This window comes from Luteibacter sahnii, assembly GCF_034063545.1.
In the GTDB taxonomy this organism is placed as follows: Bacteria; Pseudomonadota; Gammaproteobacteria; order Xanthomonadales; family Rhodanobacteraceae; genus Luteibacter; species Luteibacter sahnii.
The window spans coordinates 1-219,313 of sequence record NZ_JAQLOK010000005.1 but is presented as its reverse complement, the minus strand read 5'-3'; the positions used below and the strand labels follow the sequence as shown (position 1 = coordinate 219,313).

General features: G+C 66.5%; 212 protein-coding genes, 8 tRNA genes and 1 pseudogene. 101 read left to right on the top strand and 120 right to left on the bottom strand.

Features of this window, described 5'->3' with window-relative positions; all coding sequences use genetic code 11:
• Positions 1-70: 70 nt before the first annotated feature.
• From istA to PI246_RS14885, 3 genes are all read left to right on the top strand, one after another.
• Positions 71-1,402: an IS21 family transposase gene (istA, locus tag PI246_RS14895; RefSeq protein ID WP_320552096.1), complete on the top strand. Its 1,332-nt coding sequence runs from the start codon at positions 71-73 to the stop codon at positions 1,400-1,402.
• Positions 1,392-2,096 (top strand): ATP-binding protein, encoded by a 705-nt coding sequence (locus PI246_RS14890; RefSeq protein WP_320552095.1) that lies wholly within the window; start codon positions 1,392-1,394, stop codon positions 2,094-2,096. Before istA ends, PI246_RS14890 begins: the two co-directional genes overlap by 11 nt.
• A gap of 208 nt (positions 2,097-2,304) precedes the next feature.
• On the top strand, positions 2,305-2,586 hold the full coding sequence (locus tag PI246_RS14885) for a DUF7660 family protein (protein ID WP_320552094.1): 282 nt from the start codon (positions 2,305-2,307) through the stop codon (positions 2,584-2,586).
• 937 nt (positions 2,587-3,523) lie between these two features.
• On the opposite strand, the gene PI246_RS14880 is transcribed toward PI246_RS14885, so the two are convergent.
• The 5 genes from PI246_RS14880 to PI246_RS14860 form a co-directional block, all read right to left on the bottom strand.
• Complete coding sequence (locus PI246_RS14880; protein WP_320552093.1) at positions 3,524-4,078, bottom strand: hypothetical protein; 555 nt, start codon at positions 4,076-4,078, stop codon at positions 3,524-3,526.
• Positions 4,079-4,396: a hypothetical protein gene (locus PI246_RS14875; RefSeq protein ID WP_320552092.1), complete on the bottom strand. Its 318-nt coding sequence runs from the start codon at positions 4,394-4,396 to the stop codon at positions 4,079-4,081.
• A 170-nt stretch (positions 4,397-4,566) separates the two neighbouring features.
• Positions 4,567-5,046 carry a hypothetical protein gene (locus tag PI246_RS14870; protein WP_320552091.1) on the bottom strand — a complete coding sequence of 160 codons (480 nt, stop codon included), beginning with the start codon at positions 5,044-5,046 and terminating at the stop codon, positions 4,567-4,569.
• A gap of 221 nt (positions 5,047-5,267) precedes the next feature.
• Positions 5,268-5,801, bottom strand: coding sequence for a hypothetical protein (locus tag PI246_RS14865; protein ID WP_320552090.1), 534 nt, complete (start codon positions 5,799-5,801; stop codon positions 5,268-5,270).
• 144 nt (positions 5,802-5,945) lie between these two features.
• Positions 5,946-7,748: a MobA/MobL family protein gene (locus tag PI246_RS14860; RefSeq protein WP_320552089.1), complete on the bottom strand. Its 1,803-nt coding sequence runs from the start codon at positions 7,746-7,748 to the stop codon at positions 5,946-5,948.
• A 1,250-nt stretch (positions 7,749-8,998) separates the two neighbouring features.
• Here PI246_RS14860 and PI246_RS14855 point away from each other — a divergent pair.
• Positions 8,999-9,697 (top strand): hypothetical protein, encoded by a 699-nt coding sequence (locus PI246_RS14855; protein ID WP_320552088.1) that lies wholly within the window; start codon positions 8,999-9,001, stop codon positions 9,695-9,697.
• A 607-nt stretch (positions 9,698-10,304) separates the two neighbouring features.
• Here the strand turns inward: PI246_RS14855 and PI246_RS14850 are convergent.
• Genes PI246_RS14850 through PI246_RS14835 form a run of 4 tightly spaced genes read right to left on the bottom strand, consistent with a single transcriptional unit; the run spans position 10,305 to position 17,156 of the window.
• A complete protein-coding gene (locus PI246_RS14850) occupies positions 10,305-11,906 on the bottom strand; it encodes an ABC transporter ATP-binding protein (RefSeq protein WP_320552087.1) in 1,602 nt (533 codons plus the stop codon).
• Position 11,907: 1 nt separating this feature from the next.
• Positions 11,908-14,595, bottom strand: coding sequence for a class III lanthionine synthetase LanKC (lanKC, locus tag PI246_RS14845; protein WP_320552086.1), 2,688 nt, complete (start codon positions 14,593-14,595; stop codon positions 11,908-11,910).
• Positions 14,596-14,625: 30 nt separating this feature from the next.
• The gene (locus tag PI246_RS14840; RefSeq protein WP_320552085.1) at positions 14,626-15,834 is read right to left on the bottom strand and encodes an ABC transporter permease; all 1,209 of its coding nucleotides are present in this window, start codon (positions 15,832-15,834) and stop codon (positions 14,626-14,628) included.
• Between the two features lie 5 nt (positions 15,835-15,839).
• Positions 15,840-17,156, bottom strand: a complete 1,317-nt coding sequence (locus PI246_RS14835; RefSeq protein ID WP_320552084.1) for an ABC transporter permease — start codon at positions 17,154-17,156, stop codon at positions 15,840-15,842.
• A gap of 963 nt (positions 17,157-18,119) precedes the next feature.
• Here PI246_RS14835 and PI246_RS14830 point away from each other — a divergent pair.
• Positions 18,120-18,818, top strand: a complete 699-nt coding sequence (locus PI246_RS14830; RefSeq protein ID WP_320552083.1) for a hypothetical protein — start codon at positions 18,120-18,122, stop codon at positions 18,816-18,818.
• Positions 18,819-18,955: 137 nt separating this feature from the next.
• Here the strand turns inward: PI246_RS14830 and PI246_RS14825 are convergent, their stop codons facing one another.
• Entirely contained in the window at positions 18,956-19,243 is a 288-nt protein-coding gene (locus PI246_RS14825) for a hypothetical protein (protein ID WP_320552082.1), read from the bottom strand.
• Positions 19,244-19,408: 165 nt separating this feature from the next.
• Positions 19,409-20,926: an MFS transporter gene (locus PI246_RS14820; protein ID WP_320552081.1), complete on the bottom strand. Its 1,518-nt coding sequence runs from the start codon at positions 20,924-20,926 to the stop codon at positions 19,409-19,411.
• Positions 20,927-21,071: 145 nt separating this feature from the next.
• Here PI246_RS14820 and PI246_RS14815 point away from each other — a divergent pair, with 145 nt between their 5' ends.
• On the top strand, positions 21,072-21,974 hold the full coding sequence (locus tag PI246_RS14815) for a LysR family transcriptional regulator (RefSeq protein ID WP_320552080.1): 903 nt from the start codon (positions 21,072-21,074) through the stop codon (positions 21,972-21,974).
• Here the strand turns inward: PI246_RS14815 and PI246_RS14810 are convergent.
• Genes PI246_RS14810 through PI246_RS14800 form a run of 3 tightly spaced genes read right to left on the bottom strand, consistent with a single transcriptional unit; the run spans position 21,971 to position 25,786 of the window.
• Complete coding sequence (locus PI246_RS14810) at positions 21,971-23,908, bottom strand: recombinase family protein (protein ID WP_320552079.1); 1,938 nt, start codon at positions 23,906-23,908, stop codon at positions 21,971-21,973. The genes PI246_RS14815 and PI246_RS14810 overlap by 4 nt on opposite strands.
• Positions 23,895-24,248: a hypothetical protein gene (locus PI246_RS14805; RefSeq protein ID WP_320552078.1), complete on the bottom strand. Its 354-nt coding sequence runs from the start codon at positions 24,246-24,248 to the stop codon at positions 23,895-23,897. Before PI246_RS14805 ends, PI246_RS14810 begins: the two co-directional genes overlap by 14 nt.
• Positions 24,245-25,786 (bottom strand): recombinase family protein, encoded by a 1,542-nt coding sequence (locus tag PI246_RS14800; protein ID WP_320552077.1) that lies wholly within the window; start codon positions 25,784-25,786, stop codon positions 24,245-24,247. The genes PI246_RS14805 and PI246_RS14800 overlap by 4 nt, the downstream gene beginning before the upstream one ends.
• Positions 25,787-26,001: 215 nt before the next feature.
• Between PI246_RS14800 and PI246_RS14795 the strand changes: the two genes are divergently transcribed.
• Positions 26,002-26,538: a DUF1697 domain-containing protein gene (locus tag PI246_RS14795; protein ID WP_320552076.1), complete on the top strand. Its 537-nt coding sequence runs from the start codon at positions 26,002-26,004 to the stop codon at positions 26,536-26,538.
• Positions 26,539-26,585: 47 nt separating this feature from the next.
• Here PI246_RS14795 and PI246_RS14790 read toward each other — a convergent pair whose 3' ends face one another.
• Positions 26,586-27,143 (bottom strand): hypothetical protein, encoded by a 558-nt coding sequence (locus tag PI246_RS14790; protein ID WP_320552075.1) that lies wholly within the window; start codon positions 27,141-27,143, stop codon positions 26,586-26,588.
• Positions 27,144-27,285: 142 nt separating this feature from the next.
• Here PI246_RS14790 and PI246_RS14785 point away from each other — a divergent pair, with 142 nt between their 5' ends.
• The 3 genes from PI246_RS14785 to PI246_RS14775 all read left to right on the top strand — a co-directional run bounded on the left by PI246_RS14785 (position 27,286) and on the right by PI246_RS14775 (position 29,314).
• Positions 27,286-28,281 carry an SOS response-associated peptidase family protein gene (locus PI246_RS14785; protein WP_320552074.1) on the top strand — a complete coding sequence of 332 codons (996 nt, stop codon included), beginning with the start codon at positions 27,286-27,288 and terminating at the stop codon, positions 28,279-28,281.
• 134 nt (positions 28,282-28,415) lie between these two features.
• Positions 28,416-28,733: a hypothetical protein gene (locus PI246_RS14780; RefSeq protein ID WP_320552073.1), complete on the top strand. Its 318-nt coding sequence runs from the start codon at positions 28,416-28,418 to the stop codon at positions 28,731-28,733.
• A 281-nt stretch (positions 28,734-29,014) separates the two neighbouring features.
• Complete coding sequence (locus tag PI246_RS14775) at positions 29,015-29,314, top strand: hypothetical protein (RefSeq protein WP_320552072.1); 300 nt, start codon at positions 29,015-29,017, stop codon at positions 29,312-29,314.
• Between the two features lie 47 nt (positions 29,315-29,361).
• On the opposite strand, the gene PI246_RS14770 is transcribed toward PI246_RS14775, so the two are convergent.
• The 4 genes from PI246_RS14770 to lexA are packed head-to-tail and all read right to left on the bottom strand — an operon-like array spanning position 29,362 to position 35,098.
• Positions 29,362-32,445, bottom strand: coding sequence for an error-prone DNA polymerase (locus PI246_RS14770; RefSeq protein WP_320552071.1), 3,084 nt, complete (start codon positions 32,443-32,445; stop codon positions 29,362-29,364).
• On the bottom strand, positions 32,442-33,842 hold the full coding sequence (locus tag PI246_RS14765) for a Y-family DNA polymerase (protein WP_320552070.1): 1,401 nt from the start codon (positions 33,840-33,842) through the stop codon (positions 32,442-32,444). Before PI246_RS14765 ends, PI246_RS14770 begins: the two co-directional genes overlap by 4 nt.
• A gap of 12 nt (positions 33,843-33,854) precedes the next feature.
• A complete protein-coding gene (gene imuA / locus PI246_RS14760; protein ID WP_320552069.1) occupies positions 33,855-34,478 on the bottom strand; it encodes a translesion DNA synthesis-associated protein ImuA in 624 nt (207 codons plus the stop codon).
• Entirely contained in the window at positions 34,478-35,098 is a 621-nt protein-coding gene (lexA, locus tag PI246_RS14755; RefSeq protein ID WP_320552068.1) for a transcriptional repressor LexA, read from the bottom strand. Before lexA ends, imuA begins: the two co-directional genes overlap by 1 nt.
• 498 nt (positions 35,099-35,596) lie before the next feature.
• On the opposite strand from lexA, the gene PI246_RS14750 reads away from it, so the two are divergent.
• Positions 35,597-39,934 (top strand): hypothetical protein, encoded by a 4,338-nt coding sequence (locus PI246_RS14750; protein WP_320552067.1) that lies wholly within the window; start codon positions 35,597-35,599, stop codon positions 39,932-39,934.
• Between the two features lie 268 nt (positions 39,935-40,202).
• On the opposite strand, the gene PI246_RS14745 is transcribed toward PI246_RS14750, so the two are convergent.
• The 6 genes from PI246_RS14745 to fucP all read right to left on the bottom strand — a co-directional run bounded on the left by PI246_RS14745 (position 40,203) and on the right by fucP (position 45,614).
• A complete protein-coding gene (locus PI246_RS14745) occupies positions 40,203-41,630 on the bottom strand; it encodes a DUF6538 domain-containing protein (RefSeq protein ID WP_320552066.1) in 1,428 nt (475 codons plus the stop codon).
• 81 nt (positions 41,631-41,711) lie between these two features.
• Positions 41,712-41,801 (bottom strand) — tRNA-Ser (locus PI246_RS14740).
• A gap of 96 nt (positions 41,802-41,897) precedes the next feature.
• On the bottom strand, positions 41,898-43,178 hold the full coding sequence (gene serS / locus PI246_RS14735; RefSeq protein WP_320552065.1) for a serine--tRNA ligase: 1,281 nt from the start codon (positions 43,176-43,178) through the stop codon (positions 41,898-41,900).
• A gap of 231 nt (positions 43,179-43,409) precedes the next feature.
• Positions 43,410-43,847 (bottom strand): acetyltransferase, encoded by a 438-nt coding sequence (locus tag PI246_RS14730; RefSeq protein ID WP_320552064.1) that lies wholly within the window; start codon positions 43,845-43,847, stop codon positions 43,410-43,412.
• 139 nt (positions 43,848-43,986) lie between these two features.
• Complete coding sequence (locus PI246_RS14725) at positions 43,987-44,331, bottom strand: L-rhamnose mutarotase (protein WP_320552063.1); 345 nt, start codon at positions 44,329-44,331, stop codon at positions 43,987-43,989.
• On the bottom strand, positions 44,328-45,614 hold the full coding sequence (fucP, locus tag PI246_RS14720; protein WP_320552062.1) for an L-fucose:H+ symporter permease: 1,287 nt from the start codon (positions 45,612-45,614) through the stop codon (positions 44,328-44,330). The genes PI246_RS14725 and fucP overlap by 4 nt, the downstream gene beginning before the upstream one ends.
• A 164-nt stretch (positions 45,615-45,778) precedes the next feature.
• On the opposite strand from fucP, the gene PI246_RS14715 reads away from it, so the two are divergent.
• Together PI246_RS14715 and PI246_RS14710 are read left to right on the top strand one after the other, a co-directional pair.
• Positions 45,779-46,558, top strand: a complete 780-nt coding sequence (locus tag PI246_RS14715) for an IclR family transcriptional regulator (RefSeq protein ID WP_320552061.1) — start codon at positions 45,779-45,781, stop codon at positions 46,556-46,558.
• An 85-nt stretch (positions 46,559-46,643) separates the two neighbouring features.
• A complete protein-coding gene (locus tag PI246_RS14710; protein ID WP_320552060.1) occupies positions 46,644-47,135 on the top strand; it encodes a DUF421 domain-containing protein in 492 nt (163 codons plus the stop codon).
• On the opposite strand, the gene PI246_RS14705 is transcribed toward PI246_RS14710, so the two are convergent.
• The 4 genes from PI246_RS14705 to PI246_RS14690 form a co-directional block, all read right to left on the bottom strand.
• Complete coding sequence (locus tag PI246_RS14705; protein ID WP_320552059.1) at positions 47,136-47,291, bottom strand: hypothetical protein; 156 nt, start codon at positions 47,289-47,291, stop codon at positions 47,136-47,138.
• 10 nt (positions 47,292-47,301) lie between these two features.
• A complete protein-coding gene (locus PI246_RS14700; protein ID WP_320552058.1) occupies positions 47,302-47,433 on the bottom strand; it encodes a hypothetical protein in 132 nt (43 codons plus the stop codon).
• Between the two features lie 9 nt (positions 47,434-47,442).
• Complete coding sequence (locus PI246_RS14695; protein WP_320552057.1) at positions 47,443-47,793, bottom strand: hypothetical protein; 351 nt, start codon at positions 47,791-47,793, stop codon at positions 47,443-47,445.
• Positions 47,794-47,860: 67 nt separating this feature from the next.
• Complete coding sequence (locus PI246_RS14690) at positions 47,861-49,786, bottom strand: hypothetical protein (RefSeq protein WP_320552056.1); 1,926 nt, start codon at positions 49,784-49,786, stop codon at positions 47,861-47,863.
• Positions 49,787-49,919: 133 nt separating this feature from the next.
• Here PI246_RS14690 and PI246_RS14685 point away from each other — a divergent pair, with 133 nt between their 5' ends.
• Together PI246_RS14685 and PI246_RS14680 are read left to right on the top strand one after the other, a co-directional pair.
• Positions 49,920-50,069, top strand: coding sequence for a hypothetical protein (locus PI246_RS14685; RefSeq protein WP_320552100.1), 150 nt, complete (start codon positions 49,920-49,922; stop codon positions 50,067-50,069).
• Between the two features lie 12 nt (positions 50,070-50,081).
• On the top strand, positions 50,082-50,603 hold the full coding sequence (locus PI246_RS14680; RefSeq protein WP_320552055.1) for a hypothetical protein: 522 nt from the start codon (positions 50,082-50,084) through the stop codon (positions 50,601-50,603).
• Positions 50,604-50,825: 222 nt separating this feature from the next.
• Here PI246_RS14680 and PI246_RS14675 read toward each other — a convergent pair whose 3' ends face one another.
• Positions 50,826-51,821 carry a YihY/virulence factor BrkB family protein gene (locus PI246_RS14675; RefSeq protein WP_320552054.1) on the bottom strand — a complete coding sequence of 332 codons (996 nt, stop codon included), beginning with the start codon at positions 51,819-51,821 and terminating at the stop codon, positions 50,826-50,828.
• Between the two features lie 213 nt (positions 51,822-52,034).
• On the opposite strand from PI246_RS14675, the gene PI246_RS14670 reads away from it, so the two are divergent.
• The gene (locus tag PI246_RS14670; RefSeq protein WP_320552053.1) at positions 52,035-52,202 is read left to right on the top strand and encodes a hypothetical protein; all 168 of its coding nucleotides are present in this window, start codon (positions 52,035-52,037) and stop codon (positions 52,200-52,202) included.
• A 2-nt stretch (positions 52,203-52,204) separates the two neighbouring features.
• Here the strand turns inward: PI246_RS14670 and PI246_RS14665 are convergent, their stop codons facing one another.
• A complete protein-coding gene (locus tag PI246_RS14665) occupies positions 52,205-52,645 on the bottom strand; it encodes a hypothetical protein (protein ID WP_320552052.1) in 441 nt (146 codons plus the stop codon).
• A 250-nt stretch (positions 52,646-52,895) separates the two neighbouring features.
• Between PI246_RS14665 and PI246_RS14660 the strand changes: the two genes are divergently transcribed.
• Positions 52,896-53,312: a DNA-binding transcriptional response regulator gene (locus PI246_RS14660; RefSeq protein WP_320552051.1), complete on the top strand. Its 417-nt coding sequence runs from the start codon at positions 52,896-52,898 to the stop codon at positions 53,310-53,312.
• A 5-nt stretch (positions 53,313-53,317) separates the two neighbouring features.
• Here PI246_RS14660 and PI246_RS14655 read toward each other — a convergent pair whose 3' ends face one another.
• Positions 53,318-53,677, bottom strand: coding sequence for a VOC family protein (locus PI246_RS14655; RefSeq protein WP_320552050.1), 360 nt, complete (start codon positions 53,675-53,677; stop codon positions 53,318-53,320).
• Between the two features lie 134 nt (positions 53,678-53,811).
• On the opposite strand from PI246_RS14655, the gene PI246_RS14650 reads away from it, so the two are divergent.
• On the top strand, positions 53,812-54,096 hold the full coding sequence (locus PI246_RS14650) for a DUF3253 domain-containing protein (protein WP_320552049.1): 285 nt from the start codon (positions 53,812-53,814) through the stop codon (positions 54,094-54,096).
• A gap of 9 nt (positions 54,097-54,105) precedes the next feature.
• Here the strand turns inward: PI246_RS14650 and PI246_RS14645 are convergent, their stop codons facing one another.
• Complete coding sequence (locus tag PI246_RS14645) at positions 54,106-54,438, bottom strand: high-potential iron-sulfur protein (protein WP_320552048.1); 333 nt, start codon at positions 54,436-54,438, stop codon at positions 54,106-54,108.
• Positions 54,439-54,572: 134 nt separating this feature from the next.
• Between PI246_RS14645 and PI246_RS14640 the strand changes: the two genes are divergently transcribed.
• Genes PI246_RS14640 through PI246_RS14625 form a run of 4 tightly spaced genes read left to right on the top strand, consistent with a single transcriptional unit; the run spans position 54,573 to position 57,547 of the window.
• Positions 54,573-55,214: a methylthioribulose 1-phosphate dehydratase gene (locus tag PI246_RS14640; RefSeq protein WP_320552047.1), complete on the top strand. Its 642-nt coding sequence runs from the start codon at positions 54,573-54,575 to the stop codon at positions 55,212-55,214.
• Positions 55,211-55,780, top strand: coding sequence for a 1,2-dihydroxy-3-keto-5-methylthiopentene dioxygenase (locus tag PI246_RS14635; RefSeq protein ID WP_320552046.1), 570 nt, complete (start codon positions 55,211-55,213; stop codon positions 55,778-55,780). Before PI246_RS14640 ends, PI246_RS14635 begins: the two co-directional genes overlap by 4 nt.
• Before the next feature lie 56 nt (positions 55,781-55,836).
• On the top strand, positions 55,837-56,520 hold the full coding sequence (mtnC, locus tag PI246_RS14630; protein ID WP_320552045.1) for an acireductone synthase: 684 nt from the start codon (positions 55,837-55,839) through the stop codon (positions 56,518-56,520).
• On the top strand, positions 56,504-57,547 hold the full coding sequence (locus tag PI246_RS14625; protein WP_320552044.1) for a C13 family peptidase: 1,044 nt from the start codon (positions 56,504-56,506) through the stop codon (positions 57,545-57,547). Before mtnC ends, PI246_RS14625 begins: the two co-directional genes overlap by 17 nt.
• 57 nt (positions 57,548-57,604) lie before the next feature.
• Here PI246_RS14625 and PI246_RS14620 read toward each other — a convergent pair whose 3' ends face one another.
• Genes PI246_RS14620 through PI246_RS14610 form a run of 3 tightly spaced genes read right to left on the bottom strand, consistent with a single transcriptional unit; the run spans position 57,605 to position 60,579 of the window.
• Positions 57,605-58,408: an amidohydrolase gene (locus PI246_RS14620; protein ID WP_320552043.1), complete on the bottom strand. Its 804-nt coding sequence runs from the start codon at positions 58,406-58,408 to the stop codon at positions 57,605-57,607.
• Positions 58,396-59,541 carry a pyridoxal phosphate-dependent aminotransferase gene (locus PI246_RS14615; protein WP_320552042.1) on the bottom strand — a complete coding sequence of 382 codons (1,146 nt, stop codon included), beginning with the start codon at positions 59,539-59,541 and terminating at the stop codon, positions 58,396-58,398. Before PI246_RS14615 ends, PI246_RS14620 begins: the two co-directional genes overlap by 13 nt.
• Positions 59,542-59,550: 9 nt before the next feature.
• Positions 59,551-60,579, bottom strand: a complete 1,029-nt coding sequence (locus tag PI246_RS14610) for a LysR substrate-binding domain-containing protein (RefSeq protein WP_320552041.1) — start codon at positions 60,577-60,579, stop codon at positions 59,551-59,553.
• Between the two features lie 121 nt (positions 60,580-60,700).
• On the opposite strand from PI246_RS14610, the gene PI246_RS14605 reads away from it, so the two are divergent.
• Entirely contained in the window at positions 60,701-61,291 is a 591-nt protein-coding gene (locus PI246_RS14605; protein WP_320552040.1) for an FMN-dependent NADH-azoreductase, read from the top strand.
• A 188-nt stretch (positions 61,292-61,479) separates the two neighbouring features.
• Here the strand turns inward: PI246_RS14605 and PI246_RS14600 are convergent, their stop codons facing one another.
• The 7 genes from PI246_RS14600 to PI246_RS14570 form a co-directional block, all read right to left on the bottom strand.
• Positions 61,480-61,626, bottom strand: coding sequence for a hypothetical protein (locus PI246_RS14600; RefSeq protein WP_320552039.1), 147 nt, complete (start codon positions 61,624-61,626; stop codon positions 61,480-61,482).
• 11 nt (positions 61,627-61,637) lie between these two features.
• The gene (locus tag PI246_RS14595) at positions 61,638-61,796 is read right to left on the bottom strand and encodes a hypothetical protein (RefSeq protein WP_320552038.1); all 159 of its coding nucleotides are present in this window, start codon (positions 61,794-61,796) and stop codon (positions 61,638-61,640) included.
• A 50-nt stretch (positions 61,797-61,846) separates the two neighbouring features.
• Positions 61,847-62,719 carry a ribonuclease H-like domain-containing protein gene (locus tag PI246_RS14590; protein ID WP_320552037.1) on the bottom strand — a complete coding sequence of 291 codons (873 nt, stop codon included), beginning with the start codon at positions 62,717-62,719 and terminating at the stop codon, positions 61,847-61,849.
• Positions 62,716-65,133, bottom strand: a complete 2,418-nt coding sequence (locus PI246_RS14585; RefSeq protein WP_320552036.1) for a DEAD/DEAH box helicase — start codon at positions 65,131-65,133, stop codon at positions 62,716-62,718. Before PI246_RS14585 ends, PI246_RS14590 begins: the two co-directional genes overlap by 4 nt.
• A gap of 59 nt (positions 65,134-65,192) precedes the next feature.
• Positions 65,193-65,414 (bottom strand): hypothetical protein, encoded by a 222-nt coding sequence (locus PI246_RS14580; RefSeq protein WP_320552035.1) that lies wholly within the window; start codon positions 65,412-65,414, stop codon positions 65,193-65,195.
• A 100-nt stretch (positions 65,415-65,514) separates the two neighbouring features.
• On the bottom strand, positions 65,515-65,754 hold the full coding sequence (locus PI246_RS14575) for a hypothetical protein (protein WP_320552034.1): 240 nt from the start codon (positions 65,752-65,754) through the stop codon (positions 65,515-65,517).
• Positions 65,755-65,827: 73 nt separating this feature from the next.
• Positions 65,828-66,232 carry a hypothetical protein gene (locus PI246_RS14570; RefSeq protein ID WP_320552033.1) on the bottom strand — a complete coding sequence of 135 codons (405 nt, stop codon included), beginning with the start codon at positions 66,230-66,232 and terminating at the stop codon, positions 65,828-65,830.
• Between the two features lie 140 nt (positions 66,233-66,372).
• Between PI246_RS14570 and PI246_RS14565 the strand changes: the two genes are divergently transcribed.
• Positions 66,373-66,777: a hypothetical protein gene (locus PI246_RS14565; RefSeq protein WP_320552032.1), complete on the top strand. Its 405-nt coding sequence runs from the start codon at positions 66,373-66,375 to the stop codon at positions 66,775-66,777.
• Between the two features lie 3 nt (positions 66,778-66,780).
• Here PI246_RS14565 and PI246_RS14560 read toward each other — a convergent pair whose 3' ends face one another.
• The gene (locus PI246_RS14560; protein ID WP_320552031.1) at positions 66,781-67,119 is read right to left on the bottom strand and encodes a hypothetical protein; all 339 of its coding nucleotides are present in this window, start codon (positions 67,117-67,119) and stop codon (positions 66,781-66,783) included.
• A 55-nt stretch (positions 67,120-67,174) separates the two neighbouring features.
• Complete coding sequence (locus PI246_RS14555; protein ID WP_320552030.1) at positions 67,175-67,897, bottom strand: murein L,D-transpeptidase catalytic domain family protein; 723 nt, start codon at positions 67,895-67,897, stop codon at positions 67,175-67,177.
• Between the two features lie 142 nt (positions 67,898-68,039).
• On the opposite strand from PI246_RS14555, the gene PI246_RS14550 reads away from it, so the two are divergent.
• From PI246_RS14550 to PI246_RS14540, 3 genes are all read left to right on the top strand, one after another.
• Complete coding sequence (locus PI246_RS14550; RefSeq protein WP_320552029.1) at positions 68,040-69,761, top strand: L,D-transpeptidase family protein; 1,722 nt, start codon at positions 68,040-68,042, stop codon at positions 69,759-69,761.
• A gap of 73 nt (positions 69,762-69,834) precedes the next feature.
• Complete coding sequence (locus PI246_RS14545) at positions 69,835-70,566, top strand: 2OG-Fe dioxygenase family protein (protein ID WP_320552028.1); 732 nt, start codon at positions 69,835-69,837, stop codon at positions 70,564-70,566.
• Positions 70,567-70,652: 86 nt separating this feature from the next.
• Positions 70,653-71,033, top strand: coding sequence for a 2-hydroxyacyl-CoA dehydratase (locus PI246_RS14540; RefSeq protein ID WP_320552027.1), 381 nt, complete (start codon positions 70,653-70,655; stop codon positions 71,031-71,033).
• A gap of 3 nt (positions 71,034-71,036) precedes the next feature.
• Here PI246_RS14540 and PI246_RS14535 read toward each other — a convergent pair whose 3' ends face one another.
• Positions 71,037-71,276 (bottom strand): hypothetical protein, encoded by a 240-nt coding sequence (locus tag PI246_RS14535; protein WP_320552026.1) that lies wholly within the window; start codon positions 71,274-71,276, stop codon positions 71,037-71,039.
• 158 nt (positions 71,277-71,434) lie between these two features.
• Between PI246_RS14535 and PI246_RS14530 the strand changes: the two genes are divergently transcribed.
• From PI246_RS14530 to PI246_RS14520, 3 genes are read left to right on the top strand one after another with little or no spacing between them, the layout of a single operon-like run.
• Positions 71,435-72,244 carry a CHAD domain-containing protein gene (locus PI246_RS14530; protein WP_320552025.1) on the top strand — a complete coding sequence of 270 codons (810 nt, stop codon included), beginning with the start codon at positions 71,435-71,437 and terminating at the stop codon, positions 72,242-72,244.
• Between the two features lie 42 nt (positions 72,245-72,286).
• Positions 72,287-72,652: a hypothetical protein gene (locus PI246_RS14525; protein ID WP_320552024.1), complete on the top strand. Its 366-nt coding sequence runs from the start codon at positions 72,287-72,289 to the stop codon at positions 72,650-72,652.
• The gene (locus PI246_RS14520; protein ID WP_320552023.1) at positions 72,652-72,909 is read left to right on the top strand and encodes a hypothetical protein; all 258 of its coding nucleotides are present in this window, start codon (positions 72,652-72,654) and stop codon (positions 72,907-72,909) included. Before PI246_RS14525 ends, PI246_RS14520 begins: the two co-directional genes overlap by 1 nt.
• On the opposite strand, the gene PI246_RS14515 is transcribed toward PI246_RS14520, so the two are convergent.
• From PI246_RS14515 to PI246_RS14470, 10 genes are read right to left on the bottom strand one after another with little or no spacing between them, the layout of a single operon-like run.
• The gene (locus PI246_RS14515) at positions 72,878-74,011 is read right to left on the bottom strand and encodes a GNAT family N-acetyltransferase (protein ID WP_320552022.1); all 1,134 of its coding nucleotides are present in this window, start codon (positions 74,009-74,011) and stop codon (positions 72,878-72,880) included. The two genes, PI246_RS14520 and PI246_RS14515, sit on opposite strands and share 32 nt — an antisense overlap.
• On the bottom strand, positions 74,008-75,555 hold the full coding sequence (locus PI246_RS14510; protein ID WP_320552021.1) for an oligosaccharide flippase family protein: 1,548 nt from the start codon (positions 75,553-75,555) through the stop codon (positions 74,008-74,010). Before PI246_RS14510 ends, PI246_RS14515 begins: the two co-directional genes overlap by 4 nt.
• Positions 75,552-77,210: a hypothetical protein gene (locus tag PI246_RS14505; RefSeq protein WP_320552020.1), complete on the bottom strand. Its 1,659-nt coding sequence runs from the start codon at positions 77,208-77,210 to the stop codon at positions 75,552-75,554. Before PI246_RS14505 ends, PI246_RS14510 begins: the two co-directional genes overlap by 4 nt.
• The gene (galE, locus tag PI246_RS14500) at positions 77,207-78,214 is read right to left on the bottom strand and encodes a UDP-glucose 4-epimerase GalE (RefSeq protein ID WP_320552019.1); all 1,008 of its coding nucleotides are present in this window, start codon (positions 78,212-78,214) and stop codon (positions 77,207-77,209) included. The genes PI246_RS14505 and galE overlap by 4 nt, the downstream gene beginning before the upstream one ends.
• Entirely contained in the window at positions 78,211-79,044 is an 834-nt protein-coding gene (locus PI246_RS14495; RefSeq protein ID WP_320552018.1) for an alpha/beta fold hydrolase, read from the bottom strand. The genes galE and PI246_RS14495 overlap by 4 nt, the downstream gene beginning before the upstream one ends.
• Entirely contained in the window at positions 79,041-79,793 is a 753-nt protein-coding gene (locus PI246_RS14490; protein WP_320552017.1) for a serine aminopeptidase domain-containing protein, read from the bottom strand. Before PI246_RS14490 ends, PI246_RS14495 begins: the two co-directional genes overlap by 4 nt.
• A gap of 2 nt (positions 79,794-79,795) precedes the next feature.
• Complete coding sequence (locus PI246_RS14485; RefSeq protein WP_320552016.1) at positions 79,796-81,163, bottom strand: outer membrane beta-barrel protein; 1,368 nt, start codon at positions 81,161-81,163, stop codon at positions 79,796-79,798.
• A 59-nt stretch (positions 81,164-81,222) separates the two neighbouring features.
• A complete protein-coding gene (locus PI246_RS14480; RefSeq protein WP_320552015.1) occupies positions 81,223-81,981 on the bottom strand; it encodes a P-loop NTPase family protein in 759 nt (252 codons plus the stop codon).
• A gap of 3 nt (positions 81,982-81,984) precedes the next feature.
• Positions 81,985-83,517: an XrtA system polysaccharide chain length determinant gene (locus PI246_RS14475; protein WP_320552014.1), complete on the bottom strand. Its 1,533-nt coding sequence runs from the start codon at positions 83,515-83,517 to the stop codon at positions 81,985-81,987.
• A 31-nt stretch (positions 83,518-83,548) separates the two neighbouring features.
• Positions 83,549-84,172 (bottom strand): XrtA/PEP-CTERM system exopolysaccharide export protein, encoded by a 624-nt coding sequence (locus PI246_RS14470; RefSeq protein WP_320552013.1) that lies wholly within the window; start codon positions 84,170-84,172, stop codon positions 83,549-83,551.
• A 159-nt stretch (positions 84,173-84,331) separates the two neighbouring features.
• On the opposite strand from PI246_RS14470, the gene PI246_RS14465 reads away from it, so the two are divergent.
• Positions 84,332-85,033 carry a YdcF family protein gene (locus PI246_RS14465; RefSeq protein ID WP_320552012.1) on the top strand — a complete coding sequence of 234 codons (702 nt, stop codon included), beginning with the start codon at positions 84,332-84,334 and terminating at the stop codon, positions 85,031-85,033.
• 6 nt (positions 85,034-85,039) lie between these two features.
• Here PI246_RS14465 and PI246_RS14460 read toward each other — a convergent pair whose 3' ends face one another.
• The 4 genes from PI246_RS14460 to ispG all read right to left on the bottom strand — a co-directional run bounded on the left by PI246_RS14460 (position 85,040) and on the right by ispG (position 87,976).
• Positions 85,040-85,354, bottom strand: coding sequence for a hypothetical protein (locus PI246_RS14460; RefSeq protein WP_320552011.1), 315 nt, complete (start codon positions 85,352-85,354; stop codon positions 85,040-85,042).
• 72 nt (positions 85,355-85,426) lie between these two features.
• Positions 85,427-85,717 carry a hypothetical protein gene (locus tag PI246_RS14455; RefSeq protein ID WP_320552010.1) on the bottom strand — a complete coding sequence of 97 codons (291 nt, stop codon included), beginning with the start codon at positions 85,715-85,717 and terminating at the stop codon, positions 85,427-85,429.
• A 76-nt stretch (positions 85,718-85,793) separates the two neighbouring features.
• Positions 85,794-86,624, bottom strand: coding sequence for an aldo/keto reductase (locus PI246_RS14450; RefSeq protein WP_320552009.1), 831 nt, complete (start codon positions 86,622-86,624; stop codon positions 85,794-85,796).
• A gap of 92 nt (positions 86,625-86,716) precedes the next feature.
• A complete protein-coding gene (ispG, locus tag PI246_RS14445) occupies positions 86,717-87,976 on the bottom strand; it encodes a flavodoxin-dependent (E)-4-hydroxy-3-methylbut-2-enyl-diphosphate synthase (RefSeq protein WP_320552008.1) in 1,260 nt (419 codons plus the stop codon).
• A 56-nt stretch (positions 87,977-88,032) separates the two neighbouring features.
• Here ispG and PI246_RS14440 point away from each other — a divergent pair, with 56 nt between their 5' ends.
• On the top strand, positions 88,033-89,475 hold the full coding sequence (locus tag PI246_RS14440; RefSeq protein ID WP_320552007.1) for a phospholipase D-like domain-containing protein: 1,443 nt from the start codon (positions 88,033-88,035) through the stop codon (positions 89,473-89,475).
• Between the two features lie 10 nt (positions 89,476-89,485).
• Here PI246_RS14440 and PI246_RS14435 read toward each other — a convergent pair whose 3' ends face one another.
• From PI246_RS14435 to PI246_RS14425, 3 genes are read right to left on the bottom strand one after another with little or no spacing between them, the layout of a single operon-like run.
• A complete protein-coding gene (locus tag PI246_RS14435; protein WP_320552006.1) occupies positions 89,486-89,779 on the bottom strand; it encodes a DUF6587 family protein in 294 nt (97 codons plus the stop codon).
• A complete protein-coding gene (gene feoB / locus PI246_RS14430; protein WP_320552005.1) occupies positions 89,776-91,623 on the bottom strand; it encodes a ferrous iron transport protein B in 1,848 nt (615 codons plus the stop codon). The genes PI246_RS14435 and feoB overlap by 4 nt, the downstream gene beginning before the upstream one ends.
• Positions 91,620-91,865 carry a FeoA family protein gene (locus PI246_RS14425; protein ID WP_320552004.1) on the bottom strand — a complete coding sequence of 82 codons (246 nt, stop codon included), beginning with the start codon at positions 91,863-91,865 and terminating at the stop codon, positions 91,620-91,622. The genes feoB and PI246_RS14425 overlap by 4 nt, the downstream gene beginning before the upstream one ends.
• A gap of 133 nt (positions 91,866-91,998) precedes the next feature.
• On the opposite strand from PI246_RS14425, the gene PI246_RS14420 reads away from it, so the two are divergent.
• Both PI246_RS14420 and dacB read left to right on the top strand, forming a co-directional pair.
• Positions 91,999-92,781, top strand: a complete 783-nt coding sequence (locus PI246_RS14420; protein WP_407069822.1) for an enoyl-CoA hydratase-related protein — start codon at positions 91,999-92,001, stop codon at positions 92,779-92,781.
• On the top strand, positions 92,769-94,172 hold the full coding sequence (gene dacB / locus PI246_RS14415) for a D-alanyl-D-alanine carboxypeptidase/D-alanyl-D-alanine endopeptidase (RefSeq protein WP_320552003.1): 1,404 nt from the start codon (positions 92,769-92,771) through the stop codon (positions 94,170-94,172). The genes PI246_RS14420 and dacB overlap by 13 nt, the downstream gene beginning before the upstream one ends.
• 191 nt (positions 94,173-94,363) lie before the next feature.
• On the opposite strand, the gene PI246_RS14410 is transcribed toward dacB, so the two are convergent.
• Positions 94,364-94,846: a glutathione peroxidase gene (locus tag PI246_RS14410; protein WP_320552002.1), complete on the bottom strand. Its 483-nt coding sequence runs from the start codon at positions 94,844-94,846 to the stop codon at positions 94,364-94,366.
• Positions 94,847-94,957: 111 nt separating this feature from the next.
• Here PI246_RS14410 and PI246_RS14405 point away from each other — a divergent pair, with 111 nt between their 5' ends.
• The 3 genes from PI246_RS14405 (at position 94,958) to PI246_RS14395 (ending at position 97,520) form a co-directional block, all read left to right on the top strand.
• Complete coding sequence (locus tag PI246_RS14405) at positions 94,958-95,962, top strand: methionine ABC transporter ATP-binding protein (protein WP_320552001.1); 1,005 nt, start codon at positions 94,958-94,960, stop codon at positions 95,960-95,962.
• A complete protein-coding gene (locus PI246_RS14400; RefSeq protein WP_320552000.1) occupies positions 95,959-96,633 on the top strand; it encodes a methionine ABC transporter permease in 675 nt (224 codons plus the stop codon). Before PI246_RS14405 ends, PI246_RS14400 begins: the two co-directional genes overlap by 4 nt.
• 83 nt (positions 96,634-96,716) lie before the next feature.
• A complete protein-coding gene (locus PI246_RS14395) occupies positions 96,717-97,520 on the top strand; it encodes a MetQ/NlpA family ABC transporter substrate-binding protein (protein WP_320551999.1) in 804 nt (267 codons plus the stop codon).
• Between the two features lie 37 nt (positions 97,521-97,557).
• Here the strand turns inward: PI246_RS14395 and pncB are convergent, their stop codons facing one another.
• Together pncB and PI246_RS14385 are read right to left on the bottom strand one after the other, a co-directional pair.
• On the bottom strand, positions 97,558-98,739 hold the full coding sequence (gene pncB, locus PI246_RS14390) for a nicotinate phosphoribosyltransferase (RefSeq protein WP_320551998.1): 1,182 nt from the start codon (positions 98,737-98,739) through the stop codon (positions 97,558-97,560).
• Complete coding sequence (locus PI246_RS14385; RefSeq protein ID WP_320551997.1) at positions 98,736-99,119, bottom strand: thioredoxin family protein; 384 nt, start codon at positions 99,117-99,119, stop codon at positions 98,736-98,738. Before PI246_RS14385 ends, pncB begins: the two co-directional genes overlap by 4 nt.
• 101 nt (positions 99,120-99,220) lie before the next feature.
• On the opposite strand from PI246_RS14385, the gene PI246_RS14380 reads away from it, so the two are divergent.
• On the top strand, positions 99,221-100,030 hold the full coding sequence (locus tag PI246_RS14380; RefSeq protein WP_320551996.1) for a cytochrome c: 810 nt from the start codon (positions 99,221-99,223) through the stop codon (positions 100,028-100,030).
• Positions 100,031-100,188: 158 nt separating this feature from the next.
• Here the strand turns inward: PI246_RS14380 and PI246_RS14375 are convergent, their stop codons facing one another.
• From PI246_RS14375 to PI246_RS14365, 3 genes are read right to left on the bottom strand one after another with little or no spacing between them, the layout of a single operon-like run.
• Positions 100,189-101,217 (bottom strand): aminopeptidase, encoded by a 1,029-nt coding sequence (locus tag PI246_RS14375; RefSeq protein WP_320551995.1) that lies wholly within the window; start codon positions 101,215-101,217, stop codon positions 100,189-100,191.
• Positions 101,218-101,249: 32 nt separating this feature from the next.
• Complete coding sequence (locus PI246_RS14370) at positions 101,250-101,789, bottom strand: cytochrome b (RefSeq protein WP_320551994.1); 540 nt, start codon at positions 101,787-101,789, stop codon at positions 101,250-101,252.
• Entirely contained in the window at positions 101,786-102,856 is a 1,071-nt protein-coding gene (locus PI246_RS14365; protein ID WP_320551993.1) for a catalase family peroxidase, read from the bottom strand. Before PI246_RS14365 ends, PI246_RS14370 begins: the two co-directional genes overlap by 4 nt.
• Positions 102,857-102,984: 128 nt before the next feature.
• Here PI246_RS14365 and PI246_RS14360 point away from each other — a divergent pair, with 128 nt between their 5' ends.
• Positions 102,985-103,500, top strand: coding sequence for a sigma-70 family RNA polymerase sigma factor (locus tag PI246_RS14360; protein WP_320551992.1), 516 nt, complete (start codon positions 102,985-102,987; stop codon positions 103,498-103,500).
• Positions 103,497-104,246 (top strand): anti-sigma factor family protein, encoded by a 750-nt coding sequence (locus tag PI246_RS14355; RefSeq protein WP_320551991.1) that lies wholly within the window; start codon positions 103,497-103,499, stop codon positions 104,244-104,246. The genes PI246_RS14360 and PI246_RS14355 overlap by 4 nt, the downstream gene beginning before the upstream one ends.
• A 127-nt stretch (positions 104,247-104,373) precedes the next feature.
• Here the strand turns inward: PI246_RS14355 and lolD are convergent, their stop codons facing one another.
• The 9 genes from lolD to PI246_RS18500 all read right to left on the bottom strand — a co-directional run bounded on the left by lolD (position 104,374) and on the right by PI246_RS18500 (position 110,705).
• Complete coding sequence (lolD, locus tag PI246_RS14350) at positions 104,374-105,063, bottom strand: lipoprotein-releasing ABC transporter ATP-binding protein LolD (RefSeq protein ID WP_320551990.1); 690 nt, start codon at positions 105,061-105,063, stop codon at positions 104,374-104,376.
• Entirely contained in the window at positions 105,056-106,297 is a 1,242-nt protein-coding gene (locus tag PI246_RS14345; protein WP_320551989.1) for a lipoprotein-releasing ABC transporter permease subunit, read from the bottom strand. The genes lolD and PI246_RS14345 overlap by 8 nt, the downstream gene beginning before the upstream one ends.
• 79 nt (positions 106,298-106,376) lie before the next feature.
• Positions 106,377-106,802: a hypothetical protein gene (locus tag PI246_RS14340; RefSeq protein ID WP_320551988.1), complete on the bottom strand. Its 426-nt coding sequence runs from the start codon at positions 106,800-106,802 to the stop codon at positions 106,377-106,379.
• Positions 106,774-107,022, bottom strand: a complete 249-nt coding sequence (locus PI246_RS14335; protein ID WP_320551987.1) for an FAD assembly factor SdhE — start codon at positions 107,020-107,022, stop codon at positions 106,774-106,776. The genes PI246_RS14340 and PI246_RS14335 overlap by 29 nt, the downstream gene beginning before the upstream one ends.
• Before the next feature lie 90 nt (positions 107,023-107,112).
• A complete protein-coding gene (locus tag PI246_RS14330) occupies positions 107,113-107,895 on the bottom strand; it encodes a succinate dehydrogenase iron-sulfur subunit (RefSeq protein ID WP_320551986.1) in 783 nt (260 codons plus the stop codon).
• Between the two features lie 21 nt (positions 107,896-107,916).
• A complete protein-coding gene (sdhA, locus tag PI246_RS14325; protein WP_320551985.1) occupies positions 107,917-109,701 on the bottom strand; it encodes a succinate dehydrogenase flavoprotein subunit in 1,785 nt (594 codons plus the stop codon).
• Positions 109,702-109,704: 3 nt separating this feature from the next.
• Positions 109,705-110,091: a succinate dehydrogenase, hydrophobic membrane anchor protein gene (sdhD, locus tag PI246_RS14320; protein WP_320551984.1), complete on the bottom strand. Its 387-nt coding sequence runs from the start codon at positions 110,089-110,091 to the stop codon at positions 109,705-109,707.
• Positions 110,088-110,480, bottom strand: coding sequence for a succinate dehydrogenase, cytochrome b556 subunit (gene sdhC / locus PI246_RS14315; protein ID WP_320551983.1), 393 nt, complete (start codon positions 110,478-110,480; stop codon positions 110,088-110,090). Before sdhC ends, sdhD begins: the two co-directional genes overlap by 4 nt.
• Positions 110,481-110,537: 57 nt before the next feature.
• Positions 110,538-110,705 carry a DUF1674 domain-containing protein gene (locus PI246_RS18500; RefSeq protein WP_368310600.1) on the bottom strand — a complete coding sequence of 56 codons (168 nt, stop codon included), beginning with the start codon at positions 110,703-110,705 and terminating at the stop codon, positions 110,538-110,540.
• Between the two features lie 126 nt (positions 110,706-110,831).
• Between PI246_RS18500 and ygfZ the strand changes: the two genes are divergently transcribed.
• A complete protein-coding gene (ygfZ, locus tag PI246_RS14310) occupies positions 110,832-111,617 on the top strand; it encodes a CAF17-like 4Fe-4S cluster assembly/insertion protein YgfZ (protein ID WP_320551982.1) in 786 nt (261 codons plus the stop codon).
• A gap of 484 nt (positions 111,618-112,101) precedes the next feature.
• A complete protein-coding gene (locus PI246_RS14305; protein WP_320551981.1) occupies positions 112,102-112,536 on the top strand; it encodes a cell wall hydrolase in 435 nt (144 codons plus the stop codon).
• Between the two features lie 158 nt (positions 112,537-112,694).
• Here the strand turns inward: PI246_RS14305 and PI246_RS14300 are convergent, their stop codons facing one another.
• Positions 112,695-113,159, bottom strand: coding sequence for an outer membrane lipoprotein (locus tag PI246_RS14300; RefSeq protein ID WP_320551980.1), 465 nt, complete (start codon positions 113,157-113,159; stop codon positions 112,695-112,697).
• A 29-nt stretch (positions 113,160-113,188) separates the two neighbouring features.
• Entirely contained in the window at positions 113,189-113,779 is a 591-nt protein-coding gene (locus PI246_RS14295; protein ID WP_320551979.1) for a glycine zipper 2TM domain-containing protein, read from the bottom strand.
• Between the two features lie 139 nt (positions 113,780-113,918).
• On the opposite strand from PI246_RS14295, the gene PI246_RS14290 reads away from it, so the two are divergent.
• The 20 genes from PI246_RS14290 to tmk all read left to right on the top strand — a co-directional run bounded on the left by PI246_RS14290 (position 113,919) and on the right by tmk (position 130,725).
• Positions 113,919-114,686, top strand: coding sequence for a TatD family hydrolase (locus PI246_RS14290; RefSeq protein WP_320551978.1), 768 nt, complete (start codon positions 113,919-113,921; stop codon positions 114,684-114,686).
• Between the two features lie 77 nt (positions 114,687-114,763).
• Entirely contained in the window at positions 114,764-115,282 is a 519-nt protein-coding gene (locus PI246_RS14285; protein WP_320551977.1) for a MarR family winged helix-turn-helix transcriptional regulator, read from the top strand.
• Positions 115,279-116,739 carry an efflux transporter outer membrane subunit gene (locus PI246_RS14280; RefSeq protein ID WP_320551976.1) on the top strand — a complete coding sequence of 487 codons (1,461 nt, stop codon included), beginning with the start codon at positions 115,279-115,281 and terminating at the stop codon, positions 116,737-116,739. Before PI246_RS14285 ends, PI246_RS14280 begins: the two co-directional genes overlap by 4 nt.
• Entirely contained in the window at positions 116,736-117,935 is a 1,200-nt protein-coding gene (locus tag PI246_RS14275; protein ID WP_320551975.1) for an HlyD family secretion protein, read from the top strand. The genes PI246_RS14280 and PI246_RS14275 overlap by 4 nt, the downstream gene beginning before the upstream one ends.
• Positions 117,932-119,494, top strand: a complete 1,563-nt coding sequence (locus PI246_RS14270) for a DHA2 family efflux MFS transporter permease subunit (RefSeq protein ID WP_320551974.1) — start codon at positions 117,932-117,934, stop codon at positions 119,492-119,494. The genes PI246_RS14275 and PI246_RS14270 overlap by 4 nt, the downstream gene beginning before the upstream one ends.
• A 105-nt stretch (positions 119,495-119,599) precedes the next feature.
• Positions 119,600-120,109, top strand: a complete 510-nt coding sequence (gene phaR / locus PI246_RS14265; protein WP_320551973.1) for a polyhydroxyalkanoate synthesis repressor PhaR — start codon at positions 119,600-119,602, stop codon at positions 120,107-120,109.
• An 87-nt stretch (positions 120,110-120,196) separates the two neighbouring features.
• On the top strand, positions 120,197-121,558 hold the full coding sequence (locus tag PI246_RS14260; protein ID WP_320551972.1) for an FAD-dependent oxidoreductase: 1,362 nt from the start codon (positions 120,197-120,199) through the stop codon (positions 121,556-121,558).
• Between the two features lie 72 nt (positions 121,559-121,630).
• The gene (ccmA, locus tag PI246_RS14255; protein ID WP_320551971.1) at positions 121,631-122,260 is read left to right on the top strand and encodes a cytochrome c biogenesis heme-transporting ATPase CcmA; all 630 of its coding nucleotides are present in this window, start codon (positions 121,631-121,633) and stop codon (positions 122,258-122,260) included.
• Positions 122,257-122,943, top strand: coding sequence for a heme exporter protein CcmB (gene ccmB, locus PI246_RS14250; protein ID WP_320551970.1), 687 nt, complete (start codon positions 122,257-122,259; stop codon positions 122,941-122,943). Before ccmA ends, ccmB begins: the two co-directional genes overlap by 4 nt.
• A 68-nt stretch (positions 122,944-123,011) precedes the next feature.
• Entirely contained in the window at positions 123,012-123,779 is a 768-nt protein-coding gene (locus tag PI246_RS14245; protein WP_320551969.1) for a heme ABC transporter permease, read from the top strand.
• A complete protein-coding gene (gene ccmD / locus PI246_RS14240) occupies positions 123,776-123,973 on the top strand; it encodes a heme exporter protein CcmD (protein WP_320551968.1) in 198 nt (65 codons plus the stop codon). The genes PI246_RS14245 and ccmD overlap by 4 nt, the downstream gene beginning before the upstream one ends.
• Positions 123,957-124,424 carry a cytochrome c maturation protein CcmE gene (gene ccmE, locus PI246_RS14235; RefSeq protein WP_320551967.1) on the top strand — a complete coding sequence of 156 codons (468 nt, stop codon included), beginning with the start codon at positions 123,957-123,959 and terminating at the stop codon, positions 124,422-124,424. Before ccmD ends, ccmE begins: the two co-directional genes overlap by 17 nt.
• Positions 124,421-126,388 (top strand): heme lyase CcmF/NrfE family subunit, encoded by a 1,968-nt coding sequence (locus tag PI246_RS14230; protein WP_320551966.1) that lies wholly within the window; start codon positions 124,421-124,423, stop codon positions 126,386-126,388. The genes ccmE and PI246_RS14230 overlap by 4 nt, the downstream gene beginning before the upstream one ends.
• Positions 126,385-126,927: a DsbE family thiol:disulfide interchange protein gene (locus PI246_RS14225; RefSeq protein ID WP_320551965.1), complete on the top strand. Its 543-nt coding sequence runs from the start codon at positions 126,385-126,387 to the stop codon at positions 126,925-126,927. Before PI246_RS14230 ends, PI246_RS14225 begins: the two co-directional genes overlap by 4 nt.
• A complete protein-coding gene (locus PI246_RS14220) occupies positions 126,924-127,370 on the top strand; it encodes a cytochrome c-type biogenesis protein (RefSeq protein WP_320551964.1) in 447 nt (148 codons plus the stop codon). Before PI246_RS14225 ends, PI246_RS14220 begins: the two co-directional genes overlap by 4 nt.
• Complete coding sequence (locus PI246_RS14215) at positions 127,367-128,038, top strand: tetratricopeptide repeat protein (RefSeq protein ID WP_320551963.1); 672 nt, start codon at positions 127,367-127,369, stop codon at positions 128,036-128,038. Before PI246_RS14220 ends, PI246_RS14215 begins: the two co-directional genes overlap by 4 nt.
• Positions 128,039-128,096: 58 nt before the next feature.
• On the top strand, positions 128,097-129,200 hold the full coding sequence (gene metX, locus PI246_RS14210) for a homoserine O-acetyltransferase MetX (RefSeq protein ID WP_320551962.1): 1,104 nt from the start codon (positions 128,097-128,099) through the stop codon (positions 129,198-129,200).
• A 111-nt stretch (positions 129,201-129,311) separates the two neighbouring features.
• The gene (locus tag PI246_RS14205; RefSeq protein ID WP_320551961.1) at positions 129,312-129,890 is read left to right on the top strand and encodes a cysteine dioxygenase family protein; all 579 of its coding nucleotides are present in this window, start codon (positions 129,312-129,314) and stop codon (positions 129,888-129,890) included.
• 23 nt (positions 129,891-129,913) lie between these two features.
• Positions 129,914-130,000, top strand: a tRNA-Leu gene (locus PI246_RS14200).
• Positions 130,001-130,086: 86 nt separating this feature from the next.
• Positions 130,087-130,725, top strand: coding sequence for a dTMP kinase (tmk, locus tag PI246_RS14195; RefSeq protein ID WP_320551960.1), 639 nt, complete (start codon positions 130,087-130,089; stop codon positions 130,723-130,725).
• A gap of 22 nt (positions 130,726-130,747) precedes the next feature.
• Here tmk and PI246_RS14190 read toward each other — a convergent pair whose 3' ends face one another.
• Positions 130,748-132,703 carry a formylglycine-generating enzyme family protein gene (locus PI246_RS14190; RefSeq protein ID WP_320551959.1) on the bottom strand — a complete coding sequence of 652 codons (1,956 nt, stop codon included), beginning with the start codon at positions 132,701-132,703 and terminating at the stop codon, positions 130,748-130,750.
• Between the two features lie 105 nt (positions 132,704-132,808).
• Between PI246_RS14190 and rnd the strand changes: the two genes are divergently transcribed.
• From rnd to PI246_RS14150, 8 genes are all read left to right on the top strand, one after another.
• Positions 132,809-133,930, top strand: a complete 1,122-nt coding sequence (gene rnd / locus PI246_RS14185) for a ribonuclease D (protein ID WP_320551958.1) — start codon at positions 132,809-132,811, stop codon at positions 133,928-133,930.
• Positions 133,931-134,009: 79 nt separating this feature from the next.
• Positions 134,010-134,429: a DUF2178 domain-containing protein gene (locus PI246_RS14180; RefSeq protein WP_320551957.1), complete on the top strand. Its 420-nt coding sequence runs from the start codon at positions 134,010-134,012 to the stop codon at positions 134,427-134,429.
• A gap of 7 nt (positions 134,430-134,436) precedes the next feature.
• Positions 134,437-134,646, top strand: coding sequence for a helix-turn-helix transcriptional regulator (locus PI246_RS14175; protein WP_320552098.1), 210 nt, complete (start codon positions 134,437-134,439; stop codon positions 134,644-134,646).
• A gap of 56 nt (positions 134,647-134,702) precedes the next feature.
• Positions 134,703-135,065 carry a hypothetical protein gene (locus PI246_RS14170; protein WP_320551956.1) on the top strand — a complete coding sequence of 121 codons (363 nt, stop codon included), beginning with the start codon at positions 134,703-134,705 and terminating at the stop codon, positions 135,063-135,065.
• 71 nt (positions 135,066-135,136) lie between these two features.
• Complete coding sequence (locus tag PI246_RS14165; protein ID WP_320551955.1) at positions 135,137-136,411, top strand: TolC family protein; 1,275 nt, start codon at positions 135,137-135,139, stop codon at positions 136,409-136,411.
• Positions 136,408-137,532: an efflux RND transporter periplasmic adaptor subunit gene (locus PI246_RS14160; protein ID WP_320551954.1), complete on the top strand. Its 1,125-nt coding sequence runs from the start codon at positions 136,408-136,410 to the stop codon at positions 137,530-137,532. The genes PI246_RS14165 and PI246_RS14160 overlap by 4 nt, the downstream gene beginning before the upstream one ends.
• A complete protein-coding gene (locus PI246_RS14155; protein WP_320551953.1) occupies positions 137,532-140,645 on the top strand; it encodes an efflux RND transporter permease subunit in 3,114 nt (1,037 codons plus the stop codon). The genes PI246_RS14160 and PI246_RS14155 overlap by 1 nt, the downstream gene beginning before the upstream one ends.
• A 261-nt stretch (positions 140,646-140,906) precedes the next feature.
• Complete coding sequence (locus PI246_RS14150) at positions 140,907-141,278, top strand: hypothetical protein (RefSeq protein ID WP_320551952.1); 372 nt, start codon at positions 140,907-140,909, stop codon at positions 141,276-141,278.
• 13 nt (positions 141,279-141,291) lie between these two features.
• Here PI246_RS14150 and PI246_RS14145 read toward each other — a convergent pair whose 3' ends face one another.
• Entirely contained in the window at positions 141,292-141,555 is a 264-nt protein-coding gene (locus PI246_RS14145; protein WP_320551951.1) for a hypothetical protein, read from the bottom strand.
• Positions 141,556-142,254: 699 nt separating this feature from the next.
• Here PI246_RS14145 and PI246_RS14140 point away from each other — a divergent pair.
• The 3 genes from PI246_RS14140 (at position 142,255) to PI246_RS14130 (ending at position 145,511) form a co-directional block, all read left to right on the top strand.
• Entirely contained in the window at positions 142,255-143,583 is a 1,329-nt protein-coding gene (locus tag PI246_RS14140; protein WP_320551950.1) for an ABC transporter permease, read from the top strand.
• A gap of 2 nt (positions 143,584-143,585) precedes the next feature.
• Positions 143,586-144,800 (top strand): ABC transporter permease, encoded by a 1,215-nt coding sequence (locus PI246_RS14135; protein ID WP_320552097.1) that lies wholly within the window; start codon positions 143,586-143,588, stop codon positions 144,798-144,800.
• 306 nt (positions 144,801-145,106) lie between these two features.
• Positions 145,107-145,511, top strand: coding sequence for a DNA-binding transcriptional response regulator (locus PI246_RS14130; protein ID WP_320551949.1), 405 nt, complete (start codon positions 145,107-145,109; stop codon positions 145,509-145,511).
• 54 nt (positions 145,512-145,565) lie between these two features.
• Here the strand turns inward: PI246_RS14130 and PI246_RS14125 are convergent, their stop codons facing one another.
• The 3 genes from PI246_RS14125 to PI246_RS14115 form a co-directional block, all read right to left on the bottom strand.
• On the bottom strand, positions 145,566-147,671 hold the full coding sequence (locus PI246_RS14125) for a catalase (protein ID WP_320551948.1): 2,106 nt from the start codon (positions 147,669-147,671) through the stop codon (positions 145,566-145,568).
• Positions 147,672-147,767: 96 nt separating this feature from the next.
• The gene (locus tag PI246_RS14120) at positions 147,768-148,943 is read right to left on the bottom strand and encodes a sensor histidine kinase (RefSeq protein ID WP_320551947.1); all 1,176 of its coding nucleotides are present in this window, start codon (positions 148,941-148,943) and stop codon (positions 147,768-147,770) included.
• Between the two features lie 209 nt (positions 148,944-149,152).
• Positions 149,153-149,857, bottom strand: coding sequence for a response regulator (locus PI246_RS14115; RefSeq protein ID WP_320551946.1), 705 nt, complete (start codon positions 149,855-149,857; stop codon positions 149,153-149,155).
• 152 nt (positions 149,858-150,009) lie between these two features.
• On the opposite strand from PI246_RS14115, the gene PI246_RS14110 reads away from it, so the two are divergent.
• Entirely contained in the window at positions 150,010-151,263 is a 1,254-nt protein-coding gene (locus PI246_RS14110; protein WP_320551945.1) for a hypothetical protein, read from the top strand.
• A gap of 42 nt (positions 151,264-151,305) precedes the next feature.
• On the opposite strand, the gene PI246_RS14105 is transcribed toward PI246_RS14110, so the two are convergent.
• The 4 genes and pseudogenes from PI246_RS14105 to PI246_RS14090 all read right to left on the bottom strand — a co-directional run bounded on the left by PI246_RS14105 (position 151,306) and on the right by PI246_RS14090 (position 154,222).
• Positions 151,306-152,154: an alpha/beta fold hydrolase gene (locus PI246_RS14105; RefSeq protein WP_320551944.1), complete on the bottom strand. Its 849-nt coding sequence runs from the start codon at positions 152,152-152,154 to the stop codon at positions 151,306-151,308.
• A gap of 224 nt (positions 152,155-152,378) precedes the next feature.
• On the bottom strand, positions 152,379-153,629 hold the full coding sequence (locus tag PI246_RS14100) for a methyl-accepting chemotaxis protein (RefSeq protein ID WP_320551943.1): 1,251 nt from the start codon (positions 153,627-153,629) through the stop codon (positions 152,379-152,381).
• Positions 153,630-153,746: 117 nt separating this feature from the next.
• Positions 153,747-153,950, bottom strand: a pseudogene (locus PI246_RS14095) (alkylphosphonate utilization protein); the annotation flags it as partial.
• Between the two features lie 71 nt (positions 153,951-154,021).
• Positions 154,022-154,222 (bottom strand): CopG family transcriptional regulator, encoded by a 201-nt coding sequence (locus tag PI246_RS14090; protein ID WP_320551942.1) that lies wholly within the window; start codon positions 154,220-154,222, stop codon positions 154,022-154,024.
• A gap of 306 nt (positions 154,223-154,528) precedes the next feature.
• On the opposite strand from PI246_RS14090, the gene PI246_RS14085 reads away from it, so the two are divergent.
• From PI246_RS14085 to PI246_RS14060, 6 genes are all read left to right on the top strand, one after another.
• On the top strand, positions 154,529-155,383 hold the full coding sequence (locus tag PI246_RS14085; RefSeq protein ID WP_320551941.1) for a LytR/AlgR family response regulator transcription factor: 855 nt from the start codon (positions 154,529-154,531) through the stop codon (positions 155,381-155,383).
• A gap of 123 nt (positions 155,384-155,506) precedes the next feature.
• Positions 155,507-157,726, top strand: coding sequence for a CocE/NonD family hydrolase (locus PI246_RS14080; protein ID WP_320551940.1), 2,220 nt, complete (start codon positions 155,507-155,509; stop codon positions 157,724-157,726).
• A 212-nt stretch (positions 157,727-157,938) separates the two neighbouring features.
• Complete coding sequence (locus PI246_RS14075) at positions 157,939-158,565, top strand: HAD family hydrolase (RefSeq protein ID WP_320551939.1); 627 nt, start codon at positions 157,939-157,941, stop codon at positions 158,563-158,565.
• 213 nt (positions 158,566-158,778) lie between these two features.
• The gene (locus tag PI246_RS14070) at positions 158,779-159,075 is read left to right on the top strand and encodes a hypothetical protein (RefSeq protein ID WP_320551938.1); all 297 of its coding nucleotides are present in this window, start codon (positions 158,779-158,781) and stop codon (positions 159,073-159,075) included.
• Between the two features lie 331 nt (positions 159,076-159,406).
• Positions 159,407-159,706, top strand: coding sequence for a hypothetical protein (locus PI246_RS14065; protein ID WP_320551937.1), 300 nt, complete (start codon positions 159,407-159,409; stop codon positions 159,704-159,706).
• A gap of 150 nt (positions 159,707-159,856) precedes the next feature.
• Positions 159,857-159,932, top strand: a tRNA-Ala gene (locus PI246_RS14060).
• Positions 159,933-160,016: 84 nt separating this feature from the next.
• On the opposite strand, the gene PI246_RS14055 is transcribed toward PI246_RS14060, so the two are convergent.
• Positions 160,017-160,748, bottom strand: a complete 732-nt coding sequence (locus PI246_RS14055; protein ID WP_320551936.1) for a DUF72 domain-containing protein — start codon at positions 160,746-160,748, stop codon at positions 160,017-160,019.
• A gap of 234 nt (positions 160,749-160,982) precedes the next feature.
• Positions 160,983-169,454, bottom strand: a complete 8,472-nt coding sequence (locus tag PI246_RS14050) for an autotransporter-associated beta strand repeat-containing protein (protein WP_320551935.1) — start codon at positions 169,452-169,454, stop codon at positions 160,983-160,985.
• 495 nt (positions 169,455-169,949) lie between these two features.
• On the opposite strand from PI246_RS14050, the gene pgaA reads away from it, so the two are divergent.
• From pgaA to pgaD, 4 genes are read left to right on the top strand one after another with little or no spacing between them, the layout of a single operon-like run.
• Complete coding sequence (gene pgaA, locus PI246_RS14045; RefSeq protein ID WP_320551934.1) at positions 169,950-172,019, top strand: poly-beta-1,6 N-acetyl-D-glucosamine export porin PgaA; 2,070 nt, start codon at positions 169,950-169,952, stop codon at positions 172,017-172,019.
• 6 nt (positions 172,020-172,025) lie between these two features.
• Positions 172,026-173,900: a poly-beta-1,6-N-acetyl-D-glucosamine N-deacetylase PgaB gene (gene pgaB, locus PI246_RS14040; RefSeq protein WP_320551933.1), complete on the top strand. Its 1,875-nt coding sequence runs from the start codon at positions 172,026-172,028 to the stop codon at positions 173,898-173,900.
• Positions 173,897-175,147, top strand: a complete 1,251-nt coding sequence (gene pgaC / locus PI246_RS14035; RefSeq protein WP_320551932.1) for a poly-beta-1,6-N-acetyl-D-glucosamine synthase — start codon at positions 173,897-173,899, stop codon at positions 175,145-175,147. The genes pgaB and pgaC overlap by 4 nt, the downstream gene beginning before the upstream one ends.
• Positions 175,144-175,587 (top strand): poly-beta-1,6-N-acetyl-D-glucosamine biosynthesis protein PgaD, encoded by a 444-nt coding sequence (gene pgaD, locus PI246_RS14030; protein ID WP_320551931.1) that lies wholly within the window; start codon positions 175,144-175,146, stop codon positions 175,585-175,587. The genes pgaC and pgaD overlap by 4 nt, the downstream gene beginning before the upstream one ends.
• A gap of 16 nt (positions 175,588-175,603) precedes the next feature.
• On the opposite strand, the gene PI246_RS14025 is transcribed toward pgaD, so the two are convergent.
• Complete coding sequence (locus tag PI246_RS14025) at positions 175,604-176,713, bottom strand: SAM-dependent methyltransferase (RefSeq protein ID WP_320551930.1); 1,110 nt, start codon at positions 176,711-176,713, stop codon at positions 175,604-175,606.
• A gap of 148 nt (positions 176,714-176,861) precedes the next feature.
• On the opposite strand from PI246_RS14025, the gene PI246_RS14020 reads away from it, so the two are divergent.
• The 10 genes from PI246_RS14020 (at position 176,862) to pdeM (ending at position 188,620) form a co-directional block, all read left to right on the top strand.
• Positions 176,862-177,425 carry a sigma-70 family RNA polymerase sigma factor gene (locus PI246_RS14020; RefSeq protein ID WP_320551929.1) on the top strand — a complete coding sequence of 188 codons (564 nt, stop codon included), beginning with the start codon at positions 176,862-176,864 and terminating at the stop codon, positions 177,423-177,425.
• The gene (locus tag PI246_RS14015) at positions 177,422-178,138 is read left to right on the top strand and encodes an anti-sigma factor (RefSeq protein ID WP_320551928.1); all 717 of its coding nucleotides are present in this window, start codon (positions 177,422-177,424) and stop codon (positions 178,136-178,138) included. Before PI246_RS14020 ends, PI246_RS14015 begins: the two co-directional genes overlap by 4 nt.
• Positions 178,139-178,249: 111 nt before the next feature.
• Entirely contained in the window at positions 178,250-179,779 is a 1,530-nt protein-coding gene (locus PI246_RS14010) for a GGDEF domain-containing protein (RefSeq protein WP_320551927.1), read from the top strand.
• Positions 179,780-180,174: 395 nt separating this feature from the next.
• Positions 180,175-180,420 carry a tetratricopeptide repeat protein gene (locus PI246_RS14005; protein ID WP_320551926.1) on the top strand — a complete coding sequence of 82 codons (246 nt, stop codon included), beginning with the start codon at positions 180,175-180,177 and terminating at the stop codon, positions 180,418-180,420.
• 2 nt (positions 180,421-180,422) lie between these two features.
• Positions 180,423-181,013 carry an IMPACT family protein gene (locus tag PI246_RS14000; protein WP_320551925.1) on the top strand — a complete coding sequence of 197 codons (591 nt, stop codon included), beginning with the start codon at positions 180,423-180,425 and terminating at the stop codon, positions 181,011-181,013.
• Between the two features lie 119 nt (positions 181,014-181,132).
• Complete coding sequence (locus PI246_RS13995; protein ID WP_320551924.1) at positions 181,133-182,896, top strand: ABC transporter transmembrane domain-containing protein; 1,764 nt, start codon at positions 181,133-181,135, stop codon at positions 182,894-182,896.
• Positions 182,897-182,969: 73 nt separating this feature from the next.
• Positions 182,970-183,992, top strand: a complete 1,023-nt coding sequence (locus tag PI246_RS13990; RefSeq protein WP_320551923.1) for a ligase-associated DNA damage response exonuclease — start codon at positions 182,970-182,972, stop codon at positions 183,990-183,992.
• Positions 183,992-185,587, top strand: a complete 1,596-nt coding sequence (locus tag PI246_RS13985) for an ATP-dependent DNA ligase (RefSeq protein ID WP_320551922.1) — start codon at positions 183,992-183,994, stop codon at positions 185,585-185,587. The genes PI246_RS13990 and PI246_RS13985 overlap by 1 nt, the downstream gene beginning before the upstream one ends.
• Positions 185,544-187,979 carry a ligase-associated DNA damage response DEXH box helicase gene (locus PI246_RS13980; RefSeq protein WP_320551921.1) on the top strand — a complete coding sequence of 812 codons (2,436 nt, stop codon included), beginning with the start codon at positions 185,544-185,546 and terminating at the stop codon, positions 187,977-187,979. Before PI246_RS13985 ends, PI246_RS13980 begins: the two co-directional genes overlap by 44 nt.
• Positions 187,976-188,620, top strand: a complete 645-nt coding sequence (gene pdeM / locus PI246_RS13975) for a ligase-associated DNA damage response endonuclease PdeM (RefSeq protein WP_320551920.1) — start codon at positions 187,976-187,978, stop codon at positions 188,618-188,620. The genes PI246_RS13980 and pdeM overlap by 4 nt, the downstream gene beginning before the upstream one ends.
• A 15-nt stretch (positions 188,621-188,635) precedes the next feature.
• On the opposite strand, the gene PI246_RS13970 is transcribed toward pdeM, so the two are convergent.
• The 12 genes from PI246_RS13970 to PI246_RS13915 all read right to left on the bottom strand — a co-directional run bounded on the left by PI246_RS13970 (position 188,636) and on the right by PI246_RS13915 (position 198,721).
• A complete protein-coding gene (locus PI246_RS13970) occupies positions 188,636-189,355 on the bottom strand; it encodes a copper homeostasis protein CutC (protein WP_320551919.1) in 720 nt (239 codons plus the stop codon).
• A gap of 1 nt (position 189,356) precedes the next feature.
• Positions 189,357-190,385 (bottom strand): N(4)-(beta-N-acetylglucosaminyl)-L-asparaginase, encoded by a 1,029-nt coding sequence (locus PI246_RS13965; RefSeq protein WP_320551918.1) that lies wholly within the window; start codon positions 190,383-190,385, stop codon positions 189,357-189,359.
• 237 nt (positions 190,386-190,622) lie between these two features.
• Positions 190,623-191,027 carry a PulJ/GspJ family protein gene (locus PI246_RS13960; RefSeq protein ID WP_320551917.1) on the bottom strand — a complete coding sequence of 135 codons (405 nt, stop codon included), beginning with the start codon at positions 191,025-191,027 and terminating at the stop codon, positions 190,623-190,625.
• Positions 190,994-191,374, bottom strand: coding sequence for a type IV pilus modification PilV family protein (locus PI246_RS13955; protein ID WP_320551916.1), 381 nt, complete (start codon positions 191,372-191,374; stop codon positions 190,994-190,996). Before PI246_RS13955 ends, PI246_RS13960 begins: the two co-directional genes overlap by 34 nt.
• A 149-nt stretch (positions 191,375-191,523) precedes the next feature.
• The gene (locus tag PI246_RS13950) at positions 191,524-191,730 is read right to left on the bottom strand and encodes a cold-shock protein (RefSeq protein ID WP_072320702.1); all 207 of its coding nucleotides are present in this window, start codon (positions 191,728-191,730) and stop codon (positions 191,524-191,526) included.
• Positions 191,731-191,865: 135 nt separating this feature from the next.
• Positions 191,866-192,612 (bottom strand): S-methyl-5'-thioinosine phosphorylase, encoded by a 747-nt coding sequence (locus PI246_RS13945; RefSeq protein WP_320551915.1) that lies wholly within the window; start codon positions 192,610-192,612, stop codon positions 191,866-191,868.
• A 2-nt stretch (positions 192,613-192,614) separates the two neighbouring features.
• The gene (locus PI246_RS13940) at positions 192,615-193,163 is read right to left on the bottom strand and encodes a hypoxanthine-guanine phosphoribosyltransferase (RefSeq protein WP_320551914.1); all 549 of its coding nucleotides are present in this window, start codon (positions 193,161-193,163) and stop codon (positions 192,615-192,617) included.
• A gap of 6 nt (positions 193,164-193,169) precedes the next feature.
• Positions 193,170-194,171 carry a beta-N-acetylhexosaminidase gene (gene nagZ, locus PI246_RS13935; RefSeq protein WP_320551913.1) on the bottom strand — a complete coding sequence of 334 codons (1,002 nt, stop codon included), beginning with the start codon at positions 194,169-194,171 and terminating at the stop codon, positions 193,170-193,172.
• Between the two features lie 10 nt (positions 194,172-194,181).
• Complete coding sequence (locus PI246_RS13930) at positions 194,182-194,688, bottom strand: CYTH domain-containing protein (protein ID WP_320551912.1); 507 nt, start codon at positions 194,686-194,688, stop codon at positions 194,182-194,184.
• Positions 194,689-194,690: 2 nt separating this feature from the next.
• On the bottom strand, positions 194,691-195,989 hold the full coding sequence (gene rlmD, locus PI246_RS13925) for a 23S rRNA (uracil(1939)-C(5))-methyltransferase RlmD (RefSeq protein ID WP_320551911.1): 1,299 nt from the start codon (positions 195,987-195,989) through the stop codon (positions 194,691-194,693).
• A gap of 84 nt (positions 195,990-196,073) precedes the next feature.
• The gene (locus PI246_RS13920; RefSeq protein ID WP_320551910.1) at positions 196,074-196,664 is read right to left on the bottom strand and encodes a YdbL family protein; all 591 of its coding nucleotides are present in this window, start codon (positions 196,662-196,664) and stop codon (positions 196,074-196,076) included.
• Positions 196,665-196,693: 29 nt separating this feature from the next.
• On the bottom strand, positions 196,694-198,721 hold the full coding sequence (locus PI246_RS13915) for an AsmA family protein (RefSeq protein ID WP_320551909.1): 2,028 nt from the start codon (positions 198,719-198,721) through the stop codon (positions 196,694-196,696).
• Between the two features lie 45 nt (positions 198,722-198,766).
• Here PI246_RS13915 and PI246_RS13910 point away from each other — a divergent pair, with 45 nt between their 5' ends.
• Positions 198,767-199,516, top strand: a complete 750-nt coding sequence (locus PI246_RS13910; protein ID WP_320551908.1) for a response regulator — start codon at positions 198,767-198,769, stop codon at positions 199,514-199,516.
• A gap of 7 nt (positions 199,517-199,523) precedes the next feature.
• Here PI246_RS13910 and recO read toward each other — a convergent pair whose 3' ends face one another.
• From recO to PI246_RS13855, 11 genes are all read right to left on the bottom strand, one after another.
• Positions 199,524-200,216 carry a DNA repair protein RecO gene (gene recO, locus PI246_RS13905; protein WP_320551907.1) on the bottom strand — a complete coding sequence of 231 codons (693 nt, stop codon included), beginning with the start codon at positions 200,214-200,216 and terminating at the stop codon, positions 199,524-199,526.
• A gap of 21 nt (positions 200,217-200,237) precedes the next feature.
• Positions 200,238-201,173: a GTPase Era gene (gene era / locus PI246_RS13900; protein WP_320551906.1), complete on the bottom strand. Its 936-nt coding sequence runs from the start codon at positions 201,171-201,173 to the stop codon at positions 200,238-200,240.
• Positions 201,170-201,823, bottom strand: a complete 654-nt coding sequence (rnc, locus tag PI246_RS13895; RefSeq protein ID WP_320551905.1) for a ribonuclease III — start codon at positions 201,821-201,823, stop codon at positions 201,170-201,172. Before rnc ends, era begins: the two co-directional genes overlap by 4 nt.
• Before the next feature lie 3 nt (positions 201,824-201,826).
• A complete protein-coding gene (locus PI246_RS13890; RefSeq protein ID WP_320551904.1) occupies positions 201,827-202,201 on the bottom strand; it encodes a DUF4845 domain-containing protein in 375 nt (124 codons plus the stop codon).
• A gap of 136 nt (positions 202,202-202,337) precedes the next feature.
• Complete coding sequence (gene lepB, locus PI246_RS13885) at positions 202,338-203,237, bottom strand: signal peptidase I (protein ID WP_320551903.1); 900 nt, start codon at positions 203,235-203,237, stop codon at positions 202,338-202,340.
• 98 nt (positions 203,238-203,335) lie between these two features.
• Positions 203,336-205,126, bottom strand: a complete 1,791-nt coding sequence (gene lepA, locus PI246_RS13880; protein WP_320551902.1) for a translation elongation factor 4 — start codon at positions 205,124-205,126, stop codon at positions 203,336-203,338.
• Positions 205,127-205,255: 129 nt separating this feature from the next.
• Positions 205,256-206,683, bottom strand: a complete 1,428-nt coding sequence (locus PI246_RS13875; protein WP_320551901.1) for a DegQ family serine endoprotease — start codon at positions 206,681-206,683, stop codon at positions 205,256-205,258.
• 122 nt (positions 206,684-206,805) lie between these two features.
• A complete protein-coding gene (locus PI246_RS13870; protein WP_320551900.1) occupies positions 206,806-207,471 on the bottom strand; it encodes a sigma-E factor negative regulatory protein in 666 nt (221 codons plus the stop codon).
• Positions 207,468-208,064, bottom strand: a complete 597-nt coding sequence (rpoE, locus tag PI246_RS13865; protein ID WP_320551899.1) for an RNA polymerase sigma factor RpoE — start codon at positions 208,062-208,064, stop codon at positions 207,468-207,470. The genes PI246_RS13870 and rpoE overlap by 4 nt, the downstream gene beginning before the upstream one ends.
• A gap of 130 nt (positions 208,065-208,194) precedes the next feature.
• Positions 208,195-210,717 carry a putative bifunctional diguanylate cyclase/phosphodiesterase gene (locus PI246_RS13860; protein WP_320551898.1) on the bottom strand — a complete coding sequence of 841 codons (2,523 nt, stop codon included), beginning with the start codon at positions 210,715-210,717 and terminating at the stop codon, positions 208,195-208,197.
• 7 nt (positions 210,718-210,724) lie between these two features.
• Positions 210,725-211,207 carry a hypothetical protein gene (locus PI246_RS13855; RefSeq protein WP_320551897.1) on the bottom strand — a complete coding sequence of 161 codons (483 nt, stop codon included), beginning with the start codon at positions 211,205-211,207 and terminating at the stop codon, positions 210,725-210,727.
• A gap of 159 nt (positions 211,208-211,366) precedes the next feature.
• Between PI246_RS13855 and PI246_RS13850 the strand changes: the two genes are divergently transcribed.
• Positions 211,367-213,418, top strand: coding sequence for a 3-hydroxyacyl-CoA dehydrogenase NAD-binding domain-containing protein (locus PI246_RS13850; protein WP_320551896.1), 2,052 nt, complete (start codon positions 211,367-211,369; stop codon positions 213,416-213,418).
• Between the two features lie 70 nt (positions 213,419-213,488).
• Here the strand turns inward: PI246_RS13850 and PI246_RS13845 are convergent, their stop codons facing one another.
• From PI246_RS13845 to PI246_RS13825, 5 genes are all read right to left on the bottom strand, one after another.
• Positions 213,489-214,118, bottom strand: a complete 630-nt coding sequence (locus PI246_RS13845) for a DUF2058 family protein (RefSeq protein WP_320551895.1) — start codon at positions 214,116-214,118, stop codon at positions 213,489-213,491.
• Positions 214,119-214,141: 23 nt separating this feature from the next.
• A complete protein-coding gene (locus PI246_RS13840) occupies positions 214,142-214,354 on the bottom strand; it encodes a SlyX family protein (RefSeq protein ID WP_320551894.1) in 213 nt (70 codons plus the stop codon).
• Positions 214,347-215,696: a UDP-glucose dehydrogenase family protein gene (locus PI246_RS13835; protein ID WP_320551893.1), complete on the bottom strand. Its 1,350-nt coding sequence runs from the start codon at positions 215,694-215,696 to the stop codon at positions 214,347-214,349. The genes PI246_RS13840 and PI246_RS13835 overlap by 8 nt, the downstream gene beginning before the upstream one ends.
• Positions 215,697-215,829: 133 nt before the next feature.
• Positions 215,830-216,615, bottom strand: coding sequence for an FKBP-type peptidyl-prolyl cis-trans isomerase (locus PI246_RS13830; RefSeq protein ID WP_320551892.1), 786 nt, complete (start codon positions 216,613-216,615; stop codon positions 215,830-215,832).
• A 162-nt stretch (positions 216,616-216,777) separates the two neighbouring features.
• Positions 216,778-218,538: a cation:proton antiporter gene (locus PI246_RS13825; protein WP_320551891.1), complete on the bottom strand. Its 1,761-nt coding sequence runs from the start codon at positions 218,536-218,538 to the stop codon at positions 216,778-216,780.
• A 167-nt stretch (positions 218,539-218,705) separates the two neighbouring features.
• Between PI246_RS13825 and PI246_RS13820 the strand changes: the two genes are divergently transcribed.
• From PI246_RS13820 to PI246_RS13800, 5 genes are all read left to right on the top strand, one after another.
• A tRNA-Ala gene (locus tag PI246_RS13820) sits at positions 218,706-218,781 on the top strand.
• A gap of 11 nt (positions 218,782-218,792) precedes the next feature.
• A tRNA-Glu gene (locus PI246_RS13815) sits at positions 218,793-218,868 on the top strand.
• Positions 218,869-218,937: 69 nt separating this feature from the next.
• Positions 218,938-219,014 (top strand) — tRNA-Asp (locus PI246_RS13810).
• Between the two features lie 47 nt (positions 219,015-219,061).
• A tRNA-Ala gene (locus tag PI246_RS13805) sits at positions 219,062-219,137 on the top strand.
• A gap of 13 nt (positions 219,138-219,150) precedes the next feature.
• Positions 219,151-219,226: transfer RNA gene (locus PI246_RS13800), tRNA-Glu, on the top strand.
• Positions 219,227-219,313: the final 87 nt, after the last annotated feature.

Here is a 219,313-nt window from a genome sequence, read left to right as displayed (position 1 = left end):
AAACCACCTCGTAGGTTGGGGTTAGTTTCGCCGAATTTCCCTACTTTGGGATGGCTCGAAAAGTTGGGGGGTGGTCACCGCGCAGACTCTACAACTCTGGTGGGAGGGCTACCGCAAAGCAGATCCTCGCCATGCGCTGAGCTATTCTCACCTCGCCGCCAAGCTCGCCGCGTATCGCGCCGCGTTGCCGACGGAGATGCGCCAAGGCTACAAGCCCGGCGAGCAAGCGGCGGTGGACTATTCGGGCATGCTCGCTTCTTATACCGATGAGGCCACCGGACAACCGGTGTCGGTGCAGGTCTTTGTGGGGGTCTTGCCCCACAGCTCGCTCATCTTTTGCACATGCACGCCGACCCAACGCGTGCCGGACTTTCTGAGCGCCCATGTCCAGATGTTCGACTACTTCCAAGGCACCCCTGCCCTGGTGGTCTGTGACAATCTGAAATCCGCGGTGCTCAAGGCCGGGCGGGAGCCGGTCTTTCAGCGCAGCTACTTGTCGCTGGCGCAGCACTACATGATGCTGATTCGGAATACTCGGCCCCGGCGGCCCCGCGATAAAGCACCGGCAGAATCCGCGGTGCGCATCGTCCAACAGCGCATTCTTGCGGTGCTGAACCAAGAATCGTTTGGCTCACTCGACGCGCTGAATGCCCGCATGCGAGTGCTGCTGGACGAACTCAATGACCGGCCGATGAAAAAGTACGGGCAAAGCCGCCGCGAGCGCTTCCTCGAGCGCGAACAAGGAGCGCTGCGGCCATTGCCTGCCGAACCGTACACCTATGCAGAATGGACCACGGTCCCGAAGGTACCTCGGGATTATCACATCCCGCTGTTGGGACACTTCTACTCCGTGCCGCACCGGCTCATCGGCGAACGCGTCGACGCAAAGGTTCAGGACGGCAAGGTCCAGGTGTTCCATCAGCGCATCTGCGTGGCCATCCACCGCCTGTCGTCGGACCTGGGCGGGCACACGACCGCCCCCGAGCACCAGACGGAGGCCCACCGCAGCTACGCGGGTCGCTCGCCCGAAGGCATGCGAGCCTGGGCCGAGTCGGCGGGGCCGCACGTGAAGAAATTTGTTGAGGCTCAACTGGCGCGCACGCAGCCCTACTTGGGCATGCCCGCATGCGAGGGCACGCAGCGTCTGGCGGCCAAGCATGGCACCGCGTTCGTCGATCGCATGTGCGCCGAAGCCATTGCGATGCAGTCAGTGAAGATCACCACGCTGCAGCGCCTGGTGGCCCGGGCGGCCAAGGAGCGCCTGGCATCTTTGCCAGCAACCCGATCGCCCGGTCACTCGCGGCCCACCAAGGGTGGCGGACGGGATGCCGCCCGCGCCGTCCCTCGACCGGCGCATGTCCGGGGCGCGGCTGCGATCGTGGGGGTGACCCATGTTGGATGATGCTTTGGCGGCGCTGTATGCAGCGAACCTGGGTCCGATGGCGGACGCGTTGAAGGACTGGGTGGCCGACGCACGCAATCAGAAGCGGTCCCACACCGCCTGCGTCCAAGCCCTGGTGGAGGCCCTGCTCCAGCATCGCCTGGCCAGCCGCACCCGCAGCTTCAGGCGCCGGGCAGTGTTGCCCGACCACGTGGCGCTGCCCGAGGTGTGGGCCAGTGGGACACGGGGGCTGACTGAGGAGCAGCTGGGAAACCTCGCCACGTGCGACTGGGTGCGCCAGGGCCACACCTTGGTCGTCACCGGCCCCACTCAGTCCGGCAAAAGCTACTTAGCGACGGCTTTGGCACAAGAGGCCGTCGTCAAGCGCCTGACCACGACGTATATTCGGGTGCCGGAGTGGCTGGCCGAGTGCGCCGAGGCCGAGTCGCGCAAAGCGGTGACGGAGTGCATCTTGAAGCTGGTCAAGCCCGCGCTGCTGGTGCTGGACGACTTCGCTACTGAGCTTGCTACGTCCGAAGAGGGGCATCTGCTCCGCCGCCTCTTGGACGAGCGACAGCGGCGGAAGAAGGCCACCTTGATCGCGTCGCCGACACCCATGGAAGCGTGGGATCAGCAGTTCGAAGATCCCATCGCCGCCGACGCCATCGTGGGACGGTCGATACGGGCGTTTTGCCGAATCTGCCTCACGGTGTAAGCAAAAGGCACGCGAAGGCCGTCCGGGGAGAACCTCGGGCGGCCTTTTTGATGTGTGAATGCGGAACTCGGTTCGGCTGAACACCTTGATGGCTGAACCTCGATTGCCCACAGGTCTCGCAAAAGAGTGGAAGGGCTGCGCTCAGCGGATGCGCGTCGACGTATCATCGGACCAGCACATCCTTCTCGTGAGTAGTTAGATGCCTACGGTGACCGACGACGTGTTCAAAGCTTTATCGGCAGTGGAAGACGAAACATCGTTCATCACGTTTGTCGAATTGCTCGCCGCCGACCGAGATCGGTCTGAGTCGTCATCCGTGACCCATGACGGGTTTCAAGGCGCGTGGGCCAACCAAACCATCGTCGACTTTTTGCTGGCGGCATCGGCATGGGCCAAGGATTCGGATTTTGGTGTGCGTCCCGGCCCTAAGCCGGTCAATCCTTGGCAGCTTTTTGCGACCTTCTTGTGGGCCGGGCGTAGCTACGAGTAGCAGGCCTAACCACTAATGAAAGGTGGTTGCCTCCGGCGCCGATGGATCTCGGCCTTGATCGTTCATTCCACCCCACCCGTCCTCGGCATCTGAATTCCGCTGACCCGAGGGACGCGCTCCCAGCCCTTGGCGCAGCTGGGTCAATCGCTCATTCTGTCACTCTGGTGCACCAGCAACGGCAAATCGTTCCGACAGCATAGGCATTTTTATCAGTCATGGAGAGGCGTTGACATTGGCCGCTATGCATGGCTCAACCACAGCATTTTTAGGACACGTGGTCATCGTATTTCAGAATCCTGGTCACGTAGTAAGGAATACCCAGGTGAGAATTTTTGAAGGGATTGACCTCAAGTCTGGAAGTCACAGCAAATAATGGGAGATAGGCCGCAGCCTGCCACTCTTTGACTTTGACTCGCACGGCGCCGGGGCTGCGCAAGACGAATGAAGGCCATGGAAGGAATCTTAAAACCGCCTACGATGAGCGCAGCTACGACCTAAAGCACCGGATGATGTCGCCGACTATTTGCCCAGCCCCCTGGAAGGCGGCGCGGCTCCATCGGTTCGTGCCCGAAGAAGCCCAGTGGACCTCTTCACCCCATTGCGGACGGGTGAGTCTGCAGAAACGAGCTGGCAAAACATTGACAGGGCACGCCCACGTGCTAGTACACGTCGAAGGTATACCGCACTCGGACTTCTTCATTCGCCTGACTTAGACAAGTCTAGACTAAAACGTCGTTAGTATTGAGAGGTCTCAATGGCCAAGCGAAAAAGAAGCACGCCGATAACTTATTCAACGCTACCTGTTCACGCTGGCGCGCCTCGCTCCGTCCTAGCGATGTACACAGCGCTGAGAACCAGTCAGAAGGCGATGTTATTGGGCACGTTCATGATTGGGGGGATGATCCTTGTCCGTCTCATAGCGTCCTGAATTTCAAGCTCAGCCCGCGATCAGATGAACGATGAGCGCTGATGTACCGATGACTGCAGTTAACGTTCCCGCTTCGGATCTGTCAGACGCCTCCAAGAGCATCGCTGCAACTTCCTTTTGCGACAACATCGGCCGCACTCTCGCATTTCCATTGGAATCTTTCGTGTTTTTATCAAAATCTTTGACGTCGAAGAGATGCTGACGCATCTCTTGCGTAAGCACCGATCCGCTGGCGACGAGGATTACACCGCAAACGACGACAACGTTGCAGAAAACATCATAGGTTTTCCATGAAGGGTACTTGAGCATCACTAGGTAGGTGATGATTAAGCCCAATGCACACAACCATGGAAGCCACGGGTAAGATGAGTGCTTTGAAGCTTTTTTTATATTTCTAGCTATCGTGGTATTCAGCCGCTTCGCTCTTCCTGTGCTCTTGTGTTCTGACCCGTGATTCATTTCGATCCTTGTCCGAGGTAGGGTCCGCATTTCATCGCGGCTTTTGCGTAACTGCGCACGGCTCACTGTGGAACGGTTATACGCCGATTCGAGAATGATCTTCAATCATGAATCGCCGTGCGATCCCTTCTGCATTGCCTCAAGGGGAGGCCCGACTTCCTTCCCTATGGTCTCGTTCACCGCGAGCGCCGTCCCAAACCGATCCTCCACGCTGTTGCGGTAGGCTCCCTCAGACAGCTTCGTCAAATATTCACGCGCATCGCGGCTGAACCCGTTCGGGCCTGCCCCGTGCCCCAGTCGCAGATCGATGATCGCCAGCGGCGCCCGGCATGCCACAGCCTCTCCCAGATCGCTGAGTTCGTCCGCCAGCATGTCCGCGGTGTCGCCCGCATCGCGCATGGCCTCGAGCGTCGCCTTTGCCAAGTCGATGTTACCGTCTTCGATGCCCCGCTGAGATCCAGGGCAGCCTGGTCGGCGTCACTGTCGCACCGCCATGTGTCGGCGACAGTTGGTAGACACAACACCCGAGCCGGCCACGTCTCGCAGAGGCGCCCATTTGTAAGCCGCTTCGGCGGCACTGGCATAGGGTGCGTTCAGAGCCGTGCACGCCCTCGTGCGACCGAGACGCTGCTCAACGCCTTGTCCAGTTGGCGTGCCCCTTCGATCGCCTTGAAGCGCTCCATCGCCAACCGGAGGTCACTGCCTTGATACCCGTCCACACACATGGCCTCAAACCCTTCCGGTAGAGTGTCAGGCAGCTCGGCCCATCCCGGTCCGGGGTGGGGCAATCGCTTCCACGGGTCGAAGGTGGCCTCCGGGTCGATCAGCCAACGGGTAACAGCCTCATGAGCTTCATGGCCTGGATCGTTCGCGATGGCCACGATCTGCCGACACTGCTCATAGCGCAACCACGCATACATGAGTGCGATGTTCAGCAGATCGTGCGCATCCGCATCAAGCTCGCAGTAATACTCATCGCCGACGGGTGACGTCAACCAGATACTGCCCTCGTCTTCGGACGAACGCGTTTGCCACCCGTAGCGCGATGCCCTCGCATGCACATTTTCGGCCATACCCACCCCTCGCGTAATGACCATGGATTTACCACGTTATCGAGCTGCAATGTGTAATCCCATACGTCAACGCTCCGATCTCGGCGGTGGGCTGGGCTACGGGCGGTCACTTCGAGCAATCATGCGGCAATGCGACCGTGCGCCGCTGGGCCACGCGTTCAGTGCGAGCCGATCTTGTGGAGCGGTTCTATAACGTCGGCGTGTGGTCTTTCCGCATGGCGTCATGGCCGGATGCCGGCTTTTCGTCGCATCGTCTCAGTTGCCGCTAACCCAAGCCGACGTTCGACGCTTTCGCGGTACGCGTCCTCGGGTAGCTTGGTCAGTTCCTCTCGCGCATCGCGACTGAATCCGTTCGGATCCGCCCCGTGCTCCAGCAACAGCTCGATGATGGCCAACGGTGCCTGGCACGCCACGGCCTCGCCCAGAAACGTTAGGTCGTCTGAGAGCATGTCCGCCGTATCGCCCGCCTCGCGCATCGTCGCGAGCGCCGCCGCGGCCGAATCAACGTTGCCGTCCTCGATGGCGCCGCTCAGATCCAGAGCAGCTTGGTCAGCATCGCCGCGCAACTGCCAGGCGTCGGCCATGGCAGGCAGCGCCAGGACCTGGGCCAGCCACGGATCGTTGTACGGGATGTCCTCCAACGCCTGCATCACGGCCACATCGTTCGCCTCGGCACCCGCGCCCAGCGCGGCTTCAATGGCCGGCAGGGGTGCGCGGTGTTCAATCAGGGTCACCAGGGGGTTGTGCTGAGTCATGGTCCTATTCCTTGTGGAGGGTTGGGCGCAAGCGAGGACCGGAGCCTCCGAGAAGGGCAGATCCGGTCCGCTGAACCATTGTAAGGCTCTGCATGGAGGGGGCCGAAGCAATCGTTGGTTACCCCGGCCCCTCACCCACCGCAGTTATCGCCGCGGACGGTAGGCTCGCTTCGTCGTGCGGTCCTTGCGCCGCCCTTCCGCCTCGGCGGCGTCCACCATCTGCTGCAAGGACAAGGTGGGCTCGGTGGTCGCCGAGTACATCTTCAGCCACGGCCGCTCCCGGTTGGTGGCGACACCGAGCAAGTCCTCCATCGCTTCGCTGTCGACCTCGCGCAGGGCCACCAAGCGCTGCTTGAGCGTGCGTCGGGCCTGCTTGACCTGCGCCCGCCACGGGTCAGCACGCTCTGCGATGCCCTGCAGTTGCTCATCGATGTGCGCGCTCATCCGCAGACGCTCGGCGACCTCTTCCTCCAGCGTTTGGATCTCGGCCAGCTTGCGCCGATGCGCCGGGGTCATCCACGGGGTGAACGGCCGGCTTCCCTGGTGCACCTCGTGCTGGAGCGTCTCAGCGGCCTCACGCTTGCGCTGCACGTCCAGCTGCACATCGGCTTGCGCCGCGCTGTAGCGCTTGTGCTCGTCGTTCAGGTGCCACAGCGCGCGGCCGATGCGGATCAGCGTGTTGAGGGCACGTTCGACGGCGTGCACCAACGCCAGCAGCGCCGACGGCGGGAGGGTCGCATTTGCACTCTGGCGCGCGGTGTACCGCGTCTCGAACCGCTGCGCCAGCCCCACGACGGGCAACGGCTCATAGGCGACAGGCGACTGCTCCCACTGTTCCCGCGTTAATCCAGGGACCGCACCCCTGGCTGGGCCGGTCCACTCGGTACTTGAGCCGCTCCGCCGTGGACGCGGCCGATTGGGCAGGCGGCCATCCAGGCGCCCGAATTCGGACCGCCCATCGACCGGGCGGGCGGCGGTCACCGTCGGTGGCGGGTTTGTGAGCGCCGCGTCACCCATGGGTGCAGCCTCGTTTGGTACCGGCGCGTCGGGCGCAACGCCGAGCGCCTGCGGCTGGCGTTCGTCTGCCAAGACGGCCTCGGGCCACTCCTGGGGCGCTGCGAATGGGTCGACCGGCGTCATCGGGGCCAACACCGGAACGACGGTGGACGTGCCGTCGCGGGTGGCCCGATGCGCGCGCAGCAGGTTGCCCAGGCGCGTGCGTTGTCCGCGGCGCTCGGTCCAAGTCGCGCTCTGGCCCAAGCGGGGCTCGGGCGTTCGCGCAATGCCCAGCCGTTTGTAGCTGCGATGGTCGAACGTGGCGGACACCCCATTCTGCCCGGCGACAAGGTTCGCCAGTTCAGCCCATCGCGCGTTCATGCGCTCGATGAAAGCCGCCCCCTTGGTCTGATTGACGAACTGAGGCAATTTGATTCCCATTCGGGGAATGCCCGTCTCGTCGCCAAGCTCATTCGGAATGGTGCGGGTGGGAAAGTAAAGGTGGACGTGGTAGCCACGCGCTTCCTCCGGCTTGTCGGCGCCCAAGGCGTCTTCGTCGGCGTCGCGGTGCACCCCATACGAAACCGCCGTGTGCAACTCGGTCATGATGAAGTCGGCCATCAGGCGCGCCAAATCGATGGCCGTGGCCTCCGGAACGCCGCGTGGAACGGGGATACGGTAGTCCCGAGCGATTTGCGAGTCTTTGCGCTGTTCTGCGGCTTCGACGATGTTCCACAGCAAGGCCGGGTCCGTTGCCCACGCTGGGGATCCCGCTGGCGCGATGGTGTTGGCAAAGACGACCCTGTCAACATGTCGGCGCGGACGGTAATCGCGCCAGCGTTTGGCGCGATCGTCGAAGAGTCGCAAGCGCATGCGGTAGGCCGCACCCGACACAGCGGAGTGGCGCCGAGAGCGCGAATGGACGGAAAGATGAGGGCGAGCGTGATGCATGCGGCTTCCTTGTTCTTCTTGTAATGGGAGGATTTTCAACACCGCAGACCCTTGAACGATCTGGAATGCGCGGAGAAGGGCGACCCGTGGGGCCACGCCGCTCCGTCCGTTCATTCAAGCAGCGGGGCCCAAAACGTCAATTGCACAAATTCGGCGAATTCGAGAATTTGTGAGGCCGGACAGTTGCGCGAAGCGATGTCGACGTCGCATGCGCCGTCAGGCGTTGGTGCAGGCCGATGTGCGCATGAGCGAGCCTGCGGGTGTCGCAAGTACGTACGACGCCTATGGGTCATCCCCGAAGGGCGCGTTGTTCGAAGAACAAGTAGACGCGCACTGCCCCTCGCACACCGCCCTACCCTGTGACGGCTCCGAATGCGCTAATGCCTCGCCCATCGGAGCGGTCAATGCTGCAGCGCAGGGCGCTGTCGTGCTGCTCCCGACCTTGCTGTGCAGTCCGGACCGCTTCTCATCCTCGACCCGGCACCATCATCATGCATCAAGCCGGCATGCGCTTCTATGCGCTAGCGAACGGCCATTAGGACTTCTGACGCGCAATCCGCGAACAGGCTAAGGCCGATTGACAGTGACCGACGAAACGCTAACGTAATCGAAACCGTAAGGAAGATACGGCTCATGAGGAGCAATCGCGCATCGCAATAATGGGTCGCGTACCATTGCGAATTCTTCTGAGGTGTCTCAGGCCGTCGGCGGTTTGCTCAAATCCTTTTGGCAATACAGCACCACACGATCAATTAATGGATGTCGTAGAACCGATCACCACTTCTTCAACACTGGTCAATGGCAGATGCCATACATCCGTCTACGCGCGACTATACCCCGACTGCAGTCCGGCCAATCAATCGTAACAATCGAGTGCTGCCCCACTCCGCTTCGCGTTGTCGCCAGCGGCATGCCGGCCCGCCTTGCCGGCAGGATCGGTTACTGATGCTGGGGATCGCGCCCCGCTCAAGTGCGATGCGGCACCGAGCCCCCTAACGAACGTGATAGGTGGATCACGTATCGCGTCAAGGGGCTATTGTACGTAACCACGTCGCTTGACCGGCGACCTCAAACACAGTACCCGGATACTTCAACAGGCTGAGCAATTTGGTGCGCGGCCACCCGGCTAGAAAAGACTTTCCAAGGTTGCAGAGTCCAAGGCTGTTTGGGCCAAGGCCTCTTCGTGACCATTGACGGGTTCCCACAACGACGGCATCGAGACAAAATGGCGACGTCGCAAAGGATGACACATGCGCCTCTCAACCCACACCCTTCTCTTCACATACACCGCAGCCCTGACTACGGCAATCGCGGTGGCACTTTTCACGGGCCACCTTCGATGGACAACGGCTGCACCGTCCGTTCTGACGGTCCAACAACTGCGCATCGTAGAGCCCGATGGCACATTGCGCACGGTGCTGAGCAACCGCGCATCCATGCCGGGCCTGATTGTTGGGGGTAAGCAGTACCCCAGCGACCGCGAGAGCGCCGGTGCACTTTTTTACGACGATGAGGGAAGCGAAGTTGGAGGACTACTGTTCAACGGACAACGGCTGCCAACCGGAGGGAGCAAAAACTCCGGTAGCCTCACCTTTGATCGATATCGACAGGATCAGGCGCTTCAATTGCTCAATGACGATGGACCAGATGGTCACTTCACCGGTATGCGCGTTGTTGATCGATCCTCGCATCCCCTAGATATAGCCGCCTGGACACGATTGGACGCCATGCCCGATGGCCCTGCCAAAGATGCCGAGCGCCGCCGCCTGGACCAACTCAGTCCCGCTCCCGATCGATTGTTCGTTGGCCGCGCTATGGGGGACGCCACAGTAGTTTTGCAAGATGGCCGCGGCCGGCCACGGCTTCAATTACGGGTCACTGAAGCCGGCGAAGCGACTATCGAATTCATGAATGCATCCGGCCAAGTCGTCAAATCGCTGGGCCCATGAAATGTTATCAGTCGGGGAGCGGCTTATCGCCAATAGAACCTGAGCGTGCATAGCCGGTTGCACTGAAGCAAACGCGCACATCGCTCACCTCGGTTGCACTTGGGCGCGAACGATCGCGCACACGAACGCCGTTCCATGTCAAGCATTGACCTTCTTCTGGACCATCTGCCGTCGAGCTAGGCGGACCCAGTATCCACTTCGCCCGAGTTCTATCGAAATGCTGCTGACCGATGGCCTCAATATCGGCTCGTTCAATCGGTGCTTCGGGGTGGCGAACCCGGACTGACTCGCAGCCTGCCAGAGACGCGAGAGTCAGGGTCACTGCCACCAGGACAGGCCATGGTCGTATTTGCATTGCATCGCTCCAGGAAAAGAGCGTGTCCGGCGATACGCCGGACACGATCAAGGCGTTAGCTTTTAACCGCAGTGAACCCAGCTGTGGCAGCTGCACTGCGTGCTCTGCGAGCTGCTGCCTTCCTTGGCAAGCATCGGGTCAATGCCAGCGTCAACCGGAAGGGCCTGCAGGGCGAGGACGTCATTCATAGTGGTTCTCCATAACATGTGAGTAGGTGCCAACAACGTTGGCGGGAATTGAGCTGAACTCAGCTCAAAAGGGAGTCGTGAGGGACGGCGAAACACGGCTCGAAATCGCCACCCCCGGAAGCTCAATCGTCGTTGAAAAGCATTTCCGCAGCTCGATGTCGTGACAAACCACGATGAGCACGCGGTCTCGGCTTCGCTCCACGAGATATCGGAGCAGCCGCTCTCGCGATGCCGCGTCAACGCCAGAAAGCGGCTCATCCATCAAAACGATGGGGCGGTCGTGAGCAAGATGGAGAAACGCTGCTAGCTTCTTCCGCTCTCCATCAGACCACCCGTTTGGATCGTCCGTCAGCATTTTCCCCGGAAGAAACTCATCCATAAAGTGCCGCGTAGTCGCCAGCTCATAGGGAACTTTGCATGCACAAAGAAGTGCGTTTACGTCGACCGTGGGGAAAACCAGATGTGAAGGCATCAAACCCGAGGCCCCCCAAACGCTCAACTGACCGATCGCGGCCATAGGCGATCCGTGGATGGCATGAAGCAGCGTGCTCTTCCCCGACCCATTACTTCCATACAAGCCCAGCGCCTGACCAGGAAGCGCGTCAAAGTCAGGAATTGGCAGTCGCTCCAACCCGCCCGGTGACAAAGCGAGTGCCCGAGCACGCACGCGCCCCGAGGCATGTGCGCTCCTACTAGACCGGTGAAGGCGCGTGTACCGCTTCATGCGCTGGATGCGACCATAGTGCACTGGCGCCGTACTAAGCTGAGCGTTCAGATCCTTGAACGCACCGCTGAGCGACCAGGATGCCTGCACCAAGGCGAAGAAACTTCCGAGCGAAAGCTTTGCGACAATAGCCAGTGCGGCAACCGCAAGCATGACCAACATCTCAACCGCACTCATCACGATGGCATTCGCCCGCTGGGTCTTCGCGCGTTCGCCCTGCAAAGTGATATACGACGAAAGAAACGGTTTAAACGAACGATCAATCGCCGCAGCGGTCAGCCGCCGAATTGGCAGTGCCTCCATGCCGGAAATGCTGCGAAGATTCGTCGAAGTTGTTGCCTTCATTGTCGCTCGGCTTCGGTCCATGACTTCAGAGAACCGTCGGGAGACAGAGAAATTTCGTGAGGAAAGAACCACGATCAGCGGCGTCAACACGACGACCAGGCCGACTGCGAGTGGACTGATGACAGCGGCAACGGCGCATGCAAACAGCACATTAAAGATAGATCCAGCCAGGTTAACCGTTACATCGACGGTCTCACTGAGCTGCTGAGACTCGTCTACCACTCGCGAAACATGGTGGTCGGCATCGACCTTCGTTCCGAGTCCCGAACGTCGCGTCGCAGCCGTGGCCGCCTTGGCCGCGGTGCTTGCAATGACGACACGCACGGTCTGGGCTTTAAGGCAGGACCACCAGTAATTCAGACAGTGCAACACCACAAAAACCACAGCACCACTAGCGAGCCACTCCCCTGTTCTCGCCAAGTCTCGCACCACAATTGCATCCACCGCATGCTTTTGAATCAGTGGACTGGCGAATAGCCAGCCACCACTGAGCACAAATCGTCCCGCGATGAGCCACGCCATCATCGATCTATGCCAGCGAAGCTGATCGAAGGGATAACGCACGATGACCAGAACAGCGCGGGTAATGCCTCGCATGCTACGCACCCCCAAAACACCGAGCAGAAGGCAATGCGAAGTCGAATAGCGGCCTCGGCCCTGGATTGACCACACGGGCCAACGCCATTCCTACGCCAGCGGAACCCGTAGCGTAATCGCACGCGTAGCGAATGCAGTACTCACCGGGGATCGCAATTGCACCGTCCCGATGATTGAAGTAACGAGTCATCCCGTCAACCACTTCGTCACGCATCCAAACCACCTTAGGATCGTTCGAAACCATCGAAACGTCCGTAAGGAACTCAAGGATGCCAGCCAACCCTGAGAACTGCCCCGGGGAAACTGTGAGCTTGTTGAACGCAGACTCGGCCAGTCGCACGCCCAGCGCCGTATGTGCCGGCTCTTTCAAGAGCCATCCTGTCCGTAGCAATGCCGCACCAATACCTGCTGCACCTTCGATGTGATAGGGCAAGAACCTCGGGTCGGTTTCATCTCTTCCCCACTGCGGCCGCAGCCTAGCGTCCAGGCGTGCGTTCGTGATGACATGTTGTATGGCTCCGCGGGCAAGCGCCGCACTTTGTTCGGAGCCCGTATCCGCCGCGTAAGAGGCTAGAAAGAAAGCTATGCCGGCGCTGCCCTTGCCCAGACCGTACTCTTCGCGGCCACCCGGCGTGGGCCAAAACACTGCATCGCGCTCACCCTTCTGCGCCCGCTCTGATAGCCAGCCCACGACCGAGGCGGCCACATCCATGGCCCTTTCATCGTGGGAAGAGTGCGCAATCGAAAGCATCGCCAAGCCGATGCCGGCGGCGCCACCGAATAGACCGGCACCATAAAAATGCGTTTCTCCCTGATGCAGATGATCAACAAGAATCTTAGCCAAAGCATGGTCGCCATCCATGCTTTGAACGGCTGCGACACCAGTGGCCCCGTAATACAGCCCCAGCTCCTGCACTTGAGCCAAATCATCCGGGCGAAATTTCACTTCGTCTGGGACAGGGCGGCCACATCGATGCAAAAAGGCTGAGATCCCAGCACTGCCATAGGCGATGTTCCACTTGTTCGAGTTGTAAAGCTTTGGATCAGCCGGCCAATGTTCCTGTCCCGTAGAGACACGGCCTCTTGCAAGCTCGATAAAGCGAGCGATCCCATCGACAGTCTCTTGACTCACGGTCGCTCGAGGCCGTAACACTTGATTCGACAGATCGATGGGCATTCGGCGCATCGGCTCGCCCTGCTCGACATAAAGCCGACGCAGAAAGCTCAACCGATGATCGACCGTATCTTGATCGTTGGTCCGGATTGCATGGACCAAATGGCCGAATGCCTCGGGAAGTCCGTTGGTTCGAACTGCAAAATCGATCAGCTCCCCAAGCTCACCAATGCCGATGTCAGGCAAGTGCGCGATGGGAACCATCGCATCCAATACGCACTTCGAGAGGGCGAACCAGTCATCCTCCGGCCTTCGAGCGCCGTTCGCGCGCTGCTGATCGCGGAATCCGCGCGTTCCCCACTGCTCTTGCCAAGGCAAGGCCTCGGTTGGGTCGCAGGCCGATTCCAGGTCAATAATTCTCACCTTTCGCTCGCCCTCGGCGTCAACAAGGAGATTCGTGGACGACAAGTCCCCGAGGACAATTCCTTGGGCGTGAACCAACCTAAGAGCGGAGACAGCATCAGCGAGCGCAGGGACCATGCGCTGCAAAAACGGCGCGGGATTTGTTGCCCCCGGCGAGAAGGGGCTCAAAATCACGCCATCGGTTGCAAAATAGGTCCGCCACGTGGGCAACTCGATGTATTCCTCAACAAGGAATTCGTGCTCCCACGCCTCAAAATAATCGATGGGCGCCACCACATGCGGCACAGCCGCGAGTCGGCGCATCATGGAAAACTCGTGGCGAAGACACGCCAACCCATCCGCTTGGAGGTGCTTTGCATCGCGAATGCCAGCATGAGGGCGGGCCTCCTTGAGGATGACGGTCGTCCCCGATGAAAGGTCCTCAGCCTTGTACACCCCGCCGCTGTTCGAAAAGTAGATGGCTGACGTGACGCGATACCGTCCATTTAGGAGGCCTCCACCGCTCGAAGCTGGGGCTGCCGGCATAGGAAATGGCTCCTCTACCCATGACGGCAAGTGATATGCCGGTTCACGCCGGTCCTCCACCATCTGCCCCGTTACGGGATTTCGAATCAGCTGAAGGCGCTCTCCGTCATCCCGCAGCATCTCCATTCGTGTGAAGCCCCCGTATCGATAGAACACTGTGCTTGCCCCGGGGACACGCCGATCCGTCAGAATATACGGACCTGTTCTTCGAGCTGCGTTTTCACTCGCTGCCAATTCCTTGGCTAAGGAGTGAAACTCTTTGTCATCCGTCGGATAGATAGTGAAGAACTTCGCAGACGCCGTCCGCGAGAAGGTTTTCCCGTTCATCACTCCAACGAGTCGTCTGTCGGCAACAATCTTAAACCCCGCGCGATGTTTGCGTAAGATCCTTACGCAATCAACGACCTGCTGCTGTAAATCGGCAAAGTCCGGGGCAATGTGGATTTTGAAGCCTTGGTCCGGTCGGTTTTTCTCGGCACAGTCGAACTGAAGCCAATACGACCACCTCGCGTAGGACCATCCTGACCCGAGTTCCGCAGCGATAAAGGATGCCCAGTCGTCGGCGTGTTCATAGGCCACTACCGGGGTGTAGAACATCGATTCGGTCAGCAAGTAACTCGAGTACATCCGCAAACTCCATAAACGGCTGGTGCGAAGTCAACAGCCTTTGATCACGGCGCCTGGCGATAGCCGCGACGCGGCCAAAGCCGGCCACAGCGCCGCCACCTGCATCACTCCGATGAGAACCAGCGCCGCAATCCCCACATGCCACGGCGTAATCAGGGGTGTCGCAAACTCATCCATCATGAGCAAGCTAATCCCGTAGGAAAGCATCACCCCTGCGATGGCCCCTGTCCCTGCAATCACCAGGTTTTCGAGTAGAAAGAGCTGGACGATGCTGGCTTGTGTGGCACCCAACGCTCGACGTAGCCCAATTTGTCGGCGTCGGTGACGAACCCATAACGTCGAAAGACCCATGACGCTGACCGTCGTCATTGCCAGCATGCCCAGAGCGGTGGCCGTCAGGACGCGTCCTGTTGCCTCATCCGAAGCAAAATAAGCGACTTTGAGTTGCGACATCATGCCCGTGTTGTCATTGTCGATTGTGACCGACGGCATTTCCCGACGAACGGCCTGACGCACGGCATTGAGCGCCATATCTGGCTCGCTCGAAATACGGAGAAGATAGCGATTCGACATCACTTGCCCCGGAAGTGCCGGCAAGAAAATGGTGTTTGTCGATGCCCAGCGACTTGGGTCGGGACGGAGGACGTCCGCCGTTACTCCCACAATGCGTACAGGAAGATGGTTGAGATAGAACGTGTGGCCCAGGGGGCTTTCGTCGGGCCAGATCGCCTTGGCATACGATTCGGAGATCAGCGCCACGCTCGCGGACGGCGGAAAAGTATCTGCGGCCTCGTATTCATCGGAGTGAAAGGCCCTGCCGGCGATCACACGCACTCCACTGACCTTTAAGAAGCTCGGGTCGACCAAATAAAAATGAGCTTGGTGTGTGGCTCGCTCTATCTCGGGCAGAAGGCTAAAACCTGACTCCCCCGCCCGCGAGGTATAGGGAGAGGCGTTAGTCACCGACACGGCCTGCACCCCTGGCACCGCCTTCATCGAAGTCGTGATCCGAGACACTGCATCCGCTAACCCTTCTTGCGGCAGATCGGACAAAGCCAAGGCGATCACTCCCGTCTCGTCTGCGTATCCTGTAGGCAAACTCTCAAGAGCTTTCCGCTCCGATAGCAGGCACATCGCGTTTGCAAGAAGTGCCCCCGTAAGCGCAACCTCGACCGCCAAGAGTATTGCTGCCAACTTATGGCGCCGAAGGACAGAAATAACCTGCGTTAGCTGCAGCATCACGGTCACTCCTTCAAAAACTGACCGGGTGCTTGCCGGGCCACAAGCACAGTCGGAATGATGGAGGCTATCAACGCAGCCACCAGAGCTACGGCAACCGTGACGGCAAGCGCTACCGCGCCCAAATGTATCAAATTCGCGTACGCCGTTGGCAGCGATCGGACATAGGACGTGGCCCCCGTGGTCAAGAGCATGCCAAGCGCTGCACCGATCAAACCAACGACCAGCGACTCCGCAGTGCACTGCCAAGCAATGCTCGCCTGCGTGGCTCCTAATGCTCTTCGCAACGCGATCTCACTGCGCCGACCGCTAAATCGCACAAACAACAGCCCCCCGATGTTAATCAGGCACACTATAAACAGGCCATACGACAACCACGACTGCAGCCTGACATCGCGAGGAATCACGTTGTTATAAGCGATCCAATCCGTCAAGCCGATGAGTTCGGGACGAGTACCACGAGTAAATCGACCACTCGCAAGTTGGGATTTTACGTAGGCGCTCACTCGCTCGGAATAGGCCCGACGATCGGCGTCGGTGGATGCCTGAACCCAAAGCCCTACCCACAAGCAAGGTGCGGTCGCCAACTGAGAAGGACTGCGAAGTTGGCCCCAACAGGTGAACCAACTCATGTGAGGGAGGGCAATCTCTTTTGCCAGAGGCATCGGAATATAAAGGTCGTGAGCCGGACCAAAGACATCTGAAGCATTCGCGCCGCCGTCATGTCCACCGGCCATCAGATAGAAGCGGGGGCTTGGCCGCCACGGTGCAAGAACACCAACTACCTGAAGTGAGCGGCCATCGACTCGCAACATACGCCCCACGCTGTTGCCCCCATGGAAAAGCACTTCGTTCAGTCGGTCCGAAATGACGACTGAGGGAACGAGCCTCTGCTCGTCAGCGCTACTCCAAGCGGATCCAAAACGAAACCGCGTTCGAAAGAGCGTAAAAAAGTCACTGGTAGTCGCGAGAAATGTTGCGTCGATCAACGCTTTCCCTCGCTCGTCCTGCAAGGACATGGACCCGTCAGCGACGAGCGCGCCGCGATCTTGGCCTCTGAGCGACCATAAATCGGTAGCCGTGCGGTAGTCCAACATGTCGGGCAGTGGCTTTTCGTCTTCGGACGCGGGCTGTGGATCGGCGCGAACGTAAAACAGCGACTGACTGCGCCCAGGCAAAGGGTCCGCGTCCAACATCCGAATCACCAGCTGAGATGTCATCGTGGCACTGACACCCACGGCAAGGGCAAGTATGGTGAGCGCTGATATCCACCAGTCGTTGCGGATACGTCGCATCGCCAAGATGAAGTAATGCATCTCCATCAGACCTCCGTGTTCGCCCGAGGGCGCCCTCCCTACATGCACATCCCCATGCGCGATAAATTTAGTTCAACAAACCTGCTGCATCGTGTCAACGAAATTTCTTAGATGAGTTTGATGCGTCAACGGTAACCAAAGTGGCTAACCAAGCGCGTGCCGCAGTTGTGTAGGAAAACTCCTACACAACTGCGGCAGCGCCACCCAACGCAATCGCAATAAAATGCGAATCTGCCTGAACGTTGGCACGGTTGTGTCGCGACATTGCGGGTGGTCGCGGTTCAAAACAGCTTCGTGCAGTCTTCGCTCCCAGCCTCAGCTGGATAACTCATCGGCTCTTGTGCCATCGGAGAGGAGCATGAGTCGCGTGCTCAGTGTGAGATCTTCGGCCGATATCTGCGGTGTGCTGAGCGATCTTTAGAGCACGCGTGCGACTCCGCGTCGTCCACGATTCGCTGAAGGGAAAACGTGGGCCCGGCGCGTGCAGTGTAGAGTTTGGGCCACGGCAGATCAGCGGCGTTGGCCACACTGAGCAGGTCTTCAACTGCCTCGTGGTCCTGCTGCTCCAGGTCGGCCAGATGGCCCTTAAGGTTGCGCCGATCGTGGATGGCTAGCGACGACGCCCCGGATCCGCCCGCTTGCTGATGCCCTCCATTTGTGCCCGGATGGACACGGAAAGGCGCAGCCGACCGGCCAGCTCTTCCTCAAGGGTTTGGATCTGAGCCAGACGTCGCCGATGAGCTGCATGCATGCGCGGCAGGTATGGCCGACGGGCACTCTCCTGCTCGCGGTGCAGCGCAGATTCGGCAAGACCTGTGCACTGTGTTCTGACAGACTTCATGATTCCGAGTGTGGAAAATTGGCTTGCGACCCCATCGACCGTCAGGGCCCGCGTGTGGCAGAACATCCGGTCAAGCGGTCCAACTCGCACGGTGGTTTCGGCATTTCGTTATTCCTAAGGGGAAGTTTGTGAAAAAGCAAAACTGGCTCGTCTGCGTCCCCGCATGTGGCGTGGCCTTGAGCCTGTCGGCGTGCGTGGCCCCCACCTATAACTACGCACCAAAGGCCACTGCTATTAGCCGTCCGGCCGTCGGCTCGGTAACGACCGCATCCGTGGGTGATGAGATGGTCAATCAGGGAGTTGTTTACGAGCGGGAGGCGTTGCTCCTCCACAAAGATGCCAACATTGGGCTTTTCAACGCTTACACGCTTCGTCACGGATACTTTGTAAAACAAGGCGAAAACAAAAATTCGGATTTCTACCAGCCGAGCCCCACGCCGGACGGAGGCCGCGTGGACAAAGCGGCATTGGCCGATCCTTATAAATCGGTTCAGGCCTACAAGACCGATAGTCGACTGTGCGTAGTTACGGTGTTCAACGCCTCGGCCTGCACCAAGGCCTCATTTGACCGTGTCGTCAAGTCGGTGGCTACCGACGACAGCTTTCAGCAAACCCTTATTTACAGCGGAAAGGTCGGACAGAAGATCAAGCTAGGCTACCGCGAGTTTTCTGCAAACGTCGCCCGGCCGGCATACAGTAACGACGTCGACTATGACCTGTCCGAATCGACAACTGTTGGCTACAAAGGGGCCAGGCTGGAGGTGATAGAAGCGACCAACGACCATGTTACATATCGTTTGATCTCGAACTTCAACGGAAGCCATTGACGATCAAACCACGCAAAAAGCCTTCGCTTGACTTGCGGCCAAATACATGACCAGAAAACGCAAAGGCGTTTTAAGCAGAGAGCTAGCAGGCGCCTGTCTTGGCTTACGTTCGCCCCTCTATTAAAGAGAACCATTGATCATAGAGGCACAAAGCCGGGGTCTTGGCTGATGACCGTGGCCAAGCGAAGCATGGACTCGCCATACGCGCCCGCGGGTTCGGTCCCTGGCCTTCCGAGCACGCATTCGACGTCGCGCGCGGCCGTAGCGATGGCGGCGAGGCCGCATTCTTCAGCCTTGGTGGCAATCAGGGCAGCTCGGAATCGGGACTCATCCAGGTCCCCGGCAAGCGCGGCCTCGTTCATGGCGGAGCCCTCCAAGGACAGCTCGGCCAAAACCAGAATGCGGGTTTCGTCCCAAGTGCTCATACTCTCCATGGTAGCCGGACGATGCGGCCCCCGTGCAATGGCCCGAAGAGCGCCGCTCGCCACTCCACGCCCTTTCCGCCTGGGACCGCTGCTTGCGTGGCGGCGTATTTCCCTTGACGCCGTCGTGCTAGACCCTGACCACAAGCATTGCCTACTTCGGTCACCCTACCCCTCGTCACCACGCTGCTGCGACGGAGGCGTTTGGTCGAGCAGCCAGCCCACAACGATTCCCGCAGCAAGGGTGACGAGGATCAGAAGATTGGTGAGCCATCGGAATCCATCTGCATAGGCGCGAATCAGCGCCGGGACGCTGTCGTTGGAGAGACGGGATGCCTCGGCGAGATTGCCCATCGCAAGCATTTGGGCCGTTTCGATCTCAGCTGTGCTGTGCTCCTGCGGTAAGTGCACCTGGATGAACAGGGTCAGCAGTGCGACAACGGCGGCGATGGCGATGCCCTCACCCGCCACCCGGGTCGTACTAAAGATGCCCGTCGCCATGCCTGCACGCTTCTTCGGAACCACGCTGACCGCCAGGCCATCCATCAACCCCCACGGCAGCCCAGTGCCGGTACCGATCAGCAACAGTGGTCCCATCAGGGAGCCTCGAGGGCTACAAGGGCCGATGCGGCCGAGCCAAAAAAGTCCCGCTGCAGCGATAAATAGTCCCAATGCCGAAATCTTCCCGGGAGAGGCCCAGCGCGTCAGGCTGGCGGCCAGGGTGGGCACCACCAACATGGGAATCGACAACGCGATCATGCTCACGCCGGCGCTGACCTCGCTTTGACGCTCGATGCCAATCAGCCGCAGTGGCAGCAACACCAGCAAGACTACATAGCAATAGCAGGTCGCCACCGGCAGCACCTGCACGCCCAGAAAGCGCGGATACCGAAAGAGCGATAGGTCGAGCATGGGGCGATCGGCACGCCGCTCCACGCTGACGAAGGCGATGAACGCCGCCCCGGCACCGGCCAGCAGACTCCACGCTTGGCAGCTGCTCCAGCCCCTGACAGGCAATTGCAGAACGCCCCAGGTGAACAAGCCAAGCGCCGTAGTGAAACTGGCCGCGCCAGCCCAATCGAAGCCGCCCGGACCGAGGTCTCGCGATTCGTGCATTCTTGGCATTCCCAGCAGCAAGGCGAGTGAGCCAACGCACGCGCTAGAGAAGAACACCGAACGCCAACCATAGTGGTCGATGAGCGCTCCCGCCAAGACCGGACCAAAAGCCAGCCCAACGCCGAAGCTGGTGCCCAGCAGGCTGAACGCCCGCGTGCGCGCCATTCCCTCGAAGGCTTGGGCGAGTGCAGCGGAACCACCGGCCAACGCCGCCGCAGCCGCAACGCCCTGCAACGACCGGAGTATATCGAGCCAGACGATGTTCGGCGCCCACACGGTCACCAATGAGATCGTCACGAAAGCCAGCACACCGCAAACGAATACCCGCTTACGGCCGAAGGCATCTGCCAGTGCACCGGCCACCATCAATAGGCTGCCGAAGGTCAACATGAACGCGTTGGTGATCCAGCCGAGCGCCAACGGGTCACCGCCAAGCTCACGCGCGATCGTTGGCGTGGCGACAGCCCCGCCCGTGAAGCTCAAGGGAAGGATCAGAGCGGCCAAACAAATCGCAGCAAGGATTGATTCTTGCGATTGGCGGCCTTCCGAGAAAGCGGCGGTATGGGTCATGACTTAGGCATCTCTTGGGGCGCCCCGCTCATTGGAGGGCACGCGGTTTGTCGGCAGAGTCGAGATGCTAAAATCTCCGCAATCATTAACAAATGCGCCACCCCTCCCTTCTGAAGCGACATAAACTCATCAATGGTCGACATCAATGGATAGCCTCAGTGGCTTGCTTGCCTTTGTCCGCGCTGCCGAGGCCAACAGCTTTGTCGCTGCCAGCGAGCGCCTAGGCGTGTCGGCGTCTGCGATCAGCAAGAGCGTGGCTCGCCTGGAAGCCGATCTGGGCGTGCGACTGTTCAATCGCAGCACGCGACGCCTGAGTCTCACGGAGGAAGGCGCCCTGTTCTTCGAGCGAGGGCGACACATTGTCGAAGCAATCCAGGAAGCGGAATCGGAATTGTCTCGATTGGCAGGCAGTCCCAGCGGCACGCTCAAAATCAGCGTGCCAGCCATTGGCTACCGGATGCTGAAGCCCGTACTCCCGGCATTCCTGACCCGCTATCCCGACATTCGGCTCGATATCGATTTTAACGACCGGTTGATCGATATCATTGCGGAAGGAGTCGATGCCGCGATCCGCAGCGGCGATAGCAGCAGCTCTCAGCTCAAGGCGCGGTCGCTGGGCACTTATCGCTTCGTTTTGGTCGGTGCTCCGAGTTACTTCACCGGCCGGGGCACACCGCAAAGTCCCGTCGATCTGGCCAGACACCAATGCCTTCGATACAAGTTTCCGACGACGGGCCAGTTGCAGGCTTGGCGGCTAGGGAGGGAATGGTCAGACGCGTCGCGACTGCCCATTCCTAGCACTCACACATTCAATAGCGTCGAAGCGTTGATCAGCGCATCGTTGGACGGTCTCGGTATTGCCTACCTGCCCGGCTTTGCCGTCCGAGAGCCCATGGCATCGGGAGCGCTGGTATCGATTCTGGATGACTGCGTGATCGAAGGCGGACAGTTTTCTATTCTATGGCCGGGCGATCGCTACATGGCGCCCAAGCTGAGGGTCTTCATCGACTTCTTGATAGAAAGCGAGGTCCTTGGTGAAGGTCATTAGCGGCGAGAGAAGGACGAGGTGTGCCCCAGACTGAGCACGCTCGCCTCGTGGAATGCAGCGCGCTCGCGCGGGAAATACCGCGACAGCCAGCGGATTGTTTCAGGTTCCGCCAAGAGGGCCTGCAGCGCACCGGCGAGCACGACGCCCTCCAGGGCCTGCCGCCCCTCTGCCCGGTGGTTCATCGCCAAGCGGGATGACCGTGCCTTTCCGAGATGAGTCAGTCCGTGGTGCGCCGTCGACCGCGCACCACTGCGGCTCGCTGTCAGCCGTGCCATGGTCTGCCCCACCCTCTGGAACCGATGCTCGGCCTTGGCCGCAGCGTCGAGCACCAGCGGATGAGGCGCCTCACCGGCCCCGTCGAAGCAACGCTCATGATGCAAACACCCTTCTCGCCGCCCGGAGAGCTGCGCGAGATCCTCAAGAAGCGACAAGGACCGAAACCGGAAATTGTCTAGGAGATGATCCCGGCGACTGGCGATGGCCGCGGGAAACATGGGAAACAGGTGCGTTGGCAGGATCAAATAGTCGCAAGGGACATCGGCCTTCCGAGGAAGGCGCGCCAGCACCACCATGTCCGCGTCGGGGTATTGGCGCACATTGAGCCAGGCCTGCCCCGAGCCATTCATCTTCTCCAGAAGCACAATGAACGACACGCTCCAAGCATCGTTGATCCGCAAACACCATCCCTTCTGCGTCACCCGATGTCCCAGTGCCCGCAGATGGTCCCGAAGAAACCCGGTGAGGCTGATGCGCCATCGCGCGAGCAGACGGCACCCAGTGCTGTATGCAGACCGCGTTGGCGTGTAGCCGAGCCGCCGATAGGCCTCCATGAGGCTGCCGAACTGCACGATGACCTGAGGCCCCGACATCACCCCAGGCGCCGCGTTGATCACGCCCAAGCTGAGTCGCCCCTCCTTGATGAGAAGCTCGCGAAGACTGTCCAACACTTGACTGTTCGTTTTGACATGACGGCGAGCCTTCCGCTGAGCCTGGACCGCATCGAAGAGTTCGCGACACACGACCGGTGCGTAGGCCTCACGCTTGCGCACCCAGTCCTCCACAGGGTTGTCGGCTTCCGGGCCTCCCAGGTATTGGGTGCGCTTTCCATACACCGCCGTGCCCACGTACTTTTCCGAGCCGAGGATGCGGGTCACGCGACCAATCTTCCACGCCACACCGCCAACAGCAGGAATGCCCTCGCGATTGAGCACTTCCACGATGCGGGTCAGCTGGGGGTCTTTTGCGTACATCTCGAAGATGCGGCGCACGACGGCCACCTCGTCGGGCGGCCCCGGCACGAGCACAACCCGGTCGGTCGTCAGTCCCTTGTGCTGACCATGGGCCAAAAGGCCTTTGGGGGTCCCGTCCGGGTCGAGGAGCATCCGACGCAGGCCGTATCCGGGCAAGCCGCCTTGCCGATATCCCATGCCGGCGAGGCGGCGCTGGCCCGCCCGGACTTTCGCTGACAACTCCCGGCTGTACTCGGCGGCCATCACCCGCTTGAGCCCTTTGACCACCATCGAGAACGGGCTCAAGTCATTGGTGAAATGCTCGGCGACATAAAACACCTGGATCCCTGCTTTCCAGCACAAGAACTCGTGGTAGGCCGCTTCATCGGTGTTTTGAAACCGGCCCCATCGGCTCACGTCAAAGACGAGCACGGCGTCGAACCCTGGCGAGCCTCCACCGATGGTCCGGAGCAACGACTGCAATCCCGGACGACGGTCGGCCGTGAGCCCGCTGATTCCAGCGTCGCAAAACGTGCGCACGACGAGCATGCCGCGCTGCTGCGCATAGGCCTCGATGGCCTCCGCCTGCTCGGCGATGGACCCCTCCTGCATATCGGTCGACACACGAAGATAGGCTGCCGCGGGTATCACCCGTGTCCCTGCATCCTGTAACCCGGTTGGCTCAGTGGACTCAGGCGATCGCATCGCGCAGGTCCTCCCATTCGGCCGGGTGGTGCTCAGCCAGCCATCCCACCCACGCGGCGTCAGACAGCAATGCGGCGATGCTCCCGGCCCAGACCACCGCTTCAAGCACGGTCGAGCCGTCGGTGGTGCCATGGATGGCCGGACGCGGGCGCCCAAGGTCGGGAACAATGGTGATGCCCCTGCGCGTCAGGTAGATTCGCGCCGACTCATCGGCCAGCAGGCTGGAAAAAGCACGGGCGGCTCTGCCAAGACGCACGCGAGCGGCTTCGGCCGCCGCACTCAGCCGAGCCTCGTCCTGCTCGCGAAGATGACGTTGCTCGGCGCGGCTCCGCCAGGTCATGGCACATTCCCCCGCGAGGCCCGTGCCATGTCCAGCAGGATGGCGAGCGAGGGATAACGGAACCCGTCCACCCACGGACGGAAGCGATCGTCGAAAAAGTCTGGCCACTGGGGAAAGAGCTGGCGTGGGAGCACCGTATAGTCCACGGGTCCGGCCTCTCCCGCGCCCAGCCGGGCGAAGACCACCACGTCAGTGGCCTCACTGGCGCTGCGGTTGAACCAGGTGCATCCCTGACCGCCGCGCTTCGACGGATGCAGGATAGTGAATGACACCGACCATCGTCCGTCGATGCGCAACCGCCAGCCGTCGCGTTCCACGGCCGAGCCGTGCTTGATGAGCAGCCGATGGGCAAACGCGGTCAGCGACTGGCGCCATCGATGGATGCGCTGGCGCGTTTTCATCGGGCGCGGCCCATGGTCGGGCACGGCACCGACCTCCCGGTACAAGGCAGCGAGGCTCCCGAAGCGGCGGGCGAGCGTGAAGCTCGACGGCAAGCTCGGTTCGGCGTTGAGGAGCGACGCGTTCAAGGTGCCCTGACGAACCCAGAGGGCTCGGGTTCGCTCCACCAAGTCGGTCTTTGACGCGTGACAGGGCGCGCACCTGCGCCGAGCCTGGGCGGCGGCGAACACGGCCGGCGAAACGATCGCCGGGAACGCGTCCGTCCGGCGCACCGCGGCGGGCACGGCAGCGGGGGACCGGAGCGCCGCCAGACTCGTCTTGGCTGGACGATATATGTTGCAGCCGGCGTAGCGCTCGGCGCGCAACACGGCCCGCACCGTCGTCGCGCTCCAGCGCTTGCCCGCCTGAGTCAGGCAGCCCTGGTCGTTGAGCTGCCTCGCAATGGCCGAATCCCCGTTGCCCGCCAGGTACTGCTCGAACATCCATCGGACTGTTCGCAGCTCATCGTCCGGCCCGTGCACCAGCACCACCCGGTCGGTTCCCACCCGCTTGCGCTCTCCACGGGCCATGACCACCTGGGCCTTTCCTTCGTAGTTCACCGCCTGGCGACGCAGCCCCAGACCTGCGGGAGCCCCCTGGCGATAGCCCTGGCTGGCCCAGCGCCGCTGGCCAGCAATGACCCGGGCGGACAATTCGCGGGCGTACTCGGTCGCCATGACCCGCTTGAGGCCCTTGAAGACCATCGAAGAGGGCTCACCGTCGTTGGCGAACGGCTCGCCGACATAGCACACGCGGATGCCGCGCTTCCAACAGAGGAACTCGTAAAACCCGGCTTCATCGGTATTCTGAAAGCGCCCCCAACGACTGATGTCCAGCACGAGGACGGCCTCGAATGCCGGTCGCGGCGCTTGGATGTCGGTGAGCAACTGCTGGAGTGCGTCGCGTCCATCAATGGACTGACCGCTCTTTCCCAGATCGTGATACCGCCGCACCACAACCATGTGGTGGCTAGCCGCGTAGCGTTCGATGGCAGACGTCTGGTTCGCTACCGAATACGCTTGGCGGTCGGTCGACATGCGCACGTATTCCGCCACGCGCATGGGTGCCCGCCAACCGGGCAATAGGAGGGGCTGGGCCATGGCATGGCTCCGTCAAGACTCCCCTGCCCCAACCACGCTACGCCGATTATCGGTGCATCACAATGCCATTGACGCGTTGCCTCCGACGACGTTATCGAGAAGGTCTGTACAACGATTCGCGAAAGGTCCGTCGACGCATCAACCGTCTTGCTGAATGCACAATGGCGATACCAGGGAAGAGCTAACATGGGGCAACGATGGGGAGGAGAACGACCTTGACCGGATACGTCGCGCTGATTCGCGCAGTGAATGTCGGTGGCACCGGCAAACTGCCCATGACCACCCTGCTCGAGATGTGCCAGTCAGCCGGGTTCGGCCAGTCGAAAACCTACCTTGCAAGCGGCAACGCTGTGTTTACAAGCCAGAAGAGCGAAGCACAGGTACGATCCGCCCTCGAAGAGCAACTTCAGACTCACGTCGGCAAACCGGTGGGCGTATTGGTGCGAACCGCTGCTGAAATGGCCAGTGTTCTGGCGCGCAATCCATTTGAGGGAGAGGCGGGGAATCGCGTCATCACCCTGTTTGTGGATGGTCCTCTGCCTGCCGACCCTCTCGACGGGGCGAACGGCCTCAAGAACGAGCGGGTCCATAGGGGCAAGCGGGAAATCTATGTCCTCTATCCGGACGGCATGGGGGCCACCAAGCTCCGGCTTCCCAGCGAGAAGCAAGGCACTGCGCGCAACCTCAACACGGTGACCAAGCTGGCGGAGATGGCGGCCGCGCTTGAGCCTGAAGGCGAGGACGCAACGTGAGCACGCAGGTCGGCCCTCGCCCCTCAACGCCAAGCCTCTTTTGTGCGTCACTCGTCGATATTGATGCCCTCAACACATCCGTCAGACCGTGGCGCACTATCGAGTGTCCAGTACGTCACAGACAAGGTGAGCTGCCCGACTTTTCCACTCATGCGGTGCGCTGACCTCGGTGGTTCTGTCGATGGGAAGGGCGTCGGTTCCGGGGCCGTCATCAACGTGGGCGCATCGTTGAGGCGATAGTGGCCGGCCACACCCCAGGCGCTGACACAGGTGTGGTCATCAATGTTGGCCACGAAGTTCGGGGGTGCGATCTCGGTCCCGGTAAAGGAGGCAACGTAGTTGATGCGCGTGCCATCGAGCAGAACGAGATGAGAGGCCTCGTGCGACCAAGGCATGCCGTCAAAAACGACCCAGGCGATTCCATGGTCAGCAAAGCGCTTGAGAAGCACGTCAGACTGCAGGCCTTCCCGTGTGACGACGTCAACAAGCTCGTACACATCATGAAATGAAGACGCTTGCGCGCCGATGGCCGACCAGGGAATCGCGAGGGACGCAACCAATAGTGCGCAAAGTCCGCTGCGACGGCTGGGCAATCCTGCTGGCATCGGTCATTCCCTTCGGAGGGTCGTGGATTCTATCGCTTCTGAAAGCCAGATGATCGCTCCGTGCTTCCCGGGCCGAACCGGCATTTTCCAAGCCAGATCGGCGTTTGACCCAGATGGGGGGCGAAGGCGCTATCCTCGCGCCATGTGCTATTCCGCCCAAATCCAGGCTGACTTTCGCGCCTACCAGCGCTTCGGGGGCAACCTAGATCTGGATGCCTACGTGAAGATGGCCGGTTGGTGTACGCGCAACGGCAGTTGGATACATAGCGTCCCCAAGGGCATCCGCAACGCTTTTCTGGACTCCACTGAATCGGATGAACAGGAAGCGCGGGCCGCGGCACTCGATGCCTATCAGGCGGCCGCTCTTGCCCTCGAACAGGAGCTGGCCGAGCAGACCGCGCGGCTGGCGAAGGCGCAAATGGTTTTGGCCGGGCCCAAGCCCACGAAGAAGGCGGAAACCGACCAGCGCGTCGCCACCAAAAAAATTGCCAACGCCAAGTCCAAACTGGCCGAGATCCATGACCACGCCAAAGGCGACGGCTATGCCCGCATCTGGCCCGGCGGTATCACGCCCGTGCTCATCCGGGATCCGGCCACCGGCGAGCGACGCGTGGTGCCCATGCGCTACCGCTGCCGCATGCCCAGCTGGACGGCCGCGGACGAGAAGAAGTGGGACGGGACCTACAACGCCCGTCGGGACAAGCTCACCACCGCCTGGCGGGAACTGTGGGGAAAGACCCACGGTGTCATGCTGGCGCGTCGGATCTATGAGTCGGTGGCCCTCCACGATCTGGAACATCGGCCGTTGGCGCCGGGAGAGCGCCCGATCTCGGTGGAGGTAGCGTTTCGGCCCGAGTCCGGGGAGGACCTGCTGTTGGCCTGCCTGTGGCGGTACGTTGAGCCGGAGGGGGACGAGCCGGGGTTCTACACGGTGGCCGCGATCACGGGCGATCCTCTGCCCGATTTTGTCGCCGCCGGTCACGATCGCAGCGTCATCGCGATCAAGCCCGAGCACCTGGATGCGTGGCTAGACCCCCAAGCCAGCGGACTGATGGACATGATGGCCATTCTGGGCGACCCGCACGAGGTGCACTACGTGTATGAACCCGTTGACGACAACGCTGCGGACGACACGTAACCCCATCGTACGCAATGGCCACAGCGCCTTGATGTTCGACGATCGCGAGCCGACGACGGGACTGCGATCACTAGCTGCGCCTCCGCCTGAACACGCGTTCGTGGTTCAATGGACCAAGGAACCGAGACAGCCACATGGTCATCGAACAGGACATCGACGCGCTCATCGACGAGGGGAAGGCATTGCGCCACGCCCTTCGCTCCGGCGATCTCACCGAAGCTCGCTTTCGAGCGCGCCAGATCGCCGGGATTGCCCTCATGCTCAATGTTCCTAATGTGCGAAATGCGACCGCCGCCGTGATCGTCTCGTTGGGGGCAGAGGGCGAGCGCCTCGCTAGCGGCTACGTCGAGGCCGTCATCGCCCTTTCGGACGCGATCTACCTTCATCGTCAGTCGAAGGGGGGGGCACGTTGCGGACGCGCTGCGCTGCGCTGTCGAACGCAACGCATGTAGCTGAGCCTCAGGGACGGCTTCGCCCGGCGACTTCGGGTGCGACTCATACCGGACTTTTGATACGTGCCGGAAATGCGTCTCGAAGGTTTTAACGCCGCCGAGGCGCTGGAACACCTCGCGCCGCCTATGTCGTTCGGTCCTTCAAAAACTCTTTTAGGGGCCGTTCGAAACATGTTGCGACACGCCAGCCACCCGTTGCTGTTAGGTTCGGGTACGGATGCAGGCGCGTCGGATCACGATGTCGCTTTACCGATGGTGGGTTATGACGGAGACGGACGCAGATGCGGCATGCAGGCGTAGCGGAAAACCAGCGCAGTTGGAAAACGACTTTGACGGCGGCAGGGCTCCTTGGCGTTGCGCTGTTGGAATACCAACAGCACCCAAATCTCAAAGGGGCGCTGGCGGGAGGGGCGTTCTTGCTTCTCGCTTGGCGCGTCGCATTTGTCGGAGCGCCTCGCCTTAATGTCACGCTGGGTCAGATCTATCGGCAGAACCGAGAAGGTCAATTCAACTGGCCTTTCGCAGGAAAGATTGCCGAGCTGGTTGCCGGCACCCTCGTGGTGGTCAGTTTTTTCGTCTGAATGGAATTTGGGAAGGGGCACCGACTCCCTAAGCGTCGTGGCGGATGTCAGCGAAAGTCTCTGGACCGCGCATCCAATCCGCCCAACAAGTGCGAAAGATCCACCAGCCTCCGGGCCACCAGATGGCAGGTCCCATCCGCGACCTGCCACTGTCCTTCCACTCCTAGCAATCGGGTCTCCAACAGCTCTCGCCGCTGGGTGTCTGCGGTGCGCTTCCAGACGATCACATTGACCATGCCGTGCTCGTCTTCCATGGTGACGAAGGTCACCCCGCTGGCCGTTTGCGGTCGTTGACGCAGGTTGACCATCCCGGCCACCCTCACCCATCGCCCGTCCGGATACCCACGGAGGGTCCGGCTGTCCATCCAGCGCGCGGCCTGCAGTTTGTGTCGGATCTGGTGGAGCGGATGCGGCCCCAAGGTCACCCCCGTGAGCGCGTAGTCCGCCAAGGTATCTTCGGCCTGCGTGGGCGGGGGCAGCACAACGCCCTGTTCCACCGGGCTCTCCCCGAAGAGCGGAAACTGGGGCTCCACGCCCGCGATGGCCCATTGGGCCCGGTGGCGGTGCCCCGCCAGGCCACGCAGCGCGCTGGCCTCGGCCAGCAGGTCTTGATGGCGTTTGTCGAGGTCCGCCCGGGCACAAAGATCCGCGATGTCTCCGAACATGCTCTGGGCTCGCGCTGCCATGATTGCGCTCGCCGCGCCCTCTGCGAACCCGCGCACTTGCCGAAACCCCAACCGGATGGCCCATGTCCCACGCGGATCCGGTTCGAGGGAGCAATCCCACGTGCTGTAGCGGACATCCACGGGCCACACGGCGATGCCATGGCGTTGCGCATCCTGGACGATTTGGCTCGGTGCATAGAAGCCCATAGGCTGCGAGTTGAGCAACGCGCACGCGAACATCGCGGGGTGGTGGCATTTGAGCCAACAGGACGCGTAGACGATGCCGGCGAAACTCGCCGCGTGGCTTTCGGGGAACCCGTACGAACCGAATCCTTTGATCTGCTCGAACAGCTGCTCAGCGAACGCCGTGGTATAGCCGCGCTCCAGCATGCCGGCCATGATCCGTTCGCGGTGTTTCTCCATCCCGCCGTGCCGCTTCCAGGCGGCCATCGCGCGGCGCAGCTGATCGGCTTCGCCGGCGGTGTAGCCTGCGGCGACGATGGCGAGCTTCATCACCTGTTCCTGGAACAACGGCACGCCCAGGGTCCGCTCAAAGACCACTTTTAAGTCTTCCGATGGGTAATCCACCGGCTCTTCTTTCCGGCGGCGGCGCAGATACGGGTGAATCATGCCGCCTTGGATAGGGCCCGGGCGAACGATGGCGACCTGGATGACCAAGTCATAGAAATTCTCCGGCCGGTGCCGTGGCAGCATCGCCATCTGCGCCCGGCTTTCGATCTGGAACACGCCCAGCGTGTCGGCCCGTTGGATCATGGCATAGGTCGCCGGATCCTCGGGTGGCAAGGTGGCCATCGTCAGCGCTTGGCCTTCGTGCTGGCGCAGTAGGTTCAAACACTTTTGGACGCAGGTGAGCATGCCCAGCGCCAGGCAATCGACCTTCAACAACCCCATGGTGTCCAAGTCGTCCTTGTCCCATTGCAGAATCGTGCGGTCTTCCATCGCCGCGTTCTCGACCGGTACCAACTCGTGCAGCGGCGCGTCGGCGATCACAAAGCCGCCCACGTGTTGGGACAGGTGTCGGGGTTGGTCCATCAACTCGACGGTCAGCGTCACGACATGGCCAATCACGGGGCTATCGGGGTCAAACCCGCGCTCGCGCAACAGCGCCGCCAAGGACATCGATCCGTCCCACCAGGAGAACACCTTGCTCAGCAATTCCACCTGCTCGAGCGGCAGGCCCATGGCCTTGGCCACATCGCGCACCGCGCTTTTGGCTCGGTAGCAGATGACGGTGGCAGCGAGCGCGGCGCGCTCCCGGCCGTATTTTCGGTAGATGTATTGGATGACCTCCTCGCGCCGCTCGTGCTCGAAGTCGATGTCGATGTCCGGCGGCTCGTTGCGCTCCTTGCTGATGAACCGCTCCATCAAAAGGTTAAAGCGCGACGGATCGACCTCGGTGACGCCCAACGCAAAACACACCGCGCTGTTCGCCGCCGACCCACGGCCTTGGCACAAGATGCCCTCGCTGCGCGCAAAGCGCACGATGTCGTGCACGGTCAAGAAATAAGACTCGTAGCGCAGTTCGGCGATGAGGCCGAGTTCGTGCTCGATTTGCTGGCGCACGGTGGCCGACGGCCCTTCGGGCCAGCGCCAACGCACCCCGTTTTCCGTGAGTTCCCGAAGCCAGCCGGTAGCGGTATAGCCCGCGGGCACCAATTCGGCAGGGTATGCGTAATGCAGCTCGTCCAAGGTGAAGGTGCAGCGCTCGGTGATGCGCACCGCTTCGTCCAGCAACGCGCTGGGGTAGAGGCGCGCGAGCGCCGCACGCGTGCGCAGGTGCCGCTCGCCGTTGCGGAACAACACCGAACCTGCCTCGGCGATCGTCAGCCGGTGGCGAATTGCCGTCATGGTGTGCTGGAGCGCCAGGCGCCGGCGGACATGCATGTGCACGTCGCCTGCGGCCACGCAGGGGAGGCCCAGCTCCCGGCCCACCGCTTCGAGCTGGGCGCAGCGACGCCCGTCGTTGAAGTCTTTGACCAGTTCGACCGCCAGCCACGCGCGCTCGCCAAAGGTGGCCCGAACCCAGGCACCTTGCTCCGCCTCGGGTTCGCGCCCCGGCACCCACAGGGCGAGCGTCCCCGGTAAGCCGTCCGCCACGTCGGCCCGGGTCAGCCGGTAGGTGCCCTTCTCCGCCGCCCGACGCCCTTGAGTGATCATCCGGCACAGCGCGACATAGCCGGCCTTGGTCTGGGCCAGCAGCACAAGTTTGGGCCCATCCTCGAGTTGCACCTCGGTGCCGACGACCAGACGCACCCCGGTATCGCGTGCGGCCTCGAACGCGCGCACGATGCCCGCCATGGAGCATTCGTCGGTGATGGCCAACGCGGTATAGCCGCAGGCCTTGGCGCGCTCGAACAATTCGCGCGCGGTGGACGCGCCCCGTTGAAAGCTGAAGTTCGACAGGCAGTGGAGTTCGGCGTAGCCGGGGGGCTCTGGGCCACTCATGCGAACCAGCCGTGCAGCATCCAGCCTTGGGCTTCGTCCGGTGGCAGAAAGGCCCACGCGCGCTGCCCTTGGGCTGTTTCGACGATGTAGTAGTCGCGCCGCACCGGTCCACCGTCCCACCAGCCGGTTTCCATCCGCTCAGGGCCGGCCACGACGGTGGGCGCCGCGCCACGCCACGGGATGGGCCGCTCCAGCAGCCACGTGGGCCGGGGCGAGGCTTCGGCGTCGCCTTCGTCCTGCGCGCCCACACGCTGCGAGCGCTCTGGCCGCGGATCGCGCGTCGTGGCCAGTTGATAAACGGCGTCGTCCCCTAAGCGGGCCCGCAGGCGTTCGCGCAACTGACCGAACGGCAGCGCATGCGCCGGCCGCTCGTCGAAGAGGTCGCGCCCTTCAGGCACGAACGGTGGAAGGTCGTCCGCCCGCAAGCGAAGCGCCAACACCGGTGCGGGCAGACGCACCTGCTCCAAGCGGCCGCGCGCGGCGTCGAACAAGGTGTGGGCCGCGCGCTCGGGCGCCAACAGGCCGACGGCGACCTCCGTCGCTCCCTCGCGATACTCCAGATGCAGCACGAAGCGCTGCACCCCGCCATCGCGGCCCGCCAGATACGCCGCGAGATCGGCCGTCATACGGCGGACCGGAAAGACCAAGGCGGCGATGTTCTCCACCTCGTGCGACAGCTCCAGGCGCCAGTCGACGGCGTCCGGCGGCGCGTAGAGGTCCAGCCCTGCGGGCCGATCCCCCAGCAGTTGGTCGAGCGCATCAAGAAGTTCCGCACCGAACCGTCGACGCAGGCCATCGCGGGGCATGCGCAGGAGCTGGCCCAGGGTTCGCACGCCCATCCGCGGCAACGCTGTGCTCGCCGCCGCCGGCAAGCGCGCTTTCCGCAGCGGCACCGGTTCGAGCGCCCGGCGTAGGTGCTCGGGGTGGGCGACCGCCAGCCCGTCGTGCACCCCGGCCAGCACATAGGCGGCATGGGGGCTCGGCGCGGCCGCAAGGCGGTGGCGAAAGCCGAGATCGGTCAGGTCGCCCCGCAGACGCCGCTCGATATCGGACCACTCCCCGAACAGCCCCCGGCTGCGGCCGACTTCGAGCACGAGGGCATGCGGCAGCAGTGCGACTTCGGAACTGTAGCGATATGCCACCCCGGCCAGGAAGGTTTGCCAGCGTTCCACCTCAGTGGGGTCGTAGGGCAAAGCCGTGAACTGGGCGAGCAAAGCCTGGGCGGCACTCAGGCGCTGGCCCACCCGCAACCCGGCGGCCTTGGCTTCGGCGTTGGCAGCGACCACGGTCCGGGTCTGCGCCGGGCCATCGACCAGCACCACGGGGCCAGAGTCAGGCTGACGCCGGAGGACGCCATCCAGCGCCAGGGATGGCAGCAATATGCAGGCCCAGAGCATCGTCGGCCGCCCTCAATGGACCGTATCCGGGAACGGGACCGGCTGGGCCGGTGGGTTGCCACCCCGGCATTTGCGCACCCACACCGCAGGCCCGGGCTGGACCGCGACTTCTAGGCGAAGGGGGGCCGGCGAGGGGTTGGCCAAGTGCCGGCGGTCGCGGAAGACAAAGCCCAAGGCCTGGCCGTCTGCAGCGGCGACCTGCAGCCGGCGCAGCGCCCGGTCGTCGGCCTGCTTGGGCCAGAGCAAAACGGCCGCGCACGCACCGGACCGCAGGCATTGCTCGGCTACCCACAGGACGTCGGCGTCGGCTGCACGGACGAAATGGACCTGACCGAGGCGAAGCCCACGCTGGCGCCAGCCTTGCGCGAAGGGCACATACGGCGGCCCGACGACGACCACCGGGCGATTGCCCTGGGTCAACCGGGCCAGTGTGGGTAGGACGAGGCGCAGCTCCCCCACTCCGTCCTGCGGCATGAGCACTTCTGTGATCGAGGCGTCGGGCCAGCCGGCGGTGGGCAGCACGGCGTCGAGACCAGCTACGCCGGTGGGCTGGTCGCCGGCCGGGATGGGTTCAGCACGACCGCGCCAGACCCGTCGGGCTTCGACGAGGTCGGATAGGGCAACGACTGCGCCCATCAGCCTCTCCGGACCAAGCCTGCAAACAGTCCTTCGATGGCAAAGTCGTCCGTGGGGTCGGGATCAATCGGGTGGTAGCCCGGACTGTTCGGCAGCAGGCGGATGATGTCACCCTGGTGGTGCAGCCGCTTGATGGTGAAGCGGTCGCCGCCGACGCGGGCGGCCACCACTTGGCCGTGGTGGGCCACCGGGGTAGCGTGGACCCCGACCAAATCGCCGTTGAGGATGCCCTCGTCGCGCATCGAGTCGCCCACGACCTCGACCAGATAGTCCGGTTTGAGCTTGAAGAGCCACTTCGACACCCGGAGCGACCGCTCCACGCGCTCCGCCGAGAACAGCGGCTCGCCGGCCGCAATACGTCCAACCATTGGGAGGTCCAGGGTGTCCGCCGCCATGGGATCGGACTCTTCGACGAGGCGGATGCCGCGGGGGCGGTTGGGCTCGATGACCAGCCGGCCTTTGGCCTGAAGGGAGCGAACATGTTTGAGGACCGCGCTGACGTGCTCGATGCCCAAGGCCTGGCCGATCTCTTCCAGCGTCGGGGCCTCTCCGTCCCGCGCAATGCGTGCCCGGATGAGGTCCAAAACGTTGTGCTGGCGGGAGGTCAAGAGCAGGGTCATGGGCATCACTTTTCACCGTTTTAGGTGAAAATGGAAGGGTCAAGATTTGCCCATGCAAGGATCAACGGGATGCCCGCTGAACCTCACAAACGGGGTGAAGTGGGTTCAGGGGCGAGGATGTGAGAAGGCAGTCTCAGGAGGCGAGACCCGCCACACGATGCGCAAATACAGCCTTATCGCCGACGCCGACGCCGACGCCGACGTCATATTCGGCCGATCGAAACAAAGCAGTCACGTGCCGTTGTCCCCGTAGCCGGTGAAGAGGACGCCCCTGTCAGACCTAGGCCTATCGTCGCGGTGTCACCCGGGTCGCTTCTGCGAGAACGCAAACTCCGCGACACAATGCCATCGGGAATAGCCATGCCCGATGGCCACTTTCACCAACACGGGGTAACCATGGCTATTTCGCAGACACTCTGCCGCTTGACTGCCCGATACAATTGGACCAGCTGCCGTCCAGCCCTGCGACGGCAAACGCACCAAGGATGATGTGGCCTCATGCCTATGCCAGCGCTGTTTGACCGCCGTTTCTTTGACCTGAACGAAGCTGCCGGACGGGATACAGAGTTTTCGTGGGCCTTCGACCGATACGGCTCCATGGACTGGAACGAGCTGCTTACCTCGCCGAGGGTATTGATCGTCGCCGAGGCGGGGACCGGCAAGACTTTCGAGTGCCAAGCCCAACAACGGCGCCTGTGGGACGAAGGCAGACCGGCGTTCTGGATTGAGCTTGCCAGCCTGGAGCGCAGCGAACTGTCAAACACCCTAGGGAGCGAGGCGTTGGAACGTTTCCACGCTTGGCTCGATGACCCGGCTAGCGTGGCCACGTTCTTCCTCGACTCTGTGGACGAACTCTTGCTAAAAGCTAGCTTTGAACAGGCGCTGACCGCGGTCAATCGCGCCATAGGCCCCCGTACCCACCGAGCCCGCTTCGTGGTGACCTCGCGCCCGACCGACTTTGACCGACAAGCCATCATCAACATCCTGCCTTACCCGGACCGCATGGAGGTTGAGGAGCCGAAAACCGAACCGGGCAATGGTTTCGTCGAGGCGGCCATGGGTACGCGATCGGTAGTGCGTCGAACAGAAGTCCGCGACCCGATCCCCGTGGTCCGCACGGTGGGCTTGCTGCCGCTGTCGGAGTCAGAAGTGGTGCGGTTTGCTGCCGCGCATGGGGTCACTGACCCCACTGCATTCATGGAAGCGCTCTCGGCGAAGAACGCCTTCGCATTCGCACGCCGTCCGCAGGATCTCATCGAGCTGATTGGCGTGTGGAAGGCGGAGGGTCGTCTGCGCACCTACCGCGATCAGGTCGCCAGGAACGCCGAAGTGAAGCTTCGTGGCGCCCGCCGCCGCAACGAGCGGCAGCTGCCATTCGACAAGGCGATGAAAGGAGCCAGGGCGCTCGCGCTCACAATGCAGCTGACCCGGCGCCTAGCGCTGAAGCACGGCGTCGACTCCGACACTGAGCATGCCATTGAGACGGTGTTGGATCCTCGGGATGTGCTCGAGGGCTGGACCGACGATGAAGTCAAAGCCCTTTTGGAGCGTCCGCTGTTCGGCCATGCGGGCTACGGGCGTGTCCGATTCCATCACCGCTCCGTCGTCGAATTTCTAGCAGCTGAGCAACTCAACGCGCTGAGGGAGGGCGGTGCACCATGGCGCAATGTAGCCGAACGACTGTTCGCCACCACGCCCCAAGGCATTGAGGTCATCCGTCCGTCCATGCGCCCCACGGCCGTCTGGTTAGCAGCGCGGTCGCGCGATGTGTTTGAGGCGGTGATCGCTAGAGAGCCCGAGGCACTGCTGCAGTACGGCGACCCCGAAACGCTGGACGAGCGTGACCGCTTGCGTGCCCTCATGGCGTACGTCACCCGGGTCGGCAGTCGGCAGCGCGAAGGTGTGGAATTCTATCCAGTCCAGATCCAGCGATTTGCCTGCGCCAAGGTCATGTCGGCGCTGCCGGACGTTTGGGACAGAGGTCTGACCAACCCAGACGTTCGAAAGCTCTTCCTGCAGATGTTCGCGGCGTGGCCCAGCGAGGCTGGCACCCGGATCGCATTTTCGGTGCTGACCGACGCGAACGGCGATCATTTGGAACGGATTTGGGCTGCGGAGGCGCTGACCGCAGCAAACGATGCACGGCTGCCCGACTTAGCCCAGCAGCTGGCGCTGGATGCCGCCGATTGGCCCGATGGCATCGCTGCGTCCGTTGCCTTGCGTCTAGTTCCGCGCCACATCGGTGCCGACACGCTGTGTACCCTGTTGGACCGCATAGCCGCAGGGCGCAACAGCCCCGGCCGCGATCTCGCACGCTCGCTGTGCTACCACGTGACCCACGACACGTTCGAGCCGACTTACTTGGAACGGCTGCGCGACGGCCTCGTGGCCAGCGTGATGCGAGGGATGCACTGGACGCGCTCGGAGTATCCTCGATATCGGACGACCCGCCCCGACCTAGCAGAATTGCTTGCTGCGGTGTGCGTGCGCCTACTGGTCGAGCAACCATTGTCGAGCACGCTGCTGGTGGCCAGCATCGTTGCAGTCCAGGTGGCGGCGAAAGATTCCATAGGGAAGGACTTCGCGGCGCAACTGCGTACCACCGCCTCCGCCTGGCCGGAATCCTTGCGGTGTGTGGCGTTCACCGCTTGCCATGCCCTGCTGGAAGGGATTCATCCAACGGGCGATGCGTTCGACCGCCTGAATGCCTCGGATGAGGCTGGTCTCATTCGCTTGTCGCCAGCCGACGGACCTTGGGTCATGGCAATCGTTGGCGACCGTGACCAATCCGCCGCCTTACGCGCCACGGCGCTGACCGCCGTCCTTCAAGGCATTGCCCCCGCCTTTCCTTCGCCGACAGCACGCCTACGGGCGCTCGCCAGCGCAGTCGCCGACGACCCCGAATTGAGTGCGCGCGTGGCGCGAGTCGCCAATGCGCGACGAGCTGATCCGGAGCTGCGACGGATGCGCGCGACTGACGCACGCCGACGCCAGTTGCATACCAAGAAAGAGGCCGACCGACGCGCCGGCTGGCAAAAATTCGTCCGGGAGATATTGGCGGACCCGGAGGCGTTCTTCACCAAGGACCGCGCGTATGGTACCGCTTGGAACATCTGGGCAGTCATGCGTCAGCATGAAGAAAGCGGCCATCACACGGGCTGGAACCGGCCGTTTTTAGAGTCACACCTTGGTGCTGATATTGCCAATCGGCTCAAGCACGCCCTTCGGACCGTGTGGCGTAATGACACGCCGACACTTCCGCACGAGCGTCCACCGGCTGAACGGAACACCACGCTGCTGCGATGGGGCATGGGCAACGCTGCGCTCGCCGCTGAATCGGAAGACGATGACTGGGCGCTGCGGCTCTCCCCTGCCGAGGCGGCCTTGGCGACGCGCTATATCCCGATCGAACTCAACCGTTTTCCCCCGTGGTTGCCTGCATTGGCTGCCGCTCATCCAGGCGCGGTTCGGGCCACGATGACTCAATTGCTTGATGACGAGTTGGCCTGCTTGCATGACCCCGAGGCACACCCTACGACATTGCAGCACATGGAGTACGCCGACACGGTGCTGCAAGCTCTGGCCATGCCTCACCTAGAGGCGTGGTTGTCCTCCCAAGCGGCGGACCTGACGGCACGCTCAACGCCTCCCAAGCCCACCTATGGACTTGAGCGCCTGATTCGACTTGTGCTGAAGCACGGCAGCCCTCCCGCGAGGGCCGCGCTGCTGAGCACGAGTCTCGAGGCTTTGGCACGTCCGGTCACCGGCGGCTGGGAGCTGCTCTGGTTCAGCGCAGCGTTTTTCCTGGACCCTCTGGCTGCTACTGCCATCCTCGAACATCGCTTGACGCAATATCCGGTTAGTCCGCTGGGCGACGGCGCGCGGTTGCTGGGTGGGCTCTTCGGCGATCGGCACGAGGCCATGCGTGTCAATGCTCGCGATGAGCGGTTCACGCCCGATCTGTTGTTGCGCCTCACGCGCCTAGCCTATACCCATGTGCGTCGAGAGGACGATGTGGAGCACATTGGCTCGTTCACGCCGGATACGCGAGATGGTGCTGAGCAGGGCCGCAATGCGCTCCTCACAGCGCTTCTGGAATCGGACGGCGTTGGGGCGTGGGACGCAAAAATGGCTCTGGCGAACGACCCGCTGATTGGAACCTTCGCCGACCGCGCCCGGGCACTGACGCTCGCGCATGCCGCCCGGGAGGCCGAGGGCGAACCGCTCACGCTCACCCAGGTGCGGGCGGTCTTGCGTGGCGCGGCGCCGCCGCCCATGACGCGAGACCAAATGTTCACACTGTTGAGTGACCGGCTCGACGATCTGGAAGAGTTGCTGCTCTCCGACACGTCGCCGCGAGAGACATGGGCCCGGGTGAGGATCGAGCGGGAGATGCGCCGGAACATTGGTCACGAATTGGAGCGGCTGGCCGCAGGCATTTACAGCGTCAATCAAGAGGCCGTGTCCGCAGACGAAAAAGAGACCGATATCCGCCTGGTGTCGAGCGCGTCGTCGGTCACGGGCGTAATCGAACTCAAGGTGGGTGAAAATGCATCGGCCGCAGAGCTTCGGGACACCATTCAGGGCCAACTGGTTCGCAAGTACCTTGCCCCGAAAGATCGGCGTGCGGGCTGCCTTCTGGTCACCGTGGGCAGAAATCGGGGATGGAGCCACCCGGACACGGGCGAGCGAATCGGCGTAGATGGCCTGCGTCAGCTCCTCTCTGCTGAGGCGAAGCGCACTGAGCAACAACTGCAGGGCCAAGTGCGCGTCGCAGCAAGGGTATTGGACCTTCGACCGCGTTTGGGCCTCGAACGCGACGGAAGCACCGACTAGGAACAGAACTACGAGGAACGCCACCTAGGCTGAACGTCCCTCGCCTTAGCTTCTAGGGTGATGCATCGCAAGTCGCGCTAAGGTCGCAATTAGGCGGGCTGGCCACTACCGCTTTCTAGACCAGACGCCGAGACGCCGGGATCGGCTCGTCATTCTAGTCCCCACCTCCGAACCCGCTTGGGCGCTAAAGGTGGAGACTTGCACGATGTGCAAAGGGCTAAGCCTGGTCACTCGGCGCAGCAGGTCAGCATCCGTTCGTCGATTTAAATTATCGGTCGCCAGTGCTTTCACGATAACCCAGTGAATGCAGCGCCGGATGCACTTTAGCCGCCAATTCCGACATGCTGTATCGCCGAGAATAGGCTGCGTGATGCTCGTCCCCCAATTCATGACCCACATACTGGGCTCGATACTCGGAGGGTACGCCGGCGCTCTGCATCATTTGCACCACTGTTTTCCGTAGGCTGTGAAAACCGACCTTTCCGACCCGAGGCGCCACACCGGCGGCCTTAATATAACGCCCAAATGCGGCCGACAAAAAATTACCGTTCCCATTCACAGATCCCACTTTAGTCCGTGGAAAAAGCCTGGTCTGGCCAGCTTTTCGCAGCGACTCGACATGCCGCAACAATCCCCAATTGATGAGATGAGGATGAAGGGGCACGGTGCGGGCACTGGCGTCGGTCTTGAGGCGCTGGCCCTCGCCGTCGGCACTGATTCGGATGCACGGCAAACCATCCTCTTCCACGAAATCGGCGAGACACAGTTGGCCGAGTTCAGACACGCGCGCACCCGTATAAAGGCCTAACAACGCACCCAGCCGGACCTCCTTTCGCAGCGTCGAAAATCGTGGCCCGTAGATGATCGCCAGTTGCTCTGGAGTGAATGCTTCAAAGCCAAGCTTCCTGCGGAGTCGCTTTTCTCGGATGCCATACTTCACTTGGCCCTGAGCCGGATTGTCACCGGTTGGATAGTAGCCAGCGCTCTGCGACCACGCGAAGAATGCTTTCAAATAGCTCGCCTTGTTCGCCAGCGTCGGCGTTGCGAGCTGCTGAGTGCGAAGACTTTGCACCCACTCCGACACGTCCGTTCGGGCGACCTCCGCGAGCGGCGCTTTAAGCCCCTTCCACCGCGCAAAGCCGTCGACGGCCGCTTTCTTCTGGCTGCGCGTCTTATCTGGCAGCAACGACGAATCCAGCGTCAGCAGATATTTCCGTACGGCTTCCCCAACCGTGATGCCAGGTCTGACGCGTGACGCTCGCGCCTTGCCGCGCACAGGCGCATCGACCGCCGACGACGGCAGCGGCTGAGCGCCCATCAGCACACGAAGCACTTCAACAGCCTTGGCATGCTCCTGGGCAGAGTCACCCTCCGTCGCCAGAGTAAAGCCGTTGGAGGTTCGCTCCAGCTTCCATGGGGCAATGTGCAGCGGGTGCCCGGGGTCGTCCACATCCAAAAGAAAGGGATCGTCGGGTGCCGGTTGCTTCATTCCCCTCAGCCTCCTTGCCTGGTCGAACAGTGCCGCGCAGCGCGCGGACAAGGCATAGGCCTGCACCTGTGCCATGCGAGGGTTTCGCGTCCCAAGACTACGGCGAATCACCGTGAGTCGGAACACCCCTCGAAGGTCTAACGGCACTTTCTGCCGAAAATGGAACATCCCCGTGGGAGAACGATCAAGATGATGTGCTAGCCGCATGCGAAGTGCCTTTGCGGGTGCCTACCACCGAATTTCTCCAGCCTCACCTAAGTGGCTGAAAAAGAACACCTTGGGAGCTTATGGCGGAGAGAGTGGGATTCGAACCCACGGTAGGCTTACACCTACGGCAGTTTTCAAGACTGCTGCCTTAAACCACTCGGCCATCTCTCCGTTTTTTTCCACCATGGCAGCCATTGCAGCTCGCCACGGTCTTACCTCAAAACGCGCCAGGTCACCCCGGCGCGCCGATTGTAACCGAACCTGCCGTCAGGCGATGGCTTCCAGCCCGGCCATGTACGGACGGAGCACTTCGGGGACCTCGATGCTGCCGTCCTTCTGCTGGAAGTTTTCCATCACGGCGACCAGGGTGCGGCCCACGGCCAGGCCGGAACCGTTGAGCGTGTGTACCAGTTCCGGCTTGCCGGTGGCGGGGTTGCGCCAGCGGGCCTGCATGCGGCGGGCCTGGAAGTCGGTGCAGTTGGAGCAGCTGCTGATCTCGCGGTAGGTGTTCTGGCTGGGCAGCCACACTTCGAGATCGTAGGTCTTGGCGGCGGCGAAGCCCATGTCGCCGGTGCACAGCATCACCTTCCGGTACGGCAACTTCAGCGCCTGGAGCACGACCTCGGCGTGGCCGACCATCTCTTCCAGCTGTTGCATGCTCGTCTCGGGCGTGGCGATCTGCACCATCTCCACCTTCTCGAACTGGTGCTGGCGGATCATGCCGCGGGTGTCGCGGCCATAGCTGCCGGCCTCGGCGCGGAAACACAGGCTGTGCGCGGTGAGGCGCATCGGCAGGTCGTCGGCCTCGACGATGCTCTCGCGCACGAGGTTGGTCAGGGCCACCTCCGACGTGGGAATCAGGTAACGGCTGGCGTCGCCCACCTTGGTGTGGAAGAGATCTTCTTCGAACTTGGGCAGCTGGCTCGTGCCCTGCATCGCATCCGGGTTCACGATGAGCGGCACGTTGTGCTCGAGATAGCCGTGCTTTGTGGTGTGCAGGTCGAGCATGAACTGGGCGAGCGCGCGGTGCAGATGCGCAAGCTGCCCGCGCAACACCGTGAAGCGGGCGCCGCTGAGCTTGGCGCCGGCATCCGCGTCGAGCCAGCCGTGGCGGGCACCGAGCTCCACGTGGTCCTGCACGGGGAAGTCGAAGGGCCGGGCGTGGCCCCAGCGAAGGATCTCGACGTTTTCGCTCTCGTCCTTACCGATGCTGACCGCGTCGTCCGGAAGGTTGGGGATACCCAGGGCGATGTCGGCGAGCTTTGCCTGTACCTCGACGAGGGCGTGCTCGTTGGCCTTCAGCTTGTCGCCGATGCCGGCGACCTCCGCCATGAGCGGCGCCACGTCCTCGCCCTTGGCCTTGGCCTGGCCAATGGCCTTGGAGCGGGTGTTGCGGAGGTTCTGCAGCTCCTGCGTCTCGGTGGAGAGCGCCTTGCGCTCGGATTCGAGGCGCTCGATCGTCGCGACGTCGAGTTCGAAATGCCGGGCGGTACGCAGGCGCTCGGCCGTTTCGGCGAGGCGGCCGCGCAGGAGGACTGGGTCCAGCATGAGGGGGCTTCCATTGGGTGCGAAGGGGGATTATGGCAAATCGGGTCAGGGTGTCGCACCACGGGGGTCGCGTAGGGTCCCGACGGGGTGCCCGTAGCGGCGCGGTCCGCGCGCCCGGCTCGTGGAGCGCGTCGTGTCCGTCGCGCGTGGGGCCGACGAGGCGCCGCGCCTCAAGCCCCATCGCCGGGAGGGCGAACACGTTGGGACGAACACCACGACATAGGTCACGGGTTACGGCGCGTACGCGAGGTGGATGAGCGGGTACGGCCTGCCCTGCCCGTCAAGCGGCGACCGGCCGGTGCGCACGAAGCCCATGCGCTCGTAAAAGCCGACCGCCTGGGCGTTCTGTTCGTTGACGTCGGTGGTCATGCGCGGATGCAACGTGAGGCCGTGCCGCACCAGGGTCGCGCCGAGGCCTTGTCCGCGGTAGACGGGGTCCACAAACAGGGCCTCCATGTGACCGTCGTCGATCAGCATGAAGGCCAGGGGGCGGTCCTGTGCGTCTACCGCAAGCCAGAGCGTTGCCTGGGGGAGGAATCCACAGACCATCGCGTCGATGGCGAGGCGATCGTCGGGGGTGAGGAAATCGTGCGTGGCATCGACGGCGGCGCGCCAGATGGCCACGACGCGGTCACCGTCGTCGGGGCGGGAGAGTCGGATCGTTGTCATGCGGCGAAGACTAGCAAGGACGGCACTACGTGACGGCGGTGCCGGGGAAAGGGCGCCGTCGCCCCAGCGCAGGTAGCAGGCCACGGCGCGAGGCGTGAGAAAGCCCCCAACCCTCCATGGGCGCAACGTCGCAACAGCCTCAGCAGATCGAAAGATCGAAGATCCGCGTCATGGGAACCCATTTCTGCCCGGCTCCTGCCCACGGCAAGGGCTGCTGGAACGTCGACATCAGCGTTTCCCACGCCTGCACGCGCTCGCTCGCCGCGTCGGCGGCGGCCTTGGCGTCGGCGTCGAACTCCGGGCCGACCCGCATCAGCATCACCAGGCGGTTACCCGTGCGATGAATCTGCATGTCGAGGATGCCCGCCTCGCGGATCGATTGGACGATCTCCGGCCAGATGACCCCCTTGCGGTGCCAGCGCTCGTAGTCAGCGATTGCCGCGGGATCGTCCCGCAGGTCGAGCGCCAGGCATTGCCAGGTCATGCGACGCGCTCCCGGGGAAGGCAGGCGAAACCCAGAATCGCGGCGAAGCACACCATCGGCACCACCATCGCGTGCGCGATGCCCAGGCGATCGGACGTCGCCCCCATCGCCGCGGTGAGCACCGCGCCGCCGACGATCGACATCACCAGCAGCGACGCGCCGAACTTGCGTTCGGTATCGCTGCGACCTTCCACGCCGAGGGCGAAGATCGTCGGGTACATGATCGACATGAAGAAGCTCGATGCGACCAGCGCATGGATGCCCATGCGACCGGGAACGAACGCCGCGAACGCGGCGAGCGCCACGTTGATCGCTGCGAACGCGCCCAGCACCCGTGCCGGGCGCAGGTATTTCATCAGCGCCGCGCCGGCGAGACGCCCCACCATGAAGCACACGAGCCCCGCGGTGATAAAGTTGGCCGCGGCTCGATCCTCGGTGCCCGGCATGGTGGCCTGCGCGTAGCGGATCATGTAGCTGAAGACGGCCACCTGCGCGCCCACGTAGAAAAACTGAGCGACCACCGCCGACATGAAGCGCCAGTCGCGCAACAGGCGTCCGAGCACGCCCCGCTCCGGCGGCGCGCCCTCGTCGTCGACCTCGGTGCGAGGAAAACGCGTGACCGCGATGATCACGGCCCACAGGATCACGCCCAGCCCGATCACCAGGTAAGGCATCTGCACGGCCGCCGCTTCGCTCTTCATGAAGGCGGTGCGCGCGGCCGTATCCATGGCGGCGAGTTCCGCGGGCGAGCGCTCCACCCCGGTGAAGATGAAATGCTGGCCGATGAGCACGCCCGTAATCGAACCCAGGGGATTGAAAGCCTGGGCGAGATTGAGCCGCGACGCGGCCGATTCGCGTGGACCGAGCAAGGTCACGTAGGGATTGGCGGATGTCTCGAGAAACGCAAGGCCCGCCGCGATCACGAACAGGCCCACCAGGAAGGTGGCGTAGGTCGCGGTCGCGGCGGCGGGCCAGAACAACAACGCGCCGGCGCCATAAAGCAACAGGCCGAACACCACCGCGGCCTTGTAGCCGAAGCGGCGCATGAACACCCCGGCCGGCAGCGCCACGAGGAAATACCCAAGGTAGAACGCGCTCTGGACCAGGCCCGCCTGGAAGTCGGACAGCGTGAAAGCCTTCTTGAACTGGGCGACCAGCACGTCGTTGAGGTTGTTCGCGCCGCCCCAGAGAAAGAACAGGCTGACGATCAATGCCAGGGGAAACCAGGGCACGCGAGCCAGCCCCCGGTGGGCGGCGGTCCGCGCCGCAGCGTGCTGTTGCATGCGTGTCTCCCTCGTCATGGCCCCGCCCCGAACTGTGCAAATATAAACGTGATATTTACCCGCATAACAAGCTGCACTGCAACATGGCGGCCCTTATGGCGATGTCTTGGGGCGCGCGGCTAGACTCGCGGTCGCATCATCCCTTCAACCCGCCACGGAATGCCATGCCCACCGACTCGCCGAAATATCGCGCCCCTGCCCTCGACAAGGGACTGGACATCCTCGAGCTACTCGCCAAGGCGACCCAGCCGCTGTCCATCGCCGAGATTTCCGAAGGCGTCGGGCGCTCCCGCGGCGAAATCTTCCGCATGCTCCAGGTGCTCGAGGAGCGCGATTACATCGCCCGTCCGGATGGCGGCAGCGCCTATTCGTTGACCCCGCGGCTGTTCCGCCTGGGCATGGAACAGCCACCGGTGAAGAACCTCGTGGAGACAGCGATGCCGGTCATGCATCGCCTCGCCGGCGACATCGACCAGTCATGCCACCTCGTGGTGCCCTCGCAAGAGCAGATCGTCGTCGTGGCACGCGTCGACCCGCCGGGCGAAACCGGCCTCGTCGTGCGCGTGGGCCATCGTCGCCCGATGTCGCACTCGGCATCGGGTTACGTTTTGCTCGCCTGGCAGACAGACGACATCCGCGAGCGCTGGTTCCGCACGCTGCTCGAACACGAGCCGGGGCTGAAGCGCAACCGCATCGACGCCACGATCAAAGAGATCCGCGCCGCGGGCCTGGCACGTATCCCCAGCCAGGTGGTCGATGGCGTCACCGATCTTTCGGCACCGATCATCGAAGGCAACCACGCCGTTTGCGCGGTCACCATCCCGTTCCTCGAACGGCGCGGCGCCAAGGTCGACATGGATACCGCCGCCCGTCGGTTGACCGACGCGGCCGCCGAGATCTCAAGCGCCATCTCGCATGGCGCGCCAGGCGCGGGGTTGGCCTGAACGTCGCGAATCGCTGTCGCGGCGACAACGTAAGCACGACAAACCGGCTTGTATGACGAGGGCTCCGTCTAACCGGAGCCTACCCATGGACCACGCGTTCGATCTCTCCGCGCCCTGGTGGACGTTCGTCGTCCGCGGCGTCGTGACCTATCTCGGCCTGCTGATCCTCATGCGCCTCGCCGGCAAGGGCAGCCTGGGCGAGATGTCGGCCTTCGACATCGTCATCATCGCCCTGGTCGGCGGCACGTTGCGCACCGCGATCATCGGTCACGACCAAGGCATGCTGGGCCCGTTCATCGGCGTCGCCAGCATTTTCGCCACGAATCGCCTGTTGGCATGGACCTGTGCGCGCTTTCCGCGCTTCAACCGCCTCGTGGAGGGCTTTCCCGCATTGCTGATCCGCGATGGACGGCGCGATCGGGACGCCATGCGTCGCCAGCACGTGGCCGACGCGGCGCTCGACCGGGCCCTGCACAAGGCGGGCCTGGAGGACGAACGCGATATCCGGATGGGGCGACTTGAACCCAATGGCAAGATCACCCTCACGCGTCGCTCAGCGCCCCGGGGAACGGAGTAACTAGCGAACGCCCTGGTCGCGCTTGGACGCATCATCCATTTTCTTCTCGCCCTTTTTCTGATCCCTGGCGAGCTTGTCCTGCAGCGGCTTATCCCGGCGGGCGACGGCGTTGACGTTGCGATCGCCGGATTGGGGCGGATGTGTTTGATCGGGCATGGGTCGATTCCTAGCCATGGTCTTCGTTGTCGTGCGTCTGCTGCGGCGACTCTCCGCCGCGCTCGCGCTCGGGCTTTTTCTCGACGTGCTGACCGACATCCTTGTCGTAGTCGCGCGGCGACGGATGCTTTTCATCATTCATGGGAAGGACTTACTCGCGTGTGCCCGCAGGCGAATCGGAGGTGGGGATGCCGCCCGCGTTGTCGGTGCCCTGCCCCGCCGGCGGCGTCACCTTCGGCGCACCGAATTCGTCGCGCTGACGCGGGTCCACCGAACGCTTGGTGTTCATGCCATCGGTCCAGTGCTGACCCGGTTCGTGCGCGCGCGAGCGTGGCGTCTCTTTCATCGTTTGCGGATGGCTGTTCGCGGTCTGCTGGGTGACCTCCGTCGGCCTGTCGGCACGCTGGGCCGGCGTCGACTGGCCGTAGGCCTGGGTGGCGACGATCGCGAGCGATGCGGCGAGGATGATCTGCTTCATGGGCTTACCCTGCTCGGAGGACATGGGGCATCCTCGCCCAAGGCCGGTCGCGCCGCCGTGACCGTCCGTAGGCGATGCGTTGACGCGGCGCTTATGCTTGGTGCGCCAGGTCGAGCAGGCGGTCATCCCAGTCGTAGGGCAGCCAGAGCTCGTTCTCGACGCGCGTCATCGCCAGGTAAACCGCCCGCACGGCGACATCGGCGCCATCGGTGGGGCGACTGCCGGGCGGGCGCGAAAAGCAGCACGGCGACATGTAAACCGTGCCGGCCTCGAGGTTTTTCGCGTCTTCCAGCAGGCCGAGCGTCAACGCGTCGCCTTCCCGGGCCTGGCCGATCATCAGCGCCTGGAGGTTGCCATGGCCAAACTGGCGTTCGAACAGACGCGCCACCCGGGAGCGTCCCGATGCCACCAGGTGGGACGCGAAGTCGGTCCAGGTGGCGAAACCGCGGAGGCTGTAGTGACGGGGGCGATCGCCGTGCATGTGCAGCTGGATGGCGTCCTGCGTCGCTTTCACCAGTTGCACGGCACTGGCTTCCACGAAGCGGTATGGCACTTTGGCGTCTTTCAGGCGGAGTGCCTGTTCCAGCATCGACCAAAGGCTGCCGTACACGCGAAGCCCAGCCGTTGGCAGCTCGATGGCGTTGTCGCCGAAGAGACGATGGCGGGTCACGCGGTCGCGCGAACCGACGATGTCGTCGGGCATCAGCGCCTCACTGTGCCGCCGAAGCACCGAGCGGACCAGCGGCATCATCTGCTCGCCCGCGCGCACCGATTCGACCATGCCCAACGGCTTCGCGTCGTGCGGGCGCGCGGTGCGTCCCGTGGCGAGATGCTGGTAGGGGTCACCCATCACGACGTAGCCGCCGGGGTAGCGACGCAACAGCGAAAGCCACGGGGCAGGCAGATCGTGCGCCTCGTCGATAAGCAGCGTGCCCATGTCGGGAACGCCGGCGCCGACCAGGTCGAGCCACTTCACCAGGTGATAAACGCGCACGGGAAAGCCGAAGCGCTCCTGGCGCTCGTCGAGGGCGAACATGATCTCCCAGGCCTCGACCGCCCACCCGACATAGCTGGCGCGTTCGGCCACCGGAAGATGGTCGGGCCAGTGAAAATGGCGATAGCCGATGCGGCGATCCTCGCTGCCGCACCACCGGCGAATCGCTTCCAGGGCGCGCGACAGCACCGCCTCGGGCGTATCCCGGCCGATCGACGGAATACCCATCATCGTGGCCTGTTCGGCGACGGTGCGGGTGGCTTCCTGCCGACGTGGGGCCTTGGTCCAGCGCGTGCCGGAGGCGCGGACGAACGTGCGGGCCATCCGCGCGGCCAGGTCGGCGAGCGTGACGGCTTCGTCGCCCGCACGGCCGGCGCGTCGCCGGAATGCCTCCCGCTGCGCTTGCCAGGGCGTGAGGTAGGTGAAGCGCCGCCCGGTGTCGAACAGGGCCAGCGTAAGGTGCGTCTTGCCCGTGCCCGCGTAGGCGTCGACGGCATAACGATCGCCCAGGTCGGCCGTGATCGCGGAAAGCGCGCGCACCTGGTCGCTGGTGCCGCGCACGATCGTGCGCGGCACGCGGTCGGTCAGTTCATCGCGCTCGCGAAACACGGGAAGGTCGAACGCGATCAGGCTGTCCTGGCAGGCACGCTGGAAATCCGGCGACAGGAAGCCATCGGGCCCACGCCACGCCAGCCCCTCGAACGTGTCGTCCGCGACGAACGCCACGCCGCGCGTCGCCATCAGCGAGGCCACGTCGGCCGGATCCACCTCATCCGGTGGACAGAACGCGGCGAGGCTGTTTCCCACCACCGCAGGGCTCTCGCCGGCCAGCGTGCGCTCGGCATCGAAGACCGCCCTCGCCAGCTCCGCACGCGACAACGACGGCTTGCGCACGAGCAGCAGCAGGCCGAAAAGGCCTGCGCGCTCCGCGCCAAGGTCGGGAACGTGCGCCTCAAGGAGAAAACGCAGCGCGACGCGTTCGCGAAGGGGCAGATAAAACGTGGACTCGCGACCGGTGGTCACCGCTCAACTCCGGACAATACGGCTCGGTCGGCAAGGATACCGACAACCGCGCCGTGAATCGTCATTCACGCCGCGCCACGACCGCCGTGACATAGCCGACCGCATGGTGAGGTTTTTGGAGGAGGAGCTACCCATGAACGCTAACGACACCAAGCAGCCGTCGAAAAACGAGCGCGAAGACGAACGTCAGCACCACGACGCCAACCAGGATGAGGCGCTCGAAGAGACCTTCCCGGCAAGCGACCCCGTGTCGCCGTTCATTCCGGCGAAAGCACCCGAATAAACAGGGGCGACCATGACTCACCTCATCGCGCACTTCCGTACTCAGGCGGCCGCCATGGCAGCGATGCAGCGCCTTGCCGGCCGGGGATTTCCCCAGGATAGGCTGGTGCCGGTCGCCGACGGCGACGTGCGCGGCTCGCCGGACAGCTATAACGTGCCGGCCAACGTGGTGTCCGCGCACAGCAACAAGGCGGCGCGGCCGCTGGCACGCGGGTCGGCCAACCGCCGTGTCGATGAGGTGGGCCCTAAGGCATATGGCCTGGTACGTCTCGAACTGGATACCGGCGACGGTGAGATGAGCGATGCGGATGTGCGCGCGCTTCTCGAGGAAACCGGGGCGGAACGGATCGAGACCAGCGAACGCCCCTTATCGGAGGAGGCGCCGGGCGTATGGCCGGCGCCACCGTTGGGCGACCGGGTGGACGTGGATCGTGCCATCGATGCCTCGCTTCGCGCGGGTCTTGAGCGTCATCCAGAGACGCCCGCGCCTCACGAGGGGCCGAGTAAGAGAACGCCGCACGATCCGCATCGGTAGTATCGGCGTGATGGCCTGCCGGTTGGCGCTGGATCGGCGGCGCGACCCCGCAGGCAGGTCCGTTGGGCTTCCGCCGCGCGACCGGTTGGCCGCGCGGCGGATTCAGGGCCGCTACGGGCGGACCCTGTCCGCAAACCCTCGGCAACGCGGAGCCTCAGGGAGACCACGGGCGAGTGAAGCCGTTATCGCCATGGGCGCGGTGCCAAGAGACCCGACGCAAACCTAGCCGCGACGCCGATAGCGCGCCAACGCCACGCCCGCCACGACACCCACCGCGAGCCAGCCCGGCGCATTCGCATGTGCGCGACGCGGCCGCGGCTTCACGACAGGCGTGTCCCGCTTCACTTCTGCCGGCGCCGCTTCGATCTGCACCGCGTGCGGGCTGGGCCGGATGCCTTTGCCCCGCGCCTCCGCGACGCCCCGCGTCAGCTCGGCGCCCATCAGCACGATCAGCGAGGAGTAGTACGTCCAGATCAAGAGGACGACGAAGGCACCCGCCGGACCATATGCTCCGCCCACGTCGCTATGCGCGACATACAGGCCGATGACGAATTCGCCGAGCAGGAACAGCACCGTGGTCAGGCATGCGCCAAAAATGGCGTCACTCCAGTCGATGCGTGCGTCGGGCAACACGCGGAACATCATCCCGAACACGCCCGCGAACACCAGGATCGACACGGCATACTTGAGCGTACTCCAGGCCGCCCCGTCACGACCCAGCACGCTTTCGATCACCGCGCTGACGACCAGCGACACGATGAGCAGGAAGGCCACGCCGATCAGCAACGCAAACGCCCTCGCCCGCGCCCGCAGCCATGCGCCCACGGCCTTTCCGGGCTTGGGCTTGACCCGCCAGACCCGGTCCAGCGTGCCCTGCAACTGGGCGAATACGGCCGAGGCACTGAACAGCGTCACGCCGAGGCCGACGATACCGGCGATGTTGCCCAGGCGAGGATGCTCTTCCGCGCTTTGGATAACCGTTACCAGCACGCCCGCCGCCTTGGGGCCCACCACGGAGGTCATCGCCTCCACCAGCTGCGACTGCCAGGCGGGATGCAGCATCGCGATCGTCCACACCATGAGCAGCAACAGCGGTGCCACGGACAATGCGGCGTAGAACGCCAGCGCTGCCGCGCGCGTCATCAGTTCGTCGTCGCTGAAACCGTCGATCGCGGAACGCACGACCCGCCCTGCGCGGGTCTTGAAGATATCGGGCATGACAACTCTCCTTCACGCGCCACCATGCGCAGCGAAGGATCAAGCAAAAGCGCACGCACCGTGACGATAGCGTCGTGGCAGTGCAGGTCTGCATAAGGTCGATGATCGCCACATGCCAGTCAGCAACGTCGTGACGACAGGCTGCCGGGTGATACACGAGCGCGACACCGCCCGGAGGATGGTGTGGCCTAACCCACCACACCGGAGTGCGCCATGCAAAACCGACCGATCAAGGCCCTGTTGTTCGCAACGCTGGTTCTCGCCGCGACGGCATGCAGCCAGCAGAAAGACACCGATCGGGCCGTGCCTGGCGGCAACACCGCGGGCACGGCCACGTCGGCCGCACCCGCGTCGGGCAGCACGGCGGGCCAGAGCCGCTGACCTCAGCGGCCGCCGCCGGAGGTCGGCGGCGTCTGCGTGCCCCCCTGCGAGCCACGGGCGCCACCGCTTGAGTTGCTGTCGGTGGTGCCACCGCTGCTCGACCCGCCGTGGCTCGACCCACCCGAATTCGAACGATCGGTCGACGACCCGGACTGGTTGCGCCCGTGCGTACTCATCGTGCCACTACCCGTGGACGATCCCGACGACGTACCCGAATCCGACGAACCCGTCGTGGACGAGCCCGCGGTACCCTTGTGCGTCGGATGCACGGGATCCGTCGAATGCCGGTTGCGATTCTGCGTCTGCTGCCCCGACGTGGGTTGCGTGCCCATCGTGTCCTGTGACCCGGACGACTGAGAACCGGATGTCGGCGCGGACTGAGCGATCGCTGCGCCACTGGCGGTGAGTGCGAGGGCGAGCATGGAAACGACGATCTTTTTCATGAGATGACTCCCGTGGATGCGCCCGGGTCGGACGCCATGCCACCGTGCGCTCCGCGGCATGAAGTCAGGGCCAGCAAGCCGCACAACGCAACGTAACGACGCTGAACGGCGTTCAGCCAGATGACGACGGGCATGGCATGTAGCGGCGCCACGCTCGCACGCACCGGCGCAGTCTGACGCTGCGGCCTTCGTCCGTCCCCGCAGGCCGGGCCGCGCCCGCGACGTCGCTTCGCTCAGGGACCCGACGCTTATGACTTGGACGAAACGTGCTCGCCGCGGTATCGCCACGCCACCGGACCCCTTGGCCATCATCATCGAAGCGAGCGACGATCTCGCCGGCCTTGTTGCCGACGTGCTGGCCGAACTGGGCTTCGAGACGATGGTGGCGCGTTCGCACGTCTACGCGGCGACCCTGGTCGAGTCGCGATGCCCGCAGTTGCTGGTGGCGTGTGTGCCGGCCTACCACCAGGACTCGCGCGGTGCTTACCTGCGCGACTGCCGTCGCATGCTCGGTTTGCTGCCCACCGTGCTCATGCTGTCCGAGGCCCATCCCGATCTGCGCGGGGCGCCGTCGGCCGTCTATCTCATGAAGCCGTTCACGCGCGCCGAACTGCTCCTGGCGGTCGACGAGGCCCTGGCGACCGAGGAAGAACCGAGCCCCGATTGAACGCGTCAACCGGCGACAGAGGGTTCCCACAGTTCGATGGGATTGCCCTCCGGATCATGGATGCGTACGAATCGACCGACGCCCGGGGCGTCCCATGCGGGGTCGCGGATCACGTCGATCCCTGCGGCGGTGAGGCTGTCGCACAGGCGATCGAGGTCGTCGACGCGGAAGTTGAGCATCCAGGGACGGTCGACCGCGAAATAGTCCGTATCGGCCTTGAACGGTGAAAAGACGCTGGTGCCCGCCTGGGTCTCCCATTGCCCGTAGGGCGGGCCGCCCACGCCAAGGTGGTGCGCGTACCACGCGCCCAGCGCGTCTGGATCTTTCGCGCGAAAGAAAAACCCGCCGATACCGGTGACCGCCATACGCCCTCCCCCGATCGCTTGACCCAGGCCGCCGGGATACCAGATGGCGCCATCACGCGCAATGGGCCCACCCACCTTTCGCAACCGTTCGACGCGAGCGGGCGCAGGGTGAGGTTTTGACGCGGATGCCACTCATGCGCATGACCGGAAACGCGGCCGTGGACATCCCCGCCGCCATCATCGCCCTGGTGCGCCGCCGGGCGCCGGACGCGTCGATCTGTCCATCCGACGTCGCCCGTCATCTCGCCCCGGAGGCTGGGGCGTGGCGGGCTCGGATGCCCGACATTCGTGTCGTGGCCGCCACGTTGGCGCGCGAGGGTTGCCTCGCGATCACCCGGGGCGACAGTACTCTGGACCCCGACGCCCTCGGCAAGGGCCCGATCCGGCTGCGGCGGGGACCGCGATTTCCCCCGGCGTGAGCGGGATCGTCAGGCCACGTGGGTGTGCGAGACGCACCAGCCCTTGGCGGCCACGGCCTTGCCCGGGAAAAGCTGGCACGGCCCCCAGGCGGCGCCGGCCTTGCCCTGGTAAAAGCTGCAATCGGCGCAGAAATCGTTGGGCGTCTTGCGGCCCTGCGCCTTGGTGCCGTCTTCCACGTATTTGAGCGCGGACGCCGTCGGATCGGACGGTGACACGTGTGGGAGATCCTGGGCGCGCGACAGGCCGGGCAGCGCGCCCAACACGGTGGCGGCGGTCACGGCACCGGTGGCCGCCTTGAGGAAGCGGCGACGACCTTCGTTGTTCGAATCGTGTTGCGACATAAGGAACAGACACCTCCGTCGAAAAACCACCCGCCATCCTACGCGTTCGGGCAAAGCGGAGTAATTCGCATTACGGTCGGGACCGGTGGGCCGCCGTGGTATGCTGGCAACCTCGTTTGGACGTCCGAATCCCCATGCCGACCCCTCTCACCGTCGACCCCATCCAACTCGCCCATGGCGCCGACGCCATCGCCGACGCCGCGCGCGAACTGGCCGCCTTCGGCTGGACGCCCGCCACCAGCAGCAATTTTTCGATGCGCCTGGACGACCACCTCGCCGCGATCACCATTTCCGGGCGCGATAAGGGTCGGCTGGGCCGCGACGACATCATGGTGGTCGACATGCATGGCAAGGCCGTCGGCAGCGACGCCCGCCCGTCGGCCGAGACGGGACTGCACACCCAGATCTACCGCCGCTTTCCGGACGCCAACGTGGTGCTGCACACGCACTCGCGCACGCAGAGCGTCGCCTCCCGACTCTTCGCCCGCGAAGGCCGCATTCGCCTCGAGGGCTGGGAGTTGCAGAAGGCGATTTCCGGCTACACCACCCATGAAAGCGTGCTCGACATCCCCGTGTTCCCGAACACGCAGCACATGCCCGAACTCGAGTCCCGGGTAGACGCATGGATCGACGAGGGCAAGCCGCTGTATGCCTACCTGATCGACGGTCATGGCATCTACACCTGGGGCAAGGACATGCCGGAGACCCGACGCCACCTTGAAGCCCTGGAATTCCTGATCGGCTGCGAACTCGACCTGCGGAGACTGTCCCCATGAGCCGCCTGCGCATTTACGACGACCAACGGCACGACGCCCCCCTGCTCTCGCTCACGGACCACGCCGCGATCGCGGCCGAGCTCCACAAGGTGGGCGTGCGGTTTGAGCAATGGGAGGCCAGCCAGCCCGTCGCCCCGGGCGCTAGCCAGGAGGACGTCATCGCGGCCTATCGCAGCGACATCGACCGCCTGATGGCGGAAAACGGCTACCAGGCCGTGGACGTCATCAGCCTCACGCCCGACCACCCCGATCGCGCGGCCTTCCGCCAGAAGTTCCTGAACGAGCATTCGCACAGCGAAGACGAGGTCCGCTTTTTTGTCGCGGGCGCGGGCCAGTTCACCCTTCACATCGACGGCAAGGTCTACGAGGTGCTCTGCGAGCAGGGCGACCTGATCGGCGTGCCCGACGGCACCACCCACTGGTTCGACATGAGCGAATCCCCCTACTTCGTGGCCATTCGCCTCTTCACCAACGTCGAGGGCTGGGTGGCGCAGTTCACCGGATCGGACATCGCCGAGCGTTTTCCGCGCATGGCTCCCCACCCGTCGGCGGGCAAGGCTTCGTAAAGCCCCGGGGGTCCGTTATCCTGCGGGTCTTCCCCGACCCGCAGGTGGCTCCGCCCATGTCCGAGATCCGCGCCATCCTCACCGATATCGAGGGCACGACCAGCTCGATCGATTTCGTCAAGGATGTTCTCTTCCCCTACGCCCGCCAGCACCTGCCAGCGTTCGTGGAAACCCACGCCGACGATCCCGAGGTGCAGCACTGGCTGCACGAGGCCGCGAAGGAAGCCGGCTGGGTCGAGGCGTCGCGCGGCGAAGTCATCGACCTGCTGATCCGCTGGATCGACGAAGATCGCAAGGCCACTCCTCTCAAGGCGCTGCAAGGCATGATCTGGCGCGAAGGCTACGAGGCGAAGGCTTACCTTTCGCACATGTATCCCGACGTCGCCGCGCGATTGAAGACATGGCATGACCAGGGTCTCAAGCTCTATGTCTACTCGTCCGGCTCCGTGCCGGCCCAGAAGCTGATGTTCGGCTTCAGCGAGGCGGGTGACCTGACGCCGCTGTTCTCCGGGTATTTCGACACGCAAACCGGCCACAAGCGCGAAACCGTGTCCTACCAGCGCATCGCCGAGGAGATCGGCCTGCCGCCGGCGCAGGTGCTCTTCCTCTCGGATATCAAGGAAGAACTCGACGCCGCCCGCGCCGCCGGCATGCGCACCACCCAACTCGTTCGCCCGCCCCAGCCCATCGTGGACGCCGGCCACCCAGCCGTCGCGGATTTCCATGCCGTCGTCGCTTGATCCCCGCCGGCGCACGCCGATCTACACACTGGCCGCTTTCGCCGCCGGCGTGCTGATCACCGTGGGCGTGCTGCGCTACGGCCCGCAGCCCGCCACCCTGAAGCCACGTCCGGTCGCGGTCGCACCCGCGGCGGTCGCCACGGCGGCGGCACCCGCCGCGTCCACCAGCGTCGCCGACGAACCGGCGGACGCGGCCATGGACGTGGACAACGGCGACTGGCCCGCGGATGGCCCCACGCCCGAGCAGGTGTTCACGGCCCAGCCCGACCGGGTGCGCGAGGCCGTCGCGCGGCTCGCACCTCGCGCCCCGGGCCATCCGAACATCTACGCTGTCGCTTTCGCCGGCGACGGCTCCGAAGACGTGTTCCGCAACGAAGCCGAGTACCTCGACCAGCTGATGGCCCGGCGGTTCGGCAGCCCCGGCCACACGCTCGTGCTGGAGAACAACCCTGCCACCCTGTCCACCCACCCGCTCGCCAGCTGGACCAACCTCGAACAGGCGCTGGACGGGTTGGCCAAGGTGATGGACACGCGCGAGGACATCCTGCTGCTGTACATCGCCACGCATGGGGGCAGCGATCACTCGCTGCTGGTGGACATGGATCCGATCCCGCTGGACCAGCTCGACCCCGACGGACTCCGCGACATTCTCGCGAAGCGCCCGTTCCGCTGGAAAGTACTGGTGGTCAACGCCTGCTATTCAGGCGGCTTCGTGCCGGTCCTCAAGGGCAGCGGCACGCTCGTGATGACCGCGGCACGCGCCGATCGCACCTCCTTCGGATGCGGTGCGGATTCGGACGTCACCTACTTCGGCCACGCCTGGCTCGTGGATGGCCTCAATGCGACGCCGGACGTCATCGACGCGTTCGGCAGGGCGCGCGGCGAGATCGCATCGTGGGAAAAACGCGACGCGGTGACACCATCCGAACCGCAGATCGACGTCGGCCCGGGGATCGGCGACAAGCTCGCCGCGTGGCGGAAGTCGGCGAAAATCGGGCCGGTGGTGCCATTCGCACCGGCCCAATAGGCGTCGCGACAGCACGGGTACTGTCGCGGTGCGTTCCTGGGCGAGACCGGCGAGGACTCAGCCCGACGCGTCGATGGAAAAGCGATCGGCGTCCATCCACGCCGGGAAGCGCTCGCGATGCGCCAGCAACGGCGCGGGATCGAGGTTGACCGTGACCACCTGCTCCTGCGGCCCCAGCTCGACGAGCGCCTCGCCCACCGGATCGATCACGGCGCTATCGCCCGCGTAGGGCAACTGGTTGCCGTCCACGCCCACGCGGTTGACGCCGATCACGTAAGCCAGGTTCTCGATGGCCCGCGCGCGCAGCAGCGTGCGCCACGGCTGGCGACGCGGCGTCGGCCAGTTCGCCACGAACAGCGCGAGGTCGTAATCCATGCCACCCGGCGCGTCTTCGCGTCGGCCGTTGCGCAACCACACGGGAAAACGCAAGTCGTAACAGACCTGCGGCAGGATGCGCCATCCCTTCAGCTCGACGATCAGCCGCTGGTTGCCACCGCCATAGCGCGTGTGCTCGCCCGCCATGCGGAACAGGTGGCGCTTGTCGTAATACGCGAGGGTGCCGTCGGGGGACGCCCAGATCAACCGGTTGTATACCGAGCCGCCGTCGCGGATCACCAGGCTGCCGGCCAGCGTGGCGCCGGTGTCGGCGGCCAGCGCGCGCATCCAGGCCACGCTCTCGCCGTCCATGGTTTCCGCATTGGACAGCGTGTCGTTGGTGAACCCGGAGAGGAAGGTTTCCGGCAGCACGACAAGATCGCTGCCGGCCACGCGGCGGACCATCGCGCCGTAGTAGTCGCGATTGCCGGCCGCGTCATGCCAGCGGGTGGCGCCCTGGACGAGCGATACGGTCAGAGTTTGCACAGGCGCTCCGCAGCGGCTTCCATCGTGGCGTCGTTCTTGGCGAAGCACAGGCGCACCAGGCGCGTGTCGGGCGCGCTTTCGTAGAAGGGGCTCAGGGGGATCACGGCGACGCCGCCCTCGCGGACCAGCCACTCGCTGAAGTTGATGTCGTCGACGTCGCGGATGGCGCTGTAATCGACCAGCTGGAAGTAACCGCCGGGCACGTCGAGCAACGTCAGTCGCGACGGGGCCAGCAACGCGCGGAAGCGGTCGCGTTTGGCCTGATAGAACCCCGGCAGTTCGAGGTAGTGCGACGGCGTGGACGCGAGGAATTCCGCGAACGCCGACTGCGCCGGGTGAAAGGTGCAGAACGTGAGGTATTGGTGCACCTTGCGGAACTCGGCGGTCAGCGCTTTGGGCGCCACCGCGTAGCCGAGCTTCCAGCCGGTGCAGTGGAAGGTCTTGCCGAACGAGGACACCACGATGCTGCGCGCGGCCAGTTCGGGATGCCGCAGCACGCTCTGGTGGTCGGCGCCGTCGAACACGATGTGTTCGTAGACTTCGTCGGACAGCACGACGATGGGCGTGTCGCGCACGATGGCCGCGAGTTCGTCGAGATCGGTGCGGGAGAGCACCGCGCCCGAGGGGTTGTGCGGCGAGTTGATGAGGATCATGCGCGTGCGCGGCGTCACCGCATCGCGCACGCGCTGCCAGTCGATGGCGAACGACGGCACGTCGAGCGGCACGTGCACGGCCCGGGCGCCCTGCAGCTCGATGGCCGGCTCGTAGCTGTCGTAGCACGGATCGAACACGATGACCTCGTCGCCGGCCCGCACCACCGAGGCGATGGCCGAGAACAGCGCTTCGGTGGCCCCGGAGGTGACGGTGATCTCGGTGTCGGGGCTGACCCGGTGGCCGTACAGGCGCTCGGTCTTGGCGGCGATCTGTTCGCGCAACGGCGCGATGCCGATGCCGGGTGCGTATTGATTCTTGCCCTCGGCCATGGCGCGGGTGATCGCGTCGCGCAGCGCCTCGGGCGGCTCGAAATCGGGGAAGCCCTGGCCCAGGTTCACGGCCTTGTGCTCCAGCGCGAGCTGGCTCATGACGCTGAAGATGGTCGTGCCGACCTTGGGAAGCTTGGTGTCGATCTGCATCGGACGCTCTTACTCGTTTGGACGGCCAAACGCGGCCGGATGTTCCGATCCTAACATGCGACGCAGGGCGACCGCTCCCGTGGAGGCCGGGTCGGCGGCCACGGTCTCGCAATCCTTCTGGTAGTCCGCACGCGCCCTGGGAAGGCGCTCGGCGAGAAAGTCCACGAAGCTGCGCACCGCAGGCAGAAGGCCGCGACGGCTGGGGTACACGAAGTGCAACGTGCCCTGCGCCGTGGCGTAGTCGGGCAGCACCCATTCGAGCGTGCCGCTGGCGATCAGCGGGGCGCAGAACTCTTCGGGAATCAGCGCCACGCCGCAGCACTGCACGGCAGCGGCGACCAGCACCGAGAAATCGCCGCTGACCAGGCGCGGCTTGACCTCAACCGCGGCTTTCCGGCCGCTGGCATGGACCAGTTCCCAGACCTGCGCCCCCTCGTGCTCGTACATCGACAGGGCCGGCAGTTGGGCCAGTTCGTCGAGGGTCGACGGGCGGCCGTGGCTGTCGAGGAACTTGGGGCTCGCCACAAGCAGGTTGCGCGCATAGCCGATGCTGCGCAGCACGAGCGTCGCGTCGGTATCGAGCTTTTCGCGCACACGCAGGGCCACGTCGTAGCCCTCCCCGATAAGATCGACGCGACGATTGGTGGCGGTGACGCGGATCTGAACCTTCGGGTGTTCGAGCATGAAGGCCGGCAGCATCGGGCCGAGGACGTTCTGCGCCAGCGACACCGGGCAACTCACGCGGACGACGCCGCGCGGTTCGGTACGCAACTCGTCCACCGCGTCCTGCGCCGCCCGCGCCTCTTCCAGCACGGCGCGACAGTGGCCGTAGAAGCGCTCGCCGATCTCGGTGACCACGAAGCGGCGAGTGGTGCGCTGGAGCAGGCGCACGCCAAGGCGGTCCTCGAGCTGCGCGATGCGCTTGGACAGGCGCGACTTCGGTACACCGAGGGCGCGCCCGGCGGCGGAGAACCCGCCGTGCTCCACCACGGCAGCGAAGAAGTAGAGATCGTTGAGATCCTGGAGGGCGCCTTCCATCGTCGTACCTGGCCGTTTCTCTATCGAAACAATCAGTCTACTTCACGCGGGCTAATCCCGCACGGACCGCCGGCGTATCGTGGCCCCATCGAGACCGTTGAGGTCCCTAAAGGAAATTGCCATGAAAGTATTGCACGTCGATGCCAGCGCCCTGGGCGACCACTCGGTCTCGCGCCGCCTCACCGCCGCGATTGTTTCCGGATTGGAACGGCAGCACCCCGATGCGTCGGTCACGTATCGCGATGTCCACGCCGAGCCGTTGGACCATTGGGGATTGCCTGGGGATAAGCAGGACGCCGCGGCCCTGGAGGACGATAAGGCACTGCAGGAGTTTCTGGATGCCGATGTCGTGGTCATCGGGTCGCCCATGTACAACTTTACGATCAGCAGCTCGCTCAAGGCCTGGATCGACCGCATCGCGGTGGCGGGCAAGACATTCCGTTACACCGCGTCCGGGCCCGAAGGCCTCGCCAAAGGCAAGCGGGTGATCGTGGGACTGTCGAGGGGCGGCATGTATCCCGCAGGCAGTCCGGCAGGGGCGATGGATTTTCAGGAGCCCTACCTGCGGACGCTCTTCGGTTTCCTCGGCGTCACCGATGTAGCGTTCGTTCGCGCCGAGGGCCTGGCGTTAGGTGATGAACACAAGGCCAAGGTGATCGACACGGCGTTGGCCGATGTGGACCGCGTGGTCGCCTTATCCCGCGCGGCGTAATCGCCCCCCTTCATGCGTCACGAGCCCGCCCTGCGGGTGACCAGCCGCAACCGAAGGGGGAGCCGATCGCATCGGCGATCCCGGCGGCAGCCGGACTGGCGCGAGCGATGGCATCGTTCGCGCAAAGACACCCCCGAGCTGTCGCTGACACGGGCAGCTCATACCGCTCAGCGCGGCCGTGAGCGTGGTCAGCTGCCCTGTTTGCCCGGCTTGTCCTTCGGCATGTTCTGCGACTCTTTCGGATGGCCCTCGCCAGGCAGGTTTTCCTTGCCGCCATGGGGTTTCGGGTTGTCTTCCCGATACCCGGGCGTCTGCTGCTTGCCGTCGTTAGTCATGTCATGTCTCCTCAATGACGCTGCTGGCAGTGCGCGTGGCTGCATTCGCACGCGCCGCCGACGTTCTGGCTTTCCGCCGCCATGCGGCAGCTCTCGCTGCAGTAATCGCGGGAAACGGGGATGCGACATCCGCAGCCGTCGTGATCGCAGGTCTTGGTCGCTTCGTTCATGCCTGATGCCTCCGGGCGTCAACACGTCACGAGACTGCGCGGGCGGGCGTCTATTTTTCGTTACCGGCGGGCGAAGCGTCCATCGCAGCCCAGCCATGCGCCTCGACGAGCAGCGCGCTGAGGCTGCGCACGTCCTGCAGGTTGTGTTCGGCCACGCGGGCCAGATCGGTGGATGAGCCGCCACGCAGATAGGTGAGCCACGCACGCGGCGCTTCCGAACCAGGCAGGTCGTCGTCGCGGACGATGCGCAACAGATGACGCTCGGCCGTCTGCATGCGGCAATTCTCCCAAACGCTCCGGTAACGCCGCCGCATGGGATGCAGGAGATCGACATGCACGAGCCCCGCCAGCGGGTTCACCATGCGCGCCAGGCGATACCGGGTCGCCAGCAGGGGCGCGTCGTATGACTTGCCGTTGTAACTGACCAGCACCGTATCGGCGTCAATCCAGCGGGCGAACTCACGCAACATCGCCTGCTCGGCCGCCATGGCCGTGATGTAGAGCTGGCGCACGCGTAGTCCCTCGGGTCGCCAATCGGCTGCGCCGATCATGAACGCCCGCGTGCCCGTGCCTCCGGCCAGACCGGTGGTCTCGGTATCGAAATGCAGCAGGCGATCGCGGCGTGCCTGCGTGAGCCGGGCAAACGTCAGATCGACGATGTCGGGCGGCGCCGACCACGCGTGCATGTGTTCGATGTACCGCAACCCCGCGGCGATTTCGACGCCCGGAACGTCACGGGTGACAGGACGCGTTGGCCGGTGCGACGTAGCCCGCTCCCTTACCCCCGCCATGCGCCGCAGCATGGCGAGATCAACCCTAGGCCGCGCGTCGACGGCGGGGGCCGCGGGTGCCACCGGACGCACCGGTGTCCTTACGCCGGCCTGGGCGCGCAGCGCCTTGATCCGCGACGCCAGGTCGCTCACGCCACCGCCCCGAGCAATTCGAGCACCCGGGTAGCCAAGGCCTTCGGCGTGACATCGCGGCCCTCGTCGGACGCAAGCACCGGCCCCACGCAGGCGGGGCAACCCGCCTTGCAATCGCACCCCCGCAACGTCTCCAGGGCATGCCCGACGAGTTCCGGCGCGCGACGGAACAGTGGCTCGCTCAAGCCGACCCCGCCGGGGAAGTTGTCATAGAGATACACGGTGGGAAGAAATCGCTCGAGCATATCGGGCAACGCCAACTCGCCGCCGTCGCCGCGCAGCTGGCCGCGACCGGACGCATCCACCTGGGCGGACCAACCGCCATCGCCCGAACCCACCGCCTTCTGCAGGTCACGCGGTTCGGCCATCACCGCGACCACCGCGGCGGTGTGCAGCGCGTAAGCGGCGCCGAGGAAACCGTCCAGCGCGTGCTGGCGCGAGCGGAACACGGCGTCGAGCACGGTCTGCGGCAACTGCCACCACACCGCCGTCGTGTGGAGCTCCTGATCGGGGAGATTCACCGGTCCGTAGCCGATGTTTTCATGGGTGTAGTAGCGGATCTTCTTATAGCCGGAGACCCGTCGCACCACATGCACCTCGCCATGCCGCGCGCTGCCCTCACCCGCTTTCGCCCCGTCGAAACATGCCAGCTCCTTGAGCTTGGTGTAGTCGATGGCATCGGTGTAGTAGTCGACGCGGGTACGCGTGCAGTACGCCTTGCGCCCGTCCCAGTCGAGCTTCTCCACCTGGTAGGGCACCGACTGCACCATGTGGATCGCACCCTCGTAGAGGGTAAGCGCGGCAGCGGAGTAATCCACCTCGGCGATGATGGTCTGCCGTCCTTCGGTGCGGTCGACCACCACGAAGTTGCCGTCGGCCACCGAGCGCAGGCTTACCGCATTGGCCGGGTAGCTGTCGGCGATCCATTCCCAGCGGTCGCCCTCGCGGTGCAGCACCTCCGATTCGGCGAGCACCTGGAGGAAGGGTTCGGCGTCGTCGGGACCGAATCGGTCGCCCGCCACGAACGGCAGCTCGAACGCGGCGCAGCGGATGTGGTCGAGCAGGATCAGCGGCTGGTCCGGCTGAATGCGGGCCTGTTCGGGGCTGGCTTCCGTCAGGAAGGCCGGATGGCGCATGAGGTATTGGTCCAGCGGCGCACTGGTGGCCACGAGCACCCCGAGCGAGGGTTGTTGGCGTCGGCCCGCCCGTCCGAAGCGCTGCCAGGTGGCCGCGATGGACCCGGGGTAGCCGTTGAGGACCACGGCGTCGAGACTGCCGATGTCCACGCCCAGCTCCAGCGCCGAGGTAGACACGATGCCATCGACCTCCCCCGCGCGCATATCGCGTTCGACCGCGCGCCGCTCGGTGGGCAGGTAGCCGCCCCGGTACGCGCGGATGCGCGGCGGCTTGCGGGTGTCGTGGTCGAACACGTCTTTGAGGTATTTGGTGAGCACCTCGACCATGAGGCGCGACTGCGCGAACACCAGGGTCTTCATCTTCGCCTTGATCGCCACGCGGGCGATGAGACTGGTCTGCGACCGGGCCGACGCGCGCAGGCCCAGATCGGGGTTGACCACCGGCGGATTCCACAGCAGCACGTGCTTGTCGCCGCTGGGCGCGCCGCTCTGCGCGATGGTGTGAACCTTGTCTTCGATCAGCGCCTCCGCATGCTGGGTGGCATTGCCGATCGTGGCCGAACACAGCACGAACTGCGGACGCACCCCGTAGAAGGCGCAGATGCGACGCAACCGTCGCAAAACGTTGGCCAGGTGCGAGCCGAACACGCCCCGGTAGGTGTGGATCTCATCGATAACGACGTAACGCAGGTTTTCGAAGAACTGCGCCCACTTGGTATGGTGCGGCAGGATCGCCTGGTGAAGCATGTCGGGGTTGCTCACCACCACGTCGCCATGCAGGCGAATGGCCTGGCGCGCGTCGCCGGGAGTGTCGCCATCGAAGGTGAATGCCTTGACGCCAAGGTCGCCGGCGCGGTTGAGTTCGAGCAACTCGGCGACCTGGTCCTGGGCCAGGGCCTTGGTGGGAAACAGGTAAAGCGCCTTGGCCCCGGCCTCGATCGCACCCGCCACCACAGGCAGGGTGTAACAGAGCGTCTTGCCCGAGGCGGTGGGCGTGGCCACCAGCACGTGGCGCCCCTCACGCGCGGCGGCCCAGGCCTCCTGCTGGTGGCTGTACAGCTGCTCGATGCCTCGCTCGGCAAGTGCGCGCGCCAGCGACCGCGGCAGGTCGTCGGGCAGTGGCACGAAGTCGCCCTGGCGACCGAACAGGGTGAAGGCCGAGCAGACCCGGTCGCCGTATTTGTCGGTGAGGCGGTGGGCGAGCGTCCGGCCATCGTGGGGGGACGCGAGGACGGCATCGGCCTCGGTGGAGCGAAGGGCTTGCAGATAGGCGGACATGGACAGGCGATCGGCGAACGGATGCCTGTTATCTCCCCCATTCGTCTCATATCGTGAGATCAGTCGCCGGCATCGGCCAGGCGCCACGTACCCCGCTCGTCTTCCACCTTGATCTCCGCGCTCTGTCCGGATTGGGCGCGCAAGGAGCGCACCAGGTTGCGGGCATGGCGCATGGCCTCGTCGGGGGTGTCGAAGCGGCCCACCATTTCCGAGTTGCGCAGCACGTTCCACAACCCGCGGGGGGAGTCGGTGTAGGGCAGATAGAGGGTCGTCTGGGACAAGGCGTCGAGTTCCACCGGCGAGCCCACATGGCCCATGGCGGCGACGCTAGGAGGGTTTTCGTGGTGGAGGCGTTACGGCCGGGTCGCGACCTGGGTCACGTCAGCTGGACGGCACCGTATGGGAGGCTGCGAGCCAGTCGGCGTGCTTGACGCCACGCGCCATCGCCGCGTCCACGGCGGACCGCTCGTCGGCGAAGGCCTCGAGCAGGGAGATCATCACGAAATCGCGCGGCCCCGCATGGGCGGCCGGCTCCACGATGTAGGCCGACTTCCACGCGCCCGCGGGCGTGCGTAGCGTGCGTACTTCGACGGAATAGCGACCAACGATACGTCGGTGCACGAGAGCCCCCTTTGAGCCGGCGTCGCGGCGACGCCTGATTTTTGCGCCACCGCGACGGAAAGCACAACCCCTGTCAGGCCTTCGGGGCAGCCTGCGCCGCCAGGCCCTGGCCGCTTGCCGGAATCGTGAAGGTGCGGGTTTCGCCCTGTCCCACGGTGGCGTCGACGTCCATGCGGTCGGCGCTGCAGGCGCCGTGGGGCATCACGCTGAGCTTGCGCGCGCCGGAGGGCACGTGCAGCACCAGCTGCTGGCCGATCTCCATGTCCGCCACGACCTTGTCGTCGACGTAGACGGCACTGGAACAGCCCGCGCCCCAAAGGCCCTGGTCGCGCACGACGTTCAGCGTGGCGTCGCCGGCGCCGGGATCCTGATGGGAGAACACGGTGCTGGAGGGGACGTCGTGGATGCCCACGTGGCGTTCGTTCTGGGTGGCGCAGCCGGCGAGCAGCACGGCACCGGCGATGACGAGGTAACGCATGGGGTAAGGCTCCTTGGCGTAAGGGGAAGGCTCGCCTTCGTATAGGCCCTGCCATCCCGAAACGCAAGCCGCGACATCGCGTAGACGCCGGTTTGCGAAGAATCGCGCGCCATCCACCTCATCGCGTAAGGAGCGACCCCATGGCCAGCCGGGATTGGATCGAGATCGAATCGTTCGAAGCCATCGACGACAGCGAGCAGTTCGAGCGTCCCGACATTCCGCGGGTGGAGGCCGTGCTCTCCGGCGCCCCCGAACGCGAATGGCAACAGTTTTTCATCGTGCGGGCCCAGGCCCTGGAGCAGGCCCATCCCGGGCTACGGATGGAAATCCTGGCCGACCGCCTGGGCTTTCATACCCGTGCCGCGAACGCCGAGGAAACCTGCCGCCTCGTCTACGAGGCGGTGATGGGCACCAACCAGGATTTCGCCACCCAGAAGGCTGCCGAGGAAAAGCGAATCCACGACCGCAACGAGGAAGTGCGCCAGCTGGTCGAGCGGGTCAAGGGCATCAACGCCCATTGGCCCCCGGCCGCGCCCGGCGCCTGAACGTCAGAGGCAGGAAATCGCTTCGTCGCGGAACCGGCTGTCGTAGTCGTCCTTGCCGTTCTGCAGTTCGTACATGACCACCTGGGCGCCGGCGCCGTTGGCCTTGACGTCCAGGCGCTCGTGCTTGCCGTTGTCGTTGGCGGTCACGGTGCCCGCATCGTCCTTCGCGTCGCCCTTGGCATCCTTGGCGAGCGCCTGCCACTTGGGCACCACGCACTGCACGTAGGCGGCGACGTTCTTGTCGGTCTTGCTGCTGAGCTTGGGCAGGGTGTCTTTCATGCCGCTGGTGGCGCAACCGGCAAGGGCAAGACAGGCTGCGGACGCAAGGACGACGTATTTCATGCTGGGTTCCACGGTAAGGTTCCGCGGATTCTAACGCGAGCGCGGCGGCAAGGGTTTACGTGCCCGGATCGGTCGCGACGCGCGCCTCAGCCCTGGCCAGCTGGCTGGCGCTGCACTTGAGATAGGGCGAGGACGCGAGCCAGCGTTTGTCGGGATAGTAGGAGAACACCATCTGGCCGCCCTTGAGCGCATCGATGAGCTTGTGCGCGATGGCCATCCGCACGGCGGGGCAGCCCCAGCTGCGGCCGATGCGGCCGGCGACGCGGGCCATGGCTTCGTTCACGTAGCTCGCGCCGTGGATGACGATGGCGCGGGCCAGCGCCTGGTCGTTCACGCCCTGCTCCAGGCCGGTCATGCGCAACGAATAGCCGTTCTTGCCCATGTACGTGTCGGACGTACGGAACAGGCCGATGCTCGAGGCCAGGCTGTCGGGCGCGTTGGAAAACCGGGTGGCGGTCGCGTCGCCGCTGTTCTTTCCGTGGGCGACCAGCTCCTGGAAGAGCAGCTTCCGCCGGGCGATGTCGAACACCCACAAGCGGGGCTGCGACGAGGGACGCGAGTAGTCGATCACCGCGAGTCGGTCGACCGGCTTGCCGTCCTGTGTCTGCGCACACTCCGCCGCGTCGACGGCCATGCCGATGACTTTCGGGTCGGCGGACGGCGCAAGCCGGGCGAGGGCTTCGCCGAGGGTGTCAGCGGCGCGGACCGGAGACGCAAGAAAGACCAGGGCGCCGAGGAGCGAGGCCGCGGCGACGGGCGAACGCGAGGGAAGAATCATCGTACTGCCGGTGAATCGTGTCCCCCGATGCTAACGCGCTGGTCATTCTTTAACCACAATCTCGTCACGTTCCCGCCCTTCATATATGTGAAAAGGCCAGGGAAAATCGAGGCCAAAGCGCAGGATTTAATAGGTAGTGGCTATGGATAACCGGTTTCAGACGATGTTCGCCGCCCTTGCCCTCATGGGCATGGGATCCCCAAGCCACGCACAGACGCCCTCCACGCCCAGTTCGGCTCCATCGCCGCCCCCCATCGTGGCGGCCGATCCCGCCGATGCCGGCACGGTAGCGAGTCGTCCCGCCCTGGACGACCCGGCGGCCCAGGCCATCTACGATCGCATCCAGCGCATGACGCCGCTCCAGGCGGGCCCCTTGCCGCATCAGGATGCCGCGATCGGCCAGGCGGTGGCGGACTTCTACGCGCAACGCCACTACGCCCCCGCCTGGTCCGATCCGGACAATGTCCGCGCCTTGCTGGCGGGCCTGGCATCGGTCGATGGCGATGGCCTGCTCCCGGAGGACTACCACCTGAGCGCGCTGACCGCCGCGTTCGGCGATCCCGCCTGGAAAGACGCGCCACCGGCGCGGCGCGCCGACGTGGAAATCGAGGCCACGGCTGCCTACATCACGGCGCTGGCCCAGCTCGCGCACGGCAAGGTCGACCCGCTGCGCCTGGACCCCGCGTGGAACTTCGACCCTGCCGCGATCGATCCGCAACAGGGCATGTCGATGCTCCAGACCGCCATCGACGAGCGCAGCGTGGAGCAGGCCTTCGCCATGGCCCGTCCGCAGAATCCCCTCTACGCGAACCTGCGCGACGCCCTCGCCCGCCTGCGTGCCCAGGCCGCCCAGGGCGGCTGGCCGTCCGTGCCGGACGGCGCGACGCTCAAACCGGGGATGACCGATGCCCGCGTGGCCGCGCTGCGCGCACGGCTCGTCGCCGATGGCTACCTCGACCCTCGCCTGGCCACCGGCCACCACTTCGACAATCCGCTGACCGACGCCGTCAAGCGTTTCCAGGCCGATCAGTACCTCGACGCCGACGGCAGCGTGGGCGCTGGCACGCTTGCCGCGCTCAACGTGCCCATCGCCCAGCGCATCGGACAGGTACGGGTAAATCTCGAACGTGCCCGCTGGCTGCTGCATTCGCTGCAGGGCACCTTCGTGGTCGTGGACGTGGCCGGCTTCAAGATCCGCTTTTATCGCGATGGCCAGCCCGTCTGGACCTCGCGCGTGCAGGTCGGCAAGCCCTACCGCAGCACGCCGATCTTCCGCTCGCAGATCACCTACGTCACGTTCAACCCGACCTGGACGATCCCGCCGACGATCCTGAAGAACGACGTGCTGCCGAAGATCCGGCGCAACCCCGGCTACCTCGCGGCCAACCGCATCCGTGTACTGGACGCATCGGGACGTCCGCTGTCTCCCGCGAGCGTCGACTGGGCCAACCCGCGCGGCATCACCCTCCGCCAGGATGCGGGACCAGGCAACTCGCTCGGCCGGGTGGTGATCCGCTTTCCCAACGCGTTCGCGGTGTACCTGCACGATACCCCGCACCAGGCGCTGTTCGCCCAGTCGCGCCGCGACACCAGCTCGGGCTGCATCCGCGTGGAGCATCCGCTCGATCTGGTGCAGCTGCTGTTCAACGATCCGGTCAAGTGGAGCCGCGAGGCCATCGACGCGCGGCTGGACGACGCCAAGACGCAGAACGTGACCTTGCCCACCGCCGTGCCCGTGCTGCTGGCCTACTGGACGGTGGACGTCGGCGACGACGGCCATGTCGCCTATAAGCCGGACATCTACCAGCGCGATGGCGCGATGCTCGCGGCGCTCGACCGTCCGCAGCCGCTGCAGGCGCCCTAGCGCGTCGCGTGCGCCTGCGGCCCGTTGTCGCCCGCCCTTGCGCGGCCACGGACGCGGCTCCCACAATGCCGCCATGAACGCGCCGTCCGACGTTACCGAAGCCTCCCTCCACGACCAGGTGCGCGACGAGGGCTTTGCCTTCGTGCATGCCGACGACATGCACCGTCTGTTCGAGCACGGCACGCCGCTGACGGACTGGCATGCCTTCGCCGCCAGCTGGAACGCGCTCGAACCGGATACCTACCTCGCCGCCACCGGGCGCTTCCGCCGTCGTCGCCACGCCATCTACGCCGCGTCGCGACACGGCACCGTCGAGCGGCAACCGCACCAGGCGCATTTCCAGACGCTGGCCTACAACAGCCTCCAGGGCGACATCGCTCGCTGGTTCGAACCGGTGCTGCCGGAGATCGCGGACGGCGCCACCATGCGCGCGGTCCTCGACCACTGCCACGTGTTCTTTGGCGGCCTTTCGCCGCAGGTCGATCGCTGGCACATCGAAGTGCACCAGTTCCGCATCGAGGCGACGGCGAACGCGTCGGGCGAACCGACCCCCGAAGGGAGCCACCGCGACGGGGTCGATTACGTCATGGTGTTGCTGATCGACCGCGAAAACATCGCCAGCGGCACCACCACCATCCACTCGCCGGACGGACGCCCACTGGGGGAATTCACCCTGTCCCGGCCGTTCGACGCCGCGCTGATCCACGACCCCCGGGTGTTCCACGGGGTCACGCCGGTCACGCCGATCGATCCCTCGAAGGCCTCGCACCGCGACGTGCTCGTGGTGACGTTCCGGGCGGCCTGATATCCGCTCGATTGGGCGAAATTCTCAATTCTTTACCGGCAAATCCATGTAATAATGGGATTTTTCACCGCATCGAACCACCAGCGATGAATTCGTCCGGCAAATACGATTTCCGACAGTTCCAGGAGGAACTCGCCGCCCTCGAGCGCAAGATCGCCGAGCGCCCGCCCGAGCCCGGTGCCAGTCCGGCGGCTGCGGTCAAGGCCGAACCGGTTGCCGAGCCGGCGCCCAAACCGGCACCCAAACCGAGAGGGCGCCCCAAGAAGGTCGATCCGCTCGCGGGCGCGAAAGACGAGTTCGAGGCGCTTCGCCTCCGCTATCAGCTCACGGTGGCCGACGTCGTCGCGTGGTTTCCGCCCGAAGAAGGCATCGCCTACCTGCAGGGCCTGCTCGACGTCAAACCGCGTCGGCGGCGCAAGTCGAAGGACGACGAAGGTACCCGCGGCGACGACGCCACCGTCGCCTGAGCCTCAGAAGCCGTACTGGATACGCAGCAACGCGCCGAGAAGGGTCAAGGATGCCAGGGTGCGCTGCATCGGGTTGGCCGATCCAGCCACGGGTTCGAGGCAGGCGTGCAGCGAGCGGACGGCGGAGACCACTTCGGTAAGGCCATCGTTTTCGGCCACATCGAGTACGCGGGCGGACAGGAACCGGGCTTCTTCGTGGTCGCCTTCGCGCAGCGCGTCGACCAACGACAAGCCGTCATCCATGACCGGGTGATCTCGCCAACTCAACATCGGTAGTCCAGGGGCGGGCGCGGGACGGCCCGTATTCGGCACGAATGATGGCACCCCGGTGATAAACCCTCCATGACGGAAACCCGGCTATACCACGGTCGGGTGAGTGATTTCCGTGGTATCTAGTGCCGATGACCCGGCCACTCCCGTCTCCCCCCCTCGCGCAGGCGCTTGCATCACTGGCGGAGCGCGAGTGCCGCCGGGCCATCCGCGCCCTCGCCGATGCGTCCGATCGCCATAAAGGCGTGCACGAGGCGCGCAAGTCGTTTCGTCGCCTGAAGAGCCTGTTGGCCCTGGGTGCCGGCCGCTTCGGTGACGCCCTGGATCCCCTCTGGACCGAACTGTCATCGCTGGCCACCGGGTTGTCCGCCCTGCGCGATGCGCATGTGGCCCTGGCGATGGCAAAGACCGTCGCGGGTGATACGCCGTCCGCGACGTGGCGGGCGGTGATCGGCCGTCTCGCTGCGCGGCGAGACGAGAAACTCGAACGTGCCCTGCGACGGGACCCGGCATTCGCGCAGCGCCGGCAACGACTCGCCGAACTGGGCGTGCATATTCAGGCCCTGCCCTGGGCGGCGCTCGAGCGCGACGACATCGAAAAAGCGCTGGCGGCGTCGGAGCGACGGGTCGCCAAGGCGGAGACGCGCGCGGCGCGCCATGGCACGCAAGCCAATCGCCACCGCTGGCGCCGCCGGGCACGCCGGCTTCGCATGCAGCTGGAGTTCTGGCGCAAAGCCCTGAACATGGTGGACGCACCTGCCCATCATCGGGCGCATGAGGACAAACTGGCCGCGAAACGGATGTCCGACCTGTCCGATGCCCTCGGCGCCCGGCAGGATCTGCGCGCGTTGCGCAAGCTGTTGCGCACGCATGAAGAACCCGATGTCCTGCCGCCCCTGCTCCAGGATGTCCACCACGCGCTGAAAGCGGCGGGACACTAGCGTTTCTCCCTCAATGGGCGCGATTGGACGGGTGCTGCTACAGTGCGCGCCTACATCGAGCGTCCCCACCGTTCCCGTATCGTGCACCGCCCGTTCTACCGTCGTTTCTTTCCCCATTTCCTGCGTCAGGTGGCGGAGGATCGCTTCGTCGTGCTCAACGTGGACGGCCAGCCGGTGGGGCTCGCGCAACCGGCAGAGCGTGCCGCCACGGCCTGTGATGTCGCCGCACCGATCCAGTTGCAACTGGACGAGTCGGTGTTGCTTGAACTGGAAGCCCTCGGTGCGCGTATCGCGATGGAGGGCATCTACCTGTTCGACAAGGACGTGGATCCGACCGCCAGCGGCATCGGTTTCAGCGATTACGCCAACCGGCTCCACGCCATCGCCTCGCTGGCGGTCACCCACTGATGCGCCTGACTTCGCGGGTGGTGTGGTGGCACCCCGACCTTCAATTCGCCGTCCTCGAACGCCACGGCGGTTTCGCGGTGGTAAGTGTCTACGAGGGCGTGCTCGCCCTCGACGACGAACTGCTCGGGAAGCTGCCGATGGAAGGAGCCTGCCAGCTTACCGAGGCGGTCAGCGGACGCCCCGTATGGCTATCGGTCGAGGCCGTGGGCCTCACGGAAGAGGAAGTCAGCGAACTGCTGGGCCATCTGCGCGACTGACCTCGCGCATCCGGCGGAGCCCACGATAGAGCCATCGCGCGGGCGCGTACATGTGGAACCCCGCGGTCGCCGGGCCGGGACGCACGAGGTACAACGAACCGCAGGCCTCGCCGCGGCTCGCCAGCACGCGCTTGTACTGGTTGTCGCCATACCCGAAGCTGATCCGTTCGCCGGGATAGCGGTCCATCACGCCGCGGATCGCCTGGAACACGGCGACCGATCCGATGCCCGCCTTGGCCACCGCATCGTCGTAGCCGAGGTCTTCCACCAGGTAGGTGCCGCTCACGCGATAACCGTGCACGTAGGCTAACGGCCGGTCGTCGCGCAACACCACGTGGCCGATGAGTTGACCCGCCGCCGCGAGACGGCGAAACAGGTCGACGCGCGCCGGCGCTTCCCAGTCGATCGGCAGCGCATCGTGATGCCAGGTTCGTGCGTAGGCCTCGTTGATGAGCCGGCAGTAGCGGGGCATCGCGTCCGGCGTATCGAAGACGTGCAGCGCCGCGTCGCCACCGAGCTTGCGATAGGCGCGCCCGACCCGCTGCACGAGGTCGCTGCGTTTTTTCTTCTCCAGCGTGCCGAGCCATGCCTCCGACGACGGCTGCGGATCGATGATCCAGTGGGTCTGTTCGCGCAGGTGCGCCGACACGACACGAAAGCCGCCGTTCTGGGCCAGCGCGGCAACGAAGGGGTCGTCGAGCCGCGCTTCCTGGATGCGGATCACCCGTAGCCGGCGATCCGTTTTCAGTTGTCGGGCGATGGCTTCGCCGACCGCCGGACGGTGCGCCGGCCCGGCGACCACTCCCGTGCCGAGCAGCCGCAACGCATCGCCGCGATAGACCCGCAGGCGCCGGCCGGCGAGGTCCAGCCGCGCGGTGTGTTCGGCCGCCAGCAATGGCGCGTAACCGAGCAGGCGGCCGTCGTCGTCTCGCGCGAGAACCACGTGCGGCGCGGTGCCGTCCCGACGCCCGGCCACCTCGTAGTCGAGCCAGTCCGGGTGCTGCACGATGCTGCTGGCGGCGTCGGGGCGTTCGGCCACCGACGCCATCGCATCGCGCGACGCGCGCAGGTCGTCCAGCGTATCCAGCGTGTGGCAGATCATGGCGTGGCCTTCGCGGCCGCCGTCCGCCCATGCGACAGCAGACGCGCAACAAAGCGTCCCGGCGGCCCGAGCCGACGGCCGATGCCGTCCATGAGCCGAAGGTCGTCGGCGGTCCAATAACGCACGAGACCACTGCCGGGCACGTAGACGAGCATGAACACCAGGGCGCCGGCGACGAACCCCCATCGTGACGGCGTCACGCCGGTCGCGATCCAGGCAGCGGCGGTGGCCGTTAGCCCCACGCCGAGCAGGCGCGTCATCGATGCCAGGGGCAGGCCACCGCGCGTCGCCTTGCGCAGGTAATGCACCGCGAGCACCATCTCGACCACGCGGGTGCCGGCGTAGGTCAGCACGGCACCGGGAAGCCCGAACGTCGGTACCAGGGCGACGCCGAGCAACGCGTTGGCGAGCAGCGACACCACCGCGATGCGCACGCGGTCGTCCTGTCGATCCACCACGGTCTGGAAAGCGGCAATGCCGTTGCCGATCAGCAACAGGCCGCCGAGCACGAGCGTCGCCTCGATCGCGGGAATGGCCGCCAGGTAACGCTCGCCGTACATCAGCCGCACGATCTGCGGCGTGGTGACCACGCCCAGGCCGGCGATCGCGATGCCCATCGCCCAGTAGAAACGCGTGGCTTCGGAAAGAAACCTCGCCGCGCGCGCGGTGCCGCTCTCGCCGAAGGTCTTGGCCATGTAGGGCAACAGCGTCGAGGTCAGGCCGACGGAAAACAGTTGCACCGCACCGCGCGTAAGGGTGCCGGCGATGGCGAAGTAGCCCACCGCGACCGGGCCGGCGAAGGTCGTCAGCAGAAACACCTCGATCGTGCCCACGCGGAACGACCCCATCACCACGAGGGCCGCGGTCAGGCGCAGGTGACGGGTCACCCGCGCCGCCATCGCCGCCGGCACGGCGCCGGGCTCGAACGGGAGGCAGCAGCGGCGATACACCATGCGATTGACGAGGTTCAGCGTCAGGCAGGCCACGGCGAACAACGCCACGAAGGCCAGCAGGCCCAGATGGCACATGGACGCCACGAGCACCCACAGCAAGCTGGCGAATCCGCCGACCACGGTCGCCACGGCTTCGGGTTCGAAGCGTTCCTGGCCCTTGCCGATGGCGACGAGCATGGCGTAGTTGGCCTTGGCCACCACGGCGATCGCCACGAGCGCCGCGACGGCCAGGCCGTCATCGCCCCACTCCGCCGGCCGCACGATCGCGGCACCCGCCACGAACAGGCCGAGTACCCCGCACGAACTCCAGGCCTGCAGCCGCGAGAAGCGCGCCGCGAGATGCGAGGCGAGTGCGGGATCGCCCATCCCATCCGCCTCGGCGATGAACTTGGTCGATGACGTCGTGAGCGCGTGGTTCGAACAGACGATGAGCCAGCCGCAGAGCCACACCGTGAACGCGTAACGGCCGAAATCGGTTGGACCCAACGCGCGGGCGATCCACACGCTCATCAGCAGGCCGAGCGCGTACTCGACATAGGTCGACACGGTCACGATGCCCACGCTACGCATCACGGCCAGGCGCCGGTTCATGGCGCGCGTCCCGCACCCGGCGGTTGGTGCATCATCCACTGCGCCACGCCCGCGCCACGGTTGTTCCAGTTGAAGCGTCGCAGGGTGTCGCCGATCGCCGCGCACGCAGGGGCGTACGACGACGCGATCGCCTCGAAGCGCTTGCGGAAGGTCGCCGCCTGCGCGGCGTCGTGCGCAAAGTAGTACGCCGCCGCGACCGGAAGGCCCAGTTCCACCGTGTGACCGTCGCTGTACCAGCCTTCGGACGCCTGGATCCTGACCAGCGCCGCCGGGGGCGCCGTCGACGACGACCAATACCATGCGATCTGCCCGTTCGGGCCGGAGCATCCGTTGCGCCAGTCGTGCGGCGGCACGAGCCGGTCCGGATCGATCCATCCGTAGCGTTCGAGGTAGAGACCGAAGCCCACGATCATGTCGGGAATGCGCGGATCTTTCGTGACCAGCCACGCGTGCCAGAGGCCGTCGATGATGTTCTCGCTCATCCACGGCGACGCGCCGCGGACATCGTCCTTGCCGCCGCGGTCGTTCTCGTGCACGTTCCAGCTGTTGCGCCACGAGCCGTCGTCGCCGAGGCCGTCCGGGTTGGCCGCCTGGTGCGCCTGCAACCAACCCACCCGCTCCCGCACGCGACGCAGGTAGAGCGGGTCGCCGGTCAGTTCAAACGCGGCGACGGTTTCCACCAGGCCGAGGCCGGCCAGCCGCTCGGTGAAGTAGTCGTCCGGGTGGCGATACGGTCCCGGGGCGCCGTTCCACCCGCCATTGGCCCACAACGTGGCCATCTTCGTCACGAGCGCGGCGTCGTGCATGCTGTCGTCGCCGGTGAGCGCCACCGCCATCACGATGGGCTCGATGTACACATACTTTACGTCGCACGGTTTGCCGTCCGGCATCCATCCGCCTGCGCAGGTCGGGCTTGCCGGCGCCCCCTCGCGGCGCAGACCCGCCATATACCAGCGATAGCTCGCTTCGGCCGCGTCGAGGTAATCGGCCCGGCCCGTGCGCACGTAGGCCTTGAACAAGGTCGAGGGTCGGTCGAACAGCCAGGCGGTGGTGTCCTTGTCCGGCAGCGCCTTGGCCCAACGGAACTGGCCATCCACGTAGGCCGCGTAGGCCTCGCCCGGTGCCGCGACACGTTGGGGCCCGGCGATGAGCGAACGGGTGAGCCATTCGGGCGTGAGCGTGGCAAGGGCGGCGGCGTGACCGTCGATCACCCCCTGCGCAAACGGCCAGGCGGGACGCGATGACTCGCGCCGCGCATCCAGGAGGAAGTAATAGCGCCCCGGCGGGCCACGGAACTGCGCGCGCACCGCGCGCCACCCGCCGTCGCCCACATGCCAGGCCAGCATCGGCGTGACAGCGGCGGGTACCTCCGCGCCTTTCGCGTCGACGATCCGGACCATCCCGGGGTCGCGCAGCCGTCCGGGCGGCAGCGGGATGCCGACCGACACGGGCAGGTCGTCGCCCTGCCCCGCGCCGCGGGTCACCTCGATCCGCTGGTCCGCCGGCAAGCGCTCCACCGAGCGCGCCCCCCATGAGCCCGCCAGCGACGCAAGGGCAAGCACGCCGCCCAGCACGAGCAGCGCCCGGCGCGAGGCGACAACGGGTGGCCCTGCGGTGACGTGCCGGTCACGCCGGTGGACGGCCGTCGACCTCATGCGGCGGACACCTGAGGTCGTCGCGATGCGACCAGATGATGCTCCCAATCCAGCGCGGTGCGCACGATGAAATCGAGGTCGTCGTGACACGGCTGCCAGCCGAGCACCTGGCGCAGGCGATCGCTGCGTGCGATGAGCATGGCGATGTCGCCCGGGCGACGCGGCAACTCGACCACGTTGAGCGCATGGCCGCCCACCCGGGTGACCGCGTCGATGACCTCGCGCACGCTGTAGCCATGGCCGTAGCCGCAATTGAGCGTCAACGACGCACCGCCGTCGCGCAGGTGGTCGAGCGCGCGCAGGTGCGCGGCGGCCAGGTCGTCGACGTGGATGTAATCGCGAATGCCCGTGCCGTCGGGCGTGGCGTAGTCGGTGCCATAGATCGCCACGCGGTCGCGCTTGCCCACGGCATGCTCGCAGACCACCTTGACCAGCAATGTCGCGTGCGGCGCGGAATGACCGATACGGCCCAGCGGGTCGCAACCGGCCACGTTGAAATACCGAAGGATCACGTGCCGCATCGCCCCCGTGGCTGACCAGTCGCGCAGCATGGTCTCCGACATCAACTTGGAGCTGCCGTAGGGGTTGGCCGGGCGTGTCGGCGTATCCTCGTCGGCCACGCCATCGTCGGTGTTGCCGTAGACCGCCGCGGTGGATGAGAAAATGAACTTGTCGACGCCGGCCGCGGCGCAGCTGGCCAGGAGGTCGCGGGTGTTGCAGGTGTTGTTGTCGTAGTAACGCAGGGGATCGCAGACCGACTCCGGCACCACCGTGTGCGCGGCGAAGTGAAGCACCGCGTTCACCCGCCAGGTGTCCAACGTGCGCGCCACCAACGCGCGGTCGCCGACGTTGCCCTCGACGAAGATCGCCGCGGGATGCACCGCCTCGCGAAACCCCGTCGACAGGTTGTCGATCACCACCACTCGGTCGCCTCGGGCGACCAGTTGCTGAACCGTATGGCTGCCGATGTAGCCGGCGCCGCCCGTCACCAGAACCGTGTTCATGCCGCCCCCTCCGTGATGCCGCACGGGAAATTGCGTGACATCCACCGGCCGATGCCGTCGACGAGCCGCGAACGGTCGCCGCTGAGGATGTAGGTGTGATCGGTTTCCGCCGCGTAATGGGTGGTGACGGCGGGATGGTCCATCACCTTGCCGAAACACTCGCGGAACTGCCGCGCATGATTGAAGACATCGCTGATACCGCCGGAATACACCAGGCAGAGCTTCATGCCACGCTCGACCATGCCAGCGAAGTCGGCGGTGACCTCGTCTCGTGGCGCCGGTGCCACGGCGAAGATCGGCTCGGGCGCCACGGCGACGCCACGGTCCCGTGTGCGTCGCCGGAACAGGCGCATCCAGCGGGACGGGTCTGCCATTCGCGGCACATAGCGGCGCAAGCGATAGCCATGCGTGCGGTAGGCGTAGCCATCGAGGAAGACGGCGCCCGCCACGCGCGGGTCGGTCGCGGCGACGGTGTGCGCGTTCTGCGCGCCGGAGCACAGCCCCACGAGCACGAAGCGGTCGCATCCGGCAAGCTCCGCGAGCAGCGCCATGGCGTCGGAAAGGTCGGCGCAGACCTGTTGCGTCCGCGTGAGGCCGCCGCCGGCCGCGCCGCTGTCGCCGAGCGTGGAGAGGTCGAAACGCAGGCTCGGGTAGCCGGCCGCATTGAGGCGCCGCGCCATGTCCACGTGCAGGCGGAACGGGCCGATGCGGTGCACGAGTCCGGCATTGACCACGATGACGCCCACGTTCGACCGGCTGCCCTCGGGTAGCCCGGCGATGCCGATCAGGTGTCGGGCGCGCCCGAAACGATGTGCGTGTTCGCGAATCACGCGGCCGCCTCCAGGTGGGTGGTGACGGCATGGATCAGGGGGTGCGAAAGAATCGCGCTCTCCAGGCGCCCAAGGTCGTCCCACGTCGTGGGATGGTCCAGCGCGACCACGCGTGTCGCCGCCGCGGACGACGGCGACCGGGCCGATTCGATGAACAGCGTGGGCACGGCGGGTGTGTCGATGCGCAACGCCGAGAGCTGCGATCGCAAGCGATCGCTCACGTCGAAGCCGAGCCACTGGCCGGCGACATCGGCGTGCCCGCGGGGACGGGTGAAGCGGCCCGTATCCTCGCGCAAGGCCGCCTGAAGATGGTCCAGGCGCGCGACGTGCGCGGCGCCGTCGAGCACGGCATCCCAGCCGACCACCTCGACGAATCGCGCGGCCGGCGCGCACATCGCGACGGTCGCGCCAAGCCGCGCGCCGAACGCGACGACCCGGTCGGTGCCCGCGCGAAGACGCAACTCGTCCGCCGCCGTTTCGGTATCGCGCAGGCAACGCCGCCAGTCGACCGCGAGGCTTTCACCGGCCGAATCCCCGGTGCCGTGGTAATCGAATCGCAACACGGCCACGCCGCGCGCCGCGAGCGACTGGGCCAGCTGGCGGTAGAGCCGATGGCAGCGGATCAGGTCCTGGCCGAGCGGCGGGCACATCAGAACGCCGAGGCGGGGCCGGCTGGCGGGCGCATGGTAGAGGCCGAACAGTTCGCCGTCGGGTCCGAAGAAGAACGGAAGGTCTGCTTCGTTGCGCATGCTTATCTCCGGTAGACCACGCCGACGAAAAACTGGGTTTCGCGGTAGGACTGGCCCACGGCGTCGCTCGTGCGACGTTCCCGCGCCACGGAGGCGTGCCAGCTCCAATGGCGGTTCCATTGCTGGCCGAGGTCCAGCCCCAGGCGCACCGTGGTGTCCTTGCGGCCGAGGGTCTCGTAGCGAAGTTTTTCGAGCGTGCCGAAGCCGGACAGCGTGAGCGTGGGCCGTATCCGGTAACCGAGGCCGACGCTGAGGCCACGCGCGGTCTGGTCGAAGGTGTCGTCGTCGCGATAGCGCAGGCGGTTGAACGCGGGCGCCACGGTCAGCTGGAAGCGCTCCGAACGCCAGTTCCAGGTGGCTTCGAAGCGACGCTCCTTGTAGACCTGCGAGCCGATGACCGCGCTGCCCACGCTGATGCCGGTGGTCGCGCCGCGTCCGAGACCGCCAGCGTTCGCGAAGGGATCGAGGGATTCCACGCGTTCGGCCGCGCCGCCCAGGCCCGCCGCGCCCGTGGCCGCGGGCGAGGTGAGGATGTCCTGTGCCGCATCGGCGTATTGATAGACACCCGACACCGTGAACGCGTTGCGCGGCGTCGGCTGCCAGCCCAGGCTCACGCGCGCCAACGGCGCCGTCGCTACGCTGCCGCGGTCGAAATCCAGGCGCGTGCCGCCCAGCACGACGTCGGCATCGACATGCGCCAACGTGCTGTTGTAGCGCACGAACGCCTCCTTGCGGTCGTAGTTGGCGCCTGAAGGCTGGTTGGCGAAGTCGACGTGCTGGTATTCGACGTTCGCCGAGATCGTGTCCGTGGGCGTAAGGTCGCGGTACAACCGATAAGCCAGCAGGCCGCGTTTCGAATCGAAGTCGTCGACTTTCGAGGCGTAGCTGTCGATGTAGCGCAGTTCGAGCTGGCCGCGGGCCGCGTCGCCGAAACGCATGCGCCACGTCGGGCCGACCACGGCCACGTTGGTCTGCTGCTGGTTATCCGGCGCGTTGGCGGCGAGCTGGTCCACCGGCTGTATGCCGGCGTAGTCCTCGACGGTGACGTCCACCCGGTCCGGCACCACCGACCAGTTGACCTGGCCCGCGAGCTGCGCCTGGGTCTGCGGGTCGAACCGGTTGCCCAGGTAACGCAGGTATTCGAACGTGCCGGCGACGTTGGCCTGCACTGTGGAACCTTGCTGGAGAAACTGGAACGTCGCCCCTGGCGTAAAGACGTTTTCGCTCAGCGGATGGTCCGACGACAACGCGATGTTGTCGCTGTGTTGCAGACCGGCATAGAGCGTGTAGTCGAGCGTTCCCGCGCTGGCCACGGCCGGTGTGGCGGCCAGCACCAGGGCGATCGTGCGCGCGAGCGTTGTGGTTGCCATGCGTGCCTCCCCCGCTCCCATGCCGAACGTGCGCGTCGTCGCGCCCCCCATCGCGTCGGTCACGGCGACTGGTTGAACACCACGCCGGCGAGCTTGGCGGGATCGAAATTGGCCACGGCCTGGCTGATGGCCGCGGGCGTGTCGCGGCCGTAGCCCGCCACGAGCACCACGGTGTCGGCCAGGTCGGCAAGGATCCGCGCGTCGGGCGACCCCTTGACCGGCGGACCGTCCAGGAACAGGTAACGGTCCGGATACCGGCAGCGCAGCGAATCGAGCACGGCGCGCATGCGGAACGACGAGAAATATTCCGCACCGTTCTCCCGGGACGTGCCGGCGGGGATCAGGCGCATGCGCGGAACGCCGGTGGGATACATGATCGAGGCGATACCGCGCGAGGGATGCTCAAGGAAATCGATCAATCCGCCCGTGGCCGGTTCGACACCGAGCGCCTTGTGCTGGTTGGGATAGCGCAGGTTGCAGTCGACGAGCAGGCTGGTTTTCGCCTCGTCGAAGGCGAAGGCCGTCGCGAGGTTGCGCGCCACGAAGCTGGCGCCGGAGCGCGGGCTGACGGCCACCACGAGCGTCACGAAATTGCCTTCCCCGGCCATCTCCAGCAAACGCGTGCGGATGCCACGGAACGCATCGGACTGCGGGCGAACCGACTCCTCGCGATGGATCAGCCGCTTGCTCTCGCATTCGATAGGTGCCAGCGCATGCGCTTGCTCGCGCATCCGGGCGATGCTGTGCCCGGTGGGAACGGTGTCGGACACGTTCATGGCCCCGGCGATGTCGATGGCTTCCACGGCAGTCTTCTTCATCGCTCAACCTTTCATCCGTACGAAGAACATCAGTAGGTAAACGGCCCCGACGAACCCGACGATCAGCAGCAGCAGCATGTTCTGCGCGTGGTCGCGGCGGCGATCGCGCGGCGTGGGATAGAACGGCACCGTGGCCAGCACGGCAAACCCGAGGGCCTGTTGCACCTGGTGGGCCGAGCGCACGCGCGGATCGAATCGCGCCACGGCGAAGACGAGCCCGAACGGCACCGCCACCGAGAGCAGCAGCCCGGCCAGGCCGAAATGCATGAAGCGCAGGCCCGAGGGCACGAGCGGCATCACCGCCGGGTTCTGCACGAGAAAAGTCAGGCCGCGCTGCTCGGCATCGAGATTCATCGACACGCGGGCGTTTTCGCGGCGCTTGAGCAGGTCCTGGTAGACGTCGCGATTGACGTTGTAGTCGCGGGTAAGCTCGGCGGTGACGTTCTCCGAGTTGGCAATGCGCTTGCTGCGCTCAAGCTCGGCCTGCAGCATCGCCTCGCTGGCCGACACCCGGGCCGCGCTGGCCGCGGCGTCACCGCGCACGGCCGCCAGTTGCAGGCGCATCTGCTGGTACACCGGGTTGAGGGCGGACGCGCTGTCCACCGGCATCGGCGTGCCGGCGGCGCGCCGGGCGTCGGCCACCTGCATCTGGCGCCGTACGTCCTCCATCTGGTGACGCAGGCGCACGACGTCCGGGTAGTCCTCGGTGTAGTTGAGCAACAGCGTGTCGAGCTGGCCCTGCAACTGGGCGAGTTGGGTCTGGTAGATACCGCCCACGGTCTGCACCGCGTTGACTTCCGACTCGCCGGACAACTGCCCGGCCAGGGCCGCGGCCTGCGACTGCTTCTGCATGTAATCCATGCGGTTGGTTTCGATCTGCGTGCGCAGTTGCCCGATCCGCGAGTTGGTGTCGATCTCGCTGCCCGGACGGGCGTCGGGGTTGGCGTCGCGGTAGGCCTTCAGCTTGTCTTCCGCGTCGGTCAGCTTGGTCCGATAGGCCTCGACCTGGTTGTTGATGAATTCGTAGGCGTCGCGGCTTTCTTGCTGCTTCGACGCGAGGCTTTCGCTGATGAAGAGCTGGCCGAACGCGCGGGTGACCTCGAAGGCCCGGCGGGGGTCGGAGTCGAAATAGCTGATGGTGATGATGTTGTCGCGGGTGTTGGCGATCTTCGTGCGCGCCTTGATTCCCTCGATGATCTTGTCGCGCTCCAGCGGCGAGGGGCGCGCCGCCGACCAGCCACCGCGATCCAGCACCTCGTCGAGCACCTTGCGGCTGAAGATCACGTCACGGGCGATACCGGCGCGGTTCTTGTTCGCCGTGGCCGAGGCGGCGCCTTCCATCAGCGGCGTGATGATGCTCGATTCCTGCGCCAGGATCGTGACCGATGCCTCGTACTTTTTCGGCCAGGCCAGGCCGAGGCCCAGGGCGAGCAGCGCGATCACGGCGAACACCACGCCCATCGCCATGCGCCGTCGGCGTGCCTCTCCGACGAGGGCGGGCAGCATGCCCGCGAAAGGAACCAGGTCACCGTTCATCGAATACCCCTCGCCGCCGGTCGCGGATTCATCAGAAGGCGCGCTGCGGCACCGTGATCACGTCGCCCGGCTGCACCGGGTAGTTGTTCGCCAGGTCGCCCTGCTGGAGGATCCTTTCCAGGCGCACGGCATAGGACTGCGTCGCGCCGGTCGCGTCGTGGCGGAACAGTTCGGTGCGGTCCGGCGCCGCGAATTCGGTGGTGCCACCCGCGGCGAGTACCGCGTCGAGCACCGTCATGCCCTGCCGGTACGGCATGGAGATCGGCGAGCGCACCGCGCCGGTCACCCGCACCCGCGAGAGATATTCATGGCTGCGCAAGGCGGTCAGGATCACCGCCACCTGCGGATCGCGGATGTACTGGCCAAGCTTGCCCTGGATCTCGCGGCCCACCTCGTCGGTGGTGCGACCGCCCGCGTCCACGTCGCCCACGAGGGGCACCGTGATCTTGCCGTCGGGCCGCACGGGCACGCTCACGCTGAGGTCGGGGTTGTGCCAGACGGTGATCTGCAACTGGTCGTCGACACCGATGCGATAGGCCGCCACCACCGGCGTGGTCGCGTCCTGTTTCGGCGGCGGGAGCGTGCTTCCACCCGACGCGCACGCGGCCAGCATCACGGCCGCGACGAGCGTGGCGACACGGTACAAATACATCATGACGATCACCCGCCCCTGTGGCTTCGATTCGAGCGGTATCGTCTTGCCGGCGCCTCGCGCCGTCCATTCGTCAGCCCGCCTATGCCGTTCGACCGAAGGCGGGGCCGCACGGATCGCGCGATCCTAGGCGCCCTTCGAACTGCGGTTATCACCTTCGTCGTGGACTACGCGAGCCGCCTGATGCACCCGGCGATCCAGTCGTTGCTGCTGGGGACGCTGGCCTTGCTCCTGGTCAGCCGACGCAGGCCGCGTGCCGGCCTCGTCACAGGCACCCTCGCACTGGCCTGGGTCTGGCTGGCGTCGTGCCCGGGTCTTGCGCTGGCGCTGCGCGACGGGCTCCTCCCCGCCACGCCGCCCAGGCCCGCCCGGATCGGCGCGATCGTGGTGCTGGGCGGGGGACGCCTGCCCCACGACGGCTCCCTACCGGACGACACCCGCGCCGGCACCGCCCTGCGATGGTGGCGTGGCGGACTGGCGCCGGTGCTGATGGCCTCGGGCCGCGACCAGGCGGATGACCTGGCCCGGCGTTACCGGGAGGCGGGCGTGCCGCGCGAGCGACTGCGCGTGGAGCATGCGAGCACGGACACGCATGAGAACGCGCGCGATTCGGCCACGCTGCTGCGCGCGGAAGGTATCCGCACCGTAGCCGTGGTGACGTCGCCGGTGCACCTGCGCCGCGCGGCGGCCTGTTTCCGCCACGAGGGCCTCGCGGTCTGGCCCATCGCGGCATCCGACGACGACGAGGCGGCATTGCGGCGCGCACCCGCCTGGCTGCCTCGCCGCGACGCGCTCACCCTCACGGCGCGTAGCCTGCACGAGTACGTGGCGACGTGGATCTATCGCCGACGCGGCTGGATGTGACGCGCGTCAGGGATTGTCGGTTTCGATCTGCAAGGAGGTCTTGCCATCGCGGCGGATCAGTCCGGGGCCGAACTGGGTGACTTTCCCGTCCTTGAGCACGACGGTGTAGTCCTTGTGCGAGAACGAGAAACGCGAGGGTCGCCGGTCGAGCCAGCTGAGCACTTCGTAGCCGACCATCGAGCGGTCCGAATCGGGCCGCCCCAAGCGGTCGATGACCTCGTCGCGATCGGTGCCGACATCGAGCCTGGCGATCTTGGCACCCATGCCCTGGCAGCCCGCCAGGGACGCCGCGACGATGACCATGGCGACCGCTCGTTTCATTCCCGTGTCCCGCCGGAGATTATCCGCCGATGGTAACGCAGCCCCGCAAGAGCGTGCGACCCTGCTGCCGCTTCAGCGCGTGGACGGGGGCGCGGGGGCCTGACCGACCGGCTTGCCGTGCGGATCGAGCGTGTGTCCCTCGGCATCGACATCGTGCTCCGCGGCCTGTTGGACATGCCGGGTCACGCCTTCCGCGGGCTGCACCGGCGGCAGCCGGCTCGCTGCGGTCGAGGCGTGCACCGGCGCCATCGCGGGGTTGGCGGTGGCCTGGGTCGCCGGCGCGGCCGCAGGGTGATTGGCGGCCTGGGCAACGACGACGGCCGGTGCCAGGCACGCGGCAAGGAAAGCGATTCGAACGCGCATGACGGGTCTCCATGGGCTACCGCGGCGGCGGTACGGGCTTCACGCTAAAGGGCCTCCCGTGAAGCCCGGATCGCCGTCAGTTCAGTTCGTCGGGATGCGGGCCCATGCGTTTGCCCGCGTCGAGGATTGCGATGGCGGCCATGTCCTCGGCCGACAACGCGAAGTCGAACACCTGCAGGTTGCTGCGGATGCGCTCGGGCGTCGCCGACTTCGGAATCACCATGTGGCCCAACTGCACGTGCCACCGAAGCACGACCTGCGCGGGCGTCTTGCCGTGCCGCTTCGCCAGCGTGACGAGCGTATCGTTCTTCAGCAGGTCGCCCCCCTGCCCCAGCGGGCTCCACGCCTCGGTGATCACACCGTGCTGACGGTTGGCCGCCACCACGTCGTTCTGGGCGAAGTCCGGATGCACCTCGATCTGGTTCACCACCGGCACGACGCCGGTCTCCTTCACCAGGCGATCGAGATGCCCGGGCTGGAAATTCGACACGCCGATCGAGCGGATGCGTCCCTCGTCACGCAAGCGGATGAACGCTTTCCACGTATCGAGGTAGCGATCCTTTTTCGGCGTCGGCCAGTGGATCAGGTAAAGGTCGAGGTAGTCCGCGCCCAGCTTCTTCATGCTCTGGTCGAACGCACGCAGCGTGCTATCGAAGCCCTGCTCCGAGTTCCATAGCTTGGTGGTGAGGAAGATCTCGTCGCGTGCCACGCCTGAGGCGTCCATGCCCTGGCGCACGCCTTCTTCGTTGCCGTAGATCGCTGCGGTATCGATGGAGCGATAGCCGCTGTCGAGCGCGGTCTTCACCGCCGCCCGGGTCTCGTCGTTGGGGATCTGGAACACGCCGAAGCCAAGCTGCGGCGCGTGGTGACCGTCGTGGAAGGTCAGCGTGGGTACCGTGGGGGCCATGTCTGTCTCCTGCGTTGGAAGCCGCCGGCCATCGTGACGACGGCGGCGCATGCAGGGTGTGACGGGCGCGTCAGGCACGCGCCCGTCACGAATCAGTCGTGGCGGGGCGCGTAGTGCGTCTGGACGTAGTCGTCGAGGATCGCGACGAAGTCGTCGGCGATGGTGTCGCCACGCAGCGTCATCGCTTTCTCGCCGTCGATGAACACCGGCGCCGATGGGGCCTCGCCGTTGCCCGGCAGCGAGATGCCGATGTTGGCGTGCTTGGATTCGCCCGGACCGTTCACGACACAGCCCATCACCGCAAGGGTGAGGTTTTCCACGCCGTCGTACTTCACGCGCCACTCCGGCATGCGCTCGCGCACGTGCGTCTGCACCGTCTTGGCCAGCTCCTGGAAGAATTCGCTCGTGGTGCGGCCGCAACCGGGACAGGCGGTGACCAGCGGCGTGAATGCGCGCAACCCCATGGTCTGGAGCAGTTCCTGCGCCACGATGACTTCGCCGGTGCGCGACTGGCCCGGCTCCGGCGTGAGCGAGATACGGATGGTGTCGCCGATGCCTTCCTGCAGGAGCACCGCCAGCGCGGCGCTGGACGCCGTAATGCCCTTCGAACCCATGCCGGCCTCGGTGAGGCCCAGGTGCAGCGCGTAGTCGCCACGGCGGGCGAGATCGCGATAGACGGCGATGAGTTCCTGCACGCCGGACACCTTGCACGAGAGGATGATGCGTTCGCGCGGCAGGCCGAGGTCTTCGGCGCGCGCAGCCGAATCCAGCGCCGAGCGGATCAACGCCTCGCGGGCGACGTGGCCGGCATCCCACGGATCGGCGCGATGGGCGTTCTCGTCCATCAGCGCGGCCACCATCGCTTGGTCGAGCGAGCCCCAGTTGGCACCGATGCGCACCGGCTTGTCGTAGCGGATGGCCATCTCGATGATCGAAGCGAACTGGGCGTCTTTCTTCTTGCCGAAGCCCACGTTGCCGGGATTGATGCGGTACTTCGCCAGTGCCTCGGCACAGGCCGGCTCGGCTTCGAGCAGCTGATGGCCGTTGTAATGGAAGTCGCCGATCAGCGGCACGGACACGCCCATCATGTCGAGCCGCTCGCGGATGCGCGGCACGGCGGCGGCGGCGGCGGGCGTATTCACGGTAATGCGGACCAGTTCCGACCCGGCGCGGGCCAGCTCGGCCACCTGCCGCGCGGTGGAGACCGGGTCTTCGGTGTCGGTGTTGGTCATCGACTGGACGACGATGGGCGCGCCACCGCCGACGGTCACGCGTTCGATCTGCACGCCCTTGCTGGGGCGGCGGGAGGCGGCTTCCGCGGGACGCGGGCGGCTGGAAAGGTCTTCGCTCATAGCGGGGATTTTAGCGCAAGCGCGTGACAGCCCGGAGGACGGCTACACTCGCCGGCATGAATGTCCGCTACCGTCATGGCCTCTTCAACCGCCTTCTCGCCGAACAGGCCCTCAGCCGCAGTGCCGGCGCCCCGCTGATCGGGGGCAATGCCGTCGACCTGCTCATCGACGCCCAGGCCCATTACGACGCCTGGCTGGCGGCCATCGCCGGCGCACGCCACCACGTGTTCCTGGAGAACTACATCATCCGCGACGACGCGGTGGGGCGCCGTTTCCTCGACACCCTGGTGGAACGGGCCCGGTCCGGGGTGTTCGTGGCCGTCATCGCCGACTGGGGCGGCTGCCTGGGCCAGTCGCGCCACGCCTTCTGGAACGACCTGCGTGCGGCCGGGGGGCACGTGCGCATCTATAACCCGCCCCGGCTCGGCAGCGCCTTCGGCTGGGTCAGCCGCGACCACCGCAAGGTGCTCACGGTGGACGGCGACACGGGCTTCCTGTCCGGCGTCTGCATCAGCGAGAAGTGGCTCGGCGACGCGACGCGCGGCGTGCCGCCGTGGCGCGACACGGGCGTCAGGCTGCGCGGACCCGCCGTGGCGGAAATCGAGCAGGCCTTCGCCGACAGCTGGCGCGAAGCCGGCGAGCCGCTTCCGGAGGGGCTTCCCCCGGCCGCCGCGGCCTCCGCGGGCGAGGTGTCCCTGCGCGTGATCGCCACCCAGCCGAGTACGGCAGGCATGTATCGCCTGGACCAGATGGTGGCCGCGATGGCCCGCGAGACACTGTGGCTGACCGACGCCTATTTCGTGGGGGTGGCCCCGTACGTGCAGGCGCTGTCGGCGGCCGCGCGCGACGGCGTGGACGTGCGCCTGCTGGTACCGGGCAGCAGCGACATCCCCATGGTCGCGGGCATGTCGCGCTCCGGGTATCGCCCCCTGCTCAAAGCGGGGATTCGCGTTTTCGAGTGGAACGGCTCCATGCTGCACGCCAAGACGGCCGTAGCCGACGGTCGGTGGGCGCGCGTGGGCTCGTCCAACCTGAACATCGCCAGCTGGCTGAGCAATCGCGAGATCGACGTGGCCATCGAAGACGCCGGGTTCGCGGCCCAGCTGGCCGAGCAATACGAAGCCGACCTGGAAAACGCCACCGAAATCCTGCTGCGACCGCGTAGCCGCCGCCATGGCAACGAGCGGCTGCGCAGCCGTTCGCCGCGGCCCCCGAGGCCCAAACGGGCGGGCGGCAGTTCGGGCCGCGCCGCCGCAGGCGCCCTGCGCCTGGCCAATACCGTGGGCGCCGCGATCACCCAGCACCGCGTGCTCGGGGATACCGAAAGCGGTCCCTTGCTGGCAGGCGCGGCCGTGGCGCTGGTGCTCACGATGGTGGCCATCGTGTGGCCCGCCGTGATCGCATGGCCGCTGGCGCTGGTCGGTGCCTGGTTCACGGTGAACCTCGCCGTGAGTTGGTGGAACCTGCGGCGCCGCCGACGCCGGACGATCGACCCGTAGGAGCGCGATATCAGCGCCGGGATTTGAAGGTCAGCGGCTGGGCATCGCCCCGCGCGACCGGTGCGGGCCCGCAACTGTTGCACGAACCGCAGCCGTCGCCGCAACTGCCGGTGGCGGCGGTAGGCTGGAGCCGGCGGCCCATGCGGCGCAGCCACGCCGACCGGCCGTCGCGGTTGAGGCTCGCCGATATCGCCGCCAGGGTCCGCGTGGATGTCTTCGGCAGCAGCTTGCGGAACGCCACATAGGCACTGGCCAGCACCACCACCCCGACCACCACGCCCTGGACGATGTCGAAAGGGGTCATGAGAGCGCCTTCGCGATCTGATAGGTGAGCAACGAGCCCATGTAGGCAAGGCCGAACAGGTAACCCGCGGCCACGGCCACGTTGCGCCACGAATTGGTTTCGCGGCGGATGACCGCCAGTGTCGACATGCACTGCGGCGCGAACACGTACCACGCCAGCAGGGACAGCGCGGTGGCGAGCGACCACTGATGCGCGATCACCGGCCCCAACTGCGAGGCGACGCTGTCGTCGCTGCCCGACATCGCGTACACCGTGCCCAGCGCGGCCACCGCGACTTCACGCGCGGCGAGGCCGGGCACGAGGGCGATGCAGATCTGCCAGTTGAAGCCGATCGGCGCGAACACGTATTCGAGCAGCCGGCCGAGCCGCCCGGCGAGGCTGTAATCGATCGCCGGCGCGGTGGCGCCGTCGGGCGGTCCCGGAAAGCTCGACAGGAACCACAGCAGCACCGTGAGCGCGAGGATGATGCCGCCCACGCGCTTGAGGAAGATGAGCGCGCGCTCCCACAAGCCAAGCGCCACGTCGCGCACGTTCGGCAGGCGATACGAGGGCAGTTCCATGAGCAGCGCGTGTTCGCTCTTGTCCTTGCGCAGGCGCTTGATGACGAAGGCCACCGCCAGCGCGCTGAAGATACCCGCGAAATACAGCACGAACAGCACGATGCCCTGCAGGTTGAACACGCCCCACACGCGACGATCGGGGATGAAGGCCGCGATCAGCAGGGTGTACACGGGCAGGCGCGCCGAACAGGTCATCAAGGGCGCGACGAGGATCGTCGTCAGCCGGTCGCGGGGATCCTGGATGCTGCGCGTGGCCATGATGCCGGGAATGGCGCAGGCGAAGCTCGACAGCAGGGGAATGAACGCCCTGCCCGTCAGGCCCACGCGGAACATCATCCGATCGAGCAGGAAGGCCGCGCGCGGCAGGTAGCCGGATTCCTCCAGCACCAGGATGAAGAGGAACAGGATCAGGATCTGCGGCAGGAAAACCAGCACCGCGCCCAGGCCGGCGAACACGCCGTCGTTGAGCAGGCTATGCAACGCGCTGCCTTCGGGCAAAAAACCGGTCACGGCCGTGCCCAGGGCGGCCACGCCGGCTTCGATACCGTCCATGACCGGCTTGGCCCAGGAGAACACCGCCTGGAAGACCAGGAACATCAGCACCGCGAGGATGCCAAGGCCGAACACCGGATGCAGCACCCAGCGGTCGATCGCGTCGTCGACGGCGACGGTGCTGCGCGGCGTGGTGACCGTCTCGGCGAGGATCGCGCGCACCTCGGCATGCAGCTGTTCGACGTTGGCCTGGTCGAACGGCATCGGGGCGATGTCGGGCACCGTGTCGTCGATTCGCTCGACCAGCGCCTTCGCCCCGCCGCGTTTGACCGCCACGGTCTCCACCACCGGCACGCCGAGACGACGCGACAAGACATCGACGTCGATGACGATGCCGCGACGCCGGGCCGCGTCCATCATGTTCAGCGCGAGCACCATCGGCCGGCCGAGCCGGCGCACTTCGAGAACGAAGCGCAGGTGCAGGCGCAGGTTGGTGGCGTCGGCCACGCAGACGATGAGATCGGGCACCGACTCGCCCGGGTAGCGCCCCAGGCAGACGTCGCGGGTGATCGCCTCGTCGGGGCTCGTCGCGTCCAGCGAGTAGGCGCCGGGGAGGTCGAGCACCTGTAACGTGCGGCCCGAAGGCGCGGTGAAACGTCCCTCCTTGCGTTCGACCGTCACGCCGGCATAGTTCGCCACCTTCTGGCGGCCACCGGTGAGCTGGTTGAACAGGGCCGTCTTGCCGCAGTTGGGGTTGCCGACCAGGGCGATGCGCGTGGACCCGGCGCTCACGCGGCGTGCTCCAGCGTCACGTCGATCCGGTCGGCCTCGTTGCGGCGCAGGGCGAAACGCGTCGAGCCGATGTGGATGAGCAGCGGATCGCCGCCGAGCGGCCCCCGGGCGACGAGCCGCACCGGCTCGCCGGCGACGAAGCCCAGGTCGCGCAGGCGCTGCGCGATGGGGTCGGCGGGATGGGCGTCGGTGACGGACTGGACCACGGCTTGGGCACCTTTCGGCGCGTCGGAGAGGCGCACTGGGCTTACTCAAATAAGAACTGTTCGCATTATATGCCCTTCGTCCCCCGCCTGCATCCCACGGCCGGGTGCGACCGACAGACGCGGTGGTGCGTTTATGATCGTGAATCCCTTTCTCCCGGAATGCCTGCCCATGTCCGTCGATCTGCGCCGTTCGGGCCCTGTCGCCCACCTCACCATGAGCCGCCCCGAGGTCCATAACGCGTTTGACGACGCGCTGATCGCCGAACTCACGGCTGCGATCGACGAGCTGGATCGCGACGATGCCGTGCGCGCGGTGGTGCTGACCGGCGCCGGGGCGAGCTTCTCCGCTGGGGCGGACCTGAACTGGATGCGGGGCATGGCCGGCGCCAGCGAAGAGGAGAACCGCGAGGACTCCCTGCGCCTGGCGCGGTTGATGCGTCGTCTTCAGTTTCTTTCCAAACCCACGGTGGCCCGGGTCAATGGCGCCGCGTTCGGTGGCGGGGTGGGCCTGGTCGCCTGCTGCGACATCGCGATCGCGGCGGAGAGTGCCAAGTTCGCGTTGTCCGAGGTAAAGCTCGGGCTCGTGCCCGCGGTGATCTCGCCCTACGTGATCGCCTCCATCGGCTTGCGGCAGGCGCGGCGGCTGTTCGTGACGGGCGAGATCGTGGACGCGCCGGCGGCGCGGTCGATGGGCCTGGTGCACGAGGTGGTGCCCGCCGACGGACTGGACGCCGCGGTCGACACGGTACTGGGTCTGCTGGGCAAGGGCGGGCCCGTGGCCCAGGGCGAAGCCAAGCGGCTGGCCCTGGCGATGGGCGGCATGACCGACACCGGCATGGCATTGGTCGATACGGAGAACGCGGCGCTCATCGCGCGCCTGCGCGTGTCGCCCGAGGGACAGGACGGCCTGACGGCGTTCCTGTCGAAGAACCGGCCATCGTGGCTCTCTTGAACGCGCGACGGGCGGCGCGGCGGTTCGTGCCATGGGCCGGGCTGCTGCTTGCGCTGCCCGCGCAGGGCGCCGACCTGGCGGCGCGTATCGACGCGCATCTTGCCCAGCCGCGCTTCGCGTCGGCGTCATGGGGCATCGCGGTGGTGTCACTGGACGACGGGCACGTCGTCTACCGGCATGATGCGCAGCGACTGCTGCTGCCCGCCTCCACCGCCAAGCTCTACACGGCCGCGTTCGCCCTGGAACGACTCGGCCCGGAGGCGCGCACGCATACCGACGTGATCGCGGCGGGCGAACGTCGGCGTGGCAGCCTGCATGGGCCACTGGTGCTTCGGGGCCGCGGCGACCCGACCCTGGCGGGCAACGCCTGGGCCGACGCGCTGGCAAGCCAGGTGGAGGCGGCCGGCATCCAGCGCGTCGACGGCGGCATCGTCGGCGACGACACGGCATTCGCGGGGCCACCGTATGGCAGCGGCTGGGAGGTAGACGACCTGGCGTATGCCTACGGTGCGTCCACAGGTGCCCTGGATATCGATGAGAACACCCTGACCGCACGCGTGACCGGCGGCGACGTCAGCGTGACACCGGCCGACGCGGCGATCGCCATCGCGCCCCAGGCCGCCACGGTGCCGGACCTCTACCGGGAGACGGGCCAGGCGACGCTGTTTGTGCTCGGGGACGTATCCGGGCGACAGAAGCTGTCGCTACCCGACCCGGCCCTTACCGCCGCGCGACGCTTGCAGTCGGCGTTGGCGCGCCGGGGCATCCGGGTGGATGGCGAAGCGCGCAGCGTGCGTTGGCCGGTGGCCGCGCCGACGGGCCAGACCCTCGCGTCGCTGCCCTCCCCGCCGCTGATCGATCTGCTGCGCGAGGGCTTGAAGCGCTCGCAGAACCTTTACCTGCAGAGCGTCTTCCTGCTGACGGGGCTCGCCTCGGACGATGCGCAGAAGCCTACGGAAGAACGGGCGGCGACCGCGCTCGCGCGCTGGCTGGCGGCGCAAGGCATCGGTCCGTCCTCGGCCACGCTGGTGGAAGGCACGGGCCTGTCGCGCCATGACCTGACCACGGCCGATGCGCTCGTGCATCTGCTCGTGCGGATGGACGCGTCGCCGCTCGCGGCATCCTGGCGCAACCTGCTGCCGGTCGCTGGCGTGGATGGGACCCTCGCGAGGCGCATGCGCGACACGGCCGCGATGGGCAATGTGCGCGCCAAGACGGGCAGCATGAGCTTCGTCGATGCCCTCGCGGGCTACGTCACCACGCGCGGCGGGCAACGGCTGGCGTTCGTGATCCTGTTGAACAACTACCGTCCCGCCTCCGGCGCCGCGCCGATGGCGGCCGAGGTGGACGCCATCGCCCTGATGCTGGCTGAGGCGACGGGGAGGTTGTGACGCGCATCGCACAGGGAGACGGCGTCATGTCGCCCCGTGGCCGTGCGAGGGGTCGCGGACCCGGTCCGCTACTACGCTGACCGAGGCACGACCGTGGCTACCAAAGGGATGGGAGCCGATCGCATCGGCGATCCGGCGCCAGCCGGCATCGGGGGCAGCCGATGCGTCGCACCGGCGCCTGGCGAAACGGTTCAGCCCAGCATCTTCGAAAGGTCCTTGCCGATCTTCTCCGGCGTGTCGGTCGGCGCGTAGCGCTCTACCACCTCGCCGTGCCGATCCACCAGGAACTTGGTGAAATTCCACTTGATGCCCTCGGTGCCGAGCAATCCCTTCTTGCTGGACTTCAGCCAGCGGTAAAGCGGATGCGCGCGCTCCCCGTTGACGTCGACCTTGGCGAACATCGGAAAGGTCACCTCGTAGGTCAGCGAACAGAAATCGCGGATCTCCGCCTCATCGCCCGGCTCCTGGTGGCCGAACTGATCGCAGGGAAAACCCAGCACCTCGAAGCCACGCGCCTGATACGCCCGCTGCAGGGCCTCCAGGCCCTTGTATTGCGGCGTGAAGCCGCATTTGGACGCCACGTTTACGACCAACAACACCTTGTCGCGAAACTCGGCAAGCGAGCGCTCGTTGCCTTCGATATCGCGGGCGGAGAAATCGTAGATGTTGGTCACGGCTGAACCTCGGACGTCCGGGAAAGCGCGCAGTCTACAATCTGACTGCCCGTCCGCGCGTCGCCATGCATGGGCTACCATGGGTGCCTTTCCGGCCAGAACCACCCCATCGTGATCCGCTTCGCAGCCGCCTCCAAGTCTTATCGCGTCGACGGCTCGGTCGTTCCGGCGCTGCATCCGGTCGATCTGGAGATCGCCCGGGGCGAAGTGTTCGGCATCATTGGCCACTCAGGCGCCGGCAAGTCGACCCTGCTGCGGCTGATCAACCTGCTCGAGCGCCCGACCTCCGGCCAGGTGCTGATCGATGGCCGCGACGTCACCCACGCCGATGGCGCCGACCTGCGCCGCCTGCGTGCGGGCATCGGCATGATCTTCCAGCACTTCAATCTGCTCGCGTCGCGCACCGTGGCCGACAACGTGGCCTTCCCGCTGCGCCTCCACGGCGGCATGGACGACGCCGCGATCGATGCGCGGGTGGCCGAGCTGCTGGCCCTGGTCGGGCTGTCCGATCACGCCCGCAAATACCCGGCGCAGTTATCGGGGGGCCAGAAGCAGCGCGTGGGCATCGCGCGCGCGCTGGCAAGCAAGCCGTCGATCCTGTTGTGCGACGAGGCCACCAGCGCGCTCGATCCGCAAACCACCGCGTCGGTGCTCGAATTGCTGGCCGACATCAACCGACGCCTTGGCCTCACCATCGTCCTGATCACCCACGAAATGGACGTGATCCGCCGTGTCTGCGATCGCGTGGCGGTGCTGGATGCCGGCCGCGTCGTCGAACTGGGCGCGGTCACCGAGGTGTTCCTGCACCCGCAACACCCCACCACGCGACGCTTCGTCGCCGAGGCCGACCATCGGGAAGGCCGCGGTCCGGACTATCCCGGAGTGCCGGGGCGGCTCTTCCGCTTGTCGTTCCGTGGCGACACCACGTATTCGCCCTTGCTCTCGCGGGTGGTGCGCGACACCGGCGTCGAATACAACCTGCTGTCCGGGCGCGTCGACCGCATCAAGGACACTCCCTACGGCCAGCTCACCCTGGCGATGCAGGGCGAACGCCTCGACGAGGCCCTCGCCCAGATGCGCACGGCTGGCGTGGATGTCGAGGAGATCGCCCGATGAGCTTCATGCAGACCCTCTTCCCCAACATCGACTGGGCCGAGATCGGCCAGGCCTGTCTCGATACCCTAGCCATGCTCGGCGGCTCGCTCGTGTTCACGCTCGCCCTCGGCCTGCCGCTCGGCATCTGGCTGTTTCTCGCCTCACGCGGACAGGCGCAGGCACGCCCGGGGCTCTATGGCGCCTTGTCGGTGGTGGTGAACGTGCTGCGCTCGATCCCGTTCATCATCCTGATGATCCTGCTGATTCCGCTGACCAAGGCGATCACCGGCGTAAGCATCGGCATCCGCGGCGCCATCGTGCCACTGGTGATCGGCGCGGCGCCGTTCTTCGCGCGCCTGGTGGAAACCGCCCTGCGCGAAGTGGATCGCGGTGTCATCGAAGCCAGCCAGGCCATGGGCGCCACCACCTGGCAGATCGTCTCCCGCGTGCTGCTGCCCGAGGCGCGGCCGGGCCTCATCGCGGCGACCACGGTCACCGCGGTCGCCCTGGTCGGTTACACCGCGATGGGCGGCATCGTTGGCGCCGGTGGCCTCGGCGCGCTGGCCTATCAATACGGCTATAACGGCTACAAATCCGACTACATGCTGGTGACGGTCGTGCTGCTGGTGGTACTGGTGCAGGTGCTGCAGATGCTCGGCGATCGCCTCGTGGCCCGCTACAGTCGGCGCTGAACACGTCCGGGCGCAGGTTTTTGCATCCGGACGTATGGACGTCTATGCTGGCGCACCGCAACACGCCGCCCACGGACACCGCCATGAAGAACTACCTCCTGCCCTTCGCCGCCGCCCTCGCCCTGGCAGTGGCCGGCTGTTCGAACGGGGGCGGCAAGGCCGACGCGGACGCCCCGCTCACCGTCGCCGCCACGCCGGTGCCGCACGCGGAGATCCTCAAAGAGATCAAACCCCTGCTGGCGAAGCAGGGCGTGAACCTCGAGATCAAGGTCTTCACCGATTACGTACAGCCGAACATGCAGGTGGCGCAGAAGCAGATCGACGCGAATTTCTTCGAGACCGAGCCCTACCTCGACGCGTTCAACAAGGAGCGCGGCACCGACCTGGTGAAGGTCGTGGGCGTGCACATCGAGCCCTTCGGGGCGTATTCGCGCAAATTCACCTCGATCGACCAGCTACCCGACGGTGCGAACGTGGTGATCCCCAACGATCCCAGCAACAACAGCCGCGCCCTGCTGCTCCTGGCCCATCACCACCTGATCGAGCTGAAAAACCCGAACGATCGCCTCGCGACGTTGAAGGACATCTCGTCCAACCCGAAACACCTGAGGTTTCGTGAGCTCGAAGCGGCCATGCTTCCCCGCGTGCTGGACGAGGTCGATCTCGCCCTCATCAACACCAACTACGCGCTGGCGGCGAAGCTGAACCCGGTCAAGGACGCCCTGCTGATCGAAGACAAGCAGTCGCCTTACGTGAACTTCCTCGTCGCCCGGCCGGACAACAAGGACGATCCGCGCATGCAGAAACTCGCCAAGGCGCTGACCTCGCCTGACGTGAAGGCGTTTATCGAAAAGACCTACGGCGGCGCCGTGGTGCCGGCGTTCTGACGCGGTGGGCGCGAGCCGCGCCCACCGCCGCGACGATTCACGCCGCCGCAGGCAAATCGAACACCCGCCTCAGGTAGGCGATGTAATCCGGATCGTCGCACATGCTCTTTCCCGGCGAGTCCGACAGCTTGGCGACCGGCTGGCCGTTGCACCGGGTCATCTTGATGACGATGTTGAGCGGCATCGGGCCCATGTCGTTGGTAAGGTTGGTGCCCACGCCGAACGACAGGTGGCATCGCCCTTCGAAGTGCTTGTAAAGCTCCATCACCCGGGGAATGGTGAGGCCATCGCTGAAAACGAGGGTTTTCGTGCGGGGATCGACGCGATTGGCCTCGTAATGCGCGAGCATGCGATCACCCCAGTCGAAGGGATCGCCTGAATCGTGGCGGGCTCCGTCGAAGAGCTTGCAGAAATACATGTCGAAGTCGCGCAGGAAGGCATCCATGCCGTAGACGTCAGACAGCGCGATGCCTAGGTCGCCCCGGTATTCCCTCGCCCACGCCTCCAGCGCCGCCGTCTGCGAATCGCGCAGGCGCGGACCAAGCGACTGGAACGCCTGCAGGTATTCGTGCGCCATGCTGCCGATGGGCACGAGCCCCTGGCGCATGGCGAACCACACGTTGCTGGTGCCGGCCAGTTGCGAGCCCCAGCCGGCCTGCATGATGCCCAGGGCCTCCTCGTGCCAGTCACGCGAAAAACGCCGACGCGTGCCGTAATCGGCGACACGTACCCGCTCGTAGCCCGGCGTGTCGCGCAGGCGCGCGATCTTGTCGTGGAGCCGCGCCCTGCCCTCCCCCAGGTCGATGGTCGGATGCGCGCTGGCGAAGTAGAGTTCGTTGATGATCGCCAGCAGCGGCACTTCGAACAGGATCGTGTGCAGCCACGGTCCCGAAATCACCAGGTCGATCTCCCCCTGGGCCGTGTCCGACGGGCGTACGGTCACGTATTTCGCGTTGAGCTGGAACAGCCCGAGGAAGTCGACGAAGTCACTGTCGATGAAGCGCAGGCCGCGCAGGTAGTCCAGTTCGCTATCGGTGAACCGCAGGGTGCACAGCGCATCGATCTCGTCACGCAGGCGGCCGACCAGCGGCACCAGATCGATGCCCGGTGTGCGGCAGCGGAAGCGGTATTCGACCTGCGCCGCGGGGTATTGGTGCAGCACCACCTGCATCATCGTGAACTTGTACAGATCGGTGTCGAGCAACGAGCGGATGATCATGCATGCGCCCCGGTAAGCGCCACCTGCCGATCGACCGCCTCAAGGAAGCGATCGGTACCCGGCCACGGGGTGATCCGACCCAGCTTCCGGCCGCGGTGGAACAGGAAGAACGCGGGGATGCCGTGCAACCCAAAACGGGTGGCCATGATTGGATCATCGTAGACGTTGTCGTGCAGCCAACGCACGTCCCGGCGCTGGAATCGTTCCGGCGTCAGCAGGATCTGCCGCTTGGCGATGTCGCAGTTGGGGCAGTCACGGCCCCAGAGGAACAGGATGACGATGCGCTGGTCGTCGACCGCGAGCTCGGCGTCGAGCCCGGCGCTGTCGATGCGCGGCATCGGAAAGCGCTCGAAGAACTCGGGAACGGAAGAATCGGCCATGCGTGAATCCGTGATCGGGTCGAAATGCCCATCTGAGGGCGGCGAGGCCATAATTCGAGAGTAGCGCGACATTCCGTCGCCCGCCAGGAAGAGGTCGGCCCGTGCGTTTTCTCATCGTCATGCTCGCGTACCTGGGCGCCATGGGTCTGGCCCGTGCGGACACCCTTGCCGTCGATACCGGTCGCGGTGTACGTGCGTGGACCACGACCGAGTTGCTCTCCCGGCCGGACGCACGGGACATCCGCGTGCCTGGTGACGTGTCCTACCACGCGACGCGCACCTACCGGGCGGTGCCCATGAAGGCCCTGCTCCCGGGCGTGCCGGCGGATGCGCACCTCCAGTTCACGGCGCGCGACGGATTCGCCGCGGAGATCCCCGCGTCGCTGATCATCGACGGGCACGGGGCGCACGCGTGGCTCGCCGTCGAACCCGATGGCGCGGCCTGGCCGCCCCTGGGCGCAGGCAAGCCCAGCGCGGGGCCGTTCTATCTCGTGTGGATCGATCCAGACAAGGGGCCCGTGGGCCCGGAGCAATGGCCTTACCAGATCGCGACGATCAAAGTGCTTCCGGACCCCGCGAAGCGGTTTCCCGCGATGCGCCCCGATCCACGCCTGGGCGCCGATGCCGCCCCCGTGCGGGGTTTCGCGGTGTTCCAGCGCCACTGCATGACGTGCCACACGTTGAACGGCCAGGGCGACGCGAAGCTCGGACCCGACCTCAACATCCCGCATAGCCCCACCGAATACCTGCGCGCGGACATGTTCCGCACTCTCGTACGCAACCCGCAGAACCTTCGCCGGTGGCCGCAGTCGAAGATGCCGGGGTTCGATACCCACGTGTTGTCCGATCGTGACCTTGACGATCTGGAGGCGTATCTCAAGCACATGGCGGGGCGAAAGGTGCAGCCATGACAGGCCGTTGCCAGGGTCTGGACGGGGCGGGAGCCATCGCATCGGCGATCCGGCGCCAGCCGGCATCGTGCGAGTGACGGCATCACCCGCCCGGTGGCGACCCGCCGGGTTCGCGGATACGCCCCCCTACCCCGCATGCGACCCAGCACCGACGCCCCTCACGGCTTCAACCGCTCGAGCTCCCGCGTGCGTTCGCCCGGCGACAAGGCGGCCAGACGCTTCACCGCCACGAAGAACGCAGGCCAGTCACGCCCCTCGCGCTGGAACAACGCGTCGAACGACGGCACCCACGTATCGTAGAGCCCGAACGGCAACAGGCGCGCATTATTCAGCGGTTGCGACATCCAACGGTCGTAGCGCCGGTCGCCATCGGCGTCATCCTGCCGCCACGCGACGTAGTGCCCGCGAAACACCTCGAACGCTTCAGCCTTCGCGACACGCTTGGCGTCATCGCTCCAGGGTTCGGCGTAAAGCGCCTTTAGACGATCACGCAGCGCGAGCACCTGCACGGTGAAATCATGGTCGAGCCGGTCGCCGCGCGCGTCGGGCGCGGGAAGCCCGCGCACGCGGCGCCATTCGCGCACGCCTTCGTTCTCCACGAAGTTAGCGTACGACTCGTTGAACGAGGAGTCGTTCTTCACGTAGATCTTCTGGTGCGCCAACTCGTGGAAGATCGTGCCCACCAGCGTGTCGTCATCCCAACGAAGCATGCTGCTCACCACCGGATCGGCGAACCACCCCAACGTGGAATACGCGGGCACCTCGCCGATCGCCACATCGTGCCCAAGTGCCGCTTCCCGCGCGGCCTCGCGACGGGCGAGGTCTTCACGGAAGTACCCGCGATACGCCACGCACCCGGCCACCGGAAAACAATGCAGCACAGCCGATACCGACAAGGGCGGCGTCGCGAACACATTCCACGCCACCCACGGGCGGTCGAGCTGCACGAAATAGGTGTAGCTGCGATTGTCCGGCAGATGCAGCGCGGACGACGCGAACCGTCGTGCTTCGCTGGCGAGGGCAAGACGGCGTCGGGTCGCGTCGGGCGTCGCCGGGTCGGCCACGACGGCGTCGATGGAACGCCGATGCATCAGCAGCGATGCTTGCCCGTGCGCCACATGCGCGTAATAGCCGAGCGAGCGGCAGCCGGCCAGCAGCACGGCGAAGACGATCAGGAGGACGCGCATGTCCGCATTGTGCGGGCATGCGCGCCGGGTCGCTAGCGCCTTCGGCGGATGGTCATGCTACGCAGCACACCGTCCTGGCGAATGAGCCCGTGCATCAGCGCCGCCCCCATGTGCGCGAGAAAGGTCAGGAAGAACAGCCACGCGAGGTAGCGATGAGCGCCTCGCAGCCAGGCGAAGAGCACCGGATCGGCAGGGAGGATCGACGGCAGCCGCACGCCCTCGCCGAGGCTGACCGGATACCCGCCCGCCGACAGCATGCCCCACCCGATCAGCGGCATGGCGATCATCAGGCCGTAGAGCAGCCAGTGCGACGCGTGCGCCGCGAACCGCTGCCACAGGGGCAGGTCCGCGGGCAGCGGCGGGGCGCGGTGGGTCAGGCGAAACGCCAGCCGGACCAACGCGAGTACGAACACCGTCATGCCCAGGGGCTTGTGGATCGCCAGGAGCCAGGTGTGTTTCTCCGACAGCGTGCTGACCATGCCGGCGCCGATGAACAGCATGGCCAGCACCATGACCGCCATCAGCCAGTGCAGGACCCGCGCGACGGGGTGGAACATCGGGGAGGTAGTCATCGCGAGGCCTCCCCGGCCGATGCCGCACCCGGCAGGTGGGCTTCTTCGGCGGTGCGCCGCCGGTAGGATTCCGCATACGCCGCCGAACGCGCGGCCAGGAGAGGGTCAGCGGAGGGCTCGATGCCATGGGGCAGCACGGTCGGATCGTAGTTGACGTCCCGGCACGGGCCCGAGTCCTGCGCGGTTTCACGGGTGATGACGACCGTTCCGGCATCCACGGCCTTGCGGCCGGCGGGCCACGCATGCGCCGCATCGTCGACCGGGTCGCCGGGATCGGCGAAGGTCATGACCAGATGCCAGCGCAACGGTCCACCCGCCAGACGCCGGACAAGATCGTCGTCCAGGTAATTCGGGGTGCCAGGCACGGCTCCGGCGTCGGATGCCTCCGGCACCACGCGCCAGCGGACCGCGTGGCGTTCGCCGGCGTTGTCGCGAAGGTAGAAGGCATTGACGCTGTCGTAGGTCTCCGTCGCGTAGCTGGCCGACGGCCTGGCCGTCTTGATCCAGGCGAGGAACGCCGAGGTTTCCGGATGCGCCGCAAAAAACGCCTTCATGCGAGCGGGGTCGGGCTTTCCGGTGGCCGGATCCGGCTGGCTCGCCACCTGCTGCTCATAGAACGCCTCAGGCGTGGACACCGGAAAGACCGGCATGGCGTTCATGCCCGTGCGCCATTGCTCGCCATCGGCAAGGTCGAAACGCAGCGCGAAACTGCGGATGGGCACCGAGCTGTCGGGGGCGTAGGGATTGCCGCCGGGGAGCGCGAAGCGCCCCACCATGGGCGTGCGGCCCGGGCCAAACAGGGGCGACGACGAATAGGCCGCCAGGGCGCCGCTGGACTCGAAGTAACCCGCCACGCAGATACCCTTGGCATGGTTGCGACGGTAGGTCGGATGTACGCCGCCGTTGGCCTGGAGTGTATCGATCATCCGTGACGAGGTGAGACGGCCCGGCGCCAGCCAGCCGCCCACGTAGCCGAACGCCGCCGCCGATCCCGCCACCGCGACGGCGATGAGAATCCAACGCCAGGGTTGGCGCGCCGTGGGTGGGGCCGATGGGGTCTTTTGCATGGGTCAGGTCTCCGTGTCCGTGTCGGGTGTTCATGGTGGGACGCACGCCCGCGACTTTTATTCACGCCTGACGGAATAATTCCATCCGCCAGCCGTCCCACGGCATACCCGATTCCACGTTGCCGGTCATGACCGATCCTCTCATCGACGACGCCCTGCGCGGCCAGTTGCCGCGATTGCGGCGATTCGCCCTATGGCTCGCCCGCGATCCGGGCGCGGCCGACGACCTGGTGCAATCGACCGTGGAACGCGCGCTGTCGCGCTGGTCGAGCCGTCGGGAGCACGAGAGCCTTCGCGCGTGGCTGTTTGCGATCCTCTATCGGATCTACCTCGACGGGAAGCGACGGGCATCGCTTCATGCGCGGTTCCTCGGCGCCCAGTCGCGCGAGGAGCTGACCTGGCCCTCAGCCGAACGCGTGGCCGTCGCCCACGCCACCCTGGCCGCCTTCGCCGCCCTACCCGTGGAGCAACGCAGTCTGCTGCTCTGGGTGACGGTCGAGGGCATGAGCTATCAGGAAGTCGCGGACATCCTGCGGATTCCCATCGGCACCGTCATGTCGCGGCTGTCACGCGCCCGACGGGCCCTGCGCGACCTCAGCGAGGGTGCCATCCCCGAGTCACCGGCCCTGCGGATCATGAAATGAGCACGACGCCTCCCAGCGAACACGATATCCATGCCTACGTGGATGGTCACCTCGATGGCCCCGCGCGCGGCGAGGTCGAACGTTACCTGGCTCGCCATCCCGACCTCGAACGGGAAGTGCGCGCGTGGCGCCACGATGCGCAGCAGCTACGCGCCCAACTGGCGGGCGATCTCGCGCCGGCAGCCAGCCTCGACCCGGCGGCGGTGCGATCGAGGCAGCGGCGACGCCGGGCGGGATGGGCCGCGATGGCCGCGTCACTCATGCTCTGCCTGTTGGGCGGCGGGTTGGCCGGCTGGGCGCTTCGTGGCCTGGGCGCGGGCGAGACGCTGCCGATGGCCGATGCGATGCAGGCCTATCGGCTGCTCGCCATGGATCATGGCCTGGGCATGGACATCACCACCGCCAACGAAAACGACCTGCGTGCGTGGGTCGCCGGTCGCGTGGATCCGGACGTGCATCTGCCGGACCTGGCTGACGCGGGGTTCCGGCCGATGGGCGGCCGGCTGTTCGCGACCGCGCAGGGGCCGGCGGCGATGTTGCTCTACGATGATGGCGCCGGGCACACGGTGAGCTTCTATGTCCGCCCGCCCGGGCCCTCGCGCCGGATGCTGTCACGCGGCCAGCGGGAGCAGGACGGCCTCCTCGCCGATTACTGGTCGCGCGGCGGGCACAACTACGCCGTAGTAGCTCTGGCGGATACCCCGGGCCGGATGGCGGCCCAGCGGGTGGTAGGGCGGTCGATCTAGGGGCCCGACGTCGCGACGGCAGGCCGGATGGCCCCCAGGCTCGCGCTTGCGACGCCCGGTAGCATCCCGCCTTGCTCGCGATCCGGCGCCAGCCGGCGGGACATGCGATGCCCTGCCCGACGAATGCCTAGCGCTCGTGCAGCTCGCCGTTCTTGAGTTCGAGCGTGCGGTCCATCCGGCCGGCGAGGCGCGAATCGTGGGTCACCAGCACAAAGCTCGTGCCGATTTCCCGGTTGAGTTCGATCATCAGCTCGTAGACGTGCGCGGCGTTGGCTTCGTCCAGGTTGCCGGTCGGTTCGTCGCCCAGCACGCAAGCCGGGCGCGTTACCAGCGCTCGCGCCACGGCGCAGCGCTGGCGCTCGCCGCCGGACATTTCCGCCGGGCGATGACGCAGCCGGGCCCCCAGCCCGACCCGCTCGAGCAGCGCCGTCGCCTCTTTCTGCGCCTGCGCGATCGCCACGCCGCGGATCAGCAGTGGCATGCACACGTTCTCGAGCGCCGTGAATTCCGGCAACAGGTGGTGGAACTGGTAAATGAAACCCAGCGACCGGTTGCGCTCGCGCCCCCTCTCCGCATCGGATAGCTCGGACAGCACCCGCCCGTTGACCTCGACCGACCCCGCGCTGAGCGTGTCCAGGCCACCGATGATGTGCAGCAGCGTCGATTTGCCGGAGCCCGACGCGCCCACGATGGAAAGCGTCTCGCCCTTGCGCAGGCTGAAATTCACGTTGGAGAGCACGCCCGTACGCAGGTCGCCCTCCTCGTAGACCTTGGCGACGCCCGTGGCGCGCAACACGATGTCGTTCGGCTTATTCATAACGGAGTGCCTGGGCCGGCTGCGTGCGCGAGGCCCGCCACGCGGGATAAAGCGTGGCCAGCAGCGAGAAAATAAACGTCACCAGCACCACCCAGCCCACGTCGGACCACAGCAACTGGCTCGGCAGCTCGCTGATGTAGTAGACGTCGGGCGACAGGAAGGTCTGGCCGGTCACGTGTTCGATCCACTTGACCAGCGCCGGGAGGTTGTACGACAGCAGCGCGCCGAGCGCCACGCCGAAACCGATGCCGACGACGCCGACCAGGACGCCCTGCACCATGAACATACCCATGATGCTGCGGGGCGTGGACCCGAGCGTGCGCAGGATGGCGATATCGGCCTGCTTGTCGGTGACCAGCATCATCAGCATCGAAATCAGGTTGATCACCGCCACGAGGATGATCAACGAGAGGATGATGAACATCACCTTCTTCTCCATGTCGATCGCACGGAAGAAGTTGGCATGGGTGTCCATCCAGGTTTCCACGCGATACGACTGGCCAAGCTTGTTGACCAGCTCCTGCGCCACGGGAAACGCCTCGCGCATGTCGTCGAGCTTGAGACGGATGCCGGTGGGACCGTCGAAACCGTTGAGGCGTTCGGCGTCGCCCATCGAGATCAGGGCGAGGTTGGCGTCGTATTCCTGCATGCCCAGTTCGAAGATACCGCTGACCGTAAAGCTGCGCAGCTTGGGTACGGCGCCCATCGGCGTGGCGGTGAACTGCGGCACGACGACGGTGACCTTGTCGCCCTTCTGCACACCCAGCGTCAGGGCCAGTTCGCGGCCCAGGATGATGTTCCAGCTGCGGTCGGTCAGGTCGGTCATCTTGCCCTCGACCATGTGCCGGTCGAGATCGGAGACGTCCGGCTCCATCGATGGCACCACACCGCGGATGAGCGCACCGCTGGAACGACGGGCCTGGAGGAATGCCTGGATCTCGACATAGGGTGCCGCGCCCTTGACGTGACCGATCGAGCGCGCTGTGGCGACGGCCTTTTGCCAGTCCTGCACGGTCTCGTCGATGCCCGACACCGTCACGTGGGAAACGGCACCGAGGATGCGCGTGCGCAGTTCGGCATCGAACCCGTTCATGACCGACATCACCGTGATCAACGCCGTCACGCTGATGGCGATGCAGACGATGGACACCGTCGAGATAAACGAGATGAACTGGTTGCGCCGCTTGGCCCGCGTGTAACGAAGGCCGACGAAAAGCTCGAGGGGTCTGAACATACCTGTCGAAAAGCACCTGGTAGGAAGGGAGCCGCCACGAAAGGCGTTCACCGCGCGGCAGAGTGCCCGATGCACGGGCCTACGGCAAGGTGGCGCCTGAACGACCGGCGAGCCGGACCCGCAGGATACGCAGGTCATCGGGGTGGGCATTGGCCTCGCAGAGGAACACCGCAGCGCGTGCGTCATGCCAGCGCAGCCTGAGCAGCACCCACGTACCGACCACGCGGAAGCCCTCCAGTTCAGCCGGAAACGCCTCACCGTGGCGATCGATCACGCCCCAGAGACCGTCGGATGCCCATTCGGCGACGGCCAGGGGGCAGCGCACGAGCCGGCGGAGGCTGAGCGCGGCATGGGCGGCGAGAACCAGGCCCAGACCGCCGCGCAGATACCAGGGCCAGGCTGTCAGCAGCGGCGCCCCGGCACCCGCGATCGCGACCGCGGTAAGCAGGCGGATCAGGACGACCGGTGGCCGGGTTTCAAAGGTGATGCCTCGAGCGGATCTCATCGATGATGGCCTGCCAGTCGTCGCGCGGGGCGCGGGCATGGCCCATCACCCAATCCCAGAGATCGGGATCCTGCACGTCGAGCAGTTCATCGAATGCCAGCCGGGTGGATTCATCGGCGTGGGCGAAGCGCTCGTCGAGCCAGCCGCCGAACAGGCGATCAAGCTCGCGGGTACCGCGGCGGGTACGCCAACGCAGGCGTTTCAGGCGGGCTTCTTCCATGGGAATCGGGGGCCTAGCGCAACCGGGTATCGCCGCTAAGATCAGCCCCATCCCTCCGGTGGGATCGTTCTACCGGAGGGATAGGGAACATCAACCGCGACGCTGCACGATCAGCTTCTTGATCTCCGCGATCGCCTTGGCGGGGTTCAGACCCTTCGGGCAGGTGCGCGCGCAGTTCATGATCGTGTGGCACCGGTAGAGCTTGAACGGGTCTTCGAGGTCGTCGAGACGGTTGCCCGTGTCTTCGTCACGGCTGTCGACGATCCACCGATACGCCTGGAGCAGGATGGCCGGGCCCAGGTAGCGGTCGCCGTTCCACCAGTAGCTCGGGCATGAGGTGGAGCAGCACGCGCAGAGGATGCACTCATAGAGACCGTCGAGCTTCTTGCGGTCTTCCGGCGACTGCAGGCGCTCCTTGTCGGCGGGCGCCGGACTCTGCGTGCGCATCCACGGCTTGATCGACGCGAACTGCGCGTAGAAGTGCGTCAGGTCGGGGACCAGGTCCTTCACGACCGGCATGTGCGGCAGCGGATAGATGTTGACCGTCTTCGTACCGCAGTCGGCGATGGCCTTGGTGCAGGCAAGCGTGTTGGTGCCATCGATGTTCATCGCGCACGAACCGCAGATGCCTTCGCGGCACGAACGGCGCAGGGTGAGCGTGGAATCGATTTCGTTCTTGATCTTCAGCAGGGCGTCCAGAACCATCGGGCCGCACGTGTCGAGATCGACCTCGAACGTATCGGTGCGCGGGTTCTGGCCGTCGTCCGGCGTCCAGCGGTAGATCTTGAAGGTGCGAACGTTCTTCGCGCCCTTCGCCGGAAAGTGCTTGCCGGCCTGGATCTTGGAATTCTTGGGTAGCGTGAACTCTGCCACGATGGCCTCTCCGGTCCGGTATCAGTAAACGCGCTTCTTCGGCGGCACGACCTCGACGTCATCCGTCAGGGTGTACATGTGCACCGGGCGGAAGTCGAAGCGGGAGTTGCCTTCGGCATCGATCCACACCAGCGTGTGCTTCTGCCACTCGTGGTCGTCACGCTCGGGGAAGTCCTCGCGGGCGTGCGCGCCCCGGCTCTCCGGCCGCTGCTCGGCGGAATGCATGGTGGCCACGGCCTGAGCCAGAAGGTTCGACAGCTCGAGCGTTTCGATCAGGTCGGAATTCCACACCAGCGAGCGGTCGGCGACCTTGACGTCCTTGAACTGGGTGAACACCTCGGAAATCTTCTTCGAGCCGTCCTTGAGCGTCTCGCCGGTGCGGAACACCGCCGCGTCGTTCTGCATGGTCTTCTGCATCTCGGCGCGGATCTGCGAGGTCGGCCGGCTGCCGTTGGCGTGACGCAGGGCGTCGAAGCGACCGAGTACCTCGTCGAGCGCGTTGGCGGGCAGGTCCTTGTGCGGCAGGCCCGGCTTGATGACCTCCGCGCAGCGGTTGGCCACCGCGCGACCGAACACCACCAGGTCGAGCAGGGAGTTCGAACCGAGGCGGTTGGCACCATGCACGGACACGCACGCGGCTTCGCCGATGGCGAAGAGGCCCGGCACCACCGAATCCGGGTCGTCGTCGCGCTTGGTGACGACTTCGCCGTGGTAATTGGTGGGGATGCCGCCCATGTTGTAGTGCACGGTCGGAAGGACCGGGATCGGCTCCTTCGTGACGTCGACGCCGGCGAAGATGCGCGCCGATTCGGCGATGCCCGGCAGGCGCTCGTTGATCACCTCGGGCCCGAGGTGCATCAGGTTGAGATGGATGTGATCCTTGTTCGGGCCGACGCCGCGGCCCTCGCGGATCTCGATGGTCATTGCGCGGCTCACGACGTCGCGCGAGGCGAGGTCCTTCGCGTTCGGCGCGTAGCGCTCCATGAAGCGCTCACCTTCGGAGTTGGTGAGGTAACCGCCCTCGCCACGCACGCCTTCGGTGATGAGGCAGCCCGCGCCATAGATGCCGGTGGGGTGGAACTGCACGAACTCCATGTCCTGCAGCGGCAGGCCGGCGCGCAGCACCATGCCGCCACCGTCGCCCGTGCAGGTATGCGCCGACGTGGCGCTGAAGTAGGCGCGGCCGTAACCGCCCGTCGCCATCACCACCGCGTGGCCACGGAACAGGTGCAGCGTGCCCTCGTTCATGTCGAGCGCGAGCACGCCCACGCAGCGACCTTCTTCGAAGATCAGGTCGATCGCGAAGTATTCGATGAAGAACGTGGCGTCGTGCGCCAGCGCCTGCTGGTAGAGCGTATGCAGGATCGCGTGGCCGGTGCGGTCGGCCGCGGCGCAGGTGCGCTGGGCGGTGCCCTGGCCGTAGTGCGTGGTCATGCCGCCGAACGGTCGCTGGTAGATCTTGCCTTCTTCGGTACGCGAGAAAGGCACGCCGTAGTGTTCAAGCTCGATGATGGCCGGGATGGCCTCACGGCACATGTATTCGATGGCGTCCTGGTCGCCGAGCCAGTCGGAACCCTTGATCGTGTCGTAGAAGTGGAAGCGCCAGTCGTCTTCGCCCATGTTGCCCAGCGCGGCCGAGATGCCGCCCTGCGCCGCCACCGTGTGCGAGCGGGTCGGGAACACCTTGGTGATGCAGGCGGCCTTGAGGCCTTTTTCCGCGAGGCCGAAGGTGGCGCGCAGCCCCGCGCCACCGGCGCCGACCACGATCACGTCGTACTTGTGTTGTTGAACCTTGTAGGCTTCCATCGATCAGCTTCCGAGCGCGACGCGCACCACCGCCAGCACGCCCGTGAGCGCGGCGAGTACGGCGATGAACTTGATGACGACGAGCGAGGTCACTTCGACCCAGCGCGTGTGGACGTAGTCCTCGATGACGACCTGCAGGCCGAGCACGGCGTGGCGGAACATCGTCAGGACGAAGGCGATCAGCAGCACGGCGTTCCAGGGCTTCATCAGCGTGGCGCGCGCGATGGCGTAATCGGCGTGCAGCAGGCCCAGCACGGTGCAGAGCAGCCAGACGGTGAGGAATACCAGGGCGACGGCCGTCACCCGCTGGAGCATCCAGTGGCCGGCGCCGTCTTTGGCCGAGCCCAGGCCGCGGGCGCGGGCAAGCGGGTGGCGCAGATCAGTCTTCATGCGTGACCTCCGGCGAGCACGTAACCCCACACGAGCACGGTCAGCACGATGGACGCGATGATCGAGATCCAGCTGGAGCGGACGAACGAGGCGACGGCGTAGCCGGTGCCGGTGTCCTGCAACAGGTGGCGGATGCCGTTGGCGAGGTGGTAGAAGAAGGCCAGGGTCCAGCCGACCATCACGACCATGCCGAACGGGCTGGCCGCGCAGGCGGTGAACGTACCGAAGGCCTGTTCGCCGGCGGCGAGAGCCGCGAGCCCCCAGACGATGATCAGGCTACCGACGGCAAGGACGATGCCGGTGGCGCGGTGCAGGATGGAGGAAAGCATCTGCACTTGCCATTTGTAGACCTGCAGATGCGGTGAGAGCGGTCGTCCCGTGTTTGCCATGGCGGCTATCCTGGATTGGAATCGCTGGTGCCCAAACCGCTCCCTCGTCGCCTTCAGTCAGAAGTCGATGCAGCGTCCGTTCTTTTCCCAGTCGCCGTAACGCGTGGGGTCCAATGGCGCTTTCTCGACCCCCGGCTCGCCGTTCGTGGGGACGACTGGCGGTACGAGCGGTTTCGCCGGAGCGGAATCGTTCGCGTTTTCGGGTTCGGAGGGATGGTCGGACATGGTTATAAAGCCCTAAAAGCGTAATACCTGTGCCATCGCAGCACAACCGTCGTCTCACCCGACGGCCTTGGCCTGGCCCGGTAGCGACCGTATATCTTACTCCCCTCCCCCCAGTCGCGCCGCCCCATGACCAGCCGTACCACTCGCCCCCTCGTGTTCGCCGGCCCCGACGCGGCCGCCTTCGCCCAGGCCCAGCTCAGCAGCGATCTGCGCTCCCTCGCCGTGGGCCGCTGGCAATGGAGCGGCTGGCTGGATCCCAAAGGCCGGGTGCGGGCCCTTCTGCAGGTGGCCCGCCTGGCCGATGACCGTTTCGTGGCCGTTCCCCGTGGCGGTGACGGCGAAACGCTCGCGACGGCACTGATGCGTTTCGTCTTTCGCGCGAAGGTAACCATCGCCACGCTCCCCTCGTTACGTGTCGCCGATGGAGAGGCGCAACCGGATGGCTTCGCCCACGAAAGCGACGACGGCGCGATCGTGCTGGGCGAAGGCGACGCATCGATTCGCGTCGGCACGCAGGACGACGGCGATGCGTGGGTTGGTCGGCATATGCGCAAAGGCTTCGCGTGGCTGCCGGAGGTCGTACTCGGCGAACTGCTCCCACCCGCGCTGTCGATGGAACGTCTCGGCGCCGTCGCGTTCGACAAGGGTTGCTTTCCCGGTCAGGAGATCGCCGCGCGATTGCATTTCCTGGGCGGACACAAGCGTCATCTTCGCCTCACACGCTCCGACGAACCCTTGCGCGAAGGACAGACGTTGCGCGCAAACGGCCGTGATGTCGGCATCGTATTGATGCATGCGGTGTTGGATGCAACACCTACATCGCTGGTCGTACTCGACGATGCGGCATCGCAAGAAGACACTATTGAAAACGACGGCGTGCGCCTACACGTTTTGTCGACGTTCGACGCGTAAATTCGCGCCGTGGTCGCAAAAACACGTTCATGACAGTGCGTGAGCGTTGCCTGAACCAAACAGGTTCCGCACTTGCGCAAAACGTGATGCGCCACTAGTCTCCGCCGATCCCCATGGATGTGGCCGGGGTGTTTCACCACGGTTACATACGCGACGAACCGTCGACGATGACGGTACTGGCGCGACCCGGCACAGCCGGAGTGACATGCAGCGCGCGGTCTTTGCCAGCGCGCCGTCAGCCGACGGAGCCGCCGCCGAAGCGAGCCGCTCCCTTTCGGCGCAACCCCATACCGACGGATGCGGACGTCCGTCAGGTTCAGTCACAGTGTGTGACGCCCGAGCCATCCGCCTTTCATCGATTCCAGCGGATGCCATCGGTTGGTCCAGGTAGTAACGGCCTGCCCGCCCGTCTACCGCTCATACGTCCCCCATGGCTCTTTCCAAGGCCGCAAGTGACGGAAAAGCTCGTTGGAGGCAGATACACATGAAACTTTCCGCGTTGCTCTGGATGGCGTCCGTCCTCCCGAGCCACCTCGCCGACCAGACGTGCCTGGCGACGACGGTTTACCTTGAAGCACGTAGCGAACCCACCATAGGCCAATACGCCGTGGCGGAGGTCGCCCTCCGCCGCCGGGACCGGGGCATGGGCGGCAGCAACATCTGCGACGTGGTTTCGGCTCCACGCCAGTTCGCGATCACCACCACGCCGAAAGATTTCGAGGTCAACGACCTCGTCGCATGGACGAAAGCCTGGAAGGTCGCCGGCGACTCCATCAACAACTGGAGCCTGCCCAAGGGCGAACGCCTGGTTTACGTACCGCAGGCCGATCACTTCGCCACCGTCGCCGTCTCGCCCGCGTGGTCGAGCAGCCGGGTGGTTCGCAAGATCGGAGACCACGCGTTCTACGCCGTCAACTGACGCATCGCGAAAACGTGCGGGGAGAAGGAGTCGGAGCGGGCAGCTTGCGATTCCGGGGAAAAGGGGCCCTCGGATGAGGGTCTTTTTTTGCCTGCGATTCGCTAAAAAAGAAAAGCCCGCTTTCGCGGGCTTTTCTTTTGGCCGTCTAGACGTCCCTATCAGCGGCGGTACACCCGGTCTCCGCTGATCTGCACGTAATCGCCCGGGCGAAGCTGGGGATCGTCGCGCTGGGTCACCGTCGCCCAGCGCCCGTCGTCGAGACGGATGCGCACGCGATAGGACAATTCGTCGCCATTGCGCTTGCCCACCTCGTTGCCGACGAAGCCGCCGGCGACCGCACCGCCCACCGTGGCAGCGGAACGACCGTCGCCCTTGCCGATGGTGCTGCCGAGCAGGCCACCGGCCACCGCACCGATAACCGCGCCCAAGGGCGATGAACCGCGCTGGCTATAGACCTGCTCGACATCCTCCACGGTGCCGCACTGCTGGCAACCGCGCGGCGGGCCGGAGTACACGACGCGATCTTCGCGGTAGACGCGACGCGGCTCGTCGTAACAGCCGGCGAGCGACAACGTGGCTAGGGTGGCGGCGACGATGCCGGCTTTCTGGACGATGCTGCGCATGGTGGGGCGTCCTCGTGGGATGGGTGGTATCAGCGCGCGTCGGACACGACGGAGACGCCTTCCTGTACTTCGACGCGATCACCCGGGTCGTGGTCCATGCGTACCGAACGCGTCACGCCGTTGTATTCATAGCGCACGTCATACGCGACGATACGGTCGCTGCTCTTGCCCGGCACCGTGTCGCACTTGCGCACGGTGCTGGTGACCGTGTTCGTCTCCTGGCGGCGCTCCTGGATCTCGTGGCCGGCATAACCACCGCCCACCGCGCCCGCCACCGTGGCGAGGGTGCGGCCCTTGCCGCCACCGATCTGGTTGCCGAGCAGGCCGCCGGCGAGGGCACCAATGGCGGTACCGGCGATCTGGTGCTCGTCGCGCACCGGCGCGCGGCGGGTCACGACTTCGTCGTGGCAATCGCGCTGCGGCGCCGTGGAGGTGGTCTCCCGGACCGGCTCCACGCTCACCACGCGCGCATAGCGCGGGCCCGCGGCCTCGGCGGCCTGGGTCGGCGCGTTGGCGTTGGCCGCGACGTCGGCATTCGCATCGCGGTTGCAGGCGGAAAGGCTCAAGACGAGAGCCGCGCCCAAACCGGCGTTCAGGACGGAAATCTTCAACCTGCTCATAACCCTACTCTCCTGGAAATGTTTACTTGCCCCGACGGCGCATTCGCGGATGGTCGAATCGCCTCGGCCCCATTTGACATTCGTTAAACTGAACGAAGCCTTAGACTCCCAGACCACGATTCATCTACGCGCCGGGCCCATGCCAGACCTGATCGACAGCCACGCCCACCTCGACGACCACCGCTTCGACGGCGACCGCGAGGACATGTTCAAGCGGGCGGCGGCCGCCGGGGTACGCCGCTGGATCGTCCCGGCGACCGACCGGTCCAACTGGGACGCCGTGTCGCGCCTGCGCAGGTCACGTGGAGGGGTTTATCCCGCCTACGGGTTGCATCCGTTATGGACACCCCACCACGACGACGCCCACCTGGAGGAACTGCCCCGCTGGCTGGAAACAGAACACGCCGTGGCGGTCGGTGAAATCGGCCTGGACTTCTACGTCGACGGGATGGACCCCCCACGCCAGCGGGAGGTCTTCCGGCGCCAGCTGATGATCGCAAAAGACCACGGCCTGCCCGTCATCATGCACGCGCGCCGCGCCTTCGAGGAGGCCATCCACACCCTGCGTCGCGTGGGCGGTCTGCGTGGCGTGGTGCATAGCTTCTCCGGAAGCGAAGCGCAGGCCCGGCAATTGTTCGACCTCGGCTTCCACATCGGTGTGGGCGGTCCCATCACGTACGAGCGCGCCCAGCGCATCCGACGCGTCGTCGCCTCGATGCCCATCGATCGCCTCCTGCTCGAAACCGATTCGCCCGACCAACCCTGCGCCCACCGGCGCGGCGAGCGCAACGAACCGGCTTTCATGCGGGATGTCTTGGACACCATCGCCTCGTTGCGCGGCGAATCGTCCGACGACATCGCGACGGCGACGACGCGAAACGCGACCGCGCTTTTCGGCCTGAGCTGACGCCCGACGACAGGTATTGCCTACGCTCCGGCAAGCCGCTAGCCTATTACTTCATCAGCGAAATATCGGCCAGCAAAATGTCCAGACTCAAGCCCTGCGTCGATGCGCTTTACGAAGGCGTCGGCCGGGTCGCCGACAACATTCCCGGGCTGCCGACGTGCGAGGTGCTCCTGCTTCGCCTGCTCTTGCTCAACGGCGAGGCCCTCCTGCGCGACATCGAAGACAAGCTCAAACCCGTCGACATGAACGAAAGCGACCTGCGTACGCTGATGATGCTGTATTCATCGGCAGACGGCACATCCACGCCAAGCGAGCTGTGCACGCTCGCCGAACAGAAGCCCACCAACATGACGCGCATCACCACCATGCTCGTCAAACGGGGCCTCATCAGCCGCAGCCACGCCACGCACGACCGCCGGCAGGTGGTGCTGACCATCACGGCGGAGGGACGCCGATTCGTCCGCAAGCTGCTTCCGCCGATGTTTCCCGATCTCAAGGACAGGTTCGCCTGCTTCAGTGACAGCGAACGCAAGACGTTCGAGCGCCTGCTCAAGAAACTCGCCCTGCACATCGACCCGGTGCCACCCACCCCATGAACCGTCCCCCGTTACGCCACGCCGTGCTGATCGGCGCCATCGCGGTGGCGCTGGCCGCGTGCCATGTTCCCGCGAAGATCGAGCATCCCGTCCTGCGCGACGAGGCGCCCCTGGCCGGCCTCCAGACCGCCACCCGGCCCGGCTGGCCGGCGGCCGCGTGGTGGCGCGCGTATGGCGATCCTCAACTGGATACGCTGGTCGAGATGGCCCTGCGTGACGCCCCCGATCTCGCCCAGGCCAAAACGCGCGTCGATGCCGCACAGCAGAACATCCGCGTGGCCGCGGCGCAGGCGGGCCTGCGCATCGGCGCCAGCGGCCAGTTCGATCGGCAGCGACTTAGCGAACACGGCTTGATTCCCTCCCGGTTCCTGGGCTTCACCTGGTACAACCAGGCCGATCTCGGCGTGCAGGTGAGCTACGACTTCGACTGGTGGGGCAAGAAGCGCTTCGCGCTCGAATCCGCCATCGACAGCGCCCGCGCCGCGGAGGCGGAGCGTTCGGCCGCTTCGTTGTCGATCCAGGCGATGGTGGCCGACACCTACTTCGGCTGGCTTACCGACGAAGCCCGCGTGACCCTGGCCGACCAGCTGATCGCCGCCCGCGAGCGCACGGCACGCATCGCCGATCTTCGCGTCAGGCAAGGCGTCGACGTACCCGACACGGCGCAGCAGGCCCGTGCCGAACTCGCCGCCGCACGCCAGCAGCGCGTGGCATTGCAAGGTTCCGCCGACATCCGGCGCGCCACGCTCGCCACGCTCGTCGGCATCTCGCCGGCCGCCCTGCCGGCGCTCTCCCCACGCGCGCTGCCCGAGGTCATGCCCGGCCTTCCCACCGACGTGGGCAGCAACCTCATGGCGCGGCGCCCCGACATCGCGGCGAGCCGTTGGCAGGTCGAAGCCGCCTTGCGCAACACGGATGCCGCGCGCGCCCAGTTCTTCCCCGACGTGAGCCTGAAGGCCATGGCCGGGCTTTCCAGCATCGACATGGACAAGCTTTTTTCGCGGAGCAGCCGCGTGCTGTCGCTCGCACCGGCCATCGACCTGCCGATCTTCGAAGGGGGCGCGCTTGAAGCCGCCCACGGCGTCAGCCGCGCCCAACTGGATGCCGCGGTCGCGCAATACGGCGCGACGGTGGCCGCGGCCGCACGCGACGTCGCCACCCAGGCGCTGGGTGCCGAGCAGGTCGCCGCCCGGCGTATCCAGCAGGCCGAACAGGTGGACGCCGCCACCGCCCTCCTCGCCAGCGCCCGCGCACGGGCCGCCCGAGGCGTACGCGACGACCGCGAGTCGCTCGCCACCGAAGCGTTCGCGCTACAGCAGCGCGACATGGCGACCGACCTGCACGGACAGGCGCTTTCGGCCGATGTCGCGCTCATGAAATCCCTCGGCGGCGGCTACCGCGCCGATGCAGCCATGCCTTCTTCCTCTTCGCGTACCGACGGAACCCCGACGCCATGAGCGCCTCCTCCCACGACACCACCCTTCCGGCGCCCGAAAGCGGCAACGCGCCCAAGGACAAGCGCAAGCGCACGCGGGCCCTGCTCGTCGTGCTGGCCATCGTCATCCTCGCCGCCGTTGCCTGGCTGCTGCTGTGGCTATTCGTGTTCTCCACCCGGGAAACCACCGACGACGCCTATGTCGGCGGCAACCAGGTAGGCATATCGGCCCAGGTGCCCGGCATCGTCATCGCGGTGTATGCCGACGACACGCAGCGCGTCAACGCCGGCCAGGTGCTGGTACGCCTGGACCCGACCGACGCCGACATGGCGCTGCGCAAGGCCGGCGCAGCCCTCGCCCAGGCCGTGCGCCAGGTGCGCCAGCAAACGCAGAGCGCCGCGAGCGCGGACGCGTCGCTGGCGGCCCGGCGGCTCGACCTCCAGCGCGCCCAGAATGACCTGAAGCGCCGCCTGCCGCTGTTGGCCGAGAAGGCCGTGGCCCCGGAGGAGGTCCAGCATGCGCGCGACGCGGTGGCGACCGCGCAGTCGGCGCTGGAATCCGCGCAACGCCAGGCGGACGCCAGCCGCGCCCTGGTCGACGGCAGCGACGTGCGCGACAACCCGGCGGTGCAGCAGGCGCGCGCCAGCTTCCGCCAGGCCTGGGTGGCCGCGCAGCGCAACGCGATCGTCGCACCGGTGGACGGCTACGTTGCCCAGCGTAGCGTGCAGTTGGGCAACAGCGTGCAGCCCGGCCAGCCGCTGATGACGGTACTGCCCCTGCACGACCTCTGGGTCGACGCGAACTTCAAGGAAAGCCAGCTCCGCCATGTACGCATCGGCCAGCCGGCGCGGATCGAAGCCGATCTCTACGGCGGCGGCGTGACCTACCACGGGAAGGTCGTCGGCCTCGGTGCCGGCACCGGCAGCGTGTTTTCGCTGCTACCGGCGCAGAACGCCACCGGCAACTGGATCAAGGTGGTGCAGCGCGTGCCCGTGCGCATCGCCCTCGACCCGCGCGACCTCGATGCCCACCCGCTTCGCATCGGCCTGTCCACCTCGGTCACCGTCGACATCGGCGACGATCGCGGCGACGTGCTGGCGAAAGCGCCGTCCACGGTGCCCACCGCGCAGACGAGCGTCTATGACGATGTCGCGGCCAAGGCCGACGCGGCCGCCGACGCCATCGTCCAGGCCAACCTCGGGATCGCCAGCCCGTGAGTGCCGATACGGCCGCCGCGGCGCCCGCCCCGGGCCCCTCCCCGCTGCAGGGCGGCGCGCTCGTCCTGCTGACCATCGCCGTCGCCTTCTCCACGTTCATGGAGATCCTCGACATGACGATCGTCAACGTGGCCGTGCCGCACATCGCGGGCAGTCTCGGCGTAAGCGCGAGCGAAGGCACCTGGGCGATCAGCTCCTATGCCCTGGCCAGCGCCATCATGCAGCCACTCACCGGGTGGCTCGCCCGTCGCTTCGGCGAGGTGAAGACGTTTTGCGTGTCGGTGGGCCTGTTCGTGGTGTTTTCCATGCTGTGCGGGCTGGCGACGAACATGCCGATGCTCGTGATCTTCCGCCTGTTGCAGGGCGCGGGATCGGGGCCGATGGTGGCCCTGTCCCTGTCGCTGCTGCTGGCGAGCTACCCAAAGACGCGGCAAGGCATCGCGCTGGCGATGTGGGCCATGACGGTCGTGGTCGCGCCGATCTTCGGCCCCATCCTGGGCGGCTACCTGACGGACAACTTTTCCTGGCCGTGGATCTTCTACATCAACGTGCCGGTCGGCGCCGCGGCGGGCTTCATCACCTGGGCGATCCTGCGCCGCCGCGAAACAAAGACGACGCGCGCGCCGATCGACACCGTCGGCCTCGCGCTGCTGGTGGTCGGCGTGGGCTCGCTGCAGTTCATGCTCGACAACGGCAACGACCACGATTGGTTCGCCTCGCCGATGATCCTCTCGCTCGGCCTCATCGCCCTGGTCGCGCTGGTGTTCCTTGTGGTGTGGGAACTGACCGCGAAGTACCCCGTGGTCGACCTCTCGCTGTTCGCGCGGCGCAATTTCGCCGTGGGCGTGACCGCGCTGTCGCTGGGCATGCTGGCCTTCTTCGGCATCAACGTGGTGTTTCCCCTGTGGTTGCAGACGACCCTGGGCTATACCGCGACCTGGGCCGGCCTCGCCACCGCGCCGGTGGGCATTCTCGCCTTTCTCATCTCCCCTGTGATCGGTCGCAATATCCAGCGCCTGGAACTGCGCGCGGTCGTGACGTTCGCGTTTCTCGTGTTCGCGTTCACCTCATTCTGGTTCGCGGGGTTCAACAGCGGGGCCTCGTTTGCCGCGCTGGTGCTGCCGCGCTTCATCATGGGCATCGCGATCGCCTGTTTTTTCATTCCACTCAACCAGATATTCCTCTCGGGCCTGGCCCCCGAGCAGATCGCGGGCGCGTCGGGCCTGGCCAACTTCTGCCGCACCCTGGCCTCGAGCGTGTCCACGGCCCTCACCGTCACGCTGTGGCAGCACCGCGGGGAGTTCCACCACGCCTCCCTGACCGAGTACGTCACCCCGGCGTCGCCCGCCGCCACCGCATACACCCAGCACCTGGCCACGCTCGGGGCGCAGGGGCGGCCCGCGCTCGCGGTGATCGACCAGGTGCTCAACCGCGAGGCGCTCACCCTGGCCGTCAACGATGTCTTCCTGGGTTGCGCGGTATTGTTCCTTGCGCTGATTCCCCTGCTGTGGCTGGCGAAACCGCCTTTCGGCAACGCCGGCGGCGCCGTCGGCCACTGACCGGCAAGGTTGAATCGATCTAAAAGAGGTTCGTGAAATCGACCCGTCACGACCATGACTTATCGCAACTGGTGCGGCGCAATACCTCGTGGTAGCTTTCGCCGCATGGCACAAACCCTACGCATCATCAAGAAGTACCCGAACCGTCGTCTTTACGACACGGAAATCTCGAGCTACATCACGCTGGAAGAGGTGCGCCAGCTGGTTCTCGATGGGGAGACCTTCGAGGTCCGTGACGCCAAATCGGGGGAAGACCTGACCCGATCGGTGCTGTTGCAGATCATCGCCGAGCACGAAGAGCACGGGCAGCCGATGCTCTCCACGCAGCTGCTGTCCCACATCATCCGCTTCTACGGGGATTCGCTGCAGGGGTTCATGGGCCCTTATCTGGAGCGCAGCCTGCAGGTCTTCCTCGACCAGCAGCAGCAGTTCCGCAACCAGCTCAACAACCTGATGGGCCAGACGCCCTGGTCGATGCTCAACGAGATGACCGAGCGCAACCTCGACGTGTGGAAGTCGATGCAGCGCGGGTTCCTCGACGTCGCTACCGGTCGTCCGACGGAGCCGCCGCCGCGGCCCGCCACGCAGGGGCGCACCGGCAAGAAGACCGGCTGATTCACCCCGCCGTCCCGGGACTTGCCCCGGGCGGCGCTGCGGCGCACGATGCGCTGCCCCGCAATATCGAGCCGGACTTCGTCGCCCATGCCTCGCAACGACATCGCCGTGGTCGGCGCCGGACTGGTCGGCGCCCTGGTCGCCACCCTGCTCACCCAGCGCGGATTCCGCGTCACCGTCTACGAGAAACGTTCCGACCCTCGCCGAGCCGGGTTCCAGGGTGGCCGATCGATCAATCTCGCCCTGGCCGAGCGCGGCCTGCATGCGCTGCGCGCCACCGGGCTGGCCGACCAGGTGCTGGCACAGGCGGTGATGATGCGCGGGCGCATGGTTCACGACCCCGCCGGCCATAGCGGCCTCCAGCGGTATGGCGTCGACGATTCGGAGGTGATCTGGTCGGTATCGCGCGGCGGCCTCAATACGCTGATGCTCGACGCGGCCGAAGCCGCGGGTGCCACCGTGCACTTCGACCAGGGCCTCGCGGGCGCGGACCTCGATGCCGGCACGCTGCGCCTGCGCGATGCCGACGGCACCGAACGGACCGTCGACGCCCCCATCGTCATCGGTGCCGACGGCGCGGGTTCGGCCCTGCGCGCGGCGATGCACGGCCACACGCCGCTGGGCGAACGCGTGGAAGAGCTCGGCCACGGCTACAAGGAACTCGAAATCCCGCCGGGCACGGACGCCACCTCGCCGTTCGCCATCGAGCCGAACGCGCTGCACATCTGGCCACGCGGCCATTACATGTGCATCGCCCTGCCCAACCGCGAAGGCAGCTTCACCGTCACCCTGTTCCTGCCGAACGACGGCGAACATCCCAGTTTCCGCACCATCGACGGCGTGGGCGCCGCGGAGGCGTTCTTCCGGGCGGATTTCCCCGACGCGCTCGCGCTGATGCCCGACTTCGCCGCCGACTGGGCGGCGCACCCGGTGGGCACGCTGGCGACGCTCTACCTCGACCGCTGGCACATCGGCGGTCGCGCCCTGCTCATCGGGGATGCCGCGCACGCGATCGTGCCCTTCCACGGCCAGGGCATGAACTGCGGCTTCGAAGACGCCGCCGAACTGGCCGCGCTCTTCGCGGCGACGCCTGACGATCCGTCAGCCGTGTTCGCGGCGTTCGAAGCGCGGCGCAAGCCCAACGCCGACGCGATCGCGCAGATGGCGCTCGAAAACTACGTGGAGATGCGCGACAAGGTCGCCGACCCGCGCTACCTGCGCCTGCGCGAACTGGGCACCCTCCTCGCCCAGCGCTCGCCGACGCACTACATGCCGCGCTACCGCATGGTGACCTTTACCCACCTGCCCTATGCCTATGCGCTCGAACGCGGCAAGGCGCAGGACATCCTCGTCGAGCAGTTGCTCAAAGGCCACGAAAGCGCGGCGACCGTGGACATGGACGCTGCCGTGCGCACGCTCGAAGCGACGCTGCCCCCGCTTCCCGTGTAGGAGCGCGCGCGGCGCGCGATGCCGCCTCCGCTGCGCATGGACAACACCGCGGCGTCCCGCAACAATCCACGGATGACGCCGGCCCTCCCCCCCCTGCTCCAAGCGCGCGCCCTGGCCTTCCTGCGCCAGGACGAGCCGGTGTTCGGGCCGATCGACTTCACGTTGAACGCGGGGGAGATCGCCCTCGTCGAAGGCGACAACGGCAGCGGCAAGACCACCCTGATGCGCGTGCTCACTGGCATGCTCCGCGCGACGCAGGGCGAGGTGCTGCTCGAGGGCGCCCACTTCGCCCTCGATCGCGTCGCCGGCGCGATCGTGTTCCTCGGCCATCAACTGGGCCTCAAGGCGGAGCTGACGCCACGCGAGAACCTCAGCCTTGCCCAGGCGCTCTACGGTCGGCGGGAAGGCCTGTCCATCGAGGGCGCCCTGCGCGACGTCGGGCTGGCGGGTTACGACGACGAACCCGTGCGCCGGCTCTCGGCGGGACAGAAGAAGCGCGCCGCGCTGGCACGGCTGCTGATCCTGCCCGCCCGCGTGTGGCTGCTCGACGAACCCTACGCCAACCTCGACCGCGACGGCATCGCGTTGGTGAATCGCCTGATCGACACCCACGCCCGGCGGGGCGGTGCCGCCCTGGTCACCAGCCACGGCGCCGTCAGCTTCGCGGGCGACGCGCTCCGCCGCATACGGTTGCACGCGTGACGCCCGGCCACCTGGGCGCCGCTTGCGCCGCCGTGTTGCGACGCGACCTCCTCCTGGCATGGCGCCGTCGCGGCGACGTCGCCATGCCGGTGCTCTACGCGCTGATCGTGGGCACGCTGTTTCCGTTCGCCATCGGTCCCGAACCGGCGCTCCTGGCCCGGATCGCCGCGGGCGTGGTCTTGGTCACCGTGCTGCTGTCGATCCTGCTGTCCCTGGACGGGCTGTTTCGCGCCGACATCGAGGACGGCTCGATGGAACAACTGATGCTCGCGCCGCAACCGCTCGCCATGCTGGTGGGGATGAAGATGCTCGCGCACTGGATCACCGCGGCGCTGCCGCTGATCGTCGTCGCACCCGTGCTCGCGTCGATGCTGCATTTTCCCGCGACCGCGATTCCGGTGCTGATACTCGCCCTTGCGCTCGCCACGCCCTTGTTGAGCGTGCTCGGTGCAGTGCTCGTGGCGCTGGCGGGCGGCGCAAGGCGCTCTGGTATGCTTCTGGCGCTGATGTTGCTGCCTCTGTGCGTACCGGTCGTGATCTTCGCCGCGGGCGCGGTGTCGGCGGCGCAACAGGGCCTGCCATGGGCCGCGCCAATGGCCTGGCTCGGCGCGGGACTGGCGCTGGCCGTGGTGCTGGGGCCGCTGGCTTGCGCGGCGGCGCTGCGGATCGCGATGGACAGCTGATCCGATGCAACCGGGTATGCGACGGGAGGGACTAACCATGGATGCGCCGATTTCCTTGACGAGGACCGATGGCTAACTGGGTACCGCTCTGGCTGCACCGCCTGGGATCCCCGCCGGTGTTCTATCGCTTCGCCGGCGCCGTGCGTCCCTGGGCGCTGGGCCTGGCCATCGCGCTGGGCGCCGTGGCGCTTTACGGCGGATTGTTCGTCGCCCCGGCCGACTACCAGCAGGGCGACGCGTACCGCATCATCTTCATCCACGTGCCGAGCGCCTGGATGAGCCTGTTCATCTATGGCGCGATGGCGCTGGCCGCCTTCATCGGCCTGGTCTGGCGGATCAAGCTCGCCGAAACCGTGGCCATGGCGTCCGCGCCGATCGGCGCCGCGTTCACCCTCATCACCCTGGCCACGGGTTCGCTCTGGGGCAAGCCGATGTGGGGCACGTGGTGGACGTGGGACGCCCGGCTCACCTCCGAACTCGTGCTGCTGTTCATCTACCTCGGCATCATCGGCCTGCACCACGCCTTCGAAGACCGCCGCCAGGGCGCGCGCGCGGCGTCGTTCCTGGTGCTGATCGGCGCGGTGAACGTGCCCATCGTGCATTTCTCGGTGAACTGGTGGAACACCCTCCACCAGGGCGCCACCGTGCGCCTGCTCGGCCCGTCGCACATCGACGCGAGCATGATCTGGCCGCTGCTTACCATGATGGCGGCCACCAAGTGCTACTACGTATCCAGCCTGTTCGCCCGGGTCCGCGCCGACCTCGTCGTCGCCGAAGGCGGCAAGGGCTGGGTGCGCGACCTCGCCCTGGACGACGCGAAGGACGCCCCGGCATGACCGACCTAGGCATGGGCCACTACGGCCTCTACGTGTGGTCGTCGCTGGCGATCTTCGCCGTCGTGCTTCTCATCGACACGCTGGTGCCGCTCGCGCGGCGCCGGCGCCACCTGCGCGACCTGCATGCCCGACTCGCACGACAGCAGAATCGCCGCCGGCCCGGAACCGCATCGAACCATGAATCCCACCCGTAAACGCCGACTCGCCATCGTGATCTCGGTCGTGTTCGCCGCCTCCGTGGCGGTGAGCCTCACCGTGTTCGCGTTGCAGCGGAACATGAGCTACCTGTTCACGCCCAGCCAGGTGCAGGAAGGCCAGGCCACCCCGTATGCCACGTTCCGGCTCGGCGGCATGGTCAAGGCCGGGTCGATCCAGCGCGCGGGCGACAGCCTGAAGGTCAGCTTCATCGTCGTCGACGACGGGGGTGCCATGCCGGTGGAATACACCGGGATCCTGCCCGACCTGTTCCGCGACAACCAGTCGGTGATCGCCACCGGACGTATGGCCGATGGGCGCTTCATCGCCAGCGAAGTGCTCGCCAAGCACGACGAGAACTACATGCCGAAGGAATTGAAGGACGCGATGGCGAAGGCCCACGACAAGCGCCACATCGACGACACGCCATCGAAGGACGCGCCCCGGTGATACCGGAACTGGGCCAGTTTTCGCTGGTGCTGGCGCTGTTGCTCGCGCTGGCCCAGGGCGTCCTGCCCCTCGTGGGCGCGTGGCGCGGCAACGGCGCCCTGATGGCGGTGGCCCGACCCGCCGCCGCCGGACAGGCGATCTTCGTGTTCGCGGCGATGGCGATCCTCATCCACGCCTTCCTCGCCTTCGATTTCTCCGTGGCCTACGTGGCGGACAACTCGAACCTGGCCCTGCCCTGGTATTACCGCGTGACCGCGGTGTGGGGCGCGCACGAAGGCTCGATGCTGTTGTGGGTGTTCATCCTCAACGTGTGGTCGCTCGCGCTGGCGGCGTTCAGCCGCCACCTGCCGCCGGCGTTCCTGTCGCGCGTGCTCGCGGTGCTCGGCCTTATCGGCGTCGGCTTTCTCGCCTTCATCCTGTTCACCTCCAACCCGTTCCTGCGCGAACTGCCGATGCCGGCGGACGGCGGCGACCTGAACCCGGTGTTGCAGGACCCCGGCATGACCTTCCACCCGCCCGTGCTCTACATGGGCTACGTGGGATTCTCGGTCGCCTTCGCGTTTTCCATCGCCGCGCTGCTGGGCGGCGAACTGGAGCAGGCGTGGGTGCGCTGGGCGCGGCCATGGACGAACGTCGCCTGGGCCTTCCTCACCCTGGGTATCGTCGCGGGCAGTTGGTGGGCCTATGCCGAATTGGGCTGGGGCGGCTGGTGGTTCTGGGATCCGGTGGAAAACGCTTCATTCATGCCGTGGCTCGTCGGCGTAGCGCTGATCCACGCACAGGCCGTCACGGAAAAACGCGGCTCGCTGCCCGCCTGGACGGTGTTGCTGTCGCTGTTCGCCTTCTCGCTGTCGCTGCTGGGCACGTTCCTGGTGCGCTCCGGCGTGCTGACCTCGGTGCATGCCTTCGCATCGGACCCGCGTCGCGGCCTTTACATCCTGGGTTTCCTCGTGGTGGTGATCGGCGGATCGCTGCTGCTGTACGCGATCCGCGCCCCGAAAGTGGCCACCGGCAAGCCGTTCGACGCCCTGTCGCGCGAAACCGGCATCATGGTGGCCAACCTGCTGTTCACCACGGCGGCCGCCATGGTGTTGCTGGGCACGCTGTTTCCGCTGATCGGCGATGCCTTCAACCTTGGGCGCGTATCGGTCGGTCCGCCCTACTTCGGTTTCCTCTTCGTGTTGCTGATGGCGCCGGCGGTGCTGTTGCTGCCGTATGGGCCCTACTTGCGCTGGGGTCGTGCGGAGGGGCGCCAGCTCACCGTGGTGAGCCTTCGCGCGGGGCTCGCCGCCGTCGTCTGCGCGATCGCGGCGGCATGGTTCGCCGACGGGCGCGTTCGCGCCGTGGCGGGGGTGGCCGGCGCGGTGTGGGTGGCTGCCGGCACGTTGGCCTACGCGCTCAAGCGCTGGCGCGAGATGCCGTCCGGACGGCGCTATCCCGCCGAAATGGCCGGCATGCTGGTGGCCCACCTGGGCGTGGCGATCTTCCTCATCGGCGTGATGTTGTCCGAATCGCTCAGCGTGGAACGCGACGTGCGCATGGCGCCGGGCCAGACCGAAGCGGTGGGCGGTTACCAGTTCCGTTTCGATGGCGTGCGTGAGACCGACGGCCCGAACTGGACCGCCGACGAGGGCGAGGTCAGCGTGCTGCGCGACGGCGCGTTCGTCACCACCATGCGCCCGCAGAAGCGCACGTATTCGCGCGGCCAGGTACAGAGCGAGTCGGCGATCGACCCGGGGCTGTTCCGCGACGTCTACGTGGCGCTGGGCGAACCGATGGACGCCCGGCATCCCGAAGGCGCCTGGGCCGTGCGCCTTTACCACAAGCCCTTCGTGCGCTGGATCTGGCTGGGTGGCCTGTTCATGATGGCCGGCGGTTTCCTCGCCGCCGCCGAACGCCGATTCCGCACGCACAGGCAGGCGCGCGACCTGCCGGCGACGTCGGCCACGGAGTCGGTCGCATGAGCCGGCTGATACCCTTGGTCGGCTTTTTGCTGCTGGTGGGCCTGTTCGGCTTCGGTATCTGGTGGAACACCCGCCACGACCCCCACGAGATCGTATCGCCGCTGATCGACAAGCCCGCGCCCGCGTTCATGCTGCCGCGCCTGGACGATCCCATGGCGTCGTTCGGCCGCGCCGACCTGTTGGGCAAACCGTATTTCATCAACGTGTTCGCCAGCTGGTGCATCGAATGCGCGCACGAACATCCGCAATGGATGGGCGAAATGAAGCAGCTGGGCCTGCCGCTGATCGGTTTCAACTACAAGGACGATCCGCAGGCGGCGAAAGCCTGGCTCGACGAACACGGCAACCCGTTCGATGTCATCGTCACCGACCGCGACGGACGCGCCGGCATCGATTTCGGGGTGTATGCCGCGCCGGAAACCTTCCTTATCGATGGCAAGGGCGTGATCCGCTACAAGCGCATCGGACCAATCACGCCGGAGGTGATCCGCGACGAGATTCGCCCGGCGCTCGCGGCGCTGGCGAAGGAGTCGCCATGATCCGCCGCCTGTTCGTATGGCTCGCGCTGGGGCTGCTGCCGGCGGTGGTGTTGGCCCAGGCGATCCAGCCGCTGCCGTTCCGCGACCGCGCGGAAGAGGCTCGCTTCCAAAAGCTCAGCGCCGAGTTGCGCTGCCCGATGTGCCAGAACGAAACCCTGGCCGACTCCAACGCGCCGATCGCGCACGACCTGCGCCGCCAGGTGTTCGAGATGATCCAGGCGGGCAAGAGCGACGACCAGATCAAACGCTACCTGGTCGACCGCTATTCCGACTTCGTGCTTTACGACCCGCCCGTGCAGCCGTCCACGTGGCTGCTGTGGTTTGGCCCGTTCGTGCTGCTGCTGGCCGGCGGCGGCGTGGTCTACCGGCATGTCCGTCGGCGACAACGCGACGCGGGCGCCATATCGGCATCCTCGCGCACCGATGACGGAGACGACTGGTGACGATCGTGTTCTATCTCGTCGCCGCCGCCATGCTGGCGGTCGCGCTGGCGCTGCTGCTCGTGCCGCTCGTGCGTCACGGCCGTCGCGAGGGGCGATCGCGTGGCGTGTTCGCCGTGGCGGTGGCCATCGCGTTGCTGGTGCCGGTGGCCAGCGTCGGTACCTACCTGCTCGTGGGCCAGCCGGCCACGCTCGGCGGCGTCGCACCGGCCGCGGAGATGACCATCGACCAGGGCATCGCCGCCCTGCGCGCCCAGGTCAAGACGCATCCGGACGACGTCAAGGCGTGGCTCTTGCTGGGCCAGGCGTTCACGGTACTCAAGCAGCCCGCCGACGCGCGCGCGGCCTACGACGGCGCGTTGCGCGCCGAACCGCGCAATGTCGAGGCCATGGTCGGCTGGGCCGAGGCGGATTCGCTCGCCCGCGACGACCACCGCATCGAGGGACGCTCGCGCGAGCTGCTCGACGCCGCCGTCGGCATCGATCCGACCAGCCAGAAAGCGCTATGGCTGCTCGGCATCAGCGATTTCCAGCAGCAGCGCTATGCGGAGGCGTCGGCGACCTGGAAAAAACTGCAGCCGCTGCTCGATCCCGACTCGAACGTGGCGCGCGCCGTGGCGAAGCAGATCGCGCTCGCGGACGAACGCGCGGCACAGCCCCACCCGAACTGACGCCGCCCGCGGACGGGCTGCGCGACACCCGCCGCGTCATCGCAAGAAGGAGCGCTTCATGGGCGACGCCCGCCGTTACCACCCGCTGTCGTCCCCGTTTCGCATGAAGCGCGGGGGCGAACTGCTGGGCGCCCGCGTGGCATACGAAACGTGGGGCACCCTCAACGCGGCACGCGACAACGCGATACTGATCCTGACCGGACTGTCGCCCAGCGCGCACGCCGCCGCGAATGCGCAAGATCCCTCGCCCGGCTGGTGGGAGGCCATGATCGGACCCGGCCGGGCGTTCGATACCGATCGATTCCACGTCATCTGCGTGAACTCGCTTGGCAGCGACAAGGGCTCCACCTGCCCCGCCTCCATCGATCCGGCCACCGGTGAGCCCTATCGCCTGACCTTTCCCGAACTCTCGCTCGAAGACGTCGCCAACGCGGCCCATGAGACAGTGAGCGGCCTGGGCATCGCCCGCCTGGCCTGCCTCGTGGGCTGCTCGATGGGCGGCATGAGCGCGCTGGCCTACATGCTGCTGCACCCGGGTACGGTGCGTACGCATATCAGCGTGGACACCGCGCCCCAGGCGCAGCCGTTCGCCATCGCCATCCGCTCGCTGCAGCGCGAGGCGATCCGCCTGGATCCCCGCTGGAACGGCGGCCACTACGACGACGACGTGTGGCCCGAACACGGCATGAGCATCGCCCGCAAGCTGGGCGTGATCACCTATCGGTCCGCGATGGAATGGAACGGCCGTTTCGCGCGCATCCGCCTGGATGCGGACGAGCGCGACGACAACGCGCCGTTCGGTTTCGAGTTTCAGGTGGAGTCGTACCTCGAAGCTCACGCGCGGCGCTTCAACCGCCAGTTCGATCCCAACAGCTATCTCTACCTCTCGCGCGCGAGCGACTGGTTCGACATGGCCGAGTACGGCGACGGCGATGTCATGCGCGGCCTGCAACGCATCCAGGTGACGCGCGCGCTGGTCATCGGCGTCAGCACCGACATCCTGTTTCCCCTGGAGCAACAGGAAACCATCGCCCGCGGGCTCGAGGCGGCCGGGGCGGCCGTGGATTTCGTCGCCCTGGATTCGCCACAGGGCCATGACGCGTTCCTGGTGGACATCGAGAACTACAGCAAGGCGATCGGCGGCTTCCTCGCGTCGATCTAGACAGCGATCAGGCGACCGCGACCCCCGGTCGCGGTCGTCGCCCGGGCGGCCTGTTATGATGGGGCACAGCCGCGCGTTTCGCGGCGACGAACGTCCAGAGGTCGCAACCCCATGATCACGGTAGAGTTTCCGGGCTGTCGCAAGCTGATCGAAGCCATCGACGCTTCCGTCGCCCAGCCCACCACCGCCCAGATCACCGACACCCTGCGCCACCAGCTCTGCAAGCTGATCCGCTCCAAGGAAGTCGAACTGCCCGCCTGCGTGCTGGAGACCGCCGGCGACCGTTACGCCCGCCGCGAGCTCTACCGCAGCGACGAGCACGGTTACAGCGTGGTCGCCATGACCTGGGGCCCGGGCCAGGGCACGCTGATCCACGACCACAGCGGCATGTGGTGCGTCGAGGGCGTGTGGAACGGCGCACTGGAAATCGTCCAGTACGAACTGCTGGGTCATGAGGCCGAGCGTTACCGCTTCCGGGCCGTGGGTTCGATCCAGGCGGGTCCCGGTTCGGCCGGCAGCCTGATCCCGCCGCACGAATACCACACCATCCGCAATCCCAGCGACGATGCCGTGGCGGTCAGCCTGCACATCTATTCGGGTCGCATGACCCAATGCGCCGTGTTCAATCCCGAGGGTGACGAGTGGTATCAGCGTGCCGAACGCCAGTTAGGCCTCGACCGCGTCCACTGATTCGCGCATAATCCTCGGTTCGGGCCGAAATGGCGGAATCGGTAGACGCAGCGGACTCAAAATCCGCCGATAGTGATATCGTGTGGGTTCGAGTCCCACTTTCGGCACCAATGGCTAAAGCCGCTTTCGAGCGGCTTTTTTCATGCCCCGGGCATGCCCGCGCGGCCTCCCATCGCATGAGGTACAGTCCCAGCCCATGGCATCGTTTTCCATCCCCGGCGGCCTCCTCATCGCCATCGAAGGCATCGACGGCGCGGGCAAGACCACGCTCGCCCAGGCCATTCGCGACCGCCTCGCCGCAGACGGTACCGTGGTGACGCTGAGCAAGGAGCCCACGAACGGCCCCTGGGGAACCCGCCTGCGCGAATCGGCCTCCACCGGCCGCCTCACCCCCGATGAAGAACTCGACCTGCTCGTCCGTGATCGGCGCGAGCATGTGGCGAACCTGATCCAGCCTGCGCTGGCGCGCGGCGAGGTCGTGATTCTCGATCGCTATTTTCCGTCGAACGTGGCCTATCAAGGCGCGGCGGGGCTCGATATCGACGAGGTGATGGCCAGGAACGCCTTCGCCCCGCGTCCGGACCTGCTGCTCCTGCTCGATCTCGACCCCGTCGTGGGCCTGGAGCGCATCCGTCGCCGTGGCGACCGGCCAAACCACTTCGAGACCGACGACAATCTCTCGCGTTGCCGGCGCATCTTCCAGGCGATGTCGCTCGACCACACCGTACAGATCGACGCGACGGCGTCGGCCGAGGCCGTGCTCACCCAGGCGCTCGACGCGATTGCCTCCACCACGACGCGCAAGGCGGCCGCCCGCACGCCGTTCGCCCACTGAACCGGGCGGCGTCCGTCCTTCCCTACTGCAATTCGCGCACCACGCGGAAGCCCACGCGCGCGTTGCGCAGGTCGGCTGACGCGCCCTGCCGGTAGGCCGAGCGCACCATGTCGGGCGCGCTGCCCCACGACCCGCCGCGGATCACACGACGGCCGCAGCCAGGGTTGACCCAGGCCTGCGTGTCGCGCGGCGCGCGGATGTAGTTATCGTGCCAGCAGTCGGCCACCCATTCGGACACGTTGCCCCCCATGTCGTAGAGACCGAACGGATTGGGCGAGAAGCTCATCACCGGGGCCGGTCCCCAGTAGCCATCCTTGTAGCCGGTGAACGCGTTGCTCCAGCGTCGTCCCGACGCGGAGCGGTCGTTGGCGCCGGTCAGGTTCTCGACCTTGTTCGCGGGGTTGCCGTCGCCCCACCAGTAACGGGTGGTGGTGCCGGCGCGCAGGGCGTATTCGAACTCCGCTTCGCTGGGCAGGCGATAACGCTTGCCGGTGCGCTGGGAAAGCCAGTCGGCGTAGGCTTTGGCGTCGTTCCACGAGACGTTGATGACCGGCAAGCGGTCCTGACCCGGGCGACCGAGGTAGTCGTCCTGCCAGGTCGCGGCACTGTCGTCGCGCAGGCCGCCGCTGGCCTCGTCGTAGACGCTGCCACCCTGCAATGACTGCGACTGGGGCGTGTAGCCGCTCGCGCGCACGAAGTCGCGGAACTGGCCGATCGTGACCGCACTACGGCCCACGGCGAAGCCCTTGTCGACCTGCACTTCGTGCACCGGGGCCTCGTTGGGATCGTGGCCGCGCTCGCCGTCGGGCGACCCCATCAGGAACTTGCCCGTGGGCACCACCACCATGGCGGGAGCCTGGCCGGTGCTGTCCACGAAGCGATCGGCGAACACCTGGCCCGGCTTGTAGCTGGCGTAGAGCCGCGCGTTGGTGAGACGTTCGTTGAAGTCGTCGATGCCGGCGACGTCCGGGCTGATCTGCTGGGCCTGGGTGGCGAGCTGCTGGGCGAGTTCGAGGTTGCCGGCGTCCAGCGCGGAACGGGCCTGGGCAAGCACGCCGGCCGCGCTCTGCCGGCGCATGCCTTCGATACGACCACGGGTGTCCTGCAGCGCCTGCGACTCGGGTTCGATGACCGCGGCCTCGGCCAAGGCGGCGTCCGCCGCCTTGAAGTCGTTCTGCGCGACGGCGGCGAGCGCCGTGTCGAGCACCACGTGCTGCACCTGGGTCACACCTTGCAGGGCGACGGCGTTGTCCGGGTCCAGCTGCAACACCTGCCGGTACGTGTCCAGCGCGCTGTCGCCGCGCGGCTGGTTGGCATGGCCGTCGCGCAACTGTTCCGCCGCCTTGCCGAGCAGCGGACGCACCTTGTCGAGCACGGCGAGCCGCTGCTGCAGCGGGTTGGCGTCGGCGGCGCTGTCCGGTAGCGACTTGAGCGCGTCCAGCGAATCGCGAGCGGCGTCGGCGTCGCCCAGCACGATGTCCTGCTCGATCTCGGCGACGAGACGAGCGCGCACCTCGTTCATGCCGGCGGTGGCGCGCTGGCTGTCGGCTTTCTGTTTGAGCACGGCCATGTACAGCGACGCGGCGCTTTCCTTACCGACCAGCCGATCGGCGGTGAGCGCCCGGTCGGCCCGGTCGAGCATCGCGGTGAGCTCCGGACTGTCGGGCGTCGCCTGTGCAGGCAACTGGATGTCGTTGTTCTTTTCGCGGCGACGCGCGGCGATGACCGAGGCCGGTGCCAGCACCAGCGGTGGACCCGCGTCGATCTCGGACGCCATCGCCGGCGCGGCCGCCTGCGGACGCTGGTCGAAGCCCATGGTGGTCGGCTGCCCGCGCATCGGCGAGCGTGGCGTGTTCTGGCTGGGCTGCACGTGCAGCAGTTGAGGAAAGAAGTGATAGAAGAGCGCGAACCCGAGCACGGCGACGCCCATCGCACCGCCTATGGCACGCTGTCGGCGGACGGTTTCGGTGTTGGGCATGGTGGGCGGTTCCGCGTCGGCCTGCTATCGTGCGCTGCCACCTTAGGGAATCGCGCGCCGCGGGGCAACACGCGGGCGCACCCTGCCCTCACTCAGGATGCACGCATGCCGCCGAGCGACCTCGCTCCCTCCGCCCCCTGGATCGACCGTCCCGACGCGCTCGCCGAATGGCTCACGCCCATCGGCCCGGGGACCGTCGTCGGCCTGGACACGGAATTCATGCGGCGGAACACGTTCTATCCGCAACTGGCCCTGCTCCAGCTTGCCCACGACGGGCGTTATGCGCTGATCGACCCGCTTGCGTTCCCGTTGGGCGATGCCCTCTCGCGCACGTTGGGCGCGCCACCGGTGGTCACCGTAATGCACAGCGCGGGCGAAGATCTCGAAGCGCTCTCGCCTTACCTTCCCGAGGGCCCGCACACGCTGTTCGATACGCAGATCGCAGCCGCCTACGTCGGCATGGGCCTTGGCATCAGTTATCGCGCGCTCGTGGCCGAACTGGTCGGCGATGAACTGGACAAGGGCGAAACACGCAGCGACTGGTTGCAGCGGCCGCTGACCGAGTCGCAGAAGCGCTACGCGGCGCTCGACGTGGTGCACCTGCATCCGGTGCACGCGATCCTTACCGATCGCCTCGCCGAACGCGGTCGCACCGAATGGCATGCCGAGGATTGCGCGCGCATGAAACGGCGCGCCAGCCAACGCGACGGCGATCCGCAGCCGCAACGGGGTTTCAAGCCCGCCGCCGAATGGCGTCCGGAACGGCAGGCCCTGCTCCGTCGCGTGCTGCGCTGGCGCGACGCGACGGCCCGGGCACTCGACAAGCCTCGCTCGTGGCTGCTCGAAGACGCGCATGCGCTCGATCTCGTCGACAAGCCCGCGGCCACTCTCGCCGCCCTCGAAGAACGCACGCGTGGCACCCGCGCCTTGCGTTCGCAACAGCGCGACGAACTCTTCGCCGTCTTGCAGGCGCCGGTGTCGCCCGACGAGATCGCCGCCACGGCGCCGGTCATCGGCCATCCGTTCGGGGACGCCAAGCGCGCCATCAACGAGATGCGCACCGTCGTCGATGAACTGGCGACGCAGCTTGACCTGCCGGCTGGCCTGCTCTGCTCGCGTCGTTCGCTGGAGGAATACGTCATGAGCGCGGGCACCTGGCCGGAGGCACTGGAAGGCTGGCGCAAGGGCGTGCTCCACGAGCGGCTCGCCGCGCTCCTCCCGGAATAAACCTTCATGTAAAAAATATTTGACATGAAGTGAAGCCCGCCATACATTGACCCCCTCATCTCAGACGGGGGGTCTTCGTATGCTGCCTAACGAGCGTTTCGCGCAGGTCTGGCTCAGCGCCCTGATCGTGATCTTCGGCGCGTATTTCTCGACCCTCGCCCTTGTCAGGCCCGACGCGTCGTCCATCGCCCTGCGCATCGGCTTGCTGGCCGCGGCGCTTGGCGTGCTCGGACTCGTCGCGGGCGGCACATGGCTGGCGCAGCGGTGGCGCCGGCGACCCGATGATGCCGAAGACGAACGCGACCGGGCCATCGAGCACAAGGCCTCCGCGGTGGCCTATCGCGTGCTGATGGTCGGCATGATCCTGGTCGGCTGCGTCATGCCGTTCGACAAGCAAGGCATGGACATCGTCAACGCCGCGGTCTTTGCCATCGCGCTGGCCGAGGTCGTGCGTCACGGCCTGATCGTTGTCGGCTACCGGCGAGGCCTGCGTGCCTGAGAAACGCATCACCAACAGCATCCGCACGCTTCGCTTCATGGCCGGCGAAATGACTCAGGCGGAGCTCGGCCAGCGTGTCGGCGTCACGCGGCAGACGATTGCCGCGATCGAGGCGGGCAAATACTCGCCCAGCCTCGAGTGTGCGTTTCGCATCGCCGATGTGTTCGGCAAACCGCTCGACGACGTGTTCGGCTGGGAGCCGCGATCGCCGGCGTGATTGTCTAACACGTGTTTGCGCCCGTATTCTCGGTGGTTATGTCGAGCCGCCCCGCCATGCGTCTTCAACGTCTTCGCACCCACCGGGGCGTGTGGGTGCTGTTGGCGTTCGCGGTGTTCCTCAAGATAGCCAGCGCGAGCGCGTGCCTGCTCGACGGTCAGGGAATCGCGATGATCCCTGGCCCCGAAGGCCATGCGACGGACCTGGTCGCGGTAGCCGACGCAGGCGCCGTAAGCGTCGACGACTGCATGCTGGGCGAGGGCGGTGGCTGTCACTGCGCCTGTGCCCATGCTTCGACGCTGCCGGCACCCGCCCTGGTGGTCGCCGCCCACCTCGCCGTTGACTCGATAGACATCCACCCGCCGATCGCACCGACGGTGCGCATCCTGGCATCGCCCTTGCGGCCACCGATCGCCTAAGCGCCTGCTTTGGTGCACCGCTGCGTCCTCCGCAGCGGTGTGACGCGCGCGTATCTTAGGAGTATCCCCTCATGTTCGTGCTACGTGCAGCGCCCAAGGGCGTGGTGTGCGTGCTGCTTGCCGTCTCGTCCATCGCTTCGCCGGCGATGGGCCAGACGAACTCGTTGCCCACGCCGCCGCCCGCCTTGCGGGCGGCGATCCAGGATCTTTGGCAGAAGAGCCCCCGGATCCAGGCCGCCGATGCCCGCCTTCGCGCCGCCCAGGAGCGTGCCAAGGCGGCCGGGCGGCCCGTCTATACCCCCTCCGTCCAACTCGATGGTGAGAACGCGGACGTCGATCGTCGCACCGTCGGCGCAAGCCTGACGCTGGACGTCTTCGATAAGCGCGATGCCCGTGTCACCGAAAGCGACGCCGAGGTCCGTGCACGCGAGGCGGCATCTATGCTCGAGCGTCGCGACGTGGCCCTCGAATGGCTCAAGGCCTGGTCGACCACGGCGCTCGCGCGGCGACAAAGCGCGCTGGGTCGGCGCCGCGTCGCGCTGATGCGCCAGTTCGACCGCCTGGCCGAACAGCGCTTCAACGTCGGCGACATCAGCCGGCCCGAGCGTGACCTGGCCGGCCTGGCCCTCGGCGAGGCCCAGGTCCAGCAATCGACGCTCGACGCCCAGGAACTCGCGGCGCGCTCGGCGCTAGCCACCCTCGGCGGGAACCCGGACGGTCCACTTCCCGAGCTTCCACGGGCCCTGCCGCCCATGGCCGGGGCCGTGTCGCCGGTCCCGACCATCGAGCGCCCCGAACGGCGACAGGCAAAGGCCGAGCAGGACCGTGCCGATGCCGCGGTGACCGTGGCCGATCGCAACCGTCGCCCGGATCCCACGCTGAGCCTGACCGGCGGCCAGGTACGCAGCGGGCCCCGCACCGACCGCGTCATCGGCATCAGCGTCTCGATCCCGATCCCGAACCTCGCGAGCGGGCGTGACCAGGTGAGCGCGGCGCGGGCCGATGCGGACGCCGCATTCGCCTCCCTTCGCGCCGCCGAGCTGCGTTCGGATGCGGTGTTCAAGCAAACCGGAATGACCTATGAGGCGATGCGCGCAGCGAGCGCGGGGTTCCGGCAGGGTCGCGCCGGCGCCTTCGACGAGCGCGCGGACCTGCTCGACAGGCTTTGGCGGTCCGGTGAGATCAGCACGTCCGATTACCTGGTGCAGCTCAAGCAAAGCCTCGACACCGCTCTGTCGGGCATCGCTCTCGAAAGCCAGACCTGGCAGGCGTGGTTCGACTTTCTCGCCGCCTCCGGCCGCCTGACCGAATGGGTCGACGGCACCTCCAAGGATGCTTCGCCATGATGCGTGATTCGTTCCGTCTTACCGCCGTGACGCTCGCCGTCGCCCTGACCGTCGCGTCACCTCGCGCTGCCGTCGCCGGGCAAGCCCCACCGGCGAGCGATGCCCCCGCATTCCATCCGTTGGCGCTCGACGCGGCCGCCATCAAGGAGGCCGGGATCGTCGTCGCCAACGCCGCGCTGCGCTCCGTGACCGATCAGGTCCGCGCTCCCGGCGAGGTCAAGGTCGATGCCTACGCCACCGCGCTGGTCTCTCCTCGGGTCGCTTCGCAGGTGGTCGCTCGCAAGGTCAAGCGGGGTGACGTGGTGAGGAAAGGGCAGCCGCTCGTCGTTCTGTCGAGCGTCGACGTCGCCCAGACCCAGGGCGAGCTGATCGTCGCCGCCCAGGATTGGGCGCGTGTGTCATCGCTCGGCCCGGAGGCCGTGTCGGCGCGACGCTATAACGAGTCGCTCGTACAGCGCGATCAGGCCAGGGCCAAGCTCAAGGCCTACGGTCTCTCCGATGGCCAGATCAGCGCACTCGTCAAGCGCGGCTCGTCGGCGGCGGACGGCCGCTTCGAACTCATCGCCCCGCAGGACGGCCGTGTGACCACGGACAGCTTCATCGTCGGCGAGCGCATCGAGCCCGGTCGCGCGCTGTTTACCGTTGTCGCCGAATCCTCCGTGTGGGTCGATGCCCGACTGGCCCCGGCGGTCGCCGAACAGGTCCATCCCGGTGCCCCCGCCACCATCGTCGCGCATGACTCGGAAACGCAGGGCAAGGTGATCCAGCGCGCGCACCAGACCGACGAGAGGACGCGTACCGTCGACGTTCGGATCGACGTGCCCAACGACAAAGACCGCCTTCACCCCGGAGAACTCGTTGAAGCCCGTATCGCCATCACCTCGCAGGCGCAGCAGCTCGCGGTGCCGGCAGAGGCTGTCGTCCTCCTGCAGAACCAACCCACGGTATTCGTCAGAGGCAAAAAGCCGGGCCAGTTCGAGCCGGTGCCCGTCGACGTGGGCGAGACGCGCGACGGCTGGACCGACATCAAGCAGGGTCTCACGCAAGGCACGCCGTACGTGAGCAAGGGCGCGTTCACGCTCAAGGCGCGAATCCTCCGCTCGCAGCTGGGGGACGAGTGATGCTGGAACGTCTCGTCGCACTCTCGCTGAAGTACAAGGTCCTCGTCGTCATCGCGTTCGTGGTCGTCGCCGCCCTCGGCTATCGGGCGGTGCGCACGTTGCCGATCGATGCGTTCCCCGATGTGACGCCGGTGCAGGTGAACGTTTACACCGAAGCCTCGGGCCTGGCCGCGGAGGACGTTGAGCCGCTGCTGACCACCCCGGTGGAGTCGGCCCTTGCCGGCCTGCCGAACGTCCAGGCGATCCGCTCGGTCAGCCTCTTCGGACTGTCCTACGTCTCGGTGTACTTCGAAGACGACATGGACATCTACTTCGCTCGCCAGCTGGTCAACGAGCGCCTGCAGCAGGTGGGCGATCGCCTCCCGGCCGGCTACGGCAAACCCGAAATGGGCCCCAATACCTCGGGCCTTGGTCAGGTGTTCTGGTACACCGTCGAACGGGCGGATGAAACGCTGAAGACGGCCCCGTCGGACATGGACCTGCGCACGCTGCAGGACTGGACCGTGCGGCTTATCCTGCGCACGGCACCCGGCGTCGACGACGTCACCTCATGGGGTGGCCAGGAAAAGCAGTACCAGGTGCGCATCGATCCCATGCGCCTTATCGCCCACGACCTGAGCTTCAAGGACGTCATCCAGGCGTTGGAAGCCAATAACGCACAGGTCGGTGGCAACGTCATCGATGTCGGCCGCGAGCAGTACCTGGTGCGCGGGCTCGGCCGGGTCAAAGACGCCAGGGACATCGGCCATATCGTCCTGAAGACCGAAAACGGCACCCCGATCTACGTTCGGGACGTCGCGGCGGTCACCGAGGCCGGTGCTCCCCGCACCGGCGCCGTCACGCGGGACGGCAAGGAAGTGGTCATGGGCCAGGCACTGGCCCGCATCGGCGAAAACGCCAAGAGCGTGGTCGACGCCGTGAAGGCGAAGCTGGACACGGTCAAGCAGGCGCTGCCCGAAGGCACCGTGATCAAGCCTGTCTACGAGCGTACGGACCTGGTGGATGCGGCCGTAGGCACGGCGGTTCGAGCCTTGATCGAAGGTGCCCTCCTCGTGGCGCTCATCCTCTTCCTGTTTTTAGGCGAGCTGCGCAGCGCCCTGATCGTCGTCGTGACCCTGCCCCTGGCCATGCTGATCGCGTTTATCTGCATGGCCAAGGCCGGCCTGTCGGCCAACCTGATGTCCCTGGCGGGCCTGGCCATCGGCATCGGCATGATGGTCGATGGCGCCGTGGTGATGGTGGAAAACGCGTTCCGCATCATGGCCGAGCGGCTTGAGCACGGCGAGACGGTAGATAAGACCTCCGCCGTGTTGCAGGCCGCACGTGAGGTCGCCGCGCCCATCGCGTTCGCCATCCTGATCATCATCGTGGTGTTCCTGCCACTGTTCAGCCTGCAGGGGCTCGAAGGCAAGATGTTCAAGCCGATGGCGTTCAACATCAGCTTCGCCATGGCCGGCTCCCTGCTTCTGTCGCTGACGCTCATACCGGTGTTGGCAGCCCTGGTCCTGAAGCCCAGGCCAGAGAAGGACACGCGTCTGGTGGCCTACCTCAAGCGCGGCTACGCACGCGTCCTGACATGGTCGCTCGGCCATCGCAAGGCCGTGGTCGCGATCGCGGCCGCAGCGCTGGTCGGTTCGCTGGCCCTGTTCCCGTTCCTGGGAAAGGAGTTCATGCCGAACCTGCGCGAGGGCGCCATCATGTGGCGCATCACATCCATACCCTCCGCGTCGCTCGACGAATCGATCGACGTTTCCCGGCGGATCGCCGACCGCATCCAGGCGACGTTCCCCGAGGTTGAGACCACGCTGGCGATGATCGGTCGCGCGGAGAAAGGCGAGACGGCGGACGTGAACTACATGGAGGTGTATACCCCGCTGAAGCCGAAAGAGCGGTGGCGCAAGGGCGAGACGCTGGCGTCCATCCAGGACGCGATGCAGCGTGAGCTCAGCGGCCTCCTGCCCACCGCCGTCGTCAGCGACACGCAGCCCATCCAGATGCGCATCGAGGAACTGGTCTCAGGCGTGCGGGCCACGCTCGCGCTGAAGCTGTATGGCAACGACCTGAATGAACTCGACCGCCTGAGCGCCAGAATCAAGGACACGCTCGCCAACGTGCCGGGCGTCGCCGACCTGGCGCTGGAAGCGAATATCGGCAAACCGCAGATCCGCATCGAGGTCGATCGCGAGGCGTTGGCCCGCTACGGCCTGAACGCCAACGACGTTCTCACGGTCGTGCGCAACGGCATCGGCGGCGAACCGGTCGGTACGGTGCTCGATGGCGTGAAGCGGTTCGACATGACCGTCCGCCTGGATGACGCCAGCAAGGCATCGATCCAGGAGGTCGCGCGCCTTCCTCTCGGCACGCCCTCCGGTGCCCTTGTGCAGCTGAACCAGGTCGCAAGGATCTCCACGGCGGAAGGTTACTCGTTCATTCGTCGTGAGCAGCTGCAGCGTTACGCCGTCATCCAGATGGACGTGCGTGGCCGCGACATCGACGGGTTCGTGCGGGACGCCAATGCGGCGCTGTCCAGATCGGTCCAGATGCCTACCGGTTACTACACGGAATGGGGAGGCGCGTTCGAGAACCAGCAGCGCGCGCTCACGCGCCTGTCGATCATCGTCCCTGCCACGATCTTTTTCATCTTTATCCTGCTCTACACCGCGTTCCATTCGGTACGCCATGCCGGCTTGATCCTCGCCAACGTGCCGTTCGCGACCATAGGCGGCATCGTCGGCCTGTTCGTGACGGGCCAGTACCTGTCCGTGCCCTCCGCCATCGGCTTCATTGCAGTGTTCGGCGTGGCCATGCTCAACGGCATCGTGCTGGTCAGCTTTCTCAACGCGCAACGGCGCTCGGGCCTGGGTGTGCGGGATGCGGTCATCCGAGGCACCGCCTTGCGTCTGCGCCCGGTGCTGATGACGGCCAGCGTCGCCATCCTTGGCCTCGTGCCGATGCTGGTGTCGAGCGGTGTGGGCGCGGAAACCCAGCGTCCCCTGGCCACCGTCGTGGTCGGTGGCCTGATCACGTCGACACTGCTCACCCTCATCTTGCTGCCGGTGTTGTACGACGGGATGGAGCAGCGCCGCGCCGATCGCGAGACACGGGGCACATAGCGCCTGGGACGCCGTCGCCAGCACGGGAGATCGGCGACCTACCGCATAAACGGCAGTGGCGGCAGCCGTCGCCATGACCGATGATCCACGCCACGACAGCGCGCGGTGGCTCCGGGCCGCGCTACGGCGGACCCGCGTGGCGTGATGCGGCGTCATCACGTTTTCGTCGCGGCGGATGCTCCAAACCCTCCATCGTCGACGGCGACTCTGCTGCCGAGGGCGGCTTGCATGGGGCGAGCCTTTCATGGAGACCAGGACACGATGGGAACCCTCGCCAAACTCGCGCCCGGCACGCCTGGCGACGGTCCGTGGCCGGACGCCCCGGTGAGGTCATCGCGGGCCATCGGGGCGGGCGCGTGGGAGCACGAAAACGTCGCCCGTGAGCTCGATCTCGCAGACCTGCTCCGTGAGGCGGTGGCGATCAGTCGCACCCTGCTGCAGCAGGACTGGCGTGAAGCCCGACTGCATGCGCAGGCCGCGTCGACCAAGGCGGAGCACTATGGCATGCCCGCGGTCCATGCCGCTGCCGCCGCGTTGGTGACCCAGCTGGGCGCCGAAGGCGCCTCGCCGTCGGCAGGCTACGCCCGAGCGCTGGACCAGCTCTCGCGAGCGATCGATCGGGCGTTCGAGTAGCGGGATCGGCCGCTCAGGCCAGCGCCGCGGCCGGCGCGGAGAACGGCACGACTTCGATCCGCGCTTCAAGCCGATCGTCGCGCATCGAATCCACCGTGTGGCGGCCGCGCTCGTAGGCAGCCATCAGTGCCTCGCTATACGTATCGAAACGCCGGTTCAGCCGATGACGCACGATGACTTCGCCATCGGACCGACTGATCACCAGGTGGGCTTCGTAACGCCCTCCGACCATTAATTCAGCGTCAATGTCGATGGAATAGCAGTCGCGGTCGGGCATCGGTTCGGGCCATGGGGTTAAGAGCACGTCCAAGCGTCGCCGATTCAAGGGTGACGAAACGGTGACAGCCGTGCCTCCAGCCACCTCACGCAGGCTGTGCCCGGATCGAAGCATTTTGCGGGTCCAGATACAGGTGACATTAATCGCAGGGGGGCTAGTCTTACTCCCAGGTCGTCGTGAGGCGACTTTCCCACCGCCAACGCCCGAGTTCCCCTGCTCAATGGCCTTGGCACCCGATGGAATGCAGTGAAGCCCGCAGCTCCCCTCTGCGGGCTTTTTTATGGGTTCTTCAAGGAAGTCCGGGGGCCTATCCCAGCAATCGACCCTATGGCCCGATGGATGGTTCGATCCCATGAGAGTTGTTGCGACCTTGTAGCGCCAGAGCGCGTTGCACTTGGGCGGTGCCGCAGGGAGACCTCGGTATACACCCTCGCTGCTCGGGCAGTCCGCCTCGTTCAACACGGAAGGCTCGGGCCTCACCGTCCGCGGCGGCGGCAAGGCCTGCATCCATGCGACATCCCCGCACGTCCGCGAAGACGCTTTTTATTGTCCGACCGTGTCCGCCCGTCGTGACCGCGGACACTCGCAACGACATCGCGGAGCGATCCGCCGGCGCCTCCACCGCGCACGTCGCCGCTGGCCCGTCCTTTGCATCGCGTCCCCCGAACGATCCGGGACGACGGCACGACAAGGGAACCCATGCTGGCTTACTACTTCGACATGGCGCTGCGAAACATACGCCGCAACGGCACGCTATCGGCACTGATGGTCCTGGCGATCGCCGTGGGCATCGGCGCCAGCATGACCACGCTGACGGTCATGCACCTGCTCGCACGCGATCCGCTGCCGGGCCGCAGCGCGCGCCTGTTCTATCCCCAGGTCAATCCAACACCCAAAGGGTATGAGGGCGGCGACGAGCCGCCTGACGTGATGGATTACCGCTCGGCCATGGATCTGTGGCGCGCGGGTCGCGCCGACCGCCAGACACTGATCGTGGATAGCCAGCTTCGCGTGACCGCGCCGGACGCCCGGACCCCGCCGCTGATGGGCCAGATGCTGTCCACCACCGCCGACTTCTTCCCGATGTTCGACGTACCGTTTCTCTACGGGTCGGGCTGGAGCGCGGACGACGACGCGAAACAGGCGCACGTGGCCGTGATTTCCTTCGACACCAACCGGCGCCTTTTCGGAGGCGCCAACAGCGTGGGCCGGACGGTCCGGCTACGCGACACGTCGGTACGCATCGTTGGCGTCCTCGACACGTGGCGACCGTCGCCCTTATTTTACGACGTCGCCGCCGGGCGGTTCGCGCATGGCGACACGGCGGACTTCTACGGCAAGGTGCAGGACGTCATGACGCCACTGTCCACGGGCCTGCAGATCAACGACGGGCACTTCCAGCAATTCGATTGCTGGGCCCTCGCACCGGTGCCCGGCCACCTCCAGGAGGCTCCCTGCGTCTGGGTAAAGTTGTGGGTGCAACTGGACACGCCCGCCCGGGTCGCCGCCTATCGCGACTTCCTCGCCGGCTACGCCGCCCAGCAAAAAGCGTTGGGGCGCTACGAGGTCGCCGAAGGCACGCGCCTGCGCAGCCTGATGGCCTGGCTTGACTACAACGGGGTGGTGCCCAGCGACGTGCAGTTGCAGACGAACCTGGCCTTCGCTTTTCTCGCGATCTGCCTGTTCAACGCGACCGGCCTGTTGCTGGCCAACTTCCTGCGCCGCAGCGGCGAGATCGGCGTGCGACGCGCGCTCGGCGCCACGCGGCAGGCGATCTTCGTCCAGTGCTTCGTGGAAGCCGGCGTCATCGGCGCGTTCGGCGGCTTCGGTGGCTGGCTGCTCACGCTCGCCGGCTTGTGGCTGGTGCGGCAACAACCGGTCGCGTATGCCGACATGGCCCACATCGATGTCGCGATGTTCGCCGTGACGTTTCTCCTGGCCATCCTCAGCAGCCTGCTCGCAGGATGTTTCCCCGCCCTGCGCGCCAGCCGCGTGCCGCCCGCCCTCCAACTGAAGACGCTGGGATGACCATGCCTATCCGCCCGATCCTGGCCGCGCTGCGCAAGCATCGCATCGCCGCCGCGCTCATCACGCTTGAAATCGCCCTCGCCTGCGCCGTGCTGTGCAATGCCTGTTTTCTCATCGCCCATCGGTTTGCGGCGATGCAGGTCGTCAGCGGCGTGGACGAATCGTCGCTTGCGCTGCTGGGCGTCGACGGCTTCGACGACGCGCGTGCGAGTGACCTCAACGGGCGCATCGTGTCGGCGCTGCGCGCCGTCCCCGGCGTCACCGCGGTGAGCGTCGTCGGCGGCGTGCCGTTCGGTCCCCAGGTGGCCACGGCGGGCATCTCCACCGATGCCGAACACAAGCACCGCGGCGGCCAAGTGGATTTCTACGTGAGCGGGCCCGGCACACTGGACGCGATGGGGCTGCGGGTCGTGGCCGGCCAGGCTCCCGGCCCATCGGACTACGTGCCGGTGACCGATTTCGTTCCCAACGATTCGCGGGTGCTCGTCACACGTGCCCTGGCCGATCACCTGTGGCCCGGCCAAGACCCGCTAGGCCACGAATTCTGGGTGTCGTCGTATCACTTCCGCGTTATCGGCGTGCTCGACCACCTGGCTCTCGCCGCGCCCGGTAGCCGCGGCGCGAACAGCGCGGAATGGGCCGTGTTCGTGCCGGGCGCGCCGGGAGCGAAGCTTGCGGGGCGTTACCTGTTGCGGGCACCGGCAGCGGAGATCGACGCGGTGCTGCATAAGGCACGGGAAGCGGTCGCACGCGTCGCGCCCGAGGTGGTCATCGACGACGACGCCACCCGTACCGTGAGCGCGTTGCGCCAGCGCTATTTCCAGGGTGACCGCGTGATGGTGGGCATGCTCGCGGGCATCGTGATCGCGCTGCTGCTCGTGACCGCGCTCGGCATCTTCGGGCTGGCCAGCTTCTGGGTCGCGCAACGACGTCGACAGATCGGTATCCGCCGGGCGATCGGTGCCACGCGGCGCGACATCCTGCGCTATTTCCAGATGGAGAACTTCCTGATCGTTACGATCGGCGTGGTGGCGGGCATGGTCCTGGCCTATGGCATGAACGCCTTGCTGATGAGCGCCTACGAACTTCCGCGGCTGCCTTCGTTCTACCTGCCGATCGGCACCGTGACGCTCTGGGTGCTGGGCCAACTCGCGGTCCTTTCGCCAGCCTTGCGCGCCGCAGCCGTGCCGCCGGTGGTGGCGACGCGTTCGATATGAGGCGCAGGGATGCACGCGCGAGCCGGCGCATCGTGGTGAGGCATCCCCGCCGCGAGGGCCGCCCAACCTGAACAAGCACCCGTCGCCGCGCGCGCTTGACCTTGAGGATCATCGTATCTATCGCCAGATCCTAGGGGTCAAACGGATCGAGGGTGGTGCGACGATGCAGGATCGAGAGAAACCGAACATCAAGGCACACCGGCCCCTGCGATCGCACTATCCCGCGATTCGGGCGAACGAGACGAACGCTCACCGAGACGCTTGCCTGCCACGTCTCAGGCCGCTGCCTTAAGCGGAGTCGTCAGCATGACGACCCCTGACGACAACCCAACGTTCCGCACGCTGCCGGCATCCGCGCTGGCCGTGGTCATCGAGCCCCGCCCGACCGTCGCCGACACGGTCGCGGATTGCTTACGCAGCCGCGGCTACGACGTGCGGGTGGCATCGAGCCACAGCGGCGCGGCAGCATCGGTGATCGAGCGCGAGCCGGTCCACATCCTGATCGCGGCAGTGCCCGCGCCGGGCGACGATCGCTCGGGTGCTTACTTGGCGCGAGCCAGAGCGACGCATCCCGGCATGGCGATCGTCATCATGCTGTCGGACCCTGACGAGCCCGCGGAAAACGCACCACTGACGGCGATTCGTCTGGTCAAGCCGTTCGATAAAGCCGCCCTCGCGCGTTCCATCGACGCGGCGTGTGCCATCGCGTAGCGCTGCGGCCGCACGGAACCGGCACGCGCCGGTTCCATGCCCTCCCCTGGCGTGTCAGGCCAGCATCCGCACCGTCGACTCGCGATCGAAATAACGCCCCTTCGCGCCTTCGACGAACGCCTTCGGCTGCCTGGCGGCGATGACACCCTCGTCCGGTGCCAAGCCCGCCGCGTCGAACAACGCACGGCCGCCGTCATCCAAAGCGATGGCCTTAAGGTGGCCAAAGGCGTCACGAACGAAATCCACCGCTGCCGCTTCGCGGGTGAGTTGCTGCGCACCCTCAGCGCTCAGCACCACGGCGACCGCGTCGAAGTTGATCGACGGCGTACCGGCCAGTTGCCCATCCGCCACGAGCTTCTTGCCGTCGGACAGCTTCGCGCCGCCTACCTTCGGCGCGACGATCTTCACCGTCGCGCCAGCGTCGGCGCAGGCGGTCTTTAACGCGGAAACGGTCTTCGCATCCGAACCGTCGTTGACGAGGATGCCGACGACGCGACCCTCGAGGGTGCGCTTCATCTTGCCGATGATCTGCAATGCGGGAGAGACCGGCATATCGATCGGCGCCACCCGGGCGGCGGGCGCGGGGGGCAGTGAGTCCATCGCCAGCCCATCGGCGACGCGGCGAGCCAGTGCCTCGTCGATGTGCCGGAGATGGCCCACTACCGCGTCACGCACGTGCGCGGTCTCGACCTTCGACAACTCGAAAACGAGTGCGGATGCGACGTGCGTCTGCTCGTGAGGCGTCTGGCTGCGATAGAACAGGCGGGCCTGGCTATAGTGATCGGCGAACGTTTCCGAACGCAGGCGATCCCGCACGCCCTGTTCGGTCGCGGGGAACGATCCAAACCCGCGTCGCGGGTCCTCGCGCGGGGAGTCTGCCTGGAGCGAGCTGGGCTCATAGGCGACGCGGCCCTTGGGTACCTCACGTTGCATATGGCCGTCACGCTGGTGGTTGGCGAACGGGCACTTAGGGGCGTTGATCGGCAACTGATGGAAGTTGGGCGATCCCAGGCGGGACAGCTGGGTATCCAGATAGGAGAACAGGCGACCCTGCAGTAGCGGATCGTTGCTGAAGTCGATGCCTGGCACGATGTGAGACGGGCAGAACGCCACCTGCTCGGTTTCGGCGAAGAAGTTGTCCGGCCAGCGATCGAGCACCATCCGGCCGACGATCGTCAGCGGCACGAGCTCTTCGGGAATCAGCTTGGTCGCATCCAGGTGATCGAACGGGAACCGCTCGGCGTCCTCTTCCGTAAACAGCTGCACGCCCAGCTCCCATTCGGGATAGTTTCCGGACTGGATGGATTCGAAAAGATCGCGACGGTGGAAGTCGGGGTCGGCCCCGGCCAGCTTCACGGCCTCGTCCCACACCGTGGACTGCAAGCCCAGCTTCGGCCGCCAATGGAACTTGACGAACGTGCTCTTGCCCTCGTTGACGAGGCGGAACGTGTGCACGCCGAATCCTTCGATCATCCGCAACGAGCGGGGAATCGTCCGATCCGACATCGCCCACATGACCATGTGCATGGCTTCGGGCGTGAGCGAGATGAAATCCCAGAACGTGTCGTGCGCCGACGCTGCCTGAGGAAACCCACGATCCGGCTCCATCTTCACCGCATGGATGAGGTCCGGGAACTTGATGGCATCCTGGATGAAAAACACCGGAATGTTGTTGCCGACAAGGTCCCAGTTGCCTTCGCCGGTATAGAACTTGACGGCGAAGCCGCGCACGTCGCGCGGCGTATCGACCGACCCGGCGCCTCCGGCGACGGTGGAGAAACGCACGAACACGGGCGTGCGCTCACCGACTTCCGTGAGGATGCGGGCGCTGGTGTACTTCTTGAGTGACTTGGTCAGCTCGAAAAAGCCATGGGCTGCCGAGCCGCGCGCATGGACCACGCGCTCGGGGATGCGCTCGTGATCGAAGTGCGTGATCTTTTCCCTGAGCACGAAATCCTCAAGCAATACGGGACCGCGCGGACCGACCTTCAACGTATTCTGATCGTCGCTGATCACGCCGCCCTGGTTGGTCGTCAGCGGCGGATGCCCGCCTCCCGCTTGCTGGTGCAGTTCGTCCCCCTGGCCTCGAACGTCGCCGCGCGCCTTCTTGCTGGCGGCGGCGATCGGCTTGGATGACGTTGGCGCGGTTTTCTTGACCATGGCTGACCTCGGCGTGTGAATCGAGTCAACCTGCTCTAGGTGGCGTCAAGGTGCCGTGCAATCCCCGCGACAACGGCATCGGCGCGGATGGGCGGGTCACGCCTTGGGCATGTGTGCATGCAGACTGTCGTCGAGCGGATTGAGTACGATCGTCACCCTCAGGCCCTGGGGTGACCTGTTCTGGAGATGCAGCCTTCCTCCGTGCGCCGTACAGACGCGCTCGGCGATCGCCAGGCCCAGTCCCACCCCGCCTGTCGCTGCGTTGCGCGACGCTTCCAGGCGCGTGAATGGTTTCAGGGCGGCTTCCATGTGGTTCTCGGGAATGCCTGGGCCGGTGTCGTCGACGTGGATATGAATGGCGCTGCCCGATCGTGCGATGTCGAGCGACGCATTTCCGGCATAACGAAACGCGTTGTCCAGGAGGTTGTCGATCGCGCGGCGAAGCATGAGTGGATCGACCTGTGCGGAAGCGGACGATACCGAGGGACGGAAGTCGACCGGCTGTGCGATCGATTGGCGATCAAGCGTGATCGCCCGGAGAAAGGCGACGAGGTCGACCCGCTCCCATCGCACCCCCTGACGATCGATGCGCGCGTACGCGAGCATGTCGTCGATCATGGCGCCCATCCGTTCCAGATCGGCCACCATGCGTTCGCGCTCCCCCGGCGGCATGCATTCCGCGCGAATGCGCAGCCCCGTCAGCGGCGTGCGCAGATCGTGGGCAATCGCGGTGAATGACTGGAAACGCTCTGTTGCCTGCTCGGCGAGTCGGCGATGCATGTCGTTCATCGCACGTGCGACAGCCCGGATTTCCTCAGGCCCGTCGAGGGGGAAAGACGCCTCGGTCTCCAGGGCACTGACCGACGCGCGGGACGCCAGCGCCATGATAGGACGGGAAAGGCGGCGGGAGGCCAGCCAGACCGGAGCCGCCGAGAGAACGAGCGCGATACCGAAGGCGATCAGCAGGCGCATGCGCCATTCGCGCCGATGCCGATCGACCGGCATGACCCACTGCCATCGACCATCACGCTGCCGCAGCGCGACGTCGAACGCGGGCATCCGCACGTCCAGTCCGATGCGCACGTCTGGCCCGTATCGCATCTGGAATCCGCTGGCGCCGCTGTCGACCAGCAGCGCACGGTCGCCCACGAGCACCACGCTCTGGCCGACGTCGCTGGCCTTGCCCGCCCCTTCACTGTCCCGCCACCGCGCGCGGACGGTCGCGGGATCGACCGACAGGGCGCGGGCCAGGGCGGCCTCGATGGCTTCCACCCGTCGTCCCGCCGGCGGTGACGCACGTATCGCACGTGTCAGCGCGTCGTCCGTACCGCCACGTACGACGCGCAAGACCTCCCCCAACGTCATCCGTACCGGCGGCGGCGTGGGTACGGTCCACGCGATGGCCAGGCAAACGACGAACGACAGAACCAATGTCGCCAACGCCAGCATCGCCACCTGCGCCATGATCGGTGCGGACCATCTCACGAGGCGCTGACCCGTGGACGAAAGCGATAGCCCAGGCCACGGACGGTGTCGATGAGCGGCGTACCGCCGGCGTCCGCCAGTCGTCGGCGCAAGCGGCTGACCGCCAGGTCGATCGCGCGATCGAAAGGCCCTTCGGACGCGTCGCGCGTAAGGTCGAGCAGCCTTTCCCGGCTCAGCACCTGGCCGGCGTGGCGCACGAACGCCCAGAGCATGCGCAGGTCTCCCGCGGTCATCGCCACGTTCGATCCATCCGGTGCCAGCAAACGGGCCGCTATCGGCTCGAAGACCCATCCGTCGAAACGGAAGACGTGGTCTTTACCGGTCGATACCGAGGTATCGCGCCGAAGGATGGCCCGTACCCGGGCGAGCAGTTCCCGTGGATCGAACGGCTTGGCCAGGTAATCGGCTGCGCCCAGTTCCAGCCCGACGATCCGGTCGGTCGTATCCGCCAGCGCACTGAGCATGAGCACGGGAACACCCGAACCACGCAGCCGCCTGCAGAGGGAAAGCCCGTCCTCACCGGGCAGCATGACGTCGAGGATGACCAGGTCGGCGCGATGACCTGAGGCAAGGGCATCGAACGCCACGGCATCACGCGCACCCATCGCCTCGAGATCGTGGCGGATCAGGTAACCGACGATGGCGTCACGGACGCTGTCGTCGTCTTCCACCACGAGGATGAGGTTCCTTCGGTTCGTCATAGCTCACCGTAACCACCGAATGTATCGCGATCGTGTCATCGATGCATCGCCGGATACACGCGCGACATTCGACGCATACCACGGCTTGTCAGACTCCTGCCACGCCATCCACGCAGGGTCGAACCGCTATGTTCCCATCATGCTCCCGCCTTGTGCGAGCGACGATCGGCATCGTCGCAGCCGGTCTGTTCACCCAGGCCGCCGCAGGCCAGGTCCACGCCAACGATGGGCGACGCGAGGCCATCGCGACCGTGACCGAGTACCGCTCGCTGTGCCAACGCGATGACGGACGCCTCTGGGGCCTGTCGCTATGCGGGCCCCTACTCATCGTCGATCCGCAAACCCGGACCTTCGACGCGTACAGGGATATCGGTCGCGATCCCACCGCCCGCGACGCGATCGTCTCGGACACGTTGCCCGCTGACGTGGGCGTGGCCAATACCGCCATCGACTGGAACGGCACCCGCTGGACCATGGTCGTGCTGCCCTTGCCCGACGACCCGCGCAAGCGGGCGGAACTGTTGATGCACGAGGCGTTCCATCGTATCCAGCCCGAACGTCTCCCGCCGCCCACCGCCCCGCTGCCGGCACACCTGGACACCCGCGAGGGGCGCGAAACCATGCGACTGGAGTGGCGCGCCCTGGCCGAAGCGCTTCGCTCCCACGGTGCGGCGCAGCGGGTGGCCATTCGCGACGCGCTATCGTTTCGCGAGGCGCGGCGTCGGCTTGGGGCGACGGCGACGGCTGGCGAGCAGGCGCTCGAGATCAATGAAGGCGTGGCCGAGTACACGGGCAAGCGGCTAGGCAGCGCCGATGGCGTGGCGTCCACCCTTGCGACGCTCGACGACTACGACCGGCGGGACGGCTATGTGCGCAGCTTCGCCTATGCGTCGGGACCGGCCTACGGCCTGCTGCTCGACCGCTGGTCTCCCGGGTGGACCCATGCGGTACGGCCGTCGGACGACCTGGGCGAACTGCTTTACAGGGCAACGGGCGACACGCCGCTGCCTGACCCGTCATCCGTACGCGACCGGTACGGCTACGCCGATGTGCATGCCGACGAGCAACGCCGGGAGGCGGCACGGGATAAGCAGCTAGCGGTATGGCGGGAGCGTCTCGTGGACGGACCCACGGTCTGGGTTCCCCTGCAAGCGATGCAGATCGAATTCGACCCGAGAAACCTCGTGGCCATGCCGGGGATCGGCACGGTGTATCCCCACGCGATCCTCCACGATACGTGGGGCACGCTCACCGTCACGGACGGCCTGCTGGTCGCAGACGGCGGTCAGTCGGCTCGTGTGAGGGGGCCGGCGAGCGGCAAGGGTCAGTCTTACAGCGGGCCGGGCTGGCAATTGGCGCTTTCGCCTGGCTGGACCCTCGAGGACGGTCGTATACGGCAACGATGAGCCTGGGAGATGCCAGGCTCACCGTCGGTGGATCGGCGCAGGTCAGTGGGCTGGCGTGGTGCGCCCACGCAAGAAATCGACCAGGTCGCGATTGACATCGTCCTTGTGCGTTATCACCAGCGCATGCGGCGCACCGCTGTACTCCTTGTAGACCGAGCCGGCCACGGCGTTGGCGAGGCGCTGGCCGCTGGCTTCGGCCGGCACGATCTTGTCCGCGTCGCCATGGACGATGAGCGTCGGCAGCCGGAGGGCCGCGACATCCTGCCGGAAGTCCGTAGCGCTGAACGCGTCCACGCAATCGAGCGTGCCCTTTTTGGACGCTTGCATCGCGACCGTCAGGCTGGCGTCCAGCGTCGCCTGGCTGACCGGGTGGGAGAGCAGGCCCGCGCCGAAGAACTGCTTGGCGAAGGGCTCAAGGAAGGCCGGACGCTCCTCGATGAGCTTGTCTTTCATCTGCTTGAAGACATCGGCATCCACGCCATCCGGGTTGTCCGGCCCCTTGAGCAGATAGGGCGTCACGGCGGAAATGAACGCGACGCTATGCACGCGGTCGCCGCCGTGACGGGCGACGTAACGCGCCACCTCGCCACCACCCATGGAAAAGCCCACGAGCGTCACGTCGCGCAGGTCGAGTTCTTGCAGCAAAGTGTGGAGGTCGTCGGCGAAGGTGTCGTAGTCGTAGCCCGTCGCCGGGTGATCCGAACGACCGAACCCACGACGGTCGTAGGCGATGGCGCGGAAACCGGCATCGGCGACGGCCCCCAGCTGGTACTCCCACATCGCGCTCGACAAGGGCCATCCGTGGATGAAGACCACGGGGCGCCCCTGCCCGATTTCTTCGTAAAACAGCGAGGTGGGCTGGGCGGTGGCTTTGCTGGTAATGAACGGCATCATGGACTCCGGGCCTGGGTAGAAGGCAGTGACGCTCGCAGCCGGACCATCAATGCCAGGCGAACGGAGCGAAAAGGGGGCGTCGTCATAGACGCCCTCTTCGGGACCATTCCCCTGCGCACCCATGCGCCCCTGAGAGCTCCCGGGGGTGATCCCTTCCCCGCCCACGGCCTACCGCTAGCGTCCCGGCAGGCTCACCGCACGTCGCGAGGCACCGATGGCCGTCACGCCGCGACGCCGGCCTCGGCGTTCACCCCTGCCAGGATCACGCCCTGCAGGTCGGCCACCTGGTCGGTGAGTTGCCGGGTCGTATGCGCCAGGCGGCGGATTTCGTCGGCGATCACGCCGAAGCCCTTTCCGTCGTGGCCGAGCCGGGCCGCTTCGATCGTCGCGTTGAGCGAGACGATGTTGGTCTGGTGGGCGATAAGCTGGATGTCCGACACGAGCTCGCCGATGCGCCCCGCAGCCGCCACGGTGGCCTCGGCCTGACGCTCCCTGGCCTGTTCGGCGGCGACGCGATCGCGTTCCTTCTGCACGTCGGTCAGCACGCCGACGGCGCGCAGCGGCGTGCCATCCGCTTCGCGGCTGGTCTGCCCCCGTGCGCGGAACCAGCGATAGTCGCCATCCTTGCAACGCACCCGGTAGTGCACGTCGTAAGGTGTCTGCCCGGTCTTGTCGTTGAGGTGGTCGACGAACGCCTGCAGGGTCAGGTCCTTGTCTTCGGGATGCAGCCGCGACGCCCAACTATCGAGCACGTCCGGAAACTCCGCCGTCGAGCCGAAACCCAGCAACTGCCGGAACTGCGGCGACCACCAGAACGCGTTCTTGGGGTTGATCGGATCGCCCGCGACCACGCTCATGTCCCACAGGCCGTCGTTCAACAGTTCGCGGGCCAGATTGAAGCGGGTGATCATGAGTTCGAGTTCGGCGTCGCGCTCCATTTCGTCATGGATGTCGGTCAGCGACCCTGCCACGCGGATCGGCTCGCCGTTCGGGTGACGAATCGTCTGCCCCTGTGCGCGAAACCAGCGATAGGTCTCGTCGCGCAGGCGAAGGCGATACCGCACGTCGTACGGCGTCCGCCCGCTCGTGTCGGCCAGATGCGCCGAGAACGCGGACAGCGTCGGCTCGACGTCGTCCGGGTGCAGGCGGCTCGACCAGCTGCCCAGCACGTTCGGGAAATCGGCTTCGGACGCAAAGCCCAGCAGGCGGCGGAACTGATCCGACCACCAGAACGGCTGCGACGCGTCGACCTGACCACCGATGGCTTCCATGTCCCACAAGCCATCGTTGCTCACCCGGCGGACGAGGTCGAAACGCGCCTGGAGCGCTTCCAGGGCCGCATCGTCCGCGTGGGGCGGCGGATTGACCGTCTCACGGAGTTCGGCAGACGGGTCGGAAACGGTCGACGGGCCAACCGGGACGGCGGGTACGAACGAACGCGCCGTCCTGAACCAGCGAGAAAGAGCCTGCATGGGGAAGTGCCTGTATCGGGGATGGAGGGTGGCACGTTTTCGGCAAAAACCTCGAAAACTTTAGGCGACCCACGCCGCCGCCCCGTTCCCCATCGTGCCGCAGCGAATCGCCGCGCGTTACGCCTTCTTGAGGAAGCAGGTCTTCAACACGAGAACGCTTTTGCCATCCCGGACCTCGACATGTTCCTCGTCGTCGGTCAGGTGGATGCTCTTGAACGCACGCCCACGCTTCAACGTCAGGGACGATCCCTTGACCTTGAGATCCTTGATGACGGTGACGCCGTCGCCTTCCACGAGCTCGTTACCGTTGCTGTCACGCACAGCCATCTTGATGTTTCCCGGTTGAAAAAAGAGACGCTTGCCCGTCGCCGGCAGGCTCGGTGGCGGCGGTGTCAGGCGTCGCCGCCCGCAGGCGGCGCTGCCTCGTCGGCATGCCAGGGGCGCCCCGTCTCCCGTTCGATGTAGTCACGGATCATCTGCCGGACCACCTGCGATGGCGTGGTGTCACGCGCTTCGCAAAGACGTTCGAACACGGCCTTCTTGCGAGGGTCGATCAGGAGGGTCAGCCGCGATGTACGGGATTCCTGGGTCATGGCTGGCACACAAAGACACACATGGCATGATCATAACATGTGTATGTCACGCACATAACGAGGTCCGTCACCGCAAGGGGTGGGCGACCAGCGAGACGGCCAGCGACAGATCCCACGCTGGACGTCCGCGGCATGTGGCCAATGGACATCCAAGCATGCCGTTCGCAGCCGGCCCACGGCGTTGCGCTTCGCCATGGGCAAGGCCTTTGCCTGTCAGGTGCGTTTGCGTTGCTCGCTTGACGCAAGAACGCGCCTCGTCGAGCGTCAACGGGATCATGTCGTACCATCGGCAGCCCGGAGGCCCCGATGAACCCCACCGTTGCGATAGCCCCTCCCCCCGGCGCCCCCCTGTGGTGCCGCCCTGTCTATCTGGTGGCGACGGCCCTGGCGTTCGTCGCCTACGCCGCCGTGATCCGCGTGGCACTGGATGCCGACTTGCCAGCAACGCTGCTAGGCGCACTGGCTAACACGGTTCCCGTGATCTTGCTGGGGATAGCGATACGGCACGTGGTCGTCCACCGGCTCATCGGTCGCTCCATGCTCACGCAACTGGTCGTTCATCTCGGCATGGGGGCGATCTACGCGCTGCTGGCCTATGGGATGGTGCTGGTGCTGCTCGGCTTCTTCGTAGGCAAGAGCCCCGACGGTTATCTCATCCGGCCCTTCAACAAAGGTGGCCTGGCATGGCAGACGCTCGAGAACGTCACCACCTACGCGCTCATCGCCGCGCTCGCCCATCTGCAGGCCATGCGCGATACCCTGGCCTCGCTCGGGTCGGTCCCGCCCGCGGCCCCGCCAGGGCCATCGTCGGATGCCGATCCGGCACCCGAGGCCAGGCCGTCACGCCATTTCGTACGGATCGGCGACGAGTGGCGCCCGCTGGACTGGGACACCGTCGTCTGTATCGGTGGGGCAGATGACTACGCCGAGGTGCGAACGACCGATGGCACCCACCTGGTTCGCGTTACCCTGGCGGAGTTCGAACGCACGCTCGATCCAGCGCGTTACGTGAGGGTGCATCGGTCGTGGCTGGTGGACATCCAGCGAGTCACGCACATCGAACCGGCCGGCGGAGGCTGCCTGCTGCTTCACCTGCCTGCCGGGCCGGCGGTGAAAACGAGCCGGGAAGGTGCGAAGCGCGTTCGCGATCGCGTCCTTTGACCGACTCGCCGTGTTCGTTCGCCGCTCCGTCGGCGCTTTTGGCTGGATTTTCGCCACCCAGCCTGCCAGGGAGCCCAGCATCCCGCCCCGACGCCCCACGTTCCGGGGCAACGGGAGCACCGTATGAAACGATGGATCCGGATCGCCGCCATGGCGGCCGTGCTGCTGGTACCGATGGGCGTCCCCGCCCCGGCGACCACCTTGGCGACATCGGACGCGACTGTCGCGAAGGAACTCATTCCCCGCTATGAGCACCGTACCGATATCGGCGGACTGGAGACCCTGCTACGCCTGCAACTGGCCGCAAACCGTCTGGACGATGCGGAAGCCACCCTGGATCGATTGGCATCGACCGAACGCGACGAGGAACCGCGCCTCGTCCCCGCGCTCGTACCCTGGCGCGTCTACCTGCGTGCGAGGCGATACGAGGCGAAAGGAACCCCATCCAGCCAGGCGCTTCGCCGCGCGTTCGATGAAGGGTACGCGTCGTTGGACGACGCGCAGGCTGTCGCGGCGTACGCACGGTATCGCGCCGACCTCGATGCGCTGAAGCATGCCGCCGTCGCATCGGTGCCCACGTGCGGGACACCGGCGGGAACGGACTGTTCCGGCACCGCCGATGGGGTCGCCGCCTGGCAGGCCTACGCCACGTGGCGGTTCCTGCTGCCGGCCAGCCAACCCCTGTTACGGGCCGACGCCCGTCGGCGCTTCCTCATCGACGACCATGTCCTTATCCCGACGCATGACGGCACGCTCATCGCAGCGCTTGTCGTACGACCGCGGATCCAGCCTGCATCAAGGCGTGTGGCCTTGCTCAATTTCACGATCTACGCCAACGACGCATGGAGCATGGCGGACGCCATGAGCATGGCCGCGCACGGCTACGTGGGTGTCGTGGCGTACGCCAGAGGCAAGGGACGCGGCACGGGCCCGATCCGTCCTTACGAACACGACGGCGAGGATGCCGCCGCGGTGATCGATTGGCTGGCGAGCCAACCCTGGAGCGACGGACGTGTCGGCATGTTCAGCGGCAGCTATAACGGCTTCACCCAATGGGCCGCCGCCGGACACCATCCTGCCGCGCTCAAGGCCATCGCGACCAACGCGACGAACGCACCGGGTATCGACACGCCGATGCAGGGCAACGTCTTCCAGACCTTCATCTACGCGTGGCCGTTCTATACCACCGACACGCGAGGCCTGGACGAGGCGACGTACGACGATCGCGACCGGTGGAACCGGCTAAGGCGACGCTGGTACACCAGCGGCCGTCCCTATCGCGACCTCGACAGGATCGACGGCACGCCCAATCCGGTCTTCGACACGTGGCTCAGGCACCCTTCCTATGACGCGTACTGGCAGCGCATGATCCCCTTCGGCCGTGCCTTCGCCGATATCGACATCCCCGTCTTCACCCAGACGGGTTATTTCGACGGCGGCATGGTGGGCGCGTTGTACTACTTCGAACAACACCTCGCCTACCGCCCCTCGGCCGATCACCGCCTGCTCATCGGGCCGTACCACCACACGGCCATGCAAACTGGCGTATTCGCCGCCGTACGCGGCACCCGGGTCGACCCGGTGGCGATGCTGGACCTCGCCGCGATCCGGCTGGCGTGGTTCGATCACGTGTTTCACGGTGACCCACTGCCCGACGCGCTGAGTGATCGCGTGAATTTCGAAGTGATGGGGACCAACCGCTGGCGGCACGTGCATGATCTTGCAGCGATGAGCCAGCGGCGGTGGAAGCTGTACCTCACCGGGGACACGCAAGGCACGGGGCTGGATCTGGCAAGGGTACCGCGGCAGGCGCCACCAGACCTGGTCGTCGACTTCCGCGATCGCAGCGACGTGGACTATCAACCGCCTGGCAGCGCGCCGGATCTGCGCCATGCGCGGGTTTTCGAGACGGCGCCCCTGGAGCGCTCCATCGAAGTCACCGGCCTGTTCACCGCATCCCTCGACGTCATCATAAATAAGCGGGACGTCGATCTGGCGATCGACCTCTATGAAGTCACCGGTGACGGGCGCTGGAAGGACATCGCGTCGTATCTTGGCCGGGCCAGCTATGCCACGGACAGGACGTCGCGACACCTGCTCGACGCGGACACACCGACGCGACTCAAGATAACGAGCCAGACCGTCGCCGGACGCCGGTTGGCGAAGGGAAGCCGGCTGGTGGCCGTGATCAGCGTTCCCAAAGGCCCGGACCGACAGATCAACTACGGAACCGGACGGGACGTCAGCGATGAATCCGTGAGCGACGCTGGCGCCCCGCTGCGCCTGAGGTTTCTGGCCTCGAGCTATCTGGACGTCGGCGTGAACCCGTCCGAGGACGATTAAGGTTCGGGTAAGCCCGCGTGTCTTCGTTCATCCATCAAGGGCTACCGGCAGAACCCGAATCCGAAAGGGGCCGATGGAGGAAAGAACCTCCCTGCGGGTTACCTGGCGCCCCCCTTTCTAACTCTGAGAAAGGACGTACGAAGGCCCCAGGCAGACCGGTAGCGAGCCAGGGATGGCTGGGCTTGTTTCCAGCCCGAGGTACGATACCGGCGATGAAGAATATCCTTTTCGACATGGACGGCGTGCTGGTCGATTACCGACCCGACATCCGCGTCCATCACATCGCCACGGCGCTTCAACGCAGCCCGGCGGAAGTCCATGCCGCGATCTATGCCTCAGGCCTGGAAGCGGACGCGGACGCCGGGCACCTCGGCCCCGACGACTACCTCGAAGCCCTTGGCAAGAGGATGGGGCGGCGCATACCCGTCGACGTATGGGCAGAGGCGCGCCGAATCGCAACGCGCGTACGTCCTGGCCTCATCGGGCACATTGCGTCACTGGCCTCGCGGGGCACGGGCATCGCCATCCTTACCAACAACGGACGCCTTCTCTCCGCGCATTGGGAACATATCGCGCCAGCGCTCTTCCCGCTCTTTCGCGGGCGCGCCCATGTGGCGGCCGACTTCGGTGTGACCAAGCCGGACACCCGTGTATACGTCGCCGTCCTCGAAAAACTGGGTTGGCGTGCACATGACACGTTGTTTATCGACGACGTGCAGGCGAATGTCGACGGCGCAGCGGCTGTCGGCATGGCATCGGCCCGCTGCGATAGCGAAGCCAGCGTCGTCGATGCCATGGCTGCCTTCCTCGACGACTCCAGGGTGGCCGGTGGCATTTAGGCGCTGCGTTTTCCGGTGACGATCGGGTTCATTCCACGCTATCCATGCGGTGGTCAACGGGCGAAGGCAAAACCCAGCGCACCTCACGCCGATGCTGCCGCGCTGTTCCCGAAGATCGCCGGCGGCGACGGAAACGCGAGGGGCCGGCGGAGATTTCCATTTCACCTGAACGGGCGGCCGTGGTTCAATGGACCAAGGCATCGGGACATCCATGTGAACGCCGAACGGGACATCCACACGCTCATCGAGGAAGGCAAGGGGTTGCGCGACGCCCTTCGCTCCGACGACCTCACGGAAGCTCGTTTTCGGGCGCACCAGATCGCTCGTATGGCCCTGCCCCTCAACCTCCCCGATGTCCGAAATGCGGCCGTCGCCGTGATTGTCTCATTGGGAGCGGAAGGCGATCGCGTCGTGACGGGCTACATCGAGGCCGTCGTGGCTCTTTCCGACGCGATCTATCTCCATCGTCAGTCGAAGCCGCCGCTGGTTGCGGACGCGCCGCGCTGCTGATGTGTCTGTTCCCTATCACATTCGCTGTGCGTTCCAGCGCGCCGCGTGTGGCCGAGTGCAGCAGCACGTTCGTGCAGCCACTACGTCTGTAACCCCTGCCGCACCTGGACGATAGGTGGGACATGCGTCTCCAGGGTTCTGACGTCGTATATTCGCTGTGGCAGATCGCATGGGCACGTCGGGCAAGCCTTGGAAAAGCTCTTTGCGGTTCATTCGAAAACAGGTTGAACCGCGCACGCCGCCCATGGATGCGACGGTCGGATGCCGGTAATGGCACTTCGGATGACGATGTCGCTTCAATCATGGTGGGGTAAGACGGAGACGGCGGCCGATGCGGCATGTAGACGCAGCGAAAACCCAGCGCCATGGGAAGACGGCCCTGGCGGCAGCCACCCTCCTGGGCGTCTCGCTGCTGGACTACCTACAGCATCCGAATCTCGAGGGAGCGCTGGCAGGAGGAGCCTTCTTGCTTTTGGCCTGGCGCGTCGCGTTCGTCGGGGCACCGCGCCTCAACGTCACGTTGGGTCAGATCTACCGACAAAACCGAGAACGCAAATTCAACGGGACTCTGGCGGGGAAGATCGCCGATCTGGTTGCCGGCGCACTGATAGTGGTCAGCTTTTTCGTCTGAGTGCGGCTTCGGGAGAAGCGCGCGCTCCCCAAGCTCCGTGGGCGACGCGCAGCCTGTACGGCACGGTTGACCTGGCCCCCAGCCTCACCACACGCGCCTTGAACGGGCTGTTGGCAGTCGCCAAGATCGCTGCTATGATTCGCGGCTCGTGGGGCGGTAGCTCAGCTGGGAGAGCGTCGCGTTCGCAATGCGAAGGTCGGGAGTTCGATCCTCCTCCGCTCCACCATTCATTCCAGAACGAACGCCCGGGGTCCAACGACCTCGGGCGTTTTCGTATACGTGCCCGCGGCGACCGTGGTCGGCTCCGCGTTCATTCCAGGCGTTGCCTGAGCCCCAGTGCGTTCGGCACGGCCTCGCCGCGGGCCGTGTTGTCGAAGATGCACCACACGTCCCTGCCCACGTGCCGTGCCTCGCGCATTTGTAGCGCCATGGCATCCAGAAAGGAGTCGTCGTAGGCGGAGTGATAGATATGGGGCGATCCGTGCAGGCGAAGGTAAAGCAACCCGCGGTCCGCCGACGACACCACCTCAGGGACGGGGGAAGGATCCGCCCAGACGCGGGCGACGCCCGCGTCGACAAGCAACCTCGAGCCCGCGTCCGTAAACCACGATGGGTGACGCGGTTCGCAGGCCAGCGGAGCGTCGGTGTAGCGGCGCACAAGGGAGAAGAACGCACCGGCGGCCAGCTCGTCGAGCGCGAGGCTCGGGGGCAACTGGACCAGCAGGCACCCGAGCTTGCCTTCCAAACCCTCGACCTCGTGCATGAAGGCGTCCACCTCCGGCTCCGCGCTTCGCAGGCGCCTGTCGTGCGTGATCGTCCGCGGCAGCTTGACGCTGAAGCGGAACGGTCCGGGCACGCTGTCCGCCCAGCGCCGATAGGTTTTGTGCTGGTGCGACCGGTAGAACGACGAGTTGATTTCGACGCACGAGAACACCTGGGCATAACGCTCGAGATGGCTGCCCTCGCCGGGAAATCGCGCCGCCACCGACGACGACAACGCCCAACCGGCGCACCCGATGCGTACGTGTGCTCGACCCGTCATGCGGCGTCTCCGAGGGGCGTAAGGGGTCTGCCGGGCATGAAAAAGCCGCCCCCGCTGATGGACGGGGGCGGCTGTCCGACGAATGGGGTGGATGCCGCCGGGTGAGAGCGATCATCCCGTCCGGAACGTGCAGTCATCGTGACGACGATCGGCCGTGCTTAAAGCGATCGGTCCCGGCATGACGTTGACCGACCAGAACGACGCTCAGGCGAGCATCTCGCCTGAGCGCCAGGATCAGAAATTCCAGCGGAACCCGAGGTTGACCGAATCACTCTTCGTGTGTTCCGCGCGGTCGGCGTTGTAATACACGAAGGTGCTGGCGGCCGGGGTGATGTCGAAGCTCATGCCCACGCCGGCCTGCCAGTGGTTGCGCATCGGTCGGGCGCCGACCATGGCATTGGCCATGGTCGGCATGCTGGCGAAGGCGTTGTACACCGTCACCGGGTCGTCCTTGGTGTTGTGCAGGTAACGCACCAGCACGATCGGGTGCAACTGCGGACCACCCACGCCCAGGTCGATGTCGCCGACCAGGCGCGCGCCTACGCCGTACTGCATGCTGCGGGCCACGCTGCGGCCAACGCGCAGATCCGCGTCGCTCGCGCCCTGCTCGGTGAAGGCGTCGTACTTCACCTTGGTGTAATACGCGCCCACGAACGGTTCCAGATGTACGCTCTTGCCGATCGGGAACCTATAGCCGCCTTCCACCGCGGCGTTTTCGGTCTTGCCATCGTATCGGCCGGTGGCCTGCGGTTGCCAGGCGCCCACCGCGATGCGGCGCGTGCTGTCGACGTTCTGCCAGCCATACGAGGCCAGGCCCTGGAACCACCATGAGTGCCCGTCGAAGTACTGCGCGTGCACACCCACCGCGTACTGGTCGGCATCGGTGCGGTCGTTGCGGCTACCGACCTCGTTGCGCGAATTGGCCACGTTGGCATGCACGCCGATGCGCCAGTCCGTGCCCACCGGGGCGTCCGCGCCCACAACGAGGCCGTGGATGCGGTAGTCGGTGCGGGCCACTTCCATGCTGCGGGAGAGATCGCTGCTCGAGGTATACGGCTCGGCCCACGCCGCCGGGCCCTGCTCTCCCGTGTCGCGCTGCAGCTTCAGGCGGTAGAACACCGAATTCTGGTACTGGGCCTGCCCACCCAGTTCGGCGCCCGCCGCGGAGGCGTAGGTTTCGCCGGTCAGCGAATCGAAGGCGCTTCGCACCTGTTCGGTCGTCAGGCCACGCACCTGGCCGAGCAGGATCGGCATCGCGTCGCCGACCGAGGCCGCGATGAGCTGCAGGCCATTCGCCGTACGACGCTGGTTGCCGTTCAGGCCGGGGAACTGGCCGAACGGCATGCCCCCCGTGCCCAGGCCACTACCGGCCTGCGACAACGTGAGGATCAACGCATCGCCCTGCTGGCTCACGCTCGTGTCGAGGAACGGCAGGCGCGGTTGTGCCACGTTCGTGTAGTTGCCCGTGAAGCCGCCCGTCGCGGTGAGGATCGGATAGTTCGTCACCTGTGCATAGCTGCCCGGCGACGCCAGCACCACCGCGGTGCCACCCAGCACCGCGGGGCCCGTGACCTTGATGGCATCGTGCGCGCCGTTCGCGTCCGTGCGCACCTGCGTGACGGACCCGTTGGAAAGGTTCAATCCGCCCGTCGTCATCGTCGACCCGGGCACCCCGGTGCCACCGGCCGCTCCCGTCGCACCATCCACGCCGCTCGGCGCCACCGTGCCGCCGTCGCCGACGTTCACCGGGCCACCGACGGTGCCGCCGCCGCTCACGCTGCCGCCGGGATGGACCGTCACCGACCCACCGAGCGTGCCCTTCACCACGAGGTTGCCCCCGATGGTCGTGCCGCCGGCGAAGGTCACGGCGGTACCTGCGTCGACCGACAGCGTGCCCGCGTCGACATTCAGCTGACCGATGCCGTTGAACGAACCGGGCAGGCTCGCCTCGCCGTTGCCGGTCACGTTGATCGACGTACCCGGCGCGGTGCCGTTGACCGTGCCCGTCACGGATGGCAAGTCGCCGTAGCTCACGTCCAGGCGGCTGTTGCTACCCAGGTTCAGCGTGCCGGCGATCGGCCCGGTGACCGTCAACGCACTGCCGCTGCCGTCGAACGCTGCCGTGGCCCCGGCGCCCACCGACACGCCACCCGTGTAGGGGGTCGTCGCGGTAAGCCGGCCCGCGTTAACCGCCAGGCGGGTGCGGAAGTTGGCGAGGTTGCCCCGAAGCACGAGGCTGCCGGTGCCTTGCTTGACGAGCGCGCCCGGCCCGGAGAGCGCACCGTCGAGCGTCACGTCCTGCGTACCGTCGACCGTCGCGCCGCTGGCGCCGACGACGACATCGTTGGCAAGGTTCACCGCCGTGCCAGACGCCAGCGTGGCGCCGTCGAGAGCCAGCGTACCGGTGCCCAGCGCGGTGTCGCTGCCGACGACGACAGCGCCGGCACTGACCGTGGTGCCGCCGCCGAACGTACTTGCTCCGTTGAGGGTGAGCGTGCCGTTGCCGGTCTTGGTCAGTCCACCCGCACCGGCGATCGCGCCATTGAGCGTGAGATCGTTGCTACCGGGCAGCGCCAGGGTCGAATTGAGCGTGACATCGTTGCCCAGCGCCAGCGGCGCGGTGGTATCCAGCGTGCCGGCACCGTTGACGGTGAGCAGGCCCGTGCCCAGGGCCGCCGCGTCGGCGAGCTTGAGGCCGCCGGCGTTCAGGGTGACGCCTCCGGAGAACGTGTTGGCGCCCGCCAGCGTCTGCACGCCAATGCCGTTCTTGACGAGGCCACCGGTACCCGCGACCACGCCGTCGAAGATCGCATCGGTGGCACCGCCAAGCGTCAGCGTGCTTGCACCCAGGTTGACCTGGCTACCGCTCACGCCCGCCAGCGAAGCGATCGACTGGTCGCCGCCCGCACCGATGTCGAGTGTCGCGCCCGACCCGGCGAGGTTCACCGCGCCGGCCGGCGACAGGCTGCCACCGGCACCGATCGCAAGCGTCCCGCCGTTCACCGTGGTGCCGCCGGTATAGGTGCCGGCCCCGGCCAGGGTCAGGGTCGCGCCACCGTTCTTGATCAGGCCGCCCGTGCCGGTGATCGCGCCACCGAGAGTGAGGTCCTGCCCGCCGAGCACGGTCAGCCCGGCGTTGAGGGCCACCGCGTTGGCCAACGTCACGGCGGTGCTGGCGTCGAGGGTCACCGGGCCGCCCACCGTCAGGATGCCCGTGCCTAGCGCAGCATCGTTACCTGCCACGAGGCCGCCCGCGTTCAGGACCACACCACCGGTGAACGTATTGGCGCCGCCGAGCGTCTGCACGCCCGCGCCTAGCTTCACCAGCCCTCCGGTGCCGTCGATGGCACCGTCGAACGCGCCGTTGCCGACACCGCCCAGCGTGAGCGTATTCGCGCCGAGGGTGACATGGCTGCCCGCCACGCCGTTGAGCGTGCCGATGGTCTGGTTGCCGCCCGGCGCGATATCGAAACCGGTGCCGCTCGCCGTCAGGCTGACGGCGCCGTCCGGCGCGAGGCTACCGCCAGCGCCGAGCGCCAGGACGCCCGCGTTGATCGTGGTGCCGCCCGTGAAAGTATTGGCACCGGTCAGCGTCTCGGTACCCGTTCCGACCTTGATCAGCCCGCCGCTGCCGCCGATCGCTCCGCTGAAGGTGCCGTCGGTCGGCCCACCGACGGTAAGCGCGTTCGCACCGAGGTTGACCGCGCCGTTGCCGACGAGGGTGCCGAAGACCTGCGTGCCATTGCCGGCGGAGAGATCGAAGACCGCACCGGTGCCTACGTCGACGATGCCCGTGGCGGCGAGGCTCGCGCCCGCGCCGAGCGCGAGTGTGCCGCCGTTAATCGTCGTGCCTCCGGTGTAGGTGTTGCTGCCGTTGAGCGTGAGGGTGGCCGCGCCGTCTTTGGTCAGTCCGCCGACGCCGGAAAGATCGCCGTTGAGCGTCATGGCGTTGCTGCCGAGCACGGTCAGGCCTGCGTTGAGCACCATGTCGTTGACCAGCGTCACCGGCCCGCTCGCATCGAGCGTGGCGTTACCGCCGACCGTGACGTTACCGGTGCCCAGCGCCGCGTCGTTGCCGACGAGCAGGCCACCGGCGTTGAGCGTCACGCCACCGCTGAAGCTGCTGGCACCGTCGAGCGCCTGTACGCCGGCGCCGTTCTTCACCAGTGCGCCGTTGCCGGTGAGGCTGCCGCTGAACGTGCTGTCGCTCGTGCCACCGAGCGTCAGCGTGTTGCCGCCCAGGGCCACCGTGCTGCCGGTCACGCCCGCGAGCGAGCCGATCGCCTGCGCGCCACCGCCCGAGATGTCCAGCGTGCCGGTACCGCTGAGATTCACCGCACCGGTGGACGACAGACTGCCGCCACTGCCGATGGCGAGCGTGCCCGCGTTGATCGTGGTGCCGCCGCCGTAGGTGTTGGCACCACCGAGGGTTACCGTCGCGGTACCGTTCTTGGTGATGCCGCCCGCGCCAACGACAGGACCGTTGAGCGTCAGTGCCTGGCTACCCAGCAGGTCGAGGTTGACGCCGGCATCCAGATCGATCGTGTTGGCGACGCTGAGCGCGGTGGTGGTGTCGAGCGTGGCGTTGCCGTTGACAGTGAGCTGGCCCGTGCCGAGCGCCGTCGTGTTGCCGAGCACGAGGCCGCCGGCGTTCAGTCCGACACCGCCGCTGAAGGTGTTGGCGCCGCCGAGGGTTTGCACGGCCGCACCATTCTTGATGAGGCCACCGGAGCCGGCGATGACGCCGTCGAACACGCCATTGGCGACGCCACCGAGTGCCAGCGTGTTACCGCCGAGCGTGACCGTGCTGTTGAGCACGCCGTTGAGCACGCCGATGGCCTGATCGCCGCCGCCAGCGATATCGAAGCCGGTTCCCGGCGCGGCGAGCGTCACTGCCCCGGTCGACGCCAGCCGACCGCCGCTGCCGATCGCGAGCGTGCCCGCGTTGATCAGCGTGCCGCCGGTGAACGTGTTGCTGCCCGTCAGCGTGGCGGTGCCGGTGCCCTGCTTGATGAGGCCGCCGCTGCCGGCGATCGAGCCGCTGAAGACGCCGTTGGTGGCGTCTCCGATGGTGATCGCGTTAGCGCCGAGGTTCACGGTGCCGTTGCCGACCAGTGTGCCGAGGGTTTGCGTGCCGTTGCCGGCGGAAAGATCGAGGATGGCGTTCGAGGCGAGATTGACGACCCCGGTCGATGCCAGGCTGGCGCCCGCGCCGAGCGCCAGCGTGCCATCGGCGATGGTGGTGCCGCCGGTGTACGTGTTGACGCCATTGAGGGTAAGCGTGGCGCCGCCCTGCTTGGTGAGGCTGCCGGTGCCGGAGAGAGCCCCGTTGAGAGTCATCGCGTTGCTGCCCAGTACGGTCAACCCCGCATTGAGCACGATCTGGTTGGCGAGCGTGACGGCCGTGTTCGCATCCAGGCTGGCGGCGCCGCCCACGGTCAGCGCGCCGATGCCCAGCGCGGCGTCGTTGCCGAGGATGAGGCCACCGGCGTTCAGGCCGGTGCCGCCACTGAAGGCGCTTGCACCGCCGAGCGTCTGCACACCGGTGCCGACCTTCACCAGACCGCCATTCCCGGTGATGCTGCCGTCGAACGTCTGGTCGGTCGCGTCGCCGAAGGTAAGCGACGTGCCACCGAGCGTGAGCGACGAACCGCTCACGCCGGAAAGGGCCCCGACGGTCTGGTTGCCCGCCCCAGCGATATCCAGCGTGGCACCCGCGCCGGCGAGCGTCACGTTACCGGTGCTGGCGAGGCGGCCACCGGTGGCAAGGGCCAGCGTCCCCGCATTGACGGTCGTGCCGCCGGTGTAGGTGTTCACGCCCGCAAGCGTCAGCGTCGTCGCGCCGTCCTTCACCAGCCCACCCGTGCCGGACACCACGCCACCCAGGGTGACCGCCTGGCTGCCCAGCACGTCGAGACGTGAGCCAGCGCCAAGGCTCACGTTGTTGGCGAGGTTGACCGCCACGCTGGCATCGAGCGCGGCGCTGCCGCCCACGACGAGCACGCCGGTGCCCAAGGCGCCGGCGCTACCGACCACCAGGCGGCCGGCGTTGAGGTTCACGCCGCCGCTGAAGGTGTTCGCGCCGGTCAGCGTCAACACCGAAGCGCCGCTCTTGGTAAGGCTGCCGGTACCGGCGATGGTGCCGCCCAGGGTGAGGTCCTGGCCGCCGGGAAGCGTCAGCGCGCCGCCGCTGCCGAGGTTCACTGCGTTGGTGAGGTTCACGGGCGCGCTGCCATCGAGCGTCACCGCACCGCCCACGTTGAGCGCACCGGTACCGAGCGCACCCGCGTTGCCGAGGACCAGTGCACCGGCGTTGGCGGTGAGGCCGCCGGAGAACGTGTTTGCACCGTTGAGCGCAAGTACGCCGGTGCCGTTCTTGATCAGGCTACCTGTGCCCGTCACCGCACCGCCGAGGGTGACGTCGTTCGACCCGACGAGATTGAGTTGGCCACCGACGTTCACCGCGTTGGTGAGGTTGAGTGCCACCGGCGAGTCGAGGGCGACGCTGCCGCCAACGGTCAGGGCACCCGTGCCGAGCGCGCCGGATCCGCCGAGTACGAGGCTGCCGGCATTGGCCGTGACGCCGCCACCGAAGGTGTTCGCGCCGTTGAGAGTGAGCACGCCCGTACCCGTCTTGATCAGGCTGCCATCGCCTGAGATCGTGCCGCCGAGGGTGAGCGCCTGCGCACCCGGAAGGCTCAACGACGTGCCGGCACCGAGGTTCACCGCATTGCCGAGGGCGATCGGCGCGCTGGCCTCCAGGCTCACGGCGCCACCGACCGTGATGGCGCCGGTGCCGGCGGAGGCGGCGCTGCCAAGCAGTAGGCCACCGCCGTTGAGGGCGAGGCCGCCGCTGAACGTGTTGTTGCCGCTGAACGTCTGCACGCCCGTGCCGACCTTCACCAGGCCGCCCGTGCCGATGATCGTGCCCGCGTAAGCCGCGTTGGTGTTGAGGCCGCCGAACGTCAGCGCATGGGCGCCGAGGTTGACCGTGCCGCCCGTGCCCGCGAGCGAGCCAATGGTCTGATTGGCGGCCGCGGAAAGATCGAGCGTGGTGCCCGCCTGGAGGTTGACCGCGGTCGTCGGCGACAGCGTACCTCCCGCACCGAGCGCGATGCCGCCGCCGGTGACGGCGAGATTGCCGGTCAGGAGGTTCGCGCCCCCCAGGGTGAGCGTACCGCTGCCGCTCTTGGTCACGTTGCCGCCACCGGACAGCGTGCCGTTGAGCGTCATCGCGTTGCTGCCCGGAAGCGTCAACGTCGAGCCGGTGTTGACCACGAGGTTGTTCGCGATCGCAAGGCCCGCGGCAGCCGTATCCAGCGAGGCATTGCCGCCGACGGTGAGCGTGCCGGTGCCCAGGCTTCCCGCTGTGTCGAGCAACAGGCCGCCGGCATTGAGGTTCACGCCCCCGCTGAAGAGGTTGGACGCACCCAGGCGTACGACGCCCGAGTTGCTGACGGTCAGGCCGCCCTGCCCGGAGAGCACGCCGTTGAGCGTGAAACCGGTCGTGCCACCGAGCGTCAGGCGGCTACCGGCGTTGAGCGAGACGTTGTTCGCCAGCGCGAGGTTCGCCGCCGACGCCGCGATGCTGCCGCCGTTGACGGTCAGCGTGCCGGTACCGAAGGCACCGGCGTTGTTGAACGTGGCCAGGCCATCGTTGATCGTGGTGTCCAGTCCCGCGACCGCGCCCTGCAGGTTCCAGGTGCCGCTGTTTACCGTCAGCCGCTGGAAGCGCACGTACTGGTTCGCATCGATCGTGGTGGCCGTGCCACCGGTGCCAGAGCCCGATCCCGCGACCGTGTTCTGCAGGATGAGCCGGTTGCCGCTGCCCGCGCCGCCATCCACGATACCGGCGGCGGCCACCGTGACATTGACCGCGTTGCCGTTGCTGTCCGTCCCGTAGACGCCGACCGTCGCCGAGCCGTTGCTGGTCACGGTCGACCCGGACACGGCCGTAAAGGTGTTGCCGGTGGCGGTATCGCCCAGGTACACGCTGCCGTTGATCGTACCCGCGTTGACGAACATGTTCGGCGCGTTCGCGGTAAGCGAACCGCCCAGTCCGATGCGACCGGTGATGGTGCCGGTATTGGTGACGTTGGTCTGCGCCCCGCCGTAGGTGACGATGGCGGGCGCGTCCGCGAGCGCACCCAGGCCCAGCAGACTCATGCCGATGGTGCCGGCATTGTTGACGGTGGTCGTGTTGCCCGCCGCGGGGCCGGTGCCCTGCGCGTTGTAGATCACGACGGCCTGGCCGCCCAGCCCCAACAAGCCGCCCAGTCCAATCACGCCCCGGACGACGCCACCGGCCTGGTTGTTCAGGGTGATGTTCTGCGCCGTGCGCGATGCGCTGTTACCCAGCGTGACGCCGGATGACACGAGGCTGAGCGTACCGCCGAGGCTGGGATCGATCGTGCCCTGGTTGTTCAGCGCGATGCCCCCCGTGCCGCCCAGCGTCACCGCCGATCCGCCGAGCACGGGCAATACCCCGATCGACGTCCCGCTGTTGACGTTCATGAGCGTCGCGGTGTTGCTCACGTAGTTCGTGATCAGCAAGCCCGGATCACAGGTGACCGTGGTGCCGCTCTGAACGCAATCGGCGAGGGCGGCGCCGCTGTAGGTACTCATGGCCACGACCGAGGCCAGGGCCATACCGACACCACGGCTAAGCGAGGTGTGACGAAGTGAATCGAGGCGAGGCTTGCTCATGACGCTCCCGTGCTGCGCATGGGCTTGCACACGAGACGTTTTTCAAGGCCGAACGCCGTCGGCCCCGGGTCACGTCGGGCAAGCGTAAGAAAAAGCGGGTTGGTTGACGGGAGCCTATGCGACAGGCGGCTGGACCGAATGCGTAAATCTGGCAATCACCGACGATGCGCGTCGAGTTGCCGGATTTCGACGATATTGCGGCAAGAAAAGCGCTTTAAGGCCACGCAGCGCGAATCCGGCACATGAATCGTGACAGCGGCCGGATCGCGCTATAAGTGGCCTCAACGGCCGTGAGACACCCGGGGGCACTCACGGACACGTCACGTTCCTGTCCGCATACCCGGCAGCTATCGCGAAAGAGGTGGCACCGCAGGCATGGTTCTTGCGAGAATTTTCCGGCGCCTATCGCCGATGACCCGGAAGAAGCGTACCGAAGGAATAATTCTCGCCCCGTCCGGCCACGTGCCAGGGACGGGCCATCGATTCATAGGCGGGATGGCATTGATCCACACCACACCGACGCGCGCCGCGCGCGCACCCCGGGCCCGGCTTTGCCTGGCGCTGGCCCTTGCCCTGCAAGGCCATCTCGCCCTTGCGACCGAGGGGCCCGCCGACCGCGACGCTCTCATGGCACAGGTGCGCGCCGAACGGCAGCAGGGACACCGGGTCGACGCGCTGGCCACGTGCCAGGCGATTCTCGACCGCTGGCCGGACGACCGCGAGGCCCAGGCCATGAACGTCGCCCTGCTGACCGAACTCGGCGCGACCACACGCGCACGCGAATTGGCGGCCGGGCTCCAGCCGCCTCAGAGCGCTGCGGATCGCTTTCGCCTCGAGGCCGACGCGGTGGGGCACGCCATCCGCTGGGCCAACGGCGAACCCGCCGATGCCCGCAAGCCATATGAGGAAGCGGACCGGGCCGTGGCCGATGCCGAGGCCCTCGTGAACGACGCGAGTCTTCCCGCCGACCTGCGGCGGCGCGAACGCCTCGACCTGCTCGTGGCGCTCGACCAGGCCGGTCGTTCCGCCGAGGCGGTGAAGCGCTACGACGCGACGAAGAAAGCCGACGCGCCCTTCCCGCCCTACGTGGAGCGCGCCATGGCCGATGCGATGCTCGGCCAGCGTCGCCCCGACGAAGCGGTGGCGCTCTACGAAGACGCCATCGCCAAGGACCCCGGTCCGTACGACCCCTCCGAACCCGAGCCGCGGATCGGCCTGATGTACGCCTACCTCGAATCGGGGCAGACGACGAAGGCCATGCAGACCATCGACGCCCTCGCTGCGAAAGAACCGCCCTGGATCCGCTTGCGTGGCGTTCGCCTGCCCCTGGATAACCCGCGCAAGGTCGACGCGGACGTGGCCGCGGCAACCCTGCGCGAATACGTCGACATGCCCGCCGATGCCTACGCCCGGCTGGTGGCGATGAGCCGTGAAGCGCCCGCTAACGCGCAGTTGCGCAGCGAACTGGGCATGGTCGAACTGGCGCGCGGTTGGCCCCGTCGCGCCGAACAGGACATCGCGATCGCCGGCACGCTCGACGAGCGCAACACCGGCGTCTATGTGGGCCTGACGGAAGCCGCTCGCGCGCTCCATGATTACGGCGAGGTGGACGACGACCTCGCCACCGCACGCGCCATGGGCGATCGCAACGGGCGGGTCGCGCGTTCGCAGCAATCGTGGGACCGGGAACGCGGATGGCAGTTCGACCTCAGCGCCGAGCGCGGCAAAGGCTCCAGCCCCGATTTCGGCGATCGCGACGGCGACACCCAGGCGAGCGTCGCCAGTCCGTTGATCGACGATCACTGGCGCGTGCTGGCCCTGGCACGTTATTCCATGGCCGACCTACCCGAGGGCGAGGTGCGGCGCAGCCGCGTCGGCCTGGGCGTGCGTGGCTATGCGCGCGGCATCGAAGCCTATGTGCAGGTGCTGCCGTCGGCTGACCGCTATGTCGGCAAGACCGCCATCGAAGCCGGCGCCAACTGGTCGATGAACGACTATTGGACGCTCAGCGCGGACTTCAGCACCGCCGGCGACGAGGCGCCGCTGCGTGGCCAGTACTACGGCATATCGGCGAAGACGCTCGACACGGCGGTGAGCTGGCGTCCCAGCGAGCTCTTCCAGGCGAAGCTGGGCCTGTCGCGGGATAACTTCAGCGACGGCAACAAGCGCACCGGCTGGCTGGCCAGCGTGTTGCAGCGGTTGCACACCGCGCCCAACCTCACCCTCGATGGCGGCATCGAGGTCGGCGGTTCGATGAACACGCTGACCGAACGCCCCTATTTCAATCCACGGCGCGACCTGAGCTACGCGCTCACCGGCCGCCTGCAGAACGTGCTGGGCCAGTTCTACGAACGGACCTGGACCCAGCGCATCGACGTCGCCGTGGGCCAGTACGACGAGCAGGGCTTCGCCACCGACTGGATGGCGACGGTCCGCTACGGCCAGGTCTTTACCCCCCATGCCGGGTTTCGCCTAGGCTGGGGCATCGGCTGGCACAACCAACCCTACGACGGCCGCCGCGAGCATCGCGTCGTCCTCGACCTGACCCTGCACTGGGGAGAATGACCCGTCATGCGCGCGTTGCTGTTTCTGCTGGTCCTGACCGGTCTGTCCTTTCCCGCCCTTGCCCAGCCTGAGGCACGTCCACAGGCGCCGCTTATCGTGCTGGCCTACCACGACGTGCGCGACGATGTCGCCGCGCGTGCCGACCACGATCCGGACGCCACCAGCACCGACCATCTCATCGCCCACTTCGACTGGCTCAAGGCCAACGGCTATCACATGGTGAGCCTGGAGCAAGTCGTGCAGGCCGGCCATGGCGGCGCACCGTTGCCGCCGAACGCGGTGCTGCTCACCTTCGACGATGGCCTGAAGAGCTTCTACACCCGCGTGTATCCGCTGCTGCGCGCTTATCACTACCCCGCGCTCGCCGCGCTGGTCGGCTCGTGGATCGACCTGCCGGACGGCAAGCGCATGCCCTACAACGGCTCGGACTGCGATCGCTCGTGCTTCCTCACCTGGGACCAGGTCGCCGAAATGCAAACCTCGGGCCTGGTGGAATTCGCCTCGCACTCCTGGGCGCTGCATGAAGGCATCCAGGGCAACCCGCAGGGCAACCTGCAGCCGGCCGCCGCTTATCTGAAGTACGACGCGAGCACCCGGCGCTACGAGACCGAAGCCGAGTACAGCGACCGCCTGCGTGCCGATCTCGACCACAGCGCAAGCGAAATCGCCGAGCACACCGGCGTGCGACCGCGCGCGATGGTCTGGCCCTACGGCGCCTATACCCAGGTCGGCCAGAACGTGGCCGCCAGCGTCGGGATGAACGTTTCCTTCAGTCTCGGCGATCGCTTGCCGAAGATCGGCGCGGGCGGCACCATCCCGCGCCTGCTGGTCAGCGGCAACGTGACGGCCAACCGATTGGGCTGGCTGATGCGTCACCTCGATCGCCTCGATCCCGTGCGCGCGGTGCAGGTCGACCTCGACTACGTGTACGACCCGGACCCCGCGCAGCAGGATCGCAACCTGTCCAGGCTGCTGGATCGGATCAAGCGCATGCATCCCAGCCACGTGTGGCTTCAGGCGTATGCGGATCCGGACGGCGACGGCGTGGCCGACGCGGTGTATTTCCCGAACCGTCACCTGCCCATGCGTGCCGACCTTTACTCACGCGTGGAATGGCAGTTGCGCACCCGCGCCGGCGTGCGCGTCTACGCATGGATGCCGGTGATGGCGTTCCGCTTTCCCGACGGCAAGGATCTCCCCTCCCTCGGCGGCGAACCCAGGCCCGGCGGCGACCACTTCCGCCTGGCGCCCTATGACGCGAAGGTGCGACAGATGATCGGCGACGTCTACGAAGACCTTGCCATGCATGCGGACGCGGCCGGCATCCTGTTTTCCGACGACGCGTACCTGCGCGACACCGATCGGCTCGGCCCGTGGGCGCACGACACGCCCGCGCAGAAGACGCAGGCCCTGATCGCCTTCACCCAGGAGCTGATGACCCGGGTACACCGCTGGCGCCCGCAGGCCCGCAGCGCACGCAACCTTTACGCCCTGCCGGTGTTGCAGCCGAAGGCCGAGGCGTGGACGGCGCAGAACCTCGCCGCGTTCAACGACGCCTACGACTTCACCGCGTTGATGGCGATGCCCCAGCTCGACAAGCAGCCCGATACGCTCGGCTGGTATCGCACGCTGGCGAAGGCCGTCGCCGCGGTCCCCGACGCGATGGACCACACGGTGTTCGAGTTCGCATCGCAGGACTGGCGCACGCACGCGCCGATTCCCGCCGAGACCATGGGCGAGCGCATGCGCACGGTGCAGGCACTGGGCGCACCCAACATCGCCTACTACCCCGACGACTTCATCAAGGACCACCCCGCGCTGGAAAGCATCCGACCGTATATCTCGGCCGCCGACTATCCCTACCCGGCGCCCGCGCGATGAACGGTGGCGTACTGCATTTCCTGCTGGAGTTCGCGTTTTTCTATCCGATGGTGATGTCGCTGATCTGGATGTGCGGCGGCGTGCTGTATTTCATCCGTTGGGAGCGCGACGAACCCTTGCGCGTGACGCCGCCTGAACTGCCCGACTACCCGATGGTGTCGCTGGTGGTGCCCTGCCACAACGAGGGCGAACAGGTACGCGAGACCATCGCCCACCTTGCCGCACAGAAATACCCACACTTCGAAATCATCGCGATCAACGACGGCTCCACCGACGACACCGGCACCCAGCTCGATCAACTGCTGGAGCAGTATCCCGCGTTGCGGGTCATCCACATGGCGAGCAACCAGGGCAAGGCCATGGGATTGCGCGCCGCCGCCCTCGCGTCTCGCGCCGACTTCCTGGTATGCGTCGACGGCGACGCCTTGCTCGACGACTACGCTACCCACTGGTTGGTCTCGCACATGCTGGAGAGCCCTCGCGTCGCGGCAGTCACCGGCAACCCGCGCATCCGTAACCGCTCCACCCTTCTGGGCAAGCTCCAGGTCGGTGAGTTTTCGTCGATCATCGGCCTGATCAAGCGCGCCCAGCGGATCTACGGGCGCATCTTCACCGTGTCGGGCGTGATCGCCTGTTTCCGCAAGAGCGCGCTGCATGACGTGGGCTACTGGAACACCGACATGGTCACCGAAGACATCGACGTGAGCTGGCGCCTGCAGATGCGTCATTGGGAAATCCGCTACGAACCGAACGCGCTGTGCTGGATCCTCATGCCCGAAACGTTGCGCGGCTTATGGAAACAGCGACTGCGCTGGGCGCAAGGCGGTTCGGAAGTGTTGCTGCGCTATGGCCGCAAGCTGCTGAAATGGCGCCAGCGGCGCATGTGGCCGGTGGCGATCGAATACGTCGCCAGCCTCGTCTGGTCGTACACCATGGCCATCATCATCACGTTGTGGGTGGTGGGGCGGTTCGTGCCGCTACCGCCCTCGCTTTACATCAACACGCTCTTGCCCCAGTGGCACGGCGTGGTGCTGGGCGCCATCTGCCTGCTGCAGTTTCTCATCAGCCTGCTTGTCGACCGGCGCTACGAGACGCGCATCGGGCGTAACTACTACTGGATGATCTGGTACCCGCTGGTGTATTGGCTGCTCAACACGGCCACGGCCATCGTCGCGATGCCCAAGGCGCTGATGAAGCGCAAGGGTACCCGCGCGGTGTGGGTCAGCCCGGACCGGGGGCTTCGATGAAAGCGGAAAGCATCGTCATCCAGCGGCCGGAGCGTCAGTCCGCCGCGCAGAAGCTGATGTTCGCCATCGTGACGGTGGCCGCCTGGGTGTTCTGGGTGTTTCTCTGGCTGCCACTGGTCACCCTGGGCGCCTGGGCCTTCGGGCTGCACGACGCCTGGTTGCAGCTGCACGTGCTCGATCGCGAGGAAGACAGCGGCAACCTGCGCATCGTGCTCGGCTGCGCCATGGCATCCGCCGCCGTGTTCACCGCCTGGTCGATGTACAACTACAAGCGCTTCGCCGGTCGGCAGAAGCGCCGGGGTAACGCACCTGTCGACGTGGTGGAAACCGCGCGTTCGATCGGCGCCACCACAGACGACGCCCTCCGCATGCAATCGCACCGCCGGGTGGTGGTACGGGTGGCGGACGACGGCTTCATGAGCCTCGACGACGCGCGCTGACGGTCGGCGCGTTCAGTCAGAATCGCCCGATCAACGAATGCTCCCACGACTCGGGGCGGGCAAAGCGGTAATGGACCGCCATCCACTCCGCGCCGTCCGCGTAGCCGAAACGTTCGGCGAGCATCATCCAGACCATGCGCCAGCGTCGGTACCACAAGCCCGCGGCATCGCCATGCAGGTCGCGGAGCACCGCCATCACGGCGTCGCGGGCGGCATCCTGGTTGGCAAGCCAATGGTTGGCGGTGCGCTGGTAGTGCGTGCCGTCGATGAGCCAGCGACGCTCGACATGCAGGTCGTCCTGAAACCACAGAGGGGCGTCGACCGAAGGCACCGCGCCCCCGGTGAAGCCATGGCGCCTTGCCCAACCGCCGTGGGCGGGCACGACTGGCGCGTACGACAGGGTGCGATGGGCAACGAAGTGCGCGAAGCACTTGCCGCCAGGCCGGAGCCATCGGGCGATGCGGGCCAGCAGCACCCGGTAGCTGCTCACCCGGTCGAGCAACTCCACCGTCACCACACGATCGAAGCTCCCGGGGATCGCGTCGAATCCCGCGACGCCCCCATGGACCACCTGCACGTTGCGACGCCCTTCACGCTCGCAGCACCCCCGGATGTAATCGTACTGGGCCATGCAATCGGTCACGGCGGTGATACGTGCGTGGGGAAAGCGGCGGGCCATCCACAACGTGAGAGCCCCCCATCCGCAACCCAACTCGAGGATCGCCTGGTGGTCGTCCAGTTCCGCACGCGCGCCGCATAGTTCGAGCATCGCATCCTCCGCCTGGGCGAGCGTCTCCTGCCCGGAGGGGTAATAGCATCCGGCGGATGCCAGTCGCGGACCGAGACAGTGGCGGAAAAACCGTGGCGGCACGTCGCGCAGCGGCCCCAGCAGCGGCGACGCGCGCACGGTGAGTTCGGCCTGTCCGAATGCGTCGATCTCCCGTTGGCGTGCCCCATCCGTCGCGGCCGTTTCGCCGGATCGTTCGGTCGAGAGACGTTTTGCACAAAATCGGCGAACCATGAAGCGAAAGGCGGCGTCGGGAAGCAGGCCCCGCTCCACGAGGCCACAAAGCCCACGCGCGGGACGTTCGGGACCGGACGGGCCGGCGGAGGGGACGGATGACATGACGCATCTCTCGCTGAGAGCCCGCGGCGGGCATGCGGGGGTATACGAAGCGTCCGCGCTCCCGGATGCGTTCCGCCTACCCTGCGTTAGGCGTACATCGTTCGTGATATATCAGCGTCACGCCCTTGCCGAACGCCGACGGATTCGCATGACCGTAAGCCCTGCTCCGAGGGAGCATGATGTCCTGACCGACCTGCTCACGCAGGTGGGGTACCGCAACGAGAAGGCGTTCGCCGAACTGTATCGACGTACATCCGCCCGCTTGTTCGGCCTGTGCATGCGCATGATGGGCGATCCCGACGACGCCGAGGAAACACTCCAGGAATGCTTCGTCGTCGTTTGGCACCGCGCGCCCCTGTTCGACCCGCGCCTGGCCGGTGCGATGACCTGGCTGATGGCCATCGCCCGCAACAAGGCGATCGACCGCCTGCGCCAACGGCCGCGAACGCAGGGCGCACGGGATATCGACTGGGACGCGCTGCCCGATACCTCGCCTGGCCCCGCCGAGGACGGCGAAAACGACCTTGCCTACCGGCGCCTCAGCGATTGCCTGGGTGCGCTGGAAAACCGCCAGCGCTACTGCGTGCGTGACGCGTTCTTCAGCGGCCTGACCTACGTCGAACTCGCCGAACGCATGCAGGTGCCCCTGGGCACGATGAAAAGTTGGATACGCCGGGCCCTGCAACAACTCAGGGCGTGCATGACGCCATGAACGACGACATCGAGATGGACAAGGACAACCTGCGTTACGCCGAGTACGTGCTCGGCGTGCTCGACGCCGATGCGCGCGCCGCCGTGGCACGTGAGGTCGCTTCCGGCACCGACGCCGCCGCCGCGGTCGCCTTATGGCAGCGGCGGCTCATGCCCCTCGCCACGGAAGTCGCCGGGGTGACGCCACCCGCACACGTGTGGTCGTCGATCCGGCGCCGCCTCGGCATGACGACACCCGCGCGCGTGCCATGGCTGCGCAGCCTGGCGTTGTGGCGCTGGATCGGCGCGGGCGCGACGGCGTTCGCCGCCGCCATGCTGGTGGTGACGTTGACCCGCCCTTCCGTGCCCGGCGCCACGAATGCGCCGGCCCGCTTGTGGGTATCGACCCTGGTCGCCGACGACGGCAAGGCGTGGTGGACGGCGACCGTCGACCCCGGCCGGTCCGAGGCCGTCGTGCAACCGGGAAGCCCCGGCGCCCTGGCCGCCGGCCGTGACACGCAGCTGTGGATCGTGCCCGAGGGCGGCAGGCCCGTATCCATGGGCGTCTTCCCGAGCAGGGACCCGAAGCGGCTCGCGCTGACCGGCGACGTGCTGGCACAGCTGGCCCGCCACGCGGTGCTGGCGGTGTCGCTGGAGCCTGCTGGCGGTTCGCCCACCGGCCAGCCGACCGGTCCGGTCATCGCCACGGGCACGATACGTTTCGCCGACCGGTGAGGCCACCGGATTCGCGCCCGTCGTGCCTGCACTTTAAGATGCCGCCATGACCGCTCCCATCCATCGCGCCGCGGCGACGCCACCCGTCCACGCGGTGCGTCGGCCCCGGCGATGAAAGCCCTCTGTATCGCGCTCGCCGTCGTCGTGGCGCATGTCGTCGTGCTCGCCGCACAGACGCGCCTGGGCATGGCCACGTCGTACGCGAGCTACGTCGGCATGGGCGCCCTGGCGATCGGCGCGATCCTGCATGTGCGACGACGCCAGGACGAGGCGCATGACCCCCGATGGTGGATGCTCGTGGCGAGCATCGTGCTGTGGCTGGTCTGCATCGCGCTGGCCGCACGGCAGAGCGTCGTGCTGGACAACCCCAACCCCTCACCGGGCGACAGCATGTTCGCTTACCTGCTGTACGTGCTACCGGTACTCGTCACGGTATCGTCGGCCCCGGTCGCCGCGCACCGGCGCGGGGCCCTCGCCATCGACATGGTCCTGGTCGTGCTGCTCGGCGTGCTTTTCTACGCGCGCACCTTCTCCCTCGTGTCGCTCCATGGCACCAACGACCGCCAGAACGCACTCGAGCTGGCCTGGATGTTCGACCTGGAAAACGTCAGCCTGGCGCTCGCCGCCACGTTGCGCTTCGTCGCCACGGATAGCCCGGCCGACCATCGTTTCTTCCGCGCGGTGGCGTCGTTCTTCGCCACCTATGCCGTTGCCGGCTTCATCTACAACCATGACATCGCCCTGGGCGATTACCCTCAGTTCGGCGCCACCCCGTGGGACGTCCTGCTCGACCTGCCCTTCGTCGCGCTGATCGCCTCGCTGGAAATGACGCCCACGCGCCGCCACTGGCATCCCCCCGTCTACGTGGTGCGCTTCGTGCAGGGCGCAAGCCCGACGTTCCTCGCGGTGAGCGTGCTCGCCTTCGGCCTGATGGTGATGGACGACCACCCGCCGCTCGGCATCGCCGCGGCGATCGCCGCCGTGGTCGGCATCGGCCTGCGCGGCACGCTGGCCCAGGTCGACCTCGCCGACGTCGACGCCCGGCCAACGCGTCGTCCCGATATGCCCGCCGGCCTGGTCTTCATCGACCGGATGACCGGCCTACCCAACCGGCGTGCCTTCGACGATCGCCTGCTCCACGAATGGCAGCGACCGGTGCAGGAGGGACCGATCGCGCTCCTGGTCATCGGTATCGACTTCCTGCGTGAGTACAACGACCGTTATGGCCGTGCCGCCGGCGACGAATGCCTGCGCATGGTCGCCGCCATGCTGCTCGCGCGCGGCACCCGGGCGGGCGACCTCCTGGTCCGTTTCCGCGGCGCTGAATTCGCGCTGCTCGCGCCGGGCACGTCTCTGCGCGATGCGGTAACGCTGGCCGACGAGTTGCGCGAACACATCCAGGCGCAAGCGATCGTGCATGCCTTGAGCGCGGTCGGCGTGGTCACGGCAACGATCGGTGTCGCCGCCCTGCGCGCGTCCGGGCACCTGGGCGCGCCCGACCTCGTGAGTACGGCCGAACGCGCCCTGCAGCGCACACGCCGGGGCGGACACAACCGGGTAGGCACCCTGGGCACCCCGCACGCCTTGCCCGTCGATCCGCACAACGCGCCGCATCGACCGGCCCACGGCCGATCGGCATGAGTCCGCCCGTACCGACCCGCGGCGGTGGTCACCGCTCCGCCCCACGCGTCACCGACGCCGCGACCCACGTCGCGCGCCACCGGTCGGTGCGACGCCTGCTCGGGGGTGCGGCGATCGTGTTGGCCCTCGCCGCCATCGTGGGCCTGTACCTCGGGCGTGCGCCGACCCCGGCCCCCGTGCCGCTCGTGGCGCCACCCGTACCCAAACCCGCGGAGGCCCCGCCCACCCCCCACCCGATCACTGAACCCGATACGTCGACCGAAGGCGTGGTCTCACGCCCGGCGCCGCGCCGTGAGACGCCCGTGCGCCCGGCATGGACCCGGCCTCCACTCGCGCGCGCCATACCGCCTGAGCCGCCCGTGCCACCCGTGCCACCCGTGCCACAGGAACCTCCCATGCCGCCCGTGCCATTGTCGCCCGGGGCGCCGCACGCATCGGCCCAGAACGCCCCACGGCCGATCGCCCCACGTGCCATCGACGCGGCGGCCCCTCCCTCGCTCGCGCCCGACGATCAGGTCGCCTACATCCGCCACCTGCTCGACACGGGGCGTTACGCCGAGGCCCGCCGCGTGCTGAACGCCCTGCGCCGCACGCACCCCGGTTACGACCTGCCCCAGGACCTGCGCGACCTCGCACGTTGACCATGCTTTACACGATCACCGCCCCGTGGCGCCACGAAGAAGATATCCGCAAGAGCCGCTTCCTCGCGCAGGCCGCCCCCATCGCCCATCCCGAGGAGGCGCTCGCATGGTTCGCCCTCGTGGGCGACGCCTCGGCCACGCACAATTGCTGGGCGTATCGCGTCGGCGACGCGTATCGCTTCAACGACGACGGTGAACCCGGCGGTACGGCGGGCCGCCCGATCCTCCAGGCGATCGACGGGCAAGGATGCGACCGGGTCGCCGTGCTCGTGACACGCTGGTATGGCGGCATCAAGCTGGGGGCCGGTGGCCTCGCCCGCGCCTACGGGGGTTCGGCCGCCGAATGCCTGCGCCTGGCGCCCCGCGAGCCGATCGTGGCGACAGGCGCCCTGCACATGCATTGCGACTTCGCCGAACTGGCTTTGGTCTCGGCACGGATTCGCGAGTCCGGCGGCCAGATCGCGCGGGAGACCTTCGATGCCGATGGCGCGGAACTCACGGTGACCGCGCCGCTGGACCGCCTCGACGCCATCGCGGCCCGCGTGGTCGACATCAGTCGCGGCCGTATCCAGCCGCGCCGGGACCCTGGCTGATGGCTCGACCTCGGGCGGCCTGCGGCGTTCGGTCCCGGGGGCATGTCACGAAGGTGTGATTGAATAGGCGGTGATCCATCCCCATCCGAGCCAGCGACACCTAAGGAAGCGCGCCGCGAATGACCGAAGAACGCAAGGAGAAGACCCGCAAGATCGGTGCGTTGCGCCATCTCTGGCCGTTCCTTCGGCCGCACAAGGCGCTCGCGATCGGCTGGCTCGTGTTCCTGGGCCTTTCCTCCAGCGCCTCGCTGCTGCTGCCGGTCGCCGTTCGGCACATCATCGACCACGGCTTTCTCGCCGCCAACGTCGCCACCATCAACGGAACCTTCCTCGCGCTGTTCGGCGTGGCCGTGGTGCTGGCCCTGGCGACCGCCGGGCGCTATTACTGCATCGCGTTGCTCGGCGAACGGTCGCTGGCGTCGTTGCGCACGACGCTGTATCGCCACGTGATCGGCCTGGACGTCGGCTTCTACGAAAGCACCCGCGTGGGCGAACTCACCTCCCGCCTGGGCACCGACACCGAAGTGGTGCAGACGCTCGTCGGCTCGGGCATTTCGGTGGCGCTGCGCAGCGCCGTGATGCTCATCGGCGCCGCCGCCGCGATGGCCTGGACCAGCCCGCGGCTCGCGGGCCTCACCGCGCTGGTGATTCCCGCGGTGATGCTGCCCATCCTCATCTTCGGCCGCCGGGTGCAAAAACTGTCGAGGCACAGCCAGGACCGCATCGCTGACGCGGCCGCGGTGGCGAACGAAACCCTCAACGCCGCGCAGGCGGTAAAAGCCTACGGTCGCGAGCCGATCGAAAGCCGTCGCTACGCGGACGCCATCGCGTTGGCCCTGGCGACCGCGGGTCGCCGCATCGGCATGCGCTCGCTGCTCACCGCGGGCGTGATCGTGCTGATCTTCGGCGCCATCACCCTCGTGCTGTGGGCCGGCGCGCGCGACGTGATCGCCGGCGCGCTGGCCCCCGGCGTGCTTAGCCAATTCGTGCTTTACGCGATTTTCGCGGCCGGCTCGGTCGCGGGCCTCTCGGAAGTGTGGGGCGACGTGCTGCGCGCCGCGGGCGCGATGGAACGCATCGGCGAACTGTTCGCCGAACGCGCCACCATCGCCACGCCGGATGCACCTGAACCCCTGCCGCGCCCGGTGACCGGGACGCTCCGGTTCGATCACGTGTCGTTCCGCTATCCGACGCGCCCCGACGTGCTGGCGCTGGCCGACTTCGACCTCGACATCGCGCCAGGCGAAACCGTCGCCCTGGTGGGCCCCTCTGGCGCGGGCAAGAGCACGGTATTGAGCCTGCTCCTGCGTTTCCACGATCCGGCCAGCGGCACGATCCGCTTCGACGGCGTCGACCTGCGCGCGCTGGCCCTGCCCGAACTGCGCGGCGCGATCGCCCTGGTGCCTCAGGAAACCGTGATATTCGGCGGTTCGGCCGCCGACAACATCCGCTTCGGCCGTGAAAACGCCTCCGACGAGGAGGTGCGGGAAGCCGCCCGCCTCGCGGAAGCCGATGGGTTCATCGCCGCCCTGCCCGATGGCTATGGGGCCGCGCTGGGCGAACGCGGCGTGCGGCTCTCGGGAGGCCAGAAACAGCGTATCGCGATCGCCCGCGCCATCTTGCGCGATGCCCCGCTGCTGCTGCTCGACGAAGCAACCTCCGCGCTCGACGCCCAGTCCGAAGCGGCGATCCAGCAGGCACTGGAACGCCTGGAAAAAGGCCGCACGACGCTGGTCATCGCCCATCGCCTCGCCACCGTGCAACGCGCGGACCGCATCGTGGTGATGGATGGAGGGCGCATCGTCGCCCAGGGCACGCACGACGAACTGCTGCGCCAGGGCGGTCTCTACGCGGAACTGGCCCGGTTGCAGTTCGTGGCCTGAGCCGCACCCGGCGTGGCCCATCCCGCGCCTGCTTTTTCGCCGTATTGACACCGCCGCCCCTACCGTCGGTGCCATGGATGGCGACCTTCTTCACCCCCGCCCTGAAGGCCTCTACTGCCCGGCGGGGGATTTCTTCATCGATCCCATGCAGCCGGTCGCACGCGCCGTCGTCACCCACGCGCACGGTGACCACGCGCGTTCGGGCAGCGCGCTCTACCATGTCGCCGACGCCGGCCTTGGCCTGATGCGGGAGCGTCTCGGCGCGGGGTCGGTACTGCACGCGCATGCCTATGGCGAGCGCTTCGTGCTGGGCGACACCACGGTGTCATTGCATCCCTCGGGCCACGTGCTGGGCGCGGCCCAAGTGCGCATCGAGGGCTGCGGCAAGGTGGCCGTGGTCTCCGGCGACTACAAGCGGGACCCCGACCCGACCTGCGCACCGTTCGAACCGGTGCCTTGCGATATCTTCGTCACCGAATCCACCTTTGGCCTGCCGATCTACCGCTGGCCGCCGATGTCGCAGGTCATCGACGAACTGGTCGGCTGGCTGGACGACTGCCGGACGCGCGGCGTGCCCGCCGTGCTGTTCTGTTACGCGCTGGGCAAGGCGCAACGCGTGCTGGCCGAGCTCGTGCGGCGCGAACCCGACCGTGTCGTGCACCTGCACGGCGCCATGGTGCGTCTGGTCGAGGCGTATCGCGAGGCGGGCGTCACCCTGTCGCCCACCGTGCCGGTCAGCGATTCGGCCAAGGGCCGCGACTTCGCGGGCGAACTCATCATGGCGCCGCCCTCGGCTGCCGGTTCGCCTTGGATGCGCCGTTTTGCGAAAGCCTCCACCGGGTTCGCCTCGGGCTGGATGCAGGTGCGCGGCGCACGGCGCCGACGCGGTTACGACAGGGGCTTCGTGGTGTCCGATCATGCCGACTGGCCCGGGCTGCTGCAAAGCGTGACGGACTCCCAGGCCCGCCGCGTGTACGTGACCCACGGCGACGGCGAGGCGTTGATCCGGCACCTGCGCGACCACGGCGTCGATGCGCGACCGTTGCGCTCGCTCGGCACCATGCCCGACCTGCGCACAAGCGAGGAAGGCGACTGATGCGCCGCTTCGCCCGCCTTTTCGACGCGCTCGACCGCACGACCTCCACGGCGGCCAAGCGCGACGCGATGGCCCGCTATTTCGACGAGGCGCCTGCGGCCGATGCGGCCTGGGCGGCTTACGTGCTCGGCGGTGGCAAGCTCAAGCGCACGGCCAGCTCGACCGAACTGCGCCTCGCCCTCGCCGCGGAAACCGGTTACGCCGACTGGCTGATCGACGATTGCTACGAACAGGTCGGCGACCTCGCCGAAACGGTGGCGTTGATGCTGCCCGACGGCGACGAAGGCGATGCCGACGTGCCGCTGCACGTATGGATGGAAGCCCGGCTGCCGTCGCTGTCGCGACTGGACGGCGCCGGACGCATTGAGCTGCTGCGCGAATGGTGGCGGGCGCTGCCGCGCGACCAGGTGTTTCTGGCCAACAAGCTGCTGACCGGTGCGTTACGGGTGGGCGTTTCCCACCGCTTGCTCGTGCAGGCGGTGGCGCAATGGTCGAACCTGCCGACGGACCTCATCGCCCATCGCATGAGCGGAGACTGGCGGCCGGGGGCGACGGCGTTCACCGCGCTCGCCGCGCCCGAACGCGCCGACGAGCACGCCGGTGAGCGGCCTTACCCGTTCTTCCTGGCCTCCCCGTTGGAAGCCTTGCCGGACACGCTCGGCGAGGTCGGCGACTGGCTCGCCGAGTGGAAGTGGGACGGCATCCGTGCGCAGGTCATGCGTCGCGGTGACGGCGTGCTGGTGTGGTCACGCGGCGAAGAACGGCTCGACGGCCGGTTTCCCGAGATCGAACAGGCTGCTGCCGCGTTGCCGCCAGGCTGTGTGCTCGACGGCGAGGTACTGGCCTGGACCGCGAACGAAGACCATCCCCAGCTGTTCGCGGCGCTGCAGAAGCGCATCGGCAAGCTCAAGCCCGGTCCGAAGCTGCTGGCCGATGCCCCGGTGCGCCTGATGGCCTACGACCTGCTCGAACAGGGCGGCGAGGACCTGCGCGAACGCCCGCTCGCGGAGCGTCGCCAGCGACTGGCCGCGCTCGTCGACGGCCATGCGCCGACGCTCATGCTCTCCCCCTCGATCGACGCGGTGGACTGGCCGGGGCTGACCGCCGTGCGCGGCGAATCCCGTACGCGGCGCACCGAAGGCCTCATGCTGAAGCGGCTTGACTCGCCCTACCGGGTCGGGCGAAAGCGCGGCGACTGGTGGAAGTGGAAGGTCGATCCCTACACTCTCGATGCCGTGCTGATCTACGCCCAACCGGGCCACGGCCGGCGGTCGGGCCTGTTTACCGACTACACTTTCGGCGTATGGGACGGCGACACGCTCGTGCCGGTCGCCAAGGCCTATTCCGGACTGGACGACAAGGAGATCGACCGTCTCGACCGCTGGATACGCGCGCACACACGCGAGCGTTTCGGCCCCGTGCGTTCGGTGGAGGCGGTGCACGTCTTCGAACTCGCGTTCGAGGCCATCCAGGTATCGGGCCGGCACAAATCCGGCGTGGCCGTGCGCTTCCCGCGCATCCTGCGCTGGCGCACCGACAAGGCGATCCACGATGCCGACACACTCGACGCGCTCCGCCGCCTGGCGTCGGGCTGAGCGCCGCTTGCTCGAATGGTTTGCCGCGCAGGAGCGCCGTCCCGCGCCGTTCCAGCGCGCCGCGTGGCGCGCGTGGGGCGACGGTGAGAGCGGCCTCGTGCACGCCCCCACCGGCACCGGCAAGACACTGGCAGCCGCCGGCGGTCCGCTGATCGACGGCGTGCTGCGTCCGGCGACCGGACTTCAGCTCCTGTGGATCACGCCGCTGCGTTCGCTCGCGTCGGATACGACCCAGCACCTGACCGCCGCGGTCGAGGCGATGGGCCTGCCGTGGCGCGTGCTTCGCCGCACCGGCGACAGCGGCAGCGCCGAACGCGCGCGCCTGCGCCGCGGTGCCTGCGAATTACTGGTGACCACGCCGGAAAGCCTCGCCCTGCTGCTCACCTACCCGGACGCACGTGAGCGCTTCGCACGGTTACGCGGCGTGGTCGTCGACGAATGGCACGAACTCATCGGCAATAAGCGCGGCACGCTGCTGCAACTGGGACTCACGCGATTGCGCCGCCAGTTACCGGCGCTACGCACCTGGGGACTGTCGGCGACGCTGGGCAACCTCGACGAGGCGCTGCACGCGCTGTGCGGCGACGGCCGGCTCATCGCCGGCGGGGGCCGACGCAAGGTGCTCGTGGAAACGGCGCTGCCCGAGGGTGACGAGCGCTTTCCGTGGGCGGGGCACCTGGGTCTGTCGCAGTTGCCGCGCGTGCTCGACGCGGTGCGGTCCGCGACGACGAGCCTGGTTTTCGCCAACACCCGGTCGCAGGCCGAACTCTGGCACGAAGCCCTGTCGTCGGTCTGGCCCGACGCCCCCGACACGCTGGCCCTGCATCATGGGTCGATCGATCCCAAGCTGCGTGCGCAGACCGAGGAACGCCTTCGGGTGGGATCGCTGCGCTGCGTGGTCGCTACCTCCAGCCTCGACCTCGGCGTCGATTTCTCCTCGGTCGAACGCGTGATCCAGGTCGGCAGCCCGAAAAGCATCGCGCGCCTGCTGCAACGCGCGGGCCGCAGCGGACATCGCCCCGGCGCGGCGTCGCGAATCCTCTGCGTGCCCACCCACCTGCTCGAACTGGCCGAGGTGGCGGCGGCGAGGCGCGCGCTGGCCGCGGATCACCTGGAACCCCGGCATCCGCCGCGCGGCTCGCTTGATGTGCTGGCGCAACACCTCGTCACGATGGCGCTCGGCGGCGGCTTCGACGCCGACGACGCCTTCGCCGAAATCACCTCGTCGCACGCCTACGCGCAGTTATCCCGTGAACGGTTCGATGCGGTGCTCGCCTACCTGCAGACCGGCGGCACGGCGCTCGCGAGCTACCCCGAATACCGCAAGCTTGTCAGGGAAGGCGACCGCTACGTCGTGGACAGCGGTCGCATCGCTCGCATGCATCGGCTTTCCATCGGCACCATCACCTCCGACGGCAGCTTGCAGGTGCGCTACATGAAAGGCGCGCGCCTGGGCAGTGTCGAAGAAACCTTCATCGCCCGGCTCCGGCCGGGCGACCGCTTCCTCTTCGCGGGTCGTCACCTGGAACTGGTGCGCGTGCGCGACATGACCGCCTACGTGCGCGCGGCCACCCGCCGGCGCGGCGGCGTGCCGCGCTGGATGGGCGGGCGCCTGCCCCTCTCGGGCGAACTGTCGGACCAGTTGCGCGACGTACTCGCCGATCGCTCGGCGCCCGAAGCCGAAATGCGGGCATTGAGGCCCCTGCTCGCCATCCAGGCCACCCAGTCGGCCGTACCCGGCGTGCACGAATACCTGTGCGAACGCACCCGTACGCGCGAGGGCGACTACCTGTTCGTCTACCCCTTCGCCGGGCGCCTGGCGCACGAGGGCATGGCCGCCCTGCTCGCCTACCGGCTGTCGCGAGCGCATCCGGGAGACTACGGTTACGCCGTCAACGACTACGGTTTCACGCTCACCGCCGCGCGCATGCCCCTCCTGGACGGCGACGCGTTGCGGGTGCTACTGCATCCCTGGCACCTGCGCCGCGATATCCGCGACAGCGTAAACCTGACCGAGCTCGCGCGACGCCAGTTCCGCGAGGTGGCCCGCGTCGCAGGGCTGGTGTTCAACGGCTACCCCGCGCACAACAAGACGCTGCGCCAGCTGCAGGCCTCGAGCGGCCTGCTCTTCGACGTGCTCAAGCGTCACGATCCCACCCACCCCCTTCTTTGGCAGGCGGAGCGCGAAGTGCTGGAGCAGCAACTGGATTACACGCGTCTTCGCGCGTGCCTCGTGCGCATGGCCCGGGGCCGCTTGCTCTGGCGTGAGACGCCCCGCCTGACGCCACTCGCCTTTCCGCTGTGGGTAGAACGCCTGCGCGGCGGCATCGCCGCCGACGACTGGAAGGCACGGGTGGAGCGCATGCGCGAATCGCTTGAGGCCAAGGCATGAGCACGCACCGCATCGAGGTGGCCGGCGAGGTGCTCGAACTGCATCCCGAACGCGCGATCCACTGGCCGGCGCGGCGGATGCTGCTCGTCGCCGACGTGCACTTCGGCAAGGGCGCGGTGTTTCGTCGCGCGGGCATCGCCGTGCCCAGCGGCGACACCGAGGACGACCTCGCCCGCCTGGACCGGCTCATCGCCGAACACGCCCCTGCGGAACTCGTGGTGCTCGGCGACCTCGTTCACGGCGCCCCGGGCTCGCGCAGCGAATGGGTGGATCGCGTGCAACGGTGGCGAGCGGCGCATCGCGACGTGCGCATGGTGCTCGTCGCCGGCAACCACGACCGGCACATGGATGCCAGCCGTCTCGGCTTCGTCGTGCGCCCGGATCGGGTCGTGCAACCGCCCTTCGTGTTCGCCCATCACCCGGACGACGATGACCGCGGCTACGTACTGGCGGGCCATGTGCATCCCGGCATCGCGGTGCGGGACGGATGGCGCAAGCATCGCCTGCCCGCCTTCGTGTTCGACGCGCGCGTGGGCATGCTGCCAGCGTTCGGAACGCTTACGGGCCTGCACGACGTGCGCGAGGAAGCGGGCCGGCGGATCGTCGCCGTGACGCCCGCCGGTTTGCTGCCGCTGGGTTGAAGCCGCCGATGCCGGTCAGGCGATGGCGGCTACCAGGGCCCGCACGATCGCCGGATCGGTGCGCGTCTCGCCATCGCCCATGCCCAGGGTATCGCCCGGTACGCGGCGCATCGCCGACGGCAGGCGTCGCTTGGCCGAGGCATGGAATTCGGCGGCCCGGGTCGCTTCGCGAAGCGAGGCCACGTTGTCGGGCGTGATACCCGCGCCCGGCATCACCACGATGCGGTGCTTCGCCTGGGCGATCAGGCGCGCCAGCGACGCCGCGCCGCTGACCGCGCTGGGCATGCCACCGGAACTCAAGACCCGCTCGAAACCCAGATCGACCAGGGTTTCCAGGGCCGCCGGACGGTCGGGTACCAGATCGAAGGCACGATGGAAGGTCACGCCCATGGACCCTGCCGCCTCGATGAACCGCTCGCACGTGTCGGTGTCGACCTCGCCCTCGGCGGTAAGCGCGCCCACCACCACGCCGTCGCAACCGAGGTCGCGGCAGTGCGTGATGTCGTCGATCATCGCTTCGACTTCGGCATTTTCGTAGAGAAAGTCGCCGGCCCGCGGACGGATCAACACGTAAAGCGGAATGCGCAGTCCCTCGCGGGCGAGCCGGAGGGTGCCATGCGACGGCGTGACGCCGCCCTCGTCGAGGCTGGCGCACAGTTCCACCCGATGCGCGCCGCCTTCCTGGGCGGCGAACGCGGAGGCGACCGAATTGGCCGCGACTTCGAGCGTGGCCATATCAGTAGGTGCTCTTGCCCGGGAGCAGGGTGTCTTGCCTGTCGGCATCGCAGATGGCATAGGAGAAGCCTTTCTGGATCGACCAAGCACCGACGTTGCCCTTCTTGTCCATGGCGAGGAAGCCCACCTGCACCCCCTTCGCTTCGGGCTTGCGCCGGAGGATGCGCTCCACCGCCTCGCGGCAGGCGTCTTCGGGCGAACGGCCCTGGCGCATCAGTTCCACGACGAGAAAACTGCCGACGTTGCGGATCACTTCTTCGCCCACGCCGGTGGAGGTCGCGCCGCCAATGTCGTTGTCCACGTACAGGCCCGCGCCGATGATCGGGCTGTCGCCGACCCGACCGTGCATCTTCCACGCCATGCCGCTGGTGGTGCATGCGCCGGAGAGGTTGCCGTGCGCGTCGATGGCGAGCATGCCGATGGTGTCGTGGTTGCTCGCGTCGCCCGGCGTGCCGCCCGGTCCGGCGTTGTAGGTTTTCACTTCGCTGTTGGCAACCGGCTTGTATTTCGCCGTCTTCAGCCATTCATGCCAGGCTTTGTCCGATTCGGGGGTGAGCAGTTCCTCGCGCGGAAAGCCCTGTTCGATAGCGAACTGCGTGGCGCCGTCACCCACCAGCAACACGTGGGGCGTGCGCTCCATCACGCGACGCGCCACGGAAATCGGATGCGCGATGTGTTCCATCGCGGCCACCGCACCGCAATTGCCGTGTTCGTCCATGATGCTGGCGTCGAGGGTGACCTTGCCGTCCCGGTCGGGGTAGCCGGCACGACCCACGCTGTGGTTCCGCAGGTCGGCTTCCGGCACACGGGCACCTTGCTCGACCGCGTCGAGTGCGCGCCCGCCGGTGGAGAGCACCTTCCACGCCGCCTGATTCGCGGCCACGCCGAAATCCCAGGTCGAGCACACGCGAGGCACCTTGCCGGCGCCCGAGGCCTTGCCCGTGGATGCCGCGGCCTTCGCCAGGCCGCTACCGCTCAGTGCCAGGCCCGATGCCAGGGTCGCCCCCTGAAGAAACCGCCTGCGATCCATGAACTGCCCCATTCGACGACGCGCGATCCGCGCCAACGGGGATGGTCGCATGGCGCCCTTGCGACTGACCACCGCCGGGTGCCTCCATCTCGAAGGCGTGCATCGTCGCCTGGCGATAGGCCCGTGCCGCCGCGAGACGCGCCCGGGCGGACCCCGCCAGAGCCGCCCCGAGCAGCGCGAGCAGGGCCAGCGCGACGAGCACGAAGGGAAGAATGGCACCGCGCGGACTCGGCGGCGTCACGGCTGTTCGACCACGCGGACAAACCGACGGCCGTCATCCAGCACCAGGTGCAAGGCCACGACGCGAGGGTCGCCTGGCACACGCGACGCGTCGGCGCCTTGCCCATCCGGGCGCAGGACGAACGCTTGCACGCCATCGACGTAAGGCTGGCCGTCCCGACGCAGGGTTCCGTCGGTCACCTTCCACACCGCGGGACCGCCACGGCTGATGTCGCCGGCGATGGCGGCCAGCGCAAGCCACGCGTCGTCCTCGCGGCGGCGACGGCTCATCGCGCGACCGTGAGTGCGCCCATCGATCGAGAGCGACAACAGCACGATCGCCGCGACCAGTGAGGCCACCAGCAGTGCCGTGACCAGCTCCACGAGCGTCATGCCCCGGGCGACGGTGCAGGCACGTGCCATGAGAGTTCTTCGCGACCGGCCCAGGCGATGCGGATGCGACACGAATCGTCGGGATCGCAGGCGACGGTACCCGTCGCGCGAGCCCCCACCATCGCGCGCAGTTCCTGTTCGAAGCGGCCAAGGGCTGGCATGTTTGCCGGTTTTGCTTCACGCGCGTCGCGTCGCCGCGCCGCACGCAGGCGCGTGGCGAGATTCAAGGCGACGGTGGTGGCGGCGAACGAACGCGACGCCCGTGCATGCATGGCCAGTGAGTGCGCTTGCCACGTGGCGTGCGCCGCACTGCCGATGGCGAAGATCGCCAGGGCGACGAGGCATTCGATGAGGGACGAACCGCGGACACGACACATCCGCCCACGATGCCTCCGATGGGCATGGGCGCGAAGCGGGGTGCCACGCGAATGGACGTCCGCGCGCTCACACCGTCGGTGTCGGTATTCCCCTGAAAAAAACCCCGCGCCAAAGCACGGGGTTTTCTCGAAGCGTACTTACAGGTCGATCAGGCGGCGATTTCGACGCCCGACGCCTGGGCGCCCTTCGGGCCCTGGGTCACTTCGAACTTCACACGCTGACCTTCCTGCAAGCTACGAAAGCCCTTCGAATTGATCGCAGAAAAGTGGACGAACACGTCCTCCCCACCGTCCTCGGGCGCGATGAAACCGAAACCCTTGGCGTCGTTGAACCACTTGACCGTACCGAAACGCATTGCGGAAACCTCTGGACATGGACTGGAAGCACCCGGACGGCGAGGCTTCCCCATGGATTCCCTTGGCCTGCCCCCGCGGCGCCTGCGAAGTATCATCACGTTTGGGAGCAAAGCGCAACTACGATTCTTTCCGAGTCAGAGCGCCTCGAGCATCCGGCCGACGATCGGAAAGACGTGGGCGGTGGCCGCCTTCAGGTGGGCGAAGATCTCGTCGATACTGATCTCGGCATCGTCGCCCGCACCGGCCGCGAAATTGGCCACGAGGGCCAGGCAGGCGAACTCCAGGTCGAGCTCGCGCGCCAGCGCCGCTTCGGGCATGCCCGTCATGCCGACCAGGTCGCAACCGTCCCGCTTCATCCGCGCGATCTCGGCGCGGGTCTCCAGGCGAGGGCCTTGGGTGACACCGTGTACACCGCCGTCGACGATCGCGAGGCCTTCGGCACGCGCCGCGGCAAGCACGCGCTGGCGCAGGCTATCGGTGTAGGGCTCGCTGAAATCGATGTGCCGCACTTCGGCACCGTCCACGTCGTTGAAGCTCGTGTAACGGCCATGCGTGTAGTCGATGATCTGGTCGGGCACCACCAGCACGCGCGGGCCCATGTCATCGCGAATACCGCCGACCGCATTCACCGCGAGCACGCGACGCGCACCCAGCGCATGCAGCGCCCAGAGATTGGCCCGGTAATTCACCCGGTGAGGCGGCACGGTGTGGCTTTCGCCGTGACGGGCGAGGAAGGCCACGCGCCGGTCCTTGAACCGGCCCGTGACGACGTCGCCGGACGCGGGACCGAACGGGGTGTCCACCGTGTGGCGCTCGATGCCCTCAAGGCCGTCGAAGGCATAGAGGCCGCTGCCGCCGATGATGGCGAGATCGAGAGCCATCGTCAGTCCTTCAGCGCGTGGATGGCCGGCAGGTTTCGGGCCTGCTCGTGGTAATCCATGCCATAGCCGAAGACGTAGCGGTCCGGCAGGTCGACGCCGTTGAAATCGGCCTCGATGCCTCCGGCGCGTCGGTCGTGCCGCTTGGTGCACAGCACCGCCAGCATGACCCGCTTCGCACCCATTGCCAGGCACGCATCGCGCACGGCCTTGAGGGTGTGACCTTCATCGAGGATATCGTCCACGAGCAGCACGGTGCGGTCTTTGAGGGGCACTTCGGGGCGACGCAACCAGTGCAGGTCGCTGCCGCTGGTTTGGCCCCGGTAGCGCGTTGCGTGCACATAGTCGAATTCGAGGTCGGTGCGGACGGACAGCGCGAGTTGGCCGGCGAAGATCAGCGCGCCATGCATCACGGAAAGAAACACCGGGCGCTCGCCATCGAGCGCCACATCGATCTCGCGACCCATCCGGGCGATTTCGGTATCGAGTTGCTCACGAGTGAACAACACGTCGGAGTGCGCGAGCGCCTGCTCGAGCGGAGCGAAAGTGGACATGATGATTCAGGACTCCAGTGCGGTCACGCGTTGGATGAAACGGTCGCGTTGGGGATTGTCGGTGAGGCCTTCCCAGGTCGAGGCGATTTCGCCACGCAGCGGCGCGATGCGCTCGATCGGCGAGGGACGCCGGCCCTTCACCGCGGCGATGGCCTCGGGCACGGCCTCGGGAAAACACGCCAGCACCAGATCGCAGCCGGCATCCAGGTTGGCATGCACGCGGGCGGCGATCCCGCCGGCGCTGCCGGCCGCGGCCATGCTGATGTCGTCGCCGAACACGCAGCCCCGGAAGCCGAGCTCGCCGCGCAGGATGTCTTCGATCCAGACGGACGAATAGCCCGCGGGCTGGTCGTCGACCGCGGTGTAGACCACGTGCGCGGCCATCACCGCCTCGGCGCGTGCGTCGATGCCGGCGACGAAGGGACGCAGGTCGGTGCGCAGGATATCGTCTTTCGAGCGCGGATCGACGGCCGACGACTGGTGCGTGTCTTCCTTGACCGAACCGTGGCCGGGAAAGTGCTTGAGCACGGCCGCCATGCCGCCCAGGTGCATGCCGCGCACGTAGGCCTGGACGAGGTCGGCGGCGGCCTCGGGATCGGCGTGCAACGCGCGGTTGCCGATCGCCGCGCTGCCGCGGTCGAGGTCGGCGACCGGGGCGAAGCTGAAATCCACGCCGGTGGCGCGCATCTCGCTCGCCATGATCCAGGCGTGTTCTTCGGCCCGCTCGATCGCGGCGGCCGGATCGGTGTCATAGAGCCGACCCAGCACCGCGAGCGGCGGCAAGCGGGTAAAGCCCTCGCGGAAACGCTGCACGCGACCACCTTCCTGATCGACGCAGACGAGGATGTCCTCGCCACCGACCTCGCGGATAGCGTCGATGAGCGAGGTCACCTGCGCGCGGGACGCGAAGTTGCGCGAAAACAGGATCACGCCACAGACGCCGGGCGCAGTGATCTGCGCATGCTCGTGCGGCTGCAAGGTGGTGCCGGACAGGCCGATGATCAGCACGGAGGTCTCCTTAGGCTTCCCGCTCGGCGGCCGTCCACTGCGTGTAAGGCCGGTCGATGAGGTTGACGTTGAAATAGCGCACCTGGTCGCTCACTTCCCTGCCCAGCCAGGGGGGCCGCGGATAGGGCGCGTCGACCGCGGGCAGTTCGATCTCGGCCACCCACAGGCCGGCATTCGCCCCGAGGAACTCGTCGATCTCAAAGTGTGCGCCATCGACCATGACATGGTGACGATGCTTCTGGAGCACGCCGTTGCAGAGGTCGGCGAGCAGGCGTTCGGCGTCGGCGAGGGGAATCGGGTAATCGTATTCCTGCCGCTCGATGCCCAGCGTGGCGGACTTGATGTTGAGCCATGCCCGTTCACCGGAGCGGCGCACGCGCACCGAACAGGCCGCATGGCCGGCCGTGATGGCGCCGGCATCCACGAGGTACCCCTGGGCGAGGGTTTCGCTGCGTTCGACGTGCTCGCGCCAGCCGTCGCCGGCCAGGAGGAACTTGCGTTCGATCTCGATGCCCATGCTCAGCGCCGCTCGAACAGGGCGATGGATTCGACGTGCGCGGTGTGCGGAAACATGTCCATCACCCCGGCGCTGACCAGACGAAAACCCTTTGCCACGAGCAATCCCGCGTCGCGCGCCAGCGAGCCCGGATGGCACGATACGTAGACGATGCGATCGGTGCCCTTGCGCGGAAGGTAATCGAGCACCTTGTCGGCACCCGCACGCGGCGGGTCGAGCAGGATCTTGTCCCAGGCCGCCTTGGCCCACGGCTCGTTACGCTGGTCGTCGAAGAGATTGGCCACGCGGAACGAGGCGTTGGACAGGCCGTTGCGCGCGGCATTCGCGGCGGCCCGCTCGACCAGGCCATGCTCGCCTTCCACGCCCACGACCTCGGCCGCGTGCCGTGCGATGGGCAGGGTGAAGTTACCCAGGCCACAAAACAGGTCGAGTACGCGATCGGTCGGCTGGAGGTCGAGCAGTTCGAGGGTGCGGGCCAGCATCCGCTGGTTCATGCCGGCGTTGACCTGGACGAAATCCAGCGGCAGGAATTCCAGCTCCACCCCGTCGGCGGGAATCGCGAACGCGAGGCGCGGCGCCTCGGGCCACAGCGGATGCACGCTGCTCTGGTTGCCGGGCTGGAGGTAGATGGCGAAGCCGTGCTCCTTGCCGAACGCCACGAGCGTCTCGCGATCGCGCGCCGACAACGGCGACAGGTGGCGAAACACGAGGGCGACGGTGTCGTCGCCCGCGGCGAACTCGATCTGGGGAATGTCGCGCGCGACGTCAAGACGCTGCACGACCGCCGCCAGCAGGCCGACCTTCGGGCCAAGCGCGGGGTGGATGACTTCGCAACGCTGGATGTCGGCGACGAAGCGTGGGTTGGACTCCTCCCGGAACCCCACCAGCACGCGATCTTTCTTGGTGACGAAGCGCACCGAGAAGCGCCCCTTGCGGCGATAGCCCCAGGGCTCGTCGGTGAGGGGCGGCAGCCATGTCTCGGGCACCACTTTGCCGATGCGCTCGAAGTTTTCCGCCAGCACGTGCTGCTTGGCGGCGATCTGCGCCGCGGGCGCCAGGTGCTGCAACGAGCAGCCGCTGCACTGCCCGAAGTGCTGGCAGCGGGGCTCCACGCGATCGGGCGAGGGCTCGATGACCGAGACGACCTCGGCGTCGTCGTAGTTGCGGTGCCGCTTGCGGTACGTAAGGAGCACCCGCTCGCCGGGCAAGGCGCCCGCCACGAAGGTGGCCTTGTTGTCGATGCGGGCGACGCCCCGGCCGTCGTGGCTGAGGTCGGTGATGGTGGCTTCGAATGGGGTCATGCGCTCAAAAACTGAAAGCCCGGAACGGGTCCGGGCTGGCTGGGAGGACGCGCCGCTTGGGAAGCGGCGGATTCCTGGCGAAAACTACTTGCGCTTCCAGGCGCCGGAGGCGTCCTGATAATACCAGCCCGCGGGCGCGCGCTGGATCCAGCCATCGGCGAAGGTCTTGCGGATGCGCGGCTCCCACTCGGGATGGCCGTTGGCCGCGGCCACCGCCCGGTAGAGCGCGTTGCGGTCGGCGTTTTCCTGGTCGACCACCGAGCGCTGATCGAGCGGGATCGCACCCTGCTCGCGCACGGCGACCAGGCCGTCGGCGGAGAAACCCACCGCGCCGCTGTCGAACAGGCCCTTGAGCGCACCGGCGAAACGGCTCTTCATTCGCTCGCGGATGGCATCCGTCTCGGGCGTGCGGATCTGGATGTCCGGGCTGTCGGCGGCCATCGCCTGGGGAATCACGAGGTCAAGGAGCGACGCGGACGGGCCGGAGCCCTCGGGGCGGGGTTTTTCCGGCGCCTTCTGGGCGGGCCGGGCGGCGCCGCTGTCGTCCAGCACGTTGCCGATGAACTGATCGGCGGCCTTTTGCGCCGCCGCTTCGGGAAAGTAGACATTGATGGTGACGCAACCCGCCAGGGCGACGGCGGCCGAGGTGACCAGGGTCATCAGCAATTGACGCATGGATAGGCTCCTTGGAATGCTCGATGGAATCATCGTACGACAGGCCCGTCGCCTTCGGTGGCCGCCTGGAGCCGGCGCACGAGGGTCGGCCAGTCGACGTCGCGCTGATGCCCCACCACGGTCAACCGCGGAAGGCCACTGCCTTCGACGATGGTGTACCCGTCCCTGGCGTTGCCCAGGCCGCCCATGGTGCATACGTCGCCCTTGAGCACGCAGGACAGACCGATGCGCCGGTAGCCGAAGGTCTTGAAGATTTTCAACATCGTGCCCTGCAGGCCACCCGCGATGCCACCGCCGCCGACCGACGTCAGGTTGTTGACCGCCTGCTGGCTGATCCGGCCGCCCTGGTCGGCGAGGAAATGGGCGTTGAACGCGGCGGGCTTCCAACCCACCAGACGCAGCGCCTCGACCGCACCGCTCATGCGCCCGGTGATGTTGCCGAAATCGAAGACCGAGGTGAGCAGTCCGAGGTCGAGGTTGCGCAACGCGACGTCGCCCGTGACCACGGGCGCGTCCCCGAAGGGATGGGCGAGCGTCATGCCGGTGATGTCGACGAATCCGTCAAAGACGTTCAGCGACAGGCCGCCGCCCAGTTCGACGCGATCGTCGACGTAGCGCAGGTTGGGCACCGCGCCGCCCACCGTGCCCTTGAAGGCCGGCCAGCCGAGGGCGCGGCACAACGCCGCCATGTCGACCTGGGTGAGCGCCAACGAGGTCTGCAGACGCTCGCCGCTGGACGCCGACGGCTTCCAGCGAAGGCCAAGCACGCGCAGCTGGCCGTCGAGTACGGGGACGCTCATGGGCCGTGTGAGCGCGAGCGTGCCGTCGCGACTCTGCCATGTGCCCTGTGCCGGGCCGTTGGGAATCGTGAGCATCTGCAGGCCGCGCCAGCCGAGCGTGGTGGGCGGTCGCTCGCCGGTGGCGCTCCAGTCGACCGCGCCGTGCAGCCCCGACACGCCGAAGCGCCCGCCGACCAGGGTCAGGTCGAGGCTATCGGTCTGAAACGAGAAATCGCTCAATCCCTTCGCGTCCATCGACACGCTGCCGGCGAGGCCGCCAGACACCGCGAGCCCGTCGATGCCGAACGTTCTGAGCAGACCGGTGCCATAACGCGTGTAGGCCGCCGGGAAGCGCGCCGTGAAGCGATCAAGGTTCAGGCGGTCGAGGTCCCCCTTGGCGTCGAAGCCCATCTCGCCTTCGAGCTGAAGCGCGTCCGGGTCGGTCACGCGCAGCCGCTGGATGGCCAGGGCGCCCTGGGTCGACGCCGTGGACATCGACAGTTGCACGGGATGCGCCGGCAAGGCGGCATAGAGCGGGCCGAGCAGTAATTCGCCGCCCCGCAGCGACCCGTCGAGATCGATCGAGGCGCCGCGATCCCGTTTTTCGAAACCCACCCGCCCGTTTGCGGAGAGCCGGTTGCCTGCCAGCTTGCCCCCCTGCCCTTCGAACGCCACGCCGTCGAGGGCGAACTGCCCGGCCGCCTGGACGCTCTGGTCGAGCAGGTCGAGGGCCAGGTCGGCATCGACCTTGCCCGCCGTCAGCCGGCCTGCCCACACGGTGGACACCAATCCCTGTAGCCAACCCGCGGGCAACCCCTTCAGCGTGATCTGGGCGTGGGTCGGCTGGTCGAGAGGAAAGGCCACGGCGGCATGGGCCTTGTCCTGGATGAGCGACACCTCGAGCGTGTTGGCCGATTCGTCGGCGACGATCCGCAGTGATGCGTCGGTGAGGGCGCCGCCCGGGGCGCCGTGCAACCGCACGCGACCGTCGAAGATCCAGCGGCCGGCTTCGTCGCGATCGAGGTGGCCATCGAGCCCCACGCCCAGTTTCTTCCAGCCCATCGACGGTACGTCCGCCCGGTCGGCCGACAGACGAACCGTCAGGCCCTTGCCCTCGTCGGCGGGGCCGATGTCGGCCGTCATGCGACTCATGCTCAGGCCCGGGACGTCGAGTGCGTCCGCCTCGACCGACACGGTGGCCCATGCGCCGCCCGACCAGGCGACGAGGCACCAGGCGACGACGAAAACGAACCATGGGCGGGTTGATACGGGGAGCATGGTCGGCCATTCTGCCAAATCCAGATGAACGACACGGAACGTTGCATGACTTACCCGGAATCCCGCACGGGCTCCGCACCGCCGACTGCCTCGACCAGGACGATCCTGGTCGCCGATGACGACGCGTCCACGAGGGAATTTCTCGCCGCGGCGCTCGGGCGCCTGGGCTACGCCCCTACCCTTGCCGTCGACGGGCGCGATGCCCTCGAAAAAGCCAGACGCGACGCCTTCGACGCCCTCCTCCTCGATTGCCGGATGCCCGGCGCAGGCGCCGAAGCGGTGCTGTCCGACTTGCGCGCCGACGATCGGGCGGCCTCACGTCTCGCGGCCGCGTTTGCCACCAGTGCGGAAGTGACGCCCGACACGCGCCGTCGCCTGCTCGCGGCCGGTTTCGTCGGCGTGATCGAAAAGCCCTGCCGAGTCGACGTGCTGGGCCTGGCGCTGGCCTCGCTGGGGCGTTCGTCGTCGGATGCGAGCGTCCTGGACGATGCGCAGGCCCTGGCGGCGACGGGCGACATCCGCACCATGCACGCCCTGCGTGCGTTGCTCCGGGACGAACTGCGTGAACTGGATGCCGACCTGGCGACCTTCCTTGATCGTCCCGACGCACTGATCGAACGCCTTCATCGCCTTCGCTCCGCCTGCGGCTTCTGCGGTGCCGGGCGCCTGGCTGGCGAGGTCAAGACGTGGCAACGGCACCTCGAAGCCGGCGGAACAGCCGAAGGCGCGGCACGACGTCGGTTCCAGTCGGCCCTGCGCGCCACCCTGGCCGCGCTGCAGGACGCTGCGCCTTGACGCGCCATCAGCGAAGCACGCGCCACGCCCTGAGTTCGCCGCCGCCAAGGTGAAAGGAAATCACCTGGCGCATCATCCGGCGCAACGACGACAACCCGGCCGCGTCCGGCGACGTATCGGCCGCGAAGGCCAGCAGGTCGTGGCCGCGAATCGCAACGGGGTCACCCGGCCGCCCTGGCGACGGCCCGGCCTCGGGGTTGTAGTGATAACTGCGGGAGGGGTCGACGGGCTCGCCGTCGAGGGCGTCCATGTCGAGTTGGAGGGCATAACCGAGCGCCTCGAGCATGTCGCGCTCGAAACGGCGCAGCGTCCAGGCCAGGGGTTCGCCCGCCGCCATCCGCGCGAGCGTGCGTTCGTAATGCCGAAACAAGGCCGGGAGGGGATCCTGCCGGCCGGTTAGGCGCACGACGAGTTCGTTGAGGTAGAGACCGGCCATGCCCGCGTCGCCGGTGAGACGCAACACGGGCCCCACAGGCTCGGCCTCGCGCAGCGTGGCCAGTTCGCCTTTCAACAGCAGATCGAGTTCAAGGCGCTGGAAGGGCTCCAGTTGGGCGCGCTGGAGCCTCGCTCTCTCCCGCCTGACGCCCCGCGCGACGACCCCGATGCGGCCCTGGTCGCGGGTGAGGCACTCCACCAGCATCGAGGTTTCGCGGTAGGGCCGCGCATGTAGCACGAAGGCGGGTTCCCGCTCGATACGCATGGCGGCGCGTCTCCGGGCGGCTCACTCGTAACCGAAGCGCTTGAGCAGGTTTTCGTCGTCGGCCCACCCTTCGCGCACCTTGACCCAGAGCTTGAGGAACACCTTGCGTTCGAAGAGGTGCTCCATCGCCTTGCGTGCGGACGAGCCGATGGCTTTCAACTGCGCGCCGCCCGCGCCGATCACGATGGCCTTCTGCCCGTCACGTTCGACCCAGATCACCGCGTGTACCTCGGCGACGCCATCGGGACGATCCTCGAAGCGCTCGATCTCCACCGTGGTCGCGTAGGGCAGCTCCTGGTCGAGGCGTAGCATCAGCTGCTCGCGCACCATCTCCGCGGCGAGGAAACGCTCGCTACGGTCGGTGATCTCGTCTTCACCGTAGATCGCCGGCTGCCCGGGCAGGCGCTTGAGGATGCCCTTTTCCAGCCCGTCGAGTCCCTTCGACTTCAGGGCACTGACGTAATACACGTCGTCGAACGGATGCTTCTGCATCAGGTCGGCCACGAACGGCAGCATGGCGGTCTTGTCCTTCTGGAGGTCGACCTTGTTGATCGCCAGCAGCTTCGGCAGGTCGCCCTGTTCGGCGAGGGCGGCATACATGGCGGCATCCTCGTCGGTCCAGCGGCCGGCTTCGATCACCTGCACGGCGAGATCCACCTCGGTCACCGCCGCGCGCGCCGCGCGATTGATGCTGCGGTTCATCGCACGCTTGCCGCCTTTGTGCAGGCCCGGCGTGTCGACGTAGAGGATCTGACCTTCCGGCTTGGTCGAGATGCCGAGGATGCGATGGCGGGTCGTCTGCGGGCGATGGCTGACGATGCTAAGGCGCACGCCGATCAACGCGTTGAGCAGCGTGGACTTGCCGACGTTCGGGCGCCCGGCCAGGGCGACATAGCCGCAGCGGAAGTCGTCGGTGGCGCGCGCTTCGTCGCCGGCATCATGGTCGAGGTCATTCATGGTCGGGTGTCCTGCAATCGACGGAGCACGGCCTCAGCGGCCTCCTGCTCGGCGGCGCGGCGGCTGCCGGCGCGGCCTTCGATACGGATGGATTGGGGCTCGTCGATGGAACAGCTGACGTCGAAGGTCTTGGCGTGGTCTTCGCCGTAGCTGTCGATGAGTTCGTAAACGGGCAAGGGAAGGCCCTTGCCCTGCAGCCACTCCTGCAGCCGCGTTTTCGCATCCTTGCTGGACCGCTTCAATTCCGCGATGCGCGGGGTGAACAGCCGGCGCACGACCTGGCGGCAGGCATCGTAGCCGTCGTCGAGATAGACCGCCGCGATCAGCGCTTCGAACGCGTCGGCGAGGATGGAGTCGCGGCGGAAACCGCCGCTCTTCAGCTCGCCCGGACCGAGCTTCAGGCGGTCGCCCAGTTCAAGTTCGCGCGCGATCACGGCGAGCGCCTGTCCGTTCACCAGCTGCGAGCGAAGCCGGGACAGTTCGCCCTCGCTGGCGTTGGGATGCGCGTCGTAGAGAAGTTCAGCCACGGTGACGCCCAACAACGCGTCACCGAGGAATTCCATCCGCTCATTGTTCGGCTTGCCCACGCTGCGATGCGTGAGCGCGAGGTCCGCGAGGGACGGATTACGGAAGTGGTGCGGAAACTGCACGGATCACGCCTGCACATTCCTCAAGGGCACTGCGTTTTCGAAGTGCAGGAGGAAGTCGATGTTGTAGAGGAAGTGGATGCGCTTGTCGTAGGACACCTCGAGCATCGTCGCGTTGTTGCTGCGGTCGAGGGTGATGTCCTTGGGTTTGATGGTGGCGTCGTCCACGTACTGGAAGTTCATCTTGAACAGGAGATTCTGGCGCAGCTGATTCAGGTCGGCGGGGGCGCCGTCGGACGCTATCTGGCTCATGGCCTTCTTCACGCCGAAGAACTCGATGTACGAGGGCGCCAGCTTCATGCCCATGTAGGCGAAAAAGCCCAGCACGAGCAGCATGACGAGAAAGCCGATGAGGGTGACGCCCGATTGCCTGGTCTTCATGCTCGTGTCCCGCCGCGCCGGGCGGCTCCCCTGTGGATGCCAAAGTGAAGGCGGGGCGCCGGGCGCCCCGCTGCGGAGATTACCGCGTCTGCCGCCGTTCGTGACACCGCGGCGCGTGACGGGGGGCACCCTTCGATCAATGGATCACCCGGAACATCCGGCCTGCGTCGAACCACCCGTTGCTGGGCCCGCGCCACGCCAGCCACACGAAGAACGCCTTGCCCACGAGGTTCTTCTCCGGCATGCAGCCCCACCAGCGACTGTCGGTGCTGTTCATGCGGTTGTCGCCCATCACGATGTAGCAACCCTGGGGCACTTCCGAAGGCACCAGGGCGTTAGGGATGTCATTGGGCATGTTGTAGGCGGGGGTGAGCGCGATCGTGTGGCTGATGCTACCCAGGTGCTCGGTGTAGAGCTTGGAGCCATAGGTCATGAGAAGGCGGTCTTCGGGCTCGTTCATGTTGCCCTTGTAGGGACCGATCTCGTCCATGCCCACGCGCTCGCCGTTGATGTACAACTCGCTGCCGCGCGTTTCGATGCGGTCGCCCGGCAGGCCGATGACGCGCTTGATCCAGTTTTCGCCAGGCACCGGGGCGTGGGGATTCTGACAGGTGATGTCGCCACTGCGGACCGTGTTGCCCTGGTCGTCCTTGCAGAGGTAACCCGGGAAGCGGAACACCACGACATCGCCGCGGCGTGGCTCACCGTTCTCGAGCAGCTTATTGTTGAAGGCCGGCATGCGCAGGCCGTAGCTGAACTTGTTGACCAGGATGAAATCGCCGACGTCGAGGGTCGGCATCATCGATCCGGAGGGAATGCGGAACGGCTCGGCCACGAACGAGCGCAGCAACAGCACCACCAGGATCACCGGGAACAGCGAACGGGCCCAGTCCACCGGCCACGGTTCGGGCTGCTCTTCGCCCAGGTTCTCGCTGCGGGCGCGGCGGCCCTTGGCGAGGAACAGGCGGTCGAACAGCCAGATCAGTCCGAAAAGAACCGTCAGGCCGAGCAGGATCGCCGAAAAATCGAATGCCATGCCAACTCCGTCAATCGTGTCGAGGGACCGCGAGGTCCATTCCGGCGCATCCGGCGCCGGGTTTCCATGGGTGAAACGTCAAGCCGCGCGAAGGGCGCTCACTTGTCGACCTTGAGCACCGCCAGGAAGGCCTCCTGCGGGATTTCCACGCTGCCCACCTGCTTCATGCGCTTCTTGCCTTCCTTCTGCTTCTCGAGAAGTTTCTTCTTTCGCGAAACGTCGCCGCCGTAGCACTTGGCCAGCACGTTCTTGCGCAGCGCCTTCACCGTCGAACGGGCGATCACCGCCGCGCCGATGGCGGCCTGGATCGCCACATCGAACTGCTGGCGGGGGATCAGGTCTTTCATGCGTTCGACCAGCTCGCGACCGCGACGGTCGGCGTGCGAGCGGTGCACGATAAGGCTGAGCGCGTCGACCCGATCGCCGTTGATCAGGATGTCCACGCGCACGAACGGGCCGGCATCGAACCGCTCGAGGTGGTAATCCATCGATGCGTAACCGCGCGACACCGATTTCAGACGATCGAAGAAATCGAGCACCACCTCGGCCAGCGGCAGTTCGTACGTGACCTGCACCTGGGTGGCGAGATACTGGATGGAACGCTGCACGCCGCGCTTTTCTTCGCACAGCTTGATCACGTTGCCCACATAGTCGGCCGGCGTGAGCACGTTGGCGACGATGATGGGCTCGCGGATCTCGGCGATGGTCTGCGGCGGGGGCAGCTTGGCCGGGTTGTCGAGCTCCATGACCGTGCCGTCGGTCTTGGCGACCTCGTAGACCACGGTGGGCGCGGTGGTGATGAGGTCGAGGTCGTACTCGCGCTCCAGGCGCTCCTGCACGATCTCCATGTGCAGCATGCCGAGGAAGCCGCAGCGGAAGCCGAAGCCCATCGCCTCGGAGCTTTCCGGCTCGAAGAACATCGCGGCATCGTTGAGGCGCAGCTTGTCGAGCGCCTCGCGCAACGCCGGGTAGTCGTCGGCCGACACCGGGAAGAGACCGGCGAAGACACGCGGCTGCATCGTCTGGAAGCCCGGCAGCGGCTCTTCGGCCGGCTTGCCCGCGTGGGTCAGGGTGTCGCCCACCGGCGCGCCATGGACATCCTTGATGGAGGCGTTGATCCAGCCCACCTCGCCCGCCGACAGCTTCTCGAGCTTCTTGCGCTTGGGCGTGAACACGCCCACGTCGTCGACCAGGTGGGTGCGTCCGGTGGACATGACGAGGATCTTGTCGCCAGGCCGGATCTCGCCCTGCATCACGCGCACCAGCGACACCACGCCCAAGTAGTTGTCGAACCAGGAATCGATGATCAGCGCCTGGAGCTTGTCGGTGTCCCTCGGCTTCGGCGCCGGGATGCGATGGATGATGGCTTCGAGCACCTCGACGACGTTCTGCCCCGTCTTGGCGCTGACGGGGATAGCGTCGCTGGCGTCCAGGCCGATCACGGCCTCGATCTCGGCTTTGGCCTTGTCGATGTCCGCGGTAGGCAGGTCGATCTTGTTCAGGACCGGGATGACCTCCAGGCCTTGCTCGATGGCGGTATAGCAATTGGCGACCGACTGGGCCTCGACACCCTGGGCGGCGTCGACCACGAGCAGCGCGCCTTCGCAGGCGGACAGCGAGCGGCTGACTTCATAGGAGAAGTCGACGTGGCCGGGGGTATCGATGAAATTGAGCTGGTAGGTCTTGCCGTCGCGCGCCTTGTAGGGCAGCGAGACCGACTGGGCCTTGATGGTGATGCCGCGCTCACGCTCGATCGGGTTGTTGTCGAGGACCTGCGCTTCCATTTCGCGCTCGGAGAGTCCGCCGCAGAGCTGGATGATGCGGTCGGCCAGGGTCGACTTGCCGTGGTCGATGTGGGCAATGATGGAGAAGTTGCGGATGAGTTCCATGGAGCGCCGTGGTCACGTTCACCATCGCTCGCGGCGCGAACGACGCGCGCCGACCCATCCGGGCCGGCGCTAATCCCGCATTATCGCATGGAAGACCGCCCGCCGCCGAACGGCGGGCGGCCGGGCCGATCAGCGATCGGAAGGCACCGTGATGCCGACGAAGCGGGTGGTGTCGTCGCGGCGGACCAGCAGCATGGCCGTGTCGCCGGGCTTGATGCCCTTGGTGGCCTCCCGGAACGCCGCGGCGCTGCCAACGCGTTTCTGGTTGACCATCAGCACGATGTCACCTGCCTGGAGGCCGGCGCTGGCCGCCGCGCGCCCCGATACCTTGCCGACCACCACGCCCTCGCCAGCCTTGAGCCCCAACTCGGAACGGGTCGAGGCGTCGATGTCCTGCACGGTCAGGCCCAGGGCCGCGGCGGCGTCGCCCGCCGTGTCAGTGCCCGCCGACGCCAGGGCGTTTTTGTCCCGCGGCAGTTCGCCGACCTTGACGTCGACAGCCTGCTTCTTGCCGTCGCGCAGGATCTCGACCTTGGCCATGGCACCCGGCCGGGTCATGCCGACCAGGGGCGGGAGGTCCGCCGACTGCATGATCGGCGTGCCGTTGAACGAGAGGATGACGTCGCCCTGCTTCAGGCCGGCCTTGTCGGCACCGCTGCCTGGCGTGACCTGGGCCACAAGCGCGCCGCTGGCGTTGGGCAGGTCGAGGTTCTTCACGAAGTCGTCGACCGGCTGCACGGTGACGCCGAGCATGCCCCGCGACACGTAGCCCTTCTCCTTGATCTGCTGCACCGCGTTCATCGCGACGTCGATCGGAATCGAGAACGACAGGCCCTGGTAACCACCCGAGGTGGAGTAGATCTGGGAGTTGATGCCGATCACCTGGCCCTGCAGGTTGAACAGCGGACCGCCGGAGTTGCCGCGATTGATCGGCACGTCGGTCTGGATGAACGAGGTGTAGGGCTGATCACCGCTGCCCAGGTTGCGGCCAACCGCGCTGATGATGCCGTGGGTCACGGTAGCGTCGAGGCCGAACGGCGAGCCGATCGCCAGTGCCCACTGGCCGCGCTTGACGGTGCGCGAATCGCCGATGGTGACCGTGGGCAGCGCGGCGGCATCGACCTTCAGCAGGGCGATGTCGTACTGCGGATCCGCGCCGACCACTTTCGCCGTCAGGGTGCGCCGATCCTGGAGGCGCACCGTCACCTTGTCCGCGTCCTCGACGACGTGGTCGTTGGTCAGGATGTAGCCATCGGGGGAGATGATGAAGCCCGAGCCGAGCGAGGTTTGCTCGGAAGGCTGCGTCGGCATGCCCGGCATCCCTGGCATGCCGAAGAACCGCCTGAGCAGGTCGTCCTGGTCGTCCGGCATGGTGTCCGGCGTTGCCTTGCGGCCCTTGCCCCGGTGCGCACCGGTGGTCTTCGCCTCGACGTGGACCACGGCGGGCGCGTACTTGTCGACGATTCCGGTGAAGTCCGGCAGCGATTGCGCCTGCGCACCCGTCGCCGCCACGACGAGGGCGCCGCCCAGAAGCGCGCGTACATGCCAGAAAGCCATCGTTTTCCTCCTTTTTTGGACACGGCTGCCCGTGCGGCACCTGCCGCACGGATCGTTACGAAATCGAGTGGGGAGCGAAAGGCGCGCCGACGTCAGCCGGCGCGCGTTGCGCAAGCGCGGCCTCAGCGGGCCTGGGGTGCCGCAATCGGTGCCACATAGCGGCTGCCGTCAGGGCGAACCAGCAGCATGTAGCCGTTGCTCTCCGGCGCCTGGGCGGCGCGGGTGCGGTGGATCTGGTAAGGCGTGGAACGTGGCAGGTAAAGGCCGCCATCGTCACCCGGGCCCTCGAACGCCGCTTTCTGCGTGAACTGGGAGGCCATGTTGCCGCTCAACCATTGCGGTACGGCCGGCGCCTGCGCGGGTTCGCGCACGACGTCGGCGATCGGGTTCGAGACACCCTCCGACGACGCCGGAACGCCCTGGGCCACCGGCGACACGCCCGCCGGCCCGTTGCCGGTCGGCTGGGAGAGCATGAGCGCGGCCACCGCCACGCTCGCGGCGATGGCGCCGCCCGCGGACCAGTGCAACCAGCGCCGACGCGGTGCCGCGACCGGTACGGCGGCCTGCTCGGCCTCCGCCTCGATCGCCGCCATCACCCGGCTGGCGAAGTCGCGTGACACCGGCGGAAGCACTTCACCACGCACGCCGTCGCGGGCGACGTGATAACGGGACCACGCATCCGGAAGGTCAGCATCCGACGCCATGCGGCGCAGCAGGAAACGGATTTCCTCCCGCGACAGCTCGCCGTCCATGCCGGCGGAGATCGATTCGCGCTGGGCTTCGCTCATGGGGTTTTATCCTCGCGGTCGGAAAGCAACGGCCGCAGTTTCTCGTCGATGGCCTCGCGGGCCCTGAAAATACGCGAACGGACCGTGCCGATGGGGCAGTCCATGAGGGAGGCGATTTCCTCGTAGCTCTTGCCTTCCACCTCGCGCAGGGTGATCGCGACCCGAAGCTCCTCGGGCAGGGCTTGGACAGTGGAAAACACCGTTTGTTCCACCTGTTCGCGCATCAGTTCACGTTCGGGCGTGGCGCTCTCGTGCATGCGGCTGGCCCCAGGCACGTAAACGGCATCCTCGATGTCGATGTCGCCCGTGGGCGGACGACGGCCCATCGCCACCAGGTGATTCTTGGCGGTGTTGACCGCGATCTTGTATAGCCAGGTGTAGAACGCGCTCTCGCCCCGGAACGAGCCCAGGGCGCGCCAGGCCCGGACGAACGCTTCCTGGGCGATGTCTTCGCATTCGGTCCAGTCGTGGACATAGCGGGAGATGAGCGCCACGACCTTGTGTTGATACTTGCGGACCAGCAGGTCGAACGCGCGGCGGTCACCCTGCTGCACGCGCTCAACAAGTACTTGATCCAGTTCGTTTTCGCCCATCCGGGCCGTCTCCTTCACGCGTCAGGGCCAGTCGCGGGCGCACTTGAGACAAACACCACCGGCGCAAGTTCCGCCCGCGCCGGGCGGTTCGGAAAAAATATGCGGTCCGGCATCGTCAGCTCAACCCGGCTCACGCCGTCACCGCCGGGAGTCGGTCGCCCACGATCCGCTGGCGCTCGGCGAGCAGCTTCTCGAACGTGGGCGTTGGCAAGGGCCGGCAGAACAGGTAGCCCTGCAGTTCATCGCACCCCTGGGCCCGGAGGAACTGCAGGTGCTCCTCCACCTCGACCCCCTCGGCGACCACCTCGCGCTTGAGACGATGCGCCATCTCGATGGTAGAGCGCACGATGGCCTCGTCGTCGGGATCGACGCCGATGTTGCGCACGAAGCTCTGGTCGATCTTGATGCGGCCCGCGGGCAGGCGACGCAGGTAATCGAGGGAGGCGGCGCCGGTGCCGAAGTCGTCGATGGCGATGCCGCAGCCCAGGGCATGCAGCGCCTGAAGGGTGTCTTCCAGATGCGGCACGGTCTTGACGCTGATGCTTTCGGTGACCTCGAGCTCGAGCAGCGAGGGGTCCAGGCCCGTCTCGCGCAGGATGGTGGCGACCTCCCCTACCAGACCGGGCTGCATCAGCTGCACCGCGGAGAGATTCACGCCCAGGCGCAGGCCCAGTCCGTAGCGGTCCTGCCAAAGCCGCGCCTGCTCGCAGGCGTGCCGCAGCACCCATTCGCCGATGGCGACGATGAGCCCCGTCGTCTCGGCCAGGGGAATGAAAAACGCCGGACTGATCATGCCCAACCCCGGATGCTCCCAGCGGACCAGGGCCTCCATGCCAACGATGTCTTCGCTGACCGTGTTGACCTGGGGCTGGTAGAACACGCGCAACTCGCCGTTGCGCACCGCGTGACGCAGGCGCGACTTCAGCTCGTTCTGCTGTTGCTGGGAGGTGTCGACGTTGCTCGCGTAAACCTGGTAATTGTTGCGGCCCAGGCTCTTGGCGCCATACATCGCCTCGTCGGCGTGGTGCAGCAGCGCCTCGCTCTCGAGCGCGTCGTCGGGAAAGAACGCGACGCCGATCGATACGGTGGACTGCAACTCCGACCCGTCGCCCAGGCCGAGCGGCAGTTCCATCGCCTGCACCACCTTCTCGGCGATGCGCTGAACGTCGTCGCGCTTGACGATATGACGCAGGATCATCGTGAACTCGTCACCGGCGTAGCGCGCCACGGTGTCCGACCCGCGCACGCTCGCGCGCAGGCGCCGGGCCACGGCGGACAAGACCTGGTCGCCGGCGGCATGCCCGAGCGTGTCGTTGATCCCCTTGAATCGGTCCAGGTCGATCATCAGCACCGCGAACCGTTCGCCGGTGCGGGCGGCCTCGCGGATGGTGGTATCCAGCCGGTCGTCGAAAAGCAGACGGTTGGGCAACCCGGTGAGGGGATCGATCAAGCCGCGGGCACGCCCCTGCTCGCGACTGCGGCGCAACTCCAAGGCGGCAGCGAAACGCGCACCGACCGCCCGCAGGGCCACCTCCAGCATGCGCCCGGCGCCCACGTGCCGCCGGCTGCCCGCCAGCATCGCGCCGACCACGTTGCGCCGTTCGTCCATCAGCGGAAGAAACGCGAAAGCCTCCAGGCCGAGCGATTCCACGAGCGGATCGGCCATCGCCACGCCCGGCCCCTCGACCAGGCGCGACAGCGCTTCGCCATGCAGGCACAGCTGCAGCAAGGGGATGTCCGCAGCGTCGGGCCACTCGGTCCGCCCCCCCACACGGGCGACCAGCGCGGGCTCGCCGTCGGTCTCCGGGAAAGCCGACCAGAGCGCGAGGACGTCGAGTCCGAGCGCGTCGGCGACCTTGCCCGCGGTGGCACCCATGCCTTCGTCGTCGGCCGGAAAGGCATCCAGCTCGGCGAGCAAACCCAGGGCGCGGTCGGCTACCTGTCCCACGCGCAGATCGCGGAATCCCACGGCCACCCGGTGACCGCGTGCGTCGACGAGGTGGCGTACGTCGACCTCGCCCGGCACGTCACGACCATCGCCGCGACGAAGCACGCAGGGATGGCCATCGCCGTCGGGCAAGGGCCAGGTCGATTCACCCGAAAGCACGAACAATTCGCGAAGCAGGCGGCCGGCGACCGGCCCGTCGCCCATGCACAGGCGGTTCATCGCCTCGCCACTTTCGAGGACGCACCCTTCGGGCGTGTTCGCCACCACCCAGGCGCCCCCCGTGTCGAAAGCGAAACGGTAGTCGCCGGCGAAGGAAACCGGAGGCGTCTCGTCGGGCGCATGCCCGGCCATCGCGGCGCGCAGGCGATGGACAAGTTCGTCGCCCACGGCGTTTTCGCGCAGCCAATCCGCATGATCGGAGGGCGCCGTGCTTCCGGGTGCATCGGCGACGAGGTAGACGACCGGCAACGTCGCGTACTCGGGACGGGCGCGCAGGATGCGCAGGCCCTGCGCGATGTCGTCGGTACCGTCCGCCGCGACCACGGCGACGTGCAGCGGCGGCGCATCCACGAGAAGCGCCGCCAGCTGGCTGGCGTCCCGCGCACTCAACAGCGCGAAGTCGCCCTCCGCGTCGAGCGCGTCGAACACCGCTCGCCGGGTGTCCTTGCGCGGCGTGAAAACGAGGATGCCCCTGGGACCGGTCATGGGCGGGTCAGACCACCCACCGGCCATCACGCAACCGGGGCGTCGCCGAATACGCCTGGCGGTCGGCGTCCACGACGATCACGTCGTCGCCCAGCCCGCCCACATGCAAGGGATCGGCGCCGAGCAGCACCACGCGGCGTACGTGGCCGGTCTGCGCCCGTGCCAGTTGCCGCAGGAGGGCGCTGTCGGTCGAGCTCGTCGGGCCGGCCGGCACTTCCAGCAGGTAAACGCCGAAATGCAGGCTCTGCAGGATGTAGCGCAGTGCGTCTCCCAGGCGGGCGCAGCCCGGCACCCGCATCTGCGCGTCGCGCAGGCTGACCAGCCCTTCGGCACCCCGCCATAGGTAAGCCGCCTGGCCGGTGCGTCGCGCGACAAGGCGAAACTGCTCGACGAGTGCCCCGGCGTCGCTCGTCCGCAGGGCCACCAGGGGGCCGGATGCCGACAGGATGCGCTCGAACAGATCGGTGCCGGCGTGCGGGTTGGCGGACATGGAAAGGGATTGGCCGGAAATGGCTCAAAGTATCGAGCCAAACGCGGGCAGGCGCCAGCGCCGCGAGTCATCCCGCATCGCGACCATACGCGGGGGTATCTCGCATTCGGCCCGGCGGAACGGTATGGTGATGCGCTCATTCGCCACCGCACGACCGCCATGTTCGAAGGACTCCGATTCAAGCACTGGAAGACCCACGAGGGCGACGACGGCATCGTCGTACTGACCCTCGACCGTGACGGCGCCAGCGCCAATGCGATTTCCCGCGCGGTGCTCGAGGAGCTGGACACCCTTGTGGAACGTCTCGCCATCGAAAACCCGCGCGGCGTGGTGATCCACTCCGTCAAGCCGTCCGGGTTCGCCGTGGGCGCCGACGTGCGCGAATTCGTGGCCTACGCCCAGACCGGCACGGTGCGGGACACGATCGAATACGGTCAGCGCGTTTTCGAAAACCTGGCCCGGCTGCCCTGCCCGACGGTGGCGGCTATCCACGGCGCCTGCATGGGCGGCGGCACGGAGCTGGCCCTGGCCTGCCGCCTGCGCATCGCCGCCGACGACGACCGCACGAAGATCGGCCTGCCCGAAGTGATGCTGGGCATTCATCCGGGCTGGGGCGGCAGCGCCCGCCTGCCCCGCCTCATCGGCGCGCCCGACGCTCTGCCCGCCATGCTGACCGGCAAGCCGTTCACCGCGCGTCGCGCGAAGGCCGTGGGCCTGGTCGACCGCCTCGCCGCGCCGGACGAACTCCTGGCGGAGGCGCGCCACCTGGCGAAGCGCCCCACCCGCCGGCCCTTCGCGCAGCGCGCGAAAGCATGGGCCACCAATATCGCACCGGCGCGGGCCATCCTCGCGCCGATGGTGCGCAAGCAGACCGCCGCGAAAGTACGCAAAGAACACTACCCCGCACCGTTCGCGCTCATCGACACCTGGGCTCGTGGCGGCGCCAGCATCCAGCAGCGTCTCAAGCTCGAGGCCCGCTCGGTGACGAAGCTCTCCGCGACCCCGACCGCGCACAACCTCATCCGCATCTTCTTCCTGCAGGAGCGCCTCAAGGGCCTCGGCGGCGGCGTCGATCACGGCATCGAACACGTCCACGTCGTGGGCGCGGGCACGATGGGTGGCGACATCGCCGCCTGGGCGGCTCTGAAGGGTTTCACGGTGACGCTGCAGGATCGCGAACTGCGTTTCGTCGAACCGGCGATCCAGCGTGCGCGCACGCTGTTCGAGAAAAAGCTCAAAACGCCCGCGAAAGTGGAGGCCGCCGTCGGCCGGTTACGCGCCGACGTGGAAGGCAAGGGAGTCGCCCAGGCCGACCTCGCGATCGAAGCCATCTTCGAGAATCCCGAGGCCAAGCACGCGCTGTATGCCACGATCGAGCCGCAGTTCCAGGCCGACGAGATCCTCGCCAGCAACACGTCGTCGATTCCGCTCGACGAACTACGCCAGGGCCTGGTCGCGCCGCAGCGGTTTCTCGGCCTGCACTTCTTCAATCCGGTGGCGCAGATGCCACTGGTGGAAGTCGTGCGTCACGACCGGCTCGACGACAACAGCGAGAAACGTGCCCTCGCCTTCTGCAAGGCCATCGGCAAGCTCCCCGTGCCGGTCAAGGGCACCCCGGGGTTTCTGGTCAACCGCATCCTGATGCCTTACCTCATGGAGGCCATGCGCCTTTACAACGAGGGCGTGCCGGGTCCCGTGCTCGACCGCGAGGCGAAAAAGTTCGGCATGCCGATGGGCCCCATTGAACTGGCGGATACCGTCGGACTCGATGTCTGCGCCTCGGTGGGCAAAGAACTCGCGCCGTTCCTTGGCCTGGAGATTCCGCAGGGACTCGAAGACCGTCTCGCCGGGAACAAGCGTGGCAAGAAGGATGGCGAAGGGCTCTATGTGTGGAAGGAAGGCAAGCCCGACAAGCCTGAGGTCGATCCCGACTACGTGCCGCCGGCCGACCTGCAGGACCGGATGATCCTGCCGATGGTCAACGAAGCCATTGCCTGCCTCGCGGAAAACGTGGTCGACGACGCCGACCTGCTCGACGCCGGTGTGATCTTCGGTACCGGCTTCGCACCGTTCCGCGGCGGCCCGATCCAGTACGTGCGCAGCGAAGGCGTGGCCTCGGTGCGTGAGCGGCTTGCGAAGCTCGAGCAGAAGCACGGCGCCCGTTTCGCGAAAAAGGAAGGCTGGGACCTCCCTGAACTCACCGCTCCGTAGGAGCGCGCCGTGCGCACGATGGGGCGGCGACGGTGTCGAACCGTCGCCGCCCCATAACGCATAAAACGAGCTACCAGATGAGATCGTCGGGGACACCGTCGTCGGAGGCGTCCGGTGCATTCGGGTCGACCATCAAGGCGATGAACTCCGGGGCGATGCCGCGCAGTTCATCGATCACCACCTTGTCCACGACGAGATAGCGGCCGCCCTGCTGCACCACGCCCAACTCGCCCGCGTTGATCGCGGCCAGCTGGGCCGTGTCGACGTGCACGCGACGGATCTTATCGCCATAGGGGAAATGGCGAACGTGTTCGGCCTCGGCGAGGTTGAGCGCCTTGCCCTTCAGCAAGTCTTCGACCTTGCGTTTCTTTTCCTTGCGCAGGCGCGCCTGTTCGGCCGCTTCGGCCTCGGCCCTGCGGCGCTCGGTGGCCTCGGCCTGTGCACGGATGGCATAGGCCTTGGCGAGGTCGATCTCGCCATCCTTACGCGGCGGACGCTGGCCACCCTGGGGCTTCGATCCGCCACCGCCCTGGCCCGGGCGACCGCCATGCGGCTTGCCGCCGCCGTGCCGGGGCTGCTTGCCCGCATAGGGCTGACCACTGAATCCGCCCTGCTTGGGCGGCGGGGATGTCCTTTTCTCTTCGCGGATCTCTTTGACGAGACCGCTTTTCAACAACTGGTCGCGCAGGGACTCTGCCATGGTCAGTAAGGCTCGTTCGGTGTTCAGTAGTGCGGCGGCGGGGGTTCGGTTGCCGGGTCGCTGCCCAGCCCCGCGCGCATGTTGACGAGGTCGGAACGCAGGTCGCGTAACGCCCGTTCGATGAGGTCGAGGCGACGTGCGATTTCCGCGTCCGCCGACGACAGGTCGTTGACCGTATCGTCGATGAAGGCCAGGCGCACTTCGAGTTCGGTCACCCGGTCGTCCAGCTCACCCATGTTCGCGCCCCTTGAGGCTGCGGCCACGGCCGATGCCGTAGTAGGCGATGCCGGCCTCCTCGACCGTCGCCGGATCGTAGAGATTGCGGCCGTCGAAGATCACCGGCGTCGACAGTAACGATTTGACGCGGGTGAAGTCAGGACTGCGGAACGCCTTCCATTCGGTCACGATCACCAGCGCATCGGCGCCCTCCAGCGCCTGATAGGGCCGCTCGACCAACTGGAGGTCATCGCGTTCGCCGTAGAGGCGGCGGGCCTCGCCAGCCGCCTCGGGATCGAAGGCACGCACCTTGGCGCCCGCTTCCCACAAACGCTCCATCAGGCGGCGGCTCGACGCCTCGCGCATGTCGTCGGTGTTGGGCTTGAACGCGAGGCCCCACACGGCCACCGTGAGGCCCTTCAGCTCACCCTTGAAGTGCCCGGAAAGCAATTCGAACAGGCGTGATTTCTGGGTGTCGTTGACGGCCTCCACGGCACCGAGCAGGCGTGCGTCGTAGCCTGCCGCGTGCGCCGTGCGCGCGAGGGCTTGCACGTCCTTTGGGAAACACGACCCGCCGTACCCGGCACCCGGGTAGATGAAATGGTAGCCGATGCGCGGATCGGCACCGATGCCCTGCCGCACGAGCTCGATATCGGCACCCACGCGCTCCGCGATATTCGCCATCTCGTTCATGAAGCTGATCTTCGTGGCCAGCATCGCGTTGGCCGCGTACTTGGTCAGTTCCGCCGAGCGCTCGTCCATGACGACCATACGGTCGTGATTGCGGTTGAACGGGGCGTAGAGCTTGCGCAACAGCGCGATGGCCTTGGCACTCGACGAGCCCACCACGATGCGGTCGGGGCGCAGGCAGTCTTCGACCGCGTCGCCCTCTTTGAGGAATTCGGGATTGGATACCACATCGAACGGCACCATCGAGCTGCGGGCCGCGAGTTGCTCCGCCACGGCCCCGCGGACGCGATCGGCCGTGCCGACGGGCACCGTGGACTTGTTGACCACCACGGCATACCGGTCGATGTGGTCGCCGATGGTACGCGCGACGGCGAGGACATATTGCAGGTCGGCGCTGCCGTCTTCGTCCGGCGGCGTGCCGACGGCAATGAACACGATGTCACCATGGGCGACGCCGCCAGCGGCGTCGGTCGTGAAATCGAGCCGGCCTTCCTCGTGGTTGCGGATGACCATCGGCTCGAGGCCCGGCTCATAGATGGGCACGTCGCCCTGTTTCAGGCGTTCGACCTTGCCCGCGTCCACGTCGACGCAGACCACGTGATTGCCCATCTCGGCCAGGCAGGTGCCCGTGACGAGTCCGACATAGCCGGTTCCGAAGATCGTGACTTTCATGAAGCTCCCGGGAGGCTCGACGCGTGCGTCGCAACGGCAAATTGTAAGCCGCCGTCCGGTGGGCGAAAAGAAAAAACAAAAGAAAAAGGCGCGGATCGCTCCGCGCCTTTCGGGCATTGCGTAAGACCGGAGCTTACTTGCCGTCGGCCGACGGAGCGCCCGGGCCCTTGCCGGCCGGGGTCGGACCGGTCTTGACCAGCTCGACGTCGAAGATGATCGTCGCGTTGGGCGGGAAGCCGTTCTCGGGCTTGGCGCCGTAGGCGATGTTCGACGGGATGAAGAGCTTGTACTTACCGCCGGTCTGCATCAGCTGCAGGCCTTCGCGGAAGCCCGGAATCACGGCGGCCAGCGGGATCTGCGCCGGACCCGGCGGCTGGTGGTCGGCCGAGGAGTCGAACTTCTGGCCGTTCACGAAGGTGCCGGTGTAGTTGATGGTGACCGTGTCGTTCGGACCCGGACGCGCACCGGTGCCGGCCTGGACGACCTGGTACTGGAGGCCCGACGCCGTGACCTTCACGCCCGGAGCGGTCTTGTTCTTGGCGAGGAAGTCGTCGCCTTCCTTCTTGTTCTCGGCGGCGACCTTGTTGTACTCGGCCTCGGCCTTGGTCTTCAGCTGAGCCACGAAGGCTTCACGGGTGGCCTTGGCTTCCGCCTCGGTCATGGTCGGCTTCTGGCCGGACAGCGCGGCCTGCAGGGCCTTGGCGACGGTCGCCGGATCGACTTCCTGGGCGACGAGCGGCGGCAGCGAGCTGGCGAGATCCCAACCCACGACGTAGCTGGCCTTCTGCTTGTCGACGGTACCCGTGGCGGCAGCCGGCTTGGCGGCGGCCTTGGCGCCTTGCGCGGATGCGCCCGCGGCCGTACCCAGCGCAACCGCCAGGGCGACGGCCGTCATCGTGGGACGCAAAAAGTGCTTCATTCGATACTCCCTCTTGGAAAGATTTGGCGACGCCGCCGGTTCACCTCCTTGTGGAGGCAGAAACGCCATTGTGCGGTGGTTCGCGGCCAGCTTGCAATGACGGCCGAAAGACAGGGTTTCACGCGAAAAGTTCACCAGCCTTTCGCCGATGTGACGAAAGGCTCACTCCTCGTGGCCGTGGCCGGGCTTTTCCAGCGTGTCGCGCAGGGCCGCCTGGAGCCGGGCGTGCACCTGCACCAACACCCGCCAGAGCAGCCAGGTGAGGCCGATGCCGATCAGCACCAGCACCAGCGCCACCTCGCGCGGCGGCAGGATGGTGGACGCCAGCGCGGCGACGAGCAGGCCCAGGATAAGCATCGCCACCACGGGAATGATCCGGCCCAGCACCGACCGGATGGTATAGGTGCGCGCACCGAAGCGGTCCGGGATGCTCAGTTCCGCCAGCAGCATGCCCAGCGCTCCCGCCTTGCGGTAGGCGGCCACCACCATCGGCAACGAGAGCAGCGCCGCGACCGACCAGGCCAGGCTGCGCCGAACGGTCGGGTCGGCGCTCAGGAGGTCCAGGTGCATGAAACCGCGGCGGTAGGCGAAGGCCGTCACGATGAACACCGCGATGACCAGCACCATGTTGATGACCACGTGCCAGACCAGGCGCCGGATCATCTTCATGACGATGGCGCCCTGCCCCTGCAGCCCCAGGTTGCCCATCCATTCGGTGTAGGCGCCGAACACGCCCGTGACCCGCGCCGGCAGGGTTCGGCCCAGCGCCGCGGCCAGGGGATCGGACGCGCGGATGAGGTAGGGGGTGAGGAAGGTGGTAATCGCCGAGACCGCGACGGCCACGGGATAAAGGAACCCGCTGGTCACCTTCAGGCTGAGGCCCAGCGAAGCGATCACAAACGAAAACTCGCCGATCTGGGCCAGGCCCATGCCCACCCGAAGCGACGTGCGACCGCCGTTGCCGGCGACGAAACTGCCGAAACTGCAGGTCACGACCTTGCCCACCACCACGGCGACGGTGACGATGGTGATTGGCCAAGCGTATTCGACCAGCAGCGCGGGGTCGATCAGCATGCCGATGGCAACGAAGAAAATCGCGCTGAACATGTCGCGCACCGGCATGATGATCCGCTCGATGCGCGCCACGCTCTCGGATTCGGCCACGATGGCGCCGATCATGAAGGCGCCCAGGGCCACGCTGTAGCCCAGTTCGGTCACCAGCAGGCAGAAGCCGAAGCAAATGCCCAGCACCGCCACCAGCAGCACGTCGTTGCGGCTGACCCGGGCAATGTAGTCGACCACGCGCGGTACCAGCAGCAGGCCCACCACCAGCGACACCGCCATGAACAGGCCCAGGCGACCGACGGCGGCCAGCGCCTGCCCAGTTTCCACGCCCCCGGTGCTCGCGATGCCGGTGAGCAGCGCCATGAGCACGATGGCGAGCAGGTCTTCGACGATGAGGATGCCGAACATCAGCTGCGCGAAGCGCTCGCGCTTGAGGTTCAGGTCTTCGAGCGCCTTCATGATGATGGTGGTCGAGGAGATCGACAGCATCGCGCCGAGAAAAATCGAATCCATCGCCGACCAGCCGAAGAATCGGCCGATCTCGTAGCCGATCCACACCATCAGCACGATCTCGGCAAAGGCGGCGACCAGCGCCGCCCCGCCCACCTCGCGCAGCTTTTTCAGGCTGAATTCCAGGCCGAGGGCGAAGAGCAGGAGGATCACGCCGAGTTCCGACAGCGTGCGGATGGTCTCTTCGTCGTGGATGAAGATGAAAGGCAGCGTATGCGGCCCGATCAGCAGGCCCGCGATGATGTAGCCGAGCACCACCGGCTGGCGGAGGCGCTGGAACAGCACCGTGGTAAGCCCGGCCACGAGCATGACCGTGGCGAGATCCTGGATGAAAACGATGCCGTGCATGCCTGTCCTTCGATGGATAGGCGAACAGGTTAACCCGCGGGCGGACGACGCACACGCTTGCGTGCCGTGCATGGCGACGCGCGGGAACGGACATGTGGGTTTGAAAAAAATGTAACGAACGCTTGACGGGTCCGGCATTCGGCCGTAATCTTTGCGGCTTCCAGCAGGGGGCCATAGCTCAGCTGGGAGAGCGCCTGCATGGCATGCAGGAGGTCGCCGGTTCGATCCCGGCTGGCTCCACCAACTTCTAGTACGTCCCCATCGTCTAGAGGCCTAGGACATCACCCTTTCACGGTGGCGACCGGGGTTCGAATCCCCGTGGGGACGCCACTTCCTTAGTCCGCTAAGGAGTGAGCGTACTGAAGTTGGTTTGTGGTTGGAAGGTTTGAAAAGTAGTTCGGAGCGGTAGTTCAGTCGGTTAGAATGCTGGCCTGTCACGCCGGAGGTCGCGGGTTCGAGTCCCGTCCGCTCCGCCATTACTTTCAAGAATCCGCCTGTTGGGCGGATTTTTTTCGCAGTACGCGGGGCCATAGCTCAGCTGGGAGAGCGCCTGCATGGCATGCAGGAGGTCGCCGGTTCGATCCCGGCTGGCTCCACCATGTTTCACCGTACGTCCCCATCGTCTAGAGGCCTAGGACATTACCCTTTCACGGTAGCGACCGGGGTTCGAATCCCCGTGGGGACGCCACTTGAAGAGCAGTTCGGAGCGGTAGTTCAGTCGGTTAGAATGCTGGCCTGTCACGCCGGAGGTCGCGGGTTCGAGTCCCGTCCGCTC

Excerpts from the sequence above, each read along its gene's own strand:
- PI246_RS14455 (WP_320552010.1), bottom strand. The coding sequence starts at position 85,717 with ATGCGCGTTCGAATCGCTTTCCTTGCCGCGTGCCTGGCACCGGCCGTC.
- PI246_RS14890 (WP_320552095.1), top strand. The coding sequence starts at position 1,392 with ATGTTGGATGATGCTTTGGCGGCGCTGTATGCAGCGAACCTGGGTCCG.
- PI246_RS14470 (WP_320552013.1), bottom strand. The coding sequence starts at position 84,172 with ATGATGTATTTGTACCGTGTCGCCACGCTCGTCGCGGCCGTGATGCTG.
- lolD (WP_320551990.1), bottom strand. The coding sequence starts at position 105,063 with ATGAATAAGCCGAACGACATCGTGTTGCGCGCCACGGGCGTCGCCAAG.
- lepB (WP_320551903.1), bottom strand. The coding sequence starts at position 203,237 with ATGGCATTCGATTTTTCGGCGATCCTGCTCGGCCTGACGGTTCTTTTC.
- PI246_RS14800 (WP_320552077.1), bottom strand. The coding sequence starts at position 25,786 with ATGGCCCAGCCCCTCCTATTGCCCGGTTGGCGGGCACCCATGCGCGTG.
- PI246_RS14480 (WP_320552015.1), bottom strand. The coding sequence starts at position 81,981 with ATGAAGAAGACTGCCGTGGAAGCCATCGACATCGCCGGGGCCATGAAC.
- PI246_RS14665 (WP_320552052.1), bottom strand. The coding sequence starts at position 52,645 with ATGAAAAAGATCGTCGTTTCCATGCTCGCCCTCGCACTCACCGCCAGT.
- PI246_RS14765 (WP_320552070.1), bottom strand. The coding sequence starts at position 33,842 with ATGCTCTGGGCCTGCATATTGCTGCCATCCCTGGCGCTGGATGGCGTC.
- PI246_RS14840 (WP_320552085.1), bottom strand. The coding sequence starts at position 15,834 with ATGCTGCAGCTAACGCAGGTTATTTCTGTCCTTCGGCGCCATAAGTTG.
- PI246_RS14190 (WP_320551959.1), bottom strand. The coding sequence starts at position 132,703 with ATGCCCAACACCGAAACCGTCCGCCGACAGCGTGCCATAGGCGGTGCG.
- PI246_RS14420 (WP_407069822.1), top strand. The coding sequence starts at position 91,999 with ATGTCCGTCGATCTGCGCCGTTCGGGCCCTGTCGCCCACCTCACCATG.
- PI246_RS14165 (WP_320551955.1), top strand. The coding sequence starts at position 135,137 with ATGTTCGTGCTACGTGCAGCGCCCAAGGGCGTGGTGTGCGTGCTGCTT.
- PI246_RS13970 (WP_320551919.1), bottom strand. The coding sequence starts at position 189,355 with ATGGCCACGCTCGAAGTCGCGGCCAATTCGGTCGCCTCCGCGTTCGCC.
- PI246_RS13890 (WP_320551904.1), bottom strand. The coding sequence starts at position 202,201 with ATGAAGACCAGGCAATCGGGCGTCACCCTCATCGGCTTTCTCGTCATG.
- PI246_RS14085 (WP_320551941.1), top strand. The coding sequence starts at position 154,529 with ATGAACCCCACCGTTGCGATAGCCCCTCCCCCCGGCGCCCCCCTGTGG.
- tmk (WP_320551960.1), top strand. The coding sequence starts at position 130,087 with ATGGCATCGTTTTCCATCCCCGGCGGCCTCCTCATCGCCATCGAAGGC.
- PI246_RS14545 (WP_320552028.1), top strand. The coding sequence starts at position 69,835 with ATGAACGCGCCGTCCGACGTTACCGAAGCCTCCCTCCACGACCAGGTG.
- pgaC (WP_320551932.1), top strand. The coding sequence starts at position 173,897 with ATGAACGGTGGCGTACTGCATTTCCTGCTGGAGTTCGCGTTTTTCTAT.
- PI246_RS14715 (WP_320552061.1), top strand. The coding sequence starts at position 45,779 with ATGCCCACCGACTCGCCGAAATATCGCGCCCCTGCCCTCGACAAGGGA.
- PI246_RS14400 (WP_320552000.1), top strand. The coding sequence starts at position 95,959 with ATGAGCTTCATGCAGACCCTCTTCCCCAACATCGACTGGGCCGAGATC.
- PI246_RS14245 (WP_320551969.1), top strand. The coding sequence starts at position 123,012 with ATGGCTAACTGGGTACCGCTCTGGCTGCACCGCCTGGGATCCCCGCCG.
- PI246_RS14705 (WP_320552059.1), bottom strand. The coding sequence starts at position 47,291 with ATGCCCGATCAAACACATCCGCCCCAATCCGGCGATCGCAACGTCAAC.
- PI246_RS14515 (WP_320552022.1), bottom strand. The coding sequence starts at position 74,011 with ATGATCTGCCACACGCTGGATACGCTGGACGACCTGCGCGCGTCGCGC.
- PI246_RS13920 (WP_320551910.1), bottom strand. The coding sequence starts at position 196,664 with ATGCGTCAATTGCTGATGACCCTGGTCACCTCGGCCGCCGTCGCCCTG.
- PI246_RS13840 (WP_320551894.1), bottom strand. The coding sequence starts at position 214,354 with ATGGGTGAGCTGGACGACCGGGTGACCGAACTCGAAGTGCGCCTGGCC.
- PI246_RS14645 (WP_320552048.1), bottom strand. The coding sequence starts at position 54,438 with ATGTCGCAACACGATTCGAACAACGAAGGTCGTCGCCGCTTCCTCAAG.
- PI246_RS14295 (WP_320551979.1), bottom strand. The coding sequence starts at position 113,779 with ATGAGCAGGTTGAAGATTTCCGTCCTGAACGCCGGTTTGGGCGCGGCT.
- PI246_RS14550 (WP_320552029.1), top strand. The coding sequence starts at position 68,040 with ATGGATAACCGGTTTCAGACGATGTTCGCCGCCCTTGCCCTCATGGGC.
- PI246_RS13965 (WP_320551918.1), bottom strand. The coding sequence starts at position 190,385 with ATGGATCGCAGGCGGTTTCTTCAGGGGGCGACCCTGGCATCGGGCCTG.
- PI246_RS14745 (WP_320552066.1), bottom strand. The coding sequence starts at position 41,630 with ATGCGGCTAGCACATCATCTTGATCGTTCTCCCACGGGGATGTTCCAT.
- PI246_RS14150 (WP_320551952.1), top strand. The coding sequence starts at position 140,907 with ATGGGAACCCTCGCCAAACTCGCGCCCGGCACGCCTGGCGACGGTCCG.
- PI246_RS14260 (WP_320551972.1), top strand. The coding sequence starts at position 120,197 with ATGCCTCGCAACGACATCGCCGTGGTCGGCGCCGGACTGGTCGGCGCC.
- PI246_RS14180 (WP_320551957.1), top strand. The coding sequence starts at position 134,010 with ATGCTGCCTAACGAGCGTTTCGCGCAGGTCTGGCTCAGCGCCCTGATC.
- PI246_RS14220 (WP_320551964.1), top strand. The coding sequence starts at position 126,924 with ATGATCCGCCGCCTGTTCGTATGGCTCGCGCTGGGGCTGCTGCCGGCG.
- PI246_RS14015 (WP_320551928.1), top strand. The coding sequence starts at position 177,422 with ATGAACGACGACATCGAGATGGACAAGGACAACCTGCGTTACGCCGAG.
- PI246_RS14355 (WP_320551991.1), top strand. The coding sequence starts at position 103,497 with ATGAGCACGACGCCTCCCAGCGAACACGATATCCATGCCTACGTGGAT.
- PI246_RS13825 (WP_320551891.1), bottom strand. The coding sequence starts at position 218,538 with ATGCACGGCATCGTTTTCATCCAGGATCTCGCCACGGTCATGCTCGTG.
- PI246_RS14115 (WP_320551946.1), bottom strand. The coding sequence starts at position 149,857 with ATGACGAACCGAAGGAACCTCATCCTCGTGGTGGAAGACGACGACAGC.
- PI246_RS14650 (WP_320552049.1), top strand. The coding sequence starts at position 53,812 with ATGCGCATGACCGGAAACGCGGCCGTGGACATCCCCGCCGCCATCATC.
- imuA (WP_320552069.1), bottom strand. The coding sequence starts at position 34,478 with ATGGGCGCAGTCGTTGCCCTATCCGACCTCGTCGAAGCCCGACGGGTC.
- PI246_RS14385 (WP_320551997.1), bottom strand. The coding sequence starts at position 99,119 with ATGGCCGATTCTTCCGTTCCCGAGTTCTTCGAGCGCTTTCCGATGCCG.
- PI246_RS13980 (WP_320551921.1), top strand. The coding sequence starts at position 185,544 with ATGCCGACACACTCGACGCGCTCCGCCGCCTGGCGTCGGGCTGAGCGC.
- PI246_RS14280 (WP_320551976.1), top strand. The coding sequence starts at position 115,279 with ATGAACCGTCCCCCGTTACGCCACGCCGTGCTGATCGGCGCCATCGCG.
- PI246_RS13850 (WP_320551896.1), top strand. The coding sequence starts at position 211,367 with ATGTTCGAAGGACTCCGATTCAAGCACTGGAAGACCCACGAGGGCGAC.
- era (WP_320551906.1), bottom strand. The coding sequence starts at position 201,173 with ATGAATGACCTCGACCATGATGCCGGCGACGAAGCGCGCGCCACCGAC.
- PI246_RS14395 (WP_320551999.1), top strand. The coding sequence starts at position 96,717 with ATGAAGAACTACCTCCTGCCCTTCGCCGCCGCCCTCGCCCTGGCAGTG.
- PI246_RS14775 (WP_320552072.1), top strand. The coding sequence starts at position 29,015 with ATGCGGCATGCAGGCGTAGCGGAAAACCAGCGCAGTTGGAAAACGACT.
- ccmE (WP_320551967.1), top strand. The coding sequence starts at position 123,957 with ATGAATCCCACCCGTAAACGCCGACTCGCCATCGTGATCTCGGTCGTG.
- PI246_RS13915 (WP_320551909.1), bottom strand. The coding sequence starts at position 198,721 with ATGCTCCCCGTATCAACCCGCCCATGGTTCGTTTTCGTCGTCGCCTGG.
- PI246_RS14335 (WP_320551987.1), bottom strand. The coding sequence starts at position 107,022 with ATGGAAGAAGCCCGCCTGAAACGCCTGCGTTGGCGTACCCGCCGCGGT.
- PI246_RS13845 (WP_320551895.1), bottom strand. The coding sequence starts at position 214,118 with ATGGCAGAGTCCCTGCGCGACCAGTTGTTGAAAAGCGGTCTCGTCAAA.
- PI246_RS14655 (WP_320552050.1), bottom strand. The coding sequence starts at position 53,677 with ATGGCGGTCACCGGTATCGGCGGGTTTTTCTTTCGCGCGAAAGATCCA.
- PI246_RS13995 (WP_320551924.1), top strand. The coding sequence starts at position 181,133 with ATGACCGAAGAACGCAAGGAGAAGACCCGCAAGATCGGTGCGTTGCGC.
- PI246_RS14285 (WP_320551977.1), top strand. The coding sequence starts at position 114,764 with ATGTCCAGACTCAAGCCCTGCGTCGATGCGCTTTACGAAGGCGTCGGC.
- PI246_RS14075 (WP_320551939.1), top strand. The coding sequence starts at position 157,939 with ATGAAGAATATCCTTTTCGACATGGACGGCGTGCTGGTCGATTACCGA.
- PI246_RS14870 (WP_320552091.1), bottom strand. The coding sequence starts at position 5,046 with ATGGCCGAAAATGTGCATGCGAGGGCATCGCGCTACGGGTGGCAAACG.
- PI246_RS14345 (WP_320551989.1), bottom strand. The coding sequence starts at position 106,297 with ATGTTCAGACCCCTCGAGCTTTTCGTCGGCCTTCGTTACACGCGGGCC.
- PI246_RS14360 (WP_320551992.1), top strand. The coding sequence starts at position 102,985 with ATGACCGATCCTCTCATCGACGACGCCCTGCGCGGCCAGTTGCCGCGA.
- PI246_RS14695 (WP_320552057.1), bottom strand. The coding sequence starts at position 47,793 with ATGTCCTCCGAGCAGGGTAAGCCCATGAAGCAGATCATCCTCGCCGCA.
- PI246_RS14535 (WP_320552026.1), bottom strand. The coding sequence starts at position 71,276 with ATGGATGACGGCTTGTCGTTGGTCGACGCGCTGCGCGAAGGCGACCAC.
- PI246_RS14565 (WP_320552032.1), top strand. The coding sequence starts at position 66,373 with ATGGCCAGCCGGGATTGGATCGAGATCGAATCGTTCGAAGCCATCGAC.
- PI246_RS13960 (WP_320551917.1), bottom strand. The coding sequence starts at position 191,027 with ATGGCACGTGCCTGCACCGTCGCCCGGGGCATGACGCTCGTGGAGCTG.
- PI246_RS14305 (WP_320551981.1), top strand. The coding sequence starts at position 112,102 with ATGAAACTTTCCGCGTTGCTCTGGATGGCGTCCGTCCTCCCGAGCCAC.
- PI246_RS14780 (WP_320552073.1), top strand. The coding sequence starts at position 28,416 with ATGGTCATCGAACAGGACATCGACGCGCTCATCGACGAGGGGAAGGCA.
- PI246_RS14490 (WP_320552017.1), bottom strand. The coding sequence starts at position 79,793 with ATGCGCAACGAAGCAGACCTTCCGTTCTTCTTCGGACCCGACGGCGAA.
- lanKC (WP_320552086.1), bottom strand. The coding sequence starts at position 14,595 with ATGTACTCGAGTTACTTGCTGACCGAATCGATGTTCTACACCCCGGTA.
- PI246_RS14080 (WP_320551940.1), top strand. The coding sequence starts at position 155,507 with ATGAAACGATGGATCCGGATCGCCGCCATGGCGGCCGTGCTGCTGGTA.
- lexA (WP_320552068.1), bottom strand. The coding sequence starts at position 35,098 with ATGACCCTGCTCTTGACCTCCCGCCAGCACAACGTTTTGGACCTCATC.
- PI246_RS13835 (WP_320551893.1), bottom strand. The coding sequence starts at position 215,696 with ATGAAAGTCACGATCTTCGGAACCGGCTATGTCGGACTCGTCACGGGC.
- PI246_RS14605 (WP_320552040.1), top strand. The coding sequence starts at position 60,701 with ATGAAAGTATTGCACGTCGATGCCAGCGCCCTGGGCGACCACTCGGTC.
- rpoE (WP_320551899.1), bottom strand. The coding sequence starts at position 208,064 with ATGGGCGAAAACGAACTGGATCAAGTACTTGTTGAGCGCGTGCAGCAG.
- PI246_RS14635 (WP_320552046.1), top strand. The coding sequence starts at position 55,211 with ATGAGCCGCCTGCGCATTTACGACGACCAACGGCACGACGCCCCCCTG.
- PI246_RS13985 (WP_320551922.1), top strand. The coding sequence starts at position 183,992 with ATGCGCCGCTTCGCCCGCCTTTTCGACGCGCTCGACCGCACGACCTCC.
- PI246_RS13945 (WP_320551915.1), bottom strand. The coding sequence starts at position 192,612 with ATGGCTCTCGATCTCGCCATCATCGGCGGCAGCGGCCTCTATGCCTTC.
- lepA (WP_320551902.1), bottom strand. The coding sequence starts at position 205,126 with ATGGAACTCATCCGCAACTTCTCCATCATTGCCCACATCGACCACGGC.
- metX (WP_320551962.1), top strand. The coding sequence starts at position 128,097 with ATGGGCGACGCCCGCCGTTACCACCCGCTGTCGTCCCCGTTTCGCATG.
- PI246_RS14020 (WP_320551929.1), top strand. The coding sequence starts at position 176,862 with ATGACCGTAAGCCCTGCTCCGAGGGAGCATGATGTCCTGACCGACCTG.
- PI246_RS13875 (WP_320551901.1), bottom strand. The coding sequence starts at position 206,683 with ATGGCTTTCTGGCATGTACGCGCGCTTCTGGGCGGCGCCCTCGTCGTG.
- PI246_RS13870 (WP_320551900.1), bottom strand. The coding sequence starts at position 207,471 with ATGAGCGAAGCCCAGCGCGAATCGATCTCCGCCGGCATGGACGGCGAG.
- PI246_RS14615 (WP_320552042.1), bottom strand. The coding sequence starts at position 59,541 with ATGCAGATCGACACCAAGCTTCCCAAGGTCGGCACGACCATCTTCAGC.
- PI246_RS18500 (WP_368310600.1), bottom strand. The coding sequence starts at position 110,705 with ATGTCCGACCATCCCTCCGAACCCGAAAACGCGAACGATTCCGCTCCG.
- PI246_RS14660 (WP_320552051.1), top strand. The coding sequence starts at position 52,896 with ATGACTTGGACGAAACGTGCTCGCCGCGGTATCGCCACGCCACCGGAC.
- PI246_RS14290 (WP_320551978.1), top strand. The coding sequence starts at position 113,919 with ATGCCAGACCTGATCGACAGCCACGCCCACCTCGACGACCACCGCTTC.
- pdeM (WP_320551920.1), top strand. The coding sequence starts at position 187,976 with ATGAGCACGCACCGCATCGAGGTGGCCGGCGAGGTGCTCGAACTGCAT.
- PI246_RS14850 (WP_320552087.1), bottom strand. The coding sequence starts at position 11,906 with ATGCGAGGCATTACCCGCGCTGTTCTGGTCATCGTGCGTTATCCCTTC.
- PI246_RS14685 (WP_320552100.1), top strand. The coding sequence starts at position 49,920 with ATGAACGCTAACGACACCAAGCAGCCGTCGAAAAACGAGCGCGAAGAC.
- PI246_RS14300 (WP_320551980.1), bottom strand. The coding sequence starts at position 113,159 with ATGCGCAGCATCGTCCAGAAAGCCGGCATCGTCGCCGCCACCCTAGCC.
- PI246_RS14475 (WP_320552014.1), bottom strand. The coding sequence starts at position 83,517 with ATGAACGGTGACCTGGTTCCTTTCGCGGGCATGCTGCCCGCCCTCGTC.
- sdhC (WP_320551983.1), bottom strand. The coding sequence starts at position 110,480 with ATGGCAAACACGGGACGACCGCTCTCACCGCATCTGCAGGTCTACAAA.
- PI246_RS14090 (WP_320551942.1), bottom strand. The coding sequence starts at position 154,222 with ATGACCCAGGAATCCCGTACATCGCGGCTGACCCTCCTGATCGACCCT.
- PI246_RS14055 (WP_320551936.1), bottom strand. The coding sequence starts at position 160,748 with ATGACGGGTCGAGCACACGTACGCATCGGGTGCGCCGGTTGGGCGTTG.
- PI246_RS14225 (WP_320551965.1), top strand. The coding sequence starts at position 126,385 with ATGAGCCGGCTGATACCCTTGGTCGGCTTTTTGCTGCTGGTGGGCCTG.
- PI246_RS14520 (WP_320552023.1), top strand. The coding sequence starts at position 72,652 with ATGCGCCTGACTTCGCGGGTGGTGTGGTGGCACCCCGACCTTCAATTC.
- pgaA (WP_320551934.1), top strand. The coding sequence starts at position 169,950 with ATGGCATTGATCCACACCACACCGACGCGCGCCGCGCGCGCACCCCGG.
- PI246_RS14610 (WP_320552041.1), bottom strand. The coding sequence starts at position 60,579 with ATGGAAGGCGCCCTCCAGGATCTCAACGATCTCTACTTCTTCGCTGCC.
- galE (WP_320552019.1), bottom strand. The coding sequence starts at position 78,214 with ATGAACACGGTTCTGGTGACGGGCGGCGCCGGCTACATCGGCAGCCAT.
- phaR (WP_320551973.1), top strand. The coding sequence starts at position 119,600 with ATGGCACAAACCCTACGCATCATCAAGAAGTACCCGAACCGTCGTCTT.
- fucP (WP_320552062.1), bottom strand. The coding sequence starts at position 45,614 with ATGCAACAGCACGCTGCGGCGCGGACCGCCGCCCACCGGGGGCTGGCT.
- PI246_RS14750 (WP_320552067.1), top strand. The coding sequence starts at position 35,597 with ATGCCTATGCCAGCGCTGTTTGACCGCCGTTTCTTTGACCTGAACGAA.
- PI246_RS14815 (WP_320552080.1), top strand. The coding sequence starts at position 21,072 with ATGGATAGCCTCAGTGGCTTGCTTGCCTTTGTCCGCGCTGCCGAGGCC.
- PI246_RS14710 (WP_320552060.1), top strand. The coding sequence starts at position 46,644 with ATGGACCACGCGTTCGATCTCTCCGCGCCCTGGTGGACGTTCGTCGTC.
- PI246_RS14820 (WP_320552081.1), bottom strand. The coding sequence starts at position 20,926 with ATGACCCATACCGCCGCTTTCTCGGAAGGCCGCCAATCGCAAGAATCA.
- PI246_RS13860 (WP_320551898.1), bottom strand. The coding sequence starts at position 210,717 with ATGACCGGTCCCAGGGGCATCCTCGTTTTCACGCCGCGCAAGGACACC.
- PI246_RS13940 (WP_320551914.1), bottom strand. The coding sequence starts at position 193,163 with ATGTCCACTTTCGCTCCGCTCGAGCAGGCGCTCGCGCACTCCGACGTG.
- PI246_RS14600 (WP_320552039.1), bottom strand. The coding sequence starts at position 61,626 with ATGACTAACGACGGCAAGCAGCAGACGCCCGGGTATCGGGAAGACAAC.
- PI246_RS14100 (WP_320551943.1), bottom strand. The coding sequence starts at position 153,629 with ATGCAGGCTCTTTCTCGCTGGTTCAGGACGGCGCGTTCGTTCGTACCC.
- PI246_RS13990 (WP_320551923.1), top strand. The coding sequence starts at position 182,970 with ATGGATGGCGACCTTCTTCACCCCCGCCCTGAAGGCCTCTACTGCCCG.
- PI246_RS14065 (WP_320551937.1), top strand. The coding sequence starts at position 159,407 with ATGCGGCATGTAGACGCAGCGAAAACCCAGCGCCATGGGAAGACGGCC.
- PI246_RS14450 (WP_320552009.1), bottom strand. The coding sequence starts at position 86,624 with ATGGCCCCCACGGTACCCACGCTGACCTTCCACGACGGTCACCACGCG.
- ccmA (WP_320551971.1), top strand. The coding sequence starts at position 121,631 with ATGACGCCGGCCCTCCCCCCCCTGCTCCAAGCGCGCGCCCTGGCCTTC.
- PI246_RS14025 (WP_320551930.1), bottom strand. The coding sequence starts at position 176,713 with ATGTCATCCGTCCCCTCCGCCGGCCCGTCCGGTCCCGAACGTCCCGCG.
- PI246_RS14810 (WP_320552079.1), bottom strand. The coding sequence starts at position 23,908 with ATGCGATCGCCTGAGTCCACTGAGCCAACCGGGTTACAGGATGCAGGG.
- rnd (WP_320551958.1), top strand. The coding sequence starts at position 132,809 with ATGCCGCCGAGCGACCTCGCTCCCTCCGCCCCCTGGATCGACCGTCCC.
- PI246_RS14140 (WP_320551950.1), top strand. The coding sequence starts at position 142,255 with ATGCTGGCTTACTACTTCGACATGGCGCTGCGAAACATACGCCGCAAC.
- PI246_RS14640 (WP_320552047.1), top strand. The coding sequence starts at position 54,573 with ATGCCGACCCCTCTCACCGTCGACCCCATCCAACTCGCCCATGGCGCC.
- PI246_RS14625 (WP_320552044.1), top strand. The coding sequence starts at position 56,504 with ATGCCGTCGTCGCTTGATCCCCGCCGGCGCACGCCGATCTACACACTG.
- PI246_RS14170 (WP_320551956.1), top strand. The coding sequence starts at position 134,703 with ATGCGTCTTCAACGTCTTCGCACCCACCGGGGCGTGTGGGTGCTGTTG.
- PI246_RS13830 (WP_320551892.1), bottom strand. The coding sequence starts at position 216,615 with ATGAAGCACTTTTTGCGTCCCACGATGACGGCCGTCGCCCTGGCGGTT.
- PI246_RS14700 (WP_320552058.1), bottom strand. The coding sequence starts at position 47,433 with ATGAATGATGAAAAGCATCCGTCGCCGCGCGACTACGACAAGGATGTC.
- PI246_RS14770 (WP_320552071.1), bottom strand. The coding sequence starts at position 32,445 with ATGAGTGGCCCAGAGCCCCCCGGCTACGCCGAACTCCACTGCCTGTCG.
- PI246_RS14005 (WP_320551926.1), top strand. The coding sequence starts at position 180,175 with ATGCCGCCCGTGCCATTGTCGCCCGGGGCGCCGCACGCATCGGCCCAG.
- PI246_RS14530 (WP_320552025.1), top strand. The coding sequence starts at position 71,435 with ATGACCCGGCCACTCCCGTCTCCCCCCCTCGCGCAGGCGCTTGCATCA.
- ispG (WP_320552008.1), bottom strand. The coding sequence starts at position 87,976 with ATGAGCGAAGACCTTTCCAGCCGCCCGCGTCCCGCGGAAGCCGCCTCC.
- PI246_RS14485 (WP_320552016.1), bottom strand. The coding sequence starts at position 81,163 with ATGGCAACCACAACGCTCGCGCGCACGATCGCCCTGGTGCTGGCCGCC.
- recO (WP_320551907.1), bottom strand. The coding sequence starts at position 200,216 with ATGCGTATCGAGCGGGAACCCGCCTTCGTGCTACATGCGCGGCCCTAC.
- PI246_RS14375 (WP_320551995.1), bottom strand. The coding sequence starts at position 101,217 with ATGCGCGTCCTCCTGATCGTCTTCGCCGTGCTGCTGGCCGGCTGCCGC.
- PI246_RS14010 (WP_320551927.1), top strand. The coding sequence starts at position 178,250 with ATGAAAGCCCTCTGTATCGCGCTCGCCGTCGTCGTGGCGCATGTCGTC.
- PI246_RS14865 (WP_320552090.1), bottom strand. The coding sequence starts at position 5,801 with ATGACTCAGCACAACCCCCTGGTGACCCTGATTGAACACCGCGCACCC.
- PI246_RS14540 (WP_320552027.1), top strand. The coding sequence starts at position 70,653 with ATGAATTCGTCCGGCAAATACGATTTCCGACAGTTCCAGGAGGAACTC.
- PI246_RS14370 (WP_320551994.1), bottom strand. The coding sequence starts at position 101,789 with ATGACTACCTCCCCGATGTTCCACCCCGTCGCGCGGGTCCTGCACTGG.
- PI246_RS14560 (WP_320552031.1), bottom strand. The coding sequence starts at position 67,119 with ATGAAATACGTCGTCCTTGCGTCCGCAGCCTGTCTTGCCCTTGCCGGT.
- PI246_RS14145 (WP_320551951.1), bottom strand. The coding sequence starts at position 141,555 with ATGCCCGACCGCGACTGCTATTCCATCGACATTGACGCTGAATTAATG.
- PI246_RS13930 (WP_320551912.1), bottom strand. The coding sequence starts at position 194,688 with ATGGGCATCGAGATCGAACGCAAGTTCCTCCTGGCCGGCGACGGCTGG.
- mtnC (WP_320552045.1), top strand. The coding sequence starts at position 55,837 with ATGTCCGAGATCCGCGCCATCCTCACCGATATCGAGGGCACGACCAGC.
- pgaB (WP_320551933.1), top strand. The coding sequence starts at position 172,026 with ATGCGCGCGTTGCTGTTTCTGCTGGTCCTGACCGGTCTGTCCTTTCCC.
- PI246_RS14835 (WP_320552084.1), bottom strand. The coding sequence starts at position 17,156 with ATGGAGATGCATTACTTCATCTTGGCGATGCGACGTATCCGCAACGAC.
- PI246_RS14130 (WP_320551949.1), top strand. The coding sequence starts at position 145,107 with ATGACGACCCCTGACGACAACCCAACGTTCCGCACGCTGCCGGCATCC.
- PI246_RS14135 (WP_320552097.1), top strand. The coding sequence starts at position 143,586 with ATGCCTATCCGCCCGATCCTGGCCGCGCTGCGCAAGCATCGCATCGCC.
- pgaD (WP_320551931.1), top strand. The coding sequence starts at position 175,144 with ATGAAAGCGGAAAGCATCGTCATCCAGCGGCCGGAGCGTCAGTCCGCC.
- PI246_RS14440 (WP_320552007.1), top strand. The coding sequence starts at position 88,033 with ATGAATGTCCGCTACCGTCATGGCCTCTTCAACCGCCTTCTCGCCGAA.
- rlmD (WP_320551911.1), bottom strand. The coding sequence starts at position 195,989 with ATGACCCCATTCGAAGCCACCATCACCGACCTCAGCCACGACGGCCGG.
- PI246_RS14155 (WP_320551953.1), top strand. The coding sequence starts at position 137,532 with ATGCTGGAACGTCTCGTCGCACTCTCGCTGAAGTACAAGGTCCTCGTC.
- PI246_RS14585 (WP_320552036.1), bottom strand. The coding sequence starts at position 65,133 with ATGTCCGCCTATCTGCAAGCCCTTCGCTCCACCGAGGCCGATGCCGTC.
- sdhA (WP_320551985.1), bottom strand. The coding sequence starts at position 109,701 with ATGGAAGCCTACAAGGTTCAACAACACAAGTACGACGTGATCGTGGTC.
- PI246_RS14805 (WP_320552078.1), bottom strand. The coding sequence starts at position 24,248 with ATGACCTGGCGGAGCCGCGCCGAGCAACGTCATCTTCGCGAGCAGGAC.
- PI246_RS14670 (WP_320552053.1), top strand. The coding sequence starts at position 52,035 with ATGCAAAACCGACCGATCAAGGCCCTGTTGTTCGCAACGCTGGTTCTC.
- PI246_RS14340 (WP_320551988.1), bottom strand. The coding sequence starts at position 106,802 with ATGAGATCCGCTCGAGGCATCACCTTTGAAACCCGGCCACCGGTCGTC.
- sdhD (WP_320551984.1), bottom strand. The coding sequence starts at position 110,091 with ATGAAGACTGATCTGCGCCACCCGCTTGCCCGCGCCCGCGGCCTGGGC.
- PI246_RS14105 (WP_320551944.1), bottom strand. The coding sequence starts at position 152,154 with ATGCCGTTCATTACCAGCAAAGCCACCGCCCAGCCCACCTCGCTGTTT.
- PI246_RS14855 (WP_320552088.1), top strand. The coding sequence starts at position 8,999 with ATGCGCCTCTCAACCCACACCCTTCTCTTCACATACACCGCAGCCCTG.
- PI246_RS13855 (WP_320551897.1), bottom strand. The coding sequence starts at position 211,207 with ATGTCCGCCAACCCGCACGCCGGCACCGATCTGTTCGAGCGCATCCTG.
- PI246_RS14505 (WP_320552020.1), bottom strand. The coding sequence starts at position 77,210 with ATGAGGTCGACGGCCGTCCACCGGCGTGACCGGCACGTCACCGCAGGG.
- PI246_RS14725 (WP_320552063.1), bottom strand. The coding sequence starts at position 44,331 with ATGACCTGGCAATGCCTGGCGCTCGACCTGCGGGACGATCCCGCGGCA.
- PI246_RS14680 (WP_320552055.1), top strand. The coding sequence starts at position 50,082 with ATGACTCACCTCATCGCGCACTTCCGTACTCAGGCGGCCGCCATGGCA.
- PI246_RS14125 (WP_320551948.1), bottom strand. The coding sequence starts at position 147,671 with ATGGTCAAGAAAACCGCGCCAACGTCATCCAAGCCGATCGCCGCCGCC.
- PI246_RS14365 (WP_320551993.1), bottom strand. The coding sequence starts at position 102,856 with ATGCAAAAGACCCCATCGGCCCCACCCACGGCGCGCCAACCCTGGCGT.
- ygfZ (WP_320551982.1), top strand. The coding sequence starts at position 110,832 with ATGACCAGCCGTACCACTCGCCCCCTCGTGTTCGCCGGCCCCGACGCG.
- PI246_RS13910 (WP_320551908.1), top strand. The coding sequence starts at position 198,767 with ATGACTTACCCGGAATCCCGCACGGGCTCCGCACCGCCGACTGCCTCG.
- PI246_RS14160 (WP_320551954.1), top strand. The coding sequence starts at position 136,408 with ATGATGCGTGATTCGTTCCGTCTTACCGCCGTGACGCTCGCCGTCGCC.
- PI246_RS14275 (WP_320551975.1), top strand. The coding sequence starts at position 116,736 with ATGAGCGCCTCCTCCCACGACACCACCCTTCCGGCGCCCGAAAGCGGC.
- PI246_RS14000 (WP_320551925.1), top strand. The coding sequence starts at position 180,423 with ATGCTTTACACGATCACCGCCCCGTGGCGCCACGAAGAAGATATCCGC.
- pncB (WP_320551998.1), bottom strand. The coding sequence starts at position 98,739 with ATGATCATCCGCTCGTTGCTCGACACCGATCTGTACAAGTTCACGATG.
- PI246_RS14555 (WP_320552030.1), bottom strand. The coding sequence starts at position 67,897 with ATGATTCTTCCCTCGCGTTCGCCCGTCGCCGCGGCCTCGCTCCTCGGC.
- PI246_RS14460 (WP_320552011.1), bottom strand. The coding sequence starts at position 85,354 with ATGAAACGAGCGGTCGCCATGGTCATCGTCGCGGCGTCCCTGGCGGGC.
- PI246_RS13950 (WP_072320702.1), bottom strand. The coding sequence starts at position 191,730 with ATGCGTTTCGGTACGGTCAAGTGGTTCAACGACGCCAAGGGTTTCGGT.
- PI246_RS14730 (WP_320552064.1), bottom strand. The coding sequence starts at position 43,847 with ATGACAACGATCCGACTCTCCCGCCCCGACGACGGTGACCGCGTCGTG.
- PI246_RS14595 (WP_320552038.1), bottom strand. The coding sequence starts at position 61,796 with ATGAACGAAGCGACCAAGACCTGCGATCACGACGGCTGCGGATGTCGC.
- PI246_RS14860 (WP_320552089.1), bottom strand. The coding sequence starts at position 7,748 with ATGCATCACGCTCGCCCTCATCTTTCCGTCCATTCGCGCTCTCGGCGC.
- PI246_RS14050 (WP_320551935.1), bottom strand. The coding sequence starts at position 169,454 with ATGAGCAAGCCTCGCCTCGATTCACTTCGTCACACCTCGCTTAGCCGT.
- PI246_RS14435 (WP_320552006.1), bottom strand. The coding sequence starts at position 89,779 with ATGACCCCTTTCGACATCGTCCAGGGCGTGGTGGTCGGGGTGGTGGTG.
- PI246_RS14570 (WP_320552033.1), bottom strand. The coding sequence starts at position 66,232 with ATGCGTTACCTCGTCATCGCCGGTGCCGTGCTGCTCGCCGGCTGCGCC.
- PI246_RS14785 (WP_320552074.1), top strand. The coding sequence starts at position 27,286 with ATGTGCTATTCCGCCCAAATCCAGGCTGACTTTCGCGCCTACCAGCGC.
- PI246_RS14510 (WP_320552021.1), bottom strand. The coding sequence starts at position 75,555 with ATGAACCGGCGCCTGGCCGTGATGCGTAGCGTGGGCATCGTGACCGTG.
- PI246_RS14205 (WP_320551961.1), top strand. The coding sequence starts at position 129,312 with ATGATCACGGTAGAGTTTCCGGGCTGTCGCAAGCTGATCGAAGCCATC.
- PI246_RS14790 (WP_320552075.1), bottom strand. The coding sequence starts at position 27,143 with ATGCCAGCAGGATTGCCCAGCCGTCGCAGCGGACTTTGCGCACTATTG.
- serS (WP_320552065.1), bottom strand. The coding sequence starts at position 43,178 with ATGCTGGACCCAGTCCTCCTGCGCGGCCGCCTCGCCGAAACGGCCGAG.
- PI246_RS13955 (WP_320551916.1), bottom strand. The coding sequence starts at position 191,374 with ATGTGTCGTGTCCGCGGTTCGTCCCTCATCGAATGCCTCGTCGCCCTG.
- PI246_RS14675 (WP_320552054.1), bottom strand. The coding sequence starts at position 51,821 with ATGCCCGATATCTTCAAGACCCGCGCAGGGCGGGTCGTGCGTTCCGCG.
- PI246_RS14825 (WP_320552082.1), bottom strand. The coding sequence starts at position 19,243 with ATGAGCACTTGGGACGAAACCCGCATTCTGGTTTTGGCCGAGCTGTCC.
- ccmD (WP_320551968.1), top strand. The coding sequence starts at position 123,776 with ATGACCGACCTAGGCATGGGCCACTACGGCCTCTACGTGTGGTCGTCG.